A 230,686-nucleotide genomic window follows, 5' to 3' on the forward strand; every position below is an offset into this window, starting at 1 on the left:
GGATTATACGTGCCCTGAAGCATTACGATGTAAAATTTACAGAAGAATTCATAGAGGCTTTCGATGACTTTTATAAAACTGGTGAGAAAGGAAAGGTTATTCAACTAACTGAAATTGTTTTAGAACCATTTGGCGGTCGACTTTTTGAAGGTTTTTCGTTGGGAAAGGAAAAACTATAAAATAACATTCTCTTCAACAATCGGGCGCTTTTCTGAAATAAGGAAAGCGTCTTTCTCATGAAAAGGGCTAGATTATGGAAGAAAATAAACACATATTTATACTATAATTGAGATTGTGAAGGATTAAACTTAAGCTATCGCAGCAGGTTAGTTGAACAAGTAAACATCCTATCTTACCATAGTTAAAAGAAGTGACTTTAAGGAGATATAAAATTGTACCAATTGATAAAAAGGGCACTTGAACCTTACTCATTAGGAAACGAATCATTATTTATTGAAAAAGAGTTACATAAAGGCAGTTGGAATAGTGACCTACATTACAAAATAACTGCAGATGGAAATTAGTTCTTTTTTTAAAAAAGTTTGAAGTTAATAAAAAAGCCATTCCTATAAAAAGGTAAATTAATGCTACAGATTTGTTCGGAATAAATAAAATGTAATTACTTGAACCGAGTGACGTCCAAAATCCACTCATAAACATAAAGAAGCCTATCAAATAAAGGAATCTTCCGATTGTAGTACGTTTTTCCATATGTAGATTCCTCCTGAAATATGGATTATCGTATATCGAAGCATATCTTAATTAGGAAGTTTTTAGAACTATGGATTGATTTAATTACTGTGCAATATGAGGAAAAAACTAAGAAAGGGTCACTGAGCTGGTAGTGACCTTAAAAATGAGGGAGGCCGTGACGGTCAACCAACGCTACTACCTAATAAGTGCGTGCGATACACTCAACATTAATGTGTGCAATTTAATGTTACTTATATATTAAAAAAAGCCACACCACACATTACAGCTGATTGTTTGTTATGTAATATGGGATAGCTTAGTACAAAAACATCGTGGGGCGATATTAAAACAAATTATGCTATCCCAAAACTATATTATGTTAATGGGGTTTGTAACATTACTTATAAATTCGTTTTGAATATGACAAAATAAAAACCCCAGTTCTAAACTGGGGAGACGGTTTATCAGGTAAATAAATATTATTTTTCTGGATAATCTACGTGTAATGGTGGTGGAACTAACCAACCTTTATTTTTATTAAGTCGTAGTAGTTTAGCACCGATTAGAGCTTTTGCTGCATGGAATTGACCATACATTAATGCGATATCTTCTCGAGTAGAAGTACCCATTACTTGACTGCATGCAACTAATCCAGCGGCTAGGTCAGCAGTAAGTGCAGCACTTATTTCTGGATCATTAAACTTAGCACCAGGAGGGATATCTTCTAGTCTTGCTACAGGTCTTTCAGGTGGAGCAGGTGGTAAACCAATACCATTAGTTTTTAGAATTTTTTCTAATTGTTTTACTTCTTCCCTACAAAGTTCGATTATATCTTCAATAATTTTTTTTAGATCTTCGTCACCTGCATGATTATAGAACGTTTGATATCCAGCAATCATACCGTAGTCTGCAACTAAACCTGACCAAACACTAAATACTTCACCATAATGCAACGGTTCATCTTTTGGATTTCCGCTAAGTATTCCCATACTACACTTCCTTTTCTGGTTTTTCGCCAATTTTCAAACAAGGATAGTATGGATGAAATTTTTTAAAAAATTCATATAAAAACAAGGTTACTGAACAATTTGAAGAAATTAATAAATATGGTGTGATCCGCTTTTAATTGGAATACCTAAGAATTTGTGAAGAATTGCACTTAAACTCCCATGAAAATAAAACTCTTCAATTTCGGAATAAAGACAACACGAAAGCAGACGCAGCTCATTTGTTTTTTTAAATTTGCAGCGTCAAAATTAGGGTGGAATTATTTGTTGGATTAGGAGGCATCTGGTTCAATGATTGTGACGTTATACCCTAAGTTTTCAAGTCTTCGAACTGAATATCGTACAATAGATTGTTCTTTTTGCTTGTCAAAGTAATCTTCACCTAAGTCTACGTACATTTCTTTGCGTGTTAAGAGATAGTAGGCGATCCTTAAAATTGCATGGGCAACGGATATTCCTGCTCGCTTTTTACCTTTTCGCGAAGCAGTTCGTCTATACATTGCACCCAAGTAGGTTTTGGATCCTCTGACAGAATGAGCAGCTTCTATTAAAGCTGATTTCAAGTATTTGTTTCCTTTTTTCATGTTAGTTGATTTCCTTTTACCAGCACTCTCGTTGTGTCCAGGTACTAGCCCTGCCCAGGAACATAAGTGAGCCGCACTGGGGAATTGCTTCTCCACGTCGGTTCCGACTTCTGCTAAGATTTGCTCAGCCATTCGGGTAGCGATGCCAGGAATGGAATCCAACCGTTCTATATCTTCTTGGTGAGAAGATAGTCTAGTAGCTACCTCCAGATTTAACAGTTCAATCTGTTCACTAAGAAAATCAATATGGGTAAGAATGGTTTTTAACATTAGCCGTTGATGTGGATTGATATACCCGCGAAGAGCGAGTTCAAGCTCATCCTTTTTCTTCTTCATTGTTCTTCGAGCGAAGCTCGCTAGTTTTTCAGGATCATCCTCTCCATCTGCGATGGCACGAAGCATGTCACGAGATGAGACACCCATAATGTCGGAGACAACGGAGCCAAGTTTGATATTTGCTCCTTCTAGTACCTTTTGAATCCGATTATGTTGTCTAGCACGCTCTTCGATAATACTACGACGGTATCGAACTAACTCTCGTAGTTCTCGTTGATTTCGGTCCGGAATAAAACTTGCTTTGAGTAGTCCGTGTCGAAGTAGTTTGGCGATCCATTCTGCGTCTTTCACATCGGTCTTGCGACCTGGTACTGCTTTCATATGTTGAGCATTCACTACTAAAAATTCAATATTCTCAGCTTCAAGTAAGTTAACGATCGGCTTCCAAAATACACCTGTACTCTCCATTGCTACGTGGGTACAACCATGCTCCTTGATCCAGTCGATTAACTGTAATAGAAATACAGTTTTAGTGGAAAATGTTTGAATCTCCTTTCCTTTTGGAGTCATAACACATGCAGTAATGGAATCCTTGTGAACGTCCATCCCACATGCGCGTTCAATGATTACTTCCATTGTAATCATCCTTTCTACGGCAAATAGTGTTGGAGGCTGGTGCAACAACCAGAGTAGGATTAATCTCCCATGAGTGCTTCCCGTAAGGGAGCGACATTCTGTGATGCACCGTGGTCGTTGGAGTCAGACTAACGGATGGGCTCTATCGCACCATAGTTCATCGACCTTCCTCTCCCAGCCGTAGTATCCTATACCCGATTTTCACATTTTCATTCTCTGTGGTGTAGCGCCGATTTTGCGCTACATGGATGGCTAACGGGTGCGTTTGTTTAAGAAGAAATATAAACTTATTATTCATTTTATAAATAATTATTGGATGTAAATGAAACAACTTAAAGAGCCTTGCTACTTATAATTTGTAGTAAGGCTCTTACCTTTTTGAGTAAAATTAAATAACAACTTAATAAATTCAAATCAAAAGAGGGTATGAGTTATAAAACAGTAGCGAAAGAATTTGGAATTGATCATTCAATGATAAGACGTTGGGCTTCAGGCAAGAGACTACAAAAGTGCCACAGCAGAAGAATTTTATTACTCTTTGCAATATGGTTACTAATCAACAACACTTGGAAATGTTTCGGAGTAACTAACGGCTTTAAGGGGATGCTTCGAAGTGAAGTGAAACCTATTTCCTACAGTCATTTTTTTGTGAAGGATTTCTAATGTGCAATAAAAAAGTAAATTGCCTTAGGTACTAATTGTAATTTTAATGTTAGTGCATAACTTAAAATTCCAAATGAGTTACTGACCATTGTGAGGATCAAACGAACAATATTGTTCAGTAAAGGAAGAGTGCATAAGTATGAAAAGAAAAAAGGAGTAATCCCTGCGCAAAAGGTTAATCACTCCTAACTATGAAATCTATTGAAGTTTTGAAATGAAGAGAGTTTTTATATCTCTAGACAATTGGACTTAACATTTTAAGGATAATAGAAGCATTTACGTTTGTTTGTGTGCCTCCTGCTAAAGTTTGAAGGATTACTGCTGCGGCAGAAGAATGATTCCTAAGTGTAAGAAACCCGTCGGATGGTATGGAAATTATTACTTGACCTGTGTTTTGTTGAGTACCAGCTCCTGAACCATAGACTGCTTGCGTAACAGGTGCACCATTTAAAAATAGTGTGAATTGGTTAGGTTCAACACCTGATACGATAAAAGTAACCTCGTAGATTCCCGGTGTGGTAACAAAAATTTGAGAGGTTCCTGGAGCATGCGTAATCCCCGGTGTAACTATACCTGTTGAATCAAAAATAATATCTGCCTCTACAGCTACAGTTTCAGCACCTAGATTATAGATATAACCATATTCGCAAAGACCACTACATGCTGTTGGTGTTACAGGAATAGCGCCGGTAATTCCACAGAGATCTACGGCTGTGAATGGTCCTATTTGGCTTCCGCATAAGCAGGTACGTTTATTACAGTTACTACAGTTATCCATTTTTTCACCTCCATTTGTAGTATTTTATTCGTATGAAAAATGGAGTAAAGGGCAATAGGCTACAATCAATTAATAATTTAAACTTCATTATTGATATTCTGTTTTACAGAAAATTGGTAACATGGTTTAAATAATTTATAAAAAGGTCAATGCACATTTTGAGGAAAATGTACAGGAGAAAAGGTGATAGGCTGGATAGCGGTGTGCAATAACAATGTGGGGCAATGCAAAGCTAATGGGATTTAAAAACATTTATAACACTATAAAGATGTGGGAAAGGATGAAAAAAAGCCATCTCCTTAGTCGGAAACGGCTATAACGTTATGTTAAACAGGGTGTTCACAATGTGGGATTGCTAAGCAAATTTGCTTAACACTACTATAACTATTTTGTAATTGCGGGTTTTGAATAGTTGATGGCCTTGAAAATCGAATTAAAAAATAAAAAAAACCGCAGCGTCGTCACACGCTACAGCAAACTAACGAACAATATGAGGATTAAACGAAAATAGAGCGATTAAAATATCGCTCTAAAAAACTCATAAAATCCCATATTCATCGGGATAGCCCAAATAAAGAACCCGAGCAGGGCAATTGGGCCAAGTAATAAATTATAAATCTTGGTTGGCAAAATATTGCCTAATAGGACTTTATAAATCGCTGTACATACTACCATAACAACAGGGAGTAATAGCATTGGTGGAATGAAATATAAAAGACTTCCACCTAGCGATATTCCTGAAAATATGTCCATTGAATTACCTCGTTATGTTTTTATGTGAATTGTAACATAAAAAGCCGCAGCGTCGTCATACGCTACAGCTCAGAAAGATTTGGTGCAACAAATATAATAAAGGGTCACTTCCATAAAAAAGTAACCCTATTATAACTTAACCTGGTATCCGAATAGCCTGAATTTCTTGACAATCGATAATAAGTGTTGAGCCTGGTTCTGTTGTTGGATCGTTGAAGAATGCACAGCAATTGTTTGGGTCAAAGGAAATAAAAATAACGTCTTCTATATCTTGACCACCACGTAAGAAAAGATCAACTACAGTTGAAGTTTGTAAGGTTCTTAATTGATTACAAACACAACCTTCACAGTGATTCATGGAGTGTTTTTCTTTTTTCTTTTTATCACAAGAATCACAATCAGAGTTCATAATTTTAATATTTATAATATCGCTCATTAGCAATACCTCCTTTTCAATTTTATTAAGGTAAAGTTAACCTTACTTTATTAATATATGATTAAAAAAGTAGTTCGCTTGGCGATTTGTCTATTAAACAATGATTGGGTTATACAAAAAAGAAAATGGGTAATAGACCCTTATTAGTTTTATGAGGATTTTGTGCAGTAAATATAATAACAGGTCACTTCTATAAAGAAAGTGACCTGTTATAACTTATCCAGGTATCCGGATAGCCTGAATATCTTGACAATCGACGATTATTGTTGAGCCTGGTTCCGTTGTTGGATCGTTGAAGAATGCACAGCAATTGTTTGGGTCAAAGGAAATAAAAATAACGTCTTCTATATTCCGACCAAATATGAAAAGATCAACTACAGTTGAAGTTTGTAAGGTTCTTAATTGATTACAAACACAACCTTTACAGGGATTCATGGATTTCCTTTCCTTCTTACCACAAGAATCACAATTAGATTTAGTTCTAATATCGCTCATTAGCAATACCTCCTTTTCAATTTTATTAAGGTAAAGTTAACCTTACTTTATTAATTTATGATTAGAAAAAGAAAATTGATTGGCGATTTGTCTATTAACTAAAGATTTAATCTTATAAAAATCGAACATGGTAAATAGACCATTTTAAGATTTCATTAATGTACGTTAGAAAGAAAATGTGCAGTAAGTGAGGTGTGAACTAAATATGTATATGAGGAAAGAAACTATAAAAAAGGCCACTCGGTGGAAAGTGACCCTAAACCCAAAAATCAGAAGGGAGGTGCCTAGCTATTATTATTTATTGACCATCATAGCTATCAACAGATGTTTTTGTTAATACGATCTATTCATGAAACTAGCACCGACAATAATTAGAAGAATGAACAGTACAACGATAAAAGCGAATGGGTTTCGTTCGCGACGCTCTTCGCGAAATTCTCCGCTGTATTCCATAAAATATCCCTCCTTTCTATAATCTATAATATGTAGAGTTATAAAAATGAGAGGTGGCATTAATCTAATTAATATTTTCTTTTTAAAAAAATATTAATGTTACGTATTTTGAGAAAGATTTTGAGAAGGGAGGAGATTGAAATATGAAAGCTATAGAAGATTTAGAAAAAAGACTTAGAGGTGAAGTGGCTTCCAGAATGGATGATAGGGATATTGTAGACATCCTTGAAGTTCTTCAGGGTGCTAGACAGGAAATCGAACGTTTAAATCAAGTAATTACCAAACTTAGGGTAGAGCCATGTCCAATTTGTGATGAACAATAATTACTGCACACTTTGAGGAAAGAAACTATTAAAGGGTCACCAGGCTGGGATGGCGACCCTTAAATCGGAAAAGTTAATATCCAGTCATGAATGTAGCGCCGACAATAATTAGAAGAATAAATAGAACAACAATTAAGGCAAATGTAGAACCATTACCGCCGCCGTAATAGCCGCAGTTATTAATGCCACCAACATTTCCACCATAGTATCCCATAAAGCACACCTCCTTTTTACAATATATAATATGTTAGCTGTAGAGAAGGAGTATGGTTGATAAACCATTTAGCTATAGGCGTTAAAAAATATATTTTTGTGAGATAAGATCATAAAAAAAAGGGCCACTTGGGATGGAGTGACCCTTAGTAAAATAGATTAGGAGGTGTAAGGCTAAATTAGCTTTACCTTACTATTATTATGTGATAGCTATGTTTGTATAGTGAATTGCCTGTGAAATAGATTTAAAAATAAAAAAGCCGCAGCGTTTGCAGACGCACTGACCTAAAAAAATGAGACAAATAAAAACACCTTTCAGCGTGATCAGACGCTACAGCTCGAATTGGTTTATGCCCTTTGACGGTGCTTAACAACATTATTATACCACACCGTAGGAGGGCGAACCTATGTTAAAAGAGAAAACAGAATTAAATCGCTACCAACTAGACAAGGCAATTAAGAAGTACCATGACAACTTGTGTAAGTACATGAGAATGAAAGACGAGCTGGATTCATTAACAGCGGCAGCATCAACAGCACAATACGGAATTGAAGCAACAATGCCAAAAGCAGTTGGTGGAACAAGTGACCCAGTGCATGCACATGTTCAAATCAGAGCTTCACGTGAGGTTCGTATTAATAAAATCAAAGATGAATTACTAATGGTTCAAAACTTAACTGACAAGGTAACTGGCGACATAGAGCAAGAAGTGCTTTATTGGTTGCTTGAGGGCATGCCTTTCCGTTGGATTGGTGCAAAACTTAGTATGAGCCATACAAGCGTACAGCGAGTGCGTGAACGAGTTATTGATATGATGATGAAGTAACCTTCGGGTTTCTTCTTTTTTTAATTTAGCAGAAGCTTATGTACTATAATAAATATAACTGGAAAATTTAGGAACTTATGATACGCTTAGTTTTTCTAGTTTTTAAGATATAAATATCGTTTCTTCTTCAACTAACGATGCAGGATAGTTAAAGAACATTTAGGGTACGTTACTTCTAAAAAGGAGTAACCTAAATGAAAAATCTAATCTTAATTAGTTTGTCTATGTTTATATTTTCGTTCAGTCTTTCTATGTTATTAGGAAATCCTGTTTATTCACAAACTACACCTTCAGATAAAAATGAATATTTACATACTGCAAATAAGGAAAAAGTTTTTGATGAAACAGTAGATGAATTTTACCAGGCATTAAGAGAACTAAAGTATCCTGTACATCAGGAGGTTTATCAAAGATATAAGCAGAGGCCAAAGCAACAGCAAAGACATTTGGATACTGTTCTTTTTAAAGAAATGCCTGATGCATCTGTAAATATTAGAAAAAAGTTATTGTTTAATGAGGTGGAAGGATTAAATTATATAACTTTTGATGGAAATATTCTTCGTCCCTACCCTGATATTGATATTAAATACTATCAGACCGTTAGCCCTGATAGGCAAGTTTATTTCTTTTATTCCTTTAAAGACACAGAAAAAGAATTTAGAGGTAGATATGCAATTTATGATGTTGAAACAAAAGAAATGGTAGCAGGTGGAGGTACTTATATGCCAAAACTCAATCTTACAAGGAACACTTTCAATGAAGAAGGATAAATTTAGGGAAATAGCAAAAAAGGTTGTGTTCGTCTTGTTCACTAACGGGTGCGTTTCTTGAAGATCATTTACCTGCATAAAACACTTCTTCTTGAAGAATGAATGCTTGTTATTTTTCAAGGAGCTATGCAAGTAGTAGAAGAATAATTTTTACTTTTGTAACTATCATCGCTTATAAAACGAATTAGCCATCTGGCTGAATTTCTCAACAGATGGCTATTTAGTGTTTAAAGTTGAGTCGACTAATTGATAAGGAAAAGATTGAAATCGATTTAATAAATTTATTTTCAAAATTAATCTTCGTATTGAAGATCTATATCTCTTTTAGCTTGCATTTCTTGCTCCACATCTTGTTTTAAATATAAAACATAATCCATAACAAAATGTAAATCTACCTGCCCTTTATTGTACGCCGATTCCAGAGCATCATAATTTTTAGAGACCAAATAATAAAATAGGTCATCTTTGTTTATGCCTTGAATTTCAGCAATTTCTATCATACTTTTATCTCCCCGCATTTGGAAATACTCATTCTCAGTAAGGTTGAAAAAATTTGCTAAAGCTTTGAAATCTCTTTTGTAACTAAAAACAACTTTTCCTTCATCTTTATTTTCTATATTTGAAGAATTCCCAACGTTTTCTGAAGTTTGAGATTTTGCAGAAATTGAACTGTTTAAAAAAATGGAAATCAAAAACATAACAACTAGTGATGGATATAGAATTCTCTTCATATTGTACACTCCTTAATTATTTTAATTTTTTATTCCAACACAACTAATTATGTTCCAAAAATATTGATTTAAAACTGCGTAAAGAAAATGCTAACAGGGATAATTAATGCTATGAATTTTTTAAATATGGCAAAATGTAGATCAGCTATATAAACAACGCAAAAGTGAGGAAGTGGGAGTATAGGGGATATTCAAATTACGTATATGTATAAGGATAGAATGTATCAAGCGAAATCAATTAAATTTATTCCAATTAAATAATGTATTGTTAAACTACCATGAAAGAACTTAATCATCTTTCATTTTCTGTGGTGAAGTGCTGATTTTGCGCTTCATGGATGGCTAACGGGGTGCTTTAGTTAAATAACGACCTTCCACAATCGGGCGCATTTCTTTAATAAAGAGATGCCTATTTTTAATTAAAGGGCAAAAATTGTTGAAAAAGATTGTACAATGGGAGATAGAGTTTAACGATAGGAAAACAGAGGTGGTTATAGTGAATTTAAAGCCTATTAAAGCAGCAGAACGATTTATTAATCAGTACTTTCCTCATTGTCAGGGAGCTGTACTGGCTGGAAGCGTTGTTAGAGGTGAAGAAACTGATACCTCAGATCTTGATATTGTTATTTTTGAAAAAAATATAATGGCATCTTATAGGGAGTCATTGATTGATTTCGGATGGCCAATAGAGATTTTTGTTCACAATTTAACTTCCTATAAACATTTTTTCGAAATGGATTATAAAGATGCCAAACCTTCTATGCAAAGAATGATATCTGAAGGGATTATATTAAAAGATGAAGGAATTATAGATTCTATAAAAAAAGAGGCCGAAGAGATATTAAAACAGGGTCCTGAAGAATGGACAGAAGAAGAGGTTACGATAAAACGGTATTTTATAACTGATGCTCTTGATGACTTTATAGGTTGTAATAATCGTGCTGAGGAAATATTTATAGCCAACTCCTTAGCTGATCTTGTTCAGGAGTTCGTTTTAAGAACTAATCGATATTGGATAGGTTCATCGAAATGGATTATACGTGCCCTGAAGCATTACGATGTAAAATTTACAGAAGAATTCATAGAGGCTTTCGATGACTTTTATAAAACTGGTGAGAAAGGAAAGGTTATTCAACTAACTGAAATTGTTTTAGAACCATTTGGCGGTCGACTTTTTGAAGGTTTTTCGTTGGGAAAGGAAAAACTATAAAATAACATTCTCTTCAACAATCGGGCGCTTTACTTGAAGACCATTGAGCTGCTCAGGCAGCTCTTTTTTCTTATTGTACTAACGGAGCAGTTTAATTAAAAATTCAAACTGGTTTTTTTACTTGTTTTAATAGTTCGGAGAGTAGCCTACAATTGTTTTTTATATAAGTAGTTAGAAAGAGGTTTATATGTTTCAAAAATGGAGAGCTGTGGTTAATGATTGGCCAGATTCCGCGTTCAAATGTGTTACGAGTATCTATCTTCCACGTATAAAAGTAACCCTAAAAGAAGTGAAAGTATAGATTTTAAGGGTCTCGTTGTTCTCACGTTTAGCACAATGAACTATGTGCAATGATTATATGTACATTGAATTAAAAACTTCAGTGAATAACCTCTTAAGTCTTCATATCAAGATGAAGTGCTTCAGAAAAAAGGTCATGATTTCATTACACAACCGTTGGACATGCGTCCGGTAAAGTTCCGGATTTATGCCCTTTTAAAATGTTCGAAAAACTTGATTTAAAGAAATTCTATAGCTTAGCTGGTGCCATTCCGAAGTAATAATAAAAGCTCAATTTCTTAATTGTTATGTTGTGAAAATTGGGCATTTTATATTTATTTAAAGTACAGTGTAAAGTGACAATAAAGTTTAGTTATAAAGAGCAACTATATTTTTATGGGGATGATGTTCAGTGCCTTTTTACAATGGGGAAGAGTAACAGAACATAACCCCAAAAATTTTCAGTATAGTATTAGGCTAATTTCCAATACTAAATTAAAATATTTTATTTAAGGAAGGAAGTTTTTATTAGTGAGACTTCTTACATGGGGTGTAATTGGAGCTGTTATTTTTGGTGTAGTTAGAGGATTTCAAAATGGTACTCTTCAACAGTTCACAAAAAACATTTCGGATAAATTAAATCTACAGGATGCTCAACAAATGATGCAGCCAATACAACAAATGTCTCATCCTTTACAACAGATGAACCAATCTTCACAACAAATGAATCAATCATTACAAAATTCAACTATTAATCGATCAACTAGTAATTCGTAAAAAAATAATGTAAACAGATGAAGAATTGCTATGAATGAGAGGAGGCTGATGGAAAAGCATCAGATACATTCATAGCAATTGTTTTTTTTATCGCAGCACAAAGAGGGTTAAGTAAAATAAAGTATAAAAAATAGCTCAAGAGTTTATTTTGAAGGATTTATGTTAACCGTTAGTAATACAATGAATTGAAATTAATGATAAGGATAATTTTGTGAATGTTTAAAGTATAAGATGGCTTTTTGAATTAAATATAAAATTTATTTAGAGGAGAATATAGAATAAGTATGATATGGAATCAAAGAAGTGAATTATATAATATCGAACCACTGGGGCTAGAAACAGGAATGGTAGAAAGCCTTAGTAGTTATATAATTCGTCTTACTTATAAACATAATCTTAATGTCGGGGATCTAGTAAATAAACTTATCATTCCTGAACTTAATAAAGATTATTTAATAAAAAGTGCTATTTATGGTGGTGACAGTTTTTTTGAAGGAGCTAAAACAATAAATGGCTGTATGGATAATTCGATAGATACAGTAAGAGTGTTGGAATTATTTACAACAAGAAATGATTTATCTAATCTTACTTTATATCGCTTTAAAAGGTTTTTTTCGCTTAGGAACTTATTCAATGATTACTTATCGTGGTGTCCAAAATGTATAAATGAATGGTCTGTTGAAAATTTGGAAATATATTATCCTCTAGTATGGCACTTGAAAAATGTAGAAATTTGTGACAAGCACAATTGTTTCCTCTTAGATTTTTGTTTGAACTGTCATAAGAAAATGAAATTTCTTAGAAGAAAAAATATACCGGGATATTGTTCGAACTGTTTTATTTTTTTAGGAGATAGTAACCTGGAGACTGAAAAAAAAGAAGAAATAACAGACTGGCATAGATTTTTAAGTCTTAATATTCTCAATCTTTTAAAGTTAGACTTTAATTTAATTCATACGGAGTTTGTAATTATAAAACAATTAAATTTTATAAATGAAAAGTTTTTCGGAGGTAATATGTCTGAAATGTCTAAATTTTGCTGTATTCCAAATTCTACTTTGTGGTATTGGATTAAAGGGATAAATAAATCTACACTAGAGGGAATATTATTAATTTGTTTCAAATTGAACATTGAGATCATAGATTTTTTATTAAAGGGAAAAAAGGTGGGTATAAATACTAATTCAATAAACTTATTATTCTCCAATAATGAAAAGTTACAAAGAGTATCTATACCTATAGATTTCCGTTTAATAGAAAAAAAACTTGAAGGTATTCTAAAATTAGATATCCCAATTTCAATGACTTTAGCTGCTAATCAAATTGGAAGAGATAGACGTGTTTTGTACAGAAAATTTCCAGTGTACTGTAAAATGATTTCTCAAAGATATAGGAGTTTCACCAAAGAAAAGGCGACTGAACGAATAAATTTATTAAAAAAAGAAGTACAAGTTATTTTTCAGTTGTTAATTGATGATGGAATATTTCCGAGTAGAAGGGAAATTGAAAAGAGATTAGGTAAAAGAAGTGTATTTAGAGAAAGAGTACTAAAGGAATATTGGAAGAACTTATTGGTAGAACATAAGCTTATTTAATAGTCAAAGGAAACGATTAACAATGATAGATTCAAACGTGTTTAAAAAGTGGATAAATAATTAAATTTAAACATAGAAACTGTAAAAAATATAGAGAGTGAGAGTATCAGCACCAGCAAGGAGAGTTGGAGGGAGGAAACAAAATGTTAGTGTAAATATAGTAGTGGAAAAATGGGCGATTTGAAAGCCGTAGAATTACCGATTATATATAGTCTAACTGATTTCTTTAATATGAAGAAATCTAATATAACTTTTAAAAATGATTGTTCTGATAGAATAGTCTCCTCTGGAAGAGTTAAAAAAGATTGTAAAAAAATTCGGAATTTTCTTAAATTTATAATTGCGGAAAAGAGGCCCTATTCAATTAAGTAAGATAGCGAATCAGATGGAGTGTGACAGAAAGCTATTAACCCAGATGTATGTACCCAAACGATTGCCAACAAATAAAAATGAATTATTTGGATAGCTTAGAAGTGAAAAAACAATTTAAAAATAATGCTATGAAAAAAAGTATTGATAATACAGTTTATACTTTAATGAAACGGGGTATTTATCCAAGTAGTGGGAAAGTAGAGGAAATAATAGGTAAGGGAAAGTACCAAGATTATTGAAAAGAGAAGAAATCATCGCTGACAAAATAATAATTAACTTGAAAGAAGAAGGGAGGAATAATTTTGAAAAAAGATTTAATGAAGCTGTTTCTTGAACTGAATATCGAGGAAAATGTAGTAAAGAAAATAGAGTGTATAAGAACATCTCAACCTTCACGAAAAGTAAGATCAAGTGGAAAAAATGTTTCTGGCTTTTATCCAAGTGAAAAAATGGGAGTAACAATTCAATTTGAAAGTAGGACCCTTGAATTAGCGGCTATCTATGAAAAAGAATTCGATTCAAATGTCGTTGAGTATTATGACCAACCGGAAACTTTTCCAATTCGATACCAAAATAAAGGGCGTAACACTGGACACTATTATACTCCGGACTTTTTCGTTATTGAAAAAGAATGGATAGGTTATGAAGAATGGAAGACTGAAAAAGAATTATCGAACTTGACTCTAAAGTATCCTGGTAGATATTGTATAGATGAAACAGGTGCTTTCCGATGCCCACCAGCTGAAGAGTATGCAAAAGCGTGTGGATTATCTTTTCGAATTCGCACTTCTAGCGAAATAGATTGGACACTCCAAAGGAATATTAGATTTTTAGAAGATTATCTAATTGGTGATAAAACTGCTGTTTCATCAACCAGGAAAGATCTTATTATTAATTTAATAGCTGAGAAACCAGGTATAAGTCTTGAAAGATTACTAAATATGAAACTTGATTTTAGTGCTGATGATATTTACCATCTTCTTGCACAAAATGAGATCTATGCTGATATCAAAGAAACTTTAATCACTGATTTTGATAAGTTCTCAATATATCTAAATAAAGAATCTGCGAACGCATTTTACAATATGGCTAATGAAAAAGTAAAAGATACATTAAATATATCAGCTCTCAACATTTATCCGTTACAACCACTCCTATGGTCAGCAGAACCCTGTACAATTTTAAGCATAAGCGAATCCAGTATTTCTATTATGAATGGAGAACAGGAAGTTAAAATCCCACATGTTCTTTTTGAAAAACTATATCAGGAAGGTACAATAAAACCCCTCAATGATACTAATAATGAATCAACCACTTCAGAAGAAGTTATAGACATTATACTTAGTGCTTCACCCAAAAGCTTGGAGGAGGCTAATCGTAAATATTGTGTTTTGCAAAACCACTGGAATGGCATCTCTTTAGAAGAGTTAAAGGTTAGTCCAAGAACATTTAGGGATTGGGTAAAGAAATACAAAGATGCCCAAAGTCAATTTGGAAATGGTTTTGTAGGTCTATTAAACAAAAGAAATAATCAAGGAAATAGAGAACGAAAGCTATCTCCTGAAATTATAGAATTAATGGATGAATATATCAAAGAGAAATATGAAAATCCACGCAGTTCTAATCTTAATTCAATCTATAAACGATTTTATCAAGAATGTATAGATAGGGGATGGACGCCCCCTAGTAACGTTACATTTTGGCAAGCATCAAAAAAGAGATCCATCCATGTTCAAACAGAAAAAAGAAAAGGGCCGAAAGCTGCATATGACACAGAAAAGTTCTATTTTGAGATACAAACAACTACTCCAAGGCACGGAGATTTCCCATATCAGATTTGTCATTTAGATCATACTGAACTAGATATTGAATTAATTTGTTCAGATACACATGAAAACTTAGGTAGACCTTGGCTCAGCCTATTAATCGATGCCTATTCCAGAAGAGTACTAGCGTTCTATTTAACATTCGATCCACCTAGCTACCGATCTTGTATGATGGTTTTGAGAGAATGCGTTAAGAGAAATTCAAGATTACCAAAAATGTTAGTAGTAGATGGTGGTAAGGAATTTCATAGTGTTTATTTTGATACATTGTTAGCCAAATATAATGTCACTAAAGCACAGCGGCCGGGAGCAAAGCCTAAATTCGGTTCTGTCTGTGAAAGAATGTTTGGTACTACTAATACTGAATTTATTCATAATCTATTAGGGAATACACAAATAATGAAGAAAGTTAGAGAAGTGACTAAAAAATTCAACCCTAAACATAATGCCATTTGGACATTTGAATCATTACACGAAATGATGGATGAATGGTGTTATCAAATATATGATCAGCAAATTCATTCAACATTAGGTACTTCTCCAAGGAATTTTTATGAAAATCGATTATATAGAACTGGCAAGCGAGAGCATACTTTTATTAGATATGATGAATTATTTGAAATAATGACGTTGCCCTCTACTCCAAAACAAAAAGCTAAAATTCAACCTGGACGTGGGGTTCGTATAAATAACATTTATTATTGGGGAGATATGCTTGATCACCCGGAACTGGAAGGACAGAGTGTTTTTGTAAGGTATGATCCATTTGATATGTCTACTGCTTATGCCTATGTAAATAAATATTGGATTAAACTTAGGTCTGAAAATTTTATGCTCTTTGAAAATCGTACCGAAAAAGAGATACAAATGGCTACTATCGAGCTTAGGAAACGTATGAAGAATGCTGGAAAGGCTGTTGAAATTACAGGAAAGATAATTGCAAATTTCCTTGATTCAGCAGAGTCAAAAGAAGTTCTACAAATACAACATTTAAAAGATAAGGCAGCGAAATTATCGACAAAAGTGACTGATGGGGAAGATAATCAAAGTAATAATAATGCTCCTAAATTTAAAGGAAAGCATCTTTCTATTGTGAGTGAAGAAAGTATAACTCCTTCTAAAAAACAGGAGGAAATTGATATAAAAAAATTCATCACCTATGAGGAGTTTTAGAAATGGATGAACAGCTATTTCCTAAAGACCTAATGCTTAAATCAGCTAATGAAAAAATAGATTACTTTAAAAATCTCACTGTGGCTCATCCCAATTTGATGAAGGCTTATGAAGATTTTAAAAATAAGATTAGTGTTGCCGATAAAAATGAGATTTTACTTATTTTTGGACCCAGTGGTGTCGGAAAATCTACATTATTTAGTAGGATATTTGAAGATTATACTAAAGAATATTTGACAGAAATGCTTCAAGACAAAGGATTTATATCTATTGTTGGTACAGAAGCAGTTGCACCTGATGATGGGCGTTTTGATTGGAAAGATTTCTATATTAGATCTTTGACAGCTCTAAATGAGCCATTAATAAATTATAAAGTTAATATTGAAGTTCATTCTAAAGGAATCGTGCCAACCGATAAAAGTAAAAATGCTTATAGAAGGGCAATGGAAAACGCATTAATATATAGAAAGCCACATGCATTTTTAATTGATGAAGCTCAACATATTTCTAGGATAGCACGAGGAAAAAGCCTTAGAAACCAGATGGATACAATAAAGTCTCTTGCCTCCATTAGTATGGTTCCGTTTGTTTTATTTGGGACCTATGAAATTCTTAAATTTAGAAATCTAAGCGATCAACTAATTCGTCGAGGAATTGATATACATTTACCGAGGTACAAAGCCGATATAGCAGATGACAGGGAGGCTTTTCAAAATGTTTTGTGGACATTTCAGAAGCATCTTCCATTTAATGAAGAGCCGAATTTGATAGGCCACTGGGAGTATTTTTATTTGCATTCGGTAGGCTGCGTTGGCAACATGAAGTTGTGGTTTAATCGAACACTTGATTATTCTTTATCTAAAGATATGAACAAAAAGACTTTGACTATAAATGATTTCGAAAAATTTGAACTTAGTTTAGAAAAGGTAGAGAAAATGGCGGATGAGGCAACCGAAATGGAGAAGTACGTAGAAGATAGCGATAATGAGTATAAGCTTAGGGAGAGAATTAGCCTAAAGCTTGGAATGGGTGCCAATCAAAGTGAAGAAATAAGCACATCTCATAAATCTTTGAAACAAAGAGGAAGGGTAGGTGAAAGAAAACCAAATCGAGATCGAATTGGAGTCGATGAATACAAGGATGCCAAAATAAATCCATCAAATTGAGGTGATTAAATGCTTACCTTATGGAATAATGAAAACATTAAAAGGCCTGAGAGGAGTATATGCTATCCATTAGAACCAATGTATAAAGATAGTATAGATGTTGAGAGTTTGACTAGTTATATCCAACGGATTTCTGATGCTCATACTATAGCAGTTTCAAGTCTAGTTAAGCATTTAATATTTCCAACTATATATGCAGATGACACTCAGGAATTTACCGTTAATAAACTTTATGATTCGTATTATAAATCATATGCTACAAATGGATATAATCAACAGGCTTCATTTATTTTGTATGCATTGAGGAAATTAACAGGTAGAAAAGACTTATATGATTTAACATGGTTGAAGATAGCGCCATTGTTATCTCAAGGTGATATTAAAGTTTCAAGGCATTGGTGTCCCGCTTGTATATATGAACAAAAAAATGAAAATATGGCCTATGAAAAGCTTATATGGTCCCTAAATTCAGTTACACTATGTTTAATTCATAATTGTAATTTGGAATCAATTTGTCCGTTCTGTAAAAAGGAAAACAAACAGTTAGATTTGTATTCTGTAATTGGTTATTGTTCGAAATGTAAGAATTGGTTAGGTTCTAATCTTGTAATAAATAATAATACATGTGAAGAAACTAGAGAATGGCAGAAGTGGGTATACAAAAATGTAGAAGAACTTATGAAAAGTGAAATGCAAGAGTTTCTCAATCGTGAAAATATTTTAAATGCAATAAGTGATTTGTTAACTAAAAATTTCAATCCGACTAATAATTCGATATTCAATTTGGCGAAAAATATGGGTTTTAATAGAGCAGTTTTAGCCCAATGGAAAAACAAATCTAAGAAGATCTCTTTTGAATCATTATTAATATTAAGTTTTTGCGTAAATGTTTCTATAGAAAAAATTCTATTTAAAGAAAATGAGTTTAGTATAAATATCAATCAAATTAGACCTATTAAAAAGGATATTTTTAACAAAAAGAGTTTTATTAGACTTAGCATTGAAGAAAAAAGAATTGCAATGAATCAGTATATTAATAGCGAAGAGTATCCACCGCTTAAATTAAGTGATGTAACTAAACAAATTGGATATAAAAGCAATGAATCATTAAGGGCGTTTTTTCCAGATGAATGTCGATTTATAAGCGCTAGATATAAAGCATATAAATCGAAAGAAAAAATTGAACAAGTAAAAAAAATAAAACAGCAAATTAATGAATGCGTTTCTACTGCTTTTGAAGAAGGGAAAGTGCTTAATAAGAATTACATTTATAGCAAAGTTAAAATAGGGAAGAAATTTGCAGAGCCTGAAATTCGAGATTACATAAAAGAAGTTCTAGAACTTCGTAGTAAAGACTTTTATTAAAAGTGTTGCAAAATCACTAATTATTCCAGTGAAGTGAATCCAACAATTAGCTTCGAGACCAGATACAATAAGTTTTAGAGTTCCCTCCTTTTTATTGATATACTGGGAATTTTATTCTGTTGAATGCCTACAATCGATTATAATTGTGGGCAATTATTTAATTATCTACATAATGAACTTACTAGTTGTCTATTGTAAATCGTTAATCATACATATGCCAAAAGTTATAGGTAAATTCAATGGAAATTAATATAACCATTTTAAATACATTGGGTATTAAAACCAAGTAGCCTGAAAGGGTTGGTATTATTGTGTTGGCGAATATATACTTAAAATCACAAAAAAATTTGTGACGTAGTTATATGGTTGATTTACTAATACCAAGTAGAGATTATTAATTTATAATCTCTACTTGGTATTTTAATTTTTGATTACATAGTCTATTTTTAATGGTTTAAAATCTTTATCTTTTATAAAATACACTTCATGTGTTGCTCGTGTAATTGCTACATATAAGGTATTTATTTGAGTGGGGGATAATTTTTTAGGTGAGAAATTGTCTTCAAATAAATTATCAAAAGTGCTTGTTAAAATAATACATGTTTTTTTATAAGTATCACCTTTAGAATATCCCCAATTAATATTGGGAAGACATGTATATTTGGCACTTTCTCTATAAAATAATTTCTTTATTGATGTATCGTTTAGAACATCTTTAATTTGAGATTCAGTAGTAAGTAAATCATAATGGCCTTTAATCTCACTTATAGAATCAATATATATTTTTAATTTACTATTTATAAGTTTACAAATTTCTTTCGGGACTCGTCTACTTTTTATTAAAGTTGTCTCATCGATTACAGTATCATTAGGAAATAAATTTATGTAGTCTTCTTTAGTGATATAACGTTTTCCATTTTTAAATGGCTTACTAGAGATTGTGTTAGATTTGCTAACAGAATGTTGATGAAAATCCCCTACAGCAAATACTTCAATCTCTTTATTTTTTATAAAATACTGTAGCAGTGTAAAATCAGCATCCATAAAATCTTGTAATTCATCGAAATATATACAATCACAAAATTTAATAATACGTTGTAAAATTATTTTTTTTACTGAATTTTTTTGATCGTTGAACAAAGATGACATTCTTGATACATAATACTTACCAAAATAAATATAGTGCTTTAGTTCAACTTTTTTATTATATTTGGGGTTAGGTTTCTTATCAACAGTCTGGGGTTCAGGTGTTTTTTTTACTTCAACACCAGTAGTAATAAAACCTTCATGATTTCCAATTTTTAAAATTGGTTCCAAAGGTTTTAACAGCCATCTGTATATAAAACTAGAAAAAGTTATTACCTTGGTATTAATAGGGATTTCGCCAAATTTTTTTATGATTTCTTTTTGTAAGTTTGCTACATTTTGATTTGTATAAGTGATAACTAAATTTTTCTTATTAGGGTCTAAATGGTTAGCGACGTAGTATGTTTTTCCTGAACCTGCTGCGGCAAGCATTATTGTTGAATTAGCCATTCAATGCCCTCCTTAATATAGTCTGGGAGAATTGTATTTTTATAAGATCCTTCGGTAGTAATATATAATGCACTTTCTGTTTTGTTCTTTAACATGTAAGCTAAATCTTTATCACAAGGTTGCTTTCTATATTCAGCATGTGTACCAGGTTTCTTATCGGAAATTTCTTTAAGTATCGCTTTATTTTTATTATAAAGACAAACCTCAAAGGTAAATTCCTCAGGTGTATTTGCGCATTTTATAAGTATGCTTTGTCCAAAAGTAGCACTATTAAATAGCTGAATCTCATCGATAGTTTCTTGATTGCCATCATTGTCTGTTACTACTAATAAATGATTTTTTATTATTTTTGAAACTTCTATGTAGTGTTTATATGTAATGCCACCACCAGATAAAATCTCTATTTTCATATCGTCTAATGAGCTTGTAAATGAATTTTTAGTAAGGAAAGGTAAAAGAATGTACTCACTGTTACCTTCTACAAGAATTATTTTTTTCGATAAAATAAAATTTAACAATTGCATATTGTCAGTTTTCATAAAATAATCAGCTGTTTCATCATCCACATCTTTTAAAGAATGACAAGTATCGTTGCTTATCCATAATGTATTTTTTAGATTCAATCTACTTACGATTAATGGGTTGTGAGTAGTGATAATCATTTGGGCCTGTCCACACATATGTTGAATGTCGTTTATTAGTTTACGAGTGTTAACATAACTCAAATGATTTTCAGGTTCTTCTAACATTATTAAATCACTATTAACTTCTAATGCAATTTCTGTTTTAATAAGATTTTCTTTGCCTTTACCTTTATTTTGGATCGAGATACCTTCACTTTTTAAATCAACTAAGTTTTCTAATATGGTTTTATTTTCATCTATTCCTAGTGTATAGTCCTTGATTGCTAAATCATCATTATTTTCTAGAATGAATTTTGAAATATTTCTTTTAAATTGATGAGATAGATTTTGACGCTTTTGGGGTTCTGTATTAGCGTTAAAAATCCTTTTAGCATACGAATCAAATAGATTGTTTTTTCTTATAGAATTATCTATAAGTACATTTTTTATAGGGCATTTTTTATTAATATATTTTCTACCAGAGAAAGTAGTCCACTCAGCTATATAGTAATCTGTAGGGATAAAATTCTCATTTAAAGTATCTATTTGTGTAGTCTCAAATAATTCTCTATAATTTTGATCGAATTTATAACTAAAAGTAATGCCGTTTTTTAATTGAGATTCGTATGAGGAATGTAAACCATTAAAGTATTCATTCTCTATCTCATTTTCAGTTTCGTCATTAAATATTAATTCAATTTTAATTTCTGGTAGATTGTCTAAGATAGGGTTAGTATTAAAAGCTTCTATGTTGTTGAGATGAAAGTATTTTTCAAAGTTATTAGTGTTATTAAATAATCTTTGATTTAAAACAATATCTATTGCTTCTAATATCGTGCTTTTACCAGCTTCATTCTCTCCTATTATTACATTAATATGTTCATTAAATTCTAAGTCAAATGTTTCAAACTTTTTAAAGCCCCATATTTTTAATTGTTTAATATACATAAAAACCTCCTAATTATCGCCTTTATTGTATATGATATCATAAAACGGATTTCGGTTAATATTGGGTGACAAATGAGATTTAAGGGTTCTATGATTTTAATCCAAAATTATTAGTTTATTTAAAACAGAGAAACACCGTGCGTACCGAGAAGGTGCGCTTATTTTTTTATATTTCGGGCTTACAAAAGTAAGATGAACAGTGGCTCGTTCGCTACATTATCCATACTTGATATTAGAATTTGACTCGGATGAGAACACATATGGAACATTCGGATCAAATGCTAATTTAAATGAAGGAATCAACTCATTTATTCTTTCTTGTGCCTGTATTTCAACTACTTGTCCTAGTTCGTCTAAAAGTAGTTTCTCTTCCAAAGATCCTTCCTTGGTGATTCATACTTTTCTGACTTTAAATTTTTAAGTAGAAACATATTTCCTGAAAATTTCCAACATATAACTTATATTATGTATAATAAAGTTGATGATTATAAAATAAGGTTATTATAGTAGAAAAAGTAACATTTAATGGAGGGCTTAATATGAAAATTATCCAATTATCTGATATTCATTTTTCAAAGCTTAAAGATAATTCACTTTTTAAAAAAAGAAATAAATTCTTGGACTCATTAGTAGCAGAATGCTTAGATCAAGAACAAGTTATTTTTACAGTCACAGGTGATATAGCTGATAGGGGAGACAAAGAGGAATATAATGGTATAGCTTCACCTTTTTTTGAAGGTATTAGTGCTACCCTTGAGGAAAAATTACCTGATTTAAAATTCGATTTTATATTTATTCCTGGAAATCATGATTGTGATTTTTCTAATATACAGTTACAAGAATTTAGAAACTCAATATTACCACAAGTAAAAAATAATATAATGTTAATTGAAAATGAAATATTTCAAAAAAATATTTTACTGCAAGATGAATTTAACTCATTTATTGATTTATATCATAGTAAATGGAGGACTCTTAAAGAAGTTTATGCCCCCAACCCTTTAGTAAAGGTCATTAACTGTTTTACTAATCAAACAGAAATATCATTTATACTTATGAATACTTCTTGGATTACAACTATTCATGAAAAACCAGGGGAAATGTTATTTTACGAAAAGTTTTTAAATGAAGTAAAAGGCCATTTAAGTCCTATAAATATAACTCTATTACATCACCCTACGCATTGGTTAGAACCAAATAATAAGAGGAAAATAGAGGAGATAATACAAAGTGTTTCCAATATAGTATTGTCAGGGCATGAACATGTAAAAACTGAAGTTATAAAGACTGACTGGAACAACAAAAATGTAGTTTATGTTGAAGGAGGAACATTACAAGAACATTCAGATCCAAGTTTAAGTGAGTACAATATACTCAAGTTTGATTTAGAAAAAAATCAATTTAAGGTATCTACAATGTCATGGAATTCTAGAATGTACTGCTTAAAGGATAGAGATAGGGAGATGTGGTATCCAATTTCTCGAGAATATGGAACTTTGTCAACTCGTAAATTATTGATTAATTCTGAGTTTAGGGATTTTTTAACAGAATCTGCTATTCCATTAAACCACCCTCGAAAAGAAAAAGTTAATCTTAATGATTTATTTGTATATCCTGATTTAGAAGAAATGATATACCATGAAGAAAATGAAATGCAAGAATTAATTGAAACTATAGATATTCCTGAACTAATATCTAATGATACAGAATCTACACTTCTTATTAGTGGTGAAAAGGATAGTGGAAAAACTACTTTATCAAAAATAATCATTCAGTATAAATTAAGCGAAGGTTATTATCCTTTATTAATAAATAGTGAGATAATAAACCCCACATTAGCACATAATATTGAAAAATTAATAGAAAAATCCATAGATGAAGTTTATTCACTAAATGATCTTGATATATATTTACAGCTAAATACTGCTGAAAGAATTTTAATTATTGAAGACTGGCATAAATGTATTTTAAACGATGATACTAAAGTAAAGTTTTTTAAAAGATTATCTCAATTTTTTAGACAAATAATTATTTTTGCTGATTCTGAAACTCCTCTCTCACCTAAATTAGTATTAAATGTTACAAATGAAGGTATACGAATTAGACGATTTAAAGTTCTAGAATTTGGTTATCAAAAGCAAGAGGAATTAATTGAGAAATGGGTTTTGCTAGGACAACATGAGATTATTGATCGTGCTAAACTGTTAAAAGAGATTGATATAAAAAAACATGGTATGGCTCCTATTTTAAGAAATGGTTTCGTGCCAAAATATCCTTTATACATGTTAATGATATTAAGCTCAATGGAATCAAGACAACCACATAATTTGGAAAAAAGTTCGAACGGATATTACTTTGAAATTTTAATAAAAGATTCCTTGGTTAATTTAGAAGTTGAGTTTAATGAAACAGAAAAATTATATCAGTATTTAACTGATTTCGCATATTATCTTTCTATTCATCCCGATAACAAAATCACTTTAAGTGAGTGGAGAGGATTTCATGAGAATCACTTAGAATATTATGATATGAATCCCGATCAAATTCCGTTTATTTCACTTAGAAATAAGCTTATTAATGAAAAAGTTATTCGATTTAAGGAATCATGTTTCGAATTTTACTATCCATATGTCTTTTATTTTTTTACTGCTCAATATTTTGCCCGAAATTTGCATAAAGTTGAGATTAAAGATGCGTTAATAGATATAACAAATAATCTTCACGTTACACAAAATGCGAATATAATTATGTTTTTGACTCATCTTTCTAAAGAGGCAGTTATTAAAGAATGTGTTTTAAATGCTGCAAGAGAACTTTTAAATACTTTACCCCCAAGTAAGTTAGAAGACGAAATTCAATTTATAAACAATTTATGTAGAACAATTATAATTCCACAAGTAAATGCAGATCTGGACGCTGTGGCAAATAGGAAGAATGTAAATAAAAGTAAAGATGATTTTGAAAAAATATCTAAGCAATCTGAAGGTGATAATCTATCGAAAGAAAGCCGTTTTTTGGAAGAAGTAGAAGACGATGAAATAAAACAAAAAGTTATTGAAGAGGTAAATACTGCAAATAAGTCCTTTAAAATGCTAGAAGTAATAGGTCAAATATTAAGAAACTATTATGGATCTATGAACAGGGAAGAAAAAATAGCATTAAGTACTGAACATTACCAATTAGGACTTAGATTAAATCATTGGTTGATCACACAAATTGAAGAAATAGCCGACATGTTGATAGAGCATATCTCAGATTCCTTAAGTAAAAAAAGTTCAATTACTCAAGATAAATCAACAGCATTTGCTCAACAGTTTGTATACACATTAGCGAGTATTATTACACATAATAACCTATGGAAAATTGCTATGACTGCTGGTACTGAAGACTTAGACCGAACATTTACTAGGATTGAGGAAAAAATACCAACTGTTGCAGTAAGTTTAATAAATTTAATTATTAAAATAGAATACTATAAGGATTTCCCGTATAGAGAGTTAGAGTTATTTGTAAACAAAAATAAAAATAATATTATTGTGATGCAAATTATTAGAGAAGTTGTAAAAAGATATATATATTTAAATGATATTTCACTATCAGATAAACAAAAATTATGTACAATTACTGGTTTAAAAATTTCATCAAAATTCCTTGTTAAATTAGTGAAAAATAATAAATAATAATTGGTTCTTGTAAGAAAAAAGAGTAAATTGCCCCTAGGTTTTTAAGCGAGAACAAAAAGATATCTTTAACCTCAAAAGAATTAGGAACCAGCAAAAATAAAAAACAACATTTTTCCATGTGACCTTTTGAGAGTGTGGCTATTAGTCTTGGCATAAGCTAAAAAACAAGAGGTGGAAAAAATGGACTCAAAGACTCTTTAACGGAGCTATTGTCTTTAGTGTTATTTTTTTATTAATTCATAATTAATTGATTATGAGCCTTTCTCTCTATTCGAGTTTGTTTATATGCTTTATCTTATTGCACTTTTATACCCGTTTTCTGTTTTGGGGTATAAAACGAACAATAAGATAAAGGAAATGTCTGTGGATCCAAAGGATAGGATATAAACCCGTGATTTGTAGCAGGGAGATCTAAATCGACACGTGCATTTGTAGGAGTAAAGGTGTTGCTTCCTGCTGGACACGATAAATTTGCACTTTGATAGTAGCAACTTCAATTAAGTTAAAATTTATAAAAACGTTAAATACTGCAGAAAAATATTAATTACTATTACGTGGAACTAAGAAGGACTCGTTTAAAGTTCCGGTTAAGTTTATTGTATTGTCATCTAATATAGTCACACCGTTAACAACAGTACCGAAACATATAAAGCTAGAGGTAAAACCAAAGTCAGGGTACTAACCACAGATGTTGTAATCCCTGAGAGAAAGGAATTATTTGAACCGCTGCCGTTTTCATTGCCACATTCAATTTCTAAGTTTATTTAGTTTATATCTTTTGCCACAAAAGGTCCAAAAATTTTGCATTTCAATCAATGAGTGCAAAGTTCAATGATGCAAACGGAAGTACCGAATACATCGTCTATTTAGATGTGTTTCGGTACTTATTTATTTGCTCAAAACAATGTAGGTAATTGTTATGCAGTTATTAGATTAGCTATTAGAGAAGTGGTTAAGCGTACCGGAAATAGATAAGAATTTTTGGACAACATGGCATAAAAGAAAGGATTCTAGACAATTCTATGTTTATAGTTTATTCACTGTAATAATAAACAATATTGAAATGGGGGTGCATTGTAATTGGAAAGAAGTTGTTTATATTCGATTGAACCAATCGGAGTTGGAACAATTAAAGTAGAATCCCATTAAATAAGAGCATGTTTTGATCAATCTTTTTTCAAAATTTATTTATTTAATTTTCTACATAATGAACTTACTAGTTGTCTATTGCGATCGTTAATCATACATATGCCAAAAGTAAAAAAATTAATCAAAACAATGCCAAAAGTTATAGGTAAATTCAATTGAAAATAATAAAACAATTTTAAATACATAGGGTATTAAAACCAAGTAGTATTGAATGGGTTGCTATTACTGTGTTGGCAAATATATTGTTAAAAAATTGGCGAAGATATACTTAAAATCACATATCCGGCTTCTTCTACAAAATCATGCATTCCCACTTACTTCCTTATCTTATTCCAAATATGTAGCAGACATGTTAATGGAACTAGTGAAGCATCGACAGGGACTCCTCTGTTTCACAGGTGCAACCGGTTCTGGAAAATCAACATCTTTATATTCTCTTATCCATTACTGTTCGACAGAGCTAAATCGACATGTCATTTCCTTAGAAGACCCTGTGGAAAATAATCAGGCAAACCTTTTACAGATTCAAGTAAACGAACGAGCTGGCGTTACATACGCTACAGGCTTAAAGGCTATTTTACGCCACTCACCTGACGTTATTATGATTGGTGAAATACGTGATAAAGAGACTGCAAAAATCGCAATCGAAGCTTCGTTAACAGGTCATTTAGTGGTCTCGACTATTCATGCTAAGGATTCGGTAAACTGTCTATATCGTTTTATTGACTTAGGTGTTTCAATAGAAGAACTTCGTCAAACTGTGGTGGGCATAGTTGCTCAAACACTTTTCCAATCACCAACAGTCCAGGAAGAACGCCGTGCATTGTTTGAAATATTAAGCGATGTACATCTTCAAATGGCCATCAATGCAATTATGCAAAAAACTAACTTTGAGCTACCACATAATTTAACGCTTGCAGGTCAAAAAGAATTGATAGAGAGTCAGATCTATGCGAATACAAAAGTTTATTGAAAGAATTCGATTAGATTACAAAAAGGCAACAATATGGCGAGTAAAGGAACAAGCTCATTTTTTTAGTCGATTAAGCGTGTTAATGCAGGAAGGTTATTTATTCTCACAAGCTATTTCTATTCTATTACCCCATCATATTGAAGCGCATGAAGAGATACAAAAGCTAGTCAATGAAAAGCTGAGGCAGGGTGTTGGTGTTTCAGGAGTTTTTGAAGCATTGCAAATACCAAAGCAGCATTTAGTAGCTATTACAGTTGCCGAAAACAATGGGCATATGATCGAGACGTTTAAAGGTGTGGCAAAGCAAATGGCCTTAAGTGAATCGACGAAGAAAAAATTAATGAAGCTACTCTTATATCCAGTAGTACTCATTTTATTTTTGATGCTGTTGTTTTTAGTGTTTCGCACCATATTTTTTCCTAATATAGAAAAAATGGTGACAAGTCGAACTACTGGCACAGAGGAGACAAGCATTGCTTTGTCAAAAGTATTATTGCATTTTCCAGATGCTTTAATTGTCGTAAGCATAGCAGTAATTTGTAGTATTTTGATTTTTCACCTTTATCTCAAACGACGTCCGATTACTTACCGGCTAAATATTATCCTAAAAACGCCATTGATTCGGATTTATATACGAATGTCTTTGACGAGACAATTTGCCGCTTATTTAGGAAGTCTACTCCAAAGTGGATTTTCTTTACAGGCGAGTTTACAAATTTTAGAGGAACAGCGACTCCAACCTTTCCTACAATATCTGGCAAGATGTATAAAGGAGCGTGTTGTTTTTGGTGATACGCTGACACAAGCTGTTCATTTGATGACAGTTTGGCAGAAGGATTTCTCGGCATTTGTTGAACATGGAGAGCAAAGTGGCTATTTAGGAAAAGAGCTGGTACTATACAGCGAATTATTGACTGAAAAGCAAGAGCAACTATTGTATAAAATCCTTGCTTTTGTGCAACCAACCTTTTTTATCATTATTGCAATGTGCATAGTTGCCGCATATGTAAGTTTATTATTGCCGATATATCACATGATTGAACTAGTATAGGAGGATAATAATGAAAAGGATAAAGCAGCAACATGGTTTTACATTAATAGAAATGCTTATTGTTCTGCTAATTATTTCTATATTAATTCTAATAACAATCCCAAATGTTACGAAACATTTTGCCACTGTCGATGAGAAGGGGTGTAAAGCGTATATTTCCATGGTGCAGGGGCAGGTTGAGGCATATCGAGTAGATTTTATGGAGTATCCAACAATTGAAGATTTGGTAGCAAAAGGCTATTTGAAAAAGAATGAAACGACCTGTCCTAATAAAGAAGAGATTATGATCACTAATGACGGCGAGGTACGATTGGCGAAGACCTCTTCTGATACTAGTTCTGGTAGCTGATGGATGTTGTAAAAAGTGAGCAGGGTTATACGTTTGTCGAAATGCTCTTTGTATTGTTTATCGTTATATGTTTGTCAACGATTGTTGTAAAGTATTCGTTAAAAGCAGCGGAAACTAGGGAACTTGAGCAGTTTTTTACACAAATCCAATTAGATATTCAATATATACAAACTTATAGTATGCAACAAGGGGAATATATCTCGATGAAATTTGAGAGCTCATCAAAGAGATACATCATTAAAAAGGATATTTTTACAGAATTATTTGAACGACCTTTTCCGAAAGGGGTTGAGCTCATACCTACTTCAAGTTCAATTTACACGATTATATACAATTTCAATGGAAACGTCATGACACCAGGGACTGTTTATTTTAAGACGCCTCAAGGCACTAAAAAGATTGTGATTACGTTAGGACGTGGGAGGTCGAGAGTTGAATGAATCAGGTTATTCATTTGTAGAAACAATTTTATCAGTAGTCATTGTTATGTTATTATGCACGACATTAATACCGCTCAGCTACACGATGAAATCGACTCTTTATAACAAGAAGTTAGAAGTCATCGCAGCTGAAACTGCCTACGAAGGCTTAAAGCGTTTTCGCTATTTACAGCAAACGGAAGGCACTAAAACCATTGAAAATGTAGATTATCAATGGTCTATGAATGGACATGGGATATGTGTAAGTTTTCTAAATACGCGAGAATTACGCAAAAAATGTATACAACTGACAGGTGTAGTCGATGAATGAGCAAGGTTATACTTTATTAGAAGCATTGTTTCAATTAGTTGTTTTTGTGCTTATTGCGCATCTTGTTGTGTTCATAATGCTTTGGTTTGCAGAAATGAAAACAACGGTACTATCTGATGAACAATCAAAGTGGGAGCTTTTTGTTTATGATTTGAATATGTATTTAAAGGATATTTCATCATTAACGATTCGACAAGATCAAAAGAGAATAACATTCCAGGAAGCAGATACCATTCATAATATCGATTGTTATAGCAATTTAATTCGTGATCAAGTAAACGGTGGTCATGTACCAATGCTAATTGGTATTAATAAATGTCAGTTCCAATATGAAAAAGATATGCTAACAATAGCTGTTGAACTTCCAAGTGGTATCAAAAAGGAGCGAACTTTCTATGTTCCAGTTATTGAAAAATGACAGAGGGGCTATTTTTTTAATCGCAATTGCATTATTATTTTTTGTAACTACTTTTGTTCTTACGTATTGTACGTCTTATGAGATTCAGTTTCGAACATATGATGACCTAGAAAAGCTGAATATTCGAGCTACGATAAATTTATTAGGACAAATTTTGTCAGACAGTGTAGAATCGTAGTTATAAGAAGGTGATTCGAATGCGAAAAATATATTTAGTTGGTTTTATGGGCTCCGGCAAAAGTGCGTTAGGAAGACGATTGAGCTATTTATTAAAGATGCCATATTATGATATGGATCATGAGATTGTTCGGCAGCAGGGAATGACAATTCCACAGATATTTGAAAAATACGGGGAAGCACGTTTTCGAGAAATAGAAACAGAATTTTTGAAAAAATTCAGAGACGAAGCTTGTATTATTTCAACAGGTGGTGGAGTTGCAATCAATGCTGAAAATCGAAAAATAATGAGACGCAGTGGGCTCGTGTTTTTTTTAGATGCGTCATTCGAAGATATATACAAACGAATACAGCATGATCCGAACAGACCAATTGTACAGAGTTCAACGAAAGAGGAGTTAGAGAAGCTGTATCATTACAGAAGAAGATTCTATCGTGAGACTGGACATATACAAGTGTTAACAGAGGGCAGAACACTCCGCCAAATTCTTGAGTATTTAGTATTCCAAGTTAAAAGGTTGAAAGGCGAACATTTATTAAAATAATGCAGAATAATGTTCGTGTTTTAATATAAAATAAAAAATGATTGCCTTTTCAATGCATTTAATGTTAGGATATAGACAAATAAGTAACTAAATGTTCATTGAATACTAAATAGTACCAAGATGAATCTTGGGCGGATGATTGTGCGGGGAGAGCACGTGTAGACGTCACCGAAGGAGCAAATAACAAAATGTTATGAATCTCTCAGGTAAAAGGACTCGTACAAGACGCAACTCTGGAGAGAGCTGTAGTACTACAGCCACCAAAGGGGAAAGCCGGCTGATTGGCATTGTGGTAATGCGAGCCAGTCTGGTGTAACTTTCAGGTTTAAGGACAGAGAATCCCGAAAAGGGGTTCGTCTGTCTTTTTTTATGTCTAAATGTTTTGCCTAATGTTGTTAGTTCCTATTCCTTATTTGAATGAACAAACAGGGGAAGCATGATTGTACTAATAAAAAGCAGACGAACTACTACCAGTAAAAAATGTAACTACCAATAAGGGGGCAAAAATAATGACGAGTGAATTAAAACGTACACCTCTATTTGAAGAATATGCAAAGTATGGTGGTAAAACAATCGACTTCGGTGGATGGGAATTACCAGTGCAATTTTCTTCTATTAAAGAAGAGCATGATGCAGTACGTAATCGTGCTGGCTTATTTGATGTATCACATATGGGTGAAATTTTAGTAACTGGACCTAATTCACTAGATTTTTTACAAAATCTTTTGACAAATGATATTTCAAAAATTGCAGTTGGTCAAGCGCAATATAATGCAATGTGCTATGAAGATGGTGGAGTTGTCGATGATTTATTAACGTATAAATTAGCAGACAATCATTATTTATTGTGCGTAAATGCGGCAAATATTGAAAAAGATTATGATTGGATGATGGAAAATCAACATCAATATGATGTGACTATCGACAATCAATCAGATGCTTATGCACAAATTGCCCTTCAAGGTCCATTAGCAGAAGAGGTTCTTCAAACATTAACAGACACTGATTTAAAAACGATTAAATACTTCCGATTCCAAGCAGATGTTGAAGTTGCTGGTCATAAAGCATTAGTATCTCGTAGTGGTTACACAGGAGAAGATGGTTTTGAACTATACGGCTCTCCAGAAGATATTAAAGAGTTATGGAATGAAATTTTAGAGGCTGGAAAAGACAAAGGCGTAGTTGCAGCAGGTTTAGGTTGCCGTGATACACTTCGCTTTGAAGCGGGTCTTCCATTATACGGGCAAGAGCTATCAGCGACAATTTCACCTCTTGAGGCTGGTATTGGTTTTGCTGTGAAATTAAATAAAGAGGATTTTAATGGTCATGATGCATTAGTGGCACAAAAAGAAAATGGACTGTCACGTAAAATTGTAGGTATTGAGATGATCGATAAAGGAATTCCTCGTCATGGCTATAAAGTGTTTAAGGATGGTAAGGAAATCGGTGAAGTGACTACAGGTACTCAGCTTCCTTCCTCTAAACGTAATGTTGGTCACGCATTAATTGACAGTCAATTCGCAACTATCGGAACTGAATTGGAAATCGAAATTCGTGGTAAGCACTTAAAGGTAGTAACAGTTGAAACACCGTTTTACAAGCGTTCAAAATAAAAGTTGAAAAGAGGGACCTACATTTATGAAACATCGTTATTTACCAATGACGGAGCAAGATAAACAAGAAATGTTAGACGTAATTGGCGTATCCTCAGTTGATGAGTTATTTGAGGATATTCCAGAAAAAGTACGTTTTAAAGGCCTATATGATATTAAAGAAGCAAAATCTGAATCAGCTTTATTAAAAGAATTAACGGCACTTGCTGCGAAAAACAAAGATACAAATGCTAACGTATCGTTTTTAGGTGCAGGCGTATACAACCACTATAAACCAATTATCGTGGATCACGTTATTTCTCGTTCAGAGTTTTACACAGCGTATACTCCATATCAACCAGAAATTTCACAAGGGGAATTACAAGCAATTTTTGAATTCCAAACGATGATTGCAGAGCTTACAGGTATGGATCTTGCAAACTCTTCTATGTATGATGGAGGAACAGCATTAGCTGAAGCTGGTATGCTTGCAGCTGGACATACACGCCGTAAGAAAATTTTAGTATCTGAGGCGGTTCATCCTGAGTATCGCGATGTCGTTGCTACATATGCATACGGTCAATCCATTGAAATTGTTACCGTTCCACATAAAGATGGTGTGACAGATGTAGAAGCTTTAAAAGAACTAATTGATGACAATACGGCAGCTGTTATTACACAGTATCCTAACTTCTTTGGTCAAATTGAGGACTTACAAGTAATTGGCGATATTGCACATGAAGCAAAAAGTTTATTTGTCGTATCTTCAAACCCACTTTCACTAGGGGTTTTAACACCTCCTGGTAAGCTAGGTGCTGATATTTGTGTAGGGGATGCACAGGTCTTTGGTATTTCTGAAGCATTCGGTGGTCCGCACTGTGGTTTCTTTGCAGTAACAACGAAACTAATGCGTAAAGTTCCAGGTCGTCTTGTTGGTGAAACAGTAGACGGTGAAGGTCGTCGTGGTTATGTTTTAACGTTACAAGCGCGTGAACAACATATCCGTCGTGATAAAGCAACATCTAATATTTGTTCGAACCAAGCGCTTCTTGCACTTGCTGCATCTGTAGCAATGACTGCTCTAGGTAAGCAAGGCGTTCGAGAAATGGCTATGCAAAATATCGCGAAAACTCGCTATGCTAAAAATGCTTTTGAAGCGGCAGGCTTCACAGTAGCATTCCAAGGTGCACACTTTAACGAAATCGTTGTGAAGACAAATAAATGTGTGAAAGAAATTAATAAAGGCTTAATAGAAAAAGGTATCATCGGTGGTTATCCTTTAGGTCAAACATATGACTCTCTTAAAAATCACGTGCTAATCGCAGTAACAGAATTACGCACGAAGGAAGAAATTGATGCACTTGTTGCAGAAATGGGGGCTCTTAATGCATAACGAAAATCAATCACTCATTTTTGAAATTTCAAAAGAAGATCGCGTAGGTTACAGCTTAGAAGCACTTGATGTACCAGAGGTTGATCTTGCAGATTTACTTCCTGCAAATTTAGTACGCGCGGAAGCAGCCGAGTTACCAGAAGTATCTGAGCTTGATATTATGCGTCACTATACAGCACTTTCTCGTCGAAACCACGGTGTAGACTCTGGCTTCTACCCACTTGGTTCTTGTACGATGAAATATAATCCTAAAATTAACGAGGCTGTTGCACGACTTTCTGGTTTTGCAAATGTTCACCCATTACAGGATGAATCAACAGCTCAAGGTGCAATGGAGCTTCTTTACGAACTACAAACTTCATTAGTTGAAATTACAGGTATGGATGAAGTGACATTACAACCAGCGGCGGGTGCTCATGGTGAATGGACAGCATTAATGATGATTCGTGCATTCCATGAAGCAAACGGTGAAGGCCATCGTAATAAAGTTATCGTTCCTGACTCTGCTCACGGTACTAACCCAGCATCGGCAACTGTTGCAGGCTTTGAAACTATCACTGTTAAATCAGATGATAATGGTTTAGTAGATATTGAAGATTTGCGCAAAGTAGTTGGTTCTGATACAGCTGCATTAATGCTAACAAATCCAAATACACTTGGTCTATTTGAAGAAAATATTATCGAAATGGCAGAGCTTATTCACTCTGTTGGCGGTAAAGTATACTATGACGGTGCAAACTTAAACGCGGTTATGAGTAAAGCACGTCCTGGTGATATGGGCTTTGACTGCGTGCACTTAAATTTACACAAAACATTTACAGGTCCTCACGGTGGCGGTGGCCCAGGTTCAGGTCCAGTAGGTGTAAAAGCAGATTTAATTCCATTCCTTCCAAAACCAGTTTTAGTAAGAACAGAGGAAGGAACATATCATTTCGATTACGACCGTCCACAATCAATCGGACGTGTTAAACCTTACTACGGTAACTTTGGTATCAACGTACGTGCATACACTTATATCCGTACAATGGGTCCAGATGGCTTAAAAGCTGTAACAGAATATGCTGTACTAAACGCAAACTATATGATGCGTCGCTTAGAGCCATTCTATGATTTACCATATAACCGTCATTGTAAACATGAATTTGTATTATCAGGTCATCGTCAAAAGAAACTTGGCGTTCGTACTTTAGATATCGCAAAACGTCTGTTAGACTTTGGCTACCATCCACCAACAACTTACTTCCCATTAAATGTGGAAGAGGCGTTAATGATCGAGCCAACAGAAACAGAATCTAAAGAAACATTAGATGCATTCTGCGATAAAATGATCCAAATTGCAAAAGAAGCAGAAGAAAATCCATCAATCGTACAAGAAGCACCACATACAACAGTCGTAACTCGCCTAGACGAAACACGCGCTGCTCGTACACCTGTGCTTCGCTATCAAAAAGCATAATTAACTGCCATAAGGCGTCCAATGAGTATTTGAGTACTTGTTGGACGTCTTTTTTTATTCTTTTTTTGATTAACATTAGCAATGTGATGGAAAGAAAACAGGGCGACGGAAGAAAGTCGGAAGCGACGGAAGGAAGAGTCAAGGTGACGGAAAGAAGACAGGGCGACGGAAAGAAGAGTCCAAGCGACGGAAGGAAAGATCCAAGCGACGGAAAGAAAGTCGGAAGCGAGGGAAGATTGAGCCAGGGTGACGGAAAGAAGACAGGGCGACGGAAAGAAGAGTTGAAGCGACGGAAGGAAAGATCCAAGCGACGGAAAGAAAGTCGGAAGCGCAGGAAGATTGAGCCAGGGTGACGGAAAGAAGACCGGGCGACGGAAAGAAGAGTCCAAGTGACGGAAGGAAAGATCCAAGCGACGGAAAGAAAGGCGGAAGCGAGGGAAGATTGAGCCAGGGTGACGGAAAGAAGACCGGGCGACGGAAAGAAGAGTCCAAGTGACGGAAGGAAAGATCCAAGCGACGGAAAGAAAGGCGGAAGCGACGGAAGGAAGAGCCAAGGTGACGGAAAGAAGACCGGGCGACGGAAAGAAGAGTCCAAGTGACGGAAGGAAAGATCCAAGCGACGGAAAGAAAGTCGGAAGCGACGGAAGATTGAGCCAGGGTGACGGAAAGAAGACCAGGCGACGGAAAGACGAGCCAAAGAGACGGAAGGAGAGATCCAAGCGACGGAAAGAAAACAAAAAGCTGGATAGAACCGACGAAAAGCTGGATAGGACCATCAAAAAGCTGGATAGGACCATCAAAAAGCTGGATAGAACCATCAAAAAGCCAGAAAAAACAAAGCAACCCCACCACATTATGCCAAACCCCCCATGCAATGCAGAACCCCGCCCCCCCGAACCCCTATAAGAAACTATTTAATATAAGGGTGTATATTGATATACTTACATTAATTTGTACTTTAGTTAAAATCATCATATATTTCGCATTGAAAATGTAACAAATTGTTCGTAATCCATGTGTTGAAAGGGCTGATAGATTAAAAATGCAAGTGATTCAAGTTGAATTGAGCTTACCGGCAAACAGTGTTTTGAATGATACATATAAAATAAAAGAAGTTATTGCTACTAGTAAATTGTCATTTGTTTATATCGCGGAGAATATTAATGAAGGGAATCAGCTAATTATTAAGGAGTTCTTTCCAAATGACATCGCTTTACGGGATTTAGATAATAAAACTGTCGTTAATCGTTTGCCTTCAACAAAGCAGAAGTTCGAGGATTTAAAAGCTATTTTTCTAAATGAAGCGTTAATTATGCGGCAAATAAATCATCGTAATATCGTCAAATATATTGACCACTTTGAAGAAAATGAGTCAATTTATATCGTGATGGAGTATTATGAAGGAACGTTATTAGATCAATACTTAAAGGATTTTCCTATTAATGATAGGGACCATTTGTACGCGAGTATATTCCTTCCTCTAATTGGTGCTTTAAGCTATTTACATAAAAAAGGCATACTTCATCGTGATATTAAACCAAGTAATATTATGATAGATTCTGAAGGTAATCCATATTTACTGGATTTTGGTTCGGCTATTATTTATAAAACTGCTGAGAATCATCAAATATTTACAAGCCCAGGGTATTCTCCTTTAGAGCAATATTCGAATGTATCTAAGCAAGGTGTGTATACAGATATTTATAGTTTAGCAGCAACATTTTATTTTTCTTTAACAGATATTATCCCGCCGGATAGCTCAAAACGTGTAATCGAGGATAAAATCGAAAATGTGAGAAAATATAATGAAAAAGTGAGTATTATTCTATCTCGAACAATTATGTGGGGTCTTGCAGTGCATGCAAAAAAACGATGCTCTTCACTTAAATTTATGGAACTGGCCGTTGCTGTTGGAAATATTATTAATAGACTAAAGGATTATTTTAAACCGGATGATTCTAAATGACTATCCATTTATAAGGATGGTTCTAAAGTATCAATTTTGATTTTAAAAAATATTTTTTGTTAAGAGCTTATGGACTACTTATTTTAATTCCATAAGCTCTTTTTTTAGTAAAAATATAGAATAAATACATTTATTTTTATTAATATGCGTAAATTTTACCATGTTTATTTTTTGCGATGAATCCAGTTTAATACATTTATATTGCATAATATCCTAATGTAAATATTGACAATAAAATTAGATATTGTATAGTTACTTTGTGATACATAATGTCATCAGTGAAGTAAGCATGTGAAATTATAGAACCAATAGGAATTCTAGTATTGAGTAACTGGTATACATAATTACATACATAATCATAAATAAGAATAAATACTAATTCTTTGTCTGTAATTACCATTTTGTTACTTATTAGTATTTTATTAGTTGATTTCGAACGCGATTATCATATTTTATTTGCTACTCACTAAATGATTATGCTTACTCGAAATTCGTTACAAAAAGGAGGGATGGCTGTATAATTATACGGCCGACTGAATGGAGATTATTAGTCAAACAAACAGAACCATGCTCTTCGAGGAAATTAATCCGGAAAAAATGGATTTAATTACGCTTGTTGGAGATGTAAAAGGGATTGATAGCCTTAGTGATGAAAAAATCAAAGAAATTAATGAATATCTTCTTGTCAAAAGCTTCGACGAATTTTTAGACAAGTTTTCTCCAACGGTTTACTCATTCTACAATGCTGCTAACCAAAAGGTTATGTATACATTAAAGAAACCAGAAGGAATTCAAGATGACTGTATTTCTGAAATAGCAATTGACCAAAATAATGATTTTTTAAAAATGCTATTTACCCTCATTGATACGAAAAGAAGTCAGGGCATTGCGAATGTTGATTTTAAGTTTGAGAATTTGCTCGATATGATCTCTCCTAAAAAGGTTATGGATGATATTCGACAAGTCAGAAAAGAAATCCATTACCTATACGGTGAATATGACAAGTTAGATGAAGGCGATCCAAAAAAATTGGATACAGGGGACAAGCTAAACCTGATGTTTGAAGTGGCAAGTAGAAATTACAACAATGTCATGGCGATGCTTCCTTTAGCAATTGAAGATATTAAAACGAGACTATTGTTAGGTGCTAATCAGGATGAAGATGAATCCGAAAAATTACAAATAGGAACACTTTCTATTGGTGACAATGGTGAATTAAAAATCATTGAGGCACCACAAAATAATAGCTCGGAACTGATGGTTATTGAGGAAAATAGTAACTATGGTTTAAGCACAGTTTTCGAAGAGGACTATGAGGCGATTACAGAAACACCATCTTCTTATGTGAAAGATTTAGTTGTAAGAACTTTCTCTCCTTTGCCAGCTGTAAGGGCTGAATTTGATGTAGAGACAGAGGTACAAAACTACAATACATACTTAGAATTCTATAAGGATGCTAAGGATGAATTTGTAAAAACAGTGAAGCCGTTAGTTGAAAAACTATTAGGTGTAAAAATGTACTTTGATCAGTATGCAACTAAAAACAAAGGTATGCAGCCCTCGTTAATTGTAACAAACACAAAGTTAGATATGCTCGTTAAAAGTAATAATCTACCACGATTACGCACGTATTTAAACACTGTTAACTCCAAAAATGACTTTACAGATACGGTATGGTATGGAATTGTCCCTGCACTAGAACTAGAGGCTTCTGGAAAAATGAAAGTAAGCAGAGCTAGATTTAAAGGGAACGATAAGGTTGCCAAGCAAGACGGCAATACAATGGAATCGTTATCCATCCTTCTCGATACTGTGAAAGATTATAAAATACAGATTTTCTTCAACTTCATGACAGAAGAAGAAACAACATTCAATGGAATTGCGACAGCAGGTATTGATCGCCTGATCGATAAATGCTCAGTGCTTGTTCGAAAAGATTATAGTGAGTTTGCGATACCATGTTTACCGAACTTCACTATTATTCCTAAAGATAAATCAGGTGTAATCATTGATACAAGAATGCAGACAACAGAAAACGGAGCGCGATTATCTAAAGAAAAAGAGGATATTTTAAAGCTTTGGATAGATGGCGTTTACGTTGGTGCTAGCTATGTAGCGGCAGGTATTGTTTCAGCATATCAATGTCCAGAATATTTGAAAGACTCATTTAGAAATGTTCAGAGAAATTATCCAGGTGTACGATTCGATATCGAAGCTGGTGATAACTCGCTTAGAGCCGTTACAACAATGGCGAAAGAAATCTCTGGATTTACTAATAATATTAAAGATGCTATTAACAGCAGAAGCTTTGGCTTTGTATTCTCTTCAGAGAATGTACAGCTTCAAGATAAAGATATTAAACGTATTACAGTGTATAAAGCTAGAAGTCTAGCAATGGAAGAAGATGGATTCGATTCAATCTACAAAACACAAGTTAGTACGTATATTGAAAGAATTTTACGATTCCAATCTGGTGACTTTAAGCATGAAAATATCGTTCGATTCTTTAGTAATAATCCAAGTAGCCAAAAAAGCAAATGGGTTAATGACAAAGGCTATGTAAACTCTATTATTCACGATGGAGATGACATCGGCTACATTATCGATGAAAAATCAAGCACATGTCAGATTGACCTAGTGTTTAACGGTAATGTGAAGAATCTTGAAGTTATGATTACAAAGGCAAGCAGTGCTGTTAAGGCCTAACAAGTTTAAACATACAATCAAAAACTTTTTAAGTGGGATGTTTAAGATTTATTCATAAATCTTTTAACATAAATAGAATCTTCCATGAATTGCTAGATGAAAAAATTACATATTTCTCCATGCTTAATGTATTTACATTGGGCATGGAGGAATGTATACAGCTAGTTATAAATTTCATCTAAAGCATTTCATTGAGACGATTCAACAAATATTAGGAGGTACAAAAAATGGGTTTTGTATTAAAAGTAGAAGGATCAGAAGCAATTGAACTAGGGTTAGACAGCATTATGTCTGTTGAGTATGAAACAGATACTCCAAATGACTCTAACGCACGTTCTACAGATGTAGGAGCAACTTTAAAAATAAAAGGTAAAATCCTTACTGCAACAGATGGTGACAATTCTGATGATACGATGAAATTAGGTTTATGGTCATTAGTACCAGCTGAGAAAGCTGACTGTTACCGTAAAGTAACTTTAGAAGTTATTTCTGCTGATCAAGTAGTAAGAAAAATTAACTTCCCAAATGCTTTCGTTGTTGACTATTCAGAAAGATATGGTGACACAGAAGGTATTGGTGAATTCTACTTATTCATTAAGCAAAAGAAAGACAAAACAGACTTGGCGAAAATCGAAGGCGGCTACGCTGTCTAAGATTGCTGCTTGATAGCACTCCACATTATCTAAGGGACTTTCATAGTTCCTTAGATAATTTTGAATAATCCTAATACTGGGGATGAAAACATGAAAACGCATTATGAAACTTTAGGTGTCAGTAGAGACGCCACGCAAGCAGAAATAAAACTCGCTTATCGAAAACTATCAAAAAAACATCATCCAGACGTGAGCGGTGGAAACAAAGAATCTGAAAAGATTTTTTTAGAAGTGACAGAGGCATACAAAGTACTGAAGGATCAAGCTTCTAGAGAGGCATATGATGCTCGACTAGATGGAGCTGGTCAAAGTTGGAGTAATGGACAGACTTATGAAAAACAGTCTACACGCCAACAGTCTACTGAAAAAAAGCCAGATTTCAATATGAACAATATTGAAAAGAACTTTGAACACTTTTTTGGTTTTAACCCTAAAACAAAGGAAACGGGATCAACCCTTAACAAGAATGCAAAGAAGAATCCACTAGATACAACTGATTTATTTGAACGTTTTTTTAATAAGTAAAACTAAGCCATAGCTAGTATGAAGGAGTGTGATACCATGTATGATCAAAATTCAATGGATACATACACTGAAAACGCAAAAAAACAAATGATTATAAAAGTTATAGATATCATTATTGTCACAATCGCCTTCTTTTTCATTCTTTACGTATTTGTCATGAATCAGGATTTTATTTTGAAAACAATTATTGGACTTATGTTGGTCATACTAGCAATTGTTTATGGCGCTGTTATGTATGAGGCAAGAGATAAAAATTACGATGTGACAAACAAAAAAATTCGAAAATTAGTTCTCCTCAATGATCGAGGAGCTGAAATAGATGAATGGGAAATAGATGACCAAACGTCATTACTTATTGGTAAAAATTCAGCTGACAATAAGGCAGATATCGATTTAAGCGGTACAGAATATGAATCGCTTATTAACTATGAGCATGCTGTATTAAACAATGTTTCTGGAGTATGGTACATAGAGGATATTGATTCAGTAAATGGTGTTGGTATAAAAAAAGCTCATAAGCGCGTTAAAAATAGAATACAACACGAAAACCCTTACCCAATCGGTAATGGAGACACGATTTACATAGCAAATACGCGAATTTTAGTGAAATAGAGACAAGTAAATTCGTAACATAGACGGGGGATAGCAAAAATGAGTTTGATTAGATGTACGAATGGTCACATGTTTAGTTCAAGAAGACATAGAAATGTTTGTCCATATTGCAATGTAATGGTGGAACAGGAGCAAAGACCAAGCAGTCAGCAAACAGCTGTAGCAGAGCTTGATGATAAAACAATGCCATATCTCGGAGAAATGGACGGCATTGATCCGGTAACGGGATGGTTAGTTTGTATTGAAGGGCCTCAAATGGGTCGAGACTATCGAATTTTATCGGAAAAAAACTTTATTGGTAGAGCTGAGGATATGCACATTCGTATTGTTGGAGATAATTCGATTTCTCAGCGTAATCATGCCGTTATTGTTTATGATCCTAAAAAAAGAAATTTTTATCTACTGCCAGGTGATGCATCAGGCTTAGCTTATCTGAACAATGAAGCGGTTTATACGCCAACAGAGCTAGCGGCGTATGATGTTATTCAGTTAGGCAGAAGTATGTTTCTCTTTATTCCCTTATGTGGTGTTCATTTTGAATGGGAAAACAACAATAGTGAGGGATGATGACAAATGGATCCGAAACTACTGCCATACATAATTGCGCTTGTTTTTATCGTTGTACTCGTTGCCTTATTAATCATTAGAAACATGCTTGCGCAACAAAATGAAAAAAACAAAATAGAAATCGGGAATGGACAAACAATTGGCAGACGTGATGAGCAAGATGATTACTTCTCAACAGCTGAAACGAAAGATGGGACAATTGCTGTCCTGGCAGATGGTATCAGTGGTTTAGCAAACGGTAGGATGGCAAGCACGGTTGCTGTTAATACATTTATTGAAGAATTTAAAAAGCTTAGCGGTCTAAATACTCTAGAAAAATTTTTTAAAGAGGCCGCTTTTGCAAGTAATCATATGATTGTCGAAAATTTAAATGGCTCGAACGGTGGTACTACATTAGTGGCAGCCGTTATTGACGAAAACGGATTTCTTCACTGGGGAGCCGTTGGCGATAGTGTCATAACCATTTTTCGAAATGGAGAATTTAAGGCAATCAATCAAAAGCATATTTTTGAATCAGTTTTAACTGAGCGATATATATCTGGTGAAATATCTCAGCTTGAGGTGCAGGAAAATCCTTTGAAAAAGAGACTTATCAATTATTTAGGGTATGAAGGCTTTAAAAATATGGATATAGGAAAAAGTCCGATTCAGCTAAATAGAGGGGACAAAGTATGTCTATTTAGTGATGGAGTCTATGATACTTTAACAGAGGTTGAAATGGAGAAAATTCTCTCTCAGCAAGCTACTCCCTATGATATTGCTCAAGACATGATAAAAGCCGTTGAACAAAAACGCTTAAAAAATCAAGATAATGCAACCATCGTTATTCTAGAAAAAACATGGTAATCATTTTACTTGTCGTCTTTAAATGAGTCAGTAAATAAGGAGGAGTAATCATGAGAAAGGAAAATAGCAACTTTAAAACAAGCTTTTTATCCGAAGCGGGCTCATTTTTGCAAAATAAAGATTACTTTGCCTATACAGAGCTGGATGATGTAGCCTGCTGGGTAGCTGTAAAAGGGTTAGATTCTGATCAGGAAATAAGTAGTGCGGAGCTTGCCGTGAAGGCAATTTTAGAGAAATTCATGGAAAAGCCATCCATGTCTAGAAGAAGCATTAAAAAATATTTGAAAAATGCACAAGACATACTTCAAGCGCAAAGTTTAAGGGTGAGATTGAAGGCTAGTATTGTCATTGTCGTATCAGATTACTCAAAGATGATTGTGGCAGTTGCAGGAAATTCGAGATTGTATCATTTTCGTAATGGTACTTTATCGTTTAAAAGCACAGATCAAAGCTTAGCGCAAGAGATAGTGAATACTAGGAACCGTTCGCTTGATATAAGTCATCACGAGGAAAGAACCAATTTACTAAATTATCTTGGCAAACCGAAAGATTTCCAACCTTTTGTTTCAAAGAAAATGAAGTTAATGGATGACGATGTACTAGTGCTTTGTACAGCCGGCTTTTGGGAAGATGTCAATGAAATTGAAATGGCAGATGCGTTGGAAGATGCAAAAGAGCCTGAGAAATACATTGATCTATTAGAAGAGGTACTGTTAAGTAGGCAAAAGAAAGTTGTCAATAATTACACAATCGCAGCTATATTTGCTAACAAGGTTTATCAGGAAACAAATAAGAAAAAAATGAAATACATCAAAATGATTGCTGCTGCTTTAGTCCTAGCTTTAGTCGTAGGTGGAGGCACGATTTTTTATCAGGCAAAGCAAGCCAAAAAAATGGCTGAATTAACCGTCGAGATGAAAGATCATGAAAAGAGCGGAAACCTTTATTTTCAAGATGGGACTTATGATAAGGCACTGCTGGAGTATAGTGAAGGTAGAAATGCGGCAAAAAAATTGAAGGACCCAATACATAGGAATTTACTAGCTAAAAAATTAAGAGTTACCGATCTAATTATCAGTGGAGATAAATTTGCGGAGGAAGGTAAATTTAACGATGCCCTTGAGTCATATGAAAAGGCTAAAAAAGAAGGAAAGCTTATTAAAGACTTTGGGAAAGCAGTAGTTGAACAAAGAATCGCTAATATGGATACCATTGTACAAATTGCTGAAGCTGTGAAAGATGGAGATTTTCTATTTGAGGCAGAGGATTACAATGGAGCTCTTGAAACGTATCAAAAGGCAAGAAAAAAAGCCCTGACAATAGCCTTTACTGGTGAACCTGAAATAAAGACAAAAATAGAAGACACAGAGGCTAAAATTGCTGAATTGAAAAAGGCCCAGAAGGAATTAAAGGCTGAAGGCTTAGAAAAAAGCGGAGATCAGAGCTATGCACGCCAAGAGTTCGGGAAAGCAATTGAATATTATACACTTGCACAGGAAATTTATCAGGAGACAGAACTGCTGTCGAAGGTTTTAGGCCTTGAGCGAAAGGTTATGAACGCCAATGATAAATTAAATCCTCCTCCCCCAGCACAAGCTGCCGATAATGCAGCACCGCCTCCGAATGAAGGGACAGCTGCCAATGAGCCATCTGATGCTGAAGTGATGAAAGAGGGAAAATAAATTGATGAAAGAGCTCATGATTGAACGGTTACGAAAAATAGAAGATTTAGAGCAACGTCAACTGCTAAAGGATATTGTCAGTGGCGTTTTTGTAAATTTAATCGACTATCAGGATGAAATGAACAAAAAGCTTGAGGAACGCATTTTCAACGAAATAGATGATGTCGAAAATAGGTTTGATATTTATGTGACGTTAAGTTCTAAGGAGGATGTTGACCCTATTCATGAATGCTTATTCCCAATGCGGCAAGCTGATTTAGAAAGTAAATCTATCAATTTTAAAAAAATGCTTGAAGCGTTTAAAAACAATGAATCAGTAGAACTGTTTACATTATTTCTAGAATGTGATTCCATAAAAATCCAACAGTTACTTGCTAGGCAGCGACTCTTTAATGGAAAGCTAGTAACGACAGAAGGACAAGTAGAAATTAAAGTCAGTCTTTCGCAGAATACTGACTATTTACAAGAGATTAACAAGCTATATCCGCTTTTCCAAGTAAATGGTTTGCCCTGGAAAACCATTAATCACCCGTTCGTCTATAAATTTTTTAATGTAAATTTAGTAAATTGCCCACCTTTAAATGAGGATGTCGAAATTACAGAAATAATTGTTGACTTAGAGGAGTATGAGCAAGAAAAACGACTGAATATGGTTCCACTATGGAACATTGAACGCCATGAGGTCAAAAATGTCGGTTTTCCCATTCCTGCAATCGATAAGGTGAATTATGAGCATGTCCTCTCCATACGTAAAATCGGCAACGAGCATGGCTATCTTGTAGAGGCCGATGAGGATAATGTTCGTTACGTTAAACGTTCAGACAATGAATTAACAATTGTCTCACCCCGGGATAAGTCAGGGGTTTGGCAGCTAATAAAAATTGCAAAAATGGAAGATGAGAAAATCGGGAAATTATATTACGAGCTTGTATCAAATAGAAGAATTGAGCATTTTATACACAAATTTGCTAACAAGTATACGGCCAATGTTAAAACGAAGGGCGAAATTACTCGTATGATTAATTCCTTCGAGGCAGCTGACAGCTTTGAGCTTGTAGATGTCGAAATAGTGGACTCCTATTCTGGAACAAGCTTTACTCATTCTGCGAACACTTTCTTAACGGAAATGATAGGAGAAAATAATCATAAAAAAACGATGCTACTAAAGTTTAAGGCGAATGAGGAGAGAAACTTTATTGCAAACGATATTTTGAGCTTTCTCGTATCAGAAGTGCAACGACATTTCTTCGAATATGAATGTGTAGGTGTTTGGCTATGAACTATATTTGGGATTTGCTCATTAAGGCTGAGGATGAAGGCCTTTCTAAAAAGGATATATATTTTCATCTTGCCGAAGTCTATTCACCTTATATGGAACTTAGCCCACAACTATTAAATGCACAAGATATTGAACAGCATGTTGAAGTAAATCCGTATTATCGCTATTACGGAATTTTCAACAATCTTTTCCACCTTGATAATACTTCAGATATTGAGTCTAGGGATTACCTTTTAGATACCGTATTGCATTTTTTAGCTGAAATTGATCGTATGCAGGGCATGAATAAACGAGAGTTCTATATTCGCTTTATCTTAAGAGAAATCGAAGCCAATGTATTTGGAAAATTGGTACGTGATGATATTCATGCCTTTACGAAAAAGGAGCAAGAAATAGTTGCGCTCAACATGCTTAGGCTTTACCAGACAGGTGAAGAAATTTACTTATTAAAGGATACGCTGAAAAGACTCTTTAAAAATTGCATGATTTATGTGAAATCGGAGGAGCAGGATGAGCTGCTTTTATACATACGTCAGAAGCAGACTGAACAGAATCAGCGAAAGGTCCAGCTTGTACGAGAAATTTTTCTGCCAATAGGCTTTCATATGGAGGTTTATTGGCAATATCACTTTGGCATTATTGATGCAGAGGAAACAATGAAGCTAGATCGAATAGCTCTTTACTAAATAGGGCAGAGGAGGTATTCCAATGACAACTAACTATTCATATAAGCTGTATGCCAATAAGCGTAATACAGAAAAGAAATATATGACCTATACACGAGTAGAATTAATGGAAATGACAACCTTCCAGCTTAGAAATATTTGCTATAAGGAAAAGCTTGTGACGGGGCTTATTAATACACTGACTAGAGATGAGTTAATCGACAAGATTTTAAGATATCGTGGCTCTGAAGAAAACCCTCTTATTAGAGAAAAAAAGGATGGGGGCTTTGAACGAGTAGAAGCGGCCATGCAGGAGTATTTAAAAACGCCGATGACTGACAATGGTGACATTAAAATTCCTGCCAAAATGAGCTTATATAGTGGGATGAAGATTGATAAACCGGATCAGTATTTCGTAGAAACAGGCGGTTTTCTTGTTGAATCCAATGTACTGCTAGTAAATGAGCAGCTAGATCTTTGCGGCATTCTTAATATCCTTAAAGACGACGAAGTTCCAAATCAATATTATTTCGCAGCTGATCAAGCAATTGGTATTCGGAAGACAAATAATAAAAACTACAGCTTTATTTTTTTAAGAAAGCAAGATTCCGAGTATATCTATAAGACTTACTATCAGGAGACCCCACTTCCGCCAACAAATCTTCATTACTATAAGGTTCCAATACCAGATTTAGAGATTAAACAGCTTGAAACAACTAATGCCATTCTTGCCATTGATTTTGGAACAACAAATACTACGGCTGGTGTCTATTTAGAGAGTGATTATGTAGCCTCTCCTTGTAGTCATGATCTATTAAATAACAGAATTCAGCTAAATAGCATCAATTTTGTACAATTTCCAGATCCACTTCATCAAAACGAATGGATAGAAGTAGTACCGACGGTCATGACTGTAGCAGATTGCTCAAATGCAGACCAAGTTAGCTATCACTACGGCTATGAAGCGTTAAAAATGATGAAAAAAAATAGCTATACATCTTTGGCTACGAAATTCCAAGGTATTAAACGATGGGTTAGTAATTATGCCAAGTTGGAAGAAGTAATGGATGCCAACGGGAATACTGCACTTGTTCCACGGAGTCAAATTTTAAGAGAGTTTATGCTTTATATTATTCGAATGGCGGAGCATCAATTTAAATGTCGCTTCAAGCATTTACATATCTCCAGCCCTGTTAAGCTGAAAACACAATTTTTAGATATGTTTCGTGCGATTTTGCCTGAATACCAAATCGAAACTGAGCATGCCCTTGATGAAGGGATGTCGGTTCTTTATAACACGATCGCCAATCAAATAGAGAATAATAGTTTTCTCGATGGCAAGGAATATAAAGCACTCGTGATCGATTGTGGTGGCGGAACAACAGACCTTTCTTCCTGTAAGTTTCGAATAGAGGACGGACATATTTCTTACAAAATTGATATTCATACTACCTATGAAAACGGGGATACGAATTTTGGCGGCAACAATATTACCTATCGTATTTTCCAATTTATGAAAATCGTCTTTGCCAACTATTATAGTCGAGGAAAAAATGATTATGATATCGATGCATTAATAGATATTCCAGGTAAGGATATTTATCGATATGTAGACGACCATGGCGTGGAAGCAGTGTATGAGCAATTCGAAAAAGCCTTTTTAGATGCCGAATCTATTATCCCTACACGTTTTAAGGAATTTGAAAATCGAACACGTGATGAGTACCTCCGTGTTCGCAATAATTATTATTTCTTATGGGAAATGGCAGAAGAGATGAAGAAGGAATTTTTCCGCAAAACAGGTATATTAAGAAGTCGTTTTTATGCGGATAGCGAAATGCAGCACGATAGTGATTTAAATGTGACAGCAGTAGATCGCTGGTGCCTATCGTTGGTAGAAAATAATCAATTTAAGGAAGTTTATGACTTTCCAAATGTCTTCTTCAACATTAAAGAAATCAATCATCTCATAAAGGCAGATATTTATGATATTGTGCGAGAATTTTTAGAGGAATTTTATGAGACTGGCATACTGAGTGACTACTCCATCATTAAATTAACGGGACAGTCCTGTAAAATAGACGCATTTCGCGAGGCTTTAAAGGAATTTGTACCAGGACGAAGCATTGAATTTAGACAAAAGGCTGAAAATGTCGGTAAAGTCCCAGAGTTAAAGCTTGCTTGTTTAAGGGGAGCACTTCGTTATTTAAATGCTAAGAAAATCGGCATGATTGAAACAGAAGTGACGAACCATGCGCCTGTTGTGCCTTATGCTGTCAGTGCCTTTACACATAATCGTCAGGAAAAATTACTTATTAGTAGCTTAGAAAGACTGAATCAAATACACGGGACGATTTCTCGCCCATGGGGTGTAAAAGAGGTGGAGTTTTACTTAACGGGTAGCGACAATCACTCATCGTATAAATACACTTACTTTAATCGTCAGGAGGATTTTGCGCCTGTTCTTTATGAGAATATCGCCATGCACTATCAAGATAAAATTCCGCAGGACGAGACGGATTCCATCATGAATGGAGAAGTGAAATTCTTCGTCTTTGCAGGCGAAGATCATTGGGGCTTCCATGTAGTTCCAGTAGCAAGAAAAGACGAGCAGCTGTTTATCGGAAGCAAGCAATTCTTTGCCTTCGAAACCGATTTGTCTGAGCTAGATTTCTTTGATGGATTAAAGTAACACCTTCGACGGATGAAGAGGATTTATTAAGTGATCGGGTAAGCCCCGAAAGTGATCAGGTAACTCTAAGAAGTGATCAGGTAAGCTCCGAAAGTGATCAGGTATCTCTGAAAAGTGATCGGGTAGGCCCCGAAAGTGATCAGGTACCCCTGAGCAGTGATCGGGTATGCCCCGAAAGTGATCAGGTACCCCTGAGCAGTGATCGGGTATGCCCCGAAAGTGATCAGGTACCCCTGAGCAGTGATCGGGTATGCCCCGAAAGTGATCAGGTACCCCTGAGCAGTGATCGGGTATGCCCCGAAAGTGATCAGGTACCCCTGAGCAGTGATCGGGTATGCCCCGAAAGTGATCAGGTACCCCTGAGCAGTGATCGGGTATGCCCCGAAAGTGATCAGGTACCCCTGAGCAGTGATCGGGTATGCCCCGAAAGTGATCAGGTACCCCTGAGCAGTGATCGGGTATGCCCCGAAAGTGATCAGGTAACTCTAAGAAGTGATCGGGTAAGCTCCGAAAGTGATCAGGTATCCCTGAGGAGTGATCAGGTAAGCTCCGAAAGTGATCCGGTACCCCTGATAAGTGATCGGGTAAACCCCGAAAGTGATCAGGTAACTCTAAGAAGTGATCGGGTAAGCTCCGAAAGTGATCCGGTACCCCTGAGAAGTGATCGGGTAGGCCCCGAAAGTGATCCGGTACCCCTGATAAGTGATCGGGTAGGCCCCGAAAGTGATCAGGTAACTCTAAGAAGTGATCGGGTAAGTCCCGAAAGTGATCAGGTATCCCCGAGGCATACTTGATCAGTAAAAAACAAGAAAAGAGGTGGGTGACAGCTTGTTTGCCAATCAATATCCACATTTTCAAAAGGGCCGAATTTTAAAGCGAGAAATGCTGGAAAATTTGCGAGATTACCCAAGAGAATTTTTAGATTTATATTTCCAAGATTATTCAAATGGCATTATTGCTGGTGCCAATATTATCGTAGCAGATACAAGCCTCATTATAGCGAAAGGCATTATCAAGCATAACGGAAAGCTCTATATGTTACATAGTAGCTATGAGCTTCCTTATGAGGCAACAGGAAGCGAAACGATTCTAAAAGTACGGTTTGCTGAAGAAGTGAATGAATTAGATTTTAGAAACCATACAACAGAAATAGTCCTAGATGATTCATTAGAACTTGCAAATAATGAGCTAGAGTTGGCGCGCTTTAAATTAAAATCGGGTGCAAAACTGCGCTCAGAGTATATTGATTTTTCCGATTTTGCGACTGAATACAATACGGTTAATTATCTTCACAGTCAGTATGCAGGTTTTCAAAAAAGCACATACCATCCAATCATTTTGCGCTATTTTGCACGAGAGTTGTTAAAAAATCGCCCAGCGAATCCGTATGATATAGCTTTTGCTTTAGAGTGCATAAATCAGGAGCGGGTTCAACGAGATGCGATTGATTTTTATATTTGCAATCGGCTAGAGCTAGACTACCAAACATTTTCGAATAGTCAAATTCATAAATACTTGAACCGCATTTTATTGGAATCAAAGCGCGGTGGTCGTATGACAGGGCATAGCCAAGGGCGACCAAAGCGCATGATTGTTGACTAGCTGATGGTCTGCAGATGAAAAAACGTTCAAGAAATGGAAGGTGAATGGGTTGAAATTTTTAGATGAACAAATTATTGCTCTTAGAAATGAAATGCGAGAGCAGGAACAACATGAATTAGCTCAAAAGGAAGCAGCTTTAAAAGAGGAGCAAGCGCCGCCTGAGGAGCCTATACAGGAGGAACAGTCTGAGCTCGAAGCAATTGATCTTTACAAGGACTTTGTCAATATAGACGAGCAGGAAGTGCCAGTCATTGATCAGCATGTCCTAGATGGAAAAATTTCGTTCCGAATGCCGAAGATATTTTCAATCATGCCAGCTGCGTTAGCCTCATTAAAATACCCTTCTGAACGAAGACCAAACATTATTTATACGGATGAATCATCTACTATCAATCTAGCCTTCAACAAGACATCACATTCTTTACCTGATGAGGGTGTAGCTGAGTTTCAGGAAAACATGATTGAAGTTCTAGAGCAAGCTCAGCCTGCAGCAGAATGGTTTGATACAGATGTGATCCAAATAGATGACAAAACAGTTGGCTTTATTGAGGTCATTACACCTGCTATTGATGGTGAGATTTTTAATTTAATGTTCTTTGTATCGATTGATGGGAAAGCGCTTATCGGTACGTTCAATTGTATGGAGGAGGATACCGAGACTTGGCGTCCTATCGCAAGAGCGATGATGGAAACGATGCAATTTGCACCTAACGGAAGGGTAGGAGGAGTATGACGATGAGTGAAGTAGTAACTGCCTATCATAATCTTCAAATATTGCCATTCAAGCTAGTGAGCATTCAAGAGCTCACGCTCACGAAGAAAATGAACGAGCACGCGACATTACGCTTCACAGGAATCGTACCTGAGGAAGTTCGAGATCAGTACGTCGAAATGACAGAGGTCCATTCAGCTATTGAAGTGAATCAGCTCGATCATTTAGGTGCACCTACCCCGTTATTTAAGGGGGTCATATTAGGCGTCAAAGTAAGTGCGATTCGAGATATTTATTATATCGAAGTAGAAGCAGCTTCCAATACATATCAACTCGATATTAAGAAGAAAAATTGCTCCTATCAGGATAAAGAGATGACCTATTCATCTCTATTCAAACAATTGAGTCCCTTTTACCCTGGTCTCGATGTGATCGATGAGGCTACAAAGGGAGGAAAATTAGGCAAGTTTACTCTACAGTACCGAGAAACCGATTGGGAATTTTTAAAACGTCTTGCCTCCCGCTATAACACTGGACTAGTTCCTGCTGCTACCTTTGATAAGCCAAAGTTCCATTTTGGTGTCCCTGCCGGCAAAGCAAAAGGAAAGCTAGAAGACTATCACTATACGACAAGAAAAAAACTAGCAGACTATCTTCTCTATACAGAGAACGGCAATGATGGCATGGGAGAACATGACTTTTTGTATTATGAAGTGGAAACCGATAAGGTACTTGCCATAGGAGACCACGTAACCTTTCATAAGCAAACTCTCTATGTTTGTGAAGCCTATATGTCGATGAAGGATGGCTTACTAAAGCATCGCTATACACTTTCAACGAAGAATGGCATGAACAAGAGAGAAGTATTCAACGATGAAATTTCTGGTGTCTCTATTGAAGGTAAAGTGTTAGAGGTAGCTAAGGATCATATTAAGGTCCATCTAAATATTGATGAAAAACAGGATAAAGGGAAGGCGCATTGGTTCCTCTATTCAACACCTTATACAGCTGAAGGGCATAGTGGCTGGTATTGTATGCCTGAAATTAACGACTTTGTTCATGTATATTTCCCTTCTTATCGTGAAGAAGAGGGAATTGCCAGCAGTTCTATTCGAAAAAATTCAGACAGCAGCGCAACTAATAAGCTAGATGATCCTTCGACGAAATATTACAGAACAGCCTTTGGCAAAGAAATTAAGATGAGTCCAACAGAAATTGTTATTACAGCACAGGATAACGATATTTTTATCCGTTTAAATGAGGCGAGCGGTATCGAAATTTTTAGTAAAAAGGCAATCAATCTTATATCCGAGGCAGATATTTCAGTCAATGCAAGTAAGAAAATTCTTTTGTCTGCGGAGGAAGAAATTTCACTAAAATGCAAGGAAAGTAAAATAACGATGGATGGCAGTGTGCAAATTTTCGGGAAAGAAGTAAAGGCCAATTAATAGCCCTATAGATGGGTTTCTTAATGAAGAGAAAGAAGGAGACACATATGCAAGCAGAGGAAATTTTACAGCATTTTTATGAAACGGAAGTAGAGAAAAGACGGTTGAAACATCTCTTGGCGTTAGAGGATTTTTTCCAAGCCTCAAAGGATGAGCTTGCTGAGGAATTTAGAAAATCCTTTCAAACCATTTGTCGTCAGCTACAGCAGCAACAATCCCTTAAACAGAAAGGGCCAATTGGACATATCACATTTTCCATGCTGCGTACGGAGCTACTGGAGGGGCGTCATCACTATCTAGTGGAGGGGACAGATGAGGAATGGTTCTTTGACCTGCGTCCTATTCTAACTACCTATGATGCAAGCTGGGCTCTGAGCTTTTTAGAGCAATTCGTTGAGGAACTATATTTATACAGCAAAACATTCATGGGAGCCATTACCCAAGCGGATATTGAGCAGATCAAGCTTAAGGAAGTAACCCATTTTCATCAATATGTTATTAGCCTTGCTAGATATGCATTGCCAGATATTATTAGATGCCCCGAATATTTAGCACTTGATCGTGATGCTGCTGTAGAAGTTCGTATAGGTGAATTTCTGGATGTCAATGAAGTTGTCTATAGCGAGGATTTCTCTTCGAAAGATATCGAAGAAATTAAGGCTTGGCTGGCTCAAAAATTAGAAGATGAATATGCGTATGAAGTATTTAACAACTTAAATCTTTCTGGTGGCAACTATGAAGACTTAGATATTCAATATGCCTTTTTCCAGAAAACAAATTTAGCACAGAGTCAAATGCGTAATTGCTTACTCATTGGCGCCAATCTTAGGAATAGTAAACTAATGGACGCTGATTTAAGCTTCAGTACGATTCATGAAGCAGATTTTAGCAATAGTCAATTGCAAGGTGCTAACTTCCAACAAGCTCAGGGTGCAAGCGGACTAACTGATCGACAAAAGTGGGAAATGCCAGGCTACCTCCCAGTGCGCTTTACTGGTGCTAATTTAGAGGGAGCTGATTTTGAGCTAGCTAATTTACGAGGTGCTTGCTTTATCGGCGCTAACGTCAAGAATGCCCATTTTGAAGGCGCCAATTTAGAAAAAGCTGTGTTCTCGAAGGAAGCACGAGGGCATCTGAAGCTAGATCCATTCCAAATAGCGAGTGTCATTTGGAAATAGATGTTGTGAAAAAGGAGATTAAAAGATGAACTATTTTATTCTATCTCAGGATGAGCGTATCTCGAATGCTGTAGAACCAGTTGGATTATCAAAAATTATTAAAAAAGAACTATTAACAGTGGAAAGAATGGATGAGCTAGATGAGCTCGAGCGTCAATTTCCTGTTTTAGATAAAAGTGAAAATGTCTATATCGATTTTATCGAAAAGCCCATTGCTCTTTTAGCTAATTCAGTGAAGCAGCTAGTGGAAAAATATGAGCCGCGCTTACCATTTAAAGCAGTTGTTCTCGTAGATATGCCGAAATTAAAACAGACGTTATATTGGCTCTCCATTCCGCCAAAAGTGGCCTGTCTTTCAGCACAAACCGAATTCAATCTAGACGGAACGCTGAAAAAGCTCGTTATTGATGAGACTTTAGCCGCACCATACACCTTCTTTCAAATTGAAGGTATTAAAGAGGATTACATCATTGTCAATATTGAGCTAGCAGAAAGTATATTGCGCCGAGCATTTCGAGGTATTCGATTACGCAAAGTGCAAACAGAAGGCAAATGGAACGAGATCCTTCATGTATAGATAACTAGAAATACATAGAGTAGGAGAGCATTAACATGAAAAAAAGATGGGCATCGGTTGCTTTCGCAGCATTAGTACTAGCTGGTTGTGGGGCAGGTGAGGCTGAAAAAGGTGAGAAAAAAGAGCCCGTAGCTGAACAGGAAAGCGCAGCTAAAGTAGATATGAGTAAAGAAAGTTTGGCTAAAAGCTTTAAAGAAGGCACATTTAAGGCAGATGTCATGGCAATCGGTCTTCCAAAAGATATAAACGAGAAAGTGGAAAAAATTACAGCAGCGATGCAAGCTTCTCTCGCAAAAAATAAAGAGTGGCATTTAGAAACATTAGCCGGGCTAGCTAAAGGTGAGAAGTTTCCCTATGATGAAAAATTAGGCATTACAGAAGACGAATATAATTTTTTCACAGAACTTGATCAGCATATGAAGCTTGGAAAAATTGGCGAAAGTGATATTACTATTGTAAAAAAGGATGATCAGTTAACGATTGAAAATCCTACTGCTACAATCGTGAAAAAGCTAACAATTAGCGCGGATGGAAGTACATTGCAAAGTGATTTAGGTGACCTTGCATATGTAGAGGAAATCAAAGCTTCCGATGAACAAAAAATAACAGGAAAATGGAACGGTCATATATATCGCATGTATGGCGATGATACAATACAGCTTCTCAAAGTTTCAATTGGCCAGCTAGAGGACAGCAAGAAAAACATTATTTATACAGAGTTGTATGAAGAAGGTAAAGAGAAAAAAGAGGAAATCATTATGTTCTAAAGTGATTTGTTATTAAAGCGATATCTAGGCATTCAAGCATCGAGATACAGATTCTCAAAAGCGAAAATAGTAACGTATTATTTTCGTTTTGAGTTTGCAAAGTGAAGCGATGTAATGCACTTTTCTTATAGAAAGGGTGGTTTTCAATGGCAGATGAAATGCAGACAAAAGGCGATGAGCAGCGCAGTTATGTAGTTGCTGGTGCCAAATTATCGTGCACGCAGGGCGATCAGACAAGCATATTAAAGATGCCTGTAAGCCATGGCGTTTATACAAAAGACAAGGCAAAGATGAACACGATGGATTATAAGCCCTATGTCAATATTCAGCCCTTTGGTTTATGTCAAACATTATCTAATCCTACGGTGGCAGCTGCAACCGCGGCTAATAATGGTGTCTTGAAACCGATGCCGTGTACACCAGTAGTCACAATGCCATGGATTAACGGAAAGTCCGATCAGTTGATTGAGAATTCTCCCGCGCTTATCAATCAATCTACTAATATGTGCATATATTGCGGGACGATAAAGGTAGAAGATGATGGTCAAGAATAAGCCATCATCCACTGAGGAAAGAAGGGTATTCATGTGAACACGTATGAGGAAGTGATTGGATACGGAGAGCTTGAACTCGTATCCCCCTATGAGGTTCAGACGTTGCATGATCTCAGCTTGACCCAAACTGTGAATGACCATGCAAGGTTATCAATTACGGGATTCATCCCAGAGGAGAAGAAAGATCGCTGTATGCAGATTGCCAGCAGTTCAGATCGAATAGAGCTCTATCAAAAACGCAATGGACAGCGTGTGCGACCGCTTTTTAAGGGGCAAGTATCCGAAGTGGCTGTTCGTATGGTGAGAGGCGTGTACCAAATTGAGCTAGAAGCGGTGTCATCTACATTTACCTTAGATTGTAAACGCAATGCTCGCTCCTTCCAGCATGACAAGATGACGTATAATGCCATGCTCAAGCAAGTACTTGCTAACTATCCAGGTTCCGATGTTATTGACACTGCGTCAAAGGCTACTCCTCTAAAGCAATTTATATTACAATATAGGGAGACGGACTGGCAATTTCTAAAGCGCATGGCCTCACATTTTCGAACAGTGCTTGTACCAGCAGTAGATGCCGATAAACCTAAGCTATGGTTCGGTCTCCCAGAAGGTCGAATAGAAAAACTGTCAGCTACTAGCTATACAATCACCAAAGATCGCTCCAAGTATTTACATACGCTGCAAAATGACATTGAGCGACCAATGGAGGAGCATGATACAGTATCCTATGTAATCGAGTCCAAAAAAACATTAGCACTTGGTGACCGTGTCCAACTCCAAAACAAGAAGCTAGTTGTGGCCAAATCCATAGCACGCATGCGACAAGGTGTCCTTACATATGAATATCATCTACTGTCCGAGGCAGGCATTCGTCAAGAAAGACTAAACATTCCTTCCCTGTCAGGCACAGCGATTGAGGGTAAGGTATTAGAGGTCAAAAAAGATCAAGTACGCCTGCACCTATCCATTGATGAGGCACAAAAAAAGGAAGAAGCCACATGGTTCTCACTTGCTACGCCTTATACTGCAGAAGGACATAGCGGCTTTTACAGCCCGCCAGAAGAAGGCGATAGCGTTCATCTTGCCTTCCCGACACACCGGGAGGAAGCAGCCGTTGTCCGCCACAGTGTACGAAAGGGCGGCGACTCGAATCCAAAAACAGCAGATCCGAAAACGTCCTACTGGGGTACGCCAAAAGGCAAGGACATCAAGCTAGACCCACAATCTGTCACATTTACTGCACAGGAAGGCGCCGTTTTCCTAAAGTTGGATCAGGGAAGCGGAGTAGAAGTACATAGTAAGCATCCGCTTACACTAACAGCCAATGATACTATCACCTTTGCAGGTAAAAGGATCTCCATGAGCGCAACAGAATCCATGCGTTTGACATGTGGCTCCAGTAGTCTCGTTTTTGATGGAATCACCGATATTCAGGGACAGGTTGTCACAATGGAAGGCTCGAACAAAGCACCTGTGACAGTATCTAATACATCGGGAGAAGGCGCTGACCTTGACTCCGCACTAGACGTCATTGGCATGATCCCTATTGGTGGGGGTGATGCTTAATGGCGAAGAAGGGTAAAGGATTCTTCGGAGCACTAGGTAGTGCTTTATGCAGTATCCCTGTTGTAGGAAAAGTTAAAAAAGCGGCTAAAAAGAAAATCAAAAAGGCCAAAAAGAAACTAAAGAAAGCCTTAAAAAAAGCAAAGAAAAAGCTCAAGAAAAAGTTAGGCAAGGTCTTGACAAAAGCCAGGAAGCTAAAAAATAATTTATCCAAGAGAAAATTGGTCAAGAGGTTTAAAAAGGCTGTGAAAAAAGCAGTTAAAAAGGCCAAAAAGTATGTAAAAAAAGTTGTAAAGACAGTTAAAAAGGCAGCGAAAACAGCTGTTAAGGCAGTTAAAACCGCAGCAAAAACAACAGTTAAGGCGGTTAAAACCGCAGCAAAAACCGCAGCAAAAACAACAGTTAAGGCGGTTAAAACCGCAGCAAAAGCAACTGTTAAGGCAGTTAAAACCGCAACGAAAACATTAGTACAAGCAAAGAAAAATGATGTTAATGTGGCAACTAAAAAAGCAAGTAAAGCTGCAGCATCAATAGTACAAAAATCAAAGTATATAAATTTAGAAAACTCCTGTCCTGTTGAACAATCAGTAAAGAAACCAGGAATATTATTAACATTACTATCTGCAATTGCAGATTTTATCCCGTTTCTTGGAAATGCTAAAGCTGGTTTTGAGGCGTACGAAGGATACGATCCAATTACAAAGAAAGAATTGGATTATACAGATCGAGGGATAGCCACAGCAGGTATCATTCTTGGTGGTTTTGCTAAAGTAGCAAAAGGAGGGAAAGTTGTCACTGAATTAATTTCTGAAGGCAAGAACGCGACTAATGTAGCCGAAACAGCTATTAAGGGTACGGGTAACCTTAAACCACAAGGTCTTATGGATGAACTTGCTAATAGTGGTGTAAAGTATAATCCTAATGATGTAGTTGCCGTAACTAAAAACGCTGATGGCAAAATAGTATGGCTTGAAAATGGAAATTCACAGGCAGGGTTTAATCATATTCTTAATCATGCTGATGAATTTGCCACCAAAGGAATTAATCAAAGTCAATTGCCTGAATTTATTACAAAGGCGGTAAGTGAAGGTAAAATCGTTGGATATCAAGGAAAGGGCACTGGAAGACCTATTTACGAAATCAACTTTAATGGACAAACGCAAAGGGTTGCAATAACTACGGGTAGCAATGGATTTATTGTAGGCGCAAATCCAGTCTCTATAAAATAGGAGGAAACATGAAAAAAATAAAACTATACTTGGAATATCAGTGCTATCCAATGTGGATTTACGATGAAGACGGTGAGCTAGTTGATAATGATATTGCTAGTGAACTTATGAATGAGCAATCGATTGTTAAAGCACTAGATGCAATTCAAGAAACGTATGATAACTTATTTGAGGATAACGAAGTGAGTTTTGAATTTAAGGGTTTTGCACAGGAACAAGATAGAGAACATTTTCTACGTTTAGTTAGCGAAACCGCTAACTCGATTGAAAGCAAATTAAGCGATAATTATAAGGTCGAAAATAAAATAATTCTTTGAGAGTTTATTACCTTGACTGGCTCTATGCCTTTCAAGGTTTTTTCTTAACTCAATGAAGTTTATGGTTAAAAAGTAATCTGATATTTGATTCGAGAGCTCATGAAGGCTGGACCATCAAAGAGTACTATATAAACAGTGGTCTAGGAAGAAAAGTGTGAGAATTAGGCGAGATGACATTTTACATGCAGGAGGTAGTTTTGTATGGAATAGTGACTAAAAAACGATAATGACAAAGCTCGTGGCGATAAACGATGATTAATGTGAGAGGGGATTGTTGCTTTATATAGTCAAATATGTTTTAGGTTGTATTTTTACTAGAGACGGTCGTATAATACTCGCTATTCGTTAAAAAGCGTTAGGGAAATTACAATTTATGTAACGGAAGTTGAGAAATTGAATGTTGTTGGGTATATACGAGTCTCGACTCAAGGGCAAGCAAGAGACGGATATAGCTTAAGATATCAAGAAGATGAAATTAAGGCATACTGTAAGGAACAAGGCTTAAACTGGGTACATATTTTTAGAGATGAAGGAATAAGTGGTGCCAAACTGAATGAGGAAGCACTAGAAATAGATAGGGTGGGCTTACAGGAGATGTTGGCTCACCTTTCGTCTGTTCAAATAGGTTATGTGGTTATACTGAACACAAGCCGATTAGTCAGATATTGTAAAAGTGCTGATACAACGAGAACTAAAGAAATATAGCTGTGATATTAAAAGCATTGAACAACCAATTTGCAGTATCTTAATAGTGGAACATATAGCTATTCAAACTGATTGTGAAGATAGTGAGAGAATATCAAACATCAAGAGACTTTATCCGATATATTCTGGGGATTCAATACGACCAGATTCAATTAGAGGCGAATATGAAATTGAAGGGACCTTTCCAGTGATTCGTGAGATTGCAAATAAAAAAGGAGGTTGATATTGATGAGTTTTGAATTTGAATTGACCAGAAGGTATTCATTATGAAATGAGAGCTGTTGCTCCTATTGAAGTTAAAGAGGGGAGAAAGCACCATGGTTTGGTGAAGTTGGAGGTGGTATAGAAAATGTACTGCCAAATACAATTGAGAATTTATTAGAAGCCAGAATACTAAGGAGGATTTACACCATAATGAAGGTAAAAGAACTAGAGCAAAAATTGATAGAAATTAATGTGCCTAAGGATATCTATTCGATATTAAAAGGGGGGCTTCCAATTGAACAGTATTGTATAACTAAAGATGGCTATAATTGGGAAGTGTATTATAGTGAAAGAGGAAGCAAATCTGGATTAAAAATATTTGACGATGAAGATATGGCTTGTGAATATTTTTATAATAAAGTAGCAAAGTATGCAAAATAAATTAGCTTGATAGAGCAGTCGAGACGGGACTCTGTTGATATAGTAGACACAGATGTCATATCACGAGGGCTACAAATAATTTGGGGGCTACCAGTGCCGAATGAACTCATTATTCAACCAATAACACATATAACCCATGTAATACCCATATAAAGATTTCTCCATTTCGTTTATACGCACATCAAATGCTTTAATTTTATAACCTAAATAACGCTACGGATGGTAATGAAAATGAGTGACTTCTACAGTATGATGAAGAAAAAGACAGCGTATATTGCTCCTGTAATCGAACAGAAGAAGGTAGGATCATAGAATGGTGGTAATTGGTAAGACAATTGCTACCTTATTTATTTCCAAGTGTAAGATTACAACTTAGGGTACGGGTAAAGTTGATTTGACTAAAACAACTAACCCTGAAGATTTCTTAGATGAAGTAATGAAGCGACAAGGGCTAGATAAATTACCTGGAAGATTCAAAGAAAAGTGGGTTGATGGTGATTATGAATACGAAATAAGAGCTCATGAAGCTGAAACTCAGTATGGAAAATCGGGAAGTATTTATAGAGTGGGGAGATAGAAGCCTGGTAACGGAACAGAATATATGGATTTTAATGGGGAATAGCACCATTAAAGTACATTAAAGGAAACTTGTAAAGGTGGACGGCCGAACCCTTTATTTAATGAAGAGGCTGCAAGAGATACGCATATTCAGTTAAATAGATAAGGAAGTGATAATATTGAGTGAACAAAGATTTTTTATGAATGAAAATGAAGTACTTCAAGTAATAACGCGAATCAATGAATATGCTTCTCAAGAGCTATGGATGGATTTTGATGTTGCTTTATCAAATGGATGGGATTTAACAATTATAGGTCGGTTGGATAATACCACAAAGAAGGTTAATATTGAGATTAATTTTGAGCAAGTCCACTTTGTTTCTCTGCCTTTTGGCTGGAAAACAGATACATCATATCCAGTAATTGGATTAGCTACTGAGGAAGAAATAGAGAATTTAACAGATAAATTTGAAGTGGATAAAGGTAATTATATTTTTAAGTTCATTGCTGAAGGCTTCGATAGTGAAAAATATTACTTTGTTGGAGCGAAAAAAATCTCCTGTCTATTGCTTGATAAGCAGACTAATGAGTTAAAATAACATATCAAGTTTAATCTGGAAGATTTATTGAGCAATAAGAACAGGGATAGCGAGAAAAGAACGAAAATTGGGCGAGACCTTTTAAATGGAAAGGGTATTATAAATATGGAATAACTAACAAACTAACGAGAATGACAAAGCTCGTGGTGATAAACAAGGAAATAATAGTTTTTTAATTGTATACAGTTAAAGATATCCTTGAATTTGAATTAATAACTCATGAAGGCTAGACCATCAAGGAGTGCTATTTTAACAATAAAGCAATAAGAGCGAGAATAGGCGAGGTGGTAATGAAGGTTGTGGATTATGAATAAAAAAAGAAGAATGAATATATTATGGTCTGAAGCTTTGGAACTGTTTTCAGAAAAACAGAATTTGGATTTGGATACCTTTTTATTTAGATTAATTGAAATAATAAGAAATAATCGAGAAGCAATTGAGCGTTTTTTGAATAACTCCCAAAATAACAATAAAATTAATACAGAGGATGAAAAATTATATTTCCAATATGTAATGACGATTGAACCTGAAATGTATGTTATTGGTGCGACTGGCGATGATTTTGATTTGATTAGTAGTAGTTATATTAACCTACTACCTAAATCAGATATTGAAATTTGGCGCAGGTTATCAAATCTAATAAAAGATATTATAACATTCGTCTCTTCAACAATATGTCCTCAATGTAAAAGTGATCATCTTAGAATTTTATCTGATATTGAAGGCGTTAATTTGTATAGATATTGTGAAACATGTTCATACACTGAAGACGACGAAAAAGTTTTTAAGAGTCATGAACTTCTAGTACCTGCAAATGTAGCAATGTTAAAAAAAGCAGATTATTTGAATTAAACATTGCACAAGAAATCAGTTGGAATCATCAAGGTGAAAAATGTCAGTTTAAATGAGTAACTAATGAATCAATGTAGTATTTTCAATGAATTTGTTAATAAATTTGTTTTAAGTAAGGTGGTATTTTGAAAATACAACTGCCACCATTTCTTTGGAGGAGCGTGGTTTTATAATTTAATGGTATGGGAAGCTACGTAGCTATAGATTACACTAATTGATTGATAACAATGGTACCTTTTGGTCTGCAAAATTAAAGTCCAAATATAATATCTGTTTTTGGAGTTATGTAGATAAATAGATTGTAACTGGCTTTGAAATGTAACTAGATAAAGGTACAAAAAATAAAGATTAAAGAGTAGACCAAATGAACAATAATTGCAATAATTGTATGAGAATAGAGACTTCATGAAGGCATAGCCATCAAGAGGTGCTATTCTAGCACTAATGCAATAAGAGCGAGATTAGGCGAGAAGACATTTTACTTAAAAGCTGGATGTCATAAGCATAAAACACACGAGATAAAACAAGCTAAAGGGTTTAAACGTTACACTTGCTAACTGGTATAAATACTAAAATAACTTATAAAACTTGCAAATATTAATCAACTTAGAAAATTTATAAACTTAAAGCACTTGATTGTCTATAACAGGCGACAAGTGCTTTTTTGCATGTTTAGTTACGTAAATTGAAAAGATTACGATTATTAATTAGTGTACTAAGTGTTAAATTTAAACAAGTACGAAAATACAAGGGGAAGAACAGGCGATGGAAATAGAGGATTCAATAGATAAATTTGTTATAGATTATAAGGATGTACTGCATTCAGCATTTTTACGTGTTTATATGGTGGGAGTGCAGAAATATAAAGTGAAAATGAAGATATATAGTGGAACATATAGCTATGAATTGCACATACGGAAAAGTGACAATGTATACATTCATTTATATTGAAAGGTATTGTGAAGAAATAAGCTACAACTGGTTTACATATACGAAGATAGAGGACTCAGTGGAGCGACAGTTGATGAAGATGGATTAACTATTGAGCGAGAAGGCTTGCAAGAGCTATTGGCAGATATAGAATATCATCAAGTGAGCCAAGTAATTGTATTAAATACGTCTCGTTTGTGGCGCTCTGATATGGCAAAAGTATTGATACAACGAGAGTTGAAAAAATATAACGTAGATGTGAAAGCGATTGAGCAGCCAAATTACAGCATATACACACATGAACCAAATGATTTTAGTGAATGGCCTAGAGGTGGGCAACAGGTAATACAAGGCACATCAAATGGATTAAAATTCGAAGGATGGAAAAATCCAACTACAGGAGAAATAGAAAGTGTATACCCAGTATTAGAATGGAAAAATTATAGTAATTAGGGGGGATTTCATGTTAATAGACAAACAGCCAGTCATCCAAGATTTTTTTTCTTTTTTGAAGAGTGATTTACTCAATGTACTAGAGTGTTTATCCAAGAGAGAGCCGTGGCAAGATCATATGATGGGATATGAACTACCAGAGCATTCTGAGGAGATTGAATTTAAAGAAGGCATAATGATATTCATTAACACAGCATCATATAACGAAATCATTATGAATAGTTCAGATTTCTATGGTTGTTTGAAAGAAACGTGTATGGAATTTGTTGGTGAAAATCAAGAACTGGAAATCCAAGTGTATGTACTTATCGACAAGATAAAGACTGTTTTAAATTTGTGAAAATTTCACACTGAGTTGATTAAACCTATCAACCTACCAAAATAAATGAAAAATAGGTAGGTCTACTTGAAACAGACCCTGAAGAGCACCGGATTTTATGAATTTCAGTCAAAGAAATAGATGATCCAGAATTTAAGAGGGGAATCGTAGCCTTTTAAACCTTGATTGGCTATATTGTCACTCTCGAGAAGAAGAACAGAATGGACCCAATGAACAATAAGTGTTTGAGAATCGAGACTTCATGAAGGCAGAGCCATCATGAAGTGCTATTTTAGCGCTAATAATAAGAGCGAGAATAAGCGAGATGACAATTTATTTACAAGGACCACTTATGGATGTCATAAGCAACAAACACACGAGATTAAACAAGCTATAGGGATTAAACGTTACACTAGCCAACTGGTATAAAAGATGTCATACTTTCGATATAAAAATAACTTATAAAACTTGCAAATATTAAAACTTAGAAAATTTATAAACTTAAAGCACTTGATTGTCTATAACAGGCGACAAGTGCTTTTTCGCATGTTTAAATACGTAAATTGAAAAGATTACGATTATTTAATTAGTGTACTAAGTGTTAAAGTTTATACAATTATTAGCATGCAAGGGGAAGAACGGGGGATAGAAACACAATAAGAGAAAACCAAGAAACACGTGACTTTCTAGTTAAGAGCATCGTCAGAGATATTTCATTTAAGAAGCAGGAAATATGCTATGTGGAACGAGAATTAAAAGGGTTAATGAGTTTACTAGACTTTCAATTAGACACGATGCCAGGCATAGATCTCGTTACAGCTTCCGCTTTAATTGCAGAAAAAGGTGATGTACACCGTTTTCCGAATGCCAATAAATTAGCACGATTTGCGGGGATTGCGCCTGTTTACTTTGGCTCTGGTGGGAAAGGAAGGGAACAAAAAAGCAAGCAGGGAAATCGGGCGCTACACGCTTTATTTTACAACTTAGCCGTACAGCAAGTACAAGTGGCAAAGGGAAGTAAGCTGCCAAGGAACCCAGTATTCCATGCATACTATCAACGAAAACTAAAAGAAGGCAAAACAAAAGGACAAGCATTGGTTTGTATAATGAGACGGCTTGTAAATATTATATACGGCATGATGAAGCACAAAACAGCCTATGAATTGCCGATAATAAAAGAGGAAGAAGTAGTTTTATAAGGTTTAAGATAGATTGTTTTTTATTTAGCAGATTTTAAGATTACAACATAGGGTACGGTTAATTCTAAATATACTTATAACATGGTTGAAAACCTTGGACCATTAGCTGAAATTAATCAAGGTGCAGCATCTACGTTTAGAAGTGGAATGTATAATAATGTCACAAAACTCGAGAGTGATACGATTCTCTATCGTTCTGGAAAAGCTGGTGGAGGTAAGAATGCTCTAGGTCAATATTTTACAAGGGAGCCAGGTACAAAAATTGAAGGACGTATTGACTCTGCAGTTAAAGTACAATGGATTGATCCTAAAACTGGTGTATTAACGGGTTCCTCACCGTTAGAAACGGTTTATGAAATTAAAATACCTAAGGGTACTACAATTTATGAAGGACCAGCAGGAAATCAAGGAGGTATTTACTAGGTGGAGGGAATCAAATATTCGTTCCAGAGCCTTGGAAGATTAATGGAGTAGAAGTGATTTCGTCAACACCTATTAAATAAAGAGGGGGTAACTATGCTAATAGATATAGAACAATTAAGAATTCTATTTCAAGAATTAAAAAGAATTTTAGAAAAAGAAAATGATAACGAAACGTTGTATATCATTAATCAATTGGAATTAGGTTTACTTTTAATTGATGAATGTTTAAATGGCACCTATGAAAATGAAGATTTAAAACAGCTGTTTAGTAAATTGGAGGAAATATTTATAAAAATTAATCAGCCAAGTGTTGGTCTGTCAGATTATTTTATCTGGAGAGATAACTATGAGGAACGTCTAAAAGTAAATAATGGTTTAGATAAAATTAAAAAAAACCTAACATTAATATTTAGAAAGTATTAAATTATACGGGTAAATTACAAAATTGAAGAACCTTGATTGGCTATGACCTTGATAGGCTTTTTAAGGTTTTTTCTTGAATCGAAGAAATAAAATATACTAATTTTGAATCAAAAACTCATGATGATTAACTGGCACAGGAGACTGAATTCAGTGACATTTAAATAAAACAACCACACTTAGCTACTCGATTTATGTTTGCACACGAGAGTGATGAAGCTCGTAATGATAAAAGTAATTATATACTGCAATAAGTGTCTATTACTTGATAAACAGACAGGAAAGCTAAGTAAAAAGCTAGAGTAAACAGTAAGAATAAAATGGTTTAGAATGTATTATTCGGTAAATATCTTGTTTGGTTTCCTGCCAAGGTGATCCTATTGATGTTGTAACAATGCCTGATGGAAACAATATGTACTTTTAACAGAAGATATTGAAACAGCTTTCATAGTTGGAAAACGTAAGGGTGTGAGAGTCAATGATATTAGTCATCAATACAGAAGAATCTAGGGTAAGTGGAATTAAATTTTTTTATCTAGGGAATGAAAAAGTATGGCTTTCTGATTATATACCTACTAAATTTATTTCAGTTGAAAAATAAAGTTTAAAAGCGGAAAATATAAAAAGAGTCAATAGCAACACTAGTTAAAGTGGCTATTGACCTTTTTATATTTGTCAAAAAAATTTTTTCGACTGCAAACTATACGATCACAAAAGATCGCTCTCTGTTTTTACATACAAAGCACAATGACATTGAGCGACCGATGGAGGAGCGGGATGCAGTAGCCTATGTGATAGAATCAAAAAAACATTAGCACTCGGTGATCGCGTTCAACTCCAAAACAAGGAGCTAGTGGTGGCCAAGTCTATAGCCCGCATGCAACAAGGTGTCCTTACATATGAATATCATTTACTGTCCGAGGCAGGCATTCGTCAAGAAAGACTAAACATTCTGTCCCTGTCAGGCACAGCGATTGAGGGTAAGGTATTAGAGGTCAAAAAAGATCAAGTACGCCTGCACCTATCCATTGATGAGGCACAAAAAAAGGAAGAAGCCACATGGTTCTCATTTGCTACGCCTTATGCAGCAGAAGGACATAGCGGCTTTTACAGCCCGCCAGAAGAAGGCGATAGCGTTCATCTTGCCTTCCCGACACACCGGGAGGAAGCAGCCGTTGTCCGCCACAGTGTACAAAAGGGCGGCGACGCCAATCCAAAGACAGCCGATCCCAAAACGTCCTACTGGGGTACGCCAAAAGGCAAGGAAATCAAGCTAGACCCGCAATCGGTGACGTTTACCGCAAAGGAAGGAGCCGTTTTCCTAAAGCTGGATCAGGGAAGCGGAGTAGAAGTACATAGTAAGCATCCGCTTACACTAAAAGCCAATGATATCACCTTTGCAGGTAAAAGCGTGGGGGTGATGCTTAATGGCAAAGAAGGGTAAAGGCTTCTGGGGAGCCGTTGGCAGTTTCTTTGGAAGTATCCCAGTTGTTAAGAGTGTTAAAAAGGCAGGCAAGTCTTTAAAAAAGAAAATCAAAAAGGCGAAAAGTAAATTAAAATTAAAGAATCTTTTCAAAAAACTTAAGAGGAAGCTTAAGAAAAAGATTGGCAAGGTTTATACGAAAGCCCGTAAATTCTTAAAACTTACGAAAAAGAGACTTGTAAAATGGTATAAACGAACCGTAAAAAAGGCTGCCCTTTATGCGAAAAAGACTGTTCAAAAAGCCAAACAGTATTATCAGAAGGCAAAAACCCAAGCAAAGCAAGCCGCCGTAAAAGCATCCAAACAAACCACTAAGGAAACGGTCGTAAAAACAAAGCCTAAAACTGAAAACCCATTGGTAAAAACATACAATAGTTTAAAAGAAATTGGTAAAGATTTTAAGGATGGTCTAGATACAAGGTGGAACAAAGCATTAGACTCACCGTATGATTTTGCAAACTATCTCACATTAGGAGCATTAGATGGTCTAGTGTCTGGAGCAAAGGACAGACAAAAAAAGATGTGGAATTCACCTTCTGATTTTGCCAATTACGCAACCTTTGGCTTTACCGGAATGGTTAATGGGGCAGTAAACCCAAAAGACCCTTTATCAAAGGAACATTTGTTAGATAGTTTTGGTGTTGTAACCTCAGTATTTGGAGTAAAAGGAATGAAAGGATCTACTTCAAAAACACCTAGTGGCGGTAAAACAAAATCAGCACCAAAAGAAAATACAAATTCAACACCAGAAGGAAATACAAATTCAACACCAAAAGGAACTACAAATTCAACACCAAAAGGAACTACAAATTCAACACCAAAAGGAACTACAAATTCAACACCAAAAGGAAATACAAATTCAACACCAAAAGGAAATACAAATTCAACACCAAAAGGAAATACAAATTCAACACCAAAACCCGTACAAAACCAAAATCAAAATCTAAACAAAGATCCTAAAAAACAAGATGAGACTAAGGTTGCGCATAAGGATAATGGAGTTAGTTATGGTAAAGTGTTTCCAACAAGGGAAATTGATATGAAGAATGAAGGATATATTCTTGATCGTGCTACGGAATATAAAAAATTAGTATCAAATACGCTTCTTAAGAAAAGAGGAGGGGGGAATTTCGGTTACGCTGAGGTAAATATATCAGGATTGGACACGAAAGAATTCTATGCACATAGTAAAATAGATGCAACACATGGAAATCCCAATTATGAAGGGTTTTCAGTTAAACCAACTGAGGATAAGATTAAATTTAGTGCAACAAATGCCCCGAATGAGGTAGGAGATGTTTTCCTTAGAGATATGGATACTGAGTATAAAATTTTAAATGATATTGCAGACAAATTAGGGCATAATCCCGATGCTAGTGGTAAAATAAAATTATTTACTGAACTTGATACTTGTGGTAGTTGTAGTAGAGTTATAAATGCGTTTAGCAAAGAATACCCAAATATTGATATTGAAATTATTCATAATAATGGCCAAAAAATTAAGGTTAATAAATAATAAATTATACAGGAGTGTGGAGAAAATTGGATTGGAGTTATTACGAGCTTTTAACCTCAGTTTATGATACTTACTTGGAATACAAAGATGAAAAATTTAGTGATTATGAAGCATTAGCGAGAACAACTTATGATTTTGAAGTTTCTATGAATGATGGAGAAGCCGAGAAAGCAACTATCCGTGTTGCTTTAGCGAGAATTGCTCTAACACATTCAAAATTATCTGTGCGTGCTAAGGAATTATCGTGTGAAGTGTTAACAAATCTAAATATTAACAGTATCAGACAGCAGTTAAGTACAGAAGAAGTAGATGATCTATTAGAAAGAAGAGATTACGTATTACGTCAATTTAATGATACAACGATTTCATTAAATCACGATCCTAGGGCACGCTGGTATTATCATGAGATGACTAAGGAAGTAAAAGTTTATTTTGATAACATTATTAGTATTATCCCCTTAGAAGAAGTTTCTGATAAAGTGCTGAAACGTTTTGAAAGGGACTGTAAAAATACGCTTAGTGAGAATATTACTATTAAAGTCACATTAGCTGAACTATTAATTAATAAAGGAATTCATGAACATGGAGAACTTAATATAAAATATGAACTTGAGAAGTTCAATATAGATGACGTAGGGCAACAGTTAACGGAATCAGAAAAAGAAGATTTATCTCAACGTATCAACAATTTAATAAAAATCTATTAAAAGTATATCAAGAGAAATTAAAAATTAAAATTCGATATTATGTTGAAACGGATAGTTCATATTTTTAATGTTGAACAGGTCAATTGTGGTCAATACTACCTATAATTGATCTGTCTTTTTGTTATCAGAGTGGTAATAAAGACGAAGCTGGTTCTATTTTGTTAATATAAAGTAGTGACTATGTGCAATCAGCTTTGTGCAAAATAGTACTTGCTCGTTATTATATTTCTGTAAAACTGGGTAAGTATAATCGAACTTTTATCCTGGATTATTCTTCAACAATATATACAAAAAATCAAGGGGAAAATGGAACTGGGTGTTGTTTTTGAGGCAGTAAGTAAATACCATATTCTACAGCAAGTTGACGGTTTCGAAATAAGGCTTGTGCAAAAAAGATTGTCTACACTATAATCGCTGAGAACTTGATAAGACTAAATAAAAAATTGCCTGAAGACATCATCAATGAGATAAAAGAAGGATTGTTTGATAATTCCGATTTTGAATTGACAGAGAAAGAGCGTCAGGACTTATCGAAACGAATTGCTAGAGTTCTTGAAAATCTTGACAGTTAAGCGCAAAGGTAACACTGTATAGAGCATTGGAAAAGTCTACTTTCAAAAATTCGATGTGTCATTCAAGATGCTGAATGGGATGTGCAAATAACAAGTTTTAAATGTGGTGAGAAATACTTAGAATGTGACTCAATCAAACTAAATAATGGTAAAATTCAGACTTGTTTACTAGAGTAAATGTAAAGTATTAGAATGACACAATTTTTTGTAAAAACAAACAGTTCAAACGACCATAATTATGGTGAGTTTGAGCTGTTTATTTTTTCTAATCTATGATTTATAGGTGTGGCGAAGTCCATAGCACGCATGCAACAAGGTGTCCTTACATATGAATATCATCTACTGTCCGAGGCAGGCATTCGTCAAGAAAGACTAAACATTCTGTCCCTGTCAGGCACAGCGATTGAGGGTAAGGTATTAGAGGTCAAAAAAGATCAAGTACGCCTGCACCTATCCATTGATGAGGCACAAAAAAAGGAAGAAGCCACATGGTTCTCACTTGCTACTCCTTATACAGCAGAAGGACATAGTGGCTTTTACAGCCCGCCAGAAGAAGGCGATAGCGTTCATCTTGCTTTCCCGACACACCGGGAGGAAGCAGCCGTTGTCCGCCACAGTGTACGAAAGGGCGGCGACTCCAACCCAAAGACAGCCGATCCAAAAACGTCCTACTGGGGTACGCCAAAAGGCAAGGACATCAAGCTAGACCCACAATCTGTCACATTTACTGCACAGGAAGGCGCCGTTTTCCTAAAGTTGGATCAGGGAAGCGGAGTAGAAGTACATAGTAAGCATCCGCTTACACTAACAGCCAATGATACTATCACCTTTGCAGGTAAAAGCATCTCCATGAGCGCAACAGAATCTATACGCTTAACATGTGGCTCCAGCAGTCTTGTTTTTGATGGAATCACCGATATTCAGGGACAGGTTGTGACAATGGAAGGCTCGAACAAAGCACCTGTGACCGTGTCTAATACATCGGGAGAAGGCGCTGAACTTGACTCCGCACTAGACGTCATGGGCATGATCCCTATTGGTGAGGGTGATGCTTAATGGCGAAGAAGGTAAAGGATTCTTCGGAGCACTAGGTAGTGCTTTAGGCAGTATCCCCGTTGTAGGGAAAGTTAAAAAAGCGGTTAAAAAAGAAAATCAAAAAGGCCAAAAAGAAACTAAAGAAAGCCTTAAAAAAAGCAAAGAAAAAGCTCAAGAAAAAATTAGGCAAGGTTTTGACAAAAGCCAGGAAGCTTAAAAATAATTTATCCAAGAGCAAATTGGTCAAGAGATTTAAAAAGGCTGTGAAAAAAGCAGTTAAAAAGGCCAAGAAGTATGTTAAAAAAGTTGTAAAGACAGTTAAAAAGGCAGCTAAAACAACTGTTAAGGCAGTTAAAAAGGCAGTGAAAACAACTGTTAAGGCGGTTAAAACCGCAGTAAAAACGACTGTTAAGGCGGTTGAAACCGCAGCCAAAACAACTGTTAAAGCGGTTAAAACCGCTGTTAAGGAAGTTAAAAAGGCAGCCAAAACAATTGTAAAGGAAGTTAAAAAGGCAACAAAAGAAGCTGTCAAAGTCTATCAGTCGTTAGAAAAAATGGAACCTCTAAAAATTACTAAAGATATGTCTGCTAAAGAAAAATGGTTACGAGAGGGATACAATGCAAGCTTAAATTTAGCTCAAAAATCCAAAGGAACGTTTGACGGAACCGTAGATGCAGTGAAAGGTGTATATGATGATTTAAAAGAATTAGTGACTAATCCGATTGGAGTATTTAAAAATACGGTGGAAGCAATTTCACACCCTATTGAAACTGCAAAAACCATAGGTAATTCAATTAAAGATTTCTTTGAGAGAGATGTCGTCAATGGGAATGCATATTCACAAGCATACTGGGGTACTAAAGCAACAATAAACACTGCAACTGCTGTGGTTGGTACAAAAGGTCTTGGTTCACTAGCAAAAACAGGGAAGCTTCCGACTGGTAAAATACCAGATATAACTAAAGGTGATATTCCTAAGGGTACGGTAAAAGATGTTACTTTTAAAAAGGGTTATGATACACATTTAACCGAAGTGGAGGGTTTTAAAGCAAAACCGAATATTGGAATAAAGGGTGGTCACAATCTTGAGAACTTTGAACAATTTATTTTAGATAACTTTGGTAATCAAGTTAAGGATATTAATCAAGCTGTTACTAAAACGTCTCATCCTGATATTTCAGGAATTTATGAGGTAAAATATAAGCTTCCTGTTTATGATGGATTGAGTAAAGAAAATGGTGGAAAAGGTAACTTTACTGGACAGTGGAAAGAGTATAAGAATCCTAAGACAGTATATGACCCAAAGGTTTTTTCTGATGAACAGATATTAAAGTTGGGTAGAGAAGCAATGGAAGAAGGTATTAGTAATAATAGGATAATTCAAGGTGGAGATAGGTCACCAAGTGATATGGTAGAAGGGTATGTCAATGTAAATGGGAAACAATTGAAATTTATGGGCTTTAAAGACAAAAATACAGGTGAGATTTCGAATTTCTTCCCAGTTCTAGATTAAATGTTAAAGGAGTGTTTGTTATGAGTGAGGAAGTTTTTATTATTGAAGAATTTTCAGAAAAAGTTGAGTTGATGCGTCTATATTACAAAATAATAGGTGATGGGAAGTTTATGGAAGCGATTGAAAATTTCAAAAACAAACAAGGTTTTGGGATTGATCCAGTATGTTGTATTTTTGCAAATGAATATCAGCCAGGAGAAGAGGGGTATTTTGGTGAAACTGGTGTTAACTTCAGTATACAACCTCCTATGGCTGAAGTTGAGGAAAATGCTATTGTAGATGAAAATGTATTTTTTCAATATTTAACAGAGGCTGGGGAAGACTATTTAACAAGACGACCTCAAGATCGAACAAGAGTTGAAGTTTCCTTAAAAGAACTAAAAGAAATTTTAAATTTATCATAATTTAAGATGGAGAAGAAATAGATATTTCAAGACACATTTACCAGATTTTAGATTAATCAAAAGTACTAGTATATATGTGAGAAGAAGTGGGTTAAATGTTAAATTTGGAGTAGGAATAAAATTATTTTTGAATATTTAACTATCACCTTGAGAGGCTAACTACCTTTCAAGGTTTTTTGTTATGGTTAAAACAATACGACTTTAGGAAGACAACCCATATTTACTGTGAGAATTTGTGGTTTACAGTGTAGGTGTTAAATAAAGCTCCCACATTTACAAAATCAATATGTCATGAAGGCAGTACCATCAAGAGTGTTACCCGATGATAAAAAGCGTGAGAAGTAAGCGAGATGACATTTTACATGGCGAGGGTATATGGGGCGGGGAATGGTTAATAACGAATGATACTGACAAAGCTCGTGGCGATAAATACAAGGTATAATATGACAGAGTCATTTAAAACTTGTTTACGGTTAAAGATTCCTTGAATTTGAATTAATAACTCATGAAGGCTAGACCATCAAGGAGTGCTATGTAAACAGTGGTCTAGGAAGAAAAGTGTGAGAATTAGGCGAGATGACATTTTACATGCAGGAGATAGTTTTGTATGGAATAGTGACTAAATAAACGAAAATGACAAAGCTCGTGGCGATAAACAACGGGAAACTTAAAAAGGTATTTCGGCTCTGCCTTAGCCTAAATGAGACGGTACTATAAATAACCGTAAAACGGAAGTTTGAACTGACAGTTTAATAGCTTTATTCATGTAGAAAAAGTCGCTCTTTGAAAATAGAAGAAGCGACTGTATTTACACTTAGAGATAACGCATTTTTAGCACTTGTATTACTTCATGAAGATAAAGAAAATGACTTTTACTTGATACCGTCAACAGTATGGGAAAACCCGAATGAAGTTTTTGTTAGTCGTGATTACGAACAAGAGTGGCAAAAGAGTAAAGCAGAGTGGGGAATTAATTTATCAAAGAAGAACCTACCAGAGCTTGAAGTTTATCGTTTTGAAAATAGCGATTTTTTCAAGCAAGCTGTCACAAGATAAATGGATAAACATAAAGCATTTGATTGTCTATTATAGGGCGACAGATGCTTTTTTTGTATTTTATTTTAAGGCTTCATTTAAAAAAATGCCCCATTTTACAGTATATTTTTATGTAAGAAAATAAGGAGGACAACAGATGTTTTTTTGTGTAATTTTAGTTGCCGACTTAAAAAACTTCAACTCGAAATTATATATTACTGTGTAAGACAAAAATGAAAAAGGGAGAGGAAATAATATGACTAAACAAATTAACGAAGGTGGAAACAAATTGAGCAAAAGTTTAGAGAGCTATAGAAATCAATTAATACGAAAGCATTTTCCGGGAACAATAATTGAAGGTGATAAAGTAACGTGGCTTCAGCGATTGCTTTTCAAAGAAGTAGAAGAATTGAAATGGGCAGAAATTGATAGGTTGGTGCGAAAAAAGGAAGAAGAGCGAAAAAAAGCAAAAGAGAAACGACAGAATAAGAAAGATGGTATAGACCTACCTAATGAATAACTACTTTCTAAACGTTGAGCATTTGATTGCCTTTGATAAGGTGACGAGTGCTTGTTGAAGTTAAAAGGAGCAGATTATTAATAAGTACAATAAGTGTTAAAAAGGAGAAAGGATAAGAGAGAAGCAAATGATGAAACTGAATGTGTCGATTGACAAGTTTACGATGGAATATAAAGATGTACCACACGGAGCATTTTTACGGCTTTATATGATGATTATGGTAACAATGGGATATAAAGTGAAGATGAAATACGGATACGAGGGAGCATTATACGTATATGAGTTGCACATAAAGAAAGATGAAAAGGTATACATGCACATATATTATAGGAATTTTAATGAAATAACAGGACATATGTATACACTACGCATAGAAACACGTCCTGAGCATTATGCACACTTTAGCGAAATACTAGAGTTTATACGTAAAAGAGCAAAGCGAATAAACTTTGTGAGCTGTGATGTAGCGTACGATATACCAACGAAACTAGAAAATGTGGTCGTTATACCAATAGACGTGCGGAGGAAAATGAGTCATTGTGAAACGACACGTTATTTTGGTGAAGGTTATCAAAGAAAACAGAATGGATATTGTCGAATTTATGATAAGAGACTAGAGCTATTTAGAAATAAAGGTATTTATTTGGAAAATGATTTGAGTAGGATTGAAGTCGTCTATAAACCAGATGAAAAAATAGAGCTTAAAGATATAGAGAGACATTCGCCAAAACAGAATAAACAATACTTTGCGGCGGTGATAATAGATTGGCAAGCGTTGGAGAAGAAAGAAATAGAACGAGTCATTAATTTACGAGATGGAAAAGACATGTACACGCAGTATATACGTAGAGCAATAAAAAAGCCCCTTGCGAACCAGTATCGAGTGGATTTCGACGAGTTAGCAGGAGCAGTATGGAAACAACTGATAGATGAGCCATGTTCGATGATACTTGGGGTTGCTTAGTCAATTGGCTCTAATACAAGGAGGTCTTGAATAGAAACTTGTAATGTATCGCATAAGATAGAGAGAATACGTGTATGCAGACATTGTACAGGGCGAGTACATAGGTCATTTACCGTATTAGGACGTAAAGCGGCTTGTCTGGCAAGTTGCCGACGGCTCATTTGTTTTTCAATTAAAATTTCATTGAGACGTAAACGAATAGTAGAAGACATAATAAAAACACCACCTCTTTTTTTTGATTGTAACGGTTACTTATAGTGTACGACCCTACTAGAGAAAAAACGACTGTAAAATAAAGGGTTGTGCAAAATTTGGGTAAGGTCGTACAGTATGTTGTAACGGATAGACGTTACACACAAGTTATCCGCAAAAAACGGGTAAGCGTTACAGGGACTTTAATTGCTGTAACGGGAGGGGCATTATGAAAGAAAAAGTAGTTGGTTATGTACGAGTTTCAACAGAAGGGCAAGTACGTGAAGGATATAGCTTAGCGTATCAAGTAGAAGAAATTGAGAGGTATTGTGACGAAAATAAGCTACAACTGCTTCACATATATGAGGATAGAGGACTCAGCGGAGCGACAGTTGATGAAGATGGATTAACTATTGAGCGAGAAGGCTTGCAAGAGCTATTGGCAGATATAGAATATCATCAAGTGAGCCAAGTAATTGTATTAAATACGTCTCGTTTGTGGCGCTCTGATATGGCAAAAGTATTGATACAACGAGAGTTGAAAAAATATAACGTAGATGTGAAAGCGATTGAGCAGCCAAATTACAGCATATACACACATGAACCAAATGATTTTTTAGTGAATGGGATGTTGGAGCTATTAGACCAATATCAACGATTACAGATTGCATTGAAACTAAGTAGGGGCAGAAAGAAAAAAGCTGAACAAGGTGGATATGCAGGTGGCGGTGTCATGTTTGGTTATACAGTACAGAAAGGGCGAAAAGTATTAGAAGTGGATACAAAGAAAGCGATCGTTGTACGTAGGCTATTTGAATTAAGACATTTTTTTAAACATTGGTCACTATCTCAATTGGCAGAACAGCTCAACATAGAAGGCCATCGAACAGAGAAAGGGAAACGATTTACAAAAGTACAAGTGAAGCGCATTTTAGACCGTGAAAGCTTTTATCGGGGGATTTATACATATGGGCAAATACAAGCAAATGGGCAACACCCTGCAATAATTTGAAGGGTTACTTAAAAAAGGTGCTCATTTACTTATATATCTTCATATAACGGTGAAAATGGATAGGCTTTCGTACCAATGCGCACCAGTTGGTGAACGCTCGAACTAAGGTTGCCGGCATTTTCATTCCATTGAATAGGAGGATAAGTTAATGCACGAAAGACAGAAGCATTTTTATGTGGGAGTAGATTTACATAAGCAACACCATGTGGCGGTTATTATTAATTGTTGGCAAGAAAAACTAGACGAAATAAAGTTTGAAAATAAACCGTCTGCTTTTTCAACTTTTTTATTGGATATTTATAAACATATGGAGGATGGTTTGACACCTATTTTTGGTTTAGAAGATGTTGGGGGTTATGGGAGAGCGTTAGCTAAATATTTAGCAGACCATGAGCAAATTGTAAAAGAAGTGAATCCAGCTCTTTCATACGCTGAACGAAAAAGCAATATGACCACACAAAAAAGCGATAGTTGGGATGCAGAATGTGTAGCCAGAATTTTGGTGAACAAACTAGAGCAGTTACCAGACGCTAAACCACATGATTTATATTGGTCGATACAACAGCTGGTCAGTAGAAGAAATGCATTAGTAAAGGCACAAAGTGCTTTAAAGAACCAACTGCATATTCAATTAAGTCACCACTATCCAAGCTATAAAAAGTTTTTTTCAGAGGTAGATGGAAAAACAGCATTGGCATTTTGGGAACGATACCCGTCTCCACCGTGTTTAGATGGGGTAAGTGTAAAGCAATTGACCATATTTTTATTAGAAGCCAGTAGCAATACATGTTCGGTGAAAAAAGCGAGTGAAATTTTAAAGTTGGTGAAAGAGGATGGAAACACACTAAGAGAACACCAAGAAACACGAGACTTTCTAGTAAAGAGCATCGTCCGAGACGTTTCATTTAAGAAGCAGGAAATGCGCTATGTGGAACGAGAATTAAAAGGGTTAATGAGTTTACTAGACTTTCAATTAGACACGATGCCAGGCATAGATCTCGTTACAGCTTCGGCTTTAATTGCAGAAATAGGTGATGTACGCCGTTTTCCAAATACCAACAAATTAGCACGATTCGCGGGCATTGCGCCTGTTTACTTTGGTTCTGGTGGGAAAGGAAGGGAACAAAAAAGCAAGCAAGGAAATCGGGCGCTACACGCTTTATTTTACAACTTAGCCGTACAGCAAGTACAAGTGGCAAAAGGAAGTAAGCTGCCAAGGAATCCAGTATTCCATGCATACTATCAACGGAAGCTAAAAGAAGGCAAAACAAAGGGACAAGCATTAGTTTGTATAATGAGACAGCTTGTAAACATTATATACGGCATGATGAAGCACAAAACAGCCTATGAATTGCCGATAATAAAAGAGGAAGAGGTAGTTTAATAAGGTTTAAGATAGATTGTTTTTTAATTAGCGGATTTTAAGATTACAACATAGGGTACGGGTAATAAGGGTACGGGTAATTCTAGCATTCCTGGCCAAAGATATCATAATGAAACTTATGCTCCAAGACCAGTTAAACCACAAGATGCAACGGATAAGTGGGATGAGTTCTTAGGGCCTGGTGAACATACAGATATTCAACCTAGAACTGGTCAACCTGACCCTAACAGGATAGTATCCGAAGATGGAAAAAGAAGTATTCGATATGGTAACCATGAAATGAACAGTAGTCCTACAAAACACCATTATCATGAGGAAACGTGGACGTATGACTCAGTTGATGATGTAATGAATGTAGACAATTCTGTTGTTCGTGTTCCAAGTCCAAAGAAGGTGAAGAAATGAAAGTAGTAATAAAAAGCTACGAGGAAAGTAACGAGGAAATAAAGGTGGTATTTTCCTCAAATTTTGGGGAAGGTATAGCTTTGTGGCAGGGCGCGATTCCAAAGGAGGGCAACTCCTACGATGTTGAGTTAGAAATTCCAAACCTATTAAAATGGGATAAGGATATCCAGGGGACAAAATCGCATTGTTATTTAATAGAAATATTAGATAACAGGGTTTGTTTTGAAGGGAAACTTGAATCATTTAGTGACGAGGATGGTTGTTGTGTAGTTCGTTTAGGCGACAGTATCATACTTCTTGAAACTGAAGGAGTTCCTTCGGAGGTACAAAGTTATCTAAGATTTGAAACAGACAATATAATACTCTATGAGAATAATATATAGTTACATTAGGTAGTAGCTTTATTCCAGACAGAGCTGCTTCTGACAAAACAATTAAATTTGGAAGGCCCCTTGGAATTGGGCTATTAGGAATGAAGATTCTTAAGAGGAAGACGTTACAATATTTAATTGTCTTTTCGAGGATAGTTATTGAGTTGTTAAACCTTGACTGGCTAAATGCCTTTCAAGGTTTTTTACTTTAATTATATTAAATCAGCTGATATTTGAGTGAGACAATAAGAAAAAATGATTTGTTTGAGAATCGCGAGCTCATGAAGGAAGTACCATTATGGAGTTCGATTTTACAAGTAGGATAGAGTGACAAGTACGATAATTAAGCGAGATGACATTGTACATGGCAGGGGTACTTACTACATTGAATGGCTAACAAACTAACGAGAATGACAAAGCTCGTGGTGATAAACAAGGAAATAATAGTTTTTTAATTGTATACAGTTAAAGATATCCTTGAATTTGAATTAATAACTCATGAAGGCTAGACCATCAAGGAGTGCTATTTTAACAATAAAGCAATAAGAGCGAGAATAGGCGAGATGACATTTTACTTACAAGGGACCACTTTATGGGTCGCATAAGCAACAAACACACGAGATTAAACAAGCTAAAGGGTTTAAACGTTAAACTTGCCATATGATAAAAAAGATGTCATACTGTCAATACTAAAATAACTTATAAAACTTGCAAATATTAATCAACTTAGAAAATTTATAAACTTAAAGCACTTGATTGTCTATAACAGGCGACAAGTGCTTTTTTTGCATGTTTAAATACGGATTACGATTATTTAATTAGTGTACTAAGTATTAAATTTTATACAAGTACTTGCATACAAGGAGAAGAAAATGCGATGGAAATAGAGGTTTCGATAGATAAGTTCGTTATAGATTAAGGATGTACCACATTCAGCATTTTTACGTGTTTATATGTTGGGGGTGAAGAAATATCAAGTGAAAATGAAGATTTATAGTGGAACATATAGCTATGAATTGCACATGCAGAAAAGTGACGATGTATACTTTCATATGTATTTTAAAAACTTTAGAGAAACAGAAGGTCACTTACATACCCTAAGGATTGAAACAAGGCCAGAGCATTACTCACATTTTAAAGAGATAATAGGGAGACGGGCAAGTCGAGTAGAATTTGTGAGCTGTGATGTTGAGTATGATATACAAACAGGTTTGGATAATATAGTGGTTGATACCGACAGACGTACGAAGGAATATGACACACTTTGATACAACACGATATTTTGATAGAAGCGACCAACGTAAACGGAATGGTTACTGTAGGATTTATGATAAACGGCTAGAGCTAGCAAAGAATAAAGGAATTTATTTAGCACATGAAATAAGCCGAATAGAAGTGGTTTACAAGGTAAATGAGCAAGTGCTGCTTAAAGACCTAATTGAACACCTACCAAAATAGAATGAACCTTTTTTTGTATAGTTTCTGTTAATTAACACTTATGCAAAAAGGTATTCTTCTATATGAATATCATTTACTGTTGGAGGCAGGCATTCGTCAAGAAAGACTAAACATACCTCCTCTGTCAGGCACAGCAATTGAAGGTAAGCTATTAGAGGTAAAGAAGGATCAAGTATGCCTGCACCTATCAAGGAGGTTTTTAAATGGTTTATAGTTATGAAGAATATGAAGAATATATTCATGAAGATTATAAAGAGTTAATAGAAGAAAAAATGAGTAGAGGTGAGGCAATAGCAAGAACATTTAATGAGTATGACATGTTGGCCAAAAAAAGTGAAACAGATAAAGCGCTGTTTTGCACAATAATTTCAGAAATATCACTTTCTCATGAGAAAATTCCTTATACTTTTAAGAATTATATGGAACAGTCACTAATTGAATTGGATTTTAAAGTAATTAAGCAAGAAAATAGTTTAACTTCAGAACAATATATCGATTTGATTAATCGAAAAGACTATGTTTTACAAGAGCTGAAAAAAAAGCCGTTAGATTATTTTCCAAGAGCTTGTTGGTATTACGACGAATTAGTAGAAGAGGTCCAAAGATTTATTAATAATTTTAAGTTAGAAAATGAAAATACTGATTCAATAGTTACTACCGTGTTGCAACGATTTGATCGAGATTGTGACAATACAAAAAGTGAAAAGTTCATTGTCTATACAACACTTGCTGAAAATTTGTACAACCATGGATTAACTGGAGTGGATAGTATTGAAGATGTTAAACATGTGTTGAAATCGTTCAGTATCGAAGATGTATCTGATGAGCAATTGACTGAAGATGAACAAGAAAATTTAGCTGATCGAATTAAAAGTGTTTTATCTAATTTAAAATGAAATTATAGTTGTTTATCTCCAAAGGACAATAAGAAAAAAACTATTTTCTAATTAGACAAATAATTTCTTATTATCTTGAGCCCATTAACCATACATAACAGTGGTTAAATGGGCTTTTTTTATTATTAGAATCGGAAGGACATAGCGGCTTTTACAGCCCGTCAGAAGAAGGCGATAGCGTTCATCTTGCCTTCCCGACACACCGGGAGGAAGCAGCCGTAAAGGACGGCGACTCCAACCCAAAGACAGCCGATCCAAAAACGTTCCTATTGGGGTACGCCAAAAGGCAAGGACATCAAGCTAGACCCACAATCTGTCACGTTTACTGCACAGGAAGGCGCCGTTTTCCTAAAGCTGGATCAGGGAAGCGGAGTAGAAGTACATAGTAAGCATCCGCTTACACTAACAGCCAATGATACTATCACCTTTGCAGGTAAAAGCATCTCCATGAGCGCAACAGAATCAATGCGCTTAACATGTGGATCCAGCAGTCTCGTTTTTGATGAAATAACCGATATTCAGGGACAGGTTGTCACAATGGAAGGTTCGAACAAAGCACCTGTGACATTATCTAATACATCGGGAGAAGGCGCTGACCTTGACTCCGCACTAGACGTCATGGGCATGATCCCTATTGGTGAGGGTGATGCTTAATGGCGAAGAAGGTAAAGGATTCTTCGGAGCACTAGGTAGTGCTTTAGGCAGTATCCCCGTTGTAGGGAAAGTTAAAAAAGCGGTTAAAAAAGAAAATCAAAAAGGCCAAAAAGAAACTAAAGAAAGCCTTAAAAAAAGCAAAGAAAAAGCTCAAGAAAAAGTTAGGCAAGGTCTTGACAAAAGCCAGGAAGCTTAAAAATAATTTATCCAAGAGAAAATTGGTCAAGAGGTTTAAAAAGGCTGTGAAAAAAGCAGTTAAAAAGGCCAAGAAGTATGTAAAAAAAGTTGTAAAGACAGTTAAAAAGGCAGCGAAAACAGCTGTTAAGGCAGTTAAAAAGGCAGCGAAAACAACTGTTAAGGCAGTTAAAAAGGCAGTAAAAACAACTGTTAAGGCGGTTAAAACCGCAGCAAAGACAGCTGTTAAGGTGGCTAAAAGTGCGACAAAGAAAGCAGCAGTATTTGTTAAATCGGATAGCATCAGCCAAGCAATATCAACAGTAGCTGATTTCATTCCAGTCGTTGGTAATGCCAAAGCTGTTTTTGAAACGGCCTTTGGATTTAATCCGATTACAGGGGAAAAATTGAGTGCGTTGGATCGAGGAATATCAGCGGCAGGTATCTTAGGTGGTGGATTTGCCAAAGCGGCTGGAAAAGGTGGAAAGGCTACATTAAATCTCTTCTCCAAAAGCAAAAACGCGTCCAATGCAACCGAATCAGCTGCTAAATCATCGAAAAATGCGGCATCAGCAACTAAAAGTGATGTTCCTAAGAGTACGGATAATGTTAGTAGACAAAGCAAATTGAGGTTGCCAAAGATTTTGCAAGAGAGCAGTTAGATGAACATGTTAAGTTTCTAAAGAACGGTGGAAGCAAAAAACCTATAGATGGAAATGGATATGGTGGAGGGAAATATAAACCAGATGTAATAAGTGCAGCTGTAGACGTAACAAGGGTAGATGGTAAAAAAACTAAAATAGCGTTTGGTTATAATGGGGCTAGAGAAGGACAATTCAATCCAAGTGTAGTGGAACTGCATCCAGACTTAGTTAATATAGCACAAGGAACAAGGAAAAAAGCCAAAAATGACCCCAAGAATCCTTATAAGGATGATGAGAGTTTTGAAACGTGGCATGTTGAAAATTGTGCTGAGATTCAGACAGTCAATCAGCTATTATGGTCAGGTTCAAAAATAGATGATATATTAATAAGCACGATTAATGGTAATGGGAAATATAAAGCGCCATGTAAAAATTGTCAAGAGACATTTTTAAATTTCATTAATGATTTTCGTGAATAGAACTTTTGAATAAATAGGGAGGATACTTATGCAAAATTTATCAGATGAAACGAGAGATATATTGCTACAAGCGGGATGGAATCCAAATAATAAGGTTGAATTAACCGAAACAGTAAAATTTTTAGAGGCGATGGGATATCAAGTGTTTAATCCAGTGGTTGATGCATTAAGTCAATTTGGTGGGGTTGAATATAAATTTAAGCATCCGGATGGAAGTTTGGAAACCTTTCATTTTAGCCCAGAAGAAGTTGTTGGGGATTACTATGAAAAAGAAGACTTTGAGGAATTTGAGGTACGAGTAAAAGAGCCGCTCGTAGTAATTGGAGAAGCATATCGTGGAAATTTAGTAATGTTTATCTCAAAATCGGGTAAGGTCTTTGGGAAAAATGGTTATTCATTATTTAAGTTTGGAGATGACATATTTGAGGCACTAGATACTCTTTGCTTATTTAGAAAACCAGAAGAAATAGAATAATAAAATTCAGTCATTCTATGAAGGATTTTGGCAACAGGAGAGAGGCTAGTATGCCAACAAATTAGCACGATTTGCGGGCATTGCGCTTACTTTAATTACTAACACAAATGGTGATGTTATTACGGTAATTCCAAAGGAAAGGAAAAAGTGTCATGGCATTAAAATATAATGAATATTTATTGCTTGAATTATTCAATAGTGAGCCAATACTAATTGATAAAGAAGCTGAAATTTACAAATATAAAATGCAAGATCCTTTAGGATTAGAAATAGCATTTTCTTTTTCGGCTTATGATCAATATGCAACAATAAGATTGGACCATAAACAACTTCAAAATCCATTATATGACATTGAAATACATAATGTAGAGGAAATTAGGGTAGAGAATGCTAAACTATTAATAATTAAGCAAAAAAATAAAGAGGCAGTAATCGAAGTTAAAGTTACACCTAACTTTATGATAGATTTATGTATCTAAACTACTAATAGGTGAGGGATATTTTATATTCGACCTATTATTGTCTAAAAAGTGTGTAATCCATGTACTATTTGTTTTATATTTTTCAGAGGTACAATCTCTTTGTTCGGGAAATTAACACAAGCCTAAAAACTTAAGGTCTTAAAAAACTTCCTTATAAAAAGTGAGGTGATTAATTTGAAAGCGCAGTTTATTCAAAGTGAAATAGAAGCTATACATTATTGGGATGCAAGAGTATTACAAATGGACACAAACTTTTTTGGTGATGAGATTACTATTGTGTTTGAGGACACAGACTATAATGTAAAATTACTATTCACTGGATGTTCAAAGTTTTCGTTTATAACAAGTGTTGTGGATAGATTAAAACCTCTAAAAGAATTAACTAAATCTCAGATTCCTTATTTTATTCAGGATATTAAAATAAGCGAAGTGGAGTTTGAGGATAAAGAAAACTTATTAAAATGTAATATTTTAATGCCACCCTTAAATGTGGGAGTAGTATGTACGGATATATTAATTGTCAAAGTATAATTAAAAAACTTAATTGCGATAAGGTACCGTATATAAAGAACACCTTATTCTACAGCCAGGTAACTGTATTGAACAGTCGGCAGAGTTTAAGTATGATAGAAATTCTATTTAGAACAGGTGAAATTATGGAAAAAGAACATTGGCAAAAATGTAAACCTTTAAATGAGATTCCAAATAAAATTTGGCTAGAAAGCCTTTTGCAAGATAGGAACGGATTAAAAATACAATTTGAAAGTGAAAATGACAAAAAAATTGATATTATTTTTTGGGGAAATACAGCTTTGTCTTGTAGAATTACGGATGAAGAGGATATGTTACAATCTATCAATTATTGGTCAGAAGAATGTGGAGATGACTTTTTTACATGGCCATTATATAAATCAAATAATTCTTCATTTGTAAAATGGTTTAATGAAGAAAGTTGTGAGAAATTTGCTGATAAGAATATAGAGCATTATGTATTTATTACCGAAGATGATATCGTAGAAGTAATTTCAGCAATTGCACCACAAATAATTATTTATTAGAAAATTTGCTAGTTCTGCTACTATCCTTTCAAATAAATAAGGTGGAGTGCCAAATAAACCGCTAGTAATAAATGTTTCATCAAATTATTTAGTGCGTATAACAACCTTTAACATATACCTTATTTAATGCTCTTTCAGTAAAGAACCATTTTTCATCAGTTACCACCACTTCAATTTTTAAAAAGACAATTTTTGTTTTCTCCCGACCTTATAAATTTTTCCACAACTATACATACGATAGAACGATTACTATGGCAAGATGACTACTTCACTCCGATTAAACCCTGAATGTCGATACCTGATACTTTGCATACAGTTTCTAATGTTGAGAGACACCGCACTGTATGAACAAAAATGGACTTTTGTATTTGGGTAAAGCCCTTGTATTTTAGAGGGTTTCTTTTAGTTTAATTGAAATAGGCACGGCATTTCCCTGGAAGCGTATGTTATAAGCGCACCGAACACACAAAATCACACAAAATTAAACAAGCTAATGTGTTTTAATCTCATACTTGCCACGTGATAAAAAAGACCATAAGGATAAGGTGATTTAAATAGATATTTCTGTAGATATTCTTAAGCAAAACAAAATAAAGTACGATTGGCTTACACTATATGTAGGATTAGAACTTGATCTAATAAAATATACTGACATAACGAATTATGCAGTTGAATTTCTGACTAATCATCCAGAAACAAGTAATCAAAATGTTATTCAGCTAGCTTGGGGTGAGGATAGATTTGATTACAAAAGTTTACTAGTAAATATATTAAACGAGTCACATTACAATGACTTGAATCAGGGCGCAGTTGTTTGGCAATTTGAAAAACGAAAATGGAGATTTGGGATATTGGCTTATTTAAAAATGAAACATCTAGATGATTTCGGTGAGTTATTAAACAAAGTTACTGAAGTATATGCCGATTTTAATTATCCAGAAGATATGAATAGTCTTATTAATTATCTCCCTCCAAAAGACGGCTATAATCCTTCACAATACTCAAAAGATGAGAATCTAGTTAGATTAATAAACATATTTAATGACTTTCTAAACAAGGAACAACAAAATTTGCAAAATGATATGACCTTGTAGGTTTTTGACCTTGATTAGAAGCGGTTGAAAAACTGATAGAAAAAAGAAATTAAGCTAACAGAATATGGTGGAGTTAATATTATAGATAATTTCAATTAGACTCTTAACTTGAATCATTATAAAGCCAGTTATGCTAGGGTGGTAAAAGAAATTAGAATATTAAGTTCCCTAATATTAAGCTTAATGTTTTTTCGGAAATATGAGATAAGGACTGAAAAATATGAGCATGACAAGTTATGAAAGTATAAAAAGTTCAATAGAGTTGGATTTTGAGGAATATATAGAAGAAGAGGGGTTAAATGTAACGCAAGTTTCAGCGAAAATATTAGAAGAAGATTGGATAAGAGAAACCAATAGTTTGTTTACTAAAACATTGTATTTTGTTTCTATTGCAATAGAGAGTTTGAAATACAATGAAATTGCTGATTTTATATATTCTAAATTAGAAGATTATATTGAAAATACTATATTTGAAGAAAATATAGATAAAAATGACGTTGAACAACTTTTACTAGATATACAAAGTTGTAAAAAGCTAATCAAGAACAAAGAAGAATATAAGATAGTGGAAACAACTTATTCTACTAAAGCTAGGGTAGATTATTTCCTAGGCATGAGGCAGGATTAGGCAAGAAAGACTAAATATTTCTTCACTGTCAGGCACAGCATACTACGTGGGCGCAACAAAAGGCAAGGACTCAAACTAGACCCACAATCGGTCACATTTACCACACAGGAAGGCGCCGTTTTTCTAAAGTTGGATAAGGGAAGCGGAGTAGAAATACATAGTAAGCATTTGGCTCCAGCAGTCTCGTCCTCGACGGCATCCCCGATATACGGGAACAAATATGACGATGGAAGGCTCAAACAAAGCACCTGTGTCTGGTCCGCTGAATCAGAAGACGGAGCTGACCTTGAATCTGCCCTAGACGTCATCAGCATGATCCTTGTTGGTGGGGGAGTGCTTAATGGCGAAGTAGGGAAAAGGATTCTGCGGAGCACTAGTAAAAGGAGCGTAAATATGGAAGGAAAAGTGAAGGATTTACTCTTTAAATCCGGAGGGTATAAGGAACGAGAAGTCGATATTAATGAGTACTTAAATTTTTTGATTAATGAAGAATATACGATATTTAAAAGTGCATCTGATTTTTTAAAAGAATATGGTGGGCTGATTATTCAATTTGAAAATCCAAAAAGATTAAATAGTTATTTAACCTTGTCTCTTAGTCCCATCGATGCCGGAAACTCAATTTTTAGAGAAGTATCAAAAAGATACGAAGATTATTGTAACGAGTTATTTGTAGTAATAGGAGAAATCGCATTAATGGATATGACTTGGTATATTTCATCAGGTGGTGCGTTTTACGGTGGAAACGATGATTTTCTTATTCGTTTAGGAGACAATTTTTATCAAGCATTTCATAATATAATTAGTGGTGTAGAATTAGAAGTTATAACTATTGAGGATGAATAAAAAGAGTTGTTATTGAGATTTATAATTTTATTTCAAATTTCCCTTTTAAGAGCTTATTCCAACTTTAGCGCAAAGTTGGAGTGAGCTTATTTTTAGCTGTTTTTCTTCAGTTAAATTAAGGAAGCGGAGTAGTGAAATACAGGTATGGATACTGTTTGGCGCGCATCTAAAAAAGAAAATCCGTATTCATATGCAGAAAATTCAAACCAAATGAATCCATGTTTAACGTGTAGTGATATATAAAATATAGAGGAGTATATGAGATGCAAATGCCAATAAAAAGCAATCACATCCCACCCATAGGAGATTGTACAAATCTTTTTGAACGATTATCAAAATATATATCCAGATTTGATGAGAAATGGGTAGATGAAATAGAACCTGCAAAAAAAGATGACATAGATACGCTAAAAAATCTAACACAAATTAATAAATATAACTATCATTTTCCTAAAGAATATGAGATTTATTTAAATTATATGGGGCAGGATGATAAGGGTTTACTAAAAACTCAACTTCCAGGATATGCTTCAATTTCTGAGATAATTAACTCTTATGAAGGGATACATGAGGAAGAACCAGACACTTTATGTGATAAATATATACATTTTTTTCAAACTGAATTATTTTATGGTCAACTATCATTTGATTTTACCCAAACTGATAATCCTCAGATTGTTATGACTGATGAGGATAGCCAGTTTGTAAGTTATTTTGCAGATAACTTTGAAAAATTCTTATTTCAATGTGCGTTTAGTAAATATGAAAGATTAAATTATGATAAGTGTATAATCTTTGCTGGATCACCTAACATGCTTAAAGAAGCAATAAAGAGACACAATGAATCGGATGTTTTTAGCATAATTGAAAAAATTTCAAAAACATATGATTTTCAAAGAGCATGGTTTAGTGACCTGACCCATCACATATGTTTTAAAGACGGCATTAGCTTTTACATTGAAAATAGAGATAATTCTTTGTGTGGGTTTGTAGCAGGTGATTTAGATAAACAAATCGACAATATTGGCGAAACTTTACTAGCTGAATTATGTGTTAATAAAAAGAATTAAATGTTGGCATGCCGACGCTGATTTTGGAAAGGAGGTATCAAAAGGAACTATATTAATATCAGATGCGTGGGTGAAAACAATATGAAAACAAGATTAGAAAAATTAATTATTTCGTTAAATTTTACAGAAGCGACAGATTTAGTTGGTAGTTTGAATAAAGCTTTTTATCATGCGAGAAAAGCAGTGGAATTAGATGAAGAAGATATAGAACTTAAAGAATATTTATTATTTTTTTACGAAAAACCCGATAAATTACTAAGTAATCAAGAAGCTAAAACATTGGCTGAAGAAATAATAAATTTAAATCCTAAAAGAGAGGTAGGAAAACAATACATTTAATATGGAGACAATTTTGAGGATTACAATTGAATAGATTTAACCACGTAGAAATCATAGAACATTTAGAATTACATAGAGTTTGGATTGAAACAATAGGTGATCAAGTTAAAAAGATAGGTGTCGATGAAATAGATTTTTGTTTGATATACCTTTTGATAAAAAGTGAGGTGTTTAGCATGGAAAGACTATCAATTAAAACAAGAGAAATATTAAAACAATCAGGGTGGACAACAGACCGAAAAAAAGATATTAGTTCACAAGTAAAATATTTAGAAGATAAAGGATATATAGTTTTCGATTGTGTAAAAGAAGCACTGGAGCAATTTTGCGAATTAAAGTGTATCTATGAATATAACGGAAACTTGGAGGATTTTGTCATAGAACCGAAGGTAGGGTTAGGGGATTTAGACAGAAGACATTATAAAAGATATGAAGTTATAATAGGTGACGATTTGGTTGTGATTGGTACTGCTTTTAGAGATAATGCAGTATTATATATGTCTAAAGTAGGGGAAGTTTACGCAATACGAGATGATTACTATATTTGGAAAATAGGTTGCGGAATATATGAAGCTCTCAACAATTTATGTGAAGGGAGAGAGTTAAAAGTAATACATGAAGAGCATTTAGAAAATTAAGGTGATAAGTATTACCTAGCGCTGAATGAAACCATTAATTAACATTTGTTTGTAAAATAGTTTGTGAGATTATCAAAAACTTGTCTTAAATCAAACATCAAAGCTTATTCGTACTTATAAGGAGGGATAAGCTTTTTTGTTTTGTAGAGAGAAGGAATCTTATTTTTATTTATTAGTATATATTTTATGAAATTCTTCTTAATGAAAATTATTTAGAAAATACATTTATTATAGTTCTGATGCTGATGAAAAGATTTAAATTGTACAAATAGAATCATGGAATTTAGTCGGGAGTTCCTTAAAATTATCATAGGCTATTCACTCTTTGAAGATTTCATTGTAGATGTTCCACAAAAATAGTGGGAGGAAAGTTAAATGGGAAAATTATCAGAGAAAACAAAAAGCATAATAGAAGCAGCTGGATGGTACAGTGGTCGGAGTGTAGATATAGATTCAACAGTTGATTATTTAGAAAAGAAAGGTTACGAAGTCTTTGATTGTGCCAAAGATGTTCTAAAGGAATTTGGTGGGCTAACATATGTTTACCTAGATGATGATACTGAGGGAAGCTTTATCAGAACACCACATGAGGCTTTAGGTGATGCAGCAAGGTTACATTTTAAAAGATATGAGGTAATATTAGGAAAAAAGTTAATTGTAATTGGTACTGCATATGGCGATAATGCGATTATGTTTATGGATGAAGTCGGAAAAGTATATGGTTTTCACGATGATTATTACATTTGGAAACTAGGAGATAATATATATGATGCAGTGAATAACTTATGTGAATGTAAAGAATTAAAACTTATTCATGAAACAACAAATTAAACTAATAGTCATAGTTATTCTATTTTTCTAATAGTACATTTTATTAAAAAAAATTACTTCTATTTATTATACCGAGACGAAAAGTGGATAAATTACTCGTCAATTGGAAATGGCACTCAGTTACCTGTTGGAGGTAAATGGAGTAAGATAAAAAAATAATGATGGAGGTTTTTTGAATGAAGCCTGACTTGTTTTCTATTATTATGTATCCTACCGTATCTTTAAATACGGAAGAAACATTAAGGGGTATTATGGATTTATTGGAATCAAATGAAAAATTTACTCCTACACATTGGGGTAACGATGAGCGAGTAAAGCTAAAGTATAATCGTGATGAAATTTTTGAAAAAGTTATTTCGGAGAAGAGAGTATCTGAACTATATTTTTATCGTGATAAGTCTGTAAAGTATTCAGGGCGATTTAATGTGAATTGGAGTCATCGTTCATTTTTAAAATTTGATTTCCATAAGACTATGTCTTCTAAAATGTGGCCAGCTTTTTTTGAGTTGTCGAATCAATTAGCAGAAATAGTAAAACCTTGCTTTGGTATTACACATATTTTTTGGCCATCATCTTATCCTTGGAATACCGAGCAAGAGCGACTACAAATGTGGATGAATAGATGTTCGTATCCTGTTCCAGTTAAATTTCTTCCGAACGGTCCTTTAGGAATTGGAACTCGCACTTATATGAGTAGTCATGTATTGGAAATGTTTGGGAAGGATTTTTTGTTGAAAAGTCCAGGTATTGTGAGCGAATTAAATTGGGGAGGTATTTGTTTAGATATATTAGAAAAACCATTTGAAGCATCAGCTGAAAGCTTACTTAATAATTGGGTAAATATAATGGAATATTTAGATTCAGCCCAAACTATGGCAATACCTAGTTTCGATGAAGATAGAATGGGCGTATCATTTACTCCTAATCAGGCTTGGATTAAATATTTAGATAGTTAATAATAGATGATGGGTGATGATAGTTGTCATGAATGAAAATAGCGTAGATAGAAAACATATAATGGAAATTATTAGTCAAGCACAAAATGATCACGAGATAATTGAAAATTTGAATATAAGTTATGCAGATTTATCTTTTTTAGATTTATCAGAAATGATGGCAGATGGTATGGAAGCAAAAAATATTATACTAAGAGCTACGTCATTGATAGAAGCATCTTTTTTAGATTGTAATTTTGAATCAGCGGACTTTAGAAATTGTAATTTAGAAAGCTTCAATAGTGTAGATTGTGTCTTTAATAGTGCTAACTTCTATCAGGCTAATATGCGTTATGCCAGAATAAATGTGAGTTTTTTTATCGAATCATGCTTAGATGAAGTAGATTTTTCATTCGGTGAAATTATGGGATCCTCTTTTAATTATAGTACTTTTCTATATGCCAATTTTTGTGGAATAAATGCTAAACAAGCTACTTGTTCGGAATCAAATTTTAGTTACGCTACTTTAAAAGATGGCAATTTTGAAGAAGTATCTTTTTTACATGCAAATTTAACTGAAGTAGAGGCAATCAATACTAATTTTGCAAATAGTGATTTAACTGGGGCTATACTTAAGAATGGTAATTTTAATGGAGCAAACTTTACTGGTGCAAAATTGGAAAATGTAATTTGGAGTGGTGCAAATGTAGAAGAAGCAAAATTTGATGAAGGAGTAAAAGAGCAAGTTTTAAGCTTGTTATAAATTTAGAGGTGATTAACAATGGAACTTGACGATCAAGTATATGACCAAATTGTACAATTGTGTGAACGGGGAAATACTCTTGTAGAAAATGGACAAATTGAAAAGGCAATAGAGCACTATATAGCGGCACTTGATTTGGTTCCGTTACCGAAGAACAATTGGGAAGCAAGTACATGGATTTATACAGCATTAGGAGATACATATTTTTTAAATTGTGACTATGAGAAGGCAAAAAGCGATCTTTATAATGCTTTAGACTGTCCAAATGGGATATCCAATCCTTTTATATTGCTGAGACTTGGAGAAAGTTTGTTCGAGTGTGGGGAAATGGATAAAGCTAAGGAATATTTGTTAAAAGCTTATATGCTAGAAGGCTATAAGATCTTTTTCAATGAGGATGATAAATATTTTGAATTAATTGTGGATATGATTTGAGGAGGATACATATGGCTTTTTTACAATCACCTATAAAAGATAAATTTGAAAGTCTATTGGATAAAAGTAATAAAGAATTTGATAATGGTAACCACCTAGACTCTATTTTTTTGTTAGAAGAGGCTTGGGATTTAATACCTGAACCAAAGGGAATTTATTCTGAGGAAAGTTTTCATTTAGTGAAAGATATTATTGCTACTTATTCTATAATAAATGATTTTAAAAAAGCAAAGGAGTGGGCAGATAAAATATATTTAACTGGATATGCACGAATTGATTCAGGGGATAAGGAATTTATTTCAGGAAAAGTTACTTTTGAATTAGGTGATTTAGAAACAGCAAAAGAATTTTTTAGCATTGCCAACAATAAATCAGAAGGTAGATGTTTTGGGAGTCCAAAGAGTATTAAATATCTGAAGTTGCTAAAAAGTAAATGATTCTATGTAGTCAATAAATAGAAGGAGAAATCCGGGACTAGAATTTGACTTAATTACGGTAGAAACAGATATGAAAATTACGAATACAGGTTTTAGAGTAGACTAATTAACGATAAAAGATTGGAATAAACAACTTTGAAGAGTATAATGCTAAACCCAAAAAAATTAGAAATGTCTTTTAAGAGATATAGCAATAATTTTGTAAAGGGGATTAAATTTGAAGATGTGGTAGAGAAATATGAAATTAGTAAAAGTAAAATAAATAATATAGTTAATCTAAATGATATAGAAAAAGATCATATATTATTAATAAATCTAAACAATATTTCATCATATTATTTGTCGAAATGGAAAAATGAAGTATTGATCAATGGTGGAGTTAGTTCTGATGGATTAAAAACTATGCAAATAGTGGTGTTTTATCAGTGTATGGCGCATGAGCTTTATCAAATCAAATATCCAAAAATGTTTTTGAGTTACTCTTTTGCGGAGGCAATAAAAGCCTTAATGCATTTCACGATGTTTGGGTGGAAGAAAGAAGAGAAAATATTATTTGATTTTATTGTGAGACATTTTGGTAAACATTTAATGGATGCAAATAATTGGAACAAACATACATGGTTTTTGCTAGAGCTATACTTACAATATCGAAATAAGACGATTGTTGGAACAAACCAAAAATTGCATATCACTGTGAGAGAACAATTTAAAAAATCGGATTTAGAGTACGACTTAATACCTGAAGACTTAGATATTTATTCAGAAGTACTAGAAAATTGGGCTACACCTCAACTTGATGAAATCAAAACTTTAATTGATAAAATGTCTGTGTTTCATTCGAATTTAGCCTCAGAGCTAGGAGAATCTATTGAGTTTGGCGATTATAGATATGGATTTTATCCCTATGAAATTTTGTTCCTAATACATGTAAGAGAAAAGATTGGTTTACCAGTTCCCGACCATTTTAATGATTTGTTAATGAATACACCGGAAGCAAAAATGACAATAGATGATCCTGAACCATATCCTGAATGGGACCCTTTATTGCGCAAAATAGATATTTTTTATCGAAAAAACTATCCAGATTATATTCCAAACAAACATGGGGAACTATTCCAATAGTTAAACAGGAGGAAAATCAAAATGTCAGATGAGAATATCGTACCGCTTATTTTTGAAGATAATGATGATTTAAAAGTCATTTTTAATAATTCAAAAATGCAAAGTATATATACAAGTGTATTAGAACATGGAATGCTTACAAAAAAATTTCTTTATCTTGATTATAAAGGTGAAGAAAATTATGAAATTGTAAACTACATTTTAGATTATGAATTTGACAAAAATATTGAGTTAGCTTCACAAGAAGAGCTTGAGAAGTTGGGAGAATATGAATATGAGTTTTTACCTGAAAAGGTGAAAGAGGTCAACAAAGTCATTTCTTCCAAAGGATATGGATTATTCTCTTACCCGACTACCGGTGACTTTTACGCTCTATTCATTGCTAAATTAGAGAATAAAAAGGAATTATTACAAGTCGAATTACTTGAAGATGAATATATTCCTCATAAAGAAAGGTTTATCCAGTATTTTTACTAATAAGTATAATAACAATGTTTCCTGAATCAAATTTTAGCTTTAGAGCTTGAACGAAAAGATGGAAACTTTAAATTTGATAGGTTGATTGTGGTTAGACTTAAACCATAATCAACCTTTTATTATTTAGGCGACCATGCCGAAGGATAAAACTCCAAATCAGAATATAGATCCGAATAATTAAAAAAGTGAGTTCTACAGGAAGCGGAGTAGAATTACATAGTAGGCACCCGCTTACACTAACAGCCAATGATACTACCACCTTTACAGGGAAAAGCATCTCCATGAGTGCAACAGAATCCATGCGCTTAATATGTGGCTAATAGTAAGAGACTGGGACGAAAGTGATTCAACCAACAAAAATACCAAACTACCCAATGAAACGCTCATGGAGTGTTTCATTGGGTAGTTTTTCTATTTATGTATTTTGTTAATTTAGAGATTGTTATGTCACAGCCTCTTATTCCAAATGTACTGATTTTTTATACTTCCCACTCGATACCTATTTCCTCAAAAGAAATTCTGCTTTCAGCTAACCCTTCTTCATCTTCAGATTCAATCATTTGAATTTCCTCTGCCGTTAAAACAATGGTTTTATTGGGATTTTCTATTTTACGATGGAAGATGGACTTTAGTAGGGTAATTTGTACATCAGACATTTCAGCATCCTCTTGCCATTCAGTAATAGCAGTTTCTATGTCCATTGCTTGTCTTTCTAAGAGAAAACCCCCGTTATCAATCATTTCATCATTTTCCTCTTGTGAATAGATTTCCTCGCCAGTTCCCCAAAAAGCAGCAGTAATCATAGGCACTGTCTCTCCATTAATATCTTCTAATAAATATTGGAGAGTTTCATCTGTGGCTAACTTTTTTACTTCTTCAGGTGCATCCTTAAAGTATTCTAAAGCATTTTTATAGTCTGATACCCTTTCATTATTATCATCACGAAAGGCGGCTACTAAGTAGTTAGAATGGAATGTTATTGTCCCTCGTGTGCCAGAACTATCCTGTACGTTGTAATTGAAGCCGTCCCAAGATTGTTCGTGAGCAAGTTCTGGGTAGTGTGCAACGTTTATTGAGTGAACGACTGAAGCCAATATACACCCTTCCCAAAGTTCTCTTCTACTCCAAGTTATCTTTTTCATATCTATCCAATCCCTTTCTAGTATATAAGTAACATTTTAGCCTATCTCTCATTATGCAGCTTTCCTAAAAGAGTTAGTTGTCCAGAAATAGACCTTACGACACGTTTGAAGATGCATCAAATTAGCTTTTTTTTTAATTTGACATTTTTTTATGCAATTCTAAGAATTGATACTAAAACAAATAATTATCCAAGCAACATGTCGCCACGCTTTGGAAACGATTCACCCATTGAGGTGATGAAAACGGTATATCCCTTTACTAATGTATTTGCCTTGTCGCACAGTAATGGCTTCGTGTTTATACCTTTCATTTTAGCAAAATTCTTATAGTTCGTTGCAGAATCTGTACATCACACAACTGAGTGTCGATGTAGCGACCTAACAACCCGTCCAATTCTTGTGCGGTAATCAGACCCTTGCCTGCCATTTGAGAGAGGATTTCTCTACCGCTGTTGTAAGCAACGACCATACACAATTGTTCCTTTGATTTCCCTAGTGTCTTAGTGACACCATTATGTTTTCGCAGTTCGATCGAGTTACATTTCTATACCCCAATGATTAAAGTTTCATTTTATCCTTCTCCTCACACGGTATATCTAACTACTAAATTTCAAATTCTCCCGATCTTCAGGATTATTTTTTTATCTATTCCAAATAATAGAACTTATGGATGTTGACTTTTTACCTGGGGTTTATTAGCATATTTAATGATGAAAAAGAACCAATTAATGGTTGTGTTGCCATATATGTAATTAATACTGGAATATTACTGAAAAAAATTAAATTAATAACAAAATGGCCTAGGTAATTGGTTTTATTTAACAATAAATAAAAATACAAGGTCATGAGATAGAAAGACTAATCGAAACAAAGGAGCGAAAAAAATGAGTTTTATGGATGAAGAAGTTATTGAGATGACGAAACATGCAAGGCAGAAGAAACGAATGGAGAACATCGAAAACCAATTATTACATACTGATATTGTGAAGGCGATTAAAGATGGTCAGCTCATGATTGAAGATGAAACGATTGAGTTTAAAGAAATGAGTTTTTATGAGGATCAAATCCGGATGTGCATGCCTGCAACATTTGATGTGATGGAGCCTGAATTAATGGATATTAAATATCCGTCCAGTCGTAGACCCGATTATATTTATACAAGCGAAAGTACGTCCATCAATGTCACGCTGAAAATCATGGAACAACAGGTAAAAGAAGAGGAATTAGAAGACTTCACAGAGGCCATGAGGAACATCCTTCAAAAAACGCAGCCAACTACAAAAATGTTGGATATCGGCATGAATGAAGTTAACGGTCTACAAATTGGTTACTTCGATTTCATTTCGCCAGCACTAGATAACAAGATTTATAATTTAATGTTTTTGTTTATAGTAGGCGAGAATGTGACGATGGGCTCGGTTAATTGTTTGAAAAAAGAGATGAATATTTGGAAACCCATTGCTTACGGCATGATGGAATCTATCTCGGTTGAAAACAAATTATTAGATGGAGAAGGTGTTGTTTAATGAAAAAGGAAACTGCCTTAACGTATAAAGATATCATCGTGATGCCCTATAATATTCGCGTCAATCAAATCGAAATTACGCAACAGATGAATGAGCATGCTACATTGCATTTAACGGGCGTGATTCCTGATGAACTCGAAGATTCCTATGTATATATGACCGATGCAGAAACGGCTATTGAAGTATTGCAAATCGGCAGTGGTGGACAAACTATTCCTATTTTTAATGGGCTCGCGTTAGATGTACAAGTGAAATCGGTTTTGGGCACCTATTATTTGGAGGTTAAAGCAGTTTCACATACGTATGTGTTAGATGTTAAGAAGAAAAACCAAACCTATCAAAATGCAAGTATGCCCTATGGTGAATTAATAGATGCGTGTATTGCCGATCAAAAAGGTGCAGATTTCATGGATTATGTCACTAAGGGCGCAAGCATTGGTCGTTTCACGATGCAATATATAGAGACGGATTGGGAGTTTCTTAAACGAATGGCATCGCGATTCCATTCAGGCCTGGTGCCAGATACGGTTCATCCGGCCGCAAAGTTTTACTTCGGTGTACCGTTTCAAGCTGGAGGCACGAAGAAAATGGAGGCCGTTAATTATCGAGTTAAAAAGGCGATTGGCAATTTCCTTGTGTCCAGTAAAAATCATCTCGACGGTATTACTGATAGTGACTACATGTACTATGAAGTAGAATCGTTTCAACCATTCAAAATAGGCAATGAAGTGACGTTCCAATCAAAGAAATTGTATGTCTATAAAATCTACTCAACTTTAAAAGATGGCTTGTTCAAGCATATCTATACGTTAACACCTCAGAACGGCTTCAGTGTTCATACTACTTATAATCAAGCTATTATTGGTGCCTCCATTCAAGGGAAAGTAATTGATGTTGCGGGGGACAAAATTCGTATTCATGTCGATTTCGATGAGGGTCAAGAAAAAGATACAGCTTATTGGTTTCCATATTCAACGATCTATGCATCAGAAGATAATACAGGATGGTACTTCATGCCGGAGCTATCTGATAACGTTAGAATCTATTTCCCGGGCAATCGTGAGGATGAAGGGATTGCGATTAGCTCCGTATCAAAAGCACCACCACAATCTGGTTCGATGTTAGCAGCGACGAATCCGCCTAGCCCAAGCGGTGGTGGAAGTGCCGGTGCTAGTGGCGGAGGCGGCGGTGGGTCAAGACCTGCACCACCAGAGGATAACCGCCAAGACCCAGCGCGGATGGCTGATCCAGATGTCAAAACACTGAGAACGAAGCACGGTAAACAAATTCTACTTGCACCTGATCGAATTGTCATATCTGGTGGAGGATTAATGATTTCGCTTATGGATGATAATGGAATCTCCATCATAAGTGATAAAAATATTACCTTACAAGCAACAGATAAAGTTGCCATCAATGCGAAGCAAATTATGATTAATGCGACCGAGAAAATAGAAATGATTTGTAAAGACAGTTCAATCAAGATGGAAGACAAAATGGAGATTAAAGGAACAGAAGTACGAGCAAATTAGTGAGGATGTGAACGCATGAAACGAGAAGAAGCATTACAGCATTTTATGGATGAATGCGTGTCAGTTCATATCAGCCGATTACAAGAGAAGGTTGATCGACAGTTTCGCCAAGAGAAGGAAATCTTACTAAAGCCAATCATTAACTCGCTTGAACAGCTGTTTGCAAATATTAAAGATCAGCAAGAGCAAGAAAGGTTAGCGTCAGTTGCCTTTATTCATTTATCATTGCTACGAACATCATTACTAGATAACAAGTGTACTTATTTGCTAGAAGCGTATGGAGAAAAATGGTACTACGACTGGGGAGAATGCACGGCACAGTATGAAGCGGATTGGCTTAGTGAGGCGATTATAGATTTACACAAAACGCTTGAAAAAGAAAGAAAGCCATATCTCTCCATCCAAGCAGCTGACGTTCGAGGAATTATTCAACAGACAGTGATTCTGTTTCATCAGTATATTATTCAATTGGTACGCTATCTCTTCCGTTATCAAAAAGAAAGCGTACCTGAAATAGACTTTCAACGAGCCGCGTGTTTACGATTTCGTGTCGGTGAATATAAAGGATTTAGTGAAGATGTTGCGATCATCGACGAACGAGAACGGGTGGAAGAAAATCTTGTCTCATGGTTAGAGAAAAACGAGATGGACAAATCGTATACGTTTGAAAACTTCTCAAGCCTACAATTACAGCAAAAACACTTCAACGAAATGGACTTTTCCTATGCAAACTTCAATGGCAGTGACTTAGAAGGGGCTTCATTGAAACAAAGTGTTTGCGTCGGTACTAGTTTTGTAGATTGTAGTTTAGCGAATGTTGATTTTTCCTATGCAGGCATTCAAGATGCTGATTTTCGAAATGCCAATTTAGCAGGTGCTAATTTTACGCATGCACAGGGAAAAACGCTGATGCTTCCCGATGACGAGGTTGCGTGTTACTTAGGTACTGATTTCAGTAATGCGAATTTGGAAAATGCACGGTTTGAGTTTGCACAAATTGCAGGCGCCAATTTTACAGGTGCTAATTTAAAAGGAGCTACCTTCTTTAAACGCGATCAAGAGAAGTGTCTATTTAGCCCAGACCAGATAAAAGACATTCATTGGATTCATTAACTTTGAAATTAATAGAAATGATAGTTACAGGAGGAAAAGATGGAGTATTTTATTCTTCGACAAGATCAAAGCATTACAAATCCAATTATTCCTTTCAAGACAGACCTCGATGATAACTTTGTCTGTTCGTCTGTGTTCGGGGAAGTAATAGAAAAAGACAATGCGATATATCTGGATTATTTAGAGAAGCCTAGAAGAATCGTGTCGGATGATTTAAAAGGATTGTTAGTGAAATACGAGGATAACTTAGAATTTACAGCCATTGTCTTTACGGATGTGAAGAAAGGAACACAGCGTGTGCATTGGCTTATGGACATTGTAAAGAAGAACTGTATTTCCGATGAGACGATTTATTATCCAGACGGACAAATAAAGGAACTCGTAATTGACCCGAAGAAAGTGGAACTGGATTGTATTTTTCAAGTCGACGGCAAAAAGGAATCGTTCACCATCGTCAATTTAGATGTGGCAGAGAGTATGCTACGACGACCATATCTCGGGATTCAGTTGCAGCGAGTAAAACTACAAAGACGATAGATCATTCTAATAAATCATTCCAAAACACTGTCATAGTTTGAGACATTGTTCAATCGATACGAAAGGAAGGATATCTAATGGCTCAAGTTGTAGAAAGTTTGGAAACAGAAGGTTCGGAACAGGAGCAATTTAGTTATGTGGTACATGGAGCAATCATTTCTTGTGAGTTTGGAAGCCATCTCAATTATTTAAATTTGCCGAAAGACCATGGCGTTTATATTAAAGAGAAAGCCGTCATGAATGTAGGGGATCGAAACCCTGACAACATCCCAACCTTTGGTGTTTGTTTACAGTTGCAAAAGCCATGTACACCAACATGTTCCATTGATTGGATGGAAGGAATGGAAAATGTCAATATCGAGGGGAAGCAAGCGTTATTAAGCCGCTGTCATACCCAATGCTCAGCAGGTGGAGGCAAAATCGAAATTATTCATGACGGACAAGAGGAAGTAGAAATACCGAAACAAGGTTTTTAAAAGACGAGGTTGATTGAAAGGAGGTAAGTAATGAAATCGCTAGAAGAAAAGGAAGTACACATGGTTAGTACGTATGAGGATCTTGTGCTCGAATGGCCTTATCCACTTATTCATTTAGATAAACTAACTATCAAACATAAGGGCAATGACCATGCGAGGTTGTACTTTACGGGAATGATCGCTGAAGAGCAAGCGCAAAAGTATATTCAGCGGGTCAATCATACAGATGAAGTGGTTGTGAAATTTGGACGAGAAAGTGCCATATTGTTCTCAGGAAGAATTGAAAATGCAGAGTTGCAGGCATCACAAGGAGTGCACTATGTCTCCGTTGAGGCTGTATCATTTACTGCAGATATGGATATTGCGAAGCGCTCACGTTCTTTTCAAGATGCCAATATGACGTATGTGCAATTAATAAATCACATCGTGAAAGCCTATCCTAACGGGGATTACATCGACCAAGCTTCTAACGGTCAAGCTATTGGTAGTATCGCGATTCAATACTTAGAAACAGATTGGGAATTTATTAAAAGAATGGCCTCTCATTTGCACGCCGTTGTTTTTCCAGATTTAAAAGGAAAAGGTGCTCGATTCTGGCTTGGTACACCTCAAAGTAGGAAAAGCATAACGATTGACCATCTGCCGTCTACATTACGTATGGACGTCGATGCGTATCGCTTGATTACTGAAAATGATGGTACGGATGTGAGTGAAGCCGATTATACATTTTGTGAGTTTGAAAGCACGGAGCCCCATGAGTTGGGCACGTTGGTGCAATTCAAGGGAAGTTCCTATGTCGTAACGGTTAGAGAAACCCATCTTGATGGGGGTGTGTTGAAGTTTCAATATACTGCCCAACCAGAGAAAAGTATTCGTCAGCGATTGGCACGCAATTTAGACCTCATTGGTGCAGCATTTACAGGAAAAATCATTGATGTTACGCAAAACACCGTTAAAATTCATTTAGATATAGATAAAAGCCAGGATCAAGCAAAAGCACATTGGTTTGCTTATTCAGCAGATGCCAATGGCGTTATGTATTTAATGCCCCAAATAGGTGCACGTGCCCAATTGCATTTCCCTAGTGCAGTTGAAGAAGAAGCCATCGTTATCAGCTCGGTGCGTGTGAGTCCAGCCACACCAGAGGGCGGGCAAAAGCAGACGAAGAAAATGGCGGACACTACCGTTAAATCATTGGCGACTAATGTTGGGAAAGATGTGACATTAGGTGTTGGTGATATTACCTTTAGTGCAGTAGATGGTGTCTTGGACTTAAAGATGGATGATGGGGATGGCGTAACATTTCAAAGTAACAGTACCATCATGCTAGCTGCGGATGAAACACTCGAAATTAGTGGAATGAAAGAGCTTGCCGTAGAGGCGGAAGAATGGATTGCGATATCAGCGAAGGAACAAAGTCATGTGATAATGGCCGCTGACACACAATTAATTAGTACGCTCATTGATCAAGAAGGTATAGAGAAGCAAAGCCAGCCACCGAAGTTAAATGAAGAAGCAATCGAAGCTACAACGAAAGTTGACTTAATCTTCCCGCAAAAGGCAGAAGAGAAGAAAGAGAAAAAAGGCTGGTTTAGTAGTTTAGTAGATGGCGTAAGTGCAGCATTGGATGTTGCTGGATTTATTCCTGTCATAGGTACATTTGCAGATATTGCGAATGCAGGTATTAGCTTGGCAAGAGGGAATTACATGGATGCAGCCATGAACTTAGTAGGCGCGGTCCCATTAGTTGGTGATGCCGCGAAAGCAGCCTACAAGGTAAAAAAAGGGGCAAAACTCTTAGATAAAGCTGCTGATGCCGCAAAAGGTGCTGATAAGGCAATAGATGCTTCAAAAGCTTTAGCAAAAGGGATGAAGGCAGCTTATCCGAAAGTATCTAAAACGTTAGATGCAGTAAAGGGACTAGCGGAACTAGCTAACAAAGCGTCTAAGGCTGTGAAGACGGCAGCAGATAAAGTTGTCTCATCCATGGATGAATTGCTTGCTGCGTCGAAGGTAGTAGACGGTATGAAAGCTATGGCCAAAACTGGGCTAACGAAACTTAATCATGGGGTATTAAAGAAATTTAATTGTACACAAGGGTTAAGTAAAAAATTCTGTAAAAGAGGATTTGAGCCTGTTGATTTAATCACAGGGCGTATGATTTATGAAGGCATCGACTTTGAACTACCTGGACCTATCCCACTATCATGGGAACGTGCTTGGTACAGTGATAGTAGCCGGATTGGCTTGTCAGGTCATGGTATGCACTTTACATACGATCTAGCCTTAGAGATTTTTGAAGAAGAAGACCTGATTGGGATAGTTGTGACGGATGGTCGCGCAGCAGGGTTTCCAATTTTACCAATAAACTTGCCGTATTTTAACAAACGAGAAAGAATGACCTTAACAAATACAGGCAAGGAGTATCATTTATTTGAGCATGATACACGATTGATTTATGTATTTGAACAAACAACAGAAACAACATACCGTTTAAAAGAAGTAAGAAATGAGCAAGCCCATCATATTCAATTTGCCTATAACCTTAAAGGCTTCCTATCTCAAGTAACGGACAGTGTGGGTAGAGTGCTCGAGGTTACGACCAATGAGGCAGGTAGAATGACAGAAGTTGCCCTACGTAACCAGATGAGTCGTGAAGTCTTAGTTCGTTATGTTTACAATGATGTGCAAGATTTAATCGAAATCCAAGATGCGTTAGGGCAAAGTACACATATTAAATATGTTAATCATTTAATGATGCAAAAAACGGATCGCAATAAAAATAGCTTCTTCTGGCGCTATGATGGCCCAACTACAGGTGCACGAGTCATCAAAACATGGGGAGATGGCAATGTCCTTGCAGGGGAGCTTGCATATCACGAAGGCTATAACGAAATTACGAATAGTTTAGGTCATATGAGTTATTATTATTTCAACGAAGATAATCTCTGTACGAAAATAGTTCATCCAGATGGTAGTGAAGTTAGCTATCAATATAATGAGGACTTTGAATTACTGCAAGAAGTAGATGAAGATGGTCGTGTCACGGCATATAGCTATGATGAATGGGCAAATCCAGTGACGATTACTTTTGCAGATGGTAGTACTTTATCCTCTCAGTATGATGAAAAAGATAGACCGATTCAGGCTGTAAACGCAGAGGGCGGAAGTCGTCAATGGATTTATAATGAAGATGGGACATTACAGGAAAATATTTTAGAAGATGGAACGAAAACAGAATTTTCCTATAATGAGCAATATTTAATTAAAACTGTGACAAATGCGCAAGGCCATGTGGTAAGCTTAGCTTATGATGCTGATCTGAACCTGTGTCAAGTGACATTGCCAGACGGAACGAGTTCGACATGGGCGTATGACCGTCGTGGTAACTGCACATCAACGACAAATCCGCTAGGGGCCACGGAGAAGTTCCATTATGATAATTTGAATCGCCTTGTACGAGTAAATCTATCAGATGGTAACGACGTTCAAATGAAGTACAATGCCTATGAAGATATAGTTTTGGCAAAAGATAATCATACGCAAGTAGCCTTTGATTACACCATTCTTGGCAGTTTAATATCCCGAGAACAAGGTGGGAAGAAGGTCAAATTCGCCTATGATACAGAGGAGCAGTTAAACGCAATATTCAATGAAAAAGGCGAAGCATATCAGTTTGAACGTGATATGAAAGGGAATATCATTAAAGAAATCGGCTTTGATGAGATGGAAAGAAAGTATGAGCGAAGTCTGGCAGGATTAGTTCAGAGAATTCAACGTCCGGGTGATCGTTGGACAGCGTATCAACATGATAATTTAGGGAATGTCATTCGATCTGACTACTATGATGGTACCTGGGAAACGTTTGGCTATGACAAAAGTGGTTCGTTAGTTGAGACTGAAAATGAGCATATGACCGTAAAGCTAGAGCGAGACCCATCTGGACAAGTAATCAAGGAATGGCAGAATGACCATTGGATTGCGAGTAGCTATGATGAATTAGGCAACCGTTCACAGATTACGAGTAGTTTAGGTGCAGAAATCGATGTCGTTCGTGATGAAATGGGCAATGTGTCGCAAATCACGGCTTCTCGCTCAGAGCAAGTCCATTGGACAGCATCAATGCAGTACAATGAACTCGGTCAAGAGATTGAGAGAATCTTACCAGGGGATGTCATAAGCAAATGGCAGTATGATGTGACGGGTAGACCGACACACCATCGAATAAATAGTCAAAACCGCGATACACGAAGAAGAGTATATAATTGGGACGCCAATCACCGCTTACGAAGCATGGTAAACGAGTTAACGGGTGTAAAAGTCACTTATGGTTATGATGAATTTAGTAACCTTGTCTGGTCCAATCAAGGCGGTCAATTTGACTTCTTACACCGTAGTGTCGATGATGTCGGGAATTTGTATGAAACGAAAGAAAAGACAGATCGTGTCTATGGTGCCGGCAGCAGATTGCTTGAAACGAGAAAGGCCACATTCTCTTATGATGATGAAGGGAATCTCGTTAAGAAAGTTGAAAAGAACGGTGATACTTGGAAGTACGAATATAACGGAAATGGCATGATGTCTAAGGTTATCAAACCAGACAACACAGAAGTTACTTTCAAGTATGACTCGCTAGGTAGAAGAATAGAGAAAAGTTCTGACGAAAAAACAACTAAAACCGTGTGGGATGGAAATATTATTCTACATGAGTATTTAGTTAATTATTCAGCTAAACTAGAAAATGAAAGTCTAGTCACATGGATTTTTAATGATGGGAACGTACCTTCAGCTAAAATTACGAATGAAGGCAACTACAGCATTATTAGTGACTATCTAGGAACTCCCGTTGAAGCCTATGATGAACAAGGTGATAGGGTTTGGTCAGCTGAGCTTGATATCTACGGTAAAGTGAATGAATTTACAGGTGAGAAAGACTTCATTCCATTCCGTTATCAAGGGCAGTATGAAGATGTAGAAATAGGATTATATTATAATCGATTCCGATATTACGACCCGGAACAAGGGAATTATACTCAAGTAGATCCGATTGGCCTTGCTGGTGGAAACCCTACTTTGTATGGATATGTAAATGATCCAAATAGATGGATAGATATATTTGGATTAAGCAAAGGTTCTACAGCACTAGATAAATCATTAGGAGGAATAAAAGGAGATGGAATGCAAGCACATCATCTTATACCTGAGTTAACATGGGATCGATATGCTAATTTCTTAGATAGTATTGGGTTACCAAGAGAAATGAGAGATCATTTTACAAATGGATTATTAATGTCAGATAGCCCTGCAAATGCAAAAAATCATGGGCAAAAAGTGTACCACAGATCAAGACATCGTAACTATACCGAGATGTTGGAGACAAAGTTAGATAAAATATACAAAAAGTTTGAAAATGAGAGTATTAATGCAAAACAAGCAAAACAGTATGTTGAATCTCTACAAAGAAGTCAAAGAAAGAAAATCATTTCTGGAAAAATAAAAACTAAAACACCTTGTGGTAGATTATCATAAATGAAAGAGAGTGTTGTTAATGGAAAATATTTATGCAATTTTTAAAAAGAAAGAGAAGTCATGCCCTACTTTATTAGAGGGGATATTGCATACGGAATTCTTTGAAAAAGATCCATTTGAAGCAAGAAAATCTGATGCTGGGGAATGGAGAACCACAAAAAATATAAAAACAGAATTACCTAAAGAGTTATGGTTTGTTTCAAAGGATAGAAATTATGCGTTTGATTTGAGATGGGATAGTCAAGGTTTTTTCATAACATCAGAATTTCTAAATTTATTATTAAAATTTGGAATCAATAATTTTCAATACACTAAATTGCACATGGTTAACAGGCAAAATGAAAGTATATCGTCAAAGGAATATTATTATGTGCGATTTTATGATAGGTTAGAAGATGTAATAGATATGGAGAAATCAAATATTGAATTTTATAGGCAAGATGGTAGTATAAAAAAAATATGGGATTTACAGCTGAAAAAATCAAATACTCTTTCAGATGTTTTTCTAATAAATAATACTAGTCTTTCAAGTATATTGTTTTGTTCAGAAGAATTTAAAAAAGAAGCTGAAAAACTTAAATTGAAAGGTATTGCCTTTGTTCCTTCAAATGAAGCTGATGTGTATAAACCATAATAATGTAGAGATTATTACTCAGAAAAAGTGTTTTTTAAAACTAAGTAATAACTATTTTTCTAGTTAAACGCTAGGGGGTAACTTGTATTTATCTTAGTTAGTTTTTAAGATATGAAATTAATACTCGGTGGTTATTCTTGGAGTAAAATTTAAACCTAAATAAAAAGAGTAGCATGAATCTTAGAAATCGGATTTTATTGCTACTCCTTTTTTGTGAAGGAAATTTATTTAATAAATGTTTTTCAAAAATAAACATTACATGGTATCCTTTACAATTCTATTAATTCAGATGCAACTTAGTGGAAACCGGGAATCAATAATGTTGCTATGTTAAAAGGAAGACTTGATTAATTATAAGTAAAGCTAAATGGGAAAATAAAATCTAGAAAAGTCCTAAGGGGGAAAGAATTATGCAAGAAAATTGGTTAATTCATGAGGATAATCTTAAGGTTCGTAAATTAAAAAATGAAGAAATGGATGAAATTAGAAGCTTATCTGTTTTGAGTCAGGAAAAATTAAAAATAGTAGATATTGATGATTATTTAATGTCACTCGACAATATTAAATTAGCGTTGTCTCATTATAGAGATAATAAATTAATAGACGAAGAAGTTGAAGAAATAGCATTTGAAATTGGTTCATTATATGGATCCATTCTAGAAAAAAAATACGGTTGGAAGTGGAGGCATATAGAGAAAAATGATAATAGGGGCTATTGTGTAGTCTCTGAGGATGAAAAGTATTGTTGTCCTGTGCATAACTATATCTATACCATTTTGACTGATACAGAGAAAAGTAACAATGTTAAGTTATTGTTTAATATGTTGGAAGTTATTCATAAGGAGAAGGTGAGTGGCTTATATAATTTTATTAGTTAAGAACTTATTATTATACTATTAGTATTTATTTTAACTTTCAAAACATATGTAAAGGAGAATTCAAAAGATCTCCTTTACATATGTTTTTGTTAGGAATGGGTTTGTTTTTTGTGTAATTATTATCCCTTTTCGTCTAGATCAAGACTTTTTTGACATGAGAACCCAAAACAGCTAGTAGTTTTAATCTTAAATGGTCTATAGCTAACTAACTATTCGACATGAGACATTGAAATGATATGATGTCGCTCGTAATGAAATGGGCAATGTGTCACAAATCACAGCTTCTCGCTCAGAGCAAGAACATTGGACAGCATCATTGCAGTACAATGAACTCGGTCAAGAGATTGAGAGAATCTTACCAGGAGATGTCATCAGCAAATGGCAGTATGACGTTACAGGTAGACCAACACACCACCGAATAAGTAGTCAAAACCGTGATACACGAAGACGAGCGTATAATTGGGATGTCAATCATCGATTACGAAGCATGGTAAACGAGTTAATCGGTGTAAAAGTTACCTATGGTTACGATGAATTCAGTAACCTAGTCTGGTCCAATGAAGGCGGTCAATTTGACTTCTTACACCGTAGTGTCGATGATGTCGGGAATTTGTATGAAACGAAAGAAAAGACAGATCGTGTCTATGGTGCTGGCAGCAGATTGCTTGAAACAAAAGAGGCAACATTCTCTTATGATGAAGAGGGTAATCTCGCTCAGAAAGTTGAGAAGAACGGTGATACGTGGAAGTACGAATATAACGGCAATGGCATGATGTCGAAGGTCATCAAACCAGACAGAACAGAAGTTACTTTCAAGTATGACTCGCTAGGTAGACGAATTGAGAAGAGTTCAAACGAAAAAACAATGCATTTCATATGGGATGGAAACACTATCCTAAATGAGTATTACTTGCAGGATAATTCAGATATATTTGAAAATCTAGATGAGTATTATTCACAAAACAAGTCTCAAATACCAGATAATCTAGTGACATGGGTGTTTAATGAAGGGTTCATTCCTTCAGCTAAAATCACGAGTGAAGGTAATTACAGTATTTTCAGTGATTATCTTGGAACGCCTGTAGAAGCTTATGATGAACAAGGTAAAAAGGTTTGGTCAGCTGAGCTTGATATTTATGGACGAGTGATGGAATTCACTGGTGAGGAGCATTTCATTCCTTATAGGTGTCAAGGACAATATCACGATGTAGAAACTGGACTTTACTATAATAGGTTCAGGTACTATTCACCAAAAGAGGGCACGTATACACAGCCTGACCCGATAGGACTTGAAGGGAATAATCCGACTCTTTATGGCTATGTTAAAGACCCATTACATGAGGTAGATCCTTTTGGACTAAATCCATTCCCATCTAAAAGAGCAGCTCTTCGTTATGCAAAAGAACTAGCAGGAATACCAAGAAGTCAACAACCTGTAAGACAATGGACTGTAGGCAGTGATTACAATAAACATGGTTATGAAAATTATAAAGTATCAAATGACCAAGGATCACAGGGTAGATACTATGAATTTGTTAATGACCGTGGAGAAAAGAAAGTTACCGTCTTGCATACGAATGATCCAGAAAGGGCTCCACATGCACATGCAGGGACTCACAAAGGGCCTCCGAATGATCCAAAGCGTTTTACGTATGATTTTAAGGAAGAGCGATATAGGAAGATAAATGATCCGAAGACTAAAGATCATCATCTAGATATTAAATGTAAGAAGGGATGAGAGTACGTGGATTTTAAGGACAAAATAGCGCTCTACAAATTTAAAAAGAAATACGAAAATTTTCCTGGAATTAAATCATTTAGAATGGCTTCAAATGAGGAATTAACGAAAGATGAAACATATGTAATCGATGCTATAAGAAAGATTGATAGTAAATGTGATGATAGAATTCCGATAGACTCTAAAAGAAGTAATATGATTGATTGGGTAAAAGAAAAGATACTACCTTATTTGAATTACAGTTCTGAGTTCATTATTGGTGGTAATGGAGGTTTAGCAGTTTTCTTTGAAAATATTGAAATGTTTTTACAACATTATTTTAAAGTAAGCCCATCTCTGGATATTATGATACTAAACAGGGATTTAAAAAAATGGATTGTGATATTTGAAGAAGAGTATTTTCTAGAATTTTTTATTAAAGATATTTAAAAAGATTGGATGACAAATGACATACAATTGACAACTGCAAGATAAGTTTTTGTTAAGAACAGTTTCTTTTGTAGAAATGAATCTGTTTTTATGTATATACTAAGCTACTTCATAAAATCTTGAAAATATAACGAAGATTTTTAATGCAAAATCAAAAGCATAAAACAATTGAGTTTATATCTCTAATTTCCAAAAGTCTTTACATTTTTTAATTGATTAGAATTTTAATTTATAGAGGGTGATAAATCCATTAATGGGGTTTACCGCCCTTTAATTTTGATGTTTTATTTAAAAAATATATTGGATTAATTGACTTAGTAATTCCTTGGTTTAATTTTTTGAAGTTGTTCAATTTGGTAGTCGAAAATAAATGACGTTTACTTTTTCCCAGAAGGTATTGAATGTAGGGAAGGCAAAAAATCTTTATCAGAGGTTGTTATCAACATCTAAACAAAGGAAAACTAGATTCAGCTGTTTTAAACCTGGAACGAGACCCATCTGGCCAAGTGATCAAGGAGTGGCAAAATGACCATTGGATTGCAAGTAGCTATGATGAATTAAGCAATCGTTCACAGAATACGAGTAGTCTATATACCATTCCGATATCAAGGGCAATACGCGGATGAGGAAACTGGTCTTTACTACAATAGATTTAGATATTACTCACCAATTGAGGGAATGTATACACAAAAAGATCCGATTGGGCTTAATGGTGGTTTGGTCTTATATAGATATGTACAAGATACAAATAATTCTATAGATATTTTCGGTCTTTCTTGTACAAAAGAATTAAGAAAGAATATGAACAAAGCTAATCGTGAGTTAAGAAAGAATCAAGGGTACATGAAACGTGCTTGGCATAAGTTTAAAGGTTCAGCAGCTCATCATATTGTTGCTGGAGATCATTCAAACTTACATGCCCAAAGAGCTAGAGATGTTCTGGAAAGACTCAAGATTAATGTCAACGGTGCAGATAATGGAGTTTATTTAAAACATATGGATCCAAATAGTATACAACCTGGTGCTTATCATAGAGTAATTCATACCGATGAATATTTTAAAAATGTTGCTAGTAGGTTGGAGTTTGCTGAAAGTTTAGGTAGGACAAAAGCGAGAGACGCAGTGATAGCTGAGCTAGAGAATATAAGGAATGATTTATCATTCAATGTTAAAATTTGGTGATTAGAGGTGTTGTTTATGAAAGTATATAGATTTGAAAATGACTATGATTATAAAGATTTAACTTTTTTGAATAAAGAAGATGTTGGTCTTTTTTCAACTTTTAAGGGACAGAAGATTAATCAGGATTGGAATGAAGAGATTTTTGGTATCTCAGAAGATAAACATACAAGAGGAAAATTGTTAGATTTTGATTCACGATGTTATGGAGCTACATTTATAATAAAAAAGAAATTTGAAAAGCTTTTTATTGAAGAATTTTCTGATATTATAGAAACCTTCCAAATAAAAATCAAAGGCATTTCAGAAGAATATATATTTATAAATGTAACTAATGTGGTAACATCAATTAATTTTAATGGCTTAGATTTGCAAGAATCTCTTGCAATGATGCGAAGTACAAACATCAGATTTAATTTAGAAAAGATAGAAAATGAAACTTTATTTAGAGACGATAAAGTTAGTTCAAACTATTATTGTACACAAAAGTTTATAGATTTTATTGAAAAAAACGGAATTAATGGATTGTGTTTTGAAGAGGTAGGAACAGCTACATGAAAATCATCAATCAATATCATTGGATCATGTAGTACTGCAAATACGAACTTAGTCTTACTAGATGTTAACGATTGTGGGTCATGTGCCCAATCATTATATGGAGCGAAGCCAAGAAACAAAAATGAAGCTTTTGCAATGGATCATATTAAAAAACATCCCGAAAATGGAATTGAAATCATTAAGGCTAGTGAAATAGGAGATAAGTGTTATGAGGTGAAGGGATGGAGTAGGATAGAGCAGAAAGTAAATGGCGTAAATGTACATTATATGGCTAAACATAATAAGGGAAAAATGACAGAGGTAACTGACTTTTAAATTTAAAGACAACAAGCCTAAGATAAAATGTAGGGTGAAAGGTAATTTATGATGATAAAATTCATTTATTTATCAATTGAAAACGACGCAAGTGACCACTGGAATTATTGTCAAAATCACAAAATCCCTTTCGTCACGGTTAAGAGAATCAACAAAACTTATTATGAAGTTTTTTATGACATCACAAATTTTAAAGTGAATCATGAAGAAATATCTGAAAATATAAAAAACATTTTCGTGAGTTATTCAGAATTTTTTTGTCTTCCTTTTTATGAAATGGATTCATACCTAGATCAATTGTATTTTTTTCGATTTCCAGTTAAAGAAGGACATCAGGACATTATTTGTACTCAGCTTTTTGAGTTTTTATTGAAAAGGATAAAATAGATTTAGTTAAACTTTTATGACCCTGATATGGGTCCATAAAAGATATGCCCCAATTAAATCATATGCTGTAACACCACAAACAAAATATCCATTTATGCAAATTGTATCTACTAAAAAAAAGTATGAGGCTGGGACAAAACCCATCCACATTATGAGTATAACTCTAATAATACGACTCATGGTAGATATTATGATTTTACAGATGCTCATGGAGAAAAGAAAGTTACTGTGCTTCATACAAATGATCCAAATCCAAACAGTGTTGGTCCTACACACGCACATGCTGGAATGGTTCATCCAGCCAGCCAGTAGAAAATATGACTGAGAGACGTACAATGGACTTTAAAAACCAAGAGAAAAGATATTTTTCAATAGATGACCCAAAAGGTGCAGACCATCATTTAGAGATCAAATGTAGAAAGTAGTGAAACTATGGAATTAAGGGAAAAGTTGCGGCGGCAAGTATTGAAAAAAGAGTATGAAAACTTCCCTGGGGTTCAATTCAAAAAAGTATTATTACCTGATGAATACACTAAAAACGAGGATAGAGAACTGGAGTATTTAACAAAAACATTTTGTATACCAAATGATCGTGTAGATACTAGATGTGATAGAGAATATCTGAAAACATGGCTTAAAGAAAAAGTAACCCCATACTTAGGGAAAGGTAATAATGTAGTTTTTATGGATGGAGGATTTGGTGTTAATGTTACAATTTTAGATACCGAAAAAATGCTTGATTTTTATTTGAATTCTAAATCACAAGTAGGACTTTGTATAATTAATAGAAGTTTGAAAAAGTTGTTAGATGTATCTCCTGAAGAAAATGATTACGCTTTTTTTATAAGAGATATTTAATCATTTAATTTATAAAAATATCATTATACTATCACATATTATCAAAGTCTAATCAATTCTTTTGAAGAAAATCGAACTGCATTGCAAATTGAAATACGAGTATAAAAAATTAGAAAAAGAGTAGCATAAACCTTGATTTTAAAGGAGTTATGCTACTTTTTTTCGTTAGAACGTAATCAAATAAATACTAATATTAAGTAGTTAGTTAAATAGAGCTATGTGATAAAAAATGTTAAGAGCAAAAAATGTGGGATGCCTATACTTGTAACTATCTTTATGTTCCTCTAATGATTTAAAGTTCAATTTGGATAAATTAATTTAGAAGTGGCAATAAACCCATTAATTAGGATCAATTGCCCTTTTCTTTTGATACTTTATTAATTAACTAATAACTCATATATAATAAGAATCAATAGGCTTTTTATATAATAAATGGTGATATGTTTTAAGTTATTTTATTTCAGAGAACAAATCTGAAATACCATATACAAGTTAGTTACATGGGTATTTAATGATGGATTCGTACCTTCAGCTAAAATTACGGGTGAGTACAATGAACTCGGTCAAGAGATTGAGAGAATCTTACCAGGAGATGTCATCAGCAAATAGAAGAAAAGGAGTTATTATTATGGATAGAATTTTAGATACTGGAAGTTATGGAATTTGCTTATTTTCAATAGATGTCTTACAGGATTTTTTAAAGAAAGAAAAAGTTAGGTCAAAAAAACTTTTAAAAAATTTTCAGGATAATCACGATCGTTATTTAACTTTACTTGCTGAGGGTATTTGGATTCCTTTTTTACCAATAAACTCAATAGAATATGTAATTAAACTTGATACCTATAATCAGTCGTTTGATGATGAATGGGAGGAAAAATTAATATATCATAACTTCAATATTGAAGTTAAAGATACATTATGGATTGCTGATATTGGTTCATTTTATGAATTCGATAAAAATGAATTTTTAGGAAATGATGAAGTATCATACCAAACGTTAGATGGAGAGACATTATATTCTGGATTTAGATATAATGTTCCTTCTGGAAAATACTTAGTATCCATAAAGGGCTTTGCACGTAAAAAGAAATTGGATTACCCTAATCCAAATTTCGGCTTTTTGTTTTCTCTTGATAAAGTAAATGAATTTGAAGGTTTTAATGATCCACGCGAAGATGAAAGATACAACTTTAATGTGGCAGGTATGGATTAAAAATTAGTTTAGATAATATTCTAAAAAACTGAGGAGTAGCATTAAACCAAATGATTTGGATTATAATGCTACTCTTTAGTTTTAAATGAAATTTTGTTTGTTTGATTTCCGGAAATGATTTTCCATACTATCTGGACAAGTAATCAAAGAATCGCAGAATGACAATTGGATTGCAAGTACCTATGATGAATTAGGCAATCGTTCACAAATTACAAGTAGCTTAGGTGCAAAAATCGATGTCGTTCGTAATGACATGGGCAATGTGTCGCAAATCACGGCTTCTCGCTCAGAGCAAGCCTATTGGACAGCATCCATGCAGTACAATGAACTCGGCCAAGAGATTGAGAGAATCTTACCAGGAGATGTCATCAGCAAATGGCAGTTTGACGTAACAGGTAGACCAACACACCATCGAATAAGTAGCCAAAATCGAGATACACGAAGACGTGTGTATAATTGGGATGTTAATCATCGATTACGAAGCATGGTAAACGGTTAACAAGTGTAAAAGTGACCTATGGTTATGATGAATTTAGTAACCTCGTTTGGTCCAATCAGGGAGGTCAATTTCACTTCTTACACCGCAGTGTCAATAATGTCGGGAATTTGTATGAAACAAAAGAAAAGAAAAGACAGATCGTGTCTATGGTGCCGGAAGTAGATTGCTTGAAACGCAAGAGGCAACATTCACTTATGATGATGAAGGTAATCTGGTTCAGAAGGTTGAAAAGACTGGTGTAACGTGGAAGTACGAATATAATGGCAATGGTATGATGTCGAAAGTCATCAAACCAGACAAGGCAGAAGTTACTTTCAAGTATGATTCACTAGGTAGACGAGTAGAGAAGAGTTCTGACGAGAGAACTATGAGATTCGTATGGGATGGGAATACTATCCTGCATGAGTATTTCTCGAAGGATAATTTTATAAATTTGAAAACCTAGAGGAGTATTCTTCGCAGAGTAAATCCGAAATACCAGACAATCTAGTTACATGGGTGTTTAATGATGGGTTCGTACCTTCAGCAAAAATCACAAATGAAGGTAATTACAGTATTATTAGTGATTATCTAGGAACGCCTGTTGAAGCCTATGATGAAGAAGGTAATAAGGTTTGGTCAGCTGAGCTTAATATATTCGGTAGGGTAAAAGAATTTACAGATGTAGAAGATTTTATCCCATTTAGGTATCAAGGGCAGTATGAAGATGTTGAAACAGGATTATATTATAATCGATTCCGTTACTACTCACCAGTTGAGGGTATATATACTCAGGTCGATCCGATTGGGTTGACTGGTGGGAATCCTACACTATACGGATATGTGAAAGATCCTAACACATGGATTGATGTGTTTGGGTTGGAAACCATATTTGTAAATTCAAATGACATTAATTTCTCACAAAAGACTGTATCAGAAGTAAGGGTATTTGATACATCTAAGTATACACCATTAAATGTTATCAAAGATGATGGACAACTGGTATCTTACGACAATAGAAGATTACTCTCTGCTCAAAATGCAGGGATAGAAAAACTTGAAGTTAATGTTGTAAAAGCAGAAGACATACATCCTGATTTTACAAAAGGGAAGACTTGGGGACAGAAATTCAAAGAACGGTTTAACGACATAAGGAACAAAAAAGCAGGTGGAGTTGTTCCTGATAAAGGATTGAAAGAGAAACCTATAGTTCCTTGGAAAAATAAAGGAGATTTTATGAGTATAAATAAGTTGATTGAAAATTTTGAGTGTCCATTAATTAATGCTTTTTTCTTTTCTAATGAAGATATACTAGTTTTAGATAATAACAACGAATGGATAAGAGTGTTATGCAAATCGACTATTGAAAGTTTTTTCAAGTACAATGATGGAGATTCCGTATGTCATTTTGATATATTGAAAAAGTATGAAACAGATGATTTTATTGTAAGCATTGGAGAAGGTAGTTTTGGAGGAGACGGTATTGTTCAATTGAATGATAAAACAGGAAATTTAATTTGGTTCTTATTTTTAGATAATAGTAATCCTTTTATAGAAGCGGAATTAGAAAATGATTCTATTCAAGTAACAAGTACAAAGGGTATTAAAATTAAAATTCCAATACGTAACCCTGAAAAAATCTCCATTGTAAAATAAATTGATATGCAATACCCTTGTTGTCGACTTTAATTCTAACTATCTAGGTGTTCCAAGCTTGCCTATGACAGTCAAGGCAAGCTTGTATGGTCAACGGAGCTGGATATGTATGGAAAGCTTAGAGAACTAAAATATAAAAGAAATGTATAATAATGGACAAATAGATGCGAAACAAGCAAAACAATATACGGAATCTCTACAAAGTAGTCTGAGAAAGAAAATAATTTCTGGAAAAATAAAAACTTAATCAGCATGTGGTAGATTATCTTAAAGAAGGGAATGATATTTTAATATGGGAAATACATTTGCGATTTTTAAAAAAGAAGGTATATTTTGTCCTAATTTACTTGAGGGTATAATGCATACAGAATTCTTTGAAAAAGATCCTTTTGAACCAAGAGAGTCTGATGATGGGGAATGGAGAACCACAAAAAATATTATGACAGAGTTGCCGGAGGAAATATGGTTTGTTTCAAAAGATAGAAGATATGATTTTGATTTACGATGGCAGGATGGTGGATTTTTTGTATCGTTAGAATTTCTAAACCTATTAAAGAAATTTGGAATTGATAATTTTCAATACACTAACTTATATATGGTGAACAAACATAAAGAAAGTATATCTTCAAAGGAATATTTTTTGTACGGTTCTATGATAAGTTAGAAGATATGATAGATATGGAGAAATCAAATATTGAATTCTATAAGCAAAATGGACGTATAAAGAAAATATGGGATTTACAATTAGAAAGTACAACTATTCTTCCTGAAGTGTTTCAAATAAATAATATTAGACTTTTCAGGGTAATGTTTTGTTCAGAAGAATTTAAAAAAGAAGCTGAAAAACTTAAATTGAAAGGTATTGCCTTTGTTCCTTCAAATGAAGCTGATGTGTATAAACCATAATAATGTAGAGATTATTACTCAGAAAAAGTGTTTTTTAAAACTAAGTAATAACTATTTTTCTAGTTAAACGCTAGGGGGTAATGAATCCCTTAATGGATATCATGTAGTAAGAATGAAAGAATCAAAAGAAGAGATAATTGTAGATGAAGTTTTCCTGGATGCTTGCAGAAAAGAAAAAATTAAAGGTGTTCTGTTAGCTAAAGAAGGAAATGTACGTATTCAGGAAATTGTTGATTTAAAATAATTCGTAAAATTGAATTCTGAGTGGAAGTAGAAACTTAGTGATAATAAAACAGACACCGTAGTACTCGTTTGATAATATGTGATAACATTTTACAGATCGTATATCTCTTTGTTAATTAAGAATTTTCTCACTTGCAAAAAAACATTTGTTTCAACCTAACTAAAAGAGTAGCATAAATCCGTAGAATTGGATTTATTGCTACTCTTTCTTTTAATTTATTTACCTTTTTGATAGGGTTTAACTATGGTTTTGACGAATTCAGAAGTGACTTAAGGGAACAATTGGAAAAGCACGGAAAATGAGATAAAATAATAGCTAAGAAAGCATAAGAGTTGTTAGATGTAACGTACATAAATGCTAAATTCAAGTAAATATGAGTTTAAAGGAGTAAGTATGAGGATAATAGAGATTATTAAAAAAATTGAACAGGATAGTAATTGTAGACTTTTGAAAAGAATCACAGATTTCACAAGTGATTTAGCTCTTCCAAAAGATTTGCATTATTTTTTTAGCAATTATGACTCCTTACAAATGTATTTAGATAAGCCTTATGGAATAAAAATAGTTTCTTCAAATGAGTTTATACCAACTAGTAGAAGGCTTTACCCAGAGGATGATATTATTTGGGAGGAACTTGAAGGGGATATAAGTAATGAGTGGTATCTTATTGCTGAATCTGAACAAATAAACCAATACATTAGTATCGATCTTAGTGAGTCTCATTTTGGTTATTACTATGATAGTTTCTTGGAAACCCATGCAACGCCAGGGGATAGTCAGATTATTGCTAAAAGCTTTACGGAACTGTTAGAAAATTTATACTCTAGTAAAGGTGAACATTGGTTTTGGTTAGCTGAAAATTTCGAATCGTATGGGGATGCTTATGATGGTACCAATTAGACAGATAGGAGAAGACAATTGGATTGAAAACCTAACATCCTTTCTTGAGGATCATGATGTAGAAGTGATTTCATTAGAATGTGAAAAAGTTTTTCAAAAGATAGAGAAATATCTAGATTGGATAATTCCCTCACAAACGAAAGACTATTTCATAAATTTTGGTGGTATTGAAAGTTTTGATTTCATGTACAACCTTAAGAAAATTGATGAGTGGGAAGTATTGACAAATTCTATTTGGGAGTTTGTATCATTACACTTTCAACAGGAAGAAACAGATAAATATATTGTTTTTTCTGAAAGTCCTAGCAATGATCCTATTTGTTTTAAAAGAGAAACTGGAGAGATATATTTGTTTTCTCATGATCCTATTAAAGGGGCTATAGTATATAAAGATTTCAATGACTATTTATTAAATGAGATAATTGAAATCCAGAAATTGTACACAGAAGTTACTTTTGATAGTTCTAAGGAAGAAATAGAGTATAAAGCAGCTTTGTTGGATGGAAATGATATTGATTTTGATTTCCGTTATTTAAAACTTTAGGCACAAATAACAACAGAGATGATTTTAAAAACACATATAAAGAAGCCATTTTAAGCTTTTTTATATGTGTTTTTGTTAGAAAGGAACTGCCTTGTCCCGTTTATTTACTACCCTGTTTCATCGGAATGGCTTGGTTCCTAAAACAAGGCAATAGTTCATTTATCTGAAGACATTCATACTGCCACCTGGGCATGGGCTAGAACCCCATTTTAATGTTAGACCTCCAGATAATTTGAATACAGGTTCAGTTGGTGGCACTCACGGTCATTACAATTTTGGGGGTAATTAAATGGATATACTAGAGTTAATTAATACTAATGTTTTTCTAAAGAGATTGTTTCCTAATGGATTAACAGAACCTGTTTATATAGGGCAAATTGGTTTCGATATTGAAGGGAGAATGTCCGTAAATATTCATACGAAACAAAAACCCGCAATAGAAGTTGCTAAATGGGGTAATTGGGGTGTCGACTATAATGTTATAGTAATTAAATTAAATGGATTGTGTCGAGATTCAGCTAGTCTAAAAAACTGGAAAAATGCTAGATATGGAAAATTAACTATTGTCAAAAATATAGAATCGTTTATTATTTCTCAACAGGGTTCTAATTGGAGCATTGAACTTGAATGTGATGCATTAATTTTCAATGAATGTTCTATCTATACTGATGAAGCAGAATAAAGAATAACAAAAAAAGCAGAAAATATGCGGGTGATCATTCAAATCAAGCTGCTCAGAGGGCAAGAGAAGTACTGAAAAGAGTAGATATTGATGTCAATAGTGCACATAATGGAATTTATTTAAAACATATGGATCCAAATAGTTTACAACCAGGTGCTTATCATAAAGTGATTCATACCAAAGAATATTTTGAAAATGTTGCTCAAAGGTTAGAAGCGCTGAAATGTTAGGCGGATAAGATTTAGTAGAGGTGAACTAGAATTAATACGAAATGATTTATTATTTAATAGAAAAATATAGTAATGAAATAAGGTGGGAGATTTGTATGGATATATTTAAAATAGGAAATGATTTTGACTATTTTGATTTGACTTTTCTTGATGAAAAAGAAGTGAGACTTTTTTCAACTTTTAAAGGTCAGAAAATTACTTTAGAATGGAAAAAAGATATTTTTGCTATATCAAAGGATAAATTACAAAAAAATGAGCTTTTAGATTTTGATTCACGTTGTTTTGGCTCTACTTTAATTTTGAAAAAGAAATTTGAAAATCAATTAAAGAAATTACTTCCAAATGAGATTGAAATGTTTCCAGTAAGGATAAAAGATATTCCGGAGGATTTCATATATATAAATGTGCTTAAAGTCATTCCTGCTATTGATTTTGATGGTTTAGATACTCAACAATCTCTTAGTATGATAAGAAACAAGGAAATTAAGTTTAAGTTAAACGAAATATCAAATGAAATCCTGTTTAGAGATGTTAAAATCAATTTTTATTACTGTACTCAAAAGTTTATTGACTTTATTGAAAATAATCAAATTAAAGGATTATCTTTTGAGAAAGTTGGGAATGCAACCTGAGTATATAGGTATAGATTGAGACTTAATATGACGAACTTACCAATTTTTGTCTTATTGGATATGAATATATATATATGCTTTTTGTAAGGTGCAAAGGCACTGAATACTTTAAAGTCGCTAGATAGCTGGATGACTTTTATTTTGATAAAAGCTAATTACAAAAATAAACTGTACCCTATTAGATAGTCACTTTGAAAAAAGTCTATCCTATAGGGTACTTTTGTTTATAGACTCAGGGCACTTACTTGGGGCAATAAGTTGATTTTTTGTTTGTTGTCACATGATGCTAATAATGATAGCTTCTGATTACGTTAGATGTTAGGGACGATATAAAATATTAGTGAAACATCTTAAAAAAGTATTTGACAAAACCTTTTCGAATAACTAGACTAACTTTAGTGATAATGATTATCATTATCGTTATCTGATGATTATCTTGGAAAGTGAGGTCACGTTTTTTACAAGCTAAATTGATTGGAACGGAAAATATACTTTATTCGCAATCGATTTTCATATTGATGCATTATAGGCAAGAATTCACGTACCAATAAACCAATATGCATTACATAGAACATTATTAAAAGGGGATTTTGACAATGAAAAAATGGTTATTACCGATGTTGATGGTGCTCATACTAGTGCTTGCAGCGTGTGGCAATAAGGAAGACAATTCGAAGAAAGATAATGAGGGTACAAAAGAAGCTTCTTCAGCGGAAACGATTACCTATCAATCAGAAACTGGCCCGATCGAAGTACCAGCTCATCCAAAGCGTGTAGTAGTATTATCCTCTTATGCTGGTGATTTGTTGCAGCTCGGCGTTAATGTTGTGGGTGTTGATGCATGGGAGGCAAATAATCCAAACTTCGATGATGGCCTTAAAAATGCGAAAGTAGTTGAAAATACGGATATTGAAAAAATTATTGAACTTGATCCAGATTTAATTATTGGGTTAAATAATATTGAAAATGGAGACAAATTAGCTGAAATCGCACCAACTGTATTGTTTACATACGGTAAAGTAGATTATTTACAACAATTTATCGAAATTGGAAAAGCTGTCAATAAAGAAAAAGAAGCAACAAAATGGGTAGAGGATTTTAAAGTACGTGCTTCAGAAGTAGGGAAGAAAATTAAAGAAAAAATTGGTGAGGATGCCACAGTTACTGTTGCAGAAAGTTTTGATAAACAATTGTATGTTTTCGGAGATAACTGGGCCCGTGGAACAGAAATTTTATATCAAGAAATGGGCTTAAAAATGCCAGAAAAAGTGAAGGAAGTGGCCTTAGAGCCAGGCTATTATGCAATTTCACAAGAAGTATTAGGCGAATATGCAGGTGACTATATCATTTTAAGTGTACCAGAAGACCAAGATTCTTCATTTACAAATACAGCATGGTTTAAAGATATAAAAGCTGTAAAAGATGGTCATTTATATGAAGTGAATGCGAACACATTTTACTTTAATGATGCAAAAACTTTAGAATATCAGTTAGATTTCTTTGAAAAGAAATTCTTACACTAGCCAATACAGCAAAGGTAATATCTTCTTCATAAATGTATGTTGTATTCTTAATAAGTAGTGAACAGAAAAAGAGCAAGTATGGTGCTGCACCCCAAAAGTTAGAGTTAAAAATCTAACTTTAAGGGTCACTACCTATATACTTGCTCTTTTTTTATTATATTAGAAGCAATATGTTAAATCTGGAATCGTTCGTGTTTACTAGAGAATTTGTAAATAGATAGTCTACAAATCAAGTGAATTTCCGTTATGTTAAATAACCAAATATTATTTTTGGATACCTAAATATGTGAATGACCTCCAAACATATTCTAATGGTCCGAAGCGGAATTTGGATATCCATAGCTTACTAATAATGATTTGGAAGACAAAAATGACAATGGCGATGATGATGGCTGTCGTTAAGTGAAGTTTTCCATATACGCCGAAAGCAAATGGTCCAAATAAAAATGTACAAATGATAGAATGGCCGATATAGTTTGTGAATGCCATTCTGCCAGGGAACGCTAACCACTGTAAAACTTTCTTCCCTTTCACCGTGTGATAAATAAAGATCAAGCTAATAGCATAAAAGATTGTGAGGAGTGGTGAGCTAATATATTGAACAGCTAAAAAATTTTCTGAAAGTAAAGGTAAGATCCAGCACAATGTTCCACCAAAAATAAATGTTAGCAACCACGTAATGAAAAAGCCTTTTCTATATTCCTCAAAACGGTGAATCCATTTTTTCTTTGCCACAGCTGCTCCGAATAAGAACATTAATAAGTACGGAAGATTTGTAAATAAATAAAATATAGGGTTGCCTAGAGAAAGGACATATAACCCAGTTCGCATTGTATAAAAAGTTCTTTCCATAAAATTAGCATTCATTAATTCTTGAATACTTCCATTTTGATGGGTATCTATCGTAAATTGCATGAGCTGACGACTTTCCTCAGACATTGTCATTGACATCATCGTAGAATCGGAGGATAGAGCTCCTAATGTTAAAAATCCAAAATATAAGCTATATAAAGTTACGCTAATGATTAACATAGCATTAGCTTTTAACTTATGCATGAAAAGGAGTAATAATCCTAAGATTGCATAGTCTGTTAAAATATCACCGAACCAAATGAAATAAGCATGGATACAACCAAAAATAAATAACGCAATCAGTCTTCTAGAATAAATTCCCCAAAAGTTTAGTTGCTTTGCGGCGGCTCTTTCCTGCATAATGACCATTCCAAAACCGAACAGCATAGAAAACAGCATAACAAATTTCCCATCGACAAACATTGAAAGAATAGTATGAACTGTATAATCTGCTTGATTCCAAAAAGAAGTCCATTCATTTTTAAAACTTAGATCTTCCTGCATATAGGCCGGATAAAGGAACCAAACAATATTTGCTAATATGATTCCAAATAATGCGAACCCCCTCAATACATCGAGTGTTTCAATCCGCTCCTTGGCAGATATAGGTGAAAGCTTTTGCTTCATATAATCATCCTTTTTCATTGTTATTTTGTTCTTTCAACAAATGCTACTGTTGAAAAAACTTTGTTAATGAAACTTTAAATAATAATTATCAGGATTTTATAAGGAAAATTAAGAAGTTTAAATTCGATAAAATATATTTCTGAATATTTTCTTAATCCATTTATGTAGAACATATTAACGGTAGAAGTTAACAATAGCGATTTGATGAAGTATTGCGAAAATTGGTGCATTTTGTGAAAAACACTACATAATCTATTGTTTTTTTAGCATTTAATAGAAAATATTGTTGATTAAAAGATGAATGATAGTATAATGGAGTTGTAGTTACATATATGGTTATTAATTCCTTGGTAAATAATTGGTAAATTAAGGTTGGACTTAATATAAGTATTCCAGAATGTGTAGCTAAAAAAACTAATGAAATGAGGCGATTTTATGATTAACGTAATTCAATATTTAGAGCAAAATCCGTCGTTGATAACTTTGTTAAAAGAAAAAAAAGCTTCTCTAGTTGGTGTTACAGAACTTGAACTAAATGCGATTATCACATCCTTTGATGAAGAGGTACGTTTAGAAAGTAGTGGCTTTTGGTTCTAAAAACTTTAAAAAATAACTGGCTTTGGCTTGCTATAAGTACTTATCTCATATTGGGATGCTATTTACTTTATGTTACTTATAGCACGCCTTTTTTGGGAATTAAGTTAAAAGAAGAGAATGGACAATGGTTAGTAATTGAACCATATTCTAAGGGATGGGCAAATTCGCAAGGAATATCAACAGGGGATATTATAGTAGAAGTTGATGGCGAAGATATTAATGAAAATATAAAATATGATCCTATTATTAGGGTCGCTAAAGAGTTAACGTTGTTGAAGCAAGGTAATCAGTTACTTCATATACAAATAGACGTAATGGACAATCCTGAACAACTTTTTTATATATTGATTCTACCGGCATGTTTTTATTTATTAAGTCTAGTTATTTCTATCTTCTTATATTATAAGCAAGAAAATTCGAGTTTGATAAATTTACTTATTTTGTTTATTCTTACAGTTTCTTTGGCTTATGTTAGTATTGGTGCATCTGGAATGTTAGATAGTGTTGGAACTGTCGTGAATCGAATTAGCATGATTCTTTGTCTTGTTCTATTGATTCACTTTTTAAGAAATTATTTTTTATTTTTACATTTAAAATGGCTATTAATTTACAACATTAAAATAATATATGTAGTACCAATAATGATAGCTGTTCTTAGCTTCTTTAGTATCGTCTATCCGTCTTTGAACCCTTTATTTTCTAATATTACTCTGTGGTTATTTTTTATTTTATTAGTAATAATTTTTGGTGTTTTAGGGATAGGCTATTTAAAATATAAAACCCCTCAATTGAAAGTGGTTTTGTTAAGTATTATAATCCCATTTTTACCTTTTCTGTTTTTGTTTGCTTTGCCGGAAATCATTTTCCAAATGCACATACTCACTGGTGAAGTATGCTCTTTCTTCTTAATGCTTATACCATACAGCTTTATCTGTACACAACTCACTGAACGTATATTTGATATGGAATACTTTATTACCCGTTTGCGCCATTATTTTAATTTTTCATTTGTTTTTACAATCTGGCTGTTAATGGGTCTTTATTGGCTTACTGATTTATCTTTTTCAAGAATGACGGAAATCTTCTTTTTTACTTTCTTTTCTTTAATAGCACTTTTTTATATAAAAGAGAAAATAGATTATCATAAGCGAAAAATTTTGTTTTCAACAAAAGGGGATTATATCCATCGATTGTATACGACCGTTGAAAGTATTGGAAGGGTCGTGAAGATTGAGGACTTACTTGAGAAGTTTGTTCAAGAAATTGCTACACACCTTGAGATCAAACATGTAAACGTATTAACCTATGATTTACAAACACATCAAATGACTTCCACAAGCCCATCGAAAGAATATACTCAAAATCAAATTAACGAAATATTACTTGAGAACCTCAGTCTGGGGGATATAAAGAAAACGGAGCATTTTTATATAGCTTTTATCCACCAAGATGTAAATTATAAAAGAATATTAATCGTAGACCATAATAAATCTATTTACCTAAAGGAAGAGGAGTTATTGTGGCTTGAATTATTACTTTTATATTTAAACAATTTTATAGAAAATACGAAAATGGTGGAAGATCTATTAGAACAGTTAAAGCATATGAAAGAGGCTGATAAAAGTCAGCTACCATGGCTCAATAAGCTTCTTTGGCTACGATTTGAACAAGAAAAATATCAATTAGCTCAAGAGCTTCATGATACGGTTTTACAAGAGCAGCTACATATTGCTCGAGAAATGGATGTATTTATTCATACGAAGAGGACAACGGATATTCATATGAACCTTACTAAGATTCATGATCATATGATTGCATCATTGAAAGATTTAAGAGGCTACTGTGAAAATTTGAAGCCGCCATTATTAGATACACTAGGCTTAAATGCAGCGCTTGAGAAGTTTATTCAAAAAGTTCATAAGCGTGCTGATTTTGTTTTAATTTATACAATTGATCGTCTTTATTTAGAGGATGAGCGATTAAACTTGATAATATATCGGCTTTTTCAAGAGTTAATGAACAATGCCTTAAAGCATTCACATGCCAATACTGTCGAAATTCATCTATTGGAAACAGAAGATGGTTTTGAAATCAATTATTCTGATGATGGTGTAGGATGTAAAATGGATGACATTATTGTTTCTGATTCAATGGGAATCAGGGGGATGCAAGAGAGGGTACAAGCCTTTAATGGCCAGTTTTCTATCAATACCAATGTAGGAGAAGGAATGTCGATACGAATTAAGGTTGTTGAAGGGAATCATACTCATTTCTATGATTACGATACGTATCATAGAAGGCCAACTCATAGTAGAGGATAATAGATGAATAGAAGTAAAGATATGAACCATTTATAAACCTCCTAATCTTTTGTATTGTGCAGAATTCACAGTATGAGGATGAATTGGGAGGTTTTGCTTTGGAGTTTATTTGTATAGGGGAGGGGAATATCTTCAACATAACGATGAAACTGATTAAAAAGGATAGTCTTTTTAATTCCAAGCGGTTTAGGCGACTCATCAGGTAAGGAAAACCTAATATAAAGATAGAAGGAGAAACTCACATGCTTTTGGAGGAACGGTTAAATAATTGGGTAGATTCTTATAATCGAAACGGTTATTTGAATGGTACTATATTAATTGCATCGAATGAGAATATTCTTTTAAACAGGGGATTTGGTATGGCGAATTGTGAGCATAACGTTCCAAATGTGCCAACAACTAAATTTCGTATAGGGTCATTAACGAAAGCATTTACAGCGTTGGCTATTTTTCAATTGCATGAAAAGCAAAAATTGAATATTGACGATTATGTAGGAAAATATCTACATGATTATCCGAATGGTCAACAAATAACAATCTATCATTGCTTAACTAATAGTTCCGGAATACCTAATTATACAAATGCCCCTGATTTTTGGTTTCGCACAATGAGGCTGCCATCCACATTAGATCAGCTAATTGATTCCTTTAAGGGAAGGGAATTAGAGTTTGAACCTGGTAGTGAATTTGGCTATTCAAATTCAGCGTATGCGTTGTTAACGGCCATTATTGAAAAAGTTTCAGACATGTCATATGCAGATTACATCAAGCAGTTTATATGCCATCCGTTAGGTATGTATCATACAGGCTGTGACGATGGAATAAAGGTGATTCCGGGTTTAGCATCTGGTTATTCATTTTGGGAAGAACCCATTCATTCAGCATATGCGGATATGTCATTTCCATTGGGTTCCTACGGGTTATATTCTACAACAGAAGACCTTTTTATTTGGGATCAGGCATTAAAATTCTCCAACATACTTTCTAAGGAATTAACAGAGAAAATGTTGACTCCAAATCTTGGGTCCTACGCATGTGGCTGGATGGTCTCTGAAGTAATGGGGAAAAAATGTATGCATCATTTTGGAGATATTAGCGGTTTTTCAAGTGATTTTCTTAGATTTGTTGACGATCAAGTTACGATTATCTTTTTAAGTAATATGAATGTTACACCTGTCATGCATTTAAGTAGAGAGATTGCAAAAACCGTTTTTGATAAAAATGTATCTTCACCGGCACCTGCAGTTCCGATAGCATTCACAAATAAGGAATCTATCGTGGGGCAATATGTAATAGAAAATGAAGAGAAAGTACTTACCATTACTACTAAAAATAAAGACCTTTATCTAACGGTTCCTAAGATGTATGGAGCTTTATATAAATTTAAGCTTATACCATTTAGTCATGACGCAAAGAAAACCGCTTTTTTAACCGAGATGATTTATGAACAATTGATATTTTATTATACATTAGCAGGGGAAATAGAGCGTGTGCAGTACGTCGATTGTTATGATAAAACTTATATGCTTTATAAGCAATAGATGGAGCATCAATATTATATTTTGAAACTTAGAAAGAGGCAACTCATTAGTTGAGATGCCTCTTTGATTTTATTCATTAAATGCGCTTAGCGTGAATACGAAGATACTTTTCACCATCATATGACTTCGATGTGTATCATAGAAGGCCAACTTACTTCGTACCTCCTAATCATTCACAGCACGTGTATAGATTGGATTTTTTTCTTTGTATCGTGATATTTACCTTAACAAATATGGTTATTTATGTATCGTGATAGTATATTTGTATAGAGAGGAGATGATATCTTCGTGGAAATGGAAGAAATGATCTTGAATTATACATCGCAACAAAATGAATTAAGGAAGCATATTTCACTACAAAACAATTTTTCAGCTGATCAAATTAAACTCGTTGCAGGAGTAGATATTGCCTATTGGGGTGAAAATAATAAAGAATATGGAGCTTGTTGCATTCAAGTTATTGATTTTAACTCCAAAAAAATAGTTGAACAAATTGAGTACATAAATGAAATTACAATTCCATATATTTCAGGGTTTTTAGCCTTTCGTGAATTGCCTCTTGTATTAGAGGCTGTTAAAAAGTTGAGAACGAATCCAGACCTTTATATGTTTGATGGAAATGGGTATTTGCATAGTCGTCATATGGGCATTGCTACACATGCCTCATTCTTCTTGGAAAAACCTACAATTGGTGTTGCCAAAACTTATTATAAAATAGAGAACACAGATTTTATAATGCCGGAAAATATAGCTGGAGCGTTTACTGATATTGTGGTTGATGGGGTAGTGTATGGTCGTGCTCTAAGAAGTAGAAAGGATGTTAAACCGATATTTGTTTCGTGTGGTAACGAGATTGATTTAGATACGGCAACTAATATAACGATGCATTTTATTGAAAAAGATAGCCGTTTACCGATCCCCACAAGATATGCGGATTTAGCAACTCATCAGGCAAGAAAATTAGAACGAGAATATTAAAATGAGAGGGATAAAAAGTGAAAAGTGAAGTTGAAATTCTATGGAATCGTATCATTGAAAAAAATTCGAAGTTAGAAATGAATGGTAAAGAATTATTAAACCTTCAACCAGGTGCAACAGTTGAAGAATTTCAACTAATCGAAACTACATTAGGAATTACTCTTCCTGAAGAGATGAAAAGGTTTTATCGTATATTTAATGGACAAGTTTGGTCACAAGGAGTACAGCCCTTTGTTAGAAATTTAACCCTTTCTCCTATATCTGAAATTATTGATAATTGGGAGTTTCTACAGGAGGAGTTTGATCCAGATGATTTGCTTCCAGATATAGAGTATGGTGTTGAGGTTAAACCAACGCTTTGGAATGAAAAATGGATTCCGATTGCTGAAAATGGTGGAGGCGATTATCTTTGTCTTGATACAGATCCAACAGAAGAAGGAGTAGTCGGTCAGGTGTTGTATTTTTGGCATGATTGGGGAGATCGAACAATTGATGCAAAGGGTCTTTTTGAATTTATAGAAATTTGTTTAAATGAAGAAAATATTTAGAAATTAGGAGATAAACGACGATGATTCAGATGTCAAAGAGGCATCCCAACTATCACTGGAGATTCCTCTTTGATGTCATTCTTTAAATGCGTTTAGCATGGGTACGTAGATATTTTTCAACATCATTGTATAACCCTGATTGGTTTGCGTATTTCACGTAGTTTTTTGCAGTACGTAACCATTCTAATGTAGAGGGGCGCAACCCTTCTAAAACGTGTAATAAATCATCAGTCATGATTGGACGTTCATCACCAGTTGTTAAAATTTCCGCAAGTACATTTTCAGTAGCTAATTCAATTATATTTTCAATGTCTGCACCTGAGAAAAGTTCGGTTTGGGCAGCAAGTGTTGCTACATCTATTTCTTCAGCATATCTTCCCTCTAGCTTCAATTTAAAAATTTGCTCTCTCGCTTTTATATCCGGTGGAGCGACAAAAATAAGACGATCAAACCGTCCAGGACGCTTTAAGGCTGTATCAATATCCCATGGGGTATTCGTAGCTGCCATGACAAGCACTTCATCTGTACTTGTATCAATTCCTTCCATCTCGGTAAGAAATGTATTAATCAGGCTTCTAGTACTCTCTGAAGAATTTGAGCGACTATAACCAAGGGTATCTACTTCATCAAAGAACATAATACTTGGTCTTTGAAAGCGTGCTTTATCAAAAAAGCTTTTTAAATTTTGTTCACTTTCCCCCGTATAGGAGCCCAAAATATCTGTAATATGTACAGGGTAGAAATTAGCCTTGCATTCGCCAGCAGTTGCTTTAGCAATATAGGTTTTCCCACAACCAGGGGGACCATAGAGGAGAACGCCACCGCCTACTTTTTTTCGGAACTTTGCAAATAGACCTTTGTTATAAAATGGGCTAATAATACGTAAATTAATTGTCTTTTTTAAGTCATCAAGGCCAGCGACATCCGCAAAAGTGATTTGCTCCTTACCTTTTTTTACGGCTTTTTTAGGCCCTTCACTATCAATAACTTTTAACTTAGGTTCAAAAGCCACTAGTTCGTTGTCTTGTTCTGACTCAGTATCTTCTGTTTTGACATTCACTCCTGATAACACTTCAGCTGAAGAGGCAACGGCTTCTTCAGTCTCGTTCATTCCATCTAAATCAGGACTTTCCCGCTCATTAACTGGGGATTGGAAATCCATTGAATTCGTTTGCTGAATTTGTACACTCGCTTTTGTTAATTCATGAATGATTTCCATACGTAATGTATCATCTGTACAAAGAGATATTCCTGTTGAATACGATTGTACAGCTTCTAGCCAACGACCGTTTTCAGCAAGTTCTTTTCCAAGCCAGTAGTGTGCTTGTGGGTCAGTTGGACTTTGTTCCACCATTTGCTGTAACCATTTTACTTTATCCATATCGATACCCCTTTATTTTTCTTAATCTCTTTACCAATGGAACTGAAATCCATGTATAAAGTGTAAGTACTACATAACATTGTAGAAATAACATTGCTAAACTATCAAAGCCTAATGCTAGTAACAAAAAGGTTAGCCCAATTCCTACAAGCCAGATGATAGCGGGACCTCCTAAACGCTCTATAAAACGATTAGGCGCTAGTAGTGGGTGGGTTGTAATCTCCATTTCTTTTAATATAGATAGCAATGTTTGATCCTCAGGATTTAAAAGAAAAGCTTGTCTGTAATATTCTTTCGCTTCTTTTTTATTATTTCGGAGTGTGGCATTTTTTCCAAGGGTCAACAATTTGGACGATTCTCTATCTGTTGAATTCATATATTGTTCTAATGCAAGGATTTGTTGCTCTTTATTTCTATTCATACCTTCTAAAATTAAGTTTCTACGTAACACATAAGAATTTTCTGGATCTAATTCTAATGCTTTATTTATTAATAATTTTGCTTTTTCACGATGTCCTGTTTGTTTCATTAAAACAGCGTAGCCAGCATGTGTTCCTGCATCATTTGGATTAATGCGAAGAGCTTCAAGAAAGGCTTCTTCCGCTTCTTGCCATCGCCTGGTTTCCATGTAAAGATGGCCAAGTAAATCAAAGATGATTGCCTCATCATAGCCTAATCTCATTGCTTCTTGAAACTGTTCTTCAGCCTTGTCAAACTCGTCTATTGCATAATTACTGTAACCTAACATATACCAAAGCCAGCTATTTTCAATATTGTTATGTAATTCCTCGTTAATAAGTTCTATAACTTGGGGGTATTTTCCTATACCAAAATAATGCTCGATAACTTCAAAGGATGATTCTTCATATTCTTCGTAATCACTCATTAAATATTTATCTCCATTCTAAAAGTGCTAGTAAGAATATCGTAACCAAAGCATCGAGTAAGCTAGAGTCGATGAATGCGATAAAGCCTGACTTCCGCAATGATTCAGGTTCACCATCTACAGCTAAATGTGCTTTGTAGGGCTTATTTAGAAATACAAAGAAGATGAAAAAGCAAGCAATCCCGAAAAGTCGGTCAACAAATATGATCGACTTTTTATCTATGGCTATTATTTGTTGCCCAATTGCGTAAACTACTGCAAGCTTCGCAATAATAAGTACAAAACTAATAATTATTAACAACTGTATGTGTTTTTTCTCGATTTTTAGCCATCTAGCATTTTGTATACCTAATGAGGTAATGGCTAAAATGCCACCAAACATAGCAACAAAAAATAGATGACTAATTTCGTAACTTCTTGTCCTGTCTACATCATTGCTTGTTAAACTAGGTTCATAGAGGTTTTCCATAATCCATCAAGCTCCCTGTTTGCTTATCCTAATAATAGTTGTATTATACATATTTTTATTAAAACTGGAAACATCTTCTTTATGTGAGGTGTAAAGAGAATATCATTCAAGTCATTTATTTGAATCAATTTCATTCGATGACGTCTATTGTTTACTCGTTTAGGAGCTCATTAACTCAAGTAAATGGCATTTGCTGTAACAATACGTAGGAGAAAATAATTAGTATGAATTTTAATATAAAATCAAAAGATTATTATTTCTCATATTGGAATGGGAGGATATTCACTTTTTAAATTAATCTATAAAATAAAGAGAATTATTAAAAATGTAACCGATATAATTCAATAGATGATAGAGGAGGTATGAAAATTTGAATAAAAAATTACTTTTCACAGCAGCAGCCATTCCAGTAGCTCTTATTGTGCCAACAGTTGCAGGGGCGGCGGGAGCCGATACAGTTTCCGTCACAGGACAAAATATAGTAAATGAAACTTTAAAAGCGTCTATCGAAAACTTACCAGCAAATTCGATTGTCAAGGGTTACCAGTGGTACTATGTAGATGGTTCCAGCGATTCAACGAAAAAACCAATCTCTGGTGCAACATCAGCTACATTTATAATACCAGTAGAAGCGGCAGGCAAAGCAGTTTTCGTGGAAGCTACTACAACAAAAGATGAAAAATATAAGAGTGAACCCCGTTCGATTAAAGAACTAAAACTTGCAATAACTCCACCTAGAATTGATAGTAGTTCAAACTATGCAGTACCTGGTGAATTGGTACAAGTAGCGGGTGCAATTGTAACCGATGTTGAAGGTGCAAAGTTACAAAATAGTCAAATTACATATAGCTATCAATGGTTTTATAAAGTTGGTGAATCCTTCACAATAATTGAAGGGGCTACAAAAGACACATACACTATTCCTAAAGATGCTTTGGAAAAAGGCATGAAAGATATCATTGTTAAAGTAAAGGCAAAGGTAGGAGCTTCTTTAGTAGAATCAGATGTTTCTGCTGTGATATCAGTATCTAATGAACCTTCTGATTCAATGATTGATGAAATTAAAACTTTACTAATAACTGACAACAAATATAATGTAACAAGTCTAGAATCTTTTAAGGCAAAAGTAACGGAATTAGAAAGTAAATATCAGGCACTATCAACTGCAGCAAAAGCAAATGTGACAAATTATGATGTATTAAAGAGAGCAGCTGCAGATGTAGATTTAATTAGCAAGTTAAATGAGAAAGTAGATAAGGTTAATGAAGTTAATGAAAAGGATCTGTCAAAATATTTAAAAGACATTGAAGAGGCTTATGATAAGTTTGATTTATTACAACGAAGCCTAGATCTAAATGATGCTTTATACAATAGTATTAAAACCATATTGAAAGATCCGACAGATATCGATGAATTTAAAGAAGTTAGAAGAATAAATCAGGCAATTGTAGAATTATTAACATATGAAAATTCTTTTGTGAAGTATGTACCTACTAGCAAAGAATCTTTACAAGCTGCAGTTGAAACAATTGAAAAGGATATAGCAAAATTATCTCAAAATTACCGAGCAACTGTTCAAAATCAAACAATTTTAAGTGATGCTAAGTCGGATATTAAAAAGGTTGAACAATATATTAAACTTTTCGATAAGCTGTCACAAAATGATTCACCTAGCAAACAGGTGACTACAGCAAAATCAATACGTACGTCTTATGAAAAGTTAACTTATAAACAACTTCAACTTGTACCAGCAAAATATATGAATACATTACTTCAAGCGGAAAACGCAGAAAACAGTCAAATTGACAGATTAAATATCGAGATTGACAATTATGTAGGCGATGCTGATGACAGTTACCCAATTGATCCGTCAGTAACTACTTGGCAAAGTCATGTTAGTAATGTAAACCGTATTATTAATGAATATAAGGGCTTAACGAAAAATTCAGCGGCTAAAATTGTCGGATATGATAGCATGGTAACTTTACAAAAGGATTTTAAAGCAGCTGAAAAAATTATTAAGGACATGGACGCCTATAAAAAGCTATCAGTAACGCCAGGGGTAGCTGAGAGTAAGTTGAAAACTAACTACACTAATGTATTGAAAGCTTATAATAAGTTAACTAGTTTACAACAATCACTTGTTTATAATGCAAACGATTTTTTATTGAATCCACCGACTATTACAGTTGATTTAAATGGTAAGGAACCTGCTGATAAAGCTGCTGCATTGGCTTTAAAGGCTGAAGTTGATAAGCTTGCTGATGTAACGAAATATACATTTGTACAATTTGAATCTGCTGTTAATGCAGCAACAACAAAATATAAAAACCTATCTTCCGCTGGACGAAAGTATGTAACAAACTATTATTTATTAACAGCTGCTAGTAAAGATCTTTCTGGTGTGAAGTCATTCCATAAAAAAGTGCAAACCGCACGAGAAGAAACTGATGTTACGAAGCAAGCAAAAAAAATTCAAACAGTACAAACTGCTTATGCAAAGCTACCTGCAAACCAACAGCATTTAGCAAAGCAGCAATATGAAGATTTGCTCAATAATCGTTTAGAAGATGGGAATACACCAGATATCACTAAATTAAATAATGAAATTGCAACTATTGTCTCAAATGATACGTATACAGTTTCAATGGAAAGAATTAAAGAGCTTTCAACTCAATATAATAAGCTGAGCTCTAGCGATAAAAAACGTGTTTCGAATGCTGCCATCTTAACAACTGCAGTTTCCGATGTAAAAAAAGTAGAATCATTTATAAAGACATATGAAAAATCATTTAATAGTAACCCATCAACTGTCATCAAAGCTTTTGATAAGCTTACATCAAAACAAATGAGTTTAGTAAGTCCACAAATACGACAATCTATTATAGATAAAGATCAAGGCCAACAACAGTCAAATGAAATTGCTTTGAAATTGGTAGAATCAATTAATTCACTACTTGTAAATGGTGAATATATTGATGATTTGGAGACGAAAGTAAAAGAAATTCGTACAGCATATGATGGTCTTAGTGCTTCTGAAAAGAGCGTCGTGAAAAATTATTCTAAGCTAACTCAGGCCGAGAGTGACTTGAAAAAAGTAGCCGAGGTTCATGCTCTTTACGTACCAGCTAAGGACGATAACGCAGCTGCTCGTAAAGCTTGGCAAACTGCATATGGTAAACTCTCGAAGAAATTAGAAATTTTATATAAGAAAATGTATGAAAACGATTTATAAAAAATAGTTTAAACCCAAACCCCGGATAATGAAATTTATTCGGGGTTTAATAATGTTAAAAAATATTGTGTTAATGACAATAAGGTGTCTTATTAAATGACTCTTTTATAAAATGAGAGGTTGATTTCCGTTCCGACTGGGCGCTTTTATCGCTGCCGCTTCGCTTTCGCGCAGTATACAGGACCACAGGGATCTATCGGTTTAACAGGAGTCAAAGGCGATAAGGGAAATCCTTTCGTGTATATTGATTTAACATCCTCTCAATTAGCTTTACTTAAAGGTGAAAAGGAGATACCAGTCCTCTAGGTTTAACCGGACCTAAGGGAGCAACTGGTGATAGAGGTCCACAAGGAATACAAGGTGTGCAAGGTCCAGCGGGAAACGGACAATCATATGTTGTTTTCCAAAGAAAATTTACAACAACTGAAGGTCAAACAGTCTTTACATGGAATGCTGCTTTTGTTTATCCAGTTGGCATTAAATGCTGTAGCTGTTTATATCAGCGGTAACAAGCAACCAAATGATGCCTTCATCGAGACTAATGGTTACACAGTCACCTTAAAGCAGCCATCAAACCAAGGTGAATTCGTATTGATTGAAGCAATGCAAGCTGTTGTAGATTTGCAAGGACCATAAGGGATTAAAGGTGACATTGGACCAATTGGATTAACAGGGTCCAAAGGTGCTACAGGCGCACAAGGAATCCAAGGTGTTAAAGGTGAAACAGGTGCTAAAGGAGATACAGGAGCAACTGGTCCACAGGGAGTTAAGGGAGGTACAGGGGCAACCGGACTACAAGGATCGAAAGGTGGGTAAATGTAGATGAACATTTTAGCGATGTGATCGTAAAAACAGCGGGTGAAGATGAGGTATTACGTTTTGCCAAACAGACGCTTAAAACAAAGGTTGAGGGATTACTTTTAAATCAAATTAACAAATGAAAGGTGCTTATTAATAGGTGCCTATTTTTTATGCAATTAAAAAAGCCACTCATTTGAGTGACCTTTGGCGTGCCTTCCACAATAATTAGTGTGGAGGGTATTACTTATTTTAAATTATCAATCGCGTATTGAGCTTCTTCTGGAGTAAATTTCTCTCCGTATTCTGAAATTAATTGGTCATAAATAGCCGAATCTGACATGTTCATAGTTTCTGAGTATGATTGAGCTTTTTTTAATGCATTTTCTTTCCAATCAAAAACAATGTTATCGATAGCGTATTGAGCTGCTTCTACAGGGAAATTCTCTCCGTGTTCAGAAGTCAACTGGTCAAAAATACCTGCCTTTGACATTTTCATAGTTTTTGCGTAGGACTCCGCTTTCTTTAACGCTGATTTATATTCTCTAGGAACACTTGCCTCTTTTGATTCTTCTGCATTTTCTTGAGGTTTAGCTGATGTTTCAATCTTTTTATCAGTGCTATCACTTTTATTCTTAGTTGAATCATCACCGCCTCCAAGTGCAGCGATGATTACCCCTAGAATGATTAAGGCTATTATTCCTCCACATCCAAATTTGAAAAATTTCTTCATAGTATCTCTCCCTCAATATGTAATATTTAGTTCGTATAAAACTATACCAAATTTACTATAATGTGTCAGTATAATTTGGAGAAAAAAACAGACAACTTTAATTAGTTATCTGTTAAACAGTACCTGCTCAAAGTTATGACTTGTAGCTCTCTAGCAAACTATGCGGCAACTTTTAAGTTTACGGGGAAAAGTGCACATGCAGCAGCAGCACCACATCTAGGAAGAAGTGCATTAGATACAGTTGAACTCATGAATGTTGGGGTAAACTATTTACGTGAGCATATCATTCCAGAAGCGCGCGTGCATTATGCGGTTACAAATACAGGAGGAACATCTCCAAATGTTGTTCAACCATATGCAGAGGTGACATACTTAGTTAGAGCGCCTAAAAAGCATCAAGTACAAGAGATTTATCAACGTGTTAAAAATATTGCTAAAGGCGCAACGTTAATGACTGAAACATCGTTAGAAATTGCCTTCGAGGGAGCTGCTTCAAATCTTATTCCAAATAAAACACTTTATGATGCGATGCAAAAACAAATACTTGATTTAGGAATGCCAACTTATACAATAGAAGACGAGCAGCATGCCCAAGCGATTTTTAATACATTTTCTCCTGAAATTCAGGCAACATCGTTAATTGGTCTAAAAAAAGATGATGTCACGCAGCTACAAGGTAAAGTTATTGCTAACCACATTCCAAGTGTCCTACCTGAGTTTATATTGGGTGGATCAACGGACGTTGGCGATGTAAGCTGGAATGTCCCAACTGTTCAATGTACAACGGTATGTATGGCACTTGGTACACCACTTCATACTTGGCAAGTTGTATCACAGGGGGTTATGCCAATAGCGCATAAAGGGATGCTACAGGCAGCAAAAATTATGGCTTGTACTGCTGTTGATTTAATTGACAATCCAGCACTTATTGAAGAAGCTAAAAAAGAATGGAAGGAACGTCTGGATGGAGAGACTTATGTTTCGTTAATTCCAGAAGGTACTTTGCCTCCAAAACAGTAAAAAGTTATTCCATATAGAGTCTTCATAGGGTAAACTATGGAGGCTCTGTTTTTGCCTATTATTAAGTTTTTTTAGTAAAGTGTACTTATTGAGTAGTTATGGTGTAAAATGCCATTTTTTGAAAGGAGATCACAAAATGCCAACAGATCATATCAATCATAATAACAATCACCTTGCGGCAGAATGGGTGAAACAGTTTCGTCCTTATGCTAAAGAGGGAAAATGTGCAAGTTATATTCCCGCTTTAGCGGAAAAAGATCCAAATCAATTAGCGATTTCGATTATCGGTACTAATAATGAGGAAATGAAAGCTGGAGAGACAACTGAACTTTTTACTCTGCAAAGTGTTTCAAAAGTCGTTACATTTATTTTAGCGTGTATGGAACGGGGATTATCTTATGTTTTAGAACGAGTAGATGTAGAACCTACAGGTGACACCTTCAATTCAATCATTCGACTAGAAAGCCATCAGCCTGGAAAACCTTTTAATCCAATGATTAATGCAGGAGCAATTACAGTATCTTCTATGCTTGACGGAAATTCTCCGCAAGAAAAGGTTTCAAAAATCCTTCAATTTTTAGAACAAATCGTTGGTAAGGAATTAAAAGTTAATGAAGAGGTTTATCAATCTGAGTGGCAAACTGCTAATCGAAACCGTTCTTTAGCTTATTATTTAATGGATTCTGGCTTTTTAGACTGTCCTGTAGAAGAGGCATTGGAGGTTTATTTGAAACAATGTGCTATTGAAGTAAATGTTTCGGATTTAGCAATGATTGGTTTAGTAATTGCCAATGACGGCTATCATCCTCATTCAAATGTACAGCTATTTCCTAAGCAAGTAGCGAAATTAGCGAAAGCATTGATGGTTACTTGCGGTATGTATAATGCTTCTGGTAAATTTGCAGCATTTATAGGGTTACCTGCTAAAAGTGGTGTCTCTGGAGCGATTTTAGCGGCTGTGCCAAGTCACGCAGGCTTAGATTCACCTTTTCCTACTGGCTGTGGCATTGGGATTTATGGGCCAGCAATCGATGACATCGGGAACAGTGTAGCCGGAGTGAATTTACTAAAGCATATCGCTACCGAGTGGAATATGAATATTTTTTAATCAATCAAAGAGAGATGACTTCAGTAAAATATACGAAGTCATCTTTTTGTTTATTTTGCTGTGGTTTCGCTTTCGGGCAAAAAATAAAGCCCTGAATAGGATCACTTTCTGCAAAGTGTCACTATCCAGGACAATTCATTTCACCGTATTAGTTCTTTCTTTTCATTTTATAAATAATCATTAGTATGATAAACCAAATTGGTGTTAACAGTAATGCGGTACGTGTTGCCTCTGAAATGAACATCACTATTAATAGGAATGCAAAGAAGGCGAGTACTAAATAGTTCACAAACGGAGTAAAAGGTGCCTTGAAAGTCGATGCTTCATGAAGTGCACGATTTTTACGTTTATAAATGATATGAGAGATTAAAATAATACTCCACACCCAAATAAAGCAAATAGCACTAATCGTCGTTACAACACTAAAGGCATTTTCAGGCATTAATTTACTTAGTAAAGCACCGGCGGAAACTACAATTGCAGACACAACGAGTGCGTTACTTGGCACACTGTTCTTATTAAGCTTTGCAAACTTTGGCGAAGCTTGCTTGTTGTTTCCAAGATTAAAAAGCATCCGGCTTGTAGAAAATAAACCACTATTACCAGCCGAAGCGGCAGATGTTAGTACGACAAAATTAATAATACCTGCAGCAATGGGAATACCAGCTAGCGTAAATACTTGTACAAATGGGCTACTTGAGGCAGACATTTCATACCAAGGATTAATGCATAAAATAACAAATAATGCCCCTACGTAGAATAATAAAATGCGTAATGGAATTTTGTTAATGGCAGAAGGGATATTTTTTTTAGGATTGGCCGTTTCTGCAGCAGATACCCCTACTAATTCGACACCAACAAAAGCGAAAACAACCATTTGGAATGCCATTAGGAATCCGTATAGGCCGTTCGGGAATAACCCACCATGTGCCCAAAGATTTTCAACTGTTACTGTGCCAGAGCTCGTTTGAAAGCCTGTAAATAACATGATTAGGCCAATAACAATCAGCGCCACAATTGTGATGACTTTTATAAGTGCAAACCAAAATTCTAGTTCGCCAAATAGTTTTACAGTTAGTAAATTTAAAATTAATAACAGTACTAGACAGCCAATTGCAGGCACCCATTGAGGTATATCAAACCAATAATGTGTATAAACGCCGACAGCAATAATATCTGCCATAGCGGTCATGACCCAGCAGAACCAGTATGTCCAGCCAGTGATGTAACCTGCCCATGGTCCTATGTATTCAGATGCAAAATCAGTAAATGATGTATAGCCAGCATTTGATAATAATAGTTCACCTAATGCCCGCATAACAAAAAATAAGGCGGTTCCGACAATGAGATAGGCAAAGATGATGGATGGTCCCGCTAAAGCAATGGCTTTACCTGATCCTAAAAATAAGCCAGTACCTATTGTTCCGCCAATTGCAATGAGCTGCACATGGCGATTTTTTAACTCTCGTTTTAATTGTTGTTGTTCCACGTTGATCCCCCTCAAAGATACGTAAAAACTATGACTGGAAAATAAAAAAGAGACTAGTAGTGACACTAGTCTCGTAAACGACAGAATAACAAATACCAATTACGGATGTTGTATGTAAAAAAAAGAAAACATTCGTATGGTATAGCTTTCATGTTGAAAGTTGATATTACTCCTCTGTCCTTTTGCCTGAGATAGTGAACCCTTCGGCGACGCAAAATGCGCTCTCTCCAGAACTGCTCCTGCTATAGTGTTATCCATAGCATTCATAGCTTGTATTGTATGTCTTGATGACATTATTTTAAGATATTATAAATCCTAACAGTGCCTGCTTAATTATTCAAGAGTAAATTTCAGTTATTTTCAGAAAAAAAGAAGATTGGAGTTCGTCTAGGTAAATTTTTAACGAAAAATAGTATTTTTAGACATATGTTAATTTAAGGATAATATATAATTCGCGGTTTAAAGTGGTGTATCTCTGAAAATTATGAATGGCATTTTTAAAAATGTATGATCTTTTGTATAAGTTGGTGATGGGAATGTAATAAGTATATTATCTCACGTTGCTTTTCCTTTTTCTGTAGAACTAACTTGTCAGACGTTATACAATATATATAATATAGTAGAAACTCAGAATTTTTTGCAAAAAGAAACCATCTCATAGTTATTTGAGATGGTTTCTTTTTGTATCAATTTTGCCTCGGCATAATTGCGTCCGGAATCGGCTTTGTGCTTGCACAAAGAACTCCTTTCCGATTTCCGTGACATCTGCCAGAGGCTTTAACTTCTTTCAACAGATTTTTGATACATCTGCTGAAAGAAGTTAGAACAAAGTGAAATTGGTAAATATAAATAAATTTACTTAGTTTTCATGAGTAGATTTATTTATATTAGTCACTTATGTCTTATCGATTTTTTAATTTTGTTTTTTGGACTTTATTTTACCTGTCCAAGTACGGAAGCCGCCTTGAAGTTGGTAAATTTGGTTGTAGCCACGTTTTTTAAGAAACATAGCAGCACGTGAGCTACGGCCTGTATTTTGACAGTATAAATATACTGGTAAATCTGGGCGAATTTCTTTGTAACGTTGACGTAGAGTTGTTGAAGGAACATTGCGCGCGCCAAGAATGTGACCAGCATCAAATTCTTTTTGTTCACGTACGTCGATAAGCTGAGCTTTACGATAGCCTTCAATAAATTGTTCTTGTGTTAGGTTTGTTACGGCTTTTTTTAGTCGAAGGGCATTGATAGCGATATATGCAATTACGACTACTAAAATTACACCGATTGTGATAAGTATGTTCAAAATTTCTTACCCCTTTCTATCTTCTTTATTATTATAAAAGATGCGCTAGCGATAGTCCAATGAGTTTGATAAAATTAATTAGATTGTGGCTAGAATTAATCTATCTTTATAAATACGGATTATATTAGTGAACTGTCACAGAACCATTCCACTATTTTCTTGGATTAGGGTGGGGGATACTTTTATAAAGAATAGAACTAAACGCAGAGTGTTAAAATGAGGCTGAGAGAATCCTTTGGGCTCATCGGACGCCACCAAGAAAGCGCACAGCCAAAATGGAAATCTACCTCACGTAATTGTGATGAGACTTATTTTTGCACACATTCGCAAAGTTTAATTTAATATTTTTAGGAGATGAAAATATGACAACTTGGTATTTTTTAAATTCAGGGAAATGTAGCCCTTCTTTTAATATGGCTTTAGATGAAGCATTACTTGATTGGCATAGTGAAGGTTTAATCCCACCAGTCATTCGTTTTTATGAATGGGAGCCAGCAACTCTTTCGATTGGGTATTTTCAGCAAGCGAAAAGAGATATTAATCTAGAAGCGGTAAGAGAACAAGGACTAGGCTTTGTTCGTCGTCCAACAGGTGGTAGAGCTGTTTTACATGAACATGAGTTGACGTATAGCATCATTGTTTCAGAAAGCTATCCAGATATGCCTGAATCAGTGACAGAGGCATATAGAGTGTTAAGTGAAGGTATATTGCAAGGTTTTCATAATCTAGGTATGGATGCTTATTTTAGTGTACCTGATACAGAAGAACAAAGAGCAGACTTAAAGAAACCAAAAAGCGCAGTTTGCTTTGATGCACCAAGCTGGTATGAGCTTGTTGTAGAAGGTAAAAAAGTAGCAGGTAGTGCACAAACTCGTCAAAAAGGTGTTATTTTACAGCACGGAGCTATTTTACTTGATTTAGATCAAGAAAAATTATTGTCTGTCTTCAATTTTTCAAGTGAAGAGGCGAAGGACCGTATGCGTAGAAAGATGCCAGAGAAAGCGGTTGCTATCAATAACCTTGTTAAAGAACCAGTGACTATTGAACAATGTGTGACAGCTTTTAGAGATGGTTTTGCAAAATCGTTGCAAATTGATTTAAAACCATTTACACTTTCTGAGGAGCAATTAGAATATGTACATGCACTAGAAGAAAAAAAATATGCATGTGATGATTGGAACTTCAAAAAATAAAAAATGGTATAAGAAAAATATTTTTTTAGCGTTCAACCCTTGTAGTAACAAGCAGTTAGCATTCCGTTCGAAATTGCAAGAGTTGAATTAAAAAACTATATATAGTATCTTTTTTTAAGAAACATACACAATATGTAGTGTTTAACGACACATGATATTGTGTATTTATATTTGTAAAGCAGAAAATAAGGGAGGCAAAACGATGGTACTCACAAATCATCAACCCGAAGTAAACAAATTTGAACAGTTAAACAAAGATATTGAACAATTTCCACAGGTGCATCCTGTAACGCCTGATATGCACATTAAGCATAAAGGTGTATCAAGACTTGTGATGATCGATCGCTACTCGTTTAAGGATACGGAGAAGAAAACATTAAAAGCTGGTGATTTCGTCGTATTAACAGTGAAGTCAGATCCAAAATTCCCTGCACGTGGTTTAGGGACAATTCAAAAGCTTGATATGTCTACAAAAACGGCAGATATTTTGATTGAGGAAGATTACCGTAGTGCATTAGATGATCCAAAAGAGCAAGAAACGGGTGTGATTACGCGTTCAATTGACGTGCTAGAAAAGCCTCTTGAAATATTTTACGAACAAATCGCAAAACGAAATGCAACAGGGCTTGCTTCTGTTGAAAAAACACAAGAGAAACGCCAAGAATGGTTTGAGAAGTTTTATGAGCAGTTAGTATCATTAAAATTCATTCCAGCTGGACGAGTTATATACGGAGCAGGTTCTGAAACAGATGTAACCTTCTTCAACTGTTATGTAATGCCATTTGTAGCAGATTCACGTGAAGGAATCAGTGATCACCGTAAGCAAGTAATGGAAATTATGAGCCGCGGTGGTGGTGTAGGGACGAATGGTTCAACATTACGTCCGCGTAACACTTTAGCGCGTGGTGTAAATGGTAAATCATCTGGCTCTGTATCATGGTTAGATGATATTGCGAAGCTGACTCATCTTGTCGAACAAGGTGGATCCCGTTAACCTATAACGGCGGGATTAAAATCTCGTGAATTGCTGGAACACCCTTAGAGCTTTTCTTGCTACAACGTAAGCTGCGAAGCTAGATGTGAATGCTTGAAAAAAGAAAAGATTGGGCAATCAGCAGCGAAGCATCTATGGAAACGTAGATGAACGTTCAACGACTATTGAACCTTCCTAAACTTTGGACCACATCGGAGGTGGAAGAATGGAAGAAGTAGATCGTATTGTACGGAGACGTCCTTACGAGGCGCGAGACAAAGAACGATTGATTAAAAGAATTATTGAGTTGCATGAAAATGGTATGAGCCAAGTTGATATTGCAAAAACACTTAACATAAGTAGAGGAACAATCCTTAGATGGAACAAAGAGCTAGAGCTTTTTAAAGCGAGAAAGCCTGGTCAAGCGGGAAAGCTGAAAAATAAGAAGTATCATTACGATGAAAACTACTTTAAAAATATTGATACACCCAATAAGGCTTATTTAGTAGGTTATATTACTGGTGATGGTACTCTACATGACCGTGGTAAATCTAAACGTCTTATTTTATCACTTGCAAAAGAATTGACTATGCAAGAAGCGATTAAATTCCGTAAGCGATATGCACCAAATGAACAAAACAAATACTCTTTAATAATTAATTCAACAGAAATGTGCAATGATTTAATGAGGTTGGGAATTAAACCTCGAAAAACAGGTTTTGAAAGTTGGATTGATTTTAAAAATGAGGATTTGCAATGGACCTATTTAAGAGGTTTTTTTGATGCAGATGGCCATTTCTCAAAGCGTGGGAGAATAGGTTTTACGGGTAATCGCGAAATGTTTTTATCGTTACTAAAATTTTTGCATAATCAACAACTAGCTTTAACGGTCCATAAAGTTTACCCAAAACAAGGATGCGTTGACTTATTTATTTATCGAAAAGATGATGTGTTAAAGATTGTTCGAAAGTTATACGCACATGGTTCCATACAGCTCAATAGAAAATATGAAAAAATCAAATCCTTCTTTGATGATATAGTCTGATCTTATGTGAAAGCATAAGAATGTGGCAGAAATGACCACATCGAAAAAGTATTTTAAAATATTTTTTTGTAACAAAAAGCGTGGGGCACAAATGATTATGCTGGCAGATTGGCATCCTGATATCGTGGAATTTATTATTTCAAAAATGCAAAATCCACGTATTCTACGATACCTAATCGAAAATACAACGGATAAAACAATTATTCGTCTAGCAAAAGAAAAATTAAACTTTAAACCTCTTTCATTCCAAGAGGAAGCTATGTATCAAGGTATTGTAAACTATAAAGGTATCGAAGGCTTAGGCGGTTTTGATACGGCTATTATTCGTGAAGCGGAAAACAAGCTTCGTGATGGTGGTACTTATACTGTTCACAATCAAGAGTTTTTAACGGGTGCAAATATTTCTGTAACATTAACAAAAGAATTTATGCAAGCTGTAGAAAATGACGCTGACTTTGAGCTTCGTTTCCCAGCTGTTGAAGAATATACAAAAGAAGAGATGGCTATTTACAACAGTGAATGGCATAAAGTTGGAGATGTGCGTGAATGGGAGAAAATGGGCTATAAAGTACGCACTTACCGCACGATTAAAGCGAAGGAATTATGGAATTTAATCAACGTTTGTGCAACGTACTCTGCAGAGCCAGGTATTTTCTTCATCGACAACGCCAATGAAATGACGAACGCAAAAGCTTATGGTCAAAGCGTTGTAGCGACAAACCCATGTGGGGAACAACCACTTGCACCATATTCTGTGTGTAACTTAGCAGCTGTGAACTTAGCGCAGTTTGCAAATAAAGAAGATCAAACAATTGATTTCGAAGCACTACGTGAAACAGTTCGTGTTGGTGTTCGTATGCAGGATAATGTAATTGATGCTACACCATACTTCTTAGAAGAAAACCGTGTACAAGCTCTTGGAGAGCGTCGTGTTGGCTTAGGCGTAATGGGCTTAGCGGACTTACTAATTTATTGTGAGAAAGAATATGGCTCAGAAGCTGGTAATGAGCTAGTCGATGAAATCTTTAAGACGATTGCTGAGACTGCGTATGAGACGTCAACAGAACTTGCGAAAGAACGCGGTAGCTTCCCATTCCTTGTAGGAGCAACTGAGGAAGAGACAGCACGTTTACGTAAAGCATTTACTGAAACAGGCTTTATGCAAAAAATGCCTGCACACATTAAAGAGCAAATTTTAGCAACAGGTATTCGCAACTCGCATTTACTAACAGTAGCTCCAACTGGTTCTACTGGTACGATGGTTGGCGTGGCAACAGGTCTTGAGCCATACTTCTCATTCACATATTACCGTTCAGGTCGTCTAGGTAAATTCATCGAGGTAAAAGCAGAAATCGTACAAGAATATTTAGAACGTCATCCGGAAGTAGATGAGAATAATCTTCCTGATTGGTTCGTTACGGCGATGGAATTAAAACCAGAAGCACATGCTGATGTACAATGCATCATCCAAAAATGGATTGATTCATCTATTTCAAAAACTGTAAACGCACCAAAAGGTTATACAGTACAACAAGTTGAAAAAGTATACGAGCGTTTATATAAAGGTGGCGCTAAAGGTGGTACGGTCTATGTAGATGGTAGCCGTGATTCACAAGTACTAACACTAAAGGCTGAAGAAAATGATATGGATCAACTATCATTTGAGGAAGAATTAGTAGAAGTACCAACGAAGCGTCCAGTTGTATTAGTAGATACGATTCAAGCATTAGAATCGACAACAGTTATTGGTTCGGATGTAGGGAATACTTGTCCTGTATGCCGTAAAGGAACTGTAGAAGAAATCGGTGGCTGTAATACATGTACAAACTGTGCTGCACAGTTAAAATGTGGCCTATAAACCGTTTATAAAAAAGATGCGATGTTTAAAATAAATTAGCGAAGCTTTGCCCCTTTGGATATTTTTATCTAAAGGGGCATTTTTGTGTCGAAAAGAAAAAGAACATTGAAAATCGATAGGTGGATTAAAGAGAGTCAAGGAACTGGCAGTTGGGTAGATTATCCGCCTTGGTTTAAAACTAAGGATTAGTAAAGGACACGCCATAGTTTTTCCATGGAAACGATAATTCTAAGATTTCATCTTTCGTAGGCTTTCGGTCAGAATGGATTAAAGAAGCTGGAGTGGGTGCGGATTATATGCCGTAGTTAAACTTCAGGATGTTTCATAGTTAGGAGGGTCCGATCGTTAAAAGATTTTAAAATAAATAAACAGCATGTATTTCTATCATTTTAATAAAAAACCATTTGATTATGCATTTAACAGACCTAAAGTATCAGCATCTTGCTGGTGCTTTTTTTAGTGGTATGTGTAGCTTGCACATGAACTTTAGGGTGCAAGTTCCAATCTCTGAAGGAAGTAACATACCTGCCCGAGGAACACTACTACATATAAGGCTAGATCCGAATGAGTTTGCTCAATAAAACAACGCGCTTTCTTTTGAAGACCGTATCGGATAAATAAGGTGGAAAGATGGTGTGAAAGTGTATGTGCTTATCCGGGGAGGTCTGACAGAAACGTGAAGTATCCCTTCATAACCTATTTTGTGAAAAGTAGATGGTTTATTAGAGTTTCATAGCACACCTAAAGGAGAAGGTAATTTCCTAATCATGCAGCAGTCTGCCTGTTCAAATTAGCTGTACTTGTAAAACAAGTGCCGCCACAGGGGATCTTGTTGACAGTTAGGAATAAAAATAGAACACCTAAATCAAATACTTTGGACATCTAAGTATAGAGGAGCAGATTGTATGCATGGAATGAAAAACAGTAGAATTCTCGAGTTATAGTATGTATGTAAATAGGAGGGTGAGCCATGCAGGATTACAATGTAAAGGTAGAAAAATTAACAAAGAACTATGGGAAAAAAGCTGTTCTGAAAGGAATAGACTTTACTGCTAAAAAAGGTGAAATTATTGGTGTTATCGGTAAAAATGGTGCTGGGAAATCGACATTCTTGGAAATTTTAATGACGATTAATGATTATAATGGCGGTAAGGTAGCTGTTTTTGGTAATAACTTAAAGGAAATTGATCAAGCTCAGCTGGAAGAAATCAAAAGTAATATATCTGCTGTACTTCAGCCTACACAGTTTTATAAAAAATTAAAAGTAAAAGAATTACTAGATCTTTTTCGTGCCTATTATGGTAGCAAAGTAGATTTAAATGAAATTATCGAAGAGTTTGAATTGCAAGAGCATCTAAATACGTTTTTTGATAACTTATCTGGAGGCTGGAAGCAAAAGGTTAGCCTAGCGATTGCTTTTTCGTCAAAACCGCGTTTGATTATTTTGGATGAACCGACTACCGGTCTGGATCCTCATATGCGGAACATATTATGGGAAAGCATCACAGGATATATAAAAAAAAATGACAGTACAGTGATTTTATCGACTCATTACATGGACGAAATCGAACTCTACTGTGATAAAGTTCTGTTCATTAACGACGGTGTAACCGAAGTATATGATACGCCAGAAAATATTTTGAAATCAGGTTATAAGTCTATTAATAGCTTTTATCTTGATAAAATTTCTAAATAAGGAGGAGAAAAGATGTTATTAACACAAATTAAATATGACTTAATCATGTTTTTTAGAGAGTTATTTTATTTAGTTTTCACAGTTGTTGTACCGCCAGTAACATATATTTTAATGGGACAAATGTTCAGTAATGCAACCTATAGCGGAGGAATGAACTATGTTCAAATGTATACACCATCGTTTATTGTCCTAATTAGTTTTTCGGTAGTATTTTTTGCTTTTGGTTTTGATCAGGTAATGAATCGTGCGGAAGGAATTGAAAAAAGACTTTTCATTACGCCTATAACAGATAAAATTCTTCTGATGTCCAGTATTGCCAAGTCATTTATTATTGCAACTGCAGGATTTGTCTTAATCACATTGATTGGCATACTTATCTATGATTTGCAACTTTCTATTGTTAATTTCTTAGTTTCATATTTAAGTTTGTTGCTTATTAATGCGATAATGTTAGTTTATTCTCATGCGATTTATTCAAACTTCAAGGAAGTAAAAACAGCACTAATTATGTCAATTGTTTTGTTTCAAATTGTTATGTTCACTGGCGGCTTTTCTGTTCCTGTGGATAGTATTCCGAATTTTGTGAAATATGTATCATATGTGAATCCGTTCTATCATTTAAATAAAATGTATATTTCAATTTGGAATCAGACATTTGAATTCAATCAAGATATGGTGATTTCAATCGGGTACACATCGTTTCTTCTAATTATTTCATTAGTTGTTATGAAGCTCAAAAAAAGATTTTAATGAGTTCCAGCGATTTAGTGAGAATCGTTATAAGTAGACATTGTCTTCTACACTATTTGATAATGAACTGTTGTTTTAAATGAATTTTTTGAAAGAGTCTTTAAGAGCTGGAATATAAGCTTGTATTTTGGTCAGGTTTTGTCTTTCTTTTAATTTCCTATATTCCTCTAACACGCCTTCCTGGATTCCTTTTATTTACTTATCTATAGTATACTATATAGTGGAGTTACTATATAGAAATGAGGGTCAGTGAGTGGCTATATTAGCATTCATTCAGGTTTTATTTTATTGTATTTTGGTAAGTTTCGTTATAGGTAAACGTTTTTTTCGAAAGGAATATATTTTTGCGGCCGTATTGTTTAGTTTAATTATGGCTGGGTTATATTCGTATTTAGATATTTTTGGTTCGTTATTAATATTTGCGTTTATTCTTGCTATGTTTAAATATACATATCTAAAGTGGATACCTGCTTTGTACTACGCATCAACAGTAATGATTGCTACGATTCTAATTGATCATATAGCAACTTTCATTATGGTAAAAATCTTCGGGATTAGTACTACCTTTATAGAAACAAACGGAATAATTTCATCAGCGACATTACTTCATCAATTTATTACACTGATTATTGGCTTTATATTTATAGCCTTTTGGAAAAAAGTGACTATCCGAATTTTTGAGAAGGATACAGATGATAGGAATTTAACGCGAATTGCAGCTTTCTTGGGTCTTTTTACATATGCGATTTATTTTACAATGATTGTTTATGTACGATTAACAGGAAATCAAAACAAGCTTGTATTGATGAATACGCTGTACTTATTTATCTATTTTATTATTTTTGCTGTTAGTTTGTCGTTTCTAGTATATACCTTCAGAAAGCGGTTTGAGATGAGGGAAAAGGAAATTGAGCTAAACAGTCTACAAATGTACACTGAACAGCTAGAAAGAAACTATAATGAAATGCGAACTTTCCGCCATGATTACATCAATATCCTGTCTTCTATGTCAGAATACATCACCAATCGTGATATGAATGCTTTAGAAAGCTATTTTAATGACAATATTATGCGCGTCAGTCAAAAGATTCGTGACAATGATTTTAAAATGAGGGGATTGTCCCAAATTAAAATCCCAGAAGTAAAAGGTTTGGTATCCTCCAAACTGATTACAGCACAGGAAAAAGGTATAGATGTGGTTTTTGAATGTCCTAATGAAATTCATTATCTGAATATGGATAGTATACTGTTGTGCCGCTGTATCGGAATTATTTTAGATAATGCCATTGAAGCAGCAGAAGAAGTAGAAAAGGGTACGGTTCGAGTGGGGTTTGTGGAGTTTGAACAATCCGTGTCCTTTGTCGTTTGGAATACGTTCCGAGATACTGGGTATAAGCTCTTTCAATATTTCGAAAAAGGTTTCTCAACAAAAGGAGAAAATCGAGGATTGGGGCTGAATAGCCTGAAGAAAATGGTTGATCAAGAAAATAACACACAGTTGGATACAGTTATAGAGGATGAATTTTTTAAACAAGAAATTGTAATTTTAAAGTGAGGGATTGAGATGATTGATGTTTTTATTTGTGAAGATCAAAAGGAACAAAGAGAAAAGATAGCCAGGTATGTTTCAAATTACATAATGATTGAAAACCTTGATATGCAACTGGTACTAACAACTGCAGATCCAGAAGAAATATTAGCCTATATAAAGGAGAGTAATCGACCTGGTTTATATTTTCTTGATATCGACTTGAATCATGAGATGAATGGTATCACACTTGGCTCGGAAATCAGAAAAATTGATCCAATAGGTGATATTGTTTTTATCACAACCCACTCAGAACTTACATATTTAAATTTCATTTATAAAGTAGCCGCGATGGATTTTATTATTAAAGATGATGTCGATTCTGTACAGAGCAAGATTGTTAGTTGTTTGAAGGTGACAAATGAAAGAAAGCAAGTAATGAACAAGACATCCAATAAAAAATTCGTTCAAAGAGTTGCAGATAAAATTATTAGTGTCAACTATGATGATATCATGTTTTTTGAATCCTCCCCATTACATAAAGTTGTTTTACATTTGGATAATCGTCAAGTAGAGTTTTATGGGAAGCTGAAAGACATAGAAAAAGAGTATGAAAGCTTCATTCGTTGCCATAATTCTTACGTAGTAAATATCGACAATATTCAGGAAGTGGACTTGAAAAAGAAAGAAATTCTAATGGGAAATGGAGAAACTTGCTATGGATCTGCTCGAATGATTAAAGCTGTACAGAAAAAATTAGAAATGAGTGTTATCGAATAAGAGTATGCTCTTCCTTCTATTTCCAAGAGTTTAAAATGTATCGTAAAAGGACTTTGAAAGATGGGTTGAACAGAATCTCAAAATTTATGAATGCGAAGAGTAAATTTTGAGGGGGAGCGTTAGGAAATGAGGATTTCAACGTTAATATATAAAAAGGCCAATTCCTCGGAATTAAAATCGAGAAATTGGCCTTTTTTCGTTACTACATAAACGCGTCCAGTGGTTGAAGATCAATGCCTAAATCTTATTCGAGAGAAGCTCAATATCAATTATTCTTACGCAAAGTAAGGAAGAATCGACTTTTCGTTATTGAACAATAGAATCCCAATTTTGCAATGGATTTACTATCAATTACCTAACAAAAATGGGTAGAAAATAGACAAATTAGGGAAAGCGTCCGTTTATCCATGACAGGTTGAATTTAATGCCGTCCATTAAGACAGAGGCTCTAACTTGACGTATTTAGTTATTACAATATTTCAATATATCCTTCTGTTCCATGTACGCGAATTCGTTGCCCATCTTTTATCAGTTCAGTGGCATTTTCCACCCCAACAACTGCTGGTAAACCATATTCACGCGCGATAACTGCTCCATGTGTCATTAGTCCGCCAACTTCGGTAACTAGACCTTTTATGGATACAAACAAGGGTGTCCAGCTAGGGTCAGTAAAGGAGGTAACTAATATATCTCCTTCTTCTAAATCAGCATCCTCCATGTTTAAGATGACACGAGCACGTCCCTCTATAACTCCGGATGAAACAGGTAGCCCTACAATAGCTTTGGTTGGGAGATTTTCTCGTTTGTATTCACCTACAATGATTTCACCATCAGACGTGATAACGCGTGGGGGAGTAAGTTTTTCATATAATTTGTACTCGTCTTTTCGTTCGCTGATGATCTGGTAATCTAGTTTATTTGTGTGTACGATTTCGCGAAGTTCTTCAAAAGTGAGATAGTATATATCTTCTTTTTCATGAATAACGTTGGCTTGCACGAGTTGTTCGGCTTCTTTCAGTAAAGCCTGCTTATAAACGAAGTAGCGATTAATCATGCCGTATTTTGGATATTCACGATAGCCGATGAAATTCCGGATTAGGTCGATCATTCGTTTAGTTTCTTTGGCTTTTTGTTCACCATCCGCTAATTGCTTCAATCGCTCTAATAACTCTTGTTCTTTTTTCAAAGCTTCCTGTCGCCCTTGCTCAAATTTTCGATTGCTGGCATTAGGCTGCAAGTTTTTGATATTGTTAAGAATCATAGGGACAAGTGTAATTGGTTTTTCACTCCAACGAGTTTTCGTAATATCGATTTCTCCAGCACATCGCATTCCGTATTTGTTGAGAAAAACATGGAAAGCGTCTCTTGCTTCCTGTCCGCCATCAAACCTAACTAGTTCATCCAAAAAGTTATCATTTTTTGTGTGTTGTAAATAGGCAATTATTTCTGGATAAGGACGGATCATATCTGCGACATCCAAAAGTGCTAGACCCATTTCCGAAGTAATATTGTTTGGTACAGATTGAGAAAGTGTGTCTGCTACGTTTTTTTCACCTAACCACTCGTTCATATTTTTATTGATCCATATTGAAGCATTTATAGCAGACATAAATACAGCTGAACTTTGTGGATCAAATAAAATCTTCTTTAATTCCTGAAGATCTTCTTGAATAAAATCAAATAAATCTATTCTTGATTTCGTTTGGATGTTTTGTTTTAACTCTTCTATGGATGTTTGATTACGCTTAATCAATTCAGAAACGATTAATGGATTGTTTTCGATTTGTGCTAGCGTATCTGTATTGCCTCTGTTGGGACTCGGTGCTTTATTATCATTAGGTAATGATTTAATAAAATCTCCACGCTCAATGATGTTCATAAGTGCGTCTTTCATGAGCGGATCGTGTTGTCCCATAGTATTTAATAAATTGTTTCTACTGACCGGTGAAGCCAGTTGATGCGTGACATCAACAAACAATCTTCCGCCTGCTTTTCGCATGGGCGCAGAAGTCGTTAACAGGAAAAAAGACAATCCCAATGGTTTCATGGGATCTGTCATCATTTGCTGATGACCGACAGATATATAGACGTGGTTTTCTTGATCAGTCGCTTTAGGGATGGGGAAAAGAGTCGTGATTAGGCGACTCTGAACAATATAAAATGTGTCATCCACCAAACACCATTCGATATCTTGTGGGCAACCGAAATAAGCTTCGATCTGTCTTCCGATACGTGCTAGTTGTAAAATCTGTTGATCAGTAAGTGTTTGTGTCTTTTGCTGTTCCGGATCGATCTGTTGTGTCTCAGTTCCTCCTCCTTTTAGGCCATAGATAGCTAATTTCTTGGTCGCTATCATTTTATCGACTATTTTATCTTCCTGTACTTTATAACAATCGGCAGAGACTAAGCCAGAGACCAGTGCTTCGCCGAGTCCAAAACTGGCATTGATTGATAGTAGTTTTCGGTTAGAAGTAATCGGATCAGCAGTAAATAATATCCCTGATGCCTGTGGGAAAACCATCCGTTGTATGATGACGGATAGATACACTTGACTGTGGTCAAATCCATTTTGCATACGGTAGATTACCGCCCGATCCGTAAATAGGGAAGCCCAACATTTACGAATATGCTGCAAGATGGATTCTTTGCCGATGATATTTAAATAGGTGTCTTGTTGACCAGCGAAAGAGGCATGTGGTAAATCTTCAGCAGTCGCACTAGAACGCACTGCATAAGCATGATCATCACCAAGCTGAGAAAGTGTGTGAGCAACTTCTTTTACAACATCGGAAGGAATTTCTACTTCCAAAATGATTTGTCGAATCTTCCTGCTGATTTCACCAATTTGATCACGATCATTTACTTTTAGCGCTGATAGTTGATCCAACAATACTTGAAAGGTTTCGTTTTGTTCGATGGCTTTTTGATAACCCACTGTCGTAACACAAAATCCTTCTGGTACTTGTGTTCCTTCAATTTTTGATAATTCCCCTAAATTTGCCCCTTTTCCACCAACGAGCAAAAACTGTGTTTTATCCATTTCCTGAAAACTAAGAACCAAAGAACTCATTCTACATCTCTCCTAACCATTCTATTGAGAAAAAATATTTGACAAGAGCTTACCGGCGTGATAATATTAAAATATAAGATAGGGTAACTATGCACATGCAACCGATAGCGATTGTAATATAATTATATATTCGTATCTGTTTTTGTGCAATATTAAAGAACTTGGTAAAATATCCAAGTTTTTTCTTGGTTTCTCTCTTCTACTAATCACATCAAAAAAACTGATTTAACGACTCACTGCATAGTTAATCCCGATATGCTTGTGATACTTTTTAACTATTCTACGGTATTTCCCTTCCTTTTTCGCTAAATTAATTCCTTCACATTGACGAATTCAAATATTGAAATCACGCTCTAAAGGATTACTCCACCCATAACGTCATTATAAATTGGCTATAAAGATTATCTTGCCACAAACAGGTGCTTAACTTGAATTAGGTTTAAGCAATGATCTTCAACAAAACCACATAATAAAAATAATATGATATTCCATTAGAAGGCATGATTTGTGAAGGACGTAGGTAGAAAAAGATCAAAATTTTTTATAAAACTGATAATTAAATCGTGTGAATAAGAATCCATTTTGATCAATCTTTTTTTCAAAATGGATTCTTTTTATTTATCTTAAATACTGGTGGTGTGGAATTTTTGATCAAACTTTATTTCAAAGCAACGCTATCAAAGACGGATAGGACCTTTTTCTTCATTAGATAAATGCCAGCTAAGGAACTCTCACACCTTTTAGGGAGGAGATGGATGACCAAACCACTTATCCCGTCTAAACGACCAGTCATCGAAAATCCATTTACATAACTAGATGAAAATTTTATAGTAAAAACGGAAGAAAGGATTGTGATGATATGAAGGTAGAAGTGTCGATTGACCCGGCATGCAAAGAGCCAAAAGTTATTATTCACACAGATAAAATGACCGATGAAATAGAGAATATCATGCAGTGTATCACTTCCACTGAAATGAACACATTATCGGTTTTATCACATAGAGGTGTTGAATTTATTAACTGTGGGGACATTGTGCGCATTTATACGGAACAAAAGAAAGTTTTTGTTCAAACGATGGTTAGTATATACAATGTACGCTTTCGCTTGTACGAGCTTGAAGAAAAGCTGAATACACAGATGTTTGTACGTATTTCAAATGCTGAAATTGTCAATCGAAATATGATTATACATATGGATATAAGCAAGACAGGAACAATCGGGGTTGAGCTAAAAGGCGGGATTAAAACATACGCTTCAAGGCGCTATGTAACAAAAATTAAGAAGCAATTAGGGTTTTGAGGTGAAAAACATGCGAAAAGACATATTAATTCGGATTATAGGTGGATTTGTCATTGGGGTTGTAATTGGGCAAGTAGTACAATTTTTTGTATCAAAGGGGATAGCGCAAGGGAGTTACGCTTGGGTAGTTCCCGAATTTCGAGCGTTATTTACAAATGAAATATTCGCAATTATTACTCAAGTTTTGTTGACTGGTTTGATTGGGATAACTTTCGCTTTAGCTGCACTATTTTTTGAAATAGCAAGATGGGGAATGTTGAAGCAGTATATTGTGCACTTTTTTGTAACGGCAATTATTTGGATACCGATTGTGATGATTTTATGGATGCCGAAAACAGTGGCTAATGTTTGTTCGTTATTAGCAAGTTTCTTAGGAACATATGTCGTGACTTGGCTATTTCAATATAAGCTTTCAAAGCGTGATATTGAAAAAATAAATGCAATGTTAACAAAAGAGAGGTGAGGCACATGACAATTGAAATTGACGGCTTAACAAAGCAGTATAAGGAACATGTAGTAGTGGATCAGTTATCTTTAAATATAAAAATGGGGGAATTCTTTGCACTTCTCGGCCAAAATGCTGCCGGGAAGACGACAACGATTAAAATGCTTTGTGGACTTTTATCACCAACAGCTGGAGATGCCCTTTTGGATGGTGAAAGTATTGTTCATCATCAGGTCGCTGCTAAAAAGAAATTAAACATTTCTCCGCAGGAAACAGCAGTTGCACCGAATTTGACGGTATTCGAAAATTTGCTATTAATGGGCCGGATTTATGGGTGCTCAAAAACAGAGGCAAAGAAACGAGCAAGCGCACAAATGAATTTATTTGGTTTGACTCCTCGTCAGTCCAATAAAGCCAAAACGTTATCGGGCGGTTATAAGCGTCGATTAAGTGTTGCGATGGCTATGATGTCTAATCCGAAAATACTCTTTTTAGATGAACCAACATTAGGTATGGATGTACGTGCACGCCGTGATCTATGGAAAATACTAAATCAATTAAAAGGTCAAGTAACGATTGTATTAACGACTCATTACTTAGAAGAAGTCGAGATGCTGGCAGATCGTGTGGGAATTATGCATCGGGGCAGATTACGCACTCTTGGTACAGTCCAGCAATTAAAACATGAAACAAAAAAGAATTCTTTAGAAGATGTATTTTTAGAGCTTACAGAGGAGGGGGCACTTTGAAAGCAAGTGTATTTGCAACAAGAAATCATAAGGAAATAGTACGTGATCCATTAACACTCCTTTTTGGTATGGGCTTGCCAATGCTTCTTATGTGGCTGTTTTCTGTCATGCAAAAAAATATGCCGTTCGCATTATATGAAATTAGTAATCTCACACCAGGAGTTATTGTTTTTAGTTTCTCATTTCTCACTCTTCTTTCTGGTATGTTATTAGGCAAGGATAAAAGCTCATCGTTTTTAATGCGGATATTTGCTTCTCCTTTGTCAGCAAGTGATTATATTTTGGGTTATGTCCTGCCTCTGCTACCGATTGCATTATTGCAAATCATTTTCTGTATACTTGCTGCTGTATTTTTAGGCTTGTCCTTGAATATATCTGTCCTTTTAATGGTAGGCGTACTTATTGTAATCTCTTTATTGTATATAGGATTTGGTTTATTACTTGGAACAATTTTTACGGATAAGCAAGTAGGAGGTATCTTTGCGATATTTGTCAATTTATCAACGTGGTTTAGTGGTACTTGGTTTGAGCCTGACATGATAGGGGGAACATTTCAATCTATCACGCAATTTTTGCCCTTTGTCCATGCTGTTAATGCGGCACGTGCAGTACTAAGTGGAGCATATTCAGATGTTTTCGTCCCGCTCTCTATCGTTTTAGGTTATACGGTCTTTATTTTCATGATCGCAATCCTGTTATTTCAACGTAAGATACGGGGGCAGAGCTAAAATTTAACTTCTTTCAGCAAATGTCATTTGTAGCGACAGCGTAGCGGGCAGTTACAGATGTTTTATGTAACGTAAGTGAAACGGCAGTTACAGAATTCTGCCACCTCTATAGGTGGTGAGATGAATCAGGATATAAGCTACATTTCAGTATATGTCCAAACACCAGCTGGAATTAAGGAACTCAGTCTAAGAGCGCCACGCCCTGTGGCAACGACTGAGTGACCAACATCTTATTGTTGCCGCTGTCACTTCGCTTTCGTGCAGATGAAACCCTTTTGCTGTCGCTTCGCTTTTGCGCAGACAAAAACAAGCTGTTGCCGCTGCGTTAGCACTACTCTTTCGCGCAAAAAACATCTGCTGCTGCCGCTGCGTTAGCACTACGCTTTCGCGCAAAAAACATCTGCTGGCCTAAGCACAAAGCCGATTCTGGACGCAATTTTGCCGAGGAATAATTGATTTTTTAGTAGGATTTTCAGGAAATCTCTCGAATTATTTAAGTATAAAGGGGGAGAGTGTATGAATAGTTTACCGATTATAGTAGCTCCGATGTTTTTAGTTTCTAACCCAAAGATGGTTATTGAAGCTAGTAGAGCAGGGGCTATAGGTTCTTTTCCATTATTAAATGCAAGACCCGCTTCAGCATGTGCTGAGTGGCTTGAAGAAATAAAAGAGGCGCTATCTACTGAGCAATGGGCAGTCAACTTTATATGTCACCCTGTAGCGAATACACGTTTTGAGGAAGATTTACAGTTAATTGAACAATTCCAGCCACCAATTGTCATTACTTCATTAGGTAATCCAAAGAGAGTTATAGACATTGTTCATGGCTATGGGGGGAAGGTCTATGCAGATGTTGCGAACGTCAAGCATGCTAAAAACTCTGCTGCCATAGGTGTAGACGGACTAATCCTTGTTTGTGCAGGGGCTGGTGGGCATGGCGGGCAACTGAGCCCATTTGGTTTTGTATCTGCGGTAAAGAAATTCTTTACGGGGACAATCATTTTATCAGGCTCCATTTCTAGCGGTGCAGACGTATTAGCTGCTCAAATAATGGGAGCAGACTATGCCTATATGGGTACTCGTTTTTTAGCTTGTGATGAAGGAAATGCACCTGAGGAGTACAAAAATATGGTGTTTGAAAGTGATACCTCTGATATTTTATATACCGATGCTTTTAGCGGTGTCCATGTTAATGTGTTAATTCCATCCTTATTAAAGGAAGGCATTGATCCAGCGACATTGAAGCCAAGAGAGGATATTGATTTAACACACCTTGTAAATGTCAAGGCATGGCGAGATATTTGGTCTGCTGGACATGGCATCACTAACATTGTCAAACGAGAGTCAGTTCGTGAAATACTTGAAACATTGGAAGATGAGTACGAGAAAGCAAAGCAGCAAATAATTTCTGTACAGCTATTGTAAAAACTATAAAAAAGGGCAAGTCCAACTGATGCAATTAGTTGGACTTGCTCTTTAATTTTTAATCATGATTTAAAGTTGCCGCGATTTCTGGTTGTTGCTCAACTTGAAGCAACTTATTGAAGGATGCGATGGCTACTTCTACTTGGTCGTCCTTAGGTTCACGTGTTGTCAGTAATTGCAGCCATAAGCCTGGATAGCCAAGGAAGCGTAACACGGGAATATTACGGCATGCATTTGTCGCTTGAAGTACTTCAAATGATATACCAAGAACAACTGGAATTAATAGAATACGGTCCAAGAGGCGTAACCAAAGTGGATCAGTTGGCACGAAGAAATATAAAAACATGCCTACGAATACAGTGAACAGCATAAAACTACTACCGCAACGATAGTGTAAGCGTGATTGTGCTTGCACATTTTCCACTGTTACGTCCATCCCAGCTTCATAGCAATTTATAACCTTATGTTCTGCACCATGATATTGGAACACTCGTTTAATTAGTGGAGTTAAAGATATAAAATATAAATAGGTTAGTAGTAAAATTAGCTTAATGCCACTTTCAAGTAAAATTTGACCGGTTTTGCCCTCTATCCATTTAGAGAAAAAATCCGCAATAAATACTGGAATTAGTGTAAAGGCAAATTTACCAAATAAAAAGGAAAGAATACCCACGACTGCAACTCCTAAAATCATTTGAAGTCTCGAGCCTTCCTCTTTATTTTCTTCTTCCTCGCCAGGTGTAACGTCGTAACGGTCACCTGAAAACTGCATATGACGAGAGCCTAAACCAGCTGATTCAATCAGTGCTACAACGCCTCGCACCAATGGAATTTTTTTAAGCTTTTGTAAAATAGGATTTTGAACTTTTTTGTAATGATAATAATCAATGGAATCATCGTTACGGCGAATTGCAGTAATCGTATGTTCCTTTCCGCCGAACATTACACCCTCTAATTGTGCTTGTCCCCCGTAAACAGGTGAATTGCTCAAGGCTAACACCACTCTCTTTTTATATTTCAACTGTACCATTGTACTAAATTTAGTGATAAACCTCTAGAGTTACGCATAGTAAAATTTCTAAATGGTTACACTAATCGTATAGTTCAGGAAATGATTAGCATTAGAAAATAGACTCGTGGTACAAGTTAGGAGGACTTTTGCTTGAAAGTAGCTAGTATAACATCGCTCGTCAGTGCACTTGTTTTAGCATTGTGTTTAAAGGGGCTTCAATACTTTCATCTCATTAAATGGAATCCAATAGGTTTTTATAAGAAATGGGATTTATTCGAAGGTAGTTCAAAACTATTTCAATGGAGCTTTTTCATCCTAGTCTTATTTTTTATTGGATTTGTGTTATATATTACGTTGAGATATGTCTATATAATCCCAGCTGTGCTATCTTCTTTTTTGCTCGGCCTTTTTTTGTCCATCACGTTAGAATGGATTGTTCTTGATTTGCCTTTACAATCTTCTTCTTTTAAAAAACTATCGATCCCTTTCATAGTCATTGTTATTTGTCTATTACGTTTCTTGCTTGAAACTGCGAATTTTCATCAAAAGGAGCACACAGCACAAAAAGGAAATTAGTTGCTGTATGCGCCTTGTATGATAAAATAATGGCAAGTACATAGAAAGAGGCGAATATGCGTGAAGTTATTATGTTTGAATGGACCTAATTTAAATCGACTAGGTAAACGAGAGCCACATATATATGGTTATGAGACATTAGAAGATGTGAAAAATAATGTTCAGAATCTTGCGGTATCTTTAGGCGCCACTGTCGAGTTTCGTCAATCTAATCATGAAGGGGTACTTGTTGATTGGGTGCATGAAGCAGAGGACGAAAAATATGATGGTATAATCTTTAATCCCGGTGCATATACCCATACAAGCATTGCGTTACATGATGCAATAGCAGGGATTTCTGTGCCGGTTATAGAAGTACATATTTCAAATATCCATAAACGTGAGGCTTTCCGTCATCATTCTTATCTCGCTCCGGCATGCCTTGGTCAAATTAGTGGACTAGGTACGAAAGGCTATGAACTGGCACTACGCACATTTATCGAGAGGGAGAATTGATTATGTTGAAATTACAAAAGCTACGTAAGGCACTTCAGGAACAAAACATGGATGGCATTTTAATTACGAACGAGTACAATCGTCGTTATATGACTGGTTTTACAGGAACAGCGGGCGTAGCGATTGTGTCTCAAAATGATGCTGTGTTTATCACGGATTTCCGTTATACAGAGCAAGCAGCTGCGCAAGTACAGGACTTCCGAATTGTAAAGCATGAGGCGACGATCATTGAAGAAATTGCAACACAAGTAAAAAACATGGGTATCAAATTATTGGGCTTTGAGAAAGATACTGTTAGCTATGGCACATATGAGCTGTATAAAAATAAAATTCAAGCTGATTTAGTGCCGATTTCAGGGCTAATTGAAAAAATTCGCTTGATTAAGACGCAACAAGAGATTAATATTATTAAGGTTGCGTGTGAAATTGCTGATCACGCATATACACATATCTTAAACTTCATTAAGCCAGGAAAAACAGAGCTTGAGGTTTCGAATGAATTAGAATTTTTCATGCGTAAACAAGGAGCAACTCAATCCTCGTTTGATACAATAGTTGCGTCTGGTCTTCGCTCAGCTTTACCACATGGTGTTGCAACGAATAAAGTGATTGAAAAAGGCGACTTTGTCACTTTAGACTATGGGGCGCTGTACAATGGCTATATCTCGGATATTACACGTACTGTGGCAGTTGGCGAGCCATCTGAAAAATTAGTGGATATGTATAACGCAGTACTTGCTTCCCAGCTTTTAGCACTTGAAAAGGTTGGCCCTGGCTTAACAGGGATTCAAGCAGATGCGATTGCACGTAACTACTTAACAGAAAAGGGATATGGCGCGGCATTTGGTCATTCATTAGGACACGGGATTGGACTTGAAGTACATGAAGGCCCTGGTCTATCAATGCGATCAGAAGCGGTGCTAGAGTCAGGTATGGCCGTAACGATTGAACCAGGAGTTTATGTACCTGGAATCGGTGGTGTTCGTATCGAGGACGATATTTTAATCACAGAGACAGGAAATGAACTACTAACTCATTCGTCAAAAGAACTTATTATTTTATAAACTATGGAGGAACACAAATGATTTCAGTAAACGATTTCCGTACTGGTCTAACAATTATTGTAGATGGCCAATTATATCGCGTGTTAGATTTCCAACACGTTAAACCAGGTAAAGGTGCTGCGTTCGTACGCTCTAAATTACGTAACCTACGTAACGGTTCAGTAAATGAAAAAACTTTCCGTGCTGGTGAGAAAGTTGAAAAAGCACAAATCGATAACCGTAAAATGCAATACCTTTATGCACAAGGTGACGAGCATGTTTTCATGGATTTAGAATCATATGAGCAAACTGAACTTTCTTCAGCTGCAATTGAATATGAATTAAAATTCCTAAAAGAAAACATGGAAGTTCATATTCAATCATACCAAAGTGAAATGCTAGGTGTTGAATTACCAAACACTGTTGAGCTAGAAGTAACAGAAACAGAACCTGGTATCAAAGGTGATACAGCTTCTGGTGGTACAAAACCAGCAACTCTTCAAACAGGTCTTATTGTACAAGTACCATTCTTCGTAAACCAAGGTGATAAATTAATCATCAATACAGAAGAAGCTTCTTACGTTTCTCGTGCGTAATAAATAAAAACATTCAGCCTACTCTTTTCTAACAAAAGGGTAGGTTTTTACTTATACATAAAAAGCTAAAGAAATCTAACTTTGTGACAATAGATAGAGAAATAGCAGCCGTTATTTCTAGTATAAAAATATGGTTCTATCATTTGGTATATGGCCATATTTGGAAGAGTTGTTTACAATAATAGTAAGGAGTGAATGCTATGTTACAAACAATTTTTAAAACAACATCTCCAATAATACAGGCACCAATGGCTGGTATAACTACGCCAAAATTTGTGGCTGCCTGTGCACAGGAAGGCATTTTAGGCTCGATTGGAGCGGGCTATTTAGATGGGGAGCAAACAAAAAACTTTATTCAGGAAGTTAAAAAGCTAACGAAAAAGCCATTTGCAGTTAATTTATTTGTACAGGAAGAGCCGCGTATTGATATTGATGTACTACAGAAAGCTCGAATGGCTTTACAACCGTTTTATGATGAGCTTGGACTTTCACCTGTACAAAGTGTCACGTCCAAGGAAGTATTTGAAGAACAAGTACAAGCTGTTCTTGATGAAAATGTTGCCATTTGTTCCTTTACGTTTGGCATTCCTTCAGCAGATGTTATTGATCGTTTAAAGGACAACAATGTTTATGTTATTGGAACAGCTACTACATTAGAGGAAGCAAAGCGTGTAGAGCAAGCGGGAATGCAAGCTGTTGTCCTTCAGGGTGGTGAAGCTGGTGGTCATCGTGGTTCTTTCACTGAACCTATGCAATTAATTGATTTGCATGATTTACTGCAGCAAGTAGTAGGACAAATTTCCATACCGATTATTGCTGCTGGAGGCATTGTCACAAAGGAAGATGTAAGCAACGCACTAGCAATTGGTGCTCAAGCGGTTCAAATCGGTACAGCTTTATTAGTAGCGGATGAGTGTGAAATTTCACCTCTTTATAAAAATGCCTTGCTTGAATCTAAAGAACAGCAGACGACGATTACTCGTGCTTTTTCTGGTAAACCAGCAAGAGGCTTAGCGAATGGTTTTACGGAACGTATGAAGGATGCTGTTGTAGCACCTTATCCATTGCAAAATGATCTAACTACAACTATTCGTAAAGAAAGTGCAAAACAGGGCAAAGGCGATAATTTATCGATGTGGATGGGTGAAAAGAGCTATTTAGTGAATCAATCAGGTACTGTGAAAAGCATCATTGAAAAGCTACTTTAGTTTCTTTCTGATTCCGGATGCCAATTATGCCGAGGCATCATTAATTTAATAAAAATACTAAGATCTCTATGCGTAAGTATGGAGGTCTTTTTTTGTGGGTAGCAACATATATTGCTGTACACGAGGGGGCGTATGAAATGGAATTACAAGACGTATTAAGAGTCGCTGGAGTGGGACTAGTAGTTGCGCTTCTTCATGTCTTCTTTGATCAAACAGGAAAAAAAGAATTTTCATTTTTCCTATTTTTCATTGCCTACTTATATATGACAGCGGAATTACTGCGATTTTTACGTCTATTTTTTAATGAAATTCTTACATTCTTTCAATGGCTGACCTCTTCTGGGTAGTGTAAATGGAAATTGTCATCATAGCTGTTGTCATGCTGCTTTTATTATTGCTTATAAAAGAAGTCATAAAGCCACTCCATGCGCTAATTAGTGTTATGTTTTCGTTTTTGCTGTTCAGTATGTTGTTCTCGACACTCCTATTGCCATTCATCAAGCAATTGCTTGAGACATTAGCTTTTTTGCCTTATGCAAAAGCAATTGTAGTAAGTGCTAGCCTTTTTTATATAGGGCAATGGGTGTCTTTTTTACTTGTAGAACAAGGCTATAAAGTACTCGGGCATATTGTCTATGATGGGGTCAAGATTGTTATTTTGTTGTACTGGTTTAAGGAATTTTTGGCTGTTTTACAGGAGGTGTCGGCCATTTTACAACGGCTAAACTAAGGGGCGAAGACATTGCTGGAGCAAATATTTTCGTTTTTAACTGATCCATTCTTTCTATTGCTGAAGATGACACTTATTTTGTGTGGCTATGTCATTATTATTTTGATTGTTAATATGATTTTACCAGAATTTGAAAAAGGGACAAGGATACTTTTTTTTCTTATTGTACTGGCAACTATAGGACCAGTTGTTGTGAATTCATTTAAATTAATAGACGAAATAGCACAAGGTCTTGCTCATATTTTTACTGCATTTTATCCGATTCTTACTTCAAGCTTTCTTTTATCTAGTAGTATTACTGCGATTGCTTCTTGGCAGCCTTTTTTACTTTTTTTTGTACAAGTCTTAACGTTTGTTAGTAGTAAGTGGCTTATCCCAGGAGTGCTTTTTGCCATTGTGTTTGATGTCTGTAGTGTCATTGTTAAAGAAATTTCGTTTACGAGAATTGCCGATTTGATTCGTTTTACGATTATGAGTATCGTCTCGGCATCTGTTATTTGTTACATCATTTTAATGTCGGCGAGTGGTGTTGCCGCATTTAGTGTCAATGCAGCTGTTGCAGAGCCTGTAAAGAAATTAATAGAGGAAAATATTCCGGTTGTAGGTTCCTTTATAGTAGATAGTTTTTCGATGTTCCAACATATGACACAATTTTCCTCTTCAATTACTAGTATTTCTGCTTTTATAGCGGTTATTACCGTGTCGTTCATTCCAACAGTTCAGCTTGTTGTTAGTGCATATTCGTTGAAAATGTTAGCTGCTATTTTAGAACCAATTGCCTTCGATGATATTTGTAAACTACTTGATCATGTTAGTAAATCTCTATTTACCTTATGTGCTGTATCATTTCTAATTGCTTTTTCATTTATGTTTTCTTGTTTATTCCTCATCGTTTTTGTGCAAGTTATGGCTGGGGGGAGATAGATTGATTCTTTTATTAGCAATGCTCTTTATCTGTCAGATATTTGTGTTTCTAACTGACGATAAAGAAATAATTTCACTTACAAAGCTTGTTATTACGTTAGTATTTTTGCAATTGCTATTAAAGATTCCATTTATCAATTCATAGGAGGAAACAAGCGTACATACACTTGAAAAAGAGAAGATGAAAGGAGGCAATGTACAAGTGATGTGGAAAAGAAACGAAAAAAAACAACGTCATTTATAGTCTTAATGCTTATCGCTGCCTCCGTGGGAATTTTCATCATTTTACCAATGTATCAAACGAGTACAACGAATGGGCAAGTAACATCGATGACCAATGAAGAAAAACTTGAGAAGACACTAAAGGCTATGAAAGGTGTTGGGGAGGTTAAAGTCTATTTTTATTACGGAGATATGACAGATGAGAAGGATGACAATAAACTATTCAGTCAATATTTTCGAGGAACTGAACAAGGCACGAAAGAATTAACAGGGATGCTAGTTGTTTCTGAAGGAGCATCAGATATCTTTGTGAAAAATGAAATTCGTGCTGTTGTTAGTCAAGTAATGCAATTGCCGATTCATCGAATTATTATCGTTCCAATGGAGAATAAGGAGGAAAAGTAAATGCGCGTACGTAGAAGAACAGTTTGGTTTATGACATTATTAAGTCTAGTAGCGGTTATTTCAGTGTATTATTTGGTTGATCCAGCAAAACAATTTAATGGACTAACTATTTTCACAGATGACGCATTACAGCAAACTGCGGTAACGGGTGTGACTGATCAAGAAGCAACGAAAGACGGAGAGACGAAGGAAGTATCTTCTCCAAGTCATTTATTTGAAGAAATGCGCATGCAAGTTAGTGATGAAAGAAGCCAACTACGTGAACAACTAACAACGAAGATTGGTTCAAAAGATTACACAGCGGAACAAAAAAGTGAGGCTTATAATGAAATGGATAACCTTATTAAACAAGAATCCTCTGAAGCAATGTTAGAAATGCTTATTAAATCTTTAGGTTATTCCGATGCATTTGTACGAGCAGATGCTGATAAAGTACAGGTAACTGTTATGGCGGAGGAGCTATCAACAGCTCAAGCAAATGAAATTATTTACTTGGTAAAAACAGAGATGGAGGACGCAAAGAACGTCCAAGTAAAATTCAGTGCGAATAACTATTAAAAATAGAAAGAAAAAGATGAATATTCTGTCTATTTAATAGCTATTGTTATATATCAGTATAATGAAAAGGCTTTCGTTTATTAAAGGAAAGCCTTTTATTTTGTTCATATTTACTTAATTTGCATTAAAGTATTTCAAATTGTGCGAAAAAAATATAAAATAGTGTTTGTAGTAGATTTTATTTCATAAGGAGAGTTAGGAATGTTCAAAATTCAAGAAATTCGCGAAATTATTAAATTAGTAGATTCTTCTTCAATTGACGAATTCGTTTACGAAGTAGATGGCGCAAAAGTTAAATTAAAAAAGAATGGTGTTGTTACTGAAACTGTAGCACCTAAAAAAGAAGTAGTTGCACCTGTTGTAGAACAGTCTGCACCTGCAGCAGCTCCTGTAGCACCAGCAAAAGCTGAAGAAGCACCAGCTGCAGCATCAACAAGTAACGACTCGTCGTTGCATAAAATTGTATCGCCGATGGTTGGAACTTTTTATCAATCTCCAAATCCAGATACACCAGCTTACGTTAAAGTGGGGGACAAAGTTGGTAATGAAACAATTGTATGTATCGTAGAAGCTATGAAACTATTCAACGAAATTGAAGCAGAAGTTCAAGGGGAAATCGTTGAAGTACTAGTTAAAGACGGTGAATTAGTAGAATACGGTCAACCATTATTCCTTGTAAAAGCTGAGTAAGGAGTGCACAACCATGAAAAAAGTTTTAATTGCAAACCGCGGCGAAATCGCTGTGCGTATCATTCGTGCTTGTAAAGAGTTAGGCATTCAATCAGTTGCCGTATACTCAGAAGCAGACGCAGACGCATTACATGTGAAATTAGCAGACGAAGCATATTGTATCGGGCCGAAGCTATCAAAAGATTCATATTTAAGCTTTCCGGCTTTACTTAGCGTAGCAGAAAAAACTGGTGCAGACGGTATCCACCCAGGTTACGGTTTCGTATCTGAAAACGCTGACTTCGCTGAGGCTTGTGAAAATGCAGGCATTAAGTTCATTGGACCTTCATCTGATTCTATTAAAATTATGGGTATTAAAGACGTTGCACGTACAACAATGGAAGCAGCAGGTGTTCCACTTGTTCCGGGTACTGGTATTGTTCCAGATACCGAAACAGGTAAAGAATGGGCTGCTAAAATTGGTTACCCAGTGATCATCAAAGCAACTGCTGGTGGTGGCGGTAAAGGTATCCGTGTAGCTCGTACAGAAGAAGACCTTGTAAAAGGCATTGAAATTACGCAAAAAGAGGCTGCTGCAGCATTTGGTAACCCGGGCGTATATTTAGAAAAATTCATCGAGTACTTCCGTCACTGTGAAATCCAAGTATTAGCGGATGGCCATGGTAACGTTGTACATTTAGGTGAACGTGACTGTACAGTTCAACGCCGTATGCAGAAATTAGTGGAGGAAGCTCCATCTCCAGCGCTATCTTCTGAACGCCGAGCTGAAATGGGAGCAGCTGCCGTTAAAGCTGCAGAAGCTTGTAACTATGAAGGTGCTGGAACAATCGAGTTTATTTATGACTATCGAGAAGATAAATTCTACTTCATGGAAATGAATACTCGTATCCAAGTAGAACACCCAGTAACTGAAATGATTTCTGGTGTAGATCTTGTACAACAACAATTAAAAGTTGCATCTGGTGAAAAACTTCCTTTCACTCAAGATGATATTCAATTAAATGGTTGGGCAATTGAATGCCGTATTAACGCAGAAAATGCTTATAAAAACTTCATGCCATCAGCTGGTACTGTAGATACTTACGTAACTCCAGGTGGCTACGGTGTACGTATTGACTCTGCTGTATATGCTGGCTATACAATCCCACCATACTATGACTCTATGGTTGCAAAACTAATTGTTCATGCCAATACACGTGAAGAAGCGATTGCTAAAATGAATCGTGCGCTTAGCGAATTTGAAGTATCTGGTCCTGGTATCAATACAACAATTCCATTCCACCAAGCATTGATGAACAATGACGTTTTCAAATCAGCGCAATTCAATACGAAGTTCCTAGAAGAGAATGATGTTTTGGGGACAAGCAAGTAATTGATTTGTGGATTTAGGGAATAGAATAGGGAATAGAATGCATTCCAAATATCGCAATAAAATTACCTTCTAACATTCAATTGTTAGGAGGTTTTTTATTTGGCTAAAAAAGGTCAGCGTACAGGGATTTTTGATTTAGAAGATGTGACAGAAGCTATACAGCTACCAAGTTTTGATGATACGTTTAAAGAGGAAGATACGATACTGATTACTCCACCAAAGCTAATGATTGATGTAGCTGAATTACATGAGGGTAAGAAAGGTGTAGAAATAAATAGTGCTTTGTTAATTGTTAAAGAGCAAATGCGTCTCTCGGGCGTTCGCAAGGCAACAATCAGCGAATATATTTATACTTTTAAACGTTTAGTAGATGCAATGAAAATTGAATACGTAGATGACATTAAATTGGAGTCTATATTTGGTTGGCTTGCGAGCTTAGGGGATATTTCAGATGTATCGAAACAAAGCCGTCTACGTGTCATTAAAGCTGTTTTAAATCGACTTTACGATAACGGATGGATAGAGAGAAACTTTTGGAAAGACGTTCGTATACGTGTTGATACTAAAATCAAACTTCCTGCTGATGAGAAGCAATTGTCAATCTTATTGTCATTACTTGATATGGTGGATTTCATTCAGTTTCGTGATGCGGTGGCTGTATTGACTATATACAAGACGGGTATTCGAATGAACACGTTAATACAGCTAGAAGAGAAGCATGTTGACTTTAAGACTAATTCATTGCTTCTGACGGGTGACTTTTTGAAGAACCATGATATATTGAAATTGCCATTCGATGATGAATTAGCACTATATTTGAATCGTTTGATAACTCAAAATAATATTATTCGTAAACATTATAAGAAACGAAATGAAGTTGTATTTTTAAGTAAGTTTGGAGACTCGTTAGACGTTGAATCTAAGCCATGTGCAATTACTAAGAGGCTTTCTTACTATGCTAAGAAGTACAAGTTAAACAATATTAGCGCTCATGCAATTAGAAGGTTGTATGCAACTAACTTAAGGAAGAAGGGGGCGGATGTTGTTTTAATTAGCAAGGCGCTATCCCATAAATCATTATCAACCACAACGAGATATTTAGGGATAAGCTCTGATGATGTATTGAAGGGGTTAAGGGATTACTTATGACATACTAGGGGTTAATTATGTAATTAATCAAGGTTGTTTAACTTTATAGATGTTAAAGAGGTAACAAAGGATTTGAGGGAGTATCTATAATTATTAATTGCTGTCTATGTCTTAGATTCAGTTTGTTTCTATGATGTAGGCAATTATTTTAGCAACATGCCATTGTTATTACTATGTCTTCAAGGTAAGGTGAAGTCAATTAGTGAATCGAACAATTTAGATTATTTTAGGAGGATACTTTATGGACGAAATATATACAAGATTTGGTATTGATGCAAAAGATGCAAATGGAGTGATTGCTACAAGGGTATATGATATCCATAAACCATTAGATTTGTATTACAGACTAATTGGGTTGGAACTACAAGATTTTACATACTATTTAGACGATATGAAATTAAGTGTAGAAAAAATTAAGAATGAAATGCTTGAAAGAGATTTAGATGCATTTAATTTTTTATTGTCGAATGATTATGAGTATGCACACCGAATTGATATTAGGTATCAGTATCTACTAAATAATTCTGTCTTTATAAGTATATACAGTCTTTTAGAGGATGTTCTTTACAGATTCATTGAAATTTGTAAGTATCGTTTAAAAATAGAAGAGACATTAAAAGAAAATAGAAAGCTACCCATACTTACTCAGTATTTTAACATTATAGAAAAAGCCTTGAATTATAAGATTCCTAAGAATTTCAAAAATAATTTTTCTAACTATAGAAAATTAAGGAATTGTATTGTTCGTAAAAGAGGTTATATTACTTGGATGGGTGAATCAGACAAAAAGCTCATAAAGGTTGTTGAAGATTTATCTGATAAAAGCATTGGTCTATCTGAAAATGGAAAAGGAATTATTTTAGGTGAAGAGGCTTGTGATTATTTTATAGTTGAAATAGAAAAGTTGTTTAAATTACTATGTGAAGTTCTAATAAAAGAAGAAACTAAGAAGAGAAGTTTGAGTTCCTCATAAAATAGGAATTTAAGTATATGTAAGGCATATAGAACAAGATTTTAGATAAAAATTACTTGTTTCAATGATGAAGGTCGTTTTTTTGTACCGAGCTTTGAACTAAACTCTACTATGTAACAGAAATAGTTGTCAAAAAGTTATTAATCTTGTATAATATTGTATTAAGGCACTTGAAGCCATTTTATGAAACTTTACATTTAAAATGAAACCTAAACATTAACTAAGCCATACAGGCTATATTATATGAAAACTAATACATTCTACTAACATGCAGCGGTAGACAATACTAAATTGGATTTTTCTTAGAAATAAGAAGGTCTGATTGGTGTTGTCTACCTTTTTTGTTGGCTCTGAGTACCTAATAAATTATTTAGGAAAAGGAAGAAATAGTATGAATTTTTATCAAATCAAATCAACATTGAAAATCACAGGAAAGGAATCTAAGGTGTTCCTACCAAACGAAATTTTTGATGACTTACAGGGCTACATTACCAGTGGCACACATTTGGCATATGCTTACAGTTATTACTACCTTACACATTTCTTATATCGCAACTGTAAGTATCTTAACACTGAGGTTTTCCTTGATGGAAATGTCATTAAGCAGGTGTTGGGCTACGCTGAAAGCAATCGCACAATGAACTACATCACTAAAAAAGGTGGATTGCTTGATGATATTGGTTATACAGAATCTATAAAAAATATCCCTTTAGGTTGGGAACTCAAGGAAATAGAAGGTTTAACTTTTACAATGGCTTATGATATGCCGAAAGATATGTTACCTGAGATTCCTAAGATGTTCTTCTTAAAGAAACCATCCAAAGCGTTTGAGCGAACTATTTTAAAGCACGATATAGAAACTAATCAGATAGTTGAAGAAGAAGCGCAGGGAACATTCTTTGATGTTTCAAATACACATTCAGTGGACTTTAATGTGTTCATGTACTGTATGGCAAACGATGAAATAGGTACAATAGGTTTCTATCTGTATAGTTGGTTGAAGCATAAGCATGACATTTTTAGAAATGGTTATGACGTATCTTACGAAAAGCTAAGTGCTGAAACAGGTCTACCAAGACGTACGATGATTAAATACCTTAATGCTCTAAAGGGTTACAATTTAATTAGCTTTAAGTTCAATCAACAGTATTATGTGATAGGTATGACAGATGGTGATAGAATGGCAACTACTTACTATGCAAACAGTTACAGTAATTTCTATGAAGTACCAAAGTCATTCAAAAAGATGATGGTTATGAGCAAAGATGATTACAACAAAAGGAATGATGTAGTAGTGACTATGGAGCAATTACCTTTTTAAAAAAAAAAAATGTAGATATTTGCACTATATAGAATAGAAGCATAGATGAACTATGATTCGTATTATTTCCGTATTAATAGGGAGTAATAGAGTAGTGGTAGGTCATTATACTTCTATTTTATATAGTGCAGAAACATACATTAGTTGATTTTGAAATAAATGAACAGTGATAGAAGCAACAGTAGTGAACTAGTATAAAAGCTTCTGTAATGGCTTATTACTGTTACCTAATACTGAATTAGCAACGACTAAACAAGTTGCTGAGTTCTACGGTGTAGAATTAAACACTTTGAAGCAATTGGTCAAACGCAACTCAGTGGAGCTTGAATCCAATGGTATGAAAATGACGGCTTACCTTGAGATTAAAGCAGATATGGATAAAGGGTACAAGATGTACACTTTAAATGAGCTAGGGGAATACGGTGTTTCTCGTAGAGGTTCATACATCTTCACAAAACGAGCAATCCTATTGGTTGGCTTCATGCTACGTGATTCTAAGATAGCTCAAGAGGTTCGAAATCAAGCTCTAAACATCATTGAGAACTCTAGTGATGAACATAAGACATTCGAGATAACAAAAGAGAAAGAGCTACTTATGGCTATTATGTTTGCTTCTAATGAGATTGACACATGTTCCCTAAACAGCGCTTAGAATAACTGAGTGACCAACTATTCACCTGTTCATTTCTCGATTCATTGAGAGCGTTGTAGGGACTGAATAATGATAGTAAAATACTTTACAATAAAGTGAAGATTGCAAATAAATCCATTTTATGTGTTAAGGTTGATTGTATTGGAGAATGGAGGAATAAATATGAATTTGTTAGGCATTACAAGAAGTCAATTAATATTGATTGACAATGAAAGTTTTCTCAATGAGTTTGTTACGCAGTTTTATTCTAAAGATTCATACAATCAGGTTTATAGCAAGTTAAATAAGCATGTTATTAAGAAGTTTGGAAAACATTTTTCTGAATTTATCTATGATGATTATCTAGTTATTCAAAATGAAAAGAAAAGCAGCGCAGATATTAAAAATTACGCAAATACACTTTTTAAGTTCTTATTTTCTAAAGAAGTTCTCGTAGATGATGAGTTCAAAGGAATTTTTCCTCTTGAAAAAGTAAAGGAGCATTTTGTAAAACGAACTCAGAATAAAGATAGATTTAAACTGAGTAGACCAATAAATAAGTACCCTATTTTGGAATTTGAGGATTTACTTAAGTTAGAAAGTTTTTATGAAGTACATACAGATAACATAGAAAAACTTAAGATGAAATTATGTTGGTACATTCTTAATGAATATGACTTTAATAATAAAGATATTTTGAGTATTAAGAGCGATAACTTTGATAGCGGTCAATTACACATTGGAGATGAAACTATTGACTTACCGAATATTTTTGAGGAGTTATTTGAGCAGTTAAGTAAACGTAAAAATGATGGATTCACGAATTTGAATGGGAACTTGAAAGATTTAGCAAGAGAAGTTGGCATTACAAAAAATCTTACTCCTCAACTGATTAAGAACACTAAGACAGTTAATACTTTAACGTGCCCTAATTGCCAAGAAAAATATTCATCGGACTTGCATAATTGGTGTGCCATTGAAGAAAAACTTGTATGTAAGGATTGTGGAGATTTGTTAAGAAAAGTATTCGGTTATCAGCAACTGTCAAATAGTCCTATTGAGAAGGTAAACAACTTCGAAGTGTTTGAGACACTTGAAAAGGAATACGATAAAAGAAAAAAGGAACTAACTAAGAAAGGAGTGGATTTTCAAAGGTTGTATGAAGTGATGCAAGAAATAGGTAGAATGGGGGAAAAGTATGTTTTTAAACTAGAATATCAAAAGTTAATTAACACCCCATTCGCAAACAAAATTGACAAGTCAATTGCAGATAATCCGAAAAATGGTTACGATATATTATCTTATGATTTGGAAGGAAATAAAATCTATATTGAGGTTAAAGCAACTTCTACTGATAAAGATGAGTTCTATATTTCACAACATGAACTAGATACCGCAGAGCAATTACTGAAAAGTGGAAAGAAACATTATGTTTATTTCGTAAAGGATATTCTTTCAGAAAATCCGATTCTAACTATAATTGATAATGTTTTAGATGATGATAGATTCACTAAAGTTGGTCATAATTGGAAAATGATTAATGGGAATTGAGGAAAAGGTGAGCAAATGCTCTCCTTTTTTTGTTTCCTACCTCCTCAAAACTGTACTCAGACGATTAAAGAATTAGATAGATGTCAGTTGGGTTGGATAGATTGCTCTCAGGTGGGTTCTGTGTGCCGATACACCTTCCACAGAGGAAGTAGTGTCGAAGGTGAGCGTGACATAACAGAGTGCTTTGCTACAAGCCCTATGAGCAACGATAGCGTTATAAATAACTTAGGTGTCATAATCATGCTTAAGGTGGTCATAGAGCTTGTGTGAGCATTTATAGCTATACCGTAGTTCGCTTAATAGTGTGACCTTCAAATTCATTTTCTAGTAGCTGAACAAATTCAGAGGGTTTCATTTCAAGTGCTTCTGACAAAAGAAAAATAGTAGTGATGGTAGGTTGTTTGATATTCCGCTCCAACATGCTTATATAAGTTCTGTCTAAACTGCTTCTATGAGCTAATTCTTCTTGTGAAAGTTTTAGAGATTTACGAACTCGTTTTAATACTGTACCAATTGTAATATTTTCGATTTCATTCAAGAGACAAAATCTCCTTTTTAAATCAATTACAATGGTATGTAAGACACTAAACCACATACTATGGACTACAAAAGTAATTAAGTTTTAAATTTATATACTAATATAGTCATAAATGTAGTATTATGTATTTGTAGACCATAGTATTATTATTGGAGTGGAATTAATGACAAAAAATAACACAAAATCAAAAATTATAGTAGCAATTATAACATTAGTTTTATTAGTAGCTTTTTCAGGTTATTTTATTAAAATATACAAAGAAAAAGAAGCTAGAGAAGAACTAGAAGCTTTGGTTGAATCAAAAGAATGGGCTTACGAGAGCTACATTGACTCAATAAACAACATGGAGAAAACAAGTGCTGTCGCTAAAAACTTAAAAATCATAAGGTTGTCATGGGATGCACTTGATGAAATTGAGAACAATGAAGAATACAAGAAAACAAACAAGGGAAATGAACATTTAGACAAGCTTAAAAAAGAAGCGATAGAGAATATGAATAACTCATTTGCGTCTGTTATGAAAGGAAATGTACTCTATAAGGACTATACAGAAGCAGAGTTATTTGCTGACGAGAAATATATCACTAAAGAAAATATGGCGCTATACCATGAAGCAGAAGATGTTTTTGACAGATATATCTCAGCAAAGTCAAAAGAGCTAAAAGAGAGCTTAGGAGAGGTTAAAACAGGTCACTCAGAGGACGAAGTGAAACTCATTTTAGGTTCTCCTAATAATATTTTCAATTCAGATGAAGCAGAGTTTTGGACATATGATGATATGGTTTTGACAATGAAAGATGGATATGTTTTTGATATAACCAACTCAAATTGAGTAGTGGGGCTAAGGGATAGAGCAATCAGCTCTATCTTTTTTGTTGTCTTGTCAGAAGCTTATAGTCACGCTATGAGGTGCTTTGATGAAGTCATGACATTGGTTGTCTGCTTCAATGGAGCGTCATGTGAGCTATGCTAGAGGTGGTTAGGAGCAATGGAGAACATTCCGTATGCACTTCAAAGTGGGTCGTGACGACATAGAGAGAGTGTGCAGTGATTCAGCAGATTTAATATATGATTTTTTAGCACAGTATTCAAGAAATATATAAAACCTAAAGACAAAGCCATATGATTCTAACCTTGAGATTATTAGGTTAATTGTGTAACATTTAGGTGTAAGGAGGCTTGGTTATGGGGAGTTTATATGAGTTTGAACAGAGAATGGGATTTAGAGAACATAATGAGGTTTATCAATATGAGATGGTTAGTGAGAAATTAAGAAATCAGTTTATATTATTAGTTTCAGAGTGTGTTCCCTATTCAGAATATGACTTATGGACACCTGTTACAAAAATACTTAATATTGAATTTGGTGAGATGAAGACCAATGGTATTTCGAATAAGGTTCAAGTTATTAAAATATTAAAGATGTGCAATAATGTTGGGGCATTATATTGCTTTGAAATTGTATTAGCAACACTAGAAGAATTAGTACAGTATGAAGTAGCAGAATCTACTGAAGGTGCAGGAGAATTAGTAGAGCATTTCCATTACTTAATTAGTGAGGTAAATAAAAAGTTTAGAGAAAATTCCTTAGGTTATGAATACATATCGGGGAATTTAATAAGAATAGATAGTAAGTTCATTCATCAAGAGGTAATAGTTAATGCTATTCAACTCTTATATGAAAACGAATTTGAGAGTGCTTCAAATGAGTATATGCAAGCATTTAATGATTACAAAAATGGAAATCTAAAAGGTTCTATCACAAATGCAGGGAAAGCATTTGAAAGTACTATGAAGATTATTTGTGAAGAATTGAATTACTCGTATAAACAAAGTGATAATGCTAAGAAGTTAATTTCAACTTTGATGAATAAAGAGTTTATTCCAAGTTATTTGCAGACACACTCTAGCGGATTAAGTAACACTTTAGAAAGTGGCTTACCAACTGTAAGGAATAAACATTCACATGGTGATGGAGTAATTGAAGTTGAAGTAACCGATAAGATTGTTCGGTATGCACTAAATCTATGTGCCACAAATATTGTGCTTTTAGTTGAAATCTACAATGAATATATTCATCACGGTTAGTACAGCGAAGTGGCGCTGTTACCAATGACGATACGATAATGTTTGACTACTTCAATTTAATTTTGAAGTGGTCATTTCATTTACTATCGAACTAAATTCCTGTTGATAATGCTAGTGGAATAAAATAGATTAGAACAGATTGTAACGCATCGAGATTTGTTCAAGTGGATGGTTGGTTGCATTGATTGCACTCAGATTGCTTCTCAGTTCTAAAGCAATGGCTATATCGCTTTTTCTAGAAATACGGTCGCTTTTTGTCTTATAATGGAATAAATATAATATAAGGGGTGTAAGTTGTGGTAGAGATGGTTGCTGAATCTAAACAGAATGAATCAAGTGAAACAGAAACAGAGACAAAGAAATTAAAAGTTGGTTTAATAATGCCTATATCGCATACTGAAGGTTATCCCGTAGGGCATTGGGGTGACGTGAGAAAAATAATTGAAGAAGCATTAAGTGAGTTTAAGGATTATAAAGTTGAAGTAAGTATGGTTAGCGAAGCAGAGGATTCTACATTAATTCAAAAAACAATAATTCAAAGAATCTATTCTGATGATATTGTAATTGTTGATGTTAGTTCTAAGAATCCAAATGTAATGTTCGAACTAGGTGTAAGATTGGCATTTGATAGACCGTTTATATTGTTAAAGGATGATTCAACAGATTATGTTTTTGATATTTCATCTATATACCATATAAATTATCCGAGAGATTTAAGGTATAAAGATATTGTTGATATGAAGAATCAATTGAAATTGAAATTAGATGCTACTTATAAGAAGTCGTTAAAAGAAGAAAGTATGTACTTAAAAGATTTTGGTACATTTAAAGTAGCGAATTTACAAAGCACAGAATTACCTATGATGGACTATCTTCAAAAAATGTTTAGTGATGTTAAGCGAGAAATTAGAGAAGTGAAGCCTAATAAGGTTGAATCGAAATTAACGTATCAATTCAGTGAAGAAAATAGGAAGAAAAGAGATAAGATATTAAAAGATAGAATTAATTTGATAGTTAGAGAATACATTGCGAATAATGATGTTGGAGATGGTTCGGAGTTATTCAGTGTAGAACATGAGGTTTTAGATTGGATTAATAGAGATAATGTGGTTAAGAGTTTAACTGAAGATAAAAATAAATTATATTTAGTGTTAAGCGATGTTTTAGATGACCTTGGTTATTTACCGTTTTAATATATTGCTATGCAGGAACTAGAATGAAATACAAACTAATATAAGAAGTCATGATATGCGGTAGAGTGAATTAATGCTCTATCGCTCTTTATTGTCTGGTCACACGTTCACCAATGAACCACAAGTCGCTAGACATTGCCATACAGATTTGCTTTAACGCTTCAATGAAACACTGTCAGAGTCATACTAGAGATAGATAGGGACAATGGAAAACATTCCGTAAATATTTCAAAGCATGTCGAGATGATATAGAGAACGCTTATCTTGATTCAAAGGATATTATGTACGATTTCCTACTAGCACATCACAATTAAGTTGGTGTGCTTTTTATATTGCCTACCTCTACAGAACAGCATTGTAACGCATCGAGATTCGTTCAAGTGGATATTTGGTCACATGGATTAATCTCACAGTTGGTTCTATGAAGCGTACTTGAGATTTTTGAGGAAGTATAACAAAAGAGCTTGCATATATGAGAATCAATCATAAACACAAGTCCTAGTTTGCTGTAATGAAGTTGGAATTTATTTTAATAAACTACCATTATACACGTTGAATACTATGAGCAAATTTTAATGGGGTCTGTTTTTCTAAATAATAATTCTCTGCTACCCAATATCTTTTTTGGTATTTCTTTAATCGTTCTTCTAAATCTCCTAAGTAAGTATCACGATGAAGTACACGTTCATACCTTACTTCTTTAGGGCAATCTAGGAATATTATATAATCGTAAAATGTTTTCCATTCTTCTCTCAAAAGAAATATGCCTTCGATGATTACTGTGCTATTAGGTGGTAAGTTGATTGATTTGCTTGTCAAGGTATCTTCTTCTTTGTTGTAAAATGGCAAAAGTAATTGCTTTTCGTTTTGATGTAGTTTTTCGTATAAAATTTCTTTTAGATAAATAGTATCCCATTGTAGCTGATAATATTCAAACCATTCATCATAGCCTGTGTTATATCTCATTTCTCTTTTAACAATATGGTCATCAATATGTAAAATCACTACATTATCAATTACATTTTTAAGTTGATGTACAAGCGTAGTTTTTCCTGCACCACTTAGCCCGTCGATTGCTACGATAAAAGGTCTATCTAAGTGATGCTTTTTATATTCTTCTTTGATTTCTTGTTTTAAAATATCGTTCATATCCATATAAATTACCTTTCCCCCAATTAAATGAAGATTCTCTATATGGGAAAATCATAACATAATGAAATGTGAGTTGGTAGAAGAATGGTAAATGTGCAACAAGTTAGATTGACTGTTACGACAAGAATGTTAGCAAGCGTCTAAAAGTGTTTAACGAGCTACAGAGCGTTGATAGCTGAATAGAGGAAATCATTTTTACAGGTTGTCTGATTGGAGCTACCAAGCCATTTGTGAAGCTGTAGGAGTGATTGAGGGAGCAAACAAAAGGACTTGCATATATGAAAATTTATCATACAGACAAGTCCTATTCTTTTGAGTTAAGCACTCGTTTGTGAAATAGAATTTATTTGATTTTGTAGTTTTAGTTATAGCTTTTTATAGCCTTCCCAACACCAAATGTGGCTAGAAGGATTAACGTTAAAGAAAAAATCAACGCCCATATATTTCCTTCCCCAAACAGAGCAGTTAATACAACATCAAACGAAGGTACACCCAACGAACTCAGCAATGGTAATGCAAGAGCTGTTGTAAGAAAACCCATTACGAAAATTACAAATGTTTTTTTGTTCATAGTATTCACCTCCTTTGTTACAAAATAACAAAATTTGGAATTGACAGTCATTTTTTGTAGTATAGCACATTTACAAATATTGGTGTGAGGTGAATGTTTAAGTGCGTTAAATAAGATTGACTGTTATCACAGGCGACACGACAAGACCTAAACCGTCCCATACTAATCTAATCAATCGCTAATCCATTATGAACCACATCATAAACCCGTACAGATTGCACCAATGGATAAACAGATGAAAGAGCAGCGAGTTACAGGTCAAATTGTTTCATTGATTAATGCGAGTAATTATTGATGGATATTTACATAGAGAAATGTAGGTGCTAACGATAGCCCACATAAATTAAAAGTGTTATCGTAAGTTGAATGTATGCTTTTGGTGAAAAGGATACATAACGAATGTTGATGTAGAGCCATTCTTATATAGACTGATATACGAATGTATGGTATTGTTTATATATTGACATAAGGATACATAATAAAAGGGGTTATAAACATGGCAAACACGAAATCGAAAGAAGGTACATTAATTGATGTACAACCGTTGAAAGAAAAGAAAGATATTAATAACTTGATTGAAGCATTGGGAATGACGAAAGAATTTGGTCTACGCAATCAACTTTTATTCAAGTTAGGGATTACAACAGGTTTACGTTGTGGTGATTTAGTAGCGCTAAATGTAGAACAGGTTAAAGGGAAATCGAAATTTCAAATCCTAGAAGGCAAAACTAAAAAAGAGCGTACAGTGATTCTATCACACGTAATGGAGGAAATTGCAGATTATACAGCAACACTGCCAACAGGCACAGTTTACCTATTCCCAAGCCGTAAAGGTGACGGTCATATTTCAACTACACAGGCATACAGAATCATTACTAATGCAGGTGACATGATTGGTAGGGAGGACATTGGTACTCACACAATGCGTAAGACGTTTGGCTATACATACTACCAAGCGACAAAAGACGTAGCCACACTAATGGAAATCTTCAATCACTCATCACAAAAGACAACATTGCGTTACATTGGGATAACAGAGGAATCAATTGAAAATAGCATTAAAAGTGTATCTTTCTTCTAACGGCTCTATTGTTCTAAAAGTATTGATACATAAGGGGTTATCACCTATTCGTTAACTACAAATTGACTTGTAAAATTCACATTTTACCTAGAGGTGATATTGCAGGTCAGTGAGTGTGTCAGAGCCATACAGCAACGTCACAGGAGCGCTACACAGAGCCGTCACAGGTCGAGTTGACACATTAATCATTCTAGTATCAGAACGTCTTACAGAGCCATCTGAATAGGGTTGGGGAAATATTGACAAAGAGCGGTAAACCTACCCCCGCACTTTCCGATATACCGAAAAATGGCATTTCAAAGAGAGCGTGTCCCGTTCCCTCAACACCTAACTAGAAAGAAATCGAAACGATATGATAAAGAAAGGCTGTTTTCTCAAAGATTGTTGTTATTCAACTAACGGAGCAGGTTAGTTCAATATAAACTATTTCCACACCTAAAATAAGAGTTGTTATTTTTTATTAATATTAGTATAGTTCAAAAAGATAATTTGAATTGATAGTAAGGGAGTGGTAATTATGTCAGGAATTAACCAGCACTTTGTTCCAAGGTTATACTTAAGAAAATACACCAATTTTAAGGAGTCCATCTGGGTGTATGATAAGATACAAAATAAAACTTACAACCCAGGCCTAATGGGGGTATCTTCAGAGAATTTTTTTTACACATTATCGGAAAAGGAAATTAATGATATTAAGAAAGAGTTACTTCAAGATGAGATTAATCCAAATTTTGTGGATGACTTATTTACCTATGAAATAGAGCCTGTATTTAATAATTCTCTTGAAAAACTACTTAACTCTTATAGCAAATTAAAAAATGAAAATGAATATGTATTATTAGAATCCGACTTATCACAATTAGCCTTCAGTCTAGCCTTCCAGTATTACAGAACAAAGTCTTTCCGTAACGGAATGCAACAAGACTTCAAAAGTTTTATAAGTAGAGCATTAAATGCTGAGTCTGTTGCGGAAATAGGAGGCTTTTTTGATGAGAGAATAGTACTTGAACATTCTAAAAAAATCTTTAGTAAATCCTATGTTTTAGCAGAAAAACTAGCCAACGATTACATTTGGATTCTTATGGAAAATAATACAGGAATACCCTTTTATACATCGGATACCCCAGTGGTAGCTTGGGTATTAGACGATGGGGAATTTCTACAAGCTATACATGAACCACCGAATGAAATTGACCAATATGCTATTCCTCGGACCGATAAACTCTTATTAGTACTTGCAAAGAGGGAGGAATTTTTAACTGAAATTTTGAATCATCGTAAGGTTAAATCAATAAAGAAAGTTGAAGAAATAGAATTTTACAATGTAGCTCAACTACATGCTTGTTTTCGACAGGTATTTTGTATTTCAAAAGATTTCGCTATGATAAATGGTTTAGATACAATTTTACCTGACCGTACTGCGGGGAAGGTGAAGATAAATTAGTTTTTTCTTTCAAATGTAAAATCAAATTTGTGTCATCTTCTTCAGAAATAATTAGAATATTAAACTATTTGCCTAATTGAACTAACAGAGTGCTTTAGTTTAAGAAGAACTTACGAAAGCTCAAAACAAAAAGACCAAGTTAATCTGCAAAATGTGTAGGTTCAACTTGGTCTTTATGTTTTAATAGCAACAATCTATACGAAAACAGCCTAAAGAAAAGAGCGATTGTATATGGTCGTATGTCTTCCTATTAAATATGACCTGTATCAACCACACAAATTGGGGTTACTAAGAAACGAGACTAGTATTCAACTTTTCAAAATGCTATTCTATCAATAGAAGGTGATAGTATTGCGTTCTGAAATCATTCTATTCTTAAATATCCGTATAATCCTTGCTCTGTAAGGGTTTCTGAGCTTTGGAAGATGTTTCATGAAGCCTTAAGGAACAACAATTCCATTCCACCAAGCATTGATGAACAATGACGTTTTCAAATCAGCGCAATTCAATACGAAGTTCCTAGAAGAGAATGATGTTTTGGGGACAAGCAAGTAAGGCGTATCAACGTTTAATCGTCTCGGCTATTAGTCGGGAAGCTTGCGAAATAGTTGTGCGGTATTTGTCAGCGGAATAGAATTAGGAATAAAACAAAACGGAATATCCGATTTTTAGACCCTTTAACGAAACGAATTCGTTAGGGGGTCTTTTTTGTGCGTAAAAGTAGTCAGCGTACCTGTATTTTCGATTTAGAAAATACTAGGCTTTATTTTGTGGTTTGTGACATAAGGTAACTACGTTTCAGCCGATTTCTTAGAGCGTGCGCCATTCTGCTAGTTATTGGGTGCGGTTGTCAAGCGTAAAACTATTAAAATTTCCATATTTTTCACTCTATTTATATTAGTAGCAGTCATGTAAACTATGTCTATTGGTAGAAATTTAATAGAAGAAAGTAGAGGAAAACCAATGAAAGCAATATATGTTTTTTTATCTTCCCTTATATTATTTGGACTTATTTCTGTTTCGCCAGCAGAAGCAGCAGAAAAATCCATCGATAGGTATTTTTTGGAGGATGTTGATTACGATCATTGGGCATACAATGAATTGGAACGCTTCTTGTATTCGGATATCATAGACGGATATGTGGAAACAGAATCGTTTGAAGAAGATGGAGAGAAATATGAATACACATCCGTCTCTATAAAACCAAAAAATTCGATTACTCGTGCTGAGTTCACTAAAATTTTAGTGAATTCGATGAATTTACGTGCAGGTGAAACAGTTAAATCTTTCCCTGATGTAAAACCGGTGAATTGGTATTACGAGTATGTTAAGGTTGCTAGTAGCCAAGGCATTATCAATGGTAAACCAGACGGTACTTTCCGACCGAATGACAAGATTACTCGTAACGAAATGGCAGTCATGATTTACCGTGCATTCGAGTCAAAGCTTGATTTTTCAGCAACAGGAAAAGTATTCCCGGATGTACCACAGGGAAATTTCGCCTATGAAGCGGTTATGAAAACGGCAGCTGTAGGAATTATCAAAGGGTACGGAGATGTTTTCAAACCTTACAATGATGCAACTCGTGCTGAAGCTATCGTGATGATTGACCGTGCCTTACATCTAGAGCCCGAAACAGATGGAGATCAACTTGCGATCATTCAAACAGTTGATCGTAACATTAAAGATGAGATGAAATTCACTGTACAAAAAGACTTAAAAGCATTAGAAGCACTTTATCGTGAAACGACAATTGGTTACCAATTAGCTTATTCACTTGATAGTTTGGATATGGTAGGTATGTTTGAAGGATCAGATACTATATTCAAGATGGAGCCGATTGGTGAATATGCGATCAATGCTGTTTCTGTAAATAATCATTTTGCTCAAGTCCGCATTGATAACTTAGTATATAATGAATCTTTGACAGCTCCAGATATGTCTTTTAACATGAAAATTGACTTATCAGGAACTGCTCATCTTAAGAAAAGTGATGATGGTAAATGGAAAATTTACAACGTTGTTCTTGATGAAGATGACTATGAACAAGATTGGAAAGAAGCATTAGAAACTGAGATCAACTAAGAACAAAAAAGCGGAAAAAGAAATCGCATAAAAAGCAAAGTAAATAAAAAGAAAGACGATAGCCTTATTGGCCGTCGTCTTTATTGTTGTCTACCCACTCTATACGCCCGGAATAGAATAGGGAGTAGAACACCTATCAAAGTTCGTAATTTTATAACCTTCTAGCTTTTATTAGTTAGGAGGTTTTTTTATGTCTAAAAATAAGCAGAGAACAGGCATGATTGACATTATAAGGGGGCATACAGCACAGGGAGAAGCGATAAGTTCAAATAGATTCCACAAAGAAAAAAGAGCCGCATATGCATCTTAATGATCTTCAAGAAAAACACTTCGTTAGTTTAACAAATTTATATATTTTACTAAGAACATTCAGTCCACTTACTAGGGGCCACACTTTTGTAAATAGATTAGTTTTTCATTAAATGTTTAATTTTTACACTTAATATATAGTCTGTTTGTAGCATAAAATTATAGTAGGTGTCTATTGCAAAAGGTTGCTAAATTAGTAATTTCGATTATTAGTGTGATTGTTTCGACTATAAAGAGAAACAGTACCATAAGGACAAGAGTATGGTTTTCCTAATGGATAAAATTTTCGGAGAGAAAAATTTATTTTGTTCAATCTATTAAATTGTATTCTTTTCAAGAGGGGATTGTAATTTGAATAGTCATTTTTACAAATTTAAAGAGTATTCATTAAGAGGTTTATTAAATCTACCAATTAATTGTATTGATATATTTTAATAGACATAATGTAAAAAAATAACTATACTGAATAGTGCGAAAACTACAGGGATTAAAGTCACATGTAATTATCTTTCAACAAAAAGGGGCACATAACAATGAGAAACAAAATTAAACACGGTATTTTTATTTTGTTGGCTTCTTCCGCGTTCGATCATGTTACAACCAACCTAGGATTGTCTAAAAAAATCACTTCTTTCAATGAAATCTTTCCTTTGACAGTCACGGAAGGTATCTTTGTCGGAATCAATATGATTCTTTATTTGTACGGATTGTTTGTTTTATCTAGTGGGATCGTCCAGCTTATTAAGAGAAAGAGGTATGCGTAGTTTCAAAGAATCGATGGAGAGAATGCGAAGTGTCCCCGTTGGTCGTAGATGGAGGCACTAGCGCATTCTTCATTTCCTTTATTTGGTTTGTTAGGGTATTTTTATCTTTTGGTAAATGAGATTGCCGATGGGATAGGGGAGTTGTATATGATAAGTAACAGCGACAGTAGTAAGGTGGTCAAGGAGATGTACCCTCCCACGTCTTTGCAGGAAAGAAATGTGAAATCAAGAGAGTAATCGGAGAGTACCCGCATTGCAATACGTTTGAGGAGGGAAATAGGATGATCATTGAAGTAACGGGTCTGGTGAAAAAGTACAAGGATTATACAGCTGTGAATGGTGTCAATTTGAGTATTAACGAAGGTGAAATATTTGGCCTGCTGGGACCTAACGGTGCAGGCAAATCGACAACGATGAATACTTTGCTGGGCTTGTTAAGAGTCAACGATGGCACAGTGAAGATGTTCGGCAAGGATTTTTCCAAACATGCGAGAGAAATTAAAAGATCTGTCGGATATGTGCCGCAGGACTACGCTTTTTTCGAGACCTTAAGCGCCATCGACAATGTGATGTATTGGGGTAAGTTATATGGATTGCGTGGCGAAAAGTTAGATAAAGCCGTGCAGGAAGCGCTAGAGTTTACCGGACTCTGGGACAGAAGAAAAGGCATTGCTAAGACTTTTTCGGGTGGTATGAAGAGACGTCTGAACATCGCTTGTGCGATTGTACATAAGCCGCGTATCTTGTTTATGGATGAACCGACGGTCGGAATCGATCCTCAATCGCGCAACAATATTCTGGAATCAATCAAAATCATGAATCAAAATGGGATGACTATCATCTATACGACACATTACATGGAAGAAATCGAGGTCATCTGCGAACGTGTTGCTATTATGGACTTTGGTAAAGTGATCGCACTTGGAAGCATCGAGGAGCTGATCGATTCCATTTCGACAGGAAATCGATTGAGCCTGGAGCTTGTATCGAATACCGAAACTGCCGTTTCAGTGATTGAAAAGACGGATGGCGTCACCGCATGCAATAACATAAACGGAGTACTTGACATCCATTTGGAAAAAAACGAGAGATCCCTTACGGTGTTATTGGAAAATCTAATCCAGAATGAATATGAAATTAAATCCATGACGATGGAAAAACCGAATCTGGAGACGGTGTTCTTGCAGTTAACTGGTAAAAAACTGAGAGACTAATTCGAGGTGGTGGTGAAACTATGAATATTCTTACACAAATTTATTATTCAGGAAAGCGGATCTTGATGGATCCTAAACCTATCTTCGTCAGATTGCTCAGTTTTATGGTGATTATCTTAATATTGGGTTCAGCTTTCAAAGACCAGTTTAATGTCACCTCATTGGATAAAGTTAAGGTCGTCTACAGCAATAAGGATTCAGGTCCACTTGGTAAACTGTTCATCAACTCCATGATTGGTTCGCAAGACATTAAATCCTTGGCGGAGTTCGATCAAGTTCACTCTCTTGATGAGGGACGAGAGATTCTAAATAACGATGAGGCAGATGCGTTTATCTATATTCCTGATGGATTCTCGAATCAAGGGGAAACGGAAGGGACAAGCAAAACGGTTGAAGTCTACCTTGCCAAATCTACCGGCGTCGATACGACAATCGTCCGGAATGTCGTGGACACTCTGGTGAATGACATGAATACCGCAGGCGTAGTCGCCACCATGTCGGGCGATTTGCAAGTTGAACAAGCGAATTCGGATACTAGTTTGAAAGAAGAGCCTCTAACCGATTCCAAATCGGCAACAGCGATGGGGTATTACGCCATTGCAATGCTTCTGATGTTTCTGTTACGCGGTCAGGAATACGGCGCGTCCGGAATGGGAGAGGACTATTTGGGCACAGTGGGTGATCGGCTCAAGCTCTCGCCGATTAAACCTTTTGAACAATACCTAGGTAAAACGATTGGTCTTTCCTTGGTTACCTTCTTGCAGGGCATGGTGATTATCCTATTTACCAAATATGTATACGATGTTGATTGGGGTGATCACTTTGCTGTCATCGTTTTGGTTGTCTTTGTATTCTCCTTATTAACCACGACGCTAGGTGGCATGTTAACCATTCTCACCCAGGATTCCGTAAAAGCCGATTCTATTGCTAACATTGTGACTCTGGGGTCAACTTTCCTTATCGGTGGCTTTGTCATTGTTGATTTTGGAGCCTTCGCAGCAATTGCGCCAAGCTATTATGCAAAATCAGCGATATTCAATGTCGTGTATAACGATCAGCTGGGTTCTGCTTTTATGAATATTGGTCAAATGTTGGCTATCACGATGTTATTCGCGGTGATTAGCATTTTGGTTTCAAGGAGGAAAAGAGCATGACAATCTTATCCAACAGCATAAAACGAATATTTCGTAAACGAACAAACATCTTGTTTATGCTTGTAATTCCGATCCTAATGAATTTGTTTTTGATTTCCGCTGCAACTAAAGATGTAAAATATAATTTAGGCATACTAGATCAGGATTCCACCCCGTTCACAAAGGAACTTGTCTCGAAAATGCAAGAAAAATACAATGTGACATTACTGACCCCAAGTGACGATGTGAAGGGCTTAATTGTAAACAAGAAACTGGACATCGCTTTTACTTTTCAATCAGGATTCACTGCAGATATGCTGGAAGGAAAAGATGTTGCTGCTATAAGCTATGCCCTTGAAGCTTCCAATGTGGCCAGACCCGTTCAAGTGTATGTATCTAGTTACATATCGTCTGCGAAACAAATTGCGACATCTGCAAAAGGGAATGAAGATGTATTCTATAAGGGGTTGGAAGCTTACAATAAGAATGCATTTGCTGTTGAATATAAGAGCTTTTCCACTGGTGTCTCTGAAAAAGACGTAAACAATGCGGTTACGTCACTGGGATACATCGCGTTTGGTATGTTGTTTCTGATTTCCTTTTCCACAAGCTTGATTTTGGAGGATAAGCTTACCGGAGTCTATGATCGGATCACTGCAACCCCGCTGACACGATCTAGTTATTTCTCACAGCATATGTTAGCCAGCTTCCTTGTTGCAGCGATTCAGGTTCTGCTGTTAATCAGTTCTTTACCGAAACTGGTCGATATATCCTATGGGTCGACGTCAAATCAGCAACTGGAGGTCATCGCAGTTTGTCTTGCGTTAGCCCTTGCCTGCGTAGCCATTGGCGTTGCCATCAGCAGATTTTCAAAAAGCGCACTGATGGCAAGCTCGCTTACAGCTTTGATCAATATCCCGATGCTTATGCTCGGTGGATGTTTTTGGCCTAGAGAAATCATGCCGGACTTTATGCAAAGAATTAGTGATTTTATGCCAACGACTTGGTTTTTACAAGCAGGGGAGACTGTTTTGTACGGCAAAGGTTTAAACGGTGCCATCCCTGAATTATCATATTTGATTGGCTTTGCTGCCTTGTTGTTGATCGTAACATTTGCCTTTAAGTCGGAAAAAGTGAGATAAATACAAATAAACTCCAGTCATGGATGAAGTGCATCCCATGTACAAGGGGTATAGAGGAAAACTATAAATTTTTATTACCTTCTAACTTTTATTAGTTAGGAGGTTTTTTAGACTGTAAAGTGCAAGAGAATCAGTCGCGGATGTTGTTTAATAATTGCTAAGTAGCTTATTGTGAAGTTATAGGAGCGATTGAAGAAGCGGAAAAAAGAACTAGCGTCTAGTAACTAGTCCTGATACATACAAGCTTAGAATTAATGTTCAACTTAATCGCTTGTATTTTCTTCTTTATCTCGGTTGTTCTTTTTCAATATTTCAATGATTTCTTTATTTTGGTCACGTATATCTTTCAAAATTCTTTCTATTGCTAAACCTGTAAAAACTAAAAGTAACACTAATATAAACGTAAAAATACCCATCTAGTTCAATTCCTTCTCTTACATATTTCTTAATTATTCAGAAATTCCATATATAAGGGAATTATAGCGTATTATGATTGTTTGTAGAAATTAAAATGGAAAAATTGAAATATTTTGGTATGTTATCTAAAGTCGTAGGTGATAAAATCAACGTCAGGTTTTAAAGTGGCTAATAGAAGGATTCACTCTACTGTAAGTTAAATTTGATTTGATTAATTTGCATAGAGGGTGGGGGAGATTCATTTGTGGAGTAGCAGCTGTTTTCGCTTTTCATATTTATCGACATTAACCTGTCCCAAATAAATTAAATCGGCTTTGCGAAGCCAAACCTTCCTTTTTATAGTATAATAAGCGTAAGTACAGCATTTGTTTGTGATGTGTAAGGGAAAGGATGATATTTGTATGGCAGAGAAAGTAGGACAATCTTTCGTACAACCAACGCCTTCTGGAAAAGAAGAACTTGGGAAAATTGAAGTAGCAGCAGAAGTAATCGAGGTTGTTGCTGGAATCGCAGTGAACGAGGTAGAAGGGGTCGCGGCAACTCGTGGTAATATTGCTACTGGCGTAGTAGAACGCTTCGGTAAAAAAGTTCACAATAAGGGCATTAAATCGGGTGTTACTGAAACTGGTGAGATTGCCATTGATGTATTTTGCTCTGTAAAATATGGCTTTACAATCCCAAAAGTGGCGAAGGAAGTACAAACTCAAATTCGCCAAGCGATTTATAATATGACAGCACTTGAAACAGCAGAAGTGAATGTACACATTACAGGTATTCACTTTGAAAAAGAAGAAGTAGCTGTACAAGAATAAAAAGAAGGGTTGCCTATAGGGCAATCCTTCTTTTTACGTAGTTAACGGAAATTGATTAGCAGTGATTAGTATCGCTACTTTATTATATTTCAATTTGCTTTGGCTTTCTCCAGAACAAAGCAAGTATTACGCCGATTGCTAAAACAATTGTCGCAAAGTAATATGGATAGTTTAAATTTATATCGAACAATATCCCACCTAAAATAGGACCAAAGATATTACCGAGACTTGTAAACATGGAGTTCATGCCACCGACGAATCCTTGTTCATTACCGGCAATTTTCGATAAATAAGAGGTAACGGCAGGACGTATTAAATCGAAGCCGACGAAAATAAAGAAAGTGACAAATAATATTGCGAAATAGTGGCTAACAAGGGTCATAGCAAATGTTAAAACAGCAGATAGGATGAGTGAATATCGTATAAGATTAATTTCGCCCATTTTCTTTGTCAGCCAATCGAATAATACTAGCTGAGCAACGGCCCCAACTACCCCACTTCCCGTAATAATAATCGCGATATCTGAAGGCGTGAATGCGAATTTATGATCCACAAATAGGCTAAATAACGATTCAAATGCAGCTAAACCAAATGATAGTACGAAAATAAGCACGAATGGTATAAGGTATAGTGGGCTAAAAATGCGCTTCGCACTGCCTAAAATTGATGGTGCAGACTCTGTATCATCTGAAGTACGTGCCGGCTCTTTTAGTAATATAATTGATAAAATCGCTGCTAAAAATCCAAGTATACCTGCAGCGTAAAATGGTATGCGTGTTCCGAATTCTGCCAAAAATCCACCGATACCAGGTCCGATAATAAAGCCAGTACTAATCGCTGCACTCATATAGCCTAGTGCCTTTGAACGTTGTGACAATGTTGTAATATCAGCAATATAGGCGGTCACCGCAGGCATGATAAAGGCAGCACTTACACCACCTAACATACGTGAGATAAAGAGTATTTCAACTGTGCGCCCAAGTCCGAATAGCAGCTCTGAAAAACCGAATATAAAAAGACCTGCAACGATCATAATTTTTCGGCCAATACTATCCACCATTTTACCGGCAAATGGTGAGACAATAAGTTGAGTAATAGCAAATGCTGCCACCATATAACCAACAACAGAGCCTGAAATTTTCAGGTCATTCATGATTGTTGGTAGCACAGGTATAACTAAACCAATACCTAAAAAGGCAATGAATAAATTCGATAATAAAATACTTAATGTTAAAATTTGTTTCTTATTCATTTTGTTCTCCTTCAATCTTTCACGATACATGAATCTAAATCTACTATAATATTTCCACGTAATACAATAAACCCTATAGTAACTATAGGGTCAAAAGATTTGTTTTAATTTTTTTCAGTTTTTTATAAGTTTGGAAGTATTAGTTCGTAGTTATACTAGGTGGCACAATAATTTTTAAGGTAGCAGAGAAAGTGCACAATAAATTTTTTTATTGCTTCGAAGTGTTGTTTCACTATTTAAGTATTCCCTCGACTAATAATTCCTAAAGAAGTTTTTATGGCTTCAAAACGAATTTTATGTTTACAATCCTCGCAGTAAAATAGGCGGGATTTGCGTTCTTTGTATTGCTTATATTGTTCCTCACCCTCATATAATTTGAAAGTTCTTTTGCAACTTGTACATTTAACTTCATAATGCATAATGTACACTTCGAAAGATGAATTATTTTCCTTAATTATAACATTCTTGTTATTTAAACATTAATGGTGAATTTTCATTTTCTACATTTAATTTCATAAAGTTGATTGAAGGGTGTTAAAATAAACAAAAACTTGCTTGAAAAAGGTATCAGATTATTTAAAACTTGCTTGAATTCGTGTTTCTCATACGAATTTATGCTATTATAAACCTTAATGCCACTTAAGAAGGAGAGCTTTACATGAAACGACATGAAGCACGCGAAAAAGCGTTGCAAGTTTTGTTTCAGCTAGACAATACTGAACTAACAGTAGAAGAAGCAATGGGCCATATCAAAGGTCAACCAACAAATGTCTTCTACGAAAAGATTGTTACTGGAACAGTTGAACATTTAGAGGAAATCGATGCTACTTTAGAGCAGCATCTTGAAAAGTGGTCACTTGCCCGTTTACCTAAGATTGAAAGAACGGTTTTACGTCTAGCTGTATACGAGATTTTATACATGCCAGAAACACCAAAAAGAGTAGTACTTAATGAAGCAATCGAGTTATGCAAAACATTTGGAGACGATGGCTCGTCGAAATTTGTTAATGGCGTACTTTCTAAATTTACAGAACTATAAAATGTGTTGAATTGGAAGGAGTAACTAAGGTCTATGTCAAGTGCAATTATTAATGGTAAAGAAATTGGTCAAGAAATTCGTAATTCAGTAGCAGAGCGAGTAACGCGTTTAAAAGAGCAAGGATTAACACCAGGCTTAGCGGTTGTTTTAGTAGGAGACAACCAAGCCTCAGCTACATATGTGAGAAATAAGCAAAAATCTTGTGAAGCCATTGGTATGTTTTCTGAGCTAATCAAACTACCAGAGGAAACTACGCAGGATGCATTATTAGCACAAATTGAATTATTAAATAATCGTGAAGATATTCATGGTATTTTAGTACAATTACCACTCCCAAAACATATTGATGAGGATACTGTTATTGCCACAATTGCTGTTGAAAAAGACGTTGATGGCTTCTCACCAGTAAGTGTTGGGAAAATGATGCTTGGCCAAGACACATTTTTGCCTTGTACACCGTTTGGCGTAATGAAGCTTCTTGAATATTCAGGAATTGAAATAGCAGGAAAGCATGCGGTCATCGTGGGTCGTAGTCATATCGTTGGGAAACCAATGGGACAACTTCTACTACAAAAAGATGCAACCGTTACATACACGCATTCCAAAACACCAAATTTACCTTCATTTACTAAACAAGCAGATATATTAATTGCAGCAGTTGGACGTGCAAACTTTATTACGAAGGAGCATGTTAAAGAAGGCGCAGTTGTTATAGATGTTGGAATTAATCGTGATGAAAACAACAAGCTTTGCGGTGATGTAAACTTTAGTGAGGTCGATGGTATTGCTTCTCACATTACACCTGTACCAGGCGGCGTAGGACCAATGACAATTACTATGCTACTATTCAACACAGTTCAAGCAGCAGAAAATAAGCTTGCACTTCAAGTTAAGTTATAATTTTAAATGACTCTTTAATTTGCAAAAAGCTATCTCAATATTCTTATTGAGGTAGTTTTTTTGCATTTTTTTTTACTTTCTGGGTGTTCTTTGTGAACGAACGTCTAATGTAACGTTTGGGTCATACATATAAATAGGGAGGTTTTTTTTGGAAAACATAGATTTAATACTTTTAATCAAACATATCATTATCGGTCTTGTACAAGGATTTACTGAGCCGATTCCTGTATCATCGAGTGGACATGTTATGATTGCTAGTGAAATTCTTGGTCTAGGTGAGCAAGGTTTTACTTTTGCTATTTTAACGAACACAGCTTCTTTACTAGCTATTGTCTATATTTATCGGGAGGATATTGTCCGACTCATCACAAATTTTTTCCTTTATCTAAAAACACGAAAGAATCGTTATAAAGCTGATTTTCGTTTTGCAGTATTTATTGTGATTGGTTCTATTCCAGCAGGCGTTTTAGGTGTTTTATTAAGTGATGTTATTGCGAATAATGTTGGTATGACTACAATTGCTCTTATGTTATTTGTGACAGGTATTGCCTTATGGCTAATCCGTAATATGCGTGGTACGAAAAAGGATGCGGATTTGACTGCAAAAGACGCCATTATCGTAGGTCTTGGTCAAGCTGTAGCTTTAACACCTGGCATTAGTCGTTCAGGAGCAACCATTATTTCAGCCATTGCAGTTGGTATGAAGCAGGAAACCGCTTTGCGATTTTCCTTTATGCTTTATATTCCTGTAAGTCTTGGTGGGGTTGTCCTTGGGATCTCAGATTTTTTAAAAGAACCTAATAAAGGTGCATTAGCAATTCCTTATGCTGCGACATTTATTGTTACATTATTTATGACTTATTTTGCGATGCGTTGGTTTATGGGAATCATGAAAAGTGGCAAGCTTAGCTACTTTTCATATTATTGCTTTCTCGTAGGTACGTTATTATTAATATTTTATTAATTTAAAAAGCCTCATAACTATAATTAGTTGTGAGGTCTTCTTGTTGAAAAATGAAATGAATGTTGTAGCGTCTTAAATGAGGAGGTTTACCGTTCCAGGCTACAAGCCATAATGGAAAAGAAAAGACTTTTATCAGTGATGTGCTTGTAGCTTACTGTTACTTCCTTCCCCTATGTTTCGCAGATATAAGTATTTGTTGTTGCTGCCGCTTCGCTTTCGCACAGAAAAGCCATGTTGCTGCCGCTTCGCTTTCGCACAGAAAAGCCATGTTGCTGCCGCTTCGCTTTCGCACAGAAAAGCCATGTTGCTGCCGCTTCACTTAATTGCTATAAACTTCATCCTAAAGTTAAATGAAATAGTTGATTGTAGTGGAGACCAGGCGACTCCTCCGGGATCAGCGGCTTCCCAAAAAAGCGCCCAATCGGAACGAAAATCAACCCCTCACTTTGCCGAGAAGTTGCAGTGGAATTCCTGAATTTGTAATTCTAATGCGTTTGCATAAGCAATCATTTCGTTTGATGGAAGCTTTATCGAGGTAACTATTCAATAGAAATGTTATAGTAAGATTTTCAAAGTATGAGAAAGACAGTCGTTTTTTCTAACGAAACTGCATTTTGGCACGTCAGGCGCAATAAAAAATGTTATGATAGGTGTAGTTTTGTGAAAAACTTGATTTTAGTAAAGGAGCCGGAAAAATGTCATCTGCTTCTTATTTAACTGTAAAAGCATTAACAAAATATATTAAACGGAAATTTGATGCTGATCCGCATTTACGTGAAGTCTACGTAAAGGGAGAGTTATCCAATGTCAAGATTCATCAATCAGGACATATTTACTTTACATTAAAGGATGATGGAGCACGAATTGCTGCTACCATGTTTAAAACGGCAGCCACAAAATTAGCGTTTGAACCAAAGGAAGGTATGCAAGTATTTATCCGTGGAGATGTAAACGTTTATGAAGGCTACGGTACATATCAATTATATGTACAGGAAATGCAACCAGATGGAATTGGTAGCTTGTTTGTTGCCTTTAACCAGCTGAAAGAGCAGTTACAACAAGAAGGGCTTTTTAAACCTGAGTGGAAACAACCAATTCCGAGGTTTCCAGAAAAAATCGGTGTTTTAACGTCGACAACAGGTGCCGCCATTCGAGATATCTGTACAACATTAAAAAGACGCTATCCGCTTGCGGAAGTTTTTATTTATCCAACCCTTGTACAGGGAGCACAAGCAGCGCCAAATATTGTTCAAAATATTGAGCGAGCAAATATTGATGCTAGTTGCGATGTATTGATTGTTGGGCGTGGCGGTGGATCAATTGAAGATTTATGGGCATTTAATGAGGAAGCTGTTGCACGAGCGATTTTTGAAAGTCGTATTCCTATTATTAGTGCAGTAGGCCATGAAACTGATACGACTATCGCGGATTATGTAGCTGATTTGCGCGCACCGACACCAACTGCAGCTGCTGAAATGGCTGTACCGGATCAACAAGATTTATATCAACGGGTGCTTACACAAAAATCACAACTGCATCAAATTGTAAGAGCGCAACTTATGGCAGAACGTCAACGTCTAAATAAGCTCCAACAATCTTATCCGTTGTCAATGCCAGAACGCCTATATCGACCATTTACGGAAAGGCTGGCACAACTCGAATCGGGATTACAAAAAGCAATGCAAGTCGATTTGATGAAGAAAACAGCGAAGTTTCAACAATTACATAGTGCGGTAGAACAGCACTCGCCGAAAAAGGCATTAGCTTTCCATCAACGAGAACTAGAAACTCACGTCCAACAATTAACTCGTGCTGCAACGCATTATGTAACGAAGCAAAAACAACAATTTGAGGCAACTGTCAGAACTTTAGAGGCATTGAATCCACTTGCCATTTTAACAAGGGGCTTCACGGTAGCTTATAAAGATAATCAAATGTTAAAATCATCAGCTGATATAAAGCCACAGGATCAATTAACACTTTCCTTCCATGATGGAAAGGTTATTGCTGATGTGGTAAAGATCTTGCCGAAAAATGAGGGGGAATAATTGTGGCAGAGAAACAACAAACTTTCGCAGATGCAATGATGGCACTTGAGGAAATTGTCCGTCAGCTAGAGCAAGGTGATGTGCCGCTAGAAAATGCAATTGATCTATATAAACAAGGAATGGAGCTATCACAATTTTGCCATAGCAAGCTGCAACATGCTGAGGAGCAGTTAATTTCTATTGTCCAAGAGACAGGTGAGACTACGGCATTTGATCCACTAAAGGGAGAGAACTAAAAATGAACGAGCAATTAAAACATTTTATTGAAAGCAACATACCACAAGTTGAAGCTGAAATGTTTGCACTAGTCGAGAAAATTGATGCACCAGTGAATTTAAAAGAATCAATGCTTTATTCATTAAAAGCTGGAGGTAAACGTATTCGCCCTCTTTTCGTATTAGCTGTTCTTGAACTATACAATAAGAATTTGAAGGATGGTTTAACTGTAGGGTCTGTAGTTGAAGTCATCCATACGTATTCGTTAATCCATGATGATTTACCAAGTATGGATAATGATGATTTCCGTAGAGGAAAGCCAACAAATCATAAAGTTTATGGTGAGGCATTAGCGACACTTGCAGGCGATGCATTGAATACACTTGCGTTTGGTATTTTAGCACGCATGGATGTATCAGCTGAAAAACGCATTGAACTAGTCAATCTGTTAAGTAAAGCAGCTGGTGCAGAAGGTATGGTTGGGGGTCAAGTACTCGATATGGAAGGTGAGAAGCGTCAGCTAAACTTAGCTGAACTTGAGCATGTCCATGTCAATAAAACTGGCGCTCTTTTACGATTTAGTATTGAAGCGGGAGCAGTGTTAGCTGATGTAACGCAAGAAAATCGCGAAACTTTAAAGGAATATGCGCATCATATCGGTCTTGCCTTCCAAATTCAAGACGATATTTTAGATATTGAGGGTACTACAGAAGAACTAGGTAAAACTGCCGGTAAAGATGTAGCAAGTGATAAAAGCACATACCCAGCTCTATTATCTATAGATGGAGCAAAAGAAAAGCTTACTGAGCATTATCAACATGCCATTAACGCACTAGATAAATTGGAAGTGGATTCCAGCTTATTGCGTGAGTTTGCAGCCTATATTGTACATCGTAAAAACTAGGGGAAAAACGAGGCGTTAACGGCACATAATATGCTAGAATAGGTGAGGGCGTTTGCCAATGTGCAAACATAAAGTGTTCGTACTTTTAGCATATTAATAACACTGTTATAATGGTGGAAACACAATTACGGTGAATAATTTATTGAAAAGGTGTGTGAGAAAGGTGGATTTAAATAAGATAACTAGTCCAGCCTTTTTAAAAAGCTTAGATAAGAAGGGCCTTGAGCGACTTGCACAAGAAATTCGTACCTTCTTAATCGAAAAATGTTCTGTCACAGGTGGTCATATTGGACCGAACCTAGGTGTTGTGGAGCTAACAATTATGCTCCATAAAATGTTTGACAGTCCACAAGATAAGTTTTTATGGGATGTTGGCCACCAAGCTTACGTGCATAAAATTTTGACAGGTCGTGCAAATCAATTTGATACATTACGTCAGTTCAAAGGGCTTTGTGGTTTTCCAAAGCGTGTGGAGAGTGAACATGATGAATGGGAGACTGGTCATAGCTCGACATCTTTGTCAGGAGCCATGGGTATGGCAGCAGCACGTGATATCAAAAAAGAAAAGAATTTCGTAATCCCAATTATTGGAGATGGAGCCTTAACTGGTGGTATGGCACTGGAGGCATTAAACCATATAGGTCATGCTAAAACAAATATGATTGTCATTTTAAACGATAATGAAATGTCAATCGCTCCAAACGTCGGAGCGTTACACAATGTACTTGGGCGTCTTCGTACAGCCAAAGAATATTCAAAAGCAAAAGAAGAACTGGAATCGCTCATTAATAAAATTCCAGTGCTAGGTGGTAAGCTTGCTACAACGGCTGAGCGCGTAAAGGATAGCTTAAAATATTTAGTAGTATCAGGTGTGTTCTTTGAAGAGTTAGGCTTTAAATATCTTGGTCCGATTGATGGACATGATTTTGATGCTCTGGAGACAACTTTATCACAAGCTAAAAAAGTAAAAGGCCCAGTGCTCGTTCATGTCATTACGAAAAAAGGCAAAGGTTATAAACCTGCAGAGGATGATACAATTGGTAATTGGCATGGGACAGGACCTTATAAAATTGAAAACGGTGCCTTTGTAAAGTCTGAGGCGAAAGGTCCAGCTTGGAGTAGCTTGATTGCTGATACAGTCCGCAAAATTTCTCATGAGGATAAACGCGTTGTCACTATTACTCCTGCAATGCCAGTGGGTTCAAAATTACAAGGGATTCAAAAGGATTTCCCAGAACGTTTCTTTGATGTGGGGATTGCTGAACAACATGCAGCAACGATGGCGGCAGGTTTAGCGACTCAAAACATGAAGCCATTTTTAGCCATTTACTCAACATTCCTTCAACGTGCCTATGACCAAGTACTACATGATATCGCACGTCCAAATCTGAATGTCTTTATTGGAATTGACCGTGCAGGCTTAGTTGGTGCAGACGGTGAAACACATCAAGGCGTATTTGATATTGCATTCCTTCGTCAAATACCAAATATGGCAATTATGATGCCAAAAGATGAAAATGAAGGTCAGCATATGGTGAAAACAGCCATTGACTATGATGGCGGTCCAATTGCGTTACGTTATCCACGAGGTAATGGTATAGGTGTTCCGTTAGATGATGAGCTTCTGACGTTACCTATTGGTAGCTGGGAAGTGTTACGTGAAGGTAAGGATGCAACGATTTTAACCTTTGGTACGACGATTCCTATGGCAATGGAAGCAGCCAATATTTTAGCACAGCAAGGTATAGAGATAGAAGTAGTCAATGCTCGTTTCATTAAACCGATGGATGAGGATATGCTTCACCGTATATTAACAAGTCGTAAACCAATATTGACGATTGAAGAGGCAGTCCTACAAGGTGGTTTTGGTAGTGGTGTATTAGAATTTGCCCATGACCATGGCTATTTAACTGCAATAATCGATCGCATGGGAATCCCTGATCAATTTATTGAGCATGGTAATGTAGATCAGCTTCTCGCTGAAATTCATATGACGGCTGAGGATACAGTGGCACGTATGCACGTGTTACTTCAACAAAAACAGCAAGTAGGTTTGAATAAATAATGACAAAACAACCAAAAGAACGTGTAGACATTTTACTTGTAGAGCGTGGGCTATGCGAAACGCGAGAAAAAGCAAAGCGCTCTATTATGGCAGGACTAGTTTTTTCTAATGAAACTCGCATTGATAAGGCGGGGGAAAAAATAGCTATAGATGCACCATTACAAGTAAAAGGCTCTGATTTGAAATATGTTAGTCGTGGCGGCTTGAAACTTGAGAAGGCGCTACAAATTTTTGATATGTCTGTAGAGGGGAAGCTAATGCTTGATATTGGCTCCTCTACAGGAGGTTTTACCGATTGCGCATTACAGCAGGGTGCAAGACATTGTTACGCATTAGATGTTGGTTCTAACCAACTTGCATGGAAAATCCGTTCTGATGAACGTGTAACTGTAATGGAAAAAACAAACTTCCGTTATACGACAGCAGCAGATTTAACAGAGGGATTACCAGACTTTGCAACAATTGATGTTAGCTTTATTTCATTATCACTTATTTTACCTGTCTTAAAAACATTATTAATGCCAGGTGGCGATGTAATGGCACTGGTGAAGCCTCAGTTTGAAGCTGGGAGAGAGAATGTCGGTAAAAAAGGTATTGTTCGTGATAAAAAAGTACATTTAGAAGTTTTAGAAAAGACAGCTGCAATGGCGACAGAGGTTGGCTTTGTCGTTAAGGATGCTTCGTTTTCTCCGATTACAGGAGGAGAGGGAAATATTGAATTTTTATTCCATTTAGTGAATCCTATAGGTAATGAAGAAATTCCTGCATATACAGCTTTTAATGCACTCGTTGAAGAAGCGCATAGTGCACTAAAATAACACGTGCTCGCTTATAGAGCCGTGTTTTTTCTTGTGCTTTTATGTGTAAAATGGTAGTGTAAATATACAAATATTCAACTATTTATAAGAGGTGACCGACATGAACAAAGGACAAAGACATATTCGAATTCGGGATATTATTGCCAATCATGAAATTGAAACACAAGATGATTTAGTCGATTTTTTAAAAGATGCAGGCTATAATGTGACACAAGCAACAGTATCACGTGATATTAAAGAGCTTCATCTTGTAAAAGTACCTTTACAGGATGGACGCTATAAATATAGCTTGCCCGCAGACCAACGTTTCAATCCTATACAAAAATTACACCGTGTGTTAGCTGATGCTTTTGTCAGCATTGATGGTGCATCACACTTTTTAGTAATGAAGGCTCTTCCTGGTAATGCCAATGCTATTGCATCACTACTTGACCATTTAGATTGGCCTGAAATTTTAGGTACTATTTCTGGAGACGATACTATTTTAATTATTTGTCGTAACGAAGATGAGCGTGAAAATACAAAAAATCGCTTATTAGAAATGCTATAAAATAGTAGAGTAATTTGATACAGAGGTGACAATTTGTGTTAAGAGAGCTTAGTATTCGAAACTTTGCCATCATTGAGGATTTAACAGTTAGTTTTTCAGGTGGTTTAACAGTTTTAACAGGTGAAACAGGTGCAGGAAAATCAATTATTATCGATGCCGTGCATTTACTTGCTGGTGGACGAGGAAATTCCGAATTTATTCGTCATGGAGCTAAAAAGGCTGAATTAGGTGGTTTATTTCAAATTTCAAGTTCTGGACATCCTGTTCATAAGAAACTTGAAGAGGCAGGCATTGAAATTGAAGAAGATACTATAATTTTGCGCCGTGATTTAAATGATACTGGAAAAAGTGTTTGTCGAGTAAACGGAAAACTTGTACCATTATCTGTACTACGTGATATTGGATCTAGCCTCATTGATATTCATGGACAGCATGAAAATCAAGAACTTATGGATGAGAAACAACATATCAATTTACTTGACCATTTTGCCGAGGAACAACTTACACCTATTCAAGATTTGTACAGTTCCCAATATGATGAATATCGTTCACTAAAAAAAGAATTAGCTTCGATTTCGATTGATGAACAGTTAATGGCGCAACGTATTGATTTGTATCAATTCCAAATGAAAGAGCTGGAGGATGCCAATTTAAAACTTGGCGAGGAAGATGAGCTACTTGATGAACGTCGACGTCTAATGAATTTCAATAAGATTTTCGAACGCTCGAGTGCCGCATATGAAGCTATTCAAGGTGACTCAAAAGGCCTTGACTGGATTGGCAATGCAATGGGTGCCTTAGAGGATGCTGCGACGGTTGACGAGCAATTTAAAGAGGCCGCAGAATCTGTCACAACTGCATTTTATGCGTTACAGGATGCTGCTTACCAGGTCAAAAATGTGTTGGATGAATTAGAATTTGATCCTGCTCGTTTAAATGAAGTTGAGCAACGTTTAGCCTTAATACAAAATTTGAAACGCAAATATGGCTCAACAGTTGAAGAGATTTTAGCGTATTACGATAAAATTAAAACAGAGCTAAATGAGCTCTTAAATCGAGACGAAATTTTGCAAGTAAAAGAACGTAAAGTATTGGAAATGGAAGCAGTGTTAAATGAGCTTGCTTCAGAACTTTCTTCAGTTCGAAAGGACGCTGCACATAATTTAAGTGAAGCTATTATGGCCGAACTACGTGAATTACATATGGAAAAAGCAAAATTCATTGTTAATTTTGATGAATTGCCTTACTTTGATGCGAATGGTAAAGACCAAGTAATTTTTTATATTTCTACAAATGTAGGCGAGCCGCCAAAATCTTTACCGAAAATTGCTTCTGGTGGAGAATTATCACGTATGATGCTTGCGTTAAAGACGATTTTCTCATCTTCTAATGGCATAACATCTATTATTTTTGATGAGGTAGATACAGGTGTAAGTGGTCGTGTTGCGCAAGCAATCGCAGAAAAAATTGCTGCAATATCCGTTAATTCTCAAGTTTTATGTATTTCGCATTTACCGCAAGTGGCTGCGATGGCCGATCATCATTATTTTATAAAAAAAGAAGTCGAGCATGATCGAACATTTACGTCATTATTGGAAATAGATACGAATGCTCGTATTGAAGAAATCAGTCGCATGATGTCTGGAGCGGAAATTACAGATTTAACTTTGCAGCACGCAACAGAGCTCTTAAAAATGGCTAATGAACGAAAAAACAAATGAGATAGCAAAAGAATCCAGAAACAACTCGTTGTTTCTGGGTTTTTTCTTTTTGCGCAAATATTTACCGCTTATAAGAACGCCACAAAAACACATAGTAACAAGACAAAAATAAAAAGGAGGTGTCGTATGTATCGTCGTTGGCGTCAATTTGTCATTTTGCCTATGCTCATTGTTTTATTATTCATGCCCGTAAAGGCTTTTGCCGCAAAAAAGCTAATTCCGATGGGCGAAGCAATTGGTATTCAACTTCAGCTATCACATGTATTTGTAGCACATGATGTGCTATTAGCCTCCAATCAATGGATGAAAGGAGGCGCTGTAATTGAAAAAATAAATGATATGACAGTAAAAACGCTAAAAGATGCCAAAAAAGCTGTTGCTCGGCAAGGACAACAAAAATGGACGTTAAAAAGTGAAGGAAAAGAAGTGACACTTGATTTACAGGAGCAAGAAGCAGAACATGTTATTTCCTTTCTAAAAGATGAAACAGATGGAGTAGGAACATTGACATACATTGATCCAGAGACAAAAAATTACGGTGCATTAGGCCACCAAATCGTTGATTCAACGTTACAAGAAGCCCCTATTTTCCATGCTGGCTCCATTTTTTTAGCTTCGATTCAACAAATTCGTAAAAGCATACCCGGTCAACCTGGCTATAAAATATCCTCCATTGAAAAACATCAAGATCGATTAGGGAGTATAGATAAAAATACAGTTTATGGAATTTTTGGCCGTTGGGAAGACGGTTATCAACAAAGTTTGCCTAAAGCAATTGAAATTATGCATGAAAAGGATATAAAAACAGGGAAAGCTGAAATCTACACGGCGATTGAGGGCAGTAAGGTGGAAACTTTTTCAATTGAAATTACAAAGGTTGAAAATGAACGCCTTGAATTTATAGTAACTGACAAAAAGCTCATTGAAAAAACAGGTGGTATTTTGCAGGGAATGAGTGGCAGTCCTATCATTCAAGACGGTCGTTTTGTAGGTGCGGTTACACATATGTTTGTGGAGGAGCCAAAAAAGGGAGCAGCACTTACAGTAGCAGAAATGTTAAAAAAATCATCATGAAAGAATGGAGCTGCCAAGAGGTAGCTCCATTCTTTCATGAAAATATCTTGTTCATCAAGTATTTCGTTTATTTATGAAGCGATTAGCGACACTTTAAAAAAACTGTAGTTTTATCTCCATTTTTTCTCTAAAATAAATGATATAAGCATATCAAGTTTTGCCAGGTATTTATCATAACTTGTCGATATAAAAAGAAAGTATCGGACTACATACTCATTTTTGAGAATAGAAAAGGTTTTTGAAACAAAAATGTCGAAAATTCCAAAGTGTGCAAAAAATGCATTTGGGGATAGGTGACGCTTTGAGGTGATTCAAAGCACAGTTCAAAAGGAGGAATTTAAATGACAAAGGTTAAAGTAGCGATTGCAGATGATAATCGTGAGTTATTAAAAACGATGGAGCAGTATTTTCAAGGGCATCCTGAAATTGAAATAATTGCAACTGCTTCAAATGGGAAAGTTTGTTTACAAATGCTAGAGGAATTCACACCAGATATTTTACTACTAGATATAATAATGCCACATCTTGATGGGTTAGCTGTTTTAGAGTCGATGTATCAAAATGAACGAATGTCATCAATTCAAGTTATAATGTTAACTGCTTTTGGTCAAGAAGATGTGATGAAACAGGCTGTAGACTTAGGTGCATCCTATTTCATGCTAAAGCCATTTGAATTTGATCAATTGGTTCAAAAGATCTTACATTGTGCTGGACAGAAGGCTACACTTCCTAAAAAGACAAGTGTTTTACAACCAGCGTCACCTCAAAAATTAAATCAACATCAATTAGATAGCACGATTACAGCAATTATTAAAGAAATCGGTGTTCCCGCACATATTAAAGGTTACTCTTATTTATGAGAAGCTATTCAGATGGTGTTCGAAGATATCGAGTTATTAGGCTCTGTGACGAAAATTTTATATCCAGAAATTGCTAAAAAATTCAACACAACGCCATCACGAGTTGAACGTGCGATTCGTCATGCCATTGAAGTCGCATGGAATCGTGGCAATTATGAATCAATTTCGTCGATGTTTGGTTATACGGTACATCATTTAAAGTCGAAGCCGACAAATAGCGAATTCATCGCCATGATTGCAGACAAGATTCGTATCGACATGATGGCTAGTTAATCGCGGTATATCAAGGTTTGTAACGTGTGGCTTAGCGGCGAATGACCGGTAAATCTAAATTAGATAACACTTATATAGCGAAAATTATAACGCCTTTTTAGACAGTTTACGCCGACTGTTTGAGGGGGCGTATTTTTTATGTCTATCAGACCATTTTTAATCGAAATCAACCGTTATATGTTGAATTTTCCGCAAAAGGTCTCTCGCCTAAAACGTTAAGATCATATGAGCAAACGCTTAAACTATTCGCAAGGTATTTCTTGGATAACTTCGAAATAGATGACGTTAAAAATGTCAGGCAGAGCTATTACAAGCTTATATACGTTCAATCGAAGAAAGAGGGAAGTTCGAAGTAAGTGCTGATGAAACGCCTGTAAACTACCCGGAACGGCGTAGCGATTTTGGCAAGCCAGTTAGTAAAACGACAATAGTTAATTATGTACGTAACATAAAAACATTTTATTCACATTTATTTTCAGAACAACTTATCCTCAGCAATCCTTTGAAGGATTTAAATAATGTTAAACCTGAGCGAAAAATCAAAGTTATGCTCGAAGATGAACTAAAACAGTTTTTCCGTTCTTTCGACGTTTCGAAATTCGATCTTTACCTGGGTAATTGCGCGATTAATCTTCGATACTGGGGCTAGAATAGGAGAATTGTTTGATTAAGTTTTAACTAATATCCTCCATTTGATTAATGAAATTTTGAAACAGTCTTACAGTATTCTTCTAACTTACTTAATGTAAATAGTAATGTAATAGTGAAATCACTTGAAGTTTCTTTTGAATATATTAAATGAACTACATCATATTTATTTAGCTTTTTAATCCAAAAAATAACATCATCATCATTATCTTTTCTTCTAGCCACTGCTACAGCTTCTTTTTCGTAGAGAATGTGTTTTAGTAAAAGTTCTTTCTCTAACTCTTTAGTTAAGGATTTTGACATACTTGTTGAAATCAACCACCAGGGTTCGTTCATAAAAATTTTTTATATTTCGTGCATTTTAGATGACCACTTTCAATTATTTAATTTTCTAAACTTAATTCAACGTTATTCCTTGCACTAACCGCCATGGTACGCAAGTAATAGTATTTATCCTAAACGGCTTATAACGGCTAAATCAATGGTAAGATAGCGTGGATCCATCGAGGAAAACATTTAAATGTTTTTGCGGATATCTTGTCCGAAAACGGGATTATGCTCGGGTGTAAGTAATAAGGAAGCAAAGCGCCTTTATTTCGCATTTATAAATTGTGGCTAAAAACGGTTTTATATCGCAAGTCAACGTATTTATCACCTAAAGCATTTCGACGCTAGATCAAACGGAATAACAAGGAGGGTTGAAAGGAATGGAAATCGCAGCAGGTATCGTTAATATCCAACGCAAACTACTCGAACGGACTGGACGTAAAACAGACGTATATTACAGCGAAGGTCAAGGCGCCTTATACGTATTCATGGGCGAACCTTTAACGGTCAACAACGTAATTTACGCAGCATCAGAGATGGAACTTATTATGACCGCAATTTAAGAGGGGAACGGACAATTTTTACGGAATAAAACGTAACGGTAATTGTTTCAGTGATGGAAGCGGGAATACATTAGATCTAACAGAAGAAAAGCACATTACTAAATTCAATTCAACGCTTTAGGAGCATTATCAAGTATTCGAGAAATGCTTCCAGATCAAGAAGATGGAGGATTAAACAATCAAACCTAGATTAATACGTTAAATTACGGAGGGATATAAATGTTATCTGATTTAGAATTGATGGAACTTCATGTGAACGTGTTATTTAAACACGATACTGAAAATCGAGTAACAGTCGTGAATGAACCACCATACGATGTTGCACCAAGAATTTTCGTTGGTGGCACCCACCTTGGAAGTGTAGTAAGGTATTCAAAAACGCTAGATGCGAGCCTTGTAAAGAAGTTAGAACAGGTTATTGGTATAAATTCTGTTAGTTATCTTGCAGAATTAATTAATGTTTTAAGCATAGACCGTCAAATAAATAATTTATGGATTGGCCCAGCGTATGTGTTTCCGGATGTAATGGTTTGTTCTCATACACAAGTAATACAAGTAACTCACGAAAATAAAGAGCTTTTAAAACCTTACTTCCCACATACATTTGAGGATTTTGAATATAAGGAACCCTGTTTTGTAATAATGAAGGACAATATTCCTGTTTCTATTTGTTGTAGTGCAAGGAGGTCCCAAAAAGCAGATGAAGCAAGCGTATTCACACATGAAGATTACCGTGGAAAAGGGTACGGTATAGATGTTACAAATGCTTGGGCAGCAGAGGTACAAAAAAGAGGTCGAATTGCTCTATATAGTACCTCGTTGGATAATTTCGCATCCCAATCTATGGCAAGGAAACTGAAATTACATCAGTATGGAATAGACATTCATATGAGTTAGAGGTGTAACTCACATTTTTTAGCGGCGTTCTTTGCTTGGTTAGCGGAGCAATTTTATGTGCTGTTAAAAATCAATTCATAAAGCAATAAGCCTATCCCTTGTTTTATTTCTTAGAAACGACGGATAGACCCTCAGTAGCGACGGAAAGAATTACTGAAACGATGGATAGACCCTCCGAAATGGTGGATAGAAAGTCCAAAGTCGTGGATAGAACCATTGAAAAGATGGATAGAATCTCTGAATTGATGGATAGAACGTTCGAATTGACGGAAAGCCTCTCTTGAGCGACGGAAAGAATGCCCGAAGCGACGGATAGAACTAACATACAGTACACTATACTATTCATCAATAATTTATTCGCATTCCTTTATGGGACAGAAACTAAACAGCATATTTAATAAAGGGAGAAAGCCTCTTTTTCTCTGAAACATTATGGTATCATACTAAATTAAGGAGAATTCAAAATGACAAACGAAACTGAAAAAACGATTATCGAAATGCTACAAGAATTGAAAGCCGAAATTGCAGAAATGAAGCAAGACAAGAGAATATAACGCCTTTTTAGACAGTTTATGCCGACTGTTTGAAGGGCGTATTTTTTATGTCCAAAAATCGAAATCGAGCGTTATATGTTGGACTGTTGGATAAAATGCCTAAAAGAGCATTCTTTTTTCAATTGCCTTCGCTGATGTTACTGGTTTTAAAGATAAACTGCAACGTATAGAATTTATGGAAAAATAATCTCATATTTTAAATGAAGAATGGACTTTTGGAGGGGGAATTAAGATGGGGTTATTTGATGGGATAATAGGGAATGCAAGTGAAGTAAATCTAGACAAATTACGGGAAGAAGTTAATGATTTATTAACACCTCATGAAACAATTAAGAATGCCTATAAAATCATAAGAGATACTTTAATTTTTACGGATAAAAGACTTATCTTAATCGATAAACAGGGAGTAACTGGTAAGAAAACGCAATATCATTCGATTCCATATAAGAGTATTCTTCATTTTTCAGTTGAAACTGCGGGAACTTTTGATTTAGACGCAGAGTTGAAAATTTGGATTTCAGGTAATGAATTACCGATACAAAAAAACTTTAATAAAACAACTAACATATATAAAATTCAAAGTGTGCTAGCAGAATATGTATTAGGAAAGTGAAGCGTCAGGTACAGAGTCTCCCACCTCATAGGTGGCGAGATGAATGCGGGTTTAAGTTACTTTTCAGCGGATGTACTAACATCCGCTGAAATTGAGGGACTCAGTCTAAAACGCCTTGTCCAGTGGCAATTTATCACCAATAAACATTTGTTGCTGCCGCTACGTTAGCACTACGCTTTCGCGCAAAAAAACATTTGCTACTGCCGCTACGTTTTCGGGCAAAAAAATTTGTTGGCCTAAAGTCTCCTATGGATGTCAACAATACTGTTTATTTTTGCTTGAACGTATATAATTATTTTGGGTGATAACATATGAAAAGCGTAAACTTACAACTTGACGAAAATAACTCGTTAGAAATAACGCAGATAGAAGAAAATTTATTTGAGGTGCGACTTGGCATTAATGGAAGCATTAGTGTTTACTATATGACGCGTGAACAGCTCCTGAATTTTGATCAAATAGGTGCTCATATTCGCATTGAGGCTATTTTAGAGAATGATCAGTAGCCATATTTCAACTCTTTTCGAACGCTTGTATAAGTAGTTGATAAATGGTTTACAAGATATATTCATTTAGTATTGAAGGCCTAATCTATGTTTATGAAAATTATGAGAGATACATTATCTATTTTATTTCAATTTGTTATAGATTTTGTGAATTCCCTGATTAATAACAGTGGAAATTGTTCAATTAATGAAGCGGGATTTTTAAATTTGAGTAAAAACATACCTTTTTTTAGTATAAATAGACTAATTTCGATATGAAATTTAAAAGGATATGTGAGTGTATTACTTACAAAGTATGGGTGAATTCTTTCTCAGTAGTGACAATTGTCTCTAAACAAATGTAAATAGATTGTATATACTTACAGTTAGAGGGAAGGAGGAGGTAGCTTGATTCTAGTTCGAAATGATAAATTCGAAATCACCGAAGAAAATGGCAAGGTCTATATGCTTACTTACAGTGCCGGTTATCCATTAAAAGAATTTGATAGTATTTTACGTAGTCATCCCCGACTTAAATTATCAAATTTTTCAATATTAAAAAATGTCTTAGCAACAGAAAACACAAGCCCTGTTGAAATTGGACGCTGGCTTCCAAATGTTAAAGCAGAAATTGCACGAGACAAAATGTCTGCCTCTATATTTGTATATGAAACTCATGATTATTTACTAAAGAATAAAGAGAAATTAACTCAACAAATTCTGGAAACAATCGAGAATGAAGGAATTGTTCATGGAATATTAGATTTTGATATTTCTAAAATTGAGTCAGGAAAAGCATTTTTAATTGCACAAGGAACACCATCTGTAGCAGGAGCAGATGCACAAATTACATACTTACCTAAACCAGAGAGAAAGCCGGTAATTCGCGAAGATGGGAAAGCTAATTATTATGACATGAACTTTATTTCTGAAATTTCAGAAGGTTCGTGGCTGGGCGAAAAAATCCCTGCGACATTAGGTAAACAGGGGGAAAATGTACTAGGCGAAATTATGGCTACTGTACCTGGTCGTGATTTTCCTATACGATATGATAAAAAATCAGCTTATGAAGTGGAAGAGGATGGGAAAACGGTCATCCGTTCTAAAATAGCTGGTGTATTAGATGATGTCAAAGGCATGATCGGTGTTAATAGACATTTGCCGATTAATGGGGACGTTGGCGTTGAAACAGGGAATCTCGAATTTAATGGCTCTTTAAGCATTAAAGGAACAGTTTCATCAGGCTATACAGTCATTGCTACTGGAGATATTTCCATCGAGGGTGCTGAAGGTGTAAGCGGTGCCAAACTTATTAAATCCATTGAAGGTGATGTTTATATTCGTGGTGGGATTTTTGGTTTGGGCTCAACAATTGTAGAGGCAGGCGGCAATATTTTCGTTAAGCATGTCAATGAAGCAAATCTAGTTGCAACTGACAGCATTCATATAGGATCTTATGCATTAGGATCACAACTCTCTGCACACTCAATCTTTGTGGACGAACGAAGAGGGAAAATTATTGGGGGACGTGCAATAGCTAAGAATACAATCGTCACTGCCATCACAGGAAATCGTTTAGAGCGTCGAACGGACTTAATCATCGAAAGCGTTAATAAACAGGAAAGATACTCTAGTATGCAAGAGAAAGCTACACAGCTTAATTCGCTGCAAGCAGAAATCTCTAATCACGAGGGGAAAATTAAAAACTTACTGCCGTTCCTTAACAAAATGTCTAAGGAACAGATAGCTACATTTGAGGAAACAAAACAGAGCTTAACAAAATTGAAAGCGGATGCAGTAGCAATTGATCGTGAGGTCAAGCTAATAATGGATGAAATGCGTCATGCTGGAAAAGAAGAAATTATTGTGACGAAGGAAGCTCATCCAGGTACCTATATTCAAATTGGCAAAAAATCATCCCAATTAAGTAAAATGACAAATGGTAAATTTCTAATCGAATTAGGTGAGTTAAATGTCTAGTGAATCTTTCATTCCTGTATTTGCACATCGCGGGGCTTCAGCGTATACACTTGAAAATACTTTGAAGGCTTTTGAAAAGGCTTTAGAGCTTGGCGCAGATGGGATTGAATTAGATATCCAACTTTCAAAAGAAGGTATTCCGGTTGTGTATCACGATCCACAGCTGTCGAGATTGGCTGGCATTAATAAGCTTGTGAATGAATGTACGATAGAGGAGCTAATAAGCTTTAAACTAGGGAAGCCTTGGAGGCGATTATTTTCAACGTATAAAATCCCGACGTTTGATGTAGTTTTAGCATGGGCAAATTCACAACAGCTACCCCTTAATATCGAATTAAAATCAACAATACTCGATAATAAAACCGCACTTATTCAAATGCTTCATGGGCTAACTTTGCCTGTTGGCAGTCATTTTTCATCGTTTCACTATGAGCTTCTGGAGATGGTGAAACAATATAGGCCGGACTATGAAACGGCACTTATAGCAACAAAAAAATTAAAATGGGATATGCTTAGTGATTACAAAGCAATTGATAGTGTTCATATGCATAAAAGGTATTATAAACCAAGATATTTAGAGGCCTGTGTAGCGAGTGACAAAGCATGTCGTGTTTATGCAATTGATGGAGATGAACCATTTTTAATGAATCCACATCCTTCTGTAATGGGTTGGATTACTGATTTTCCTGATAAAGTTATTGCAAAACAGCAACGTTAATCATTCTGATGAATGAAGATAAAAATAGCTATCCAATAAGTCTTTTGGACTTAAAAGGATAGCTATTTTTATTTTTTTTGGAAGCGCGGAGCCACTTTTCCATTTTTTCGATCGCGGTGAAGTAAGAATCCTGCGAAAAAGCCAAAGCCTATAACAAAAAGAATAATGCCAACGACGAATTGTAGCCATAAAAATGGGAAAGGTGAGATGAGCTTACCAAATAATGTATCACGCATAAATTTAATGCCACCTGCAGCCATAAGACCTGGAATTAGCATCACAATAAAAGCAGCTAAACGACCCATGCATGTCCCCCCTTATTCCTAATTTTAATTGTACCTGTGGATATTGGAATGTCAAGGAAGGTTATAGAACTAAGTATCCGGTGGACCCAAAGACAAGTATAGAAATAATAGAATAATTGTAACTGAATGTTTAGAAAATTCTTACTTAAATAAGAAAGTGTAATAATAGTTGATAAATTGTGAAATTGTGAGTATTGTAAAAATAAATGGAGCAATATTATCCATTGTTAAACATTTTAAATTCTTTCAGCTGGTACCCAAATACCTGTACCTGTCGCTACGCTTTCGGTACAAAAGATATTTGCTGAAAGAATTTAAAGCCTCCGGCGGATGTCACGGAATCGGAAAGGAATTCTTTGTGTAGCACAAAGCCGATTCCGGACGCAATTATGCCGAGGCATAATTGATACATTTATTATACTTAATTGGAATGGGCATTTGGGGATGCACTTTCTAAAGCAAAGGGGCGAGTTTTCATGGAAATCTTCAAGTATATGGAAAAGTATGATTATGAACAATTGGTATTTTGCCAAGATGAAGCATCGGGGTTAAAAGCGATTATCGCTATCCATGACACAACACTTGGGCCAGCACTAGGCGGGGCACGTATGTGGACATATGCATCAGAAGAAAATGCGATAGAGGATGCATTACGTTTAGCAAGAGGGATGACCTATAAAAATGCTGCAGCTGGTTTAAACCTTGGCGGAGGAAAAACGGTTATTATTGGTGACCCATTTAAAGATAAAAATGAAGAAATGTTCCGTGCATTAGGACGTTTCATCCAAGGGCTTAATGGTCGCTATATTACGGCAGAAGACGTTGGTACAACAGTGGCAGATATGGATTTAATTCATGAGGAAACAAATTATGTAACGGGAATATCTCCGGCTTTTGGTTCATCAGGAAACCCATCTCCAGTAACTGCTTACGGGGTATACCGTGGTATGAAAGCAGCAGCAAAAGAAGCATTTGGATCTGAATCATTAGAGGGGCGTACTATTTCTGTACAAGGTTTAGGAAATGTAGCCTACAAGCTTTGCGAATATTTACATAATGAAGGTGCAAAACTTGTTGTTACAGATATTAATCAAGCGGCAATTGATCGAGTTGTGAATGATTTTGATGCGACTGCTGTAGCACCAGAAGAAATTTATTCACAGGAAGTTGATATTTTCGCACCTTGTGCATTAGGAGCGATTTTAAATGATGAAACGATTCCGCAACTAAAAGCAAAAGTTATCGCTGGTTCTGCTAATAACCAGCTACAAGATTCTCGCCATGGTGATTATTTACATGAATTAGGGATAGCTTATGCACCTGATTATGTGATTAATGCAGGTGGAGTAATAAATGTAGCTGATGAATTATATGGATATAACAGTGAGCGTGCGATGAAGCGTGTTGAAGGCATTTATGATAGTATCGAAAAAATCTTCGAGATTTCTAAACGTGATGGTATACCGACATATGTTGCAGCTAATCGTTTAGCAGAAGAACGTATTGCTCGAGTATCAAAATCTCGCAGCCAATTCTTAAAAAATGAAAAAAATATTTTAAATGGTCGTTAAGAACCGCTTATTCGTTAGAAGAAGTCGCATTGTCGACTTCTTCTAACTTTATAGTAAATTAATAGTTTAACTAATGAATTTAAACTGCAAAGGCAGATCATTTATCTTAGGTACCAAAGGAACAGGATGCTTTAGCATCTTTCTCATAAGGGGGAATCCATATGGCTCAAAATTATGATGTTGTCATTTTAGGCGGAGGTACAGGTGGCTATGTTGCAGCAATTCGAGCTGCACAGCTGGGCTTAAAAACAGCTATTGTCGAACGTGAGCGCCTAGGTGGAACATGCTTGCATAAAGGCTGTATTCCAAGTAAGGCCTTACTTCGAAGTGCAGAAGTATATCGTATGGCAAATAAAACGGCTGCTGAATATGGTGTTGATATTAAAGGTGTTACATTGCAATTCGACAAAGTGCAGGCAAGGAAGCAAACGATTGTTGAGCAATTGAGCCAAGGTGTGAATACACTGATGAAAAAGGGCAAAATAGACGTTTATCAGGGAACGGGTCGTATTTTAGGGCCGTCCATTTTCTCACCAATGCCTGGCACTATTTCAGTTGAAATGAATAATGGCGATGAAAATGAAATGCTAGTTCCAACAAATGTGGTCGTTGCAACAGGATCAAAGCCAAGAGGAATGGCGGGACTAACGGTTGACGGTAAATATGTGATGAATTCTGATCATGCACTGGAAATGGAAAATCTCCCAAAGTCATTGTTAATTGTTGGCGGAGGAGTTATTGGTATTGAGTGGGCTTCGATGCTTTGTGATTTTGGGGTTTACGTAACGGTCATTGAATATGGGCCATCCATTTTACCTGCAGAGGATACGGATATTGTAAAAGAAGTAACCAAGCAGCTTGAAAAAAGAGGCGTCCGCATTGTGACAAACGCTCGCTTAGATACAGGAACCTTTAAAATTGAAAATGATAACGTTTTCATTTCTGCGAAGGTTAATGATAAAGATGAATTATTTGAGGCTGATAAAGTATTACTTTGTGTAGGACGTGAAGCAAATACACAAGGTATTGGATTAGATAATACAGAAATTGAAGTTGAGAATGGATTTATCAAAGTTAATGATTCGTATCAAACAAAGGAATCACATATGTATGCCATAGGGGATGTTATCGGTGGCTTACAATTAGCACATGTTGCTTCACACGAAGGGGTATCTGCAATTGAGCATATTGCAACGGGTAAAACAGATGCACTTGATGTTCTAAATGTACCAAAGTGCGTTTATTCTTACCCTGAGGTTGCAAGTATTGGCTTAACAGAAAGTGCTGCACGAGAGCAAGGTTATTCATTGAAGGTCGGTAAGTTTCCGTTCAAGGCGATTGGAAAAGCGCTTGTTAATGGAGAGACAGATGGCTTTGTGAAAATTATTGCCGATGAAGGAACGAATGATATTTTGGGTATTCATATGGTAGGACCACATGTGACAGATTTAATTGGAGAAGCATCACTTGCTAAATTATTAGATGCAACGCCTTGGGAAATTAGCCAGGCCATTCATCCACATCCGTCACTCAATGAGGTGCTAGCGGAATCAGCGTTAGCAGTAGATAATCGCGCAATTCATTTTTAATTTCTCTTTTGGTAGCGAAAGTGAAACGTCAGGAAGGGGTGTTCTAATGCAAGGTGTTCAAATCAAGCATGAAGATTTAGGTTTATCAAATGAAGATGTACTTGCAATGTTCGAAACGATGTTAATGGCGAGAAGACTAGATGAACGTATGTGGTTATTAAACCGTTCTGGTAAAATTCCGTTTGTTATTTCTTGTCAGGGACAGGAGGCAGCACAAGTAGGGGCAGCCTTTGCTCTTGATAATAATAGAGATTATATTGCACCTTACTATCGTGATATGGGTGTTGTTTTACATTTTGGCATGACACCAAGAGAATTGATGTTATCCGCATTTGCTAAAGCAGAGGATCCAAACTCGGGTGGGCGTCAAATGCCAGGTCATTTTGGACATAAGAAAAATCGTATTCTAACAGGCTCTTCGCCGGTTACTACACAAGTTCCACACGCGGTGGGAGTAGCTCTAGCAGGTCGTCTACAAAAAGAAGATTTCATTACTTTTGTTACGCTTGGTGAAGGCTCTTCTAACCAAGGTGATTTCCATGAAGGTGCGAATTTCGCAGGAGTGCATAAGTTGCCAGTAATTATAATGGTAGAAAATAATCAATACGCAATTTCTGTGCCTGTAGAACGTCAATTGGGCTGTGCAAAAGTATCAGATCGCGGTATTGGCTATGGAATGCCAGGTGTTACTGTTGATGGAAAATGCCCTTTACAAGTTTATAAGGTTGTAAAAGAAGCAGCTGATCGCGCTCGTAGTGGTGAAGGTCCAAGCTTAATAGAAACAGTGACTTATCGCTTAACGGCTCATTCTTCGGATGATGATGATCGTCAATATCGAACTGCCGAGGATATAGCTGAAGGTAAGGCCAAGGATCCAATTCTATTGTTTGAAAAGTATTTAACGGATGCAGGAGTTATGACAGAAAAACTACGTGCTGAAATAGAAGAACGTATCATGGCAGAGGTGAATGAAGCAACAGATTATGCAGAAGCTGCTCCGTATGCAATACCTGAGCATGCTTTGAAATACGTGTATGCACCAGTGGACGGAGGTGATGTGTAATGGCAGTGATGTCTTATATTGATGCGATTACATTAGCGATGAAGGAAGAGATGGAACGTGATGAGCGTGTTTTCATTTTAGGAGAGGACGTTGGTCGCAAAGGTGGGGTTTTCAAAGCAACAGCAGGTCTTTACGAGCAATTTGGTGAACATCGTGTACTTGACACGCCGCTTGCAGAGAGTGCAATTGCAGGTGTTGGTATTGGGGCTGCGATGTATGGGATGCGCCCGATTGCCGAGATGCAATTCGCTGATTTCATCATGCCTGCCGTTAACCAAATTGTTTCTGAGGCAGCAAAAATCCGCTATCGTTCAAATAATGACTGGTCTTGCCCGATGGTTATACGTGCACCATTTGGCGGAGGTATTCACGGAGCGCTCTATCATTCGCAGTCTGTAGAGGCGCTGTTTGCAGGAACACCAGGGTTGAAAATTGTTATACCTTCAACGCCGTATGATGCAAAAGGCTTATTAAAAGCAGCGATCCGCGATGAGGATCCAGTACTGTTTTTTGAGCATAAGCGTGCATATCGACTCATTAAAGGTGAAGTCCCTGTAGACGATTATACATTGCCAATCGGTAAGGCAGATGTTAAGCGGGAAGGGGAAGACGTTACTGTTATTACGTATGGTTTAGCTGTCCATTTTGCATTACAAGCGGCAGAGCGCCTAGCAGCAGATGGTATTTCAGCGCATATTCTTGACCTACGCACGGTATATCCACTTGATAAAGAAGCGATCATTGAAGCGGCTAGTAAAACAGGTAAAGTTTTACTTGTTACTGAGGATAACAAAGAAGGTAGCATTATGAGTGAGGTTGCAGCAATTATTGCAGAGCATTGTTTATTTGAGCTTGATGCACCAATTCAGCGACTTGCAGGACCAGATGTTCCAGCTATGCCGTATGCACCAACAATGGAAAAGTATTTTATGATCAACCCTGAAAAAGTAGAGCGTGCGATGCGAGAACTTGCAGCATTCTAATATTATTCGATAGATATATTTACACCTAGGCATAATATTGATGGGAGGAATAGATGATGGCTATTCAAAATATTACAATGCCACAGCTCGGCGAAAGTGTAACAGAAGGTACGATTGAAAAATGGCTTGTTAAGCCAGGTGATACGGTAAAAAAATATGATCCATTAGCAGAAGTTGTAACAGATAAAGTAAATGCTGAAATCCCGTCTTCTTTTGAAGGAGTCATTACAGAGCTACTTGCAGAGGAAGGGCAAACGTTACCGGTTGGTGCAATCGTTTGTTCCGTTGAAATAGCAGGTGACAGTGAGTTACCTCCTCCGCCTCCGCCGAAAAAATCAGCGGTAAGTACAGCAATTTTAAATGCAGGTGTACAAAAGAAACAGGATACTCAGCAAACTCAGCAAACAACTACAGCAACAGTAGCATCGCAAAAAACAGTGCGACAAGATAAAGTGCGTTATTCACCAGCTGTTCTTCGACTTGCACAAGAGTATGAAATTGCACTTGATCAAATCACAGGTACAGGTGAAGGGGGACGCATTACAAGAAAAGACCTAATGAAACTGATTGAAACAGGAAATGTGCCAACTGCTATAGATGAAGCACCGCCAGCAGTCGATACAGCCGTTCCACAGTCAGCACCTGTTGCAGCAGCACTTACATCACAGGAGAATACTAAACCAGCCACATCTGTACAACCAATTCAGGCAGGCGATATTGAAATTCCGGTAACGAAGGTGCGCCGTGCTATCGCCAATAATATGGTACGAAGCGTTCATGAAGTGCCACATGCATGGATGATGATGGAAATAGATGTTACTGATTTAGTTGCATATCGTGATAGCATCAAGACAGAGTTTAAGCAAAAGGAAGGCTTTAATATTACGTATTTTGCTTTCTTCGTAAAAGCAGTCGCTCAAGCTCTAAAGGAATTCCCGATGATGAATTCCATGTGGGCAGAGGACAAAATTATTCAAAAGCATGATATAAATATTTCCATTGCAGTTGCAACTGATGATGCATTATTTGTTCCTGTTATAAAACACGCTGATGAAAAATCAATTAAAGGTATCGCCAAGGAAATTCATGAGCTTGCAATGAAAGTTCGTGCCGGAAAACTAACGATGGATGATATAAGTGGTGGTACATTTACGGTCAATAATACGGGTGCGTTCGGCTCTGTGCAGTCGATGGGCATCATTAATTATCCGCAAGCGGCTATCCTTCAAGTGGAAAGTATTGTAAAAAAACCGGCTGTTTTACCTGGTGGAATGTTCGCTGCACGAGATATTGTGAATTTATGTTTATCTTTAGACCATCGTATTCTTGATGGACTTGTCTGTGGTAAATTCCTAAATAGAGTAAAAGAAATACTCGAAAATACAAATAAATCCTCAACGTCAGTCTACTGATGACTTGTCGGAAGCCTGTTATATAACGGTTTCCGATTTTTTTTTGCTTTTCGAGTCGCAATTTGTCATGTAGAATAACAAATAGAAACTACTAAGGGGGGAAGCTGATTAAGCGTCCGCATGTCAAACAACATGAAAAATATTGAATTTGAAAAGCCGTCCTATTCAGAATGGCAAGATGCAGCAATCAAGGCTTTAAAAGGGAAACCATTCGAGTCTCTTTTAACGAAAACGAGTGAAGGTATTACATTAGAACCTCTTTACACCCAAGAAAGTTTAGTAGCAAAACTTGGTGAAGAACTTGATAAACAAGTTGCTACAATCCGTTCCCTACAAAATAACGAAGCATTTCGAGTGGCACAGCAAATATATACTGATACAAGCGAGGCATTTTTTGCGCAGCTTGATGATAGCTTAGCTCGTGGCAATGAAGTAGTAACAATTGATAGCCGTATGAAATTTGAATGGACTGAAGAGGTATTGGCACAATTAGCGACTTATTTCTCTGAATATTCGTTTAAAGTTACGGTTGAAAATTCAAATGACCCATTATTAGCAGTGTTCGACAAAATAGCAGTTAATCAGCGAGAAACAGTAAACGGTTTCATCGTATCGAAAGACCCGATCTCTTTAAATGAATACCCGAGCGTGCGCTCAGTCGGTGCGAATACGACAGTTTATCATAATGATGGAGCAAATGCTGTGCAAGAGTTAGCATATGCACTAGCATTAGCCGCAAAATACGCAAATCAAGAAGAAAACTTTGAAGTGTTCGCGAAGAAATTTTATGTATCCTTTGCAGTTGATACACAGTTCTTTACAGAAATCGCAAAACTCCGTGCTTTTAAAGTACTTTGGAAAGCGTTCTCATCCGCTTATGGCGTATCTAATTGCGTAAAAGTTCCAACTATTGCTGAAACATCGTTAAGAAGCTTCTCGAAGCTGGATGTTTATGTAAACTTATTACGTTCAGCGAATGAAGCTCTTTCTGGTTTAATTGGCGGTGCGGATGTCTTTACAGTTCACCCTCATGATGCATTAACGAAGCCAACCGATCAATCGGTTCGTATTGCACGTAATGTATCTTTAATCTTAAAAGAAGAAACAAATGTTTTAAAAGTTATAGACCCAGCTGGTGGCTCTTACTTTATTGAGTCATTAACAGCAGATTTTGTGAAAGAAGCTTGGGCATTATTCTTAGAAATTGAAGCAGCTGGAGGCATTGACGCTTACACTGCATCTGGAAAGCTTACTGAGGAAATAGAAAAATCCTATCAAGCTCGTATCAAAGCAGTACAAACTCGTAAGCAATCATTAATAGGTACAAATATTTATGCTAATCCAGCAGATGTGCTTGAAAGCGAAACAAACCCAGCATTTGCAGCAATTAAGCGAATTGCTAAACCTTTTGAGCAGTTACGTGCGGAGATGACAGCAGCAAATATGAAAACAGGAATCTTAGCATTAGGTACACTAAAAAGCTCAAAACCACGTGCTGATTTCGTGTCAGGTTTTTTAAACACTGTAGGGCTTGTGCCAGAAAAAAGTGAACCAATTGCTACAGCAGAAGAAGCATTAGCTTGGTTAAACTCTTCAGAAGCAACATATGTGGTGATTTCAGGTAATGATGACGATACTAAAGAATTAGTACCAGCAATTTTAGCAGGTAAACCAGATAACGTAATTGTTGACGTTGCAGGTAAATTTAAAGACGAAGAAGAAGCTTGGTTAGCAAATGGCTTAAACGGCTTTATTTTCGCAGGACAGAACATCATCGAAAAATTAAACTCAGTGTTCGCTAGCATGAAGGAGGTCCAACGATGAGCAAGCCAATTTTTAGTGCAGTTGAAATTGAAAAAGTTTTAGCAGCAGAAGCACCTCAAGCGTCAGAAGAAAAATTCATGACCAATGAAGGTATCGAAATTAAAGATATATACACAAAAGAAGATATTAAAGAGGCTAAACATTTAAATGATGTAGCAGGTATTGCGCCAAATACGCGCGGTCCATACCCTACTATGTATGTAGCTCGTCCTTGGACTGTTCGCCAATATGCTGGTTTCTCAACAGCTGAAGAATCAAATGCATTCTACAAACGTAATCTTGCAATGGGTCAAAAAGGTCTTTCAGTTGCCTTTGACTTAGCAACTCACCGTGGCTATGACTCAGATCATCCTCGTGTAACAGGGGATGTTGGTAAAGCTGGAGTAGCGATTGACTCCATAGAGGATATGAAAATTTTATTTGACCAAATTCCTTTGGATCAAATGTCAGTTTCTATGACAATGAATGGTGCTGTATTACCAGTTCTTGCATTCTATATCGTTGCTGCTGAAGAGCAAGGTGTTACACCAGACCAATTAGCGGGTACGATTCAAAATGATATTTTAAAAGAATACATGGTTCGTAACACATATATTTATCCACCAGCAATGTCTATGAAGATTATTGCAGATATTTTTGAATATACAGCGAAATATATGCCAAAATTTAACTCAATTTCGATCTCTGGTTACCATATTCAAGAAGCGGGGGCAACAAATGACATCGAGCTTGCTTATACACTAGCAGATGGTCTTGAATATGTTCGTACAGGGCTAAAAGCTGGAATCGATATTGATGCCTTTGCACCGCGTCTATCATTCTTCTGGGCAATCGGTATGAACTATTACATGGAAGTTGCAAAAATGCGTGCTGCGCGTCGAATTTGGGCACAAATGATGTCAACGTTTAATCCGAAAAATCCTAAGACATTAGCACTTCGTACACATTCGCAAACATCTGGTTGGTCTTTAACAGAGCAAGATCCATTTAACAATGTGGCACGTACATTAATCGAAGCTAATGCGTCTTCAATGGGGCATACGCAATCTCTTCACACAAATGCACTTGATGAAGCGATTGCCCTACCAACTGATTTCTCTGCACGTATTGCACGTAATACACAGCTGTTCCTACAAGAAGAAACGGCAATGACAAAGGTCATTGACCCGTGGGGCGGTTCGTACTATGTGGAGAAATTAACAGACGAAATTACAAAATCTGCGTGGGCATTAATTGAAGAAATCGAAGAACTAGGCGGTATGGCGAAAGCGATTGAAACAGGTCTGCCAAAAATGAAAGTCGAAGAGGCTGCGGCAAAACGTCAAGCGAAAATTGACTCTAAAACAGAAACAATCGTTGGTGTAAACAAGTATCGTCTAGAAAAAGAAGAGCCTATCGACATTCTTGACATTGATAATACATTAGTTCGTCAAAAGCAAATTGAACGTTTAGAAGCAATGAAGGCAGCTCGTGATGAAGCAGAAGTACAAAAACATCTAGCTCGATTAACAAAAGCGGCGCAAGATGGTGGAGAAAACTTATTAGCAATCGCTGTCGATGCAGCGCGTGCTCGTGCTTCTTTAGGTGAAATTTCTGATGCAATCGAAGTTGTTTCAGGTCGCCATAAGGCAGTAATTCGTTCAATTTCTGGCGTTTACTCTGCAAACTTCTCAGATGAAGAGCAAATTGCTGAAATGAAACAAATGACAGAAGAGTTCCTTGAAAATGAAGGTCGTCGCCCACGTATTTTAGTAGCGAAAATGGGACAAGATGGACATGACCGTGGTGCGAAGGTTGTGGCAACAGGGTATGCTGACTTAGGCTTTGACGTGGATATTTCACCATTATTTATGACACCTGCTGAAGCAGCTCAAATGGCTGTTGAAAACGATGTTCATGTCATTGGTGTATCTTCATTAGCAGCCGGTCATAAAACACTAGTTCCTGAATTAGTAGCAGAGCTAGAAAAATTGGGTCGCGAAGATATCATTATTATTGTTGGCGGTGTTATTCCAGCACAAGATTATGAATTCCTTTATGACGCTGGAGCAGTAGCAATTTTTGGACCTGGTACAGTTATTCCTGTATCTGCACAAAAGATTATTGAAGAGATTTACAAACGTTTAGGCTATGAGGAAGTGTCTGAATAATGGACAAAAACAAAGGAATGCCTGAAAGTGCGCTATTTGTTATGGACGGAGTAGAGGCAACTCACGACGGAATGCAATATGGTACACCGAAAAAATTCCGAAAGAAAAAAGCAGACAGTTTAAACATACAGGAGCTTGCACGAGAAGTACGTGCAAGCTCTCGTACACACTTGTCAAAAGCTATTACACTCATTGAAAGTTCAAATGTAGCACATAAAGTGCAAGCACAAGAACTCTTACAAGAGCTTCTACCACATACAGGAAATAGTGTCCGTATTGGGATCACAGGCGTTCCTGGTGCGGGAAAGAGTTCGTTCATTGAAGCTTTCGGAACGATGCTTTGTGAGATGGGGAAAAAAGTGGCAGTCCTTGCGATTGATCCAAGCTCTTCTTTATCGGGAGGAAGTATATTAGGCGATAAAACTCGAATGGAGGAGCTCGTGAAAAAGCCTAATGCATTTGTTCGTCCCTCTCCCTCAGCTGGTACCCTAGGGGGTGTTCATAAAAAGACACGTGAAACGATGCTTGTTTGTGAAGCGGCTGGCTATGATGTCATTTTAATAGAAACAGTCGGTGTTGGACAAAGTGAAACGTATGTCCGCGGTATGGTTGATTTCTTCTTGCTGTTAGTTTTAACAGGTGCAGGGGACGAGCTACAAGGCATGAAAAAGGGCATTATGGAGTTAGCAGATGCCATTGTTGTTCATAAGGCTGATGGTGATAATGTTCGCCTTGCTAAAAAAACGGTATCCGAGTATAAGCAAATCTTACATTTCTTACAGCCTGCAACTCCAGGTTGGATGTCCACAGCAATGCCGGTAAGCTCATGGGAAAAACGTGGTCTCGACAAAGTCTGGAGCACAATAGGGGAGTTTAGACAAATCGTTGAGGCAAATAATTACTGGTCAATCAGACGCCAAAATCAGACGAAAGATTGGTTCCAATCGATGATTACCGACCATTTGATCGATATGTTTTATGGTAATCCAGAACGTAAAGCACAGGTGCAACTTTTAGAACGTCAAATTTTAAATGGACAGTTGACAGTCACACAAGGTGTAGATCGTTTATTTAGCGATAAACAATCACAGAAATAATATGATCCTTTATCTGAGCAACTAGGTGCACAAATTCGTCACTAACTGCTATGATAGGAGATGTATGTGCGTCGACTATCTAAAGCTAGTAAGTTTAACTTCTTTCAGCTGAAAGAAGTTAAAGTCTCCGGACGCAATTATGCCGAGACAAATTTGATGATGACGCGAACTTGAAAGGAGCTAATCGCTATATGAATATGGATTACGATTTATTTATGCAAGAAATTTTAAAAACAGCACGTGCAGAAATTGAGGGTGCAGGTTATGAGCAACTTCGCACGCCAGAAGCTGTTGAAGAGGCGTTTGCTCGTCCAGGTATTACATTAGTCATGGTAAACTCAGTATGTGGCTGTGCAGGCGGTATCGCACGTCCAGCAGCAGCGCAATGCGTACATTACGATAAACGTCCAGACCATCTTGTAACGGTATTTGCTGGTCAAGATAAAGAAGCTACTGCAGCTGCCCGTTATCACTTCGGTGAAGATCATTTACCATCTTCCCCATCATTTGTGTTATTAAAAGATGGACAAGTAGTAGCAGAAGTTGGACGCTATGAAATTGAGGGGCATGACCCAATGTCAGTAGTAACAAACCTACAAGCAAACTTTGAGGAATACTGCGACGAACTTTAATTTTATTCACAAGAGTTAAAAGAAGAGCTATTAGTAAGCCCCGCAGCTACAAAAACATCTGCGGAGGCTTACTGCTTAGCCATGATAGTTGATCCCCGATTAGCATGACTCCATAGATAACCTTCTTTTATATCAATATATTAGTCATTTGGCGTTCGGAATATTTGAAATATTGGCTAAATGAATCACCTAAAGTTCGAAATGAATAAAATTAACAGGACTGTTGATTAGAAATATTGGGCATTATTGTGGTGATACCCATTATTTTTCTAAAATTATATATTGCGGCTCATCGGACGCCCCCAGGAAGCTTTCCTCTGCGCTTCAGCGACAATGTCTTATCTGCGCGACAGCGATAAAAGCGCCCAGCCGGAACGGAAATCAACCTCACATTATGGTGATGATCCTATGTTTGTAGTGATATATAGCCTTCAACACGTTTGTATAATTAGAGTACTGAAAGATAGGAGGCAGTCGACTTGAAGAAGTTTTCAATCGGCTATCGTACATTAAAAACGGCATTTGGTGCAGCAATCGCTATTGCCATTGCCCAATACTTTGAATTAGCTTCTTATGCATCTGCTGGTATTCTAACAATATTATGTGTACAGCCAACGAAGAAAAAATCTCTTCATTCTGCTTATACACGATTCGTCGCAAGTATTATCGGTATGCTTTATGCATTTTTAAGCTTTGAGCTATTTTCCTATCATCCGCTTACATTAGCAGGTATGCTAATCGTCTTCATACCAACAATTGTATCTTTAAAGGTAGCGGACGGCTTTGTCTCTAGTGCAGTAATTATCATGCATATTTATGCAGCTAAAGGTTTTTCATTGGCACTTGTTTCTAATGAATTTGCATTAATGGCAATTGGTTATGGTACGGGAATAGCTATAAATATGTATATGCCAGACATTCAAAAGGAATTAAATTACTATCGAGTTAAAATTGAGGAGCTCTACAGTAAGATTTTTTTAGAAATCGCCAACTATTTAAGAGAAGGCGATACATTGTGGGATGGGCAGGAGATTATTGAAGCGATTAAAGCATTAAATAGTGCGAAATCCCTAGCGTTTAAAGATGTTGAAAATCATTTTACGAGACGAAAAAATGACTACTACGTGTATTTTGATATGCGTGAACAGCAGCTAGAAATTATCGATAGGGTTTTACCGAAAATAACGGCACTCCCTGTTATAGTACAGGAGGCGGTGATTGTCGCTGACTTTTTACAGGACCTCGGTGAGCATGTTCATTCAGGAAATACGGCTAGTCATTTTAGAGAGAAGTTAGAGCAGGTAAAGCTAGATTTCGCCCAGTTACCTTTACCGGAAAATCATGAGCAATTTCTAGCACAAGCGGCACTCTATCAATTTATTGAGGAAATGGATCGATATTTAGAAATTAAGCAATCTTTTAAGGGGTTAAAGGTAAAGAAAGAGCGCCCGCAGTAATGCGGACGCCTAGCTTTTCATTACACAAACATTGATAAGCCGAATGCTAGAGATGAAATTACCATAATTGCAATCATAGTATAAACAACGATTTTTTGAAATTTTTTATTACTCATATGCTCGTTCGCTCCTTCTTTTCTTATAAATAGTTTATCAAATCTGAAAAATTTCTCAAGTAGTAGAGTTTTGACGAAAAAGTCTGTAAAATAGATTATGTACCATAACAGAAGGAGATGTCACCATGGAGAGAGTAGATCATATTGGGATTGCAGTCCGCGATCTTGATGAACGCATTACATATTATACAGAAACTTTAGGCTTAAAGCTGCTGAAAGTGGAAGAAGTAGAATCTCAACAGGTTCGTGTTGCATTCATTGATGCGGGTAATGTGAAAATTGAGTTATTAGAACCGATGAATGAAAAAAGTACTATTCACGGATTCATCGAGAAACGTGGAGAAGGTATTCACCATGTAGCTTTCGGTGTAACAGGGATTCGTGAGCGTATGGCTGAGCTTCGTGAAAAAGGCGTACGACTTTTATCCGAAGAGCCAGGACCAGGTGCTGGTGGTGCAGAGGTTGCTTTCATGCACCCGAAATCATCTTTCGGTGTGTTATATGAATTATGCGATAAAAGTGGAAAAGGGGATAAGTGATTAGTATGGATATGTTCGACAAAATTAATGACTTGTATGATCGTAAGACAGTAATTGAACTTGGTGGCGGCTATGAGCGCATCGAGAAGCAACATGATAAAGGCAAATTAACTGCTCGTGAGCGTATTGAATTATTACTAGACGAAGGTACATTTTTCGAGATCAACCCATTCATTACACACCGTACAGTAGACTTCGGCATGGACAAGATGGAAGGTCCTGGTGATGGTGTAGTCACTGGTTTCGGTAAAATTAATGGACGTCCAGTATACTTATTCTCTCAAGATTTCACTGTATTTGGTGGAGCGCTTGGTGAAATGCACGCAAAGAAAATGGCAACAGTGATGGATCTCGCTGCAAAAAATGGTACACCATTTATCGGTATTAATGACTCAGGTGGCGCTCGTATTCAAGAGGGTGTACTTTCACTTGATGGTTATGGACATATTTTCTATCGTAATGCAATCTACTCTGGGGTAATTCCTCAAATCTCAGTTATTATGGGGCCATGTGCTGGAGGGGCGGTATATTCTCCAGCAATTACAGACTTCATTTTAATGGTTGATAAAACATCTCAAATGTTTATTACAGGACCTAAAGTTATCGAAACGGTAACAGGTGAAAAGATCTCTGCTGAAGATTTAGGTGGTTCTAAAGTAAACAACGCTGTAAGTGGTAACGCACACTTCCGCGCACCATCTGAAGAAGAAGCTATTAATGAAATTAAGAAACTATTAAGCTACTTACCACAAAATAATAAAGAAAAAGCACCGCGTCAGGCACGACCAGAGGGTGATGACTATCGTCCAGAAATCGTGGATACTATACCAATCGAAACTACTCGTCCTTACGATGTACGTAAAGTAGTTGAGCAAATAGTGGATGAAGGCTCATTTATGGAAGTTCATGCAGAATTTGCAAAAAACGTAGTAGTTGGTTTTGCGCGTATTGCTGGTGAATCAGTTGGTCTTGTATGTAACCAACCTAAAGTATTAGCTGGTGGATTAGATATTGATTCTTCAGACAAGGCTGCTCGTTTCATTCGTACTTGTGATGCTTACAATATACCAATCATCACATTTGAAGACGTTTCTGGTTTCTTCCCAGGCGTTAAACAAGAGCATGGCGGTATCATTCGTCACGGAGCGAAAATCCTATATGCATATTCAGAAGCAACTGTACCAAAAATTACAGTGATTCTGCGTAAAGCATACGGTGGAGCGTACGTTGCCCTTAACTCTAAATCAATTGGGGCTGACTTAGTATTTGCTTGGCCTAACGCAGAAATTGCTGTAATGGGTGCAGCGGGTGCAGCTAACATTATTTTCGCGCGTGAAATTGCAAAATCGGAAGATCCAGAAGCAACTCGTGCAGCGAAAATTGAAGAATATAAAGAAAAATTTGCAAACCCTTACGTGGCAGCATCTCGCGGTATGGTAGACGATGTTATCGATCCACGTGATACACGTATTAAGCTAA

At 35.5% G+C, this 230,686-nt stretch carries 223 protein-coding genes, 11 pseudogenes and 2 riboswitches (2 of these 236 cut by a window edge); of the genes and pseudogenes, 198 read left to right on the top strand and 36 right to left on the bottom strand.

The annotated features are described in order from the left end of the window. On the top strand, positions 1 to 179 hold the end of the coding sequence (locus ACZ11_RS03915) for a nucleotidyltransferase domain-containing protein (protein WP_236690856.1). It extends 586 nt beyond the left edge of the window; 179 of the gene's 765 nt are visible here — the last part of the coding sequence; its start codon lies beyond the left edge, outside the window; it ends in the stop codon at positions 177 to 179. Between the two features lie 271 nt (positions 180 to 450). Here ACZ11_RS03915 and ACZ11_RS25560 read toward each other — a convergent pair whose 3' ends face one another. From ACZ11_RS25560 to ACZ11_RS24875, 8 genes are all read right to left on the bottom strand, one after another. Beyond that, a complete protein-coding gene (locus ACZ11_RS25560) occupies positions 451 to 711 on the bottom strand; it encodes a hypothetical protein (RefSeq protein ID WP_134008809.1) in 261 nt (86 codons plus the stop codon). A 461-nt stretch (positions 712 to 1,172) separates the two neighbouring features. After that, the gene (locus tag ACZ11_RS03920) at positions 1,173 to 1,682 is read right to left on the bottom strand and encodes a DUF3231 family protein (RefSeq protein ID WP_049663965.1); all 510 of its coding nucleotides are present in this window, start codon (positions 1,680 to 1,682) and stop codon (positions 1,173 to 1,175) included. 290 nt (positions 1,683 to 1,972) lie between these two features. Further along, positions 1,973 to 3,196 (bottom strand): IS110 family RNA-guided transposase, encoded by a 1,224-nt coding sequence (locus tag ACZ11_RS03925; RefSeq protein WP_049663954.1) that lies wholly within the window; start codon positions 3,194 to 3,196, stop codon positions 1,973 to 1,975. 898 nt (positions 3,197 to 4,094) lie between these two features. Then, a complete protein-coding gene (locus ACZ11_RS03935; RefSeq protein ID WP_049663967.1) occupies positions 4,095 to 4,637 on the bottom strand; it encodes a hypothetical protein in 543 nt (180 codons plus the stop codon). 516 nt (positions 4,638 to 5,153) lie between these two features. Beyond that, complete coding sequence (locus tag ACZ11_RS03940; protein ID WP_049663969.1) at positions 5,154 to 5,390, bottom strand: hypothetical protein; 237 nt, start codon at positions 5,388 to 5,390, stop codon at positions 5,154 to 5,156. A 136-nt stretch (positions 5,391 to 5,526) separates the two neighbouring features. Continuing rightward, a complete protein-coding gene (locus ACZ11_RS03945; protein ID WP_400910303.1) occupies positions 5,527 to 5,826 on the bottom strand; it encodes a hydrolase in 300 nt (99 codons plus the stop codon). 216 nt (positions 5,827 to 6,042) lie between these two features. After that, positions 6,043 to 6,321, bottom strand: a complete 279-nt coding sequence (locus ACZ11_RS03950) for a hydrolase (protein ID WP_403088989.1) — start codon at positions 6,319 to 6,321, stop codon at positions 6,043 to 6,045. 333 nt (positions 6,322 to 6,654) lie between these two features. Continuing rightward, positions 6,655 to 6,774: a YjcZ family sporulation protein gene (locus ACZ11_RS24875; protein WP_082172659.1), complete on the bottom strand. Its 120-nt coding sequence runs from the start codon at positions 6,772 to 6,774 to the stop codon at positions 6,655 to 6,657. A gap of 143 nt (positions 6,775 to 6,917) precedes the next feature. Here ACZ11_RS24875 and ACZ11_RS03955 point away from each other — a divergent pair, with 143 nt between their 5' ends. Then, positions 6,918 to 7,097, top strand: a complete 180-nt coding sequence (locus tag ACZ11_RS03955) for a hypothetical protein (RefSeq protein ID WP_049663971.1) — start codon at positions 6,918 to 6,920, stop codon at positions 7,095 to 7,097. A gap of 73 nt (positions 7,098 to 7,170) precedes the next feature. Here ACZ11_RS03955 and ACZ11_RS24880 read toward each other — a convergent pair whose 3' ends face one another. Beyond that, positions 7,171 to 7,311 (bottom strand): YjcZ family sporulation protein, encoded by a 141-nt coding sequence (locus ACZ11_RS24880; protein ID WP_082172660.1) that lies wholly within the window; start codon positions 7,309 to 7,311, stop codon positions 7,171 to 7,173. 406 nt (positions 7,312 to 7,717) lie between these two features. Here ACZ11_RS24880 and ACZ11_RS03960 point away from each other — a divergent pair, with 406 nt between their 5' ends. Both ACZ11_RS03960 and ACZ11_RS03965 read left to right on the top strand, forming a co-directional pair. Continuing rightward, complete coding sequence (locus ACZ11_RS03960) at positions 7,718 to 8,137, top strand: hypothetical protein (protein WP_236690770.1); 420 nt, start codon at positions 7,718 to 7,720, stop codon at positions 8,135 to 8,137. A 194-nt stretch (positions 8,138 to 8,331) separates the two neighbouring features. Further along, a complete protein-coding gene (locus tag ACZ11_RS03965; protein WP_049663972.1) occupies positions 8,332 to 8,907 on the top strand; it encodes a hypothetical protein in 576 nt (191 codons plus the stop codon). Positions 8,908 to 9,200: 293 nt separating this feature from the next. On the opposite strand, the gene ACZ11_RS03970 is transcribed toward ACZ11_RS03965, so the two are convergent. Next, positions 9,201 to 9,638 (bottom strand): hypothetical protein, encoded by a 438-nt coding sequence (locus ACZ11_RS03970; RefSeq protein WP_049663973.1) that lies wholly within the window; start codon positions 9,636 to 9,638, stop codon positions 9,201 to 9,203. Between the two features lie 445 nt (positions 9,639 to 10,083). On the opposite strand from ACZ11_RS03970, the gene ACZ11_RS03975 reads away from it, so the two are divergent. The 7 genes from ACZ11_RS03975 to ACZ11_RS04010 all read left to right on the top strand — a co-directional run bounded on the left by ACZ11_RS03975 (position 10,084) and on the right by ACZ11_RS04010 (position 19,401). After that, positions 10,084 to 10,848, top strand: coding sequence for a nucleotidyltransferase domain-containing protein (locus ACZ11_RS03975; protein ID WP_236690856.1), 765 nt, complete (start codon positions 10,084 to 10,086; stop codon positions 10,846 to 10,848). A gap of 810 nt (positions 10,849 to 11,658) precedes the next feature. Next, positions 11,659 to 11,904 carry a hypothetical protein gene (locus ACZ11_RS03980; RefSeq protein WP_049663974.1) on the top strand — a complete coding sequence of 82 codons (246 nt, stop codon included), beginning with the start codon at positions 11,659 to 11,661 and terminating at the stop codon, positions 11,902 to 11,904. A gap of 284 nt (positions 11,905 to 12,188) precedes the next feature. Further along, positions 12,189 to 13,499: a TniQ family protein gene (locus ACZ11_RS03985; protein ID WP_082172661.1), complete on the top strand. Its 1,311-nt coding sequence runs from the start codon at positions 12,189 to 12,191 to the stop codon at positions 13,497 to 13,499. A 473-nt stretch (positions 13,500 to 13,972) separates the two neighbouring features. After that, entirely contained in the window at positions 13,973 to 14,110 is a 138-nt protein-coding gene (locus tag ACZ11_RS03995; protein WP_161804430.1) for a hypothetical protein, read from the top strand. Positions 14,111 to 14,173: 63 nt separating this feature from the next. Then, on the top strand, positions 14,174 to 16,870 hold the full coding sequence (locus ACZ11_RS04000; RefSeq protein WP_236690771.1) for a TnsA endonuclease N-terminal domain-containing protein: 2,697 nt from the start codon (positions 14,174 to 14,176) through the stop codon (positions 16,868 to 16,870). Positions 16,871 to 16,872: 2 nt separating this feature from the next. Then, positions 16,873 to 18,036 (top strand): ATP-binding protein, encoded by a 1,164-nt coding sequence (locus ACZ11_RS04005; protein ID WP_049663981.1) that lies wholly within the window; start codon positions 16,873 to 16,875, stop codon positions 18,034 to 18,036. 9 nt (positions 18,037 to 18,045) lie between these two features. After that, the gene (locus ACZ11_RS04010; protein ID WP_049663983.1) at positions 18,046 to 19,401 is read left to right on the top strand and encodes a TniQ family protein; all 1,356 of its coding nucleotides are present in this window, start codon (positions 18,046 to 18,048) and stop codon (positions 19,399 to 19,401) included. Between the two features lie 420 nt (positions 19,402 to 19,821). On the opposite strand, the gene ACZ11_RS04015 is transcribed toward ACZ11_RS04010, so the two are convergent. The 3 genes from ACZ11_RS04015 to ACZ11_RS26155 form a co-directional block, all read right to left on the bottom strand. Then, positions 19,822 to 20,937, bottom strand: coding sequence for an AAA family ATPase (locus tag ACZ11_RS04015; protein WP_049663984.1), 1,116 nt, complete (start codon positions 20,935 to 20,937; stop codon positions 19,822 to 19,824). Continuing rightward, entirely contained in the window at positions 20,919 to 22,508 is a 1,590-nt protein-coding gene (locus tag ACZ11_RS04020; RefSeq protein WP_049663985.1) for an ATP-dependent nuclease, read from the bottom strand. Before ACZ11_RS04020 ends, ACZ11_RS04015 begins: the two co-directional genes overlap by 19 nt. Positions 22,509 to 22,724: 216 nt before the next feature. Further along, positions 22,725 to 22,883 carry a hypothetical protein gene (locus ACZ11_RS26155; RefSeq protein ID WP_161804431.1) on the bottom strand — a complete coding sequence of 53 codons (159 nt, stop codon included), beginning with the start codon at positions 22,881 to 22,883 and terminating at the stop codon, positions 22,725 to 22,727. A gap of 164 nt (positions 22,884 to 23,047) precedes the next feature. Here ACZ11_RS26155 and ACZ11_RS04025 point away from each other — a divergent pair, with 164 nt between their 5' ends. From ACZ11_RS04025 to gcvPB, 12 genes are all read left to right on the top strand, one after another. Continuing rightward, positions 23,048 to 26,188 (top strand): metallophosphoesterase, encoded by a 3,141-nt coding sequence (locus tag ACZ11_RS04025; protein ID WP_049663987.1) that lies wholly within the window; start codon positions 23,048 to 23,050, stop codon positions 26,186 to 26,188. A gap of 1,363 nt (positions 26,189 to 27,551) precedes the next feature. Further along, positions 27,552 to 28,313, top strand: coding sequence for an ATPase, T2SS/T4P/T4SS family (locus ACZ11_RS04030; protein ID WP_236690772.1), 762 nt, complete (start codon positions 27,552 to 27,554; stop codon positions 28,311 to 28,313). Beyond that, positions 28,291 to 29,364 (top strand): competence type IV pilus assembly protein ComGB, encoded by a 1,074-nt coding sequence (gene comGB, locus ACZ11_RS04035; RefSeq protein WP_049663988.1) that lies wholly within the window; start codon positions 28,291 to 28,293, stop codon positions 29,362 to 29,364. Before ACZ11_RS04030 ends, comGB begins: the two co-directional genes overlap by 23 nt. 10 nt (positions 29,365 to 29,374) lie before the next feature. Continuing rightward, positions 29,375 to 29,713 (top strand): competence type IV pilus major pilin ComGC, encoded by a 339-nt coding sequence (gene comGC, locus ACZ11_RS04040; protein ID WP_049663990.1) that lies wholly within the window; start codon positions 29,375 to 29,377, stop codon positions 29,711 to 29,713. Next, positions 29,713 to 30,153: a competence type IV pilus minor pilin ComGD gene (comGD, locus tag ACZ11_RS04045; protein WP_049663992.1), complete on the top strand. Its 441-nt coding sequence runs from the start codon at positions 29,713 to 29,715 to the stop codon at positions 30,151 to 30,153. Before comGC ends, comGD begins: the two co-directional genes overlap by 1 nt. Continuing rightward, on the top strand, positions 30,146 to 30,463 hold the full coding sequence (locus ACZ11_RS04050) for a hypothetical protein (protein WP_049663993.1): 318 nt from the start codon (positions 30,146 to 30,148) through the stop codon (positions 30,461 to 30,463). The genes comGD and ACZ11_RS04050 overlap by 8 nt, the downstream gene beginning before the upstream one ends. Beyond that, positions 30,456 to 30,881 carry a competence type IV pilus minor pilin ComGF gene (gene comGF, locus ACZ11_RS04055; protein WP_049663995.1) on the top strand — a complete coding sequence of 142 codons (426 nt, stop codon included), beginning with the start codon at positions 30,456 to 30,458 and terminating at the stop codon, positions 30,879 to 30,881. Before ACZ11_RS04050 ends, comGF begins: the two co-directional genes overlap by 8 nt. After that, positions 30,859 to 31,059, top strand: coding sequence for a hypothetical protein (locus ACZ11_RS04060; RefSeq protein WP_049663996.1), 201 nt, complete (start codon positions 30,859 to 30,861; stop codon positions 31,057 to 31,059). Before comGF ends, ACZ11_RS04060 begins: the two co-directional genes overlap by 23 nt. A 19-nt stretch (positions 31,060 to 31,078) precedes the next feature. Beyond that, positions 31,079 to 31,603 carry a shikimate kinase gene (locus ACZ11_RS04065; RefSeq protein WP_049663997.1) on the top strand — a complete coding sequence of 175 codons (525 nt, stop codon included), beginning with the start codon at positions 31,079 to 31,081 and terminating at the stop codon, positions 31,601 to 31,603. A gap of 135 nt (positions 31,604 to 31,738) precedes the next feature. Continuing rightward, positions 31,739 to 31,831: riboswitch (glycine riboswitch) on the top strand. Between the two features lie 281 nt (positions 31,832 to 32,112). Continuing rightward, positions 32,113 to 33,216, top strand: a complete 1,104-nt coding sequence (gene gcvT / locus ACZ11_RS04070; RefSeq protein ID WP_049663999.1) for a glycine cleavage system aminomethyltransferase GcvT — start codon at positions 32,113 to 32,115, stop codon at positions 33,214 to 33,216. Between the two features lie 25 nt (positions 33,217 to 33,241). Next, a complete protein-coding gene (gcvPA, locus tag ACZ11_RS04075) occupies positions 33,242 to 34,588 on the top strand; it encodes an aminomethyl-transferring glycine dehydrogenase subunit GcvPA (protein WP_049664000.1) in 1,347 nt (448 codons plus the stop codon). Continuing rightward, positions 34,581 to 36,044 (top strand): aminomethyl-transferring glycine dehydrogenase subunit GcvPB, encoded by a 1,464-nt coding sequence (gene gcvPB, locus ACZ11_RS04080; RefSeq protein WP_049664001.1) that lies wholly within the window; start codon positions 34,581 to 34,583, stop codon positions 36,042 to 36,044. The genes gcvPA and gcvPB overlap by 8 nt, the downstream gene beginning before the upstream one ends. Positions 36,045 to 36,182: 138 nt before the next feature. On the opposite strand, the gene ACZ11_RS25565 is transcribed toward gcvPB, so the two are convergent. After that, positions 36,183 to 36,896: a hypothetical protein gene (locus ACZ11_RS25565; RefSeq protein WP_152911469.1), complete on the bottom strand. Its 714-nt coding sequence runs from the start codon at positions 36,894 to 36,896 to the stop codon at positions 36,183 to 36,185. A gap of 190 nt (positions 36,897 to 37,086) precedes the next feature. On the opposite strand from ACZ11_RS25565, the gene ACZ11_RS04095 reads away from it, so the two are divergent. From ACZ11_RS04095 to ACZ11_RS04300, 42 genes and pseudogenes are all read left to right on the top strand, one after another. Then, positions 37,087 to 38,010 carry a serine/threonine protein kinase gene (locus tag ACZ11_RS04095; RefSeq protein ID WP_049664005.1) on the top strand — a complete coding sequence of 308 codons (924 nt, stop codon included), beginning with the start codon at positions 37,087 to 37,089 and terminating at the stop codon, positions 38,008 to 38,010. A gap of 537 nt (positions 38,011 to 38,547) precedes the next feature. Beyond that, complete coding sequence (locus ACZ11_RS04100) at positions 38,548 to 40,716, top strand: hypothetical protein (protein WP_049664007.1); 2,169 nt, start codon at positions 38,548 to 38,550, stop codon at positions 40,714 to 40,716. Positions 40,717 to 40,943: 227 nt separating this feature from the next. Next, entirely contained in the window at positions 40,944 to 41,369 is a 426-nt protein-coding gene (locus ACZ11_RS04105; protein WP_049664008.1) for a hypothetical protein, read from the top strand. 90 nt (positions 41,370 to 41,459) lie between these two features. Beyond that, positions 41,460 to 41,894 carry a J domain-containing protein gene (locus ACZ11_RS04110; protein WP_049664009.1) on the top strand — a complete coding sequence of 145 codons (435 nt, stop codon included), beginning with the start codon at positions 41,460 to 41,462 and terminating at the stop codon, positions 41,892 to 41,894. A gap of 36 nt (positions 41,895 to 41,930) precedes the next feature. Then, positions 41,931 to 42,506 carry an FHA domain-containing protein gene (locus ACZ11_RS04115; RefSeq protein ID WP_049664011.1) on the top strand — a complete coding sequence of 192 codons (576 nt, stop codon included), beginning with the start codon at positions 41,931 to 41,933 and terminating at the stop codon, positions 42,504 to 42,506. A 39-nt stretch (positions 42,507 to 42,545) separates the two neighbouring features. After that, complete coding sequence (locus ACZ11_RS04120; RefSeq protein WP_049664013.1) at positions 42,546 to 43,073, top strand: FHA domain-containing protein; 528 nt, start codon at positions 42,546 to 42,548, stop codon at positions 43,071 to 43,073. 6 nt (positions 43,074 to 43,079) lie between these two features. Continuing rightward, positions 43,080 to 43,919: a PP2C family protein-serine/threonine phosphatase gene (locus ACZ11_RS04125; RefSeq protein WP_049664014.1), complete on the top strand. Its 840-nt coding sequence runs from the start codon at positions 43,080 to 43,082 to the stop codon at positions 43,917 to 43,919. Between the two features lie 50 nt (positions 43,920 to 43,969). Continuing rightward, positions 43,970 to 45,601, top strand: coding sequence for a serine/threonine protein phosphatase (locus tag ACZ11_RS04130; RefSeq protein ID WP_236690773.1), 1,632 nt, complete (start codon positions 43,970 to 43,972; stop codon positions 45,599 to 45,601). Between the two features lie 4 nt (positions 45,602 to 45,605). After that, complete coding sequence (locus tag ACZ11_RS04135; RefSeq protein ID WP_049667039.1) at positions 45,606 to 46,880, top strand: hypothetical protein; 1,275 nt, start codon at positions 45,606 to 45,608, stop codon at positions 46,878 to 46,880. Next, on the top strand, positions 46,871 to 47,566 hold the full coding sequence (locus ACZ11_RS04140) for a hypothetical protein (protein ID WP_049664017.1): 696 nt from the start codon (positions 46,871 to 46,873) through the stop codon (positions 47,564 to 47,566). The genes ACZ11_RS04135 and ACZ11_RS04140 overlap by 10 nt, the downstream gene beginning before the upstream one ends. 22 nt (positions 47,567 to 47,588) lie before the next feature. Beyond that, positions 47,589 to 50,237 (top strand): acetate and sugar kinases/Hsc70/actin family protein, encoded by a 2,649-nt coding sequence (locus ACZ11_RS04145; protein WP_049664019.1) that lies wholly within the window; start codon positions 47,589 to 47,591, stop codon positions 50,235 to 50,237. 828 nt (positions 50,238 to 51,065) lie between these two features. Continuing rightward, entirely contained in the window at positions 51,066 to 51,839 is a 774-nt protein-coding gene (locus ACZ11_RS04150) for a hypothetical protein (RefSeq protein ID WP_049664021.1), read from the top strand. A 40-nt stretch (positions 51,840 to 51,879) separates the two neighbouring features. After that, positions 51,880 to 52,572, top strand: a complete 693-nt coding sequence (locus tag ACZ11_RS04155) for a hypothetical protein (RefSeq protein WP_049664023.1) — start codon at positions 51,880 to 51,882, stop codon at positions 52,570 to 52,572. A 2-nt stretch (positions 52,573 to 52,574) separates the two neighbouring features. Continuing rightward, the gene (locus ACZ11_RS04160; protein ID WP_049664025.1) at positions 52,575 to 53,999 is read left to right on the top strand and encodes a hypothetical protein; all 1,425 of its coding nucleotides are present in this window, start codon (positions 52,575 to 52,577) and stop codon (positions 53,997 to 53,999) included. A 23-nt stretch (positions 54,000 to 54,022) separates the two neighbouring features. Continuing rightward, positions 54,023 to 55,177 carry a pentapeptide repeat-containing protein gene (locus tag ACZ11_RS04165; protein WP_236690774.1) on the top strand — a complete coding sequence of 385 codons (1,155 nt, stop codon included), beginning with the start codon at positions 54,023 to 54,025 and terminating at the stop codon, positions 55,175 to 55,177. A gap of 25 nt (positions 55,178 to 55,202) precedes the next feature. Beyond that, entirely contained in the window at positions 55,203 to 55,754 is a 552-nt protein-coding gene (locus ACZ11_RS04170) for a hypothetical protein (protein WP_049664028.1), read from the top strand. A 35-nt stretch (positions 55,755 to 55,789) separates the two neighbouring features. Continuing rightward, the gene (locus ACZ11_RS04175; RefSeq protein ID WP_049664030.1) at positions 55,790 to 56,521 is read left to right on the top strand and encodes a hypothetical protein; all 732 of its coding nucleotides are present in this window, start codon (positions 55,790 to 55,792) and stop codon (positions 56,519 to 56,521) included. Positions 56,522 to 56,667: 146 nt separating this feature from the next. Continuing rightward, positions 56,668 to 57,075, top strand: coding sequence for a DUF4280 domain-containing protein (locus ACZ11_RS04180; protein ID WP_049664032.1), 408 nt, complete (start codon positions 56,668 to 56,670; stop codon positions 57,073 to 57,075). A 33-nt stretch (positions 57,076 to 57,108) separates the two neighbouring features. Further along, the gene (locus ACZ11_RS04185; RefSeq protein WP_049664033.1) at positions 57,109 to 58,641 is read left to right on the top strand and encodes a contractile injection system protein, VgrG/Pvc8 family; all 1,533 of its coding nucleotides are present in this window, start codon (positions 57,109 to 57,111) and stop codon (positions 58,639 to 58,641) included. After that, entirely contained in the window at positions 58,641 to 59,867 is a 1,227-nt protein-coding gene (locus tag ACZ11_RS26775) for a pre-toxin TG domain-containing protein (protein WP_134008790.1), read from the top strand. Before ACZ11_RS04185 ends, ACZ11_RS26775 begins: the two co-directional genes overlap by 1 nt. An 8-nt stretch (positions 59,868 to 59,875) precedes the next feature. After that, positions 59,876 to 60,184 carry a hypothetical protein gene (locus ACZ11_RS04195; protein ID WP_048016398.1) on the top strand — a complete coding sequence of 103 codons (309 nt, stop codon included), beginning with the start codon at positions 59,876 to 59,878 and terminating at the stop codon, positions 60,182 to 60,184. Between the two features lie 393 nt (positions 60,185 to 60,577). Next, positions 60,578 to 60,929 (top strand): annotated as a pseudogene (locus ACZ11_RS04200) (recombinase family protein); the annotation flags it as partial. 374 nt (positions 60,930 to 61,303) lie between these two features. Next, positions 61,304 to 61,534 (top strand): hypothetical protein, encoded by a 231-nt coding sequence (locus tag ACZ11_RS04205; protein WP_049664035.1) that lies wholly within the window; start codon positions 61,304 to 61,306, stop codon positions 61,532 to 61,534. 394 nt (positions 61,535 to 61,928) lie between these two features. Next, positions 61,929 to 62,111 (top strand): hypothetical protein, encoded by a 183-nt coding sequence (locus tag ACZ11_RS04210; protein WP_049664037.1) that lies wholly within the window; start codon positions 61,929 to 61,931, stop codon positions 62,109 to 62,111. A gap of 160 nt (positions 62,112 to 62,271) precedes the next feature. Beyond that, on the top strand, positions 62,272 to 62,691 hold the full coding sequence (locus ACZ11_RS04215) for a hypothetical protein (protein ID WP_049664039.1): 420 nt from the start codon (positions 62,272 to 62,274) through the stop codon (positions 62,689 to 62,691). Between the two features lie 306 nt (positions 62,692 to 62,997). Further along, positions 62,998 to 63,543 carry a hypothetical protein gene (locus ACZ11_RS04220; RefSeq protein WP_134008793.1) on the top strand — a complete coding sequence of 182 codons (546 nt, stop codon included), beginning with the start codon at positions 62,998 to 63,000 and terminating at the stop codon, positions 63,541 to 63,543. Positions 63,544 to 64,308: 765 nt separating this feature from the next. Next, a complete protein-coding gene (locus ACZ11_RS26505; RefSeq protein ID WP_169776066.1) occupies positions 64,309 to 64,494 on the top strand; it encodes a hypothetical protein in 186 nt (61 codons plus the stop codon). Next, positions 64,490 to 64,788, top strand: a pseudogene (locus ACZ11_RS04225) (recombinase family protein); the annotation flags it as partial. The gene ACZ11_RS26505 and the pseudogene ACZ11_RS04225, both read left to right, overlap by 5 nt. Positions 64,789 to 64,936: 148 nt before the next feature. Beyond that, positions 64,937 to 65,266, top strand: a complete 330-nt coding sequence (locus tag ACZ11_RS04230) for a hypothetical protein (protein ID WP_049664042.1) — start codon at positions 64,937 to 64,939, stop codon at positions 65,264 to 65,266. 638 nt (positions 65,267 to 65,904) lie between these two features. Beyond that, a pseudogene (locus ACZ11_RS04235) lies at positions 65,905 to 66,444 on the top strand (transposase); the annotation flags it as partial. A gap of 81 nt (positions 66,445 to 66,525) precedes the next feature. After that, positions 66,526 to 66,867 (top strand): hypothetical protein, encoded by a 342-nt coding sequence (locus ACZ11_RS04240; RefSeq protein WP_053093189.1) that lies wholly within the window; start codon positions 66,526 to 66,528, stop codon positions 66,865 to 66,867. Between the two features lie 93 nt (positions 66,868 to 66,960). Then, positions 66,961 to 67,290, top strand: a complete 330-nt coding sequence (locus ACZ11_RS04245; RefSeq protein ID WP_049664045.1) for a hypothetical protein — start codon at positions 66,961 to 66,963, stop codon at positions 67,288 to 67,290. 853 nt (positions 67,291 to 68,143) lie between these two features. Next, positions 68,144 to 68,731, top strand: coding sequence for a phage baseplate assembly protein V (locus ACZ11_RS04255; protein ID WP_236690775.1), 588 nt, complete (start codon positions 68,144 to 68,146; stop codon positions 68,729 to 68,731). Next, positions 68,715 to 70,286 carry a deaminase domain-containing protein gene (locus ACZ11_RS24665; RefSeq protein ID WP_053093190.1) on the top strand — a complete coding sequence of 524 codons (1,572 nt, stop codon included), beginning with the start codon at positions 68,715 to 68,717 and terminating at the stop codon, positions 70,284 to 70,286. The genes ACZ11_RS04255 and ACZ11_RS24665 overlap by 17 nt, the downstream gene beginning before the upstream one ends. 26 nt (positions 70,287 to 70,312) lie before the next feature. Continuing rightward, positions 70,313 to 70,993 (top strand): Imm3 family immunity protein, encoded by a 681-nt coding sequence (locus ACZ11_RS04265; protein ID WP_049664049.1) that lies wholly within the window; start codon positions 70,313 to 70,315, stop codon positions 70,991 to 70,993. Between the two features lie 857 nt (positions 70,994 to 71,850). Then, positions 71,851 to 72,621, top strand: a complete 771-nt coding sequence (locus ACZ11_RS04270; RefSeq protein WP_236690776.1) for a phage baseplate assembly protein V — start codon at positions 71,851 to 71,853, stop codon at positions 72,619 to 72,621. Next, complete coding sequence (locus tag ACZ11_RS04275) at positions 72,614 to 72,817, top strand: hypothetical protein (RefSeq protein ID WP_049664051.1); 204 nt, start codon at positions 72,614 to 72,616, stop codon at positions 72,815 to 72,817. The genes ACZ11_RS04270 and ACZ11_RS04275 overlap by 8 nt, the downstream gene beginning before the upstream one ends. Continuing rightward, positions 72,795 to 74,114 carry a CdiA family toxin C-terminal domain-containing protein gene (locus tag ACZ11_RS04280; RefSeq protein WP_152911470.1) on the top strand — a complete coding sequence of 440 codons (1,320 nt, stop codon included), beginning with the start codon at positions 72,795 to 72,797 and terminating at the stop codon, positions 74,112 to 74,114. Before ACZ11_RS04275 ends, ACZ11_RS04280 begins: the two co-directional genes overlap by 23 nt. A gap of 20 nt (positions 74,115 to 74,134) precedes the next feature. After that, positions 74,135 to 74,518 (top strand): ribonuclease toxin immunity protein CdiI, encoded by a 384-nt coding sequence (gene cdiI / locus ACZ11_RS04285; RefSeq protein ID WP_049664054.1) that lies wholly within the window; start codon positions 74,135 to 74,137, stop codon positions 74,516 to 74,518. A gap of 783 nt (positions 74,519 to 75,301) precedes the next feature. Next, positions 75,302 to 75,574 carry a hypothetical protein gene (locus ACZ11_RS04290; protein WP_053093191.1) on the top strand — a complete coding sequence of 91 codons (273 nt, stop codon included), beginning with the start codon at positions 75,302 to 75,304 and terminating at the stop codon, positions 75,572 to 75,574. A gap of 235 nt (positions 75,575 to 75,809) precedes the next feature. Continuing rightward, positions 75,810 to 76,073 carry a hypothetical protein gene (locus ACZ11_RS04295; protein WP_049664056.1) on the top strand — a complete coding sequence of 88 codons (264 nt, stop codon included), beginning with the start codon at positions 75,810 to 75,812 and terminating at the stop codon, positions 76,071 to 76,073. A 127-nt stretch (positions 76,074 to 76,200) separates the two neighbouring features. Continuing rightward, positions 76,201 to 77,037: a replication initiation protein gene (locus ACZ11_RS04300; protein WP_049664057.1), complete on the top strand. Its 837-nt coding sequence runs from the start codon at positions 76,201 to 76,203 to the stop codon at positions 77,035 to 77,037. Here the strand turns inward: ACZ11_RS04300 and ACZ11_RS04305 are convergent. Further along, on the bottom strand, positions 77,034 to 77,249 hold the full coding sequence (locus ACZ11_RS04305; RefSeq protein ID WP_049664058.1) for a helix-turn-helix domain-containing protein: 216 nt from the start codon (positions 77,247 to 77,249) through the stop codon (positions 77,034 to 77,036). The genes ACZ11_RS04300 and ACZ11_RS04305 overlap by 4 nt on opposite strands. 209 nt (positions 77,250 to 77,458) lie before the next feature. Here ACZ11_RS04305 and ACZ11_RS04310 point away from each other — a divergent pair, with 209 nt between their 5' ends. From ACZ11_RS04310 to ACZ11_RS04435, 25 genes are all read left to right on the top strand, one after another. Next, positions 77,459 to 78,241: a recombinase family protein gene (locus ACZ11_RS04310; RefSeq protein WP_049664059.1), complete on the top strand. Its 783-nt coding sequence runs from the start codon at positions 77,459 to 77,461 to the stop codon at positions 78,239 to 78,241. 148 nt (positions 78,242 to 78,389) lie between these two features. Next, positions 78,390 to 79,625 (top strand): IS110 family RNA-guided transposase, encoded by a 1,236-nt coding sequence (locus tag ACZ11_RS04315; RefSeq protein ID WP_049664061.1) that lies wholly within the window; start codon positions 78,390 to 78,392, stop codon positions 79,623 to 79,625. A 401-nt stretch (positions 79,626 to 80,026) separates the two neighbouring features. Then, positions 80,027 to 80,413, top strand: a complete 387-nt coding sequence (locus ACZ11_RS04320; protein ID WP_049664062.1) for a hypothetical protein — start codon at positions 80,027 to 80,029, stop codon at positions 80,411 to 80,413. A 1,649-nt stretch (positions 80,414 to 82,062) separates the two neighbouring features. After that, positions 82,063 to 82,755: an Imm3 family immunity protein gene (locus ACZ11_RS04330; protein WP_049664063.1), complete on the top strand. Its 693-nt coding sequence runs from the start codon at positions 82,063 to 82,065 to the stop codon at positions 82,753 to 82,755. A 447-nt stretch (positions 82,756 to 83,202) separates the two neighbouring features. After that, positions 83,203 to 83,409, top strand: coding sequence for a hypothetical protein (locus tag ACZ11_RS26875; RefSeq protein WP_049664065.1), 207 nt, complete (start codon positions 83,203 to 83,205; stop codon positions 83,407 to 83,409). Next, entirely contained in the window at positions 83,402 to 83,605 is a 204-nt protein-coding gene (locus ACZ11_RS04340) for a hypothetical protein (RefSeq protein ID WP_049664066.1), read from the top strand. The genes ACZ11_RS26875 and ACZ11_RS04340 overlap by 8 nt, the downstream gene beginning before the upstream one ends. A gap of 46 nt (positions 83,606 to 83,651) precedes the next feature. Continuing rightward, positions 83,652 to 84,245: a pre-toxin TG domain-containing protein gene (locus ACZ11_RS24890; RefSeq protein ID WP_134008426.1), complete on the top strand. Its 594-nt coding sequence runs from the start codon at positions 83,652 to 83,654 to the stop codon at positions 84,243 to 84,245. Positions 84,246 to 84,433: 188 nt separating this feature from the next. Further along, positions 84,434 to 84,706, top strand: coding sequence for a hypothetical protein (locus tag ACZ11_RS04350; protein WP_049664067.1), 273 nt, complete (start codon positions 84,434 to 84,436; stop codon positions 84,704 to 84,706). A 28-nt stretch (positions 84,707 to 84,734) separates the two neighbouring features. Beyond that, the gene (locus tag ACZ11_RS04355) at positions 84,735 to 85,181 is read left to right on the top strand and encodes an SUKH-3 domain-containing protein (RefSeq protein WP_049664068.1); all 447 of its coding nucleotides are present in this window, start codon (positions 84,735 to 84,737) and stop codon (positions 85,179 to 85,181) included. 152 nt (positions 85,182 to 85,333) lie between these two features. Further along, positions 85,334 to 85,660 carry a hypothetical protein gene (locus tag ACZ11_RS04360; RefSeq protein ID WP_049664070.1) on the top strand — a complete coding sequence of 109 codons (327 nt, stop codon included), beginning with the start codon at positions 85,334 to 85,336 and terminating at the stop codon, positions 85,658 to 85,660. Positions 85,661 to 85,828: 168 nt separating this feature from the next. Further along, complete coding sequence (locus ACZ11_RS04365) at positions 85,829 to 86,194, top strand: hypothetical protein (RefSeq protein WP_236690777.1); 366 nt, start codon at positions 85,829 to 85,831, stop codon at positions 86,192 to 86,194. Between the two features lie 92 nt (positions 86,195 to 86,286). Next, positions 86,287 to 86,721 carry a hypothetical protein gene (locus ACZ11_RS04370; protein ID WP_236690778.1) on the top strand — a complete coding sequence of 145 codons (435 nt, stop codon included), beginning with the start codon at positions 86,287 to 86,289 and terminating at the stop codon, positions 86,719 to 86,721. A 572-nt stretch (positions 86,722 to 87,293) separates the two neighbouring features. After that, positions 87,294 to 87,815: a DUF2247 family protein gene (locus ACZ11_RS24895; RefSeq protein WP_082172664.1), complete on the top strand. Its 522-nt coding sequence runs from the start codon at positions 87,294 to 87,296 to the stop codon at positions 87,813 to 87,815. A gap of 220 nt (positions 87,816 to 88,035) precedes the next feature. Continuing rightward, positions 88,036 to 88,443 (top strand): hypothetical protein, encoded by a 408-nt coding sequence (locus ACZ11_RS04380; RefSeq protein ID WP_049664074.1) that lies wholly within the window; start codon positions 88,036 to 88,038, stop codon positions 88,441 to 88,443. Positions 88,444 to 88,836: 393 nt separating this feature from the next. Further along, positions 88,837 to 89,289, top strand: coding sequence for an SUKH-3 domain-containing protein (locus ACZ11_RS26165; RefSeq protein ID WP_161804432.1), 453 nt, complete (start codon positions 88,837 to 88,839; stop codon positions 89,287 to 89,289). 263 nt (positions 89,290 to 89,552) lie between these two features. Further along, complete coding sequence (locus ACZ11_RS04390; RefSeq protein WP_049664077.1) at positions 89,553 to 90,359, top strand: SMI1/KNR4 family protein; 807 nt, start codon at positions 89,553 to 89,555, stop codon at positions 90,357 to 90,359. A gap of 81 nt (positions 90,360 to 90,440) precedes the next feature. Continuing rightward, positions 90,441 to 90,698 (top strand): hypothetical protein, encoded by a 258-nt coding sequence (locus tag ACZ11_RS04395; RefSeq protein ID WP_134008435.1) that lies wholly within the window; start codon positions 90,441 to 90,443, stop codon positions 90,696 to 90,698. 26 nt (positions 90,699 to 90,724) lie between these two features. Next, complete coding sequence (locus tag ACZ11_RS04400; protein WP_049664078.1) at positions 90,725 to 91,336, top strand: SUKH-3 domain-containing protein; 612 nt, start codon at positions 90,725 to 90,727, stop codon at positions 91,334 to 91,336. 375 nt (positions 91,337 to 91,711) lie between these two features. Next, complete coding sequence (locus tag ACZ11_RS04405) at positions 91,712 to 92,167, top strand: SUKH-3 domain-containing protein (protein WP_049664080.1); 456 nt, start codon at positions 91,712 to 91,714, stop codon at positions 92,165 to 92,167. 176 nt (positions 92,168 to 92,343) lie between these two features. Then, positions 92,344 to 93,123 carry a hypothetical protein gene (locus ACZ11_RS04410; RefSeq protein ID WP_049664081.1) on the top strand — a complete coding sequence of 260 codons (780 nt, stop codon included), beginning with the start codon at positions 92,344 to 92,346 and terminating at the stop codon, positions 93,121 to 93,123. A gap of 28 nt (positions 93,124 to 93,151) precedes the next feature. Next, positions 93,152 to 93,865: a pentapeptide repeat-containing protein gene (locus ACZ11_RS04415; protein WP_049664083.1), complete on the top strand. Its 714-nt coding sequence runs from the start codon at positions 93,152 to 93,154 to the stop codon at positions 93,863 to 93,865. An 18-nt stretch (positions 93,866 to 93,883) separates the two neighbouring features. Continuing rightward, positions 93,884 to 94,300 carry a tetratricopeptide repeat protein gene (locus tag ACZ11_RS04420; protein ID WP_049664085.1) on the top strand — a complete coding sequence of 139 codons (417 nt, stop codon included), beginning with the start codon at positions 93,884 to 93,886 and terminating at the stop codon, positions 94,298 to 94,300. Positions 94,301 to 94,311: 11 nt separating this feature from the next. Next, positions 94,312 to 94,737, top strand: a complete 426-nt coding sequence (locus ACZ11_RS04425) for a hypothetical protein (RefSeq protein ID WP_049664086.1) — start codon at positions 94,312 to 94,314, stop codon at positions 94,735 to 94,737. 147 nt (positions 94,738 to 94,884) lie between these two features. Next, positions 94,885 to 95,859, top strand: coding sequence for a hypothetical protein (locus ACZ11_RS04430; RefSeq protein ID WP_049664088.1), 975 nt, complete (start codon positions 94,885 to 94,887; stop codon positions 95,857 to 95,859). Between the two features lie 21 nt (positions 95,860 to 95,880). Then, a complete protein-coding gene (locus ACZ11_RS04435) occupies positions 95,881 to 96,336 on the top strand; it encodes a DUF6630 family protein (RefSeq protein ID WP_049664089.1) in 456 nt (151 codons plus the stop codon). Between the two features lie 479 nt (positions 96,337 to 96,815). Here the strand turns inward: ACZ11_RS04435 and ACZ11_RS04440 are convergent, their stop codons facing one another. Continuing rightward, positions 96,816 to 97,478, bottom strand: coding sequence for a hypothetical protein (locus ACZ11_RS04440; RefSeq protein ID WP_049664090.1), 663 nt, complete (start codon positions 97,476 to 97,478; stop codon positions 96,816 to 96,818). A gap of 884 nt (positions 97,479 to 98,362) precedes the next feature. Between ACZ11_RS04440 and ACZ11_RS04445 the strand changes: the two genes are divergently transcribed. The 26 genes and pseudogenes from ACZ11_RS04445 (at position 98,363) to ACZ11_RS04570 (ending at position 124,175) form a co-directional block, all read left to right on the top strand. Continuing rightward, complete coding sequence (locus tag ACZ11_RS04445) at positions 98,363 to 99,004, top strand: hypothetical protein (protein ID WP_049664091.1); 642 nt, start codon at positions 98,363 to 98,365, stop codon at positions 99,002 to 99,004. Then, a complete protein-coding gene (locus tag ACZ11_RS04450; protein WP_049664093.1) occupies positions 99,004 to 100,536 on the top strand; it encodes a phage baseplate assembly protein V in 1,533 nt (510 codons plus the stop codon). The genes ACZ11_RS04445 and ACZ11_RS04450 overlap by 1 nt, the downstream gene beginning before the upstream one ends. A gap of 15 nt (positions 100,537 to 100,551) precedes the next feature. Beyond that, complete coding sequence (locus ACZ11_RS04455) at positions 100,552 to 101,649, top strand: pentapeptide repeat-containing protein (protein WP_049664094.1); 1,098 nt, start codon at positions 100,552 to 100,554, stop codon at positions 101,647 to 101,649. Positions 101,650 to 101,688: 39 nt separating this feature from the next. After that, a complete protein-coding gene (locus ACZ11_RS04460) occupies positions 101,689 to 102,186 on the top strand; it encodes a hypothetical protein (protein ID WP_049664095.1) in 498 nt (165 codons plus the stop codon). A 77-nt stretch (positions 102,187 to 102,263) separates the two neighbouring features. Beyond that, positions 102,264 to 102,662 carry a DUF4280 domain-containing protein gene (locus tag ACZ11_RS24680; protein ID WP_053093195.1) on the top strand — a complete coding sequence of 133 codons (399 nt, stop codon included), beginning with the start codon at positions 102,264 to 102,266 and terminating at the stop codon, positions 102,660 to 102,662. A gap of 30 nt (positions 102,663 to 102,692) precedes the next feature. Then, positions 102,693 to 108,191: an RHS repeat-associated core domain-containing protein gene (locus tag ACZ11_RS04470; RefSeq protein ID WP_049664097.1), complete on the top strand. Its 5,499-nt coding sequence runs from the start codon at positions 102,693 to 102,695 to the stop codon at positions 108,189 to 108,191. Between the two features lie 19 nt (positions 108,192 to 108,210). Continuing rightward, positions 108,211 to 108,825, top strand: a complete 615-nt coding sequence (locus ACZ11_RS04475; protein ID WP_049664099.1) for an Imm43 family immunity protein — start codon at positions 108,211 to 108,213, stop codon at positions 108,823 to 108,825. A 410-nt stretch (positions 108,826 to 109,235) separates the two neighbouring features. Then, positions 109,236 to 109,703, top strand: coding sequence for a hypothetical protein (locus ACZ11_RS04480; protein ID WP_049664100.1), 468 nt, complete (start codon positions 109,236 to 109,238; stop codon positions 109,701 to 109,703). A gap of 265 nt (positions 109,704 to 109,968) precedes the next feature. Further along, positions 109,969 to 111,441 (top strand): RHS repeat-associated core domain-containing protein, encoded by a 1,473-nt coding sequence (locus ACZ11_RS25580; protein WP_161804433.1) that lies wholly within the window; start codon positions 109,969 to 109,971, stop codon positions 111,439 to 111,441. 6 nt (positions 111,442 to 111,447) lie between these two features. Continuing rightward, positions 111,448 to 111,870: a hypothetical protein gene (locus ACZ11_RS04490; RefSeq protein ID WP_049664104.1), complete on the top strand. Its 423-nt coding sequence runs from the start codon at positions 111,448 to 111,450 to the stop codon at positions 111,868 to 111,870. A gap of 591 nt (positions 111,871 to 112,461) precedes the next feature. Then, entirely contained in the window at positions 112,462 to 113,052 is a 591-nt protein-coding gene (locus ACZ11_RS04495) for an RHS repeat-associated core domain-containing protein (RefSeq protein ID WP_236690858.1), read from the top strand. Positions 113,053 to 113,067: 15 nt separating this feature from the next. Continuing rightward, positions 113,068 to 113,607: a hypothetical protein gene (locus ACZ11_RS04500; RefSeq protein WP_049664105.1), complete on the top strand. Its 540-nt coding sequence runs from the start codon at positions 113,068 to 113,070 to the stop codon at positions 113,605 to 113,607. Positions 113,608 to 113,742: 135 nt separating this feature from the next. Beyond that, positions 113,743 to 113,922 (top strand): hypothetical protein, encoded by a 180-nt coding sequence (locus tag ACZ11_RS04505; RefSeq protein ID WP_049664106.1) that lies wholly within the window; start codon positions 113,743 to 113,745, stop codon positions 113,920 to 113,922. An 819-nt stretch (positions 113,923 to 114,741) separates the two neighbouring features. After that, on the top strand, positions 114,742 to 115,167 hold the full coding sequence (locus tag ACZ11_RS04520; protein WP_049664111.1) for a hypothetical protein: 426 nt from the start codon (positions 114,742 to 114,744) through the stop codon (positions 115,165 to 115,167). 628 nt (positions 115,168 to 115,795) lie between these two features. Continuing rightward, positions 115,796 to 116,380, top strand: a complete 585-nt coding sequence (locus ACZ11_RS04525) for a hypothetical protein (RefSeq protein WP_166672069.1) — start codon at positions 115,796 to 115,798, stop codon at positions 116,378 to 116,380. A gap of 262 nt (positions 116,381 to 116,642) precedes the next feature. Next, positions 116,643 to 116,879, top strand: a complete 237-nt coding sequence (locus ACZ11_RS25590) for a hypothetical protein (RefSeq protein WP_134008438.1) — start codon at positions 116,643 to 116,645, stop codon at positions 116,877 to 116,879. Between the two features lie 498 nt (positions 116,880 to 117,377). Further along, entirely contained in the window at positions 117,378 to 118,514 is a 1,137-nt protein-coding gene (locus ACZ11_RS04535; protein WP_049664114.1) for an RHS repeat domain-containing protein, read from the top strand. A gap of 358 nt (positions 118,515 to 118,872) precedes the next feature. Further along, a pseudogene (locus ACZ11_RS27395) lies at positions 118,873 to 119,420 on the top strand (Imm43 family immunity protein). Positions 119,421 to 119,514: 94 nt separating this feature from the next. Further along, a pseudogene (locus ACZ11_RS27185) lies at positions 119,515 to 119,664 on the top strand (imm11 family protein); the annotation flags it as partial. 393 nt (positions 119,665 to 120,057) lie between these two features. Then, the gene (locus tag ACZ11_RS04550) at positions 120,058 to 120,564 is read left to right on the top strand and encodes an SMI1/KNR4 family protein (RefSeq protein WP_049664118.1); all 507 of its coding nucleotides are present in this window, start codon (positions 120,058 to 120,060) and stop codon (positions 120,562 to 120,564) included. Continuing rightward, positions 120,548 to 121,108 (top strand): SMI1/KNR4 family protein, encoded by a 561-nt coding sequence (locus ACZ11_RS04555; RefSeq protein ID WP_134008441.1) that lies wholly within the window; start codon positions 120,548 to 120,550, stop codon positions 121,106 to 121,108. Before ACZ11_RS04550 ends, ACZ11_RS04555 begins: the two co-directional genes overlap by 17 nt. Before the next feature lie 178 nt (positions 121,109 to 121,286). Next, the gene (locus ACZ11_RS27400; RefSeq protein WP_403089273.1) at positions 121,287 to 121,397 is read left to right on the top strand and encodes an HNH/endonuclease VII fold putative polymorphic toxin; all 111 of its coding nucleotides are present in this window, start codon (positions 121,287 to 121,289) and stop codon (positions 121,395 to 121,397) included. After that, positions 121,398 to 121,790, top strand: coding sequence for a hypothetical protein (locus ACZ11_RS04560; RefSeq protein ID WP_049664120.1), 393 nt, complete (start codon positions 121,398 to 121,400; stop codon positions 121,788 to 121,790). Next, the gene (locus tag ACZ11_RS27405) at positions 121,787 to 122,020 is read left to right on the top strand and encodes an AHH domain-containing protein (RefSeq protein ID WP_082172668.1); all 234 of its coding nucleotides are present in this window, start codon (positions 121,787 to 121,789) and stop codon (positions 122,018 to 122,020) included. The genes ACZ11_RS04560 and ACZ11_RS27405 overlap by 4 nt, the downstream gene beginning before the upstream one ends. Positions 122,021 to 122,115: 95 nt before the next feature. After that, complete coding sequence (locus ACZ11_RS04565) at positions 122,116 to 122,652, top strand: hypothetical protein (RefSeq protein WP_049664122.1); 537 nt, start codon at positions 122,116 to 122,118, stop codon at positions 122,650 to 122,652. A 596-nt stretch (positions 122,653 to 123,248) separates the two neighbouring features. Further along, the gene (locus tag ACZ11_RS04570) at positions 123,249 to 124,175 is read left to right on the top strand and encodes an iron-hydroxamate ABC transporter substrate-binding protein (RefSeq protein ID WP_049664123.1); all 927 of its coding nucleotides are present in this window, start codon (positions 123,249 to 123,251) and stop codon (positions 124,173 to 124,175) included. Positions 124,176 to 124,439: 264 nt separating this feature from the next. Here ACZ11_RS04570 and ACZ11_RS04575 read toward each other — a convergent pair whose 3' ends face one another. Then, positions 124,440 to 125,654, bottom strand: coding sequence for a DUF418 domain-containing protein (locus tag ACZ11_RS04575; RefSeq protein WP_049664124.1), 1,215 nt, complete (start codon positions 125,652 to 125,654; stop codon positions 124,440 to 124,442). 435 nt (positions 125,655 to 126,089) lie between these two features. Between ACZ11_RS04575 and comX the strand changes: the two genes are divergently transcribed. The 5 genes from comX (at position 126,090) to ACZ11_RS04600 (ending at position 131,639) form a co-directional block, all read left to right on the top strand. Continuing rightward, the gene (comX, locus tag ACZ11_RS04580; RefSeq protein WP_049664125.1) at positions 126,090 to 126,251 is read left to right on the top strand and encodes a competence pheromone ComX; all 162 of its coding nucleotides are present in this window, start codon (positions 126,090 to 126,092) and stop codon (positions 126,249 to 126,251) included. A gap of 92 nt (positions 126,252 to 126,343) precedes the next feature. Further along, positions 126,344 to 128,572 carry a sensor histidine kinase gene (locus tag ACZ11_RS04585; protein WP_338048280.1) on the top strand — a complete coding sequence of 743 codons (2,229 nt, stop codon included), beginning with the start codon at positions 126,344 to 126,346 and terminating at the stop codon, positions 128,570 to 128,572. Between the two features lie 242 nt (positions 128,573 to 128,814). Beyond that, positions 128,815 to 130,113: a serine hydrolase domain-containing protein gene (locus ACZ11_RS04590; protein WP_049664128.1), complete on the top strand. Its 1,299-nt coding sequence runs from the start codon at positions 128,815 to 128,817 to the stop codon at positions 130,111 to 130,113. Between the two features lie 294 nt (positions 130,114 to 130,407). Next, positions 130,408 to 131,091, top strand: coding sequence for an endonuclease V (locus ACZ11_RS04595; protein WP_049667049.1), 684 nt, complete (start codon positions 130,408 to 130,410; stop codon positions 131,089 to 131,091). Between the two features lie 77 nt (positions 131,092 to 131,168). Then, entirely contained in the window at positions 131,169 to 131,639 is a 471-nt protein-coding gene (locus ACZ11_RS04600; RefSeq protein ID WP_403089276.1) for an SMI1/KNR4 family protein, read from the top strand. A gap of 82 nt (positions 131,640 to 131,721) precedes the next feature. On the opposite strand, the gene ACZ11_RS04605 is transcribed toward ACZ11_RS04600, so the two are convergent. Genes ACZ11_RS04605 through ACZ11_RS04615 form a run of 3 tightly spaced genes read right to left on the bottom strand, consistent with a single transcriptional unit; the run spans position 131,722 to position 134,375 of the window. After that, entirely contained in the window at positions 131,722 to 133,020 is a 1,299-nt protein-coding gene (locus tag ACZ11_RS04605; RefSeq protein ID WP_049664132.1) for an AAA family ATPase, read from the bottom strand. Beyond that, a complete protein-coding gene (locus ACZ11_RS04610; RefSeq protein ID WP_049664133.1) occupies positions 133,013 to 133,906 on the bottom strand; it encodes a tetratricopeptide repeat protein in 894 nt (297 codons plus the stop codon). Before ACZ11_RS04610 ends, ACZ11_RS04605 begins: the two co-directional genes overlap by 8 nt. A gap of 7 nt (positions 133,907 to 133,913) precedes the next feature. Beyond that, positions 133,914 to 134,375 carry a hypothetical protein gene (locus ACZ11_RS04615; RefSeq protein ID WP_049664135.1) on the bottom strand — a complete coding sequence of 154 codons (462 nt, stop codon included), beginning with the start codon at positions 134,373 to 134,375 and terminating at the stop codon, positions 133,914 to 133,916. Positions 134,376 to 134,745: 370 nt separating this feature from the next. Here ACZ11_RS04615 and ACZ11_RS04620 point away from each other — a divergent pair, with 370 nt between their 5' ends. Beyond that, on the top strand, positions 134,746 to 137,610 hold the full coding sequence (locus tag ACZ11_RS04620) for a hypothetical protein (protein ID WP_049664136.1): 2,865 nt from the start codon (positions 134,746 to 134,748) through the stop codon (positions 137,608 to 137,610). A gap of 459 nt (positions 137,611 to 138,069) precedes the next feature. Further along, positions 138,070 to 138,246, top strand: a complete 177-nt coding sequence (locus ACZ11_RS26170; protein ID WP_161804434.1) for a hypothetical protein — start codon at positions 138,070 to 138,072, stop codon at positions 138,244 to 138,246. A 409-nt stretch (positions 138,247 to 138,655) separates the two neighbouring features. Here ACZ11_RS26170 and ACZ11_RS04640 read toward each other — a convergent pair whose 3' ends face one another. Further along, positions 138,656 to 139,141 (bottom strand): Ltp family lipoprotein, encoded by a 486-nt coding sequence (locus ACZ11_RS04640; protein ID WP_049664140.1) that lies wholly within the window; start codon positions 139,139 to 139,141, stop codon positions 138,656 to 138,658. 132 nt (positions 139,142 to 139,273) lie between these two features. Between ACZ11_RS04640 and ACZ11_RS04645 the strand changes: the two are divergent. Both ACZ11_RS04645 and ACZ11_RS04650 read left to right on the top strand, forming a co-directional pair. Then, positions 139,274 to 140,161: pseudogene (locus ACZ11_RS04645) on the top strand (peptidase dimerization domain-containing protein); the annotation flags it as partial. Between the two features lie 136 nt (positions 140,162 to 140,297). Further along, positions 140,298 to 141,269, top strand: a complete 972-nt coding sequence (locus ACZ11_RS04650) for a glutaminase (RefSeq protein WP_049664141.1) — start codon at positions 140,298 to 140,300, stop codon at positions 141,267 to 141,269. A 148-nt stretch (positions 141,270 to 141,417) separates the two neighbouring features. On the opposite strand, the gene ACZ11_RS04655 is transcribed toward ACZ11_RS04650, so the two are convergent. Further along, complete coding sequence (locus ACZ11_RS04655; protein ID WP_049664143.1) at positions 141,418 to 142,758, bottom strand: amino acid permease; 1,341 nt, start codon at positions 142,756 to 142,758, stop codon at positions 141,418 to 141,420. A 164-nt stretch (positions 142,759 to 142,922) separates the two neighbouring features. Beyond that, a riboswitch (glycine riboswitch) is annotated at positions 142,923 to 142,999 on the bottom strand. Between the two features lie 672 nt (positions 143,000 to 143,671). Next, on the bottom strand, positions 143,672 to 144,061 hold the full coding sequence (locus ACZ11_RS04660) for a rhodanese-like domain-containing protein (protein WP_049664144.1): 390 nt from the start codon (positions 144,059 to 144,061) through the stop codon (positions 143,672 to 143,674). A 362-nt stretch (positions 144,062 to 144,423) separates the two neighbouring features. On the opposite strand from ACZ11_RS04660, the gene ACZ11_RS04665 reads away from it, so the two are divergent. The 8 genes and pseudogenes from ACZ11_RS04665 (at position 144,424) to ACZ11_RS04700 (ending at position 153,884) form a co-directional block, all read left to right on the top strand. Further along, the gene (locus tag ACZ11_RS04665) at positions 144,424 to 145,254 is read left to right on the top strand and encodes a lipoate--protein ligase family protein (protein WP_049664146.1); all 831 of its coding nucleotides are present in this window, start codon (positions 144,424 to 144,426) and stop codon (positions 145,252 to 145,254) included. 202 nt (positions 145,255 to 145,456) lie between these two features. Continuing rightward, positions 145,457 to 146,245, top strand: a pseudogene (locus tag ACZ11_RS04670) (ribonucleotide reductase N-terminal alpha domain-containing protein); the annotation flags it as partial. A gap of 208 nt (positions 146,246 to 146,453) precedes the next feature. Next, positions 146,454 to 147,272 (top strand): helix-turn-helix domain-containing protein, encoded by an 819-nt coding sequence (locus ACZ11_RS24685; protein ID WP_053093196.1) that lies wholly within the window; start codon positions 146,454 to 146,456, stop codon positions 147,270 to 147,272. Positions 147,273 to 147,348: 76 nt separating this feature from the next. Next, positions 147,349 to 149,130, top strand: a pseudogene (locus ACZ11_RS04680) (vitamin B12-dependent ribonucleotide reductase); the annotation flags it as partial. 970 nt (positions 149,131 to 150,100) lie between these two features. Continuing rightward, positions 150,101 to 150,826: an ABC transporter ATP-binding protein gene (locus ACZ11_RS04685; protein WP_049664147.1), complete on the top strand. Its 726-nt coding sequence runs from the start codon at positions 150,101 to 150,103 to the stop codon at positions 150,824 to 150,826. Positions 150,827 to 150,838: 12 nt separating this feature from the next. After that, positions 150,839 to 151,576 (top strand): ABC transporter permease, encoded by a 738-nt coding sequence (locus ACZ11_RS04690; RefSeq protein WP_049664148.1) that lies wholly within the window; start codon positions 150,839 to 150,841, stop codon positions 151,574 to 151,576. Between the two features lie 253 nt (positions 151,577 to 151,829). Continuing rightward, entirely contained in the window at positions 151,830 to 153,131 is a 1,302-nt protein-coding gene (locus tag ACZ11_RS04695) for a sensor histidine kinase (RefSeq protein ID WP_152911474.1), read from the top strand. 9 nt (positions 153,132 to 153,140) lie between these two features. Beyond that, a complete protein-coding gene (locus tag ACZ11_RS04700) occupies positions 153,141 to 153,884 on the top strand; it encodes a LytR/AlgR family response regulator transcription factor (RefSeq protein WP_049664150.1) in 744 nt (247 codons plus the stop codon). Positions 153,885 to 154,353: 469 nt separating this feature from the next. Here ACZ11_RS04700 and ppsA read toward each other — a convergent pair whose 3' ends face one another. Together ppsA and ACZ11_RS26880 are read right to left on the bottom strand one after the other, a co-directional pair. Then, positions 154,354 to 156,954 (bottom strand): phosphoenolpyruvate synthase, encoded by a 2,601-nt coding sequence (gene ppsA / locus ACZ11_RS04705; protein ID WP_049664151.1) that lies wholly within the window; start codon positions 156,952 to 156,954, stop codon positions 154,354 to 154,356. A gap of 234 nt (positions 156,955 to 157,188) precedes the next feature. Then, positions 157,189 to 157,369, bottom strand: a pseudogene (locus tag ACZ11_RS26880) (recombinase family protein); the annotation flags it as partial. 444 nt (positions 157,370 to 157,813) lie between these two features. On the opposite strand from ACZ11_RS26880, the gene ACZ11_RS04710 reads away from it, so the two are divergent. From ACZ11_RS04710 to ACZ11_RS04730, 5 genes are all read left to right on the top strand, one after another. After that, positions 157,814 to 158,254, top strand: coding sequence for a LytTR family DNA-binding domain-containing protein (locus ACZ11_RS04710; RefSeq protein ID WP_049664152.1), 441 nt, complete (start codon positions 157,814 to 157,816; stop codon positions 158,252 to 158,254). 10 nt (positions 158,255 to 158,264) lie between these two features. Further along, a complete protein-coding gene (locus ACZ11_RS04715) occupies positions 158,265 to 158,717 on the top strand; it encodes a DUF3021 domain-containing protein (protein WP_049664154.1) in 453 nt (150 codons plus the stop codon). Positions 158,718 to 158,722: 5 nt separating this feature from the next. Further along, positions 158,723 to 159,448 carry an ABC transporter ATP-binding protein gene (locus ACZ11_RS04720; RefSeq protein ID WP_049664155.1) on the top strand — a complete coding sequence of 242 codons (726 nt, stop codon included), beginning with the start codon at positions 158,723 to 158,725 and terminating at the stop codon, positions 159,446 to 159,448. Continuing rightward, positions 159,445 to 160,176, top strand: coding sequence for an ABC transporter permease (locus tag ACZ11_RS04725; protein ID WP_049664156.1), 732 nt, complete (start codon positions 159,445 to 159,447; stop codon positions 160,174 to 160,176). The genes ACZ11_RS04720 and ACZ11_RS04725 overlap by 4 nt, the downstream gene beginning before the upstream one ends. Before the next feature lie 516 nt (positions 160,177 to 160,692). Beyond that, positions 160,693 to 161,601, top strand: a complete 909-nt coding sequence (locus ACZ11_RS04730; RefSeq protein ID WP_049664158.1) for an NAD(P)H-dependent flavin oxidoreductase — start codon at positions 160,693 to 160,695, stop codon at positions 161,599 to 161,601. 58 nt (positions 161,602 to 161,659) lie between these two features. Here ACZ11_RS04730 and ACZ11_RS04735 read toward each other — a convergent pair whose 3' ends face one another. Beyond that, on the bottom strand, positions 161,660 to 162,631 hold the full coding sequence (locus ACZ11_RS04735) for a DUF1385 domain-containing protein (protein ID WP_049664159.1): 972 nt from the start codon (positions 162,629 to 162,631) through the stop codon (positions 161,660 to 161,662). 132 nt (positions 162,632 to 162,763) lie between these two features. On the opposite strand from ACZ11_RS04735, the gene ACZ11_RS04740 reads away from it, so the two are divergent. The 18 genes from ACZ11_RS04740 to ACZ11_RS04820 all read left to right on the top strand — a co-directional run bounded on the left by ACZ11_RS04740 (position 162,764) and on the right by ACZ11_RS04820 (position 177,057). Beyond that, positions 162,764 to 163,189 (top strand): hypothetical protein, encoded by a 426-nt coding sequence (locus ACZ11_RS04740; protein WP_049664161.1) that lies wholly within the window; start codon positions 162,764 to 162,766, stop codon positions 163,187 to 163,189. 60 nt (positions 163,190 to 163,249) lie between these two features. Then, entirely contained in the window at positions 163,250 to 163,684 is a 435-nt protein-coding gene (gene aroQ, locus ACZ11_RS04745; protein ID WP_049664162.1) for a type II 3-dehydroquinate dehydratase, read from the top strand. A gap of 2 nt (positions 163,685 to 163,686) precedes the next feature. Next, positions 163,687 to 164,748 carry a M24 family metallopeptidase gene (locus tag ACZ11_RS04750; RefSeq protein ID WP_049664163.1) on the top strand — a complete coding sequence of 354 codons (1,062 nt, stop codon included), beginning with the start codon at positions 163,687 to 163,689 and terminating at the stop codon, positions 164,746 to 164,748. 17 nt (positions 164,749 to 164,765) lie between these two features. Then, on the top strand, positions 164,766 to 165,323 hold the full coding sequence (gene efp / locus ACZ11_RS04755; RefSeq protein ID WP_049664165.1) for an elongation factor P: 558 nt from the start codon (positions 164,766 to 164,768) through the stop codon (positions 165,321 to 165,323). A 200-nt stretch (positions 165,324 to 165,523) separates the two neighbouring features. Further along, on the top strand, positions 165,524 to 166,531 hold the full coding sequence (locus tag ACZ11_RS04760) for an NAD(P)H-dependent flavin oxidoreductase (protein ID WP_049664167.1): 1,008 nt from the start codon (positions 165,524 to 165,526) through the stop codon (positions 166,529 to 166,531). Positions 166,532 to 166,668: 137 nt separating this feature from the next. Then, on the top strand, positions 166,669 to 166,878 hold the full coding sequence (locus ACZ11_RS04765; RefSeq protein WP_012295089.1) for a hypothetical protein: 210 nt from the start codon (positions 166,669 to 166,671) through the stop codon (positions 166,876 to 166,878). 5 nt (positions 166,879 to 166,883) lie between these two features. After that, positions 166,884 to 167,261, top strand: a complete 378-nt coding sequence (locus ACZ11_RS04770) for a hypothetical protein (RefSeq protein WP_049664168.1) — start codon at positions 166,884 to 166,886, stop codon at positions 167,259 to 167,261. A gap of 12 nt (positions 167,262 to 167,273) precedes the next feature. Next, positions 167,274 to 168,185: a stage III sporulation protein AE gene (locus ACZ11_RS04775; RefSeq protein ID WP_049664169.1), complete on the top strand. Its 912-nt coding sequence runs from the start codon at positions 167,274 to 167,276 to the stop codon at positions 168,183 to 168,185. Position 168,186: 1 nt separating this feature from the next. After that, complete coding sequence (locus ACZ11_RS26510; protein WP_166672062.1) at positions 168,187 to 168,330, top strand: hypothetical protein; 144 nt, start codon at positions 168,187 to 168,189, stop codon at positions 168,328 to 168,330. A gap of 62 nt (positions 168,331 to 168,392) precedes the next feature. Then, positions 168,393 to 168,812, top strand: coding sequence for a hypothetical protein (locus ACZ11_RS04780; protein ID WP_049664171.1), 420 nt, complete (start codon positions 168,393 to 168,395; stop codon positions 168,810 to 168,812). Beyond that, positions 168,813 to 169,370: a SpoIIIAH-like family protein gene (locus ACZ11_RS04785; protein ID WP_049664172.1), complete on the top strand. Its 558-nt coding sequence runs from the start codon at positions 168,813 to 168,815 to the stop codon at positions 169,368 to 169,370. Between the two features lie 201 nt (positions 169,371 to 169,571). Then, positions 169,572 to 170,060 carry an acetyl-CoA carboxylase biotin carboxyl carrier protein gene (gene accB / locus ACZ11_RS04790; RefSeq protein ID WP_049664173.1) on the top strand — a complete coding sequence of 163 codons (489 nt, stop codon included), beginning with the start codon at positions 169,572 to 169,574 and terminating at the stop codon, positions 170,058 to 170,060. Between the two features lie 13 nt (positions 170,061 to 170,073). Next, positions 170,074 to 171,432, top strand: coding sequence for an acetyl-CoA carboxylase biotin carboxylase subunit (gene accC, locus ACZ11_RS04795; RefSeq protein ID WP_049664175.1), 1,359 nt, complete (start codon positions 170,074 to 170,076; stop codon positions 171,430 to 171,432). Positions 171,433 to 171,531: 99 nt separating this feature from the next. Continuing rightward, on the top strand, positions 171,532 to 172,581 hold the full coding sequence (locus ACZ11_RS04800; protein ID WP_049664176.1) for a tyrosine-type recombinase/integrase: 1,050 nt from the start codon (positions 171,532 to 171,534) through the stop codon (positions 172,579 to 172,581). A gap of 241 nt (positions 172,582 to 172,822) precedes the next feature. Further along, a complete protein-coding gene (locus ACZ11_RS04805) occupies positions 172,823 to 173,554 on the top strand; it encodes a hypothetical protein (RefSeq protein WP_049664177.1) in 732 nt (243 codons plus the stop codon). A gap of 391 nt (positions 173,555 to 173,945) precedes the next feature. Further along, positions 173,946 to 174,875, top strand: coding sequence for a hypothetical protein (locus tag ACZ11_RS04810; protein ID WP_049664178.1), 930 nt, complete (start codon positions 173,946 to 173,948; stop codon positions 174,873 to 174,875). A gap of 289 nt (positions 174,876 to 175,164) precedes the next feature. Beyond that, complete coding sequence (locus ACZ11_RS04815) at positions 175,165 to 175,527, top strand: hypothetical protein (protein WP_134008444.1); 363 nt, start codon at positions 175,165 to 175,167, stop codon at positions 175,525 to 175,527. Between the two features lie 162 nt (positions 175,528 to 175,689). Beyond that, positions 175,690 to 177,057: a DUF3883 domain-containing protein gene (locus ACZ11_RS04820; protein WP_049664180.1), complete on the top strand. Its 1,368-nt coding sequence runs from the start codon at positions 175,690 to 175,692 to the stop codon at positions 177,055 to 177,057. Positions 177,058 to 177,337: 280 nt separating this feature from the next. Here the strand turns inward: ACZ11_RS04820 and ACZ11_RS04825 are convergent, their stop codons facing one another. Continuing rightward, positions 177,338 to 177,595 (bottom strand): helix-turn-helix domain-containing protein, encoded by a 258-nt coding sequence (locus tag ACZ11_RS04825; protein WP_236690780.1) that lies wholly within the window; start codon positions 177,593 to 177,595, stop codon positions 177,338 to 177,340. 163 nt (positions 177,596 to 177,758) lie between these two features. On the opposite strand from ACZ11_RS04825, the gene ACZ11_RS04830 reads away from it, so the two are divergent. From ACZ11_RS04830 to ACZ11_RS24695, 3 genes are all read left to right on the top strand, one after another. Beyond that, positions 177,759 to 178,427 (top strand): hypothetical protein, encoded by a 669-nt coding sequence (locus ACZ11_RS04830; protein ID WP_049664181.1) that lies wholly within the window; start codon positions 177,759 to 177,761, stop codon positions 178,425 to 178,427. A 353-nt stretch (positions 178,428 to 178,780) separates the two neighbouring features. Beyond that, positions 178,781 to 179,683 (top strand): STM4504/CBY_0614 family protein, encoded by a 903-nt coding sequence (locus ACZ11_RS24690; RefSeq protein ID WP_053093198.1) that lies wholly within the window; start codon positions 178,781 to 178,783, stop codon positions 179,681 to 179,683. A 296-nt stretch (positions 179,684 to 179,979) separates the two neighbouring features. Then, a complete protein-coding gene (locus tag ACZ11_RS24695; protein ID WP_053093199.1) occupies positions 179,980 to 180,876 on the top strand; it encodes a hypothetical protein in 897 nt (298 codons plus the stop codon). Between the two features lie 543 nt (positions 180,877 to 181,419). On the opposite strand, the gene ACZ11_RS04845 is transcribed toward ACZ11_RS24695, so the two are convergent. Both ACZ11_RS04845 and ACZ11_RS04850 read right to left on the bottom strand, forming a co-directional pair. Further along, positions 181,420 to 182,031 (bottom strand): kinase, encoded by a 612-nt coding sequence (locus ACZ11_RS04845; protein ID WP_049664183.1) that lies wholly within the window; start codon positions 182,029 to 182,031, stop codon positions 181,420 to 181,422. A gap of 358 nt (positions 182,032 to 182,389) precedes the next feature. Beyond that, positions 182,390 to 182,599, bottom strand: a complete 210-nt coding sequence (locus ACZ11_RS04850) for a hypothetical protein (protein WP_049664184.1) — start codon at positions 182,597 to 182,599, stop codon at positions 182,390 to 182,392. 496 nt (positions 182,600 to 183,095) lie between these two features. Between ACZ11_RS04850 and ACZ11_RS04855 the strand changes: the two genes are divergently transcribed. The 7 genes and pseudogenes from ACZ11_RS04855 (at position 183,096) to ACZ11_RS04885 (ending at position 191,771) form a co-directional block, all read left to right on the top strand. Then, the gene (locus tag ACZ11_RS04855) at positions 183,096 to 183,680 is read left to right on the top strand and encodes a tyrosine-type recombinase/integrase (protein WP_049664185.1); all 585 of its coding nucleotides are present in this window, start codon (positions 183,096 to 183,098) and stop codon (positions 183,678 to 183,680) included. Between the two features lie 517 nt (positions 183,681 to 184,197). Further along, the gene (locus ACZ11_RS04860) at positions 184,198 to 185,124 is read left to right on the top strand and encodes a DUF4238 domain-containing protein (RefSeq protein ID WP_082172673.1); all 927 of its coding nucleotides are present in this window, start codon (positions 184,198 to 184,200) and stop codon (positions 185,122 to 185,124) included. A 447-nt stretch (positions 185,125 to 185,571) separates the two neighbouring features. Next, a pseudogene (locus tag ACZ11_RS27410) lies at positions 185,572 to 185,679 on the top strand (hypothetical protein); the annotation flags it as partial. Between the two features lie 408 nt (positions 185,680 to 186,087). Further along, positions 186,088 to 187,209, top strand: a complete 1,122-nt coding sequence (locus tag ACZ11_RS04865) for an S-layer homology domain-containing protein (RefSeq protein WP_049664188.1) — start codon at positions 186,088 to 186,090, stop codon at positions 187,207 to 187,209. A gap of 1,354 nt (positions 187,210 to 188,563) precedes the next feature. Next, the gene (locus ACZ11_RS04875) at positions 188,564 to 189,496 is read left to right on the top strand and encodes an ABC transporter ATP-binding protein (protein ID WP_049664191.1); all 933 of its coding nucleotides are present in this window, start codon (positions 188,564 to 188,566) and stop codon (positions 189,494 to 189,496) included. Positions 189,497 to 189,516: 20 nt separating this feature from the next. Next, the gene (locus ACZ11_RS04880) at positions 189,517 to 190,650 is read left to right on the top strand and encodes an ABC transporter permease (protein WP_049664193.1); all 1,134 of its coding nucleotides are present in this window, start codon (positions 189,517 to 189,519) and stop codon (positions 190,648 to 190,650) included. Then, the gene (locus ACZ11_RS04885; protein WP_049664195.1) at positions 190,647 to 191,771 is read left to right on the top strand and encodes an ABC transporter permease; all 1,125 of its coding nucleotides are present in this window, start codon (positions 190,647 to 190,649) and stop codon (positions 191,769 to 191,771) included. Before ACZ11_RS04880 ends, ACZ11_RS04885 begins: the two co-directional genes overlap by 4 nt. A gap of 263 nt (positions 191,772 to 192,034) precedes the next feature. Here the strand turns inward: ACZ11_RS04885 and ACZ11_RS26515 are convergent, their stop codons facing one another. After that, a complete protein-coding gene (locus ACZ11_RS26515) occupies positions 192,035 to 192,187 on the bottom strand; it encodes a hypothetical protein (RefSeq protein ID WP_166672060.1) in 153 nt (50 codons plus the stop codon). Between the two features lie 402 nt (positions 192,188 to 192,589). Between ACZ11_RS26515 and ACZ11_RS04890 the strand changes: the two genes are divergently transcribed. Next, positions 192,590 to 193,000, top strand: coding sequence for an Asp23/Gls24 family envelope stress response protein (locus ACZ11_RS04890; RefSeq protein WP_049664196.1), 411 nt, complete (start codon positions 192,590 to 192,592; stop codon positions 192,998 to 193,000). An 82-nt stretch (positions 193,001 to 193,082) separates the two neighbouring features. Here ACZ11_RS04890 and ACZ11_RS04895 read toward each other — a convergent pair whose 3' ends face one another. Then, positions 193,083 to 194,252, bottom strand: coding sequence for an MFS transporter (locus tag ACZ11_RS04895; RefSeq protein WP_049664198.1), 1,170 nt, complete (start codon positions 194,250 to 194,252; stop codon positions 193,083 to 193,085). A gap of 236 nt (positions 194,253 to 194,488) precedes the next feature. Next, positions 194,489 to 194,671 carry a DUF2197 domain-containing protein gene (locus ACZ11_RS24930; protein WP_082172675.1) on the bottom strand — a complete coding sequence of 61 codons (183 nt, stop codon included), beginning with the start codon at positions 194,669 to 194,671 and terminating at the stop codon, positions 194,489 to 194,491. A 239-nt stretch (positions 194,672 to 194,910) separates the two neighbouring features. Here ACZ11_RS24930 and nusB point away from each other — a divergent pair, with 239 nt between their 5' ends. The 3 genes from nusB (at position 194,911) to ACZ11_RS04910 (ending at position 197,155) form a co-directional block, all read left to right on the top strand. Further along, positions 194,911 to 195,291, top strand: a complete 381-nt coding sequence (gene nusB, locus ACZ11_RS04900) for a transcription antitermination factor NusB (RefSeq protein ID WP_049664199.1) — start codon at positions 194,911 to 194,913, stop codon at positions 195,289 to 195,291. Between the two features lie 33 nt (positions 195,292 to 195,324). Further along, positions 195,325 to 196,191: a bifunctional methylenetetrahydrofolate dehydrogenase/methenyltetrahydrofolate cyclohydrolase FolD gene (folD, locus tag ACZ11_RS04905; protein WP_049664201.1), complete on the top strand. Its 867-nt coding sequence runs from the start codon at positions 195,325 to 195,327 to the stop codon at positions 196,189 to 196,191. A gap of 148 nt (positions 196,192 to 196,339) precedes the next feature. Then, positions 196,340 to 197,155, top strand: coding sequence for an undecaprenyl-diphosphate phosphatase (locus ACZ11_RS04910; RefSeq protein ID WP_049664202.1), 816 nt, complete (start codon positions 196,340 to 196,342; stop codon positions 197,153 to 197,155). A 132-nt stretch (positions 197,156 to 197,287) separates the two neighbouring features. On the opposite strand, the gene ACZ11_RS26175 is transcribed toward ACZ11_RS04910, so the two are convergent. Beyond that, positions 197,288 to 197,458, bottom strand: a complete 171-nt coding sequence (locus tag ACZ11_RS26175; RefSeq protein WP_161804435.1) for a hypothetical protein — start codon at positions 197,456 to 197,458, stop codon at positions 197,288 to 197,290. A 392-nt stretch (positions 197,459 to 197,850) separates the two neighbouring features. On the opposite strand from ACZ11_RS26175, the gene xseA reads away from it, so the two are divergent. The 10 genes and pseudogenes from xseA to ACZ11_RS27415 all read left to right on the top strand — a co-directional run bounded on the left by xseA (position 197,851) and on the right by ACZ11_RS27415 (position 208,040). Continuing rightward, positions 197,851 to 199,203 (top strand): exodeoxyribonuclease VII large subunit, encoded by a 1,353-nt coding sequence (gene xseA, locus ACZ11_RS04915; RefSeq protein ID WP_049664204.1) that lies wholly within the window; start codon positions 197,851 to 197,853, stop codon positions 199,201 to 199,203. Positions 199,204 to 199,205: 2 nt separating this feature from the next. Beyond that, the gene (xseB, locus tag ACZ11_RS04920) at positions 199,206 to 199,439 is read left to right on the top strand and encodes an exodeoxyribonuclease VII small subunit (RefSeq protein WP_049664205.1); all 234 of its coding nucleotides are present in this window, start codon (positions 199,206 to 199,208) and stop codon (positions 199,437 to 199,439) included. Positions 199,440 to 199,441: 2 nt separating this feature from the next. Next, on the top strand, positions 199,442 to 200,323 hold the full coding sequence (locus ACZ11_RS04925) for a polyprenyl synthetase family protein (protein ID WP_049664207.1): 882 nt from the start codon (positions 199,442 to 199,444) through the stop codon (positions 200,321 to 200,323). Positions 200,324 to 200,486: 163 nt separating this feature from the next. Further along, the gene (dxs, locus tag ACZ11_RS04930) at positions 200,487 to 202,388 is read left to right on the top strand and encodes a 1-deoxy-D-xylulose-5-phosphate synthase (protein WP_049664209.1); all 1,902 of its coding nucleotides are present in this window, start codon (positions 200,487 to 200,489) and stop codon (positions 202,386 to 202,388) included. After that, positions 202,388 to 203,206 carry a TlyA family RNA methyltransferase gene (locus ACZ11_RS04935; RefSeq protein ID WP_049664211.1) on the top strand — a complete coding sequence of 273 codons (819 nt, stop codon included), beginning with the start codon at positions 202,388 to 202,390 and terminating at the stop codon, positions 203,204 to 203,206. Before dxs ends, ACZ11_RS04935 begins: the two co-directional genes overlap by 1 nt. Before the next feature lie 100 nt (positions 203,207 to 203,306). Further along, entirely contained in the window at positions 203,307 to 203,756 is a 450-nt protein-coding gene (ahrC, locus tag ACZ11_RS04940; protein WP_049664213.1) for a transcriptional regulator AhrC/ArgR, read from the top strand. Between the two features lie 35 nt (positions 203,757 to 203,791). Next, a complete protein-coding gene (gene recN, locus ACZ11_RS04945; protein WP_049664214.1) occupies positions 203,792 to 205,477 on the top strand; it encodes a DNA repair protein RecN in 1,686 nt (561 codons plus the stop codon). Between the two features lie 126 nt (positions 205,478 to 205,603). After that, entirely contained in the window at positions 205,604 to 206,551 is a 948-nt protein-coding gene (locus tag ACZ11_RS04950; RefSeq protein ID WP_049664215.1) for a SpoIVB peptidase S55 domain-containing protein, read from the top strand. A gap of 341 nt (positions 206,552 to 206,892) precedes the next feature. Then, positions 206,893 to 207,684 (top strand): annotated as a pseudogene (gene spo0A / locus ACZ11_RS04955) (sporulation transcription factor Spo0A). Between the two features lie 119 nt (positions 207,685 to 207,803). Further along, positions 207,804 to 208,040: a site-specific integrase gene (locus ACZ11_RS27415; RefSeq protein WP_134008450.1), complete on the top strand. Its 237-nt coding sequence runs from the start codon at positions 207,804 to 207,806 to the stop codon at positions 208,038 to 208,040. Positions 208,041 to 208,380: 340 nt separating this feature from the next. On the opposite strand, the gene ACZ11_RS04960 is transcribed toward ACZ11_RS27415, so the two are convergent. Next, positions 208,381 to 208,650: a hypothetical protein gene (locus ACZ11_RS04960; RefSeq protein ID WP_236690781.1), complete on the bottom strand. Its 270-nt coding sequence runs from the start codon at positions 208,648 to 208,650 to the stop codon at positions 208,381 to 208,383. Between the two features lie 389 nt (positions 208,651 to 209,039). Between ACZ11_RS04960 and ACZ11_RS04965 the strand changes: the two genes are divergently transcribed. The 6 genes from ACZ11_RS04965 to ACZ11_RS04990 all read left to right on the top strand — a co-directional run bounded on the left by ACZ11_RS04965 (position 209,040) and on the right by ACZ11_RS04990 (position 214,469). Next, the gene (locus tag ACZ11_RS04965; RefSeq protein ID WP_049664219.1) at positions 209,040 to 209,222 is read left to right on the top strand and encodes a hypothetical protein; all 183 of its coding nucleotides are present in this window, start codon (positions 209,040 to 209,042) and stop codon (positions 209,220 to 209,222) included. Positions 209,223 to 209,441: 219 nt separating this feature from the next. Continuing rightward, positions 209,442 to 210,119 carry a GNAT family N-acetyltransferase gene (locus tag ACZ11_RS04970; RefSeq protein WP_049664220.1) on the top strand — a complete coding sequence of 226 codons (678 nt, stop codon included), beginning with the start codon at positions 209,442 to 209,444 and terminating at the stop codon, positions 210,117 to 210,119. A gap of 786 nt (positions 210,120 to 210,905) precedes the next feature. After that, positions 210,906 to 211,286: a PH domain-containing protein gene (locus ACZ11_RS04975; protein WP_049664222.1), complete on the top strand. Its 381-nt coding sequence runs from the start codon at positions 210,906 to 210,908 to the stop codon at positions 211,284 to 211,286. A gap of 311 nt (positions 211,287 to 211,597) precedes the next feature. Continuing rightward, complete coding sequence (locus ACZ11_RS04980) at positions 211,598 to 211,792, top strand: hypothetical protein (RefSeq protein WP_049664223.1); 195 nt, start codon at positions 211,598 to 211,600, stop codon at positions 211,790 to 211,792. A gap of 387 nt (positions 211,793 to 212,179) precedes the next feature. Beyond that, positions 212,180 to 213,751 carry a DUF342 domain-containing protein gene (locus ACZ11_RS04985; protein ID WP_049664224.1) on the top strand — a complete coding sequence of 524 codons (1,572 nt, stop codon included), beginning with the start codon at positions 212,180 to 212,182 and terminating at the stop codon, positions 213,749 to 213,751. Then, positions 213,744 to 214,469 (top strand): glycerophosphodiester phosphodiesterase, encoded by a 726-nt coding sequence (locus ACZ11_RS04990; RefSeq protein ID WP_049664226.1) that lies wholly within the window; start codon positions 213,744 to 213,746, stop codon positions 214,467 to 214,469. The genes ACZ11_RS04985 and ACZ11_RS04990 overlap by 8 nt, the downstream gene beginning before the upstream one ends. Positions 214,470 to 214,537: 68 nt before the next feature. On the opposite strand, the gene ACZ11_RS04995 is transcribed toward ACZ11_RS04990, so the two are convergent. After that, positions 214,538 to 214,774: a DUF2627 domain-containing protein gene (locus ACZ11_RS04995; RefSeq protein WP_049664227.1), complete on the bottom strand. Its 237-nt coding sequence runs from the start codon at positions 214,772 to 214,774 to the stop codon at positions 214,538 to 214,540. A 476-nt stretch (positions 214,775 to 215,250) separates the two neighbouring features. Here ACZ11_RS04995 and ACZ11_RS05000 point away from each other — a divergent pair, with 476 nt between their 5' ends. From ACZ11_RS05000 to ACZ11_RS05045, 10 genes are all read left to right on the top strand, one after another. Further along, positions 215,251 to 216,345 (top strand): Leu/Phe/Val dehydrogenase, encoded by a 1,095-nt coding sequence (locus tag ACZ11_RS05000; protein ID WP_049664229.1) that lies wholly within the window; start codon positions 215,251 to 215,253, stop codon positions 216,343 to 216,345. Positions 216,346 to 216,506: 161 nt separating this feature from the next. Further along, entirely contained in the window at positions 216,507 to 217,934 is a 1,428-nt protein-coding gene (lpdA, locus tag ACZ11_RS05005) for a dihydrolipoyl dehydrogenase (protein WP_049664232.1), read from the top strand. A gap of 46 nt (positions 217,935 to 217,980) precedes the next feature. Continuing rightward, a complete protein-coding gene (locus ACZ11_RS05010) occupies positions 217,981 to 218,997 on the top strand; it encodes a thiamine pyrophosphate-dependent dehydrogenase E1 component subunit alpha (RefSeq protein ID WP_049664233.1) in 1,017 nt (338 codons plus the stop codon). Next, positions 218,997 to 219,980 (top strand): alpha-ketoacid dehydrogenase subunit beta, encoded by a 984-nt coding sequence (locus ACZ11_RS05015; RefSeq protein WP_049664234.1) that lies wholly within the window; start codon positions 218,997 to 218,999, stop codon positions 219,978 to 219,980. The genes ACZ11_RS05010 and ACZ11_RS05015 overlap by 1 nt, the downstream gene beginning before the upstream one ends. Positions 219,981 to 220,036: 56 nt before the next feature. Then, positions 220,037 to 221,392 (top strand): dihydrolipoamide acetyltransferase family protein, encoded by a 1,356-nt coding sequence (locus tag ACZ11_RS05020; RefSeq protein ID WP_049664235.1) that lies wholly within the window; start codon positions 220,037 to 220,039, stop codon positions 221,390 to 221,392. A gap of 132 nt (positions 221,393 to 221,524) precedes the next feature. Further along, on the top strand, positions 221,525 to 223,216 hold the full coding sequence (locus ACZ11_RS05025; protein ID WP_403089016.1) for a methylmalonyl-CoA mutase family protein: 1,692 nt from the start codon (positions 221,525 to 221,527) through the stop codon (positions 223,214 to 223,216). Next, on the top strand, positions 223,213 to 225,366 hold the full coding sequence (gene scpA / locus ACZ11_RS05030) for a methylmalonyl-CoA mutase (protein WP_049664238.1): 2,154 nt from the start codon (positions 223,213 to 223,215) through the stop codon (positions 225,364 to 225,366). Before ACZ11_RS05025 ends, scpA begins: the two co-directional genes overlap by 4 nt. Continuing rightward, positions 225,366 to 226,463: a methylmalonyl Co-A mutase-associated GTPase MeaB gene (gene meaB / locus ACZ11_RS05035; RefSeq protein ID WP_049664239.1), complete on the top strand. Its 1,098-nt coding sequence runs from the start codon at positions 225,366 to 225,368 to the stop codon at positions 226,461 to 226,463. The genes scpA and meaB overlap by 1 nt, the downstream gene beginning before the upstream one ends. Before the next feature lie 191 nt (positions 226,464 to 226,654). Then, positions 226,655 to 227,095, top strand: coding sequence for a BrxA/BrxB family bacilliredoxin (locus tag ACZ11_RS05040; protein WP_049664240.1), 441 nt, complete (start codon positions 226,655 to 226,657; stop codon positions 227,093 to 227,095). Between the two features lie 479 nt (positions 227,096 to 227,574). Beyond that, positions 227,575 to 228,552 (top strand): aromatic acid exporter family protein, encoded by a 978-nt coding sequence (locus ACZ11_RS05045; RefSeq protein ID WP_049664242.1) that lies wholly within the window; start codon positions 227,575 to 227,577, stop codon positions 228,550 to 228,552. A 20-nt stretch (positions 228,553 to 228,572) separates the two neighbouring features. Here ACZ11_RS05045 and prli42 read toward each other — a convergent pair whose 3' ends face one another. Continuing rightward, the gene (prli42, locus tag ACZ11_RS25620; RefSeq protein WP_152911477.1) at positions 228,573 to 228,668 is read right to left on the bottom strand and encodes a stressosome-associated protein Prli42; all 96 of its coding nucleotides are present in this window, start codon (positions 228,666 to 228,668) and stop codon (positions 228,573 to 228,575) included. A 125-nt stretch (positions 228,669 to 228,793) separates the two neighbouring features. Here prli42 and mce point away from each other — a divergent pair, with 125 nt between their 5' ends. Continuing rightward, positions 228,794 to 229,207 (top strand): methylmalonyl-CoA epimerase, encoded by a 414-nt coding sequence (gene mce / locus ACZ11_RS05050; RefSeq protein ID WP_049664243.1) that lies wholly within the window; start codon positions 228,794 to 228,796, stop codon positions 229,205 to 229,207. 5 nt (positions 229,208 to 229,212) lie between these two features. Next, positions 229,213 to 230,686, top strand: the 5' portion of a protein-coding gene (locus tag ACZ11_RS05055; RefSeq protein ID WP_049664244.1) for an acyl-CoA carboxylase subunit beta. It continues 74 nt past the right edge of the window; 1,474 of the gene's 1,548 nt are visible here — the first part of the coding sequence; its start codon is at positions 229,213 to 229,215; its stop codon lies beyond the right edge, outside the window.

The sequence above is a fragment of the Lysinibacillus xylanilyticus genome, from assembly GCF_001183605.1.
Classification (GTDB): domain Bacteria; phylum Bacillota; class Bacilli; order Bacillales_A; family Planococcaceae; genus Lysinibacillus; species Lysinibacillus xylanilyticus.

What these genes read in the sequence shown, in the direction of transcription:
- ACZ11_RS25560 (WP_134008809.1), bottom strand. Translation starts at nt 711, where the DNA reads ATGGAAAAACGTACTACAATCGGAAGATTCCTTTATTTGATAGGCTTC.
- ACZ11_RS03920 (WP_049663965.1), bottom strand. Translation starts at nt 1,682, where the DNA reads ATGGGAATACTTAGCGGAAATCCAAAAGATGAACCGTTGCATTATGGT.
- ACZ11_RS03925 (WP_049663954.1), bottom strand. Translation starts at nt 3,196, where the DNA reads ATGGAAGTAATCATTGAACGCGCATGTGGGATGGACGTTCACAAGGAT.
- ACZ11_RS03935 (WP_049663967.1), bottom strand. Translation starts at nt 4,637, where the DNA reads ATGGATAACTGTAGTAACTGTAATAAACGTACCTGCTTATGCGGAAGC.
- ACZ11_RS03940 (WP_049663969.1), bottom strand. Translation starts at nt 5,390, where the DNA reads ATGGACATATTTTCAGGAATATCGCTAGGTGGAAGTCTTTTATATTTC.
- ACZ11_RS03945 (WP_400910303.1), bottom strand. Translation starts at nt 5,826, where the DNA reads ATGAGCGATATTATAAATATTAAAATTATGAACTCTGATTGTGATTCT.
- ACZ11_RS03950 (WP_403088989.1), bottom strand. Translation starts at nt 6,321, where the DNA reads ATGAGCGATATTAGAACTAAATCTAATTGTGATTCTTGTGGTAAGAAG.
- ACZ11_RS24875 (WP_082172659.1), bottom strand. Translation starts at nt 6,774, where the DNA reads ATGGAATACAGCGGAGAATTTCGCGAAGAGCGTCGCGAACGAAACCCA.
- ACZ11_RS03955 (WP_049663971.1), top strand. Translation starts at nt 6,918, where the DNA reads ATGAAAGCTATAGAAGATTTAGAAAAAAGACTTAGAGGTGAAGTGGCT.
- ACZ11_RS24880 (WP_082172660.1), bottom strand. Translation starts at nt 7,311, where the DNA reads ATGGGATACTATGGTGGAAATGTTGGTGGCATTAATAACTGCGGCTAT.
- ACZ11_RS03960 (WP_236690770.1), top strand. Translation starts at nt 7,718, where the DNA reads ATGTTAAAAGAGAAAACAGAATTAAATCGCTACCAACTAGACAAGGCA.
- ACZ11_RS03965 (WP_049663972.1), top strand. Translation starts at nt 8,332, where the DNA reads ATGAAAAATCTAATCTTAATTAGTTTGTCTATGTTTATATTTTCGTTC.
- ACZ11_RS03970 (WP_049663973.1), bottom strand. Translation starts at nt 9,638, where the DNA reads ATGAAGAGAATTCTATATCCATCACTAGTTGTTATGTTTTTGATTTCC.
- ACZ11_RS03985 (WP_082172661.1), top strand. Translation starts at nt 12,189, where the DNA reads ATGATATGGAATCAAAGAAGTGAATTATATAATATCGAACCACTGGGG.
- ACZ11_RS04005 (WP_049663981.1), top strand. Translation starts at nt 16,873, where the DNA reads ATGGATGAACAGCTATTTCCTAAAGACCTAATGCTTAAATCAGCTAAT.
- ACZ11_RS04010 (WP_049663983.1), top strand. Translation starts at nt 18,046, where the DNA reads ATGCTTACCTTATGGAATAATGAAAACATTAAAAGGCCTGAGAGGAGT.
- ACZ11_RS04015 (WP_049663984.1), bottom strand. Translation starts at nt 20,937, where the DNA reads ATGGCTAATTCAACAATAATGCTTGCCGCAGCAGGTTCAGGAAAAACA.
- ACZ11_RS04020 (WP_049663985.1), bottom strand. Translation starts at nt 22,508, where the DNA reads ATGTATATTAAACAATTAAAAATATGGGGCTTTAAAAAGTTTGAAACA.
- ACZ11_RS04025 (WP_049663987.1), top strand. Translation starts at nt 23,048, where the DNA reads ATGAAAATTATCCAATTATCTGATATTCATTTTTCAAAGCTTAAAGAT.
- ACZ11_RS04030 (WP_236690772.1), top strand. Translation starts at nt 27,552, where the DNA reads ATGGGTTGCTATTACTGTGTTGGCAAATATATTGTTAAAAAATTGGCG.
- comGB (WP_049663988.1), top strand. Translation starts at nt 28,291, where the DNA reads ATGCGAATACAAAAGTTTATTGAAAGAATTCGATTAGATTACAAAAAG.
- comGC (WP_049663990.1), top strand. Translation starts at nt 29,375, where the DNA reads ATGAAAAGGATAAAGCAGCAACATGGTTTTACATTAATAGAAATGCTT.
- comGD (WP_049663992.1), top strand. Translation starts at nt 29,713, where the DNA reads ATGGATGTTGTAAAAAGTGAGCAGGGTTATACGTTTGTCGAAATGCTC.
- comGF (WP_049663995.1), top strand. Translation starts at nt 30,456, where the DNA reads ATGAATGAGCAAGGTTATACTTTATTAGAAGCATTGTTTCAATTAGTT.
- ACZ11_RS04060 (WP_049663996.1), top strand. Translation starts at nt 30,859, where the DNA reads ATGTTCCAGTTATTGAAAAATGACAGAGGGGCTATTTTTTTAATCGCA.
- ACZ11_RS04065 (WP_049663997.1), top strand. Translation starts at nt 31,079, where the DNA reads ATGCGAAAAATATATTTAGTTGGTTTTATGGGCTCCGGCAAAAGTGCG.
- gcvT (WP_049663999.1), top strand. Translation starts at nt 32,113, where the DNA reads ATGACGAGTGAATTAAAACGTACACCTCTATTTGAAGAATATGCAAAG.
- gcvPA (WP_049664000.1), top strand. Translation starts at nt 33,242, where the DNA reads ATGAAACATCGTTATTTACCAATGACGGAGCAAGATAAACAAGAAATG.
- gcvPB (WP_049664001.1), top strand. Translation starts at nt 34,581, where the DNA reads ATGCATAACGAAAATCAATCACTCATTTTTGAAATTTCAAAAGAAGAT.
- ACZ11_RS04095 (WP_049664005.1), top strand. Translation starts at nt 37,087, where the DNA reads ATGCAAGTGATTCAAGTTGAATTGAGCTTACCGGCAAACAGTGTTTTG.
- ACZ11_RS04100 (WP_049664007.1), top strand. Translation starts at nt 38,548, where the DNA reads ATGGAGATTATTAGTCAAACAAACAGAACCATGCTCTTCGAGGAAATT.
- ACZ11_RS04105 (WP_049664008.1), top strand. Translation starts at nt 40,944, where the DNA reads ATGGGTTTTGTATTAAAAGTAGAAGGATCAGAAGCAATTGAACTAGGG.
- ACZ11_RS04110 (WP_049664009.1), top strand. Translation starts at nt 41,460, where the DNA reads ATGAAAACGCATTATGAAACTTTAGGTGTCAGTAGAGACGCCACGCAA.
- ACZ11_RS04115 (WP_049664011.1), top strand. Translation starts at nt 41,931, where the DNA reads ATGTATGATCAAAATTCAATGGATACATACACTGAAAACGCAAAAAAA.
- ACZ11_RS04120 (WP_049664013.1), top strand. Translation starts at nt 42,546, where the DNA reads ATGAGTTTGATTAGATGTACGAATGGTCACATGTTTAGTTCAAGAAGA.
- ACZ11_RS04125 (WP_049664014.1), top strand. Translation starts at nt 43,080, where the DNA reads ATGGATCCGAAACTACTGCCATACATAATTGCGCTTGTTTTTATCGTT.
- ACZ11_RS04130 (WP_236690773.1), top strand. Translation starts at nt 43,970, where the DNA reads ATGAGAAAGGAAAATAGCAACTTTAAAACAAGCTTTTTATCCGAAGCG.
- ACZ11_RS04135 (WP_049667039.1), top strand. Translation starts at nt 45,606, where the DNA reads ATGAAAGAGCTCATGATTGAACGGTTACGAAAAATAGAAGATTTAGAG.
- ACZ11_RS04145 (WP_049664019.1), top strand. Translation starts at nt 47,589, where the DNA reads ATGACAACTAACTATTCATATAAGCTGTATGCCAATAAGCGTAATACA.
- ACZ11_RS04160 (WP_049664025.1), top strand. Translation starts at nt 52,575, where the DNA reads ATGAGTGAAGTAGTAACTGCCTATCATAATCTTCAAATATTGCCATTC.
- ACZ11_RS04165 (WP_236690774.1), top strand. Translation starts at nt 54,023, where the DNA reads ATGAAGAGAAAGAAGGAGACACATATGCAAGCAGAGGAAATTTTACAG.
- ACZ11_RS04170 (WP_049664028.1), top strand. Translation starts at nt 55,203, where the DNA reads ATGAACTATTTTATTCTATCTCAGGATGAGCGTATCTCGAATGCTGTA.
- ACZ11_RS04175 (WP_049664030.1), top strand. Translation starts at nt 55,790, where the DNA reads ATGAAAAAAAGATGGGCATCGGTTGCTTTCGCAGCATTAGTACTAGCT.
- ACZ11_RS04180 (WP_049664032.1), top strand. Translation starts at nt 56,668, where the DNA reads ATGGCAGATGAAATGCAGACAAAAGGCGATGAGCAGCGCAGTTATGTA.
- ACZ11_RS26775 (WP_134008790.1), top strand. Translation starts at nt 58,641, where the DNA reads ATGGCGAAGAAGGGTAAAGGATTCTTCGGAGCACTAGGTAGTGCTTTA.
- ACZ11_RS04195 (WP_048016398.1), top strand. Translation starts at nt 59,876, where the DNA reads ATGAAAAAAATAAAACTATACTTGGAATATCAGTGCTATCCAATGTGG.
- ACZ11_RS04205 (WP_049664035.1), top strand. Translation starts at nt 61,304, where the DNA reads ATGAAGGTAAAAGAACTAGAGCAAAAATTGATAGAAATTAATGTGCCT.
- ACZ11_RS04220 (WP_134008793.1), top strand. Translation starts at nt 62,998, where the DNA reads ATGAATAAAAAAAGAAGAATGAATATATTATGGTCTGAAGCTTTGGAA.
- ACZ11_RS26505 (WP_169776066.1), top strand. Translation starts at nt 64,309, where the DNA reads ATGGAAATAGAGGATTCAATAGATAAATTTGTTATAGATTATAAGGAT.
- ACZ11_RS04230 (WP_049664042.1), top strand. Translation starts at nt 64,937, where the DNA reads ATGTTAATAGACAAACAGCCAGTCATCCAAGATTTTTTTTCTTTTTTG.
- ACZ11_RS04240 (WP_053093189.1), top strand. Translation starts at nt 66,526, where the DNA reads ATGGTTGAAAACCTTGGACCATTAGCTGAAATTAATCAAGGTGCAGCA.
- ACZ11_RS04245 (WP_049664045.1), top strand. Translation starts at nt 66,961, where the DNA reads ATGCTAATAGATATAGAACAATTAAGAATTCTATTTCAAGAATTAAAA.
- ACZ11_RS24665 (WP_053093190.1), top strand. Translation starts at nt 68,715, where the DNA reads ATGGCAAAGAAGGGTAAAGGCTTCTGGGGAGCCGTTGGCAGTTTCTTT.
- ACZ11_RS04275 (WP_049664051.1), top strand. Translation starts at nt 72,614, where the DNA reads ATGCTTAATGGCGAAGAAGGTAAAGGATTCTTCGGAGCACTAGGTAGT.
- cdiI (WP_049664054.1), top strand. Translation starts at nt 74,135, where the DNA reads ATGAGTGAGGAAGTTTTTATTATTGAAGAATTTTCAGAAAAAGTTGAG.
- ACZ11_RS04295 (WP_049664056.1), top strand. Translation starts at nt 75,810, where the DNA reads ATGACTAAACAAATTAACGAAGGTGGAAACAAATTGAGCAAAAGTTTA.
- ACZ11_RS04300 (WP_049664057.1), top strand. Translation starts at nt 76,201, where the DNA reads ATGATGAAACTGAATGTGTCGATTGACAAGTTTACGATGGAATATAAA.
- ACZ11_RS04305 (WP_049664058.1), bottom strand. Translation starts at nt 77,249, where the DNA reads ATGTCTTCTACTATTCGTTTACGTCTCAATGAAATTTTAATTGAAAAA.
- ACZ11_RS04310 (WP_049664059.1), top strand. Translation starts at nt 77,459, where the DNA reads ATGAAAGAAAAAGTAGTTGGTTATGTACGAGTTTCAACAGAAGGGCAA.
- ACZ11_RS04315 (WP_049664061.1), top strand. Translation starts at nt 78,390, where the DNA reads ATGCACGAAAGACAGAAGCATTTTTATGTGGGAGTAGATTTACATAAG.
- ACZ11_RS04320 (WP_049664062.1), top strand. Translation starts at nt 80,027, where the DNA reads ATGAAAGTAGTAATAAAAAGCTACGAGGAAAGTAACGAGGAAATAAAG.
- ACZ11_RS04330 (WP_049664063.1), top strand. Translation starts at nt 82,063, where the DNA reads ATGGTTTATAGTTATGAAGAATATGAAGAATATATTCATGAAGATTAT.
- ACZ11_RS26875 (WP_049664065.1), top strand. Translation starts at nt 83,203, where the DNA reads ATGAGCGCAACAGAATCAATGCGCTTAACATGTGGATCCAGCAGTCTC.
- ACZ11_RS04340 (WP_049664066.1), top strand. Translation starts at nt 83,402, where the DNA reads ATGCTTAATGGCGAAGAAGGTAAAGGATTCTTCGGAGCACTAGGTAGT.
- ACZ11_RS04355 (WP_049664068.1), top strand. Translation starts at nt 84,735, where the DNA reads ATGCAAAATTTATCAGATGAAACGAGAGATATATTGCTACAAGCGGGA.
- ACZ11_RS04360 (WP_049664070.1), top strand. Translation starts at nt 85,334, where the DNA reads ATGGCATTAAAATATAATGAATATTTATTGCTTGAATTATTCAATAGT.
- ACZ11_RS04370 (WP_236690778.1), top strand. Translation starts at nt 86,287, where the DNA reads ATGATAGAAATTCTATTTAGAACAGGTGAAATTATGGAAAAAGAACAT.
- ACZ11_RS04380 (WP_049664074.1), top strand. Translation starts at nt 88,036, where the DNA reads ATGAGCATGACAAGTTATGAAAGTATAAAAAGTTCAATAGAGTTGGAT.
- ACZ11_RS26165 (WP_161804432.1), top strand. Translation starts at nt 88,837, where the DNA reads ATGGAAGGAAAAGTGAAGGATTTACTCTTTAAATCCGGAGGGTATAAG.
- ACZ11_RS04390 (WP_049664077.1), top strand. Translation starts at nt 89,553, where the DNA reads ATGCAAATGCCAATAAAAAGCAATCACATCCCACCCATAGGAGATTGT.
- ACZ11_RS04395 (WP_134008435.1), top strand. Translation starts at nt 90,441, where the DNA reads ATGAAAACAAGATTAGAAAAATTAATTATTTCGTTAAATTTTACAGAA.
- ACZ11_RS04405 (WP_049664080.1), top strand. Translation starts at nt 91,712, where the DNA reads ATGGGAAAATTATCAGAGAAAACAAAAAGCATAATAGAAGCAGCTGGA.
- ACZ11_RS04410 (WP_049664081.1), top strand. Translation starts at nt 92,344, where the DNA reads ATGAAGCCTGACTTGTTTTCTATTATTATGTATCCTACCGTATCTTTA.
- ACZ11_RS04415 (WP_049664083.1), top strand. Translation starts at nt 93,152, where the DNA reads ATGAATGAAAATAGCGTAGATAGAAAACATATAATGGAAATTATTAGT.
- ACZ11_RS04420 (WP_049664085.1), top strand. Translation starts at nt 93,884, where the DNA reads ATGGAACTTGACGATCAAGTATATGACCAAATTGTACAATTGTGTGAA.
- ACZ11_RS04425 (WP_049664086.1), top strand. Translation starts at nt 94,312, where the DNA reads ATGGCTTTTTTACAATCACCTATAAAAGATAAATTTGAAAGTCTATTG.
- ACZ11_RS04430 (WP_049664088.1), top strand. Translation starts at nt 94,885, where the DNA reads ATGCTAAACCCAAAAAAATTAGAAATGTCTTTTAAGAGATATAGCAAT.
- ACZ11_RS04435 (WP_049664089.1), top strand. Translation starts at nt 95,881, where the DNA reads ATGTCAGATGAGAATATCGTACCGCTTATTTTTGAAGATAATGATGAT.
- ACZ11_RS04440 (WP_049664090.1), bottom strand. Translation starts at nt 97,478, where the DNA reads ATGAAAAAGATAACTTGGAGTAGAAGAGAACTTTGGGAAGGGTGTATA.
- ACZ11_RS04445 (WP_049664091.1), top strand. Translation starts at nt 98,363, where the DNA reads ATGAGTTTTATGGATGAAGAAGTTATTGAGATGACGAAACATGCAAGG.
- ACZ11_RS04450 (WP_049664093.1), top strand. Translation starts at nt 99,004, where the DNA reads ATGAAAAAGGAAACTGCCTTAACGTATAAAGATATCATCGTGATGCCC.
- ACZ11_RS04455 (WP_049664094.1), top strand. Translation starts at nt 100,552, where the DNA reads ATGAAACGAGAAGAAGCATTACAGCATTTTATGGATGAATGCGTGTCA.
- ACZ11_RS04460 (WP_049664095.1), top strand. Translation starts at nt 101,689, where the DNA reads ATGGAGTATTTTATTCTTCGACAAGATCAAAGCATTACAAATCCAATT.
- ACZ11_RS24680 (WP_053093195.1), top strand. Translation starts at nt 102,264, where the DNA reads ATGGCTCAAGTTGTAGAAAGTTTGGAAACAGAAGGTTCGGAACAGGAG.
- ACZ11_RS04470 (WP_049664097.1), top strand. Translation starts at nt 102,693, where the DNA reads ATGAAATCGCTAGAAGAAAAGGAAGTACACATGGTTAGTACGTATGAG.
- ACZ11_RS04475 (WP_049664099.1), top strand. Translation starts at nt 108,211, where the DNA reads ATGGAAAATATTTATGCAATTTTTAAAAAGAAAGAGAAGTCATGCCCT.
- ACZ11_RS04480 (WP_049664100.1), top strand. Translation starts at nt 109,236, where the DNA reads ATGCAAGAAAATTGGTTAATTCATGAGGATAATCTTAAGGTTCGTAAA.
- ACZ11_RS04500 (WP_049664105.1), top strand. Translation starts at nt 113,068, where the DNA reads ATGAAAGTATATAGATTTGAAAATGACTATGATTATAAAGATTTAACT.
- ACZ11_RS04505 (WP_049664106.1), top strand. Translation starts at nt 113,743, where the DNA reads ATGGATCATATTAAAAAACATCCCGAAAATGGAATTGAAATCATTAAG.
- ACZ11_RS04520 (WP_049664111.1), top strand. Translation starts at nt 114,742, where the DNA reads ATGGAATTAAGGGAAAAGTTGCGGCGGCAAGTATTGAAAAAAGAGTAT.
- ACZ11_RS04525 (WP_166672069.1), top strand. Translation starts at nt 115,796, where the DNA reads ATGGATAGAATTTTAGATACTGGAAGTTATGGAATTTGCTTATTTTCA.
- ACZ11_RS04550 (WP_049664118.1), top strand. Translation starts at nt 120,058, where the DNA reads ATGAGGATAATAGAGATTATTAAAAAAATTGAACAGGATAGTAATTGT.
- ACZ11_RS04555 (WP_134008441.1), top strand. Translation starts at nt 120,548, where the DNA reads ATGATGGTACCAATTAGACAGATAGGAGAAGACAATTGGATTGAAAAC.
- ACZ11_RS04560 (WP_049664120.1), top strand. Translation starts at nt 121,398, where the DNA reads ATGGATATACTAGAGTTAATTAATACTAATGTTTTTCTAAAGAGATTG.
- ACZ11_RS04565 (WP_049664122.1), top strand. Translation starts at nt 122,116, where the DNA reads ATGGATATATTTAAAATAGGAAATGATTTTGACTATTTTGATTTGACT.
- ACZ11_RS04570 (WP_049664123.1), top strand. Translation starts at nt 123,249, where the DNA reads ATGAAAAAATGGTTATTACCGATGTTGATGGTGCTCATACTAGTGCTT.
- ACZ11_RS04575 (WP_049664124.1), bottom strand. Translation starts at nt 125,654, where the DNA reads ATGAAGCAAAAGCTTTCACCTATATCTGCCAAGGAGCGGATTGAAACA.
- comX (WP_049664125.1), top strand. Translation starts at nt 126,090, where the DNA reads ATGATTAACGTAATTCAATATTTAGAGCAAAATCCGTCGTTGATAACT.
- ACZ11_RS04590 (WP_049664128.1), top strand. Translation starts at nt 128,815, where the DNA reads ATGCTTTTGGAGGAACGGTTAAATAATTGGGTAGATTCTTATAATCGA.
- ACZ11_RS04595 (WP_049667049.1), top strand. Translation starts at nt 130,408, where the DNA reads ATGGAAGAAATGATCTTGAATTATACATCGCAACAAAATGAATTAAGG.
- ACZ11_RS04600 (WP_403089276.1), top strand. Translation starts at nt 131,169, where the DNA reads ATGAATGGTAAAGAATTATTAAACCTTCAACCAGGTGCAACAGTTGAA.
- ACZ11_RS04605 (WP_049664132.1), bottom strand. Translation starts at nt 133,020, where the DNA reads ATGGATAAAGTAAAATGGTTACAGCAAATGGTGGAACAAAGTCCAACT.
- ACZ11_RS04610 (WP_049664133.1), bottom strand. Translation starts at nt 133,906, where the DNA reads ATGAGTGATTACGAAGAATATGAAGAATCATCCTTTGAAGTTATCGAG.
- ACZ11_RS04615 (WP_049664135.1), bottom strand. Translation starts at nt 134,375, where the DNA reads ATGGAAAACCTCTATGAACCTAGTTTAACAAGCAATGATGTAGACAGG.
- ACZ11_RS04640 (WP_049664140.1), bottom strand. Translation starts at nt 139,141, where the DNA reads ATGAAGAAATTTTTCAAATTTGGATGTGGAGGAATAATAGCCTTAATC.
- ACZ11_RS04650 (WP_049664141.1), top strand. Translation starts at nt 140,298, where the DNA reads ATGCCAACAGATCATATCAATCATAATAACAATCACCTTGCGGCAGAA.
- ACZ11_RS04665 (WP_049664146.1), top strand. Translation starts at nt 144,424, where the DNA reads ATGACAACTTGGTATTTTTTAAATTCAGGGAAATGTAGCCCTTCTTTT.
- ACZ11_RS24685 (WP_053093196.1), top strand. Translation starts at nt 146,454, where the DNA reads ATGGAAGAAGTAGATCGTATTGTACGGAGACGTCCTTACGAGGCGCGA.
- ACZ11_RS04685 (WP_049664147.1), top strand. Translation starts at nt 150,101, where the DNA reads ATGCAGGATTACAATGTAAAGGTAGAAAAATTAACAAAGAACTATGGG.
- ACZ11_RS04690 (WP_049664148.1), top strand. Translation starts at nt 150,839, where the DNA reads ATGTTATTAACACAAATTAAATATGACTTAATCATGTTTTTTAGAGAG.
- ACZ11_RS04700 (WP_049664150.1), top strand. Translation starts at nt 153,141, where the DNA reads ATGATTGATGTTTTTATTTGTGAAGATCAAAAGGAACAAAGAGAAAAG.
- ppsA (WP_049664151.1), bottom strand. Translation starts at nt 156,954, where the DNA reads ATGAGTTCTTTGGTTCTTAGTTTTCAGGAAATGGATAAAACACAGTTT.
- ACZ11_RS04710 (WP_049664152.1), top strand. Translation starts at nt 157,814, where the DNA reads ATGAAGGTAGAAGTGTCGATTGACCCGGCATGCAAAGAGCCAAAAGTT.
- ACZ11_RS04715 (WP_049664154.1), top strand. Translation starts at nt 158,265, where the DNA reads ATGCGAAAAGACATATTAATTCGGATTATAGGTGGATTTGTCATTGGG.
- ACZ11_RS04720 (WP_049664155.1), top strand. Translation starts at nt 158,723, where the DNA reads ATGACAATTGAAATTGACGGCTTAACAAAGCAGTATAAGGAACATGTA.
- ACZ11_RS04730 (WP_049664158.1), top strand. Translation starts at nt 160,693, where the DNA reads ATGAATAGTTTACCGATTATAGTAGCTCCGATGTTTTTAGTTTCTAAC.
- ACZ11_RS04735 (WP_049664159.1), bottom strand. Translation starts at nt 162,631, where the DNA reads ATGGTACAGTTGAAATATAAAAAGAGAGTGGTGTTAGCCTTGAGCAAT.
- ACZ11_RS04750 (WP_049664163.1), top strand. Translation starts at nt 163,687, where the DNA reads ATGTTGAAATTACAAAAGCTACGTAAGGCACTTCAGGAACAAAACATG.
- efp (WP_049664165.1), top strand. Translation starts at nt 164,766, where the DNA reads ATGATTTCAGTAAACGATTTCCGTACTGGTCTAACAATTATTGTAGAT.
- ACZ11_RS04760 (WP_049664167.1), top strand. Translation starts at nt 165,524, where the DNA reads ATGTTACAAACAATTTTTAAAACAACATCTCCAATAATACAGGCACCA.
- ACZ11_RS04765 (WP_012295089.1), top strand. Translation starts at nt 166,669, where the DNA reads ATGGAATTACAAGACGTATTAAGAGTCGCTGGAGTGGGACTAGTAGTT.
- ACZ11_RS04770 (WP_049664168.1), top strand. Translation starts at nt 166,884, where the DNA reads ATGGAAATTGTCATCATAGCTGTTGTCATGCTGCTTTTATTATTGCTT.
- ACZ11_RS04785 (WP_049664172.1), top strand. Translation starts at nt 168,813, where the DNA reads ATGCGCGTACGTAGAAGAACAGTTTGGTTTATGACATTATTAAGTCTA.
- accB (WP_049664173.1), top strand. Translation starts at nt 169,572, where the DNA reads ATGTTCAAAATTCAAGAAATTCGCGAAATTATTAAATTAGTAGATTCT.
- accC (WP_049664175.1), top strand. Translation starts at nt 170,074, where the DNA reads ATGAAAAAAGTTTTAATTGCAAACCGCGGCGAAATCGCTGTGCGTATC.
- ACZ11_RS04805 (WP_049664177.1), top strand. Translation starts at nt 172,823, where the DNA reads ATGGACGAAATATATACAAGATTTGGTATTGATGCAAAAGATGCAAAT.
- ACZ11_RS04810 (WP_049664178.1), top strand. Translation starts at nt 173,946, where the DNA reads ATGAATTTTTATCAAATCAAATCAACATTGAAAATCACAGGAAAGGAA.
- ACZ11_RS04820 (WP_049664180.1), top strand. Translation starts at nt 175,690, where the DNA reads ATGAATTTGTTAGGCATTACAAGAAGTCAATTAATATTGATTGACAAT.
- ACZ11_RS04830 (WP_049664181.1), top strand. Translation starts at nt 177,759, where the DNA reads ATGACAAAAAATAACACAAAATCAAAAATTATAGTAGCAATTATAACA.
- ACZ11_RS24690 (WP_053093198.1), top strand. Translation starts at nt 178,781, where the DNA reads ATGGGGAGTTTATATGAGTTTGAACAGAGAATGGGATTTAGAGAACAT.
- ACZ11_RS04845 (WP_049664183.1), bottom strand. Translation starts at nt 182,031, where the DNA reads ATGGATATGAACGATATTTTAAAACAAGAAATCAAAGAAGAATATAAA.
- ACZ11_RS04850 (WP_049664184.1), bottom strand. Translation starts at nt 182,599, where the DNA reads ATGAACAAAAAAACATTTGTAATTTTCGTAATGGGTTTTCTTACAACA.
- ACZ11_RS04855 (WP_049664185.1), top strand. Translation starts at nt 183,096, where the DNA reads ATGGCAAACACGAAATCGAAAGAAGGTACATTAATTGATGTACAACCG.
- ACZ11_RS04860 (WP_082172673.1), top strand. Translation starts at nt 184,198, where the DNA reads ATGTCAGGAATTAACCAGCACTTTGTTCCAAGGTTATACTTAAGAAAA.
- ACZ11_RS04865 (WP_049664188.1), top strand. Translation starts at nt 186,088, where the DNA reads ATGAAAGCAATATATGTTTTTTTATCTTCCCTTATATTATTTGGACTT.
- ACZ11_RS04875 (WP_049664191.1), top strand. Translation starts at nt 188,564, where the DNA reads ATGATCATTGAAGTAACGGGTCTGGTGAAAAAGTACAAGGATTATACA.
- ACZ11_RS04880 (WP_049664193.1), top strand. Translation starts at nt 189,517, where the DNA reads ATGAATATTCTTACACAAATTTATTATTCAGGAAAGCGGATCTTGATG.
- ACZ11_RS04885 (WP_049664195.1), top strand. Translation starts at nt 190,647, where the DNA reads ATGACAATCTTATCCAACAGCATAAAACGAATATTTCGTAAACGAACA.
- ACZ11_RS26515 (WP_166672060.1), bottom strand. Translation starts at nt 192,187, where the DNA reads ATGGGTATTTTTACGTTTATATTAGTGTTACTTTTAGTTTTTACAGGT.
- ACZ11_RS04890 (WP_049664196.1), top strand. Translation starts at nt 192,590, where the DNA reads ATGGCAGAGAAAGTAGGACAATCTTTCGTACAACCAACGCCTTCTGGA.
- ACZ11_RS04895 (WP_049664198.1), bottom strand. Translation starts at nt 194,252, where the DNA reads ATGAATAAGAAACAAATTTTAACATTAAGTATTTTATTATCGAATTTA.
- ACZ11_RS24930 (WP_082172675.1), bottom strand. Translation starts at nt 194,671, where the DNA reads ATGCATTATGAAGTTAAATGTACAAGTTGCAAAAGAACTTTCAAATTA.
- nusB (WP_049664199.1), top strand. Translation starts at nt 194,911, where the DNA reads ATGAAACGACATGAAGCACGCGAAAAAGCGTTGCAAGTTTTGTTTCAG.
- folD (WP_049664201.1), top strand. Translation starts at nt 195,325, where the DNA reads ATGTCAAGTGCAATTATTAATGGTAAAGAAATTGGTCAAGAAATTCGT.
- ACZ11_RS26175 (WP_161804435.1), bottom strand. Translation starts at nt 197,458, where the DNA reads ATGGCTTTTCTGTGCGAAAGCGAAGCGGCAGCAACATGGCTTTTCTGT.
- xseA (WP_049664204.1), top strand. Translation starts at nt 197,851, where the DNA reads ATGTCATCTGCTTCTTATTTAACTGTAAAAGCATTAACAAAATATATT.
- ACZ11_RS04925 (WP_049664207.1), top strand. Translation starts at nt 199,442, where the DNA reads ATGAACGAGCAATTAAAACATTTTATTGAAAGCAACATACCACAAGTT.
- ACZ11_RS04935 (WP_049664211.1), top strand. Translation starts at nt 202,388, where the DNA reads ATGACAAAACAACCAAAAGAACGTGTAGACATTTTACTTGTAGAGCGT.
- ahrC (WP_049664213.1), top strand. Translation starts at nt 203,307, where the DNA reads ATGAACAAAGGACAAAGACATATTCGAATTCGGGATATTATTGCCAAT.
- ACZ11_RS04950 (WP_049664215.1), top strand. Translation starts at nt 205,604, where the DNA reads ATGTATCGTCGTTGGCGTCAATTTGTCATTTTGCCTATGCTCATTGTT.
- ACZ11_RS04965 (WP_049664219.1), top strand. Translation starts at nt 209,040, where the DNA reads ATGGAAATCGCAGCAGGTATCGTTAATATCCAACGCAAACTACTCGAA.
- ACZ11_RS04970 (WP_049664220.1), top strand. Translation starts at nt 209,442, where the DNA reads ATGTTATCTGATTTAGAATTGATGGAACTTCATGTGAACGTGTTATTT.
- ACZ11_RS04975 (WP_049664222.1), top strand. Translation starts at nt 210,906, where the DNA reads ATGGGGTTATTTGATGGGATAATAGGGAATGCAAGTGAAGTAAATCTA.
- ACZ11_RS04980 (WP_049664223.1), top strand. Translation starts at nt 211,598, where the DNA reads ATGAAAAGCGTAAACTTACAACTTGACGAAAATAACTCGTTAGAAATA.
- ACZ11_RS04990 (WP_049664226.1), top strand. Translation starts at nt 213,744, where the DNA reads ATGTCTAGTGAATCTTTCATTCCTGTATTTGCACATCGCGGGGCTTCA.
- ACZ11_RS04995 (WP_049664227.1), bottom strand. Translation starts at nt 214,774, where the DNA reads ATGGGTCGTTTAGCTGCTTTTATTGTGATGCTAATTCCAGGTCTTATG.
- ACZ11_RS05000 (WP_049664229.1), top strand. Translation starts at nt 215,251, where the DNA reads ATGGAAATCTTCAAGTATATGGAAAAGTATGATTATGAACAATTGGTA.
- lpdA (WP_049664232.1), top strand. Translation starts at nt 216,507, where the DNA reads ATGGCTCAAAATTATGATGTTGTCATTTTAGGCGGAGGTACAGGTGGC.
- ACZ11_RS05010 (WP_049664233.1), top strand. Translation starts at nt 217,981, where the DNA reads ATGCAAGGTGTTCAAATCAAGCATGAAGATTTAGGTTTATCAAATGAA.
- ACZ11_RS05015 (WP_049664234.1), top strand. Translation starts at nt 218,997, where the DNA reads ATGGCAGTGATGTCTTATATTGATGCGATTACATTAGCGATGAAGGAA.
- ACZ11_RS05020 (WP_049664235.1), top strand. Translation starts at nt 220,037, where the DNA reads ATGGCTATTCAAAATATTACAATGCCACAGCTCGGCGAAAGTGTAACA.
- ACZ11_RS05025 (WP_403089016.1), top strand. Translation starts at nt 221,525, where the DNA reads ATGAAAAATATTGAATTTGAAAAGCCGTCCTATTCAGAATGGCAAGAT.
- scpA (WP_049664238.1), top strand. Translation starts at nt 223,213, where the DNA reads ATGAGCAAGCCAATTTTTAGTGCAGTTGAAATTGAAAAAGTTTTAGCA.
- meaB (WP_049664239.1), top strand. Translation starts at nt 225,366, where the DNA reads ATGGACAAAAACAAAGGAATGCCTGAAAGTGCGCTATTTGTTATGGAC.
- ACZ11_RS05040 (WP_049664240.1), top strand. Translation starts at nt 226,655, where the DNA reads ATGAATATGGATTACGATTTATTTATGCAAGAAATTTTAAAAACAGCA.
- prli42 (WP_152911477.1), bottom strand. Translation starts at nt 228,668, where the DNA reads ATGAGTAATAAAAAATTTCAAAAAATCGTTGTTTATACTATGATTGCA.
- mce (WP_049664243.1), top strand. Translation starts at nt 228,794, where the DNA reads ATGGAGAGAGTAGATCATATTGGGATTGCAGTCCGCGATCTTGATGAA.